Here is a 193,749-nt window from a genome sequence, read left to right as displayed (position 1 = left end):
TCGCCGTCGACCTCGACCACCGCGTCCCGCGCGGCACGCAGCGCGGTGTGCAGCACGGCCCGCCGCTCGGTGACGTTGATCCTCTCGCCGCGGAACATGGCGTCGCGCAGCGCGGACACGCCGGTGGCGGTGGCGAGTTCCTGGAGCAGGGCCAGGGTCTCGTCGGTGATCAGGTGCTTGCTGTAGTCGATGTACAGGTCACCGACCCGCACGACATAGCGCTCGGCGCGGCCGGGGTCCGCCGCGAACAGCTCGCGCAGGTGCGGCTGGGTCTCGGCACGGTGGTCGGCCAGGGCCGTCCACTCGGGCCGGTTGGTGAGCTTGGGAAGCCCAAAGGACTGGGACTCTGCCATCTCAGGCGTTCTCCTTGGCGGCCTCGCCCTTGAGGGCGATGGCGTACATCTCGTCGGCGTCGAGGCGGCGCAGCTCCTCGGCGATGAGTTCGGAGGTGGGGCGGACCTTCAGGGCCAGGGTGCGCGGCGGCTGGCCCGGCAGGGTCAGGCTCGCGAGGGGGCCCTCGGGGCGGTCGATGACGATCTCGCCGTTCGCGGTGCCGAGGCGTACGGCGGTGACGACCGGGCCCCCGGTGACCACGCGGTCGACGGAGACGTTCAGGCGGGCCTCCAGCCAGCGGGCCAGCAGTTCGGCGCTCGGGTTGTCCGCCTCGGCCTCGACGGCCGCCGAGGTCACCTTCACCCGGGCCTGGTCCAGGGCGGCGGCCAGCATGGACCGCCACAGCGTGAGCCGGGTCCAGGCGAGGTCGGTGTCGCCGGGCGCGTAGTTGCGTGCGCGGGTCTGCAGCACCTCCATCGGCCGCTCCACCGCGTACAGGTCGGTGATCCGCCGCTGGGCCAGCGCGCCGAGCGGGTCCTTGGAGGGGGTGTCGGGCGCCTCCACCGGCCACCACACGACCACCGGCGCGTCCGGCAGCAGCAGCGGCAGCACGACCGAGTCGGCGTGGTCGGACACCTCGCCGTAGGTACGCAGCACGACCGTCTCACCGGTGCCGGCCTCGGAGCCGACCCGGACCTCGGCGTCCAGCCGGGAGTGGGTGCGGTCGCGCAGGGTGCGGGCGTGCCGCTTGATGACGACCAGGGTCCGCGAGGGGTGCTCGTGCGAGGCCTCCTCGGCGGCCTTGATCGAGTCGTAGGCGTTCTCCTCGTCCGTGACGATGACCATCGTCAGGACCATGCCCACGGCCGGGGTGCCGATGGCGCGGCGGCCCTGCACCAGCGCCTTGTTGATCTTGCTTGCCGTGGTGTCGGTCAGGTCGATCTTCATGGCCTGCGCCAGCTCCGTCCGTCTCGTGCGAGCATCTCGTCCGCTTCACTCGGTCCCCAGCTGCCCGACGCGTACTGCGCCGGCCGGCCGTGCGCCGCCCAGTACTCCTCGATCGGGTCGAGGATCTTCCAGGACTCTTCCACTTCCTGGTGACGGGGGAACAGATTCGCGTCGCCGAGCAGCACGTCCAGGATGAGCCGCTCGTACGCCTCCGGGCTGGACTCGGTGAACGACTCGCCGTACGCGAAGTCCATCGACACGTCCCGGATCTCCATCGAGGTGCCCGGCACCTTCGAGCCGAACCGCACGGTCATGCCCTCGTCCGGCTGGACCCGGAAGACGATGGCGTTCTGGCCCAGCTCCTCCGTCGCGGTGGAGTCGAACGGGGAGTGCGGGGCCCGCTTGAAGACCACCGCGATCTCGGTGACCCGGCGGCCCAGCCGCTTGCCGGTGCGCAGATAGAACGGGACGCCCGCCCAGCGGCGGTTGTCGATGCCCAGCTTGATCGCGGCGAAGGTGTCGGTCTTCGACTTGGGGTCGATGCCCTCCTCCTGGAGGTAGCCGACGACCTTCTCGCCGCCCTGCCAGCCGCCCGCGTACTGTGCGCGCACCGTGTGCGCGCCGAGGTCCTCCGGCAGCCGCACCGACTTCAGCACCTTCAGCTTCTCGGTGAGCAGCGCCTCCGCGTCGAAGGCGATCGGCTCCTCCATGGCCGTGAGGGCCATCAGCTGGAGCAGGTGGTTCTGGATGACGTCACGGGCGGCGCCGATGCCGTCGTAGTAGCCGGCCCGGCCGCCGATGCCGATGTCCTCGGCCATGGTGATCTGGATGTGGTCGACGTACGACCGGTTCCAGATCGGCTCGTACATCTGGTTGGCGAAGCGCAGCGCCAGGATGTTCTGGACGGTCTCCTTGCCGAGGTAGTGGTCGATGCGGAACACCTGGTCCGGCTCGAACACCTCGTGCACGAGGGAGTTCAGCTCCCGCGCGCTGGCCAGGTCGTGCCCGAACGGCTTCTCGATGACCGCGCGCCGCCACGAGCCCTGGGGCGGGCTGGCCAGGCCGACCTTCTTCAGCTGCTGGACGACCTTCGGGAAGAACTTCGGCGGGACCGAGAGGTAGAAGGCGAAGTTGCCGCCGGTGCCGCGGGAGGCGTCCAGCTCCTCCACGGCGTCCTTGAGCTGCTTGAAGGCGGTGTCGTCGTCGAAGTCGCCGGGGATGAACCGCATGCCCTCGGCGAGCTGCTGCCACACCTCCTCGCGGAACGGGGTCCGGGAGTGCTCGCGGACCGCGTCGTGCACGACCTGCGCGAAGTCCTGGTCCTCCCAGTCCCGGCGGGCGAAGCCGACGAGGGAGAAGCCCGGCGGCAGCAGCCCCCGGTTGGCCAGGTCGTACACGGCCGGCATCAGCTTCTTGCGGGACAGGTCACCGGTCACACCGAAGATGACCAGCCCGGACGGGCCGGCGATCCGGGGGAGCCGGCGGTCACGGGCGTCCCGCAGCGGGTTCACCCAGTCGGCGGCCGGGGCCACCGGGACCCGCACCGGCTCGGGTGCGGGTGCCGCTGCGGCGGGTGCGTTCTCGGTCATCGGGCGTCAACTCCCTTGCTCTTCAGGGACGTCGCTACGGCGTCCAGCAGCTCCTGCCAGGCGGCCTCGAACTTGGCGACGCCCTCGTCCTCCAGCTGCTGGACGACCTCGTCGTAGGAGATGCCGAGCCGCTCGATGCCCGCCAGGTCGGCGTGCGCCTGGGCGTAGCCGCCGGTCACCGTGTCGCCGGTGATCTCGCCGTGGTCGGCGACGGCGTTCAGGGTGGCCTCCGGCATGGTGTTGACGGTGCCCGGGGCGACCAGCTCGTCCACGTACAGGGTGTCCTTGTAGGCGGGGTCCTTCACACCCGTGGAGGCCCACAGCGGGCGCTGCTTGTTCGCCCTGTCCCCGGCCAGCGCCAGCCAGCGCGCGGAGGCGAAGACCTCCTCGTAGGCCGCGTAGGCGAGCCGGGCGTTGGCGAGCGCCGCGCGGCCCTTGAGGGCGAGGGCCCCGTCGGTGCCGAGGGCGGTCAGCCGCTTGTCGATCTCGGAGTCCACACGGGAGACGAAGAAGGACGCCACCGAGTGGATGGTGGACAGGTCGATGCCACGCTCGCGGGCCTTCTCCAGACCGGCCAGGTAGGCGGCCATGACCTCGCGGTAGCGCTCCAGGGAGAAGATCAGCGTGACGTTGACGCTGATACCGAGCCCGATGACCTCGGTGATCGCCGGCAGGCCCGCCTCGGTCGCCGGGATCTTGATCATCACGTTGGGCCGGTCGACCAGCCAGGCCAGCTGCTTGGCCTCGGCGACGGTGGCCTCGGTGCGGTGGGCCAGGCGCGGGTCGACCTCGATGGAGACCCGGCCGTCCCGGCCACCGGAGGTGTCGTACACCTCCCGCAGGATGTCGGCGGCGTCGCGCACGTCGGCCGTCGTCATCATCCGCACCGCCTCGTCCACCGTGACACCCCGTACGGCGAGGTCGCCGAGCTGCTCCTCGTAGCCCTCGCCGGAGCCGATGGCGGCCTGGAAGATCGACGGGTTGGTGGTGACACCGACGGCGGCGCCGCTCGCCACCAGCTCGGCGAGGCCGCCCGACGTGATCCGCTTGCGCGACAGGTCGTCGAGCCAGATCGACACGCCCTCGTCGGCGAGACGCTTGAGGGCTCCCGGGGTCGCGATTGCTTCGGTCACAGTGATCATCTTTCTTTCGGGAAGGTGTCGGGCGCCGGTGTCAGGCGCGCGCGTCGGCGAGCGACGCGCGGGCCGCCGCGGCGACGTTCTCAGGGGTGAAGCCGAACTCGGCGAACAGGGTGCCGGCGTCCGCTGAGGCGCCGAAGTGTTCGAGGGAGACGATGCGGCCCGCATCGCCCACGTACCGGTACCAGGTCAGACCGATCCCGGCCTCCACGGCGACCCGGGCCTTCACGGCCGGGGGCAGCACCCGCTCGCGGTACGCGCGCGGCTGCTCCTCGAACCACTCCACGGACGGCATCGACACCACCCGGGTCCCGGTGCCCTCGGCCTCCAGCAGCTCGCGCGCGGCCACGGCGAGCTGCACCTCGGAGCCCGTCGCGATGATGACCACCTCCGGAACCGCCGTCGAGGACTCGCGCAGCACGTACCCGCCCTTGGCCGCGTCCTCGTTCGGCGCGTACACCGGCACGCCCTGGCGGGTGAGCGCGAGCCCGTGCGGGGCGGGGTTCGTGGCGTGCCTCTTCAGGATCTCGGCCCAGGCCACCGCGGTCTCGTTGGCGTCGGCCGGGCGGACGACGTTCAGGCCCGGGATCGCGCGCAGCGAGGCCAGGTGTTCGACGGGCTGGTGGGTCGGGCCGTCCTCGCCGAGGCCGATGGAGTCGTGCGTCCACACGTACGTCACCGGCAGCTGCATCAGCGCCGACATCCGCACGGCGTTGCGCATGTAGTCGGAGAAGACCAGGAAGGTGCCGCCGTAGATCCGGGTGTTGCCGTGCAGGGCGATGCCGTTCATCTCCGCGGCCATGGAGAACTCGCGGATCCCGAAGTGCACGGTACGGCCGTACGGGTCGGCCTCGGGCAGCGGGTTGCCCTGCGGCAGGAAGGAGCTGTCCTTGTCGATGGTCGTGTTGTTCGAACCGGCCAGGTCGGCGGAGCCGCCCCACAGCTCGGGCAGCACCGGGCCGAGCGCCTGCAGCACCTTGCCGGAGGCGGCACGGGTGGCGACGGACCGGCCCTCCTCGAACACCGGCAGCGCGTCCCGCCAGCCCTCGGGCAGCTCGCCCTTGCTGACGCGGTCGAACAGGCCGGCCCGCTCCGGCTGGGCGGCCCGCCACTCGGTGATCCGCTTGTCCCAGGCCGCGTGCGCCTCGGCACCCCGGTCCAGGGCCCGGCGGGTGTGCTTGAGCACCGCGTCCTCGACCTGGAAGCTCTGCTCCGGGTCGAAACCGAGGACGCGCTTGGTGGCGGCGATCTCGTCCGCGCCGAGCGCGGAGCCGTGGGAGGCCTCGGTGTTCTGTGCGTTCGGGGCGGGCCAGGCGATGATCGTGCGCATCGCGATGATCGAGGGCCGCTCGGTCTCGGCCCGCGCGGACTTGAGCGCCGCGTACAGGGCGGGCACGTCGACGTCGCCGTCGGCGGTGGGCTCGACGCGCCGGGTGTGCCAGCCGTAGGCCTCGTACCGCTTCAGCACGTCCTCCGAGAAGGCGGTGGCGGTGTCGCCCTCGATGGAGATGTGGTTGTCGTCGTAGAGGAAGACCAGGTTGCCGAGCTTCTGGTGGCCGGCCAGCGAGGAGGCCTCGGCGGAGACACCCTCCTCCAGGTCGCCGTCGGAGACGATCGCCCAGACGGTGTGGTCGAAGGGGGACTCGCCCCGTGGCGCGTCCGGGTCGAACAGACCGCGCTCGTAGCGGGCCGCCATCGCCATGCCGACCGCGTTGGCGACACCCTGGCCGAGCGGGCCGGTGGTGGTCTCGACGCCGGCGGTGTGCCCGTACTCGGGGTGTCCCGGCGTCCGCGACCCATGGGTCCGGAACGCCTTCAGATCGTCCAGCTCCAGCTCGTAGCCCGACAGGAACAGCTGCGTGTACAGGGTCAGCGAGGTGTGGCCGGGGGAGAGGACGAAACGGTCCCGGCCGGTCCACTCGGGATCGGCGGGATCGTGACGCATCACCTTCTGAAAGATCGTGTACGCGGCAGGGGCCAGGCTCATCGCGGTGCCCGGGTGGCCGTTGCCCACCTTCTGCACCGCGTCGGCCGCCAGCAGACGGGCGGTGTCCACGGCACGGCGGTCGAGGTCGGTCCACTCGAAGCCATCGGAAGTCTGCGTGGTCATCTTCAAGAAGTCCTCGTTCGGTGCGGGATGGCTGGCCTGACGCGTTCAAACTTAAAAGTCTGACTTTTTCGAAGAAAGGTCGGGGTGTGTCAGCCTGTGGTGAATCTGGGACAGCGACCGCACGACAGGGACGGCACGAAAAGGACATGGCAGGCGGAACCCCTCAGGCCGACGGCGACGGCATCAGAACCTTCCCCTTCCCGACCGAACTGGCCGTCGGCGGCGTCGGCATGCAGATCGGTCCCATGGGCACCGACCACACCTGGCACGCCGACGCCCCCCTGCACCGCGTCCACCGCATCGACTTCCACGTCGTCATGCTGTTCACCGGCGGCCCCGTACGGCACATGATCGACTTCGCCGAGTACGAGGCCGGCGCCGGAGACCTGCTCTGGATCCGCCCCGGACAGGTCCACCGGTTCTCCCGCGAGACCGTGTACCGCGGAACCGTCCTGACCATGCAGCCCGGCTTTCTGCCGCGGGCCACCGTCGAGGCCACCGGCCTGTACCGCTACGACCTCCCGCCCCTGCTGCACCCCGCCCCCGCCCAGCTCACGGCACTCCACGCCGCCCTCGACCAGCTGCGCCGCGAGTACGAGGACACCGCCACGCTCCCGCTCAGCCTGCACACCGCCGTCCTCCGGCACGGCCTCACCGCGTGCCTGCTGCGCCTCGCGCACCTCGCGGCCAGCTCGGCGCAGGCCTCACGGCAGCAGACGGACAGCACCTTCACCCTCTTCCGGGACGCCGTCGAGCACGGCTTCGCCACCAACCACAGCGTCAGCGCCTACGCCGACGCCCTCGGCTACTCCCGCCGCACCCTCGTCCGCGCCGTCCGCGCCGCCACCGGCGAGACCCCCAAGGGGTTCATCGACAAACGCGTCGTCCTGGAGGCCAAACGCCTCCTCGCCCACACCGACATGCCGATCGGCCGCGTCGGGGCGGCCGTGGGCTTCCCCGACGCGGCGAACTTCACCAAGTTCTTCCATCTGCACACCGGGCAGACACCGGTGGCCTTCCGGGCGGAGCTGCGCTGAGCCGTCAGGAAGCCGCCGGCCAGGGCCCGGTGCCCGGTCAGTGGCCGAAGTCGAACCAGTTCACGTTCACGAAGTCGGCCGGCTGACCGCTGGTGAACGTGAGGTAGACGTCGTGGGTGCCGGTGACCGAGCTGATGTTGGCCGGTACCGTCCGCCACGACTGCCAGCCCCCGGTGTTGCCGACGGCGAAGCTGCCGATGGGTGGATTGCTCCGGCTGTCCAGCCGCACCTCCACCAGCCCGCTCACCCCGGACGCGGCCCCGCTCGCCACCCGCGCGTAGAACTGGGTGGCGGGTGTGGAGCCGAAGCCGACGCCCTTGTACAGCGCCCAGTCGCCGTTCGCGACGTAGCCGATGTCCTGGCCGCCACCGGTGTCGGCGGTGTTCTCGGAGGTGATGCCGGACTGGCTGTCGCAGGACTCGGCCTGGATGGCGCCGTAGGCGTCGCGGCCGCCGGACGGCGGGGGAGTGGTGCCGCCCCCGCCGCCCGAGGACCGAAGGACCTGCACATAGTCGACGGCCATCGGGTGGCCGGGCTCCGTGGCACTGGTCGGGCCGCCGCCGAACGCCCCCGGGAAGCCGCCGCCCATCGCCACGTCCAGGATGACGAAGAAGCCGTGGTTCGTGGCGTCGGCCCAGGTCGTCGCGTCCATCTGGTTCGCCGTCACCGTCTGGTAGGTCATGCCGTCGACGGAGAAGCGGATGGCCTCCGGGCTCACCGAGCGGTCCCACTCCATGGTGTACGTGTGGAAGCCCGACTGGCAGGTGGTGCCCGGACACGCGGTCGAGTTGCCGAGGCCCGTCGTCTCGTTGCACGGGCCGCCGGGGTTGGTGCCGCAGTGCAGGGTGGCCCACGTCTTGTTCAGACCCTGGACGTTCTCCATGACGTCCAGCTCGCCGACGCTCGGCCAGTTCTGGTAGTTGCCCCGGTAGGGCGCGCCCAGCATCCAGAACGCGGGCCAGTAGCCCGCCGCCGCGTCACCGGTCACGTCGGGCATCCGGATCCGTGCCTGCACGCGCAGCTTCCCGCCGGCCGGGGGCTGGAAGTCGGTGCGCGTGGTCTCGATCCGGCCGGAGGTCCAGTTGCCGGAGGCGTCGCGGCGCGGAGTGATCAGCAGGTTGCCGTTGCCGTCCAGTGCCACGTTGTTCGTGTTCGAGGTCATCGTCTCGACCTCGCCGGTGCCCCAGTTCGCGGCCCCGCCCGGGTACGAGGTCCCGGTGTCGTACTGCCAGTCGGCGGTGTCCACGGCGGAGCCGGCCGCGCCGTCGAAGTCGTCGAGGAAGACCTGGTTCCAGTCCGAGGGCGGGGCGGGGGCGGTGGCGTTCGCGGGGGCGGTGGCGGCCGTGGCGACGGCCGCGGCCAGGCCGAGTGTGGCGACGACGGCGACGAGCGCGCGCCGCAGCGGGCGGGGTCTGGTCATGCCGGAGGTATCGCTCATGGGGAGGCCTTCCGGGTGTGGGGTGTCGGGGAAGAACAGGTTCTGAGAGCGCTCTCACGATGCCGCCAATGTCCTCCCCGCCCCTATGACCGTCAAGGCTTGAAACAAGGAAAGTCCGCTGGGTGTCCGTGAGTTCACCCCGTGAAGACTCCCGTCGCCGGTCCGGCCACGCCGGCGGACGGACCCGCCTGACCAGGCATGTCCGATGAGATCGTTATCTGAACTCCACGAGCGGATCACGCCTTGCGTCTGCGAAGGTCATAAGCTGTCGGGAGATTCGCGGGGGCGCCGAAGAGGTGCGCGAGTGGCTGAAGTTGTGCCTCGCCGCATCCGGTGTGCAGGACACCTGAGGTGTGGGCTCTGTCACATGATCCGGACCGGTTGTCGTGCTCCCTCGCAGATTGACCTGTGAGAGGGAAACCCCATGTCTTACCCCCCGCCGCCGGGAAGCGGCCATCCGTACGGGCAGCCGCCCCCGCAGAGCGGTTGGCAGCCGCAACCGCAGTGGCAGAGCCCGGCCCCCGTGCCGCCGCCCATGCCGACGGCACCCCCGGCCGTCCCGGCAGCCCCTTTGGCCCACCCCGCGCCCTCTCCGTACGGCGCCTACTCCCCGCCTCAGGCCCCCGCGCCCGCCCCGTACGGCGCCTACCCCCCGGCGCCGACCGCCGTGCCCGCCCCGCCGGCACCCCCCTCGGGCGCGGGAGGCGGCGCCCGGAAGGTCCTGGGCGTCCTGCTCGGCGTGTCCGGGCTGCTCGGCCTGCTCGGCGGCGGGGCGCTGGCGGCCCACGCGTACAGCAACAGCCGCCAGTCGGTGCCCAATTCGGGTGCCTACGGACCGGTGCTGTGGCGCGACGAGACCGTCGACCACCTCTTCCCGGCGACCATCGGCCAACCGCCCGACTCCACCTACCAGGCCTCCGACAAGAAGGCCGCGCAGTGGAACCGGATGGGTGTCTCCGAGGACACCTCGTGCGCCGCGGGCCTGAGCGGAGAGACCGGCAAGACGGCCCGGCGGCTCGGCTGCAAGGCCGTCCTGCGCGCCACGTACGTCGACCTCAGCGGGGAGACGGTCGCCACCGTCGCCGTCATCGTGCTGCCGAAGGGCGGCACCGCCGCACAGCAGATGGGCGAGTACCTCGACGGCCAGCAGTCGGAGGACATCCCCGACGCCGCGGTGGTTCCGCTGCGGGTCCCGGGGACGCTCGCGGCGAAGTGGCAGGAGAGCCGGCGCAACGGCATGGGCGGCACCGGCCTGGGAGACGACTTCCCCTACGCCGTCGCCGTCACCACAGGCGCCGTCGACGGCCGCGCCTCGTCCACCCTGCCCAGGAACTTCGAGGGGAACGACGCGGACAGGCAGCCCTGGATGGACGCCGCCAAGGCCCTCAGCGAGACGTTCCACACCCACATCCTGAACCTGGCAAGGTGAGACCCGCAGTGAAGCTCAACAAGATACGCGCCACCTGCACCGCGGTCGCCCTCACCGGACTGCTGTCCACCCTGGCCGCCGCCCCCGCGCACGCGGCCACGCCGGTCGGCTGGGAAGGGCGCGCGCTCGGCCTGTCCGCGGCGCAGCGGCAGAGCCAGGGCCGAGGAGTCACGGTCGCGGTCCTCGACAGCGGTGTGGCGGCCGACCACCCGGCCCTGAAGGGCAGGGTGACGACCGGCCCCGACTACCGCCGGGACGGGCTGCGGCCCGGGAACCCGGACTGGGGCCGGCACGGCACCTCCATGGCCTCGGACGTCCTCAAGGTGGCCCCCGGGGCCAGGATCCTGTCCGTGCGCGTCACCTCGGACAAGGACGACGAGCACATCGACGAGAAGGACCTGGAAGAGCTGCGCAAGGGGGGCAGGAGCCCGGCCGCCCAGGGGATCCGCTACGCGGCCGACCACGGCGCCGACGTGATCTCCATGTCCTTCGGCAGCGCGGACGGCTTCAGCACCTACGACGAGGAGGAGACCGAGGCCGTCGCGTACGCCGTCCGCAAGGGCGTGACCCTGCTCGCGTCGGCCGGCAACTCGGGCGACAAGGGCAACGACAACTCCTACCCGGCCGGCTACCCGGGCGTGATCGCGGTGGCCGCCACCCAACGGAGCGGCGCGCGCGCCGACTTCTCCACCGTGCACACCTACAACGACATCGCCGCGCCCGGTGTCGGCATCGTCAGCGCGAGGAACACCGGCGGCTACCGGACGGTCAACGGCACCTCACCGGCATGCGCGCTGGCCGCCGGCGTGGTGGCGCTCCTGTACGGGAAGAACCGGGAACTGACCCCGGCGCAGGTGAACGACATCCTGATCGCCACCGCACATCGTCCCGCGAGCGGTGGCAGCGCCCTGCTCGGCTACGGACGGATCGACGCCGCCGCGGCGGTCAAGGCCGCCGCCTCGCCCCCCAAGGACAGGACGGCGCCGGTGAGCTACCAGGGCAAGGAGCACCTCGCGACGCCGGACGGCACCGCGAAGACCAAGCACGCCCCGCTGGAGCAGGGGCTGTGGATGACGGGCCTGGTCGCCGCCGGTCTGGGGCTGGGTCTCCTGGTCGTCGGTGTCCTCCTCGCGCGGTCGGCCCGCCGCAGGGCACCGGCGGGGCCGACGGGCACGGCGTATCCACAGGGGCCCTTCCCGGGCTGAGCCCGGCGGAGCCCGCCCGTACCGTCCTGTCCTGACCCCGTACGGTCACCCCACGACCGGGGACGGCCGATGAACGGATCTCCGGCGAACGCCGGGAAGGCCGCCTTCCGGCACCACCGGTCCCAGGACCGGGGCGCTGCAGCGGGCGCGGGGGCCGGCTCCGGCCGTGGGCGATGGGCGGCGGGCGGGACGGGGTGGTCCGCGACGGCAGCGGACGGGCACCCGCGCCCTGATCCCGGGAACCCGGTGCCCTCCGGCATGCACCACGGGGCGGCCATCGAGTCCACGCCAAGCCTTCAGGGCGGCTTCATCCGGGAGTTCCGGGGGCAGGGAATCCTGCAGCGCGTGAGCGAGGGAAGACCGGCCGGACGCGCGGGCGCCGGACTCCACGGCGACGGTCTCGCCGGGCCCTGCCGGCACGGGGCGTACGAGGGCGACTTCGGCGGGGCGGTGCCCGACGGCCCGGTCGTCCCGGCCGGGGTGGTCCGGCCCGAGCCGCCTCCGGCTCCGGGCACGCTGTACGAGCACCGGGCGAGCGCACCGCCGGTGCGCATCCGGTGCTACCGGCACGAGGGCGTCGTCGTCGCCAACCACCAGCACCTTCGGGGCCTGGGCTGGCTGACCGGCACCTGGGAGCTGACCCTCGCCGACGGCCGTACGCTGACCGGCCCCGCCCGGTTGCCCGATCTGCGGCCGGGCGAGACGGCCGCCGTACCGCTGCCCTTCGCGGTGCCACGCGACGGCGGCGAGACCTGGCTGGCGCTGCGGGTGACCGTCGCCCGGGACCAGCCGTGGGCGACGCGCGGGACCGAGGTGTGCGTGCCCCGGGTACGGCTCCGCGGGCCCGCCCCGGCCGCGACACCACTACGGTGACGGCATGCCACGTTCCCCCAGGTGCCCGGCGGACGAACGGACGAGCACCCTGGTGACCGACGCTCCGCCGGACCCGGTCACGCCGTCCGCCCCCGGGGAAGCCGGCGCCGAGGTGGCCGTGGCGGGAGTTCCGGGAAGGGAGCAGACGTGAAGCTGACGATTCTGGGCGGCGGCGGATTCCGGGTGCCGCTCGTGTACGGTGCCCTGCTGGCCGACCGCGGGGAAGGGCGGGTCACCGAGGTCGTCCTGCACGACCTGGACGACCGTCGACTGTATGCGGTGACCCGTGTACTGCGTGAGCAGGCCACCGGTGTCCCCGACGCCCCCCGGGTGACCGCCACCACCGACCTCGACCAGGCGCTCACGGGCGCCGGCTTCGTCTTCTCCGCGATCCGCGTCGGCGGGCTGGCGGGCCGGGCGGACGACGAGCGGGTGGCGCTCGCCGAGGGCGTGCTCGGCCAGGAGACCGTCGGCGCGGGCGGCATCGCCTACGGCCTGCGCACCGTGCCCGTCGCCGTCGACATCGCCCGGCGTGTGGCCCGCCTCGCGCCGGACGCCTGGGTCATCAACTTCACCAATCCGGCCGGCCTGGTCACCGAGGCCATGTCCCGGCACCTCGGCGACCGCGTCATCGGCATCTGCGACTCACCCGTCGGCCTCGGCCGCCGTATCGCCCGCGCCCTCGGCGCCGACCCGAAGGAGGCCTACATCGACTACGTCGGCCTCAACCACCTCGGCTGGGTGCGCGGCCTGCGCGTCGCCGGACGCGACGAACTCCCGCGCCTGCTCGCCGACCCCGCGCTGCTCCGCTCCTTCGAGGAGGGAAGGCTGTTCGGTGCCGACTGGCTGCAGTCGCTCGGCGCGATCCCCAACGAGTACCTGCACTACTACTACTTCAACCGGGACGCCGTACGCGCCTACCAGCGAGCCGAGCAGACCCGGGGTGCCTTCCTGCGCGACCAGCAGGCCCGTTTCTACGCGGAGGCCCTGCGCACGGACCGCCCGGCGCTGGACGTGTGGAACCGCACCCGCGCCGAGCGGGAGGCGACCTACATGGCCGAGAACCGGGAGAGCGCCGGCGCGGGGGAACGCGAGGCCGAGGACCTGTCCGGGGGCTACGAGAAGGTGGCGCTGGCGTTGATGCGGGCGATCGCCCGGGACGAGCGCACGACGCTGATCCTGAACGTGCGCAACCGGAGCACCCTGCCGGTGCTCGACGCCGATGCCGTCATCGAGGTCCCCTGCCTGGTCGACGCCAACGGCGCCCACCCGGTCGCCGCCGCCCCGCTGCCGGGGCACGCGACCGGGCTGGTCTGCTCGGTCAAGGCCGTCGAACGGGAGGTGCTGGCCGCCGCCGAATCCGGCTCCCGGCAGACGGCCGTGAAGGCCTTCGCACTGCACCCGCTGGTCGACTCGGTCAACGTGGCGCGCAGGCTGGTCGAGGGCTACACCGAGGTCCATCCCGGTCTGGCGTACCTGAAGTGAGTGGTGCCGCAGCGTCCGTCCGCCCTGCTGGAGCGACCGCTGGCCGACGTGGAGACCGGCCCCGACGGCTCGGTCCCGCTCGCACTGCGGCCCTTCCAGATCCTGACCCTGCGTCTGCGCCGGTCGCGTTCGTGACCCTGCGTCTGCGCCGGTGGCGTTGCTGACCCGGCGGGCCGGCCGGTCGCTCCCCGTGACCGCGACCGACCGGCCCGTTCCCCCGGGCCCCCGTTCCCCCGTTGCTCCCCCGTTCCCCCGTTGCTCCCCCGTGGGTGTTGCTGTCATGGAGAGACCCAGGACGGCGTCCTGATACACCCCCGCGGGAAAAATGTCCCCCGGTTCCGAGAACCGGGGGCCACCGAGGGCGAGTTCAGCCGGTGAACCCGGCCGTGACCGACGTGAACTGCCAGTTGTTCTGGCCGATGCCGGAGCAGTTGCTCACCACGCCGCCGCCCGCGCAGGGCCGGTCGCGGTTGACCGACCAGAAGGCCAGCCGCGCGATGTGGTGGGAGTTCGCCCAGTCGCGGATCTGGCTCCAGATCGCCGGAGTGGTCGTCTCCTGCTGGTCCGACAGGCCGTTCATGCCCGAGACGCCGATGTGCGCGTAGGCGGTCGCGTCGTCCCAGCCGAAGACCGACTTCAGCTTGCTCTTCAGGCCCTCCGCCGCGTTCACCGTGTTGCCGTACATGTCCGAGCCACCGCCGAAGTCGAACGGCATGATCGTGAACACGTCGATGCCGGCGCCGAGCGACTGCGCCTGCTCGATCAGCCGGTTGCCGTAGTACGTCGGCCCGGTGGTGGAGGTGCCGAAGGTGACGATGGTCTTCAGGCCGGGGTTGTCGGCCTTGACCGTCTTCAGCGCGGTGAGGATCTTCGCCTGCACGGCCTCGTTCTCGAACTCGTCCGTGTTCTCGATGTCCATGTCGACGGCCTTGAGACCGTAGGCGTCGATCACCTTCTGGATGGCGCCGGCGAGCGCCGCCGCGGAGGAGCAGTTGGCGCCGAGTTTGCTGCCCTGCCAGCCGCCGAAGGACGGGACGATGTCACCGCCGGCGGACCGGACGGCGTTGACCGCGCTCTGGTCGGCGCCGCCGGTGAGCGGCCGGCTGCCGTCCCAGGCCGGGGTGCAGCCGCCGGAGTCCAGCACGAACGCCATCGTGAACCACTTGATCCCGGTCGCGCTCATCACCGTCGTCGGGCTCGGCGGATCGCCCCAGCCCTCGTACAGATAGGGCGCGGCCTGCTTGAACCCGGTGCCGCCGCCGCTGCCGGCGTTCGTGGTCACCGAGACGGCGTTGGAGGCGGCCGAGACGTTCTGGGCCGCGTCGTGCGCCTTCACCGTGAAGGTGTACGAGGTGCTGGGCGACAGCCCGCCGACCGTGGCGGACGTGCCGGAGACGGTCAGCACCTGGTTGGCGCCGCTGTAGATGTCGTAGCCGGTCACGCCCACGTTGTCCGTGGCGGCGTGCCACGACAGCGAGACGCTCGAGGACGTCTTGCCGGTCGAGGTGAGGCCCGTCGGCGCGGTCGGCGCCTGTGTGTCCCCGCCGCCCCCGCCGCCCGGCCCGTCCAGGCCGATGTCGTCGGCCCAGTACGTGCCCTGGGCGTACCAGCCGTGGACGTAGAGGGTGGCGCTGGTCTGCGCGGCACCGGTGGTGAAGGAGACGCTCAACCGGCTGTACGCCGACGGCGACGTCGTCCAGGTCGAGGCGCCGCCGGTCACGCCCAGGTACACGTAACTGCCGCGTACCCAGCCGCTGAGGGTGTACGTCGTGTTCGGCTGGACGGCGACCGTCTGACCGCACTGGGCGTCGTCGCTGTCGGTCACCGCGCCCTGCAGCGCCTTGGAGCCGCCGTGCACGGGGGAGGAGACGACCGAGCCGAGGTTGCCGGTGCAGGTCCAGGGGGAGAGGCCGCCGGACTCGAAGCCGGGGTTGGTGAGGAGGTTGGCCGCCTGAGCGGTACCGGGGAGGGCGACGGCCCCGCCGACCGCGAGGGCGACGGAACCGAGCAGGGCGAGGAGCCGACGTCTGGGACGTCCGAGTGGATTGCGCACGCGATCTCCCTGTGGGGATGGGGTGTTCGGGAGTGCACGGCTGTGCGGAGGTGCGCCAAAGAATTTGGTATGGACCAATCGAACTGTCAAGCACCCGCGCTCCGGAAGGGGCGCGGGGAATCGCGCGCGAGCGACCACGCGGCACCCGCGGCCGGCGTGCGGCTAGAGCGGCAGGGCCTCCACCGGCGAAGCCGCCTGCACGGGCAACGCCGGAAGGGTGATCTCCGCCTCCCTCTGCCGGGGGAGCGCCACGGGCAGAAGCGGCCGCGGCCCCGACACCACCGTGTAGTCCTGGCCCAGGAAAGGCGGTTCGAGAACCCCCGGGTCCTCGCCCAGCGCCAACCGCACGGCGGCCCAGGGCGCGTTCACCCCGCACAGGGACAGCTGGTGCAACCCCCCGGAGGGCCTCGTGTTGACGTCCAGCAGCACCGGCCGGTCGCCGAGCATGCGGAACTGGACGTTGGACAGGTGGTGCACCCCGAAGCCCTCCACGACCAGCCGGGCCGGTTCCAGCCACCGTTCGTCCAGTGTGAAGCCCCGCCGCCGGCCGTTCTTGGTGCGGCCCACCGCGAGCCGCAGCCGGTTGTCCGGTCCGGTCAGGCAGTCCACGGACACCTCGGGCTGCTCCAGGCGCGGCATCACCAGCCAGTCCACCGGCTCCCCGGCCCGCCGCAGCGCCTCGACGGCCAGGTCCAGCTGGACGTAAGGGCTCGGGAACCCCGTGAGGTGGGCCAGCGAGAACGGGGCGCGGGTGATCACCCGGAAGCCGACACCGCCGGAACCGGCGGCCGGCTTGAAGCACGCCCGGTGCCCGCCGGCCTCCAACTCCTCGACAGCCGCGAGGAGTTCGTCCGCCGTGCGCACCCGCCACCACGGCGGTACCGGGACCCCCACGGAGCGGACCGCCTCGTACGCGGTGGCCTTGTCCTCGAACACGGCCACCGCCTGGGGGGTCGGTGCCAGCAGCGCCGTACCGGCCGCCGCGAACTCCGCGCGGTGCGCCACGATCGCCGCCTGGTGCAGCCGGGGCACGAACACGTCGATGCCGCGCCGGACGCACTGGTCGAGGGCGTACTCGACGTACGCGGCCGGGGACAGGCCCTCCGGCTCCAGGTCGGCGGTGTCGGCGGCGGCCAGGACCGGGGAGTCGGGGTCACCGTGCGTGGCGTGGATCTCCACCGCGCGATCGCTGGGATTTCTGCGCAGCTGATCCATGAAGAACACGTTCTCCGCGTACGTGCGGTTGAGCCAGACGCGTACGCGAGAGAGCATGCAGGCCGCCTTTCAGGGTTTTCGGGCAGGGCTCAGCGGCCCGTGCCCGGGCAGGAGAGAGGAAGGGACACCGAACAACCCCTGCGAAAAGGGAGGTTGGGGTTCCGGTGTCGGGGCGATCATACGGCTTTCAAGAGCCCGCGCGTGCAACGCGCATGTTACGGATCGGGGGTCTTTCCAGGCCGGTGCCGGCCCCCTGCCCTGGCCCCGAGCGGGCGGCCGAGGTGCCACTTGTCCGCTGTCCGGGAATGTGTTCTTGTGGTTCAGGCAGAGGATGATCGGAAGGGGTGCGGGGTGGAGTCTGCGGCCGGGGCCGGACAGCTGCTGGCCATCAGCGACCTGCACATCACCTATCCGGAGAACCGCGCCCTGGTCGAGGACATGCGGCCCGCGAGCGACCAGGACTGGCTGATCGTGGCCGGTGACGTCGCCGACACGGTGGCCGACATCCGCTGGGCCCTTGAGAAGCTGGCGGGCCGTTTCCGCAAGGTGCTGTGGGCCCCCGGCAACCACGAGCTGTGGACCCACCCGAAGGATCCCGTCGCGCTGCGCGGCGTCGCCCGCTACGAACACCTGGTCGAGCTGTGCCGGGACCTGGGCGTCGTCACCCCCGAGGACCCATACCCGGTGTGGCGGGGCCCCGGCGGCCCGGTCGCCGTCGCCCCGCTGTTCCTGCTGTACGACTACTCGTTCCTGCCGTCCGGCTGCGCCACCAAGGCCGAGGGCCTGGCCTACGCGCACAGCACCGGCATCGTCTGCAACGACGAGTACCTGCTGCACCCCGACCCCTATCCGACCCGGGACGACTGGTGCCGGGCGCGGGTCGCCGAGACCGAGCGCAGGCTCGCCGCGCTGCCCGCGGACCTGCCGGTCGTACCGGTCAACCACTATCCGCTGCACCGGCATCCCACCGAGGTGCTGTGGTATCCCGAGTTCGCCATGTGGTGCGGCACCGAGCTGACGGCCGACTGGCACCGCCGTTTCCCGGTCGCCACCATGGTCTACGGGCATCTGCACATCCCGCGCACCACCTGGCACGACGGAGTCCGCTTCGAAGAGGTGTCCGTAGGATATCCCCGCGAATGGCGCAAGCGTCCGGAACCACCGGGAAGGCTGCGCCGCATCCTGCCGATGGAGGTCGAAACCGGTGATCGAGGCGCTGCTCCCGGAGTCGGTCGTGGCCGTGGAGGCGCACGGTGACGACCCGCTGTGGGACGCCCCGCTCTACCCCGGCGAGGCCGCGCTCGTCGAACGCGCGGTCGACAAGCGCCGCCGTGAGTTCGCCGCCGTACGTGGCTGCGCCCGGCAGGCCATGGAGAAGCTGGGTATGCCGGCCCAGGCCGTGCTCAGCAGCGAGCGGGGTGCGCCACGCTGGCCGGCCGGCCTGATCGGCAGCATGACCCACTGCGACGGCTTCTGCGCCGCCGCCCTGGCCCGCGCGGACGATCTCGTCTCCCTCGGCATCGACGCGGAACCGCACGGCCCGCTCCCGGAGGGCGTCGGCCGCTCCGTCTTCCTGCCCGCGGAGAGCGAGCGGCTCGCCCGGCTCGCCGGGCAGCGGCCTTCCGTGCACTGGGACCGGATCCTGTTCAGCGCCAAGGAGTCCGTCTACAAGGCGTGGTTCCCGCTCACCCGCACCTGGCTGGACTTCTCCGAGGCCGACATCACCCTGCACCCGGTCCCCGGCGACGAGCCGCACGGCACCCTGCGCGCCGAACTCCTCGTCCCCGGGCCCCGGGTCGGCGACCGCCGGCTGCGGGTCTTCGAGGGCCGGTGGGCCGTGCGGGACGGGCTGGTCGCCACCGCCGTGGTCGTCCCGAACCCCTGAAGCCCCGGCCGGGCCGGCCGCACGCGCAGGCCCCGTGCGGCGGCCCGCTCAGGCCGGCGGGCACCAGTTGCGCAGCAGGCGGAAGAACCGCTCCTCGTTGCCCGTCAGGCCCGCGCGCGCCAGGGCCTGTTCCGCCTCGGCCAGCACGGCCGGCGGCAGCACGACGGGCCGGCTCTCGTCGGGTGGCCCGTCGAAGGCGGCGCGCACCGTATGGAGCAGCCGCAGATAGGCCTGTACGGCGGTGCGCTCACGGTCGGTCAGTACGGCGGTGGGCATCGGTCGGCTCTCCCCGGGTAGGCGTCGCGGTCATGCGCACTGCGGCGCAGCGCACCGCACAGGACGGCGCACACCTCCAGCTTGCCGTCCACCACTGACAACGCCGCTCGGCCCCGCGCCGGTTCGCCCGCTCAGCGCAGGCGAGAACCGGCCACGCCGAGGACGACGCGCGGTCGGCCCGTGCCGCAGGGCGCCGCGGCACCCGGGGCCTCAGCCCTGTGCGCCCGGATATCCGAGGGACGCCTCGATGCGCCCGGCCACGTCGTCCCGCTGCACCGGACCCCGCAGGGCGGAACCGGGCAGCCAGGTGCGGCACTTGCGGGCCAGCAGCAGACCGAAGGTCTCGGCGTCCCGCTCCTCGGCGAGGTCGAAGCGGGTCCGGGCCGCGACCCGCTGCACCGTGGCCTGGAGCGCGTCCCGGTCGGTGTCGTCGCACAGCAGCCGCGTGGCGACCGGGACACCGTCGACGTGGTGTCCGCGGTGGTCGGCCTGCATGTGCCACAGCTCGTGGCCGAGGATCACCAACTGGTGGTCGGGCGCGGTCCGTTCCTCCACGACGACGAGGTCCCGGTCGGTCAGGTCCAGCCACAGCCCGCTCGCCGTGCCCGGCGGGAAGGCCGCGGCGCGGAAGTGCACCGGCCGGCCGCGGCGCCGGCTCATCGCCTCGCACAGCGCGCGGTACAGCTCCCCCGGCGGTGCCGGCGCCGGCAGCCCCAGCCCGCCCACCAGTTCGTTGCACAGCCGGCGCATGTCCCTGCCGATGCCCACAGTCCTCCCCCGGCTCACGACTCGGGCCGCTTGACGCTCTCCAGGAGCATGTCGAGCCACTCCGCGACCTTGTCCCGGTGCTGGTCGGTGGGCAGCTGCGCGGCCCGCCAGGCTATGCCGCGCACCCCGTGGTCCTGCAGCAGCCGCTCCAACGGATCCTGTGCGGCCCCGGCGGCGGCCCGCTCCCGGTCGGCGAGCTTCTGCAGCAGTTCCTGCTCGGTGCGCTGCAGCGCGCCCGCCAGCGCCTCGGGGTCCTCCGCGGTGAGGAAGCCGGCGTGCACCCGGAAGAAGCGCTGCAGCGCGTCGCAGTGCTCCATGGTCGGGCGCCGGTCGCCGTTGATGAGCGCCCCGGCCTGCTGCCGGGACATGCCCGCGCCGTCGGCGATCTCCTGCTGGGTGTACTTGCGGCCGTTGGGTTTCAGCCGGGTGCGCCGCAGCAGGCCCAGGCGCTGCAGAAAGCGCGCCTGGACGTCCGGTTCGCCGGCCGGCCGGCCGCTGAGCAGCGCCTTGACCACCGGCTCCGGTACGCCGCAGGCCACGCAGAGCCGCCCGACGTCGAAGACCTCGGCCTGTGGCACGCCGAGCCGGTCGGCGAGCGCGGTGACGCGGGCGACGACGGCCGGCAGCTGGGCGGTCGCCGTGGCGCCCGGATCCTCGTAGCCATCCGTCACCGACAGAACTCCTACGTCTCTCGAGGGCTTCAGATGTGTCCGTGTTTCTCACGAGCGATCGCCGTGAACTTCCCGGAGAGTAGCGGGTGCCTCGAACTCACATCCAGGTGTCGCCACAACTGTGGCGAATTTCAGCCGTCAACGGGCACCGAATGCCACGATAGTTGACACGGTCTTGCCGGGGGCCGCAGGATCGCAGGGCCGCGTGAAGGCGGCAGAGGCAAGAGGGGTGACCTCCCGATGGCACATCAGGCAGGAGGGCGGCGGCCGGCACCGCGGCCCGTCCCCGAGACCTGCGAGACCCAGGCGTACCTCCAGGACTACGCCGTACTGCTGGAGGCCGTCGGCTGCCCGTCCCTGGTGGTCGACCACCGCTGGGACGTGGTGATGGCCAACGGCGCGTTCGAGACACTTTTCCGCGGCGTGCGCCGGCATGCGACGGCCATGCCGGGGGACAACTTCCTGCGGTTCGTCCTGTTCCACCCGGACGCGGGCGACGTCCTCGGCGAGCACGAGCAGGGCTGGTGCCTGCCGATGCTGGCCCATCTCCGGTCCGCCCTGGAGACGTACGGTCACGACCACGAACTCCAGGCCGTCCGCCGGGACATCGCCCAGGACCCCCTCATGGAGGCCGCCTACCGGCAGGGCCTGCCGCACTGGATCCGGGCCGTCGGGGAGGCGGCCACCCGGCTCGACGGTGCCGTGCGGCTGCTGCGGCACCCCGACCCGCGCCGCGGCCCCGCCGAGTGCCGCATCGTCGAGGAGACGCCCGGGGTCCTGCGCGAGCTCGGCTACCGGCGGCTGACGATGGTCCTGCGCGAGAGCCGCCGGCCCGCCGCCCCCGTGCGCCGCCCGCGCAGGCCGCGTGGCCCCGCGGGGCACCTCACGGTCGTCCGCACCCCCGAGGACTGACCCGGCACCGCCGGCGTTCAGGTCGCCGGCGGCGCCGGGCCGGGGGGTGTTCCACGGCCCGTCCGGAGCGTCCCGGCAGGGGCGCGGGCCACCGCCGGTCGACCCCCGCACGACGCGCACCCGCCGGCCCGCGGGCAGCCCGAGCCGTGCGGCGCTCCACCCCACTCCTTACGCAAGCGGCTTGCATGACTTGCGCTACGCTTGCGCGCATGACACGACGACTTGCGGAAGTGGCGAAGAAGGTCGGCGTCAGCGAAGCGACCGTCAGCCGGGTGCTCAACGGCAAGCCCGGGGTCTCCGAGGGCACCCGGCAGGCCGTACTGACGGCCCTCGACGTCCTCGGCTACGAGCGCCCCACCCAGCTGCGGGGTGAACGCGCCCGGCTCGTCGGCCTGGTCCTGCCGGAGCTGCAGAACCCCATCTTCCCGGCGTTCGCCGAGGTCATCGGCGGTGCGCTCGCCCAGCTCGGACTCACCCCGGTGCTGTGCACCCAGACCAAGGGCGGCGTCTCGGAGGCGGACTACGTCGCGCTCCTGCTGCAGCAGCAGGTCTCCGGCGTGGTCTTCGCGGGCGGCCTGTACGCGCAGGCCGACGCCCCGCACGACCACTACCGGCTGCTCGCCGGCCGCAACATCCCCGTCGTGCTGGTCAACGCGGCCATCGACCACCTCGGCTTCCCCGGCGTCTCCTGCGACGACGCGGTGGCCGTCGAGCAGGCGTGGCGGCATCTGGCCTCCCTGGGCCACGAGCGCATCGGGCTGGTCCTCGGCCCCGGCGACCACGTGCCCTCGGCACGCAAGCTGGCCGCCGCGCGGGCGGTCGCCGGCGATCTGCCGGAGGAGTTCGTGGCCCGGGCGATCTTCTCCATCGAGGGCGGGCACGCCGCCGCCTCCCGGCTGATCGACCGCGGTGTCACCGGCATCATCTGCGCCAGCGACCCCCTGGCGCTCGGCGCGGTCAGAGCCGCGCGCCGCAAGGGCTACGACGTGCCGGGCCGGATCTCCGTCGTCGGCTACGACGACTCGGCCCTCATGAACTGCACCGAGCCCCCGCTCACCACCGTCCGCCAGCCCATCGAGGCCATGGGCCGCGCGGCCGTCGAGCTGCTGAACGCGCAGATCGGCGGCACCGCCGTCCCCGCCGAGGAGCTTCTGTTCGAGCCTGAGCTGGTGGTGCGCGGCTCCACCGCGCAAGCCCCGCGCGACTGAGATCGAGGAGATCCACCTGCCTGTCCAATAATTTCAAATTCTGCGCGACATCTTGCGTGACGATGTCGGCGGTGCTTGAGTGTGCGGCGCCCACCACTCCTGCCACGAGTGCCATCTGGGGGTCCACCGATGAGAAGCACCGGGTTCCGTCGTGCCGCCGTCGCGATCGGCGTCTGTTCCTCGCTCGCCCTCGCCGCCGGCGCCTGCGGGCCGGGCGACGACGGTTCGGCGAGCGGGAAGACCCGCATCACCGTCAACTGCGAGCCGCCGAAGAGCGCCAGGGTCGACCGGGCGTTCTTCGAGGAGGACATCGCCTCCTTCGAGAGGCGGAACCCGGACATCGACGTCGTCGCGCACGACGCCTTCCCCTGCCAGGACCCCAGGACCTTCGACGCCAAGCTCGCCGGCGGACAGATGGAGGACGTCTTCTACACGTACTTCACCGACGCCGAGCACGTCGTGGACATCCACCAGGCGGCCGATCTCACGCCGTACCTGAAGGACCTGAGGTCCTACGCCACCCTCCAGAAGCAACTGCGCGACATCTACACCGCCGACGGAAAGGTCTACGGCATACCGCGTACCGGATACAGCATGGGGCTGATCTACAACCGCACGCTCTTCCGGAAGGCCGGCCTCGACCCCGACAAGCCGCCGACCACCTGGGACGAGGTCCGCGCCGACGCCAGGAGGATCGCCGCACTCGGCGGGGGCACCGTCGGCTACGCCGACTACAGCGCCCAGAACCAGGGCGGCTGGCACTTCACCGCCGAGCTGTACTCCCAGGGCGGCGACGTCGTCACCCCCGACGGCAAGAAGGCCGCCATCGACACCCCCGAGGGCCGTGCCGTCCTGCGGAACCTGCACGACATGCGGTGGACCGACGACAGCATGGGCAGCAAGCAGCTCCTCGTCATCAACGACGTCCAGCAGATGATGGGTTCGGGCCGGCTCGGCATGTATCTCGCCGCGCCCGACAACATCCCGGTCCTGGTCAAGGAGAAGGGCGCGCACTACGACGACATCGCCATCGGCCCCATGCCCGGCGGCAAGGGCACGCTCATCGGCGGCGACGGCTACATGTTCGACAAGCACGACACACCCGCCCAGATCCGGGCCGGCCTGAAGTGGCTGGACCACATGTTCCTCACCCCGGGCAAGGGCTTCCTCGGCGACTACGCCCGCGCCAAGAAGAACGCCGCCCCCGTCGGCCTGCCCGAGCCACGCCTGTTCACCGGCGCCGCCGACGCCAGGGACCAGCAGGCCAAGAAGGCGTACGCCAACGTCCCGGTGGAGAACTACCAGGCCTTCCTCGACGGCAACCAGCGGCTCCGGATGCGGATCGAGCCACCGGACGCCCAGCAGATCTACTCCGTCCTCGACGGCACCGTCTCCGCCGTCCTCACCGACAAGGACGCCGACATCGACCAGCTGCTGAGGGACGCGTCCGGAAAGATCGACGGCATTCTGGCCCGGAGCTGACCGCGATGACGAAGACGGCCGAGCGGCGGCCCGAGCCGGAGACCGCCGTCCCTCCCGTCGCGGCGCCGCTCCGGGCCGGGAGCCCCAGGCGCCGCCGCCTCGCCGACCAGGCCCGCGCCTACGCCTTCCTCCTCGGCGGCCTCGTCTGCTTCGCCCTGTTCTCCTGGTACCCGGCGATCCGCGCGGTCGTCATCGCCTTCCAGGAGTACACCCCCGGCTCGAAGCCCGAGTGGGCCGGCACCGCCAACTTCAGCCGCGTCCTGCACGACCCCGAGTTCTCCGCCGCCTGGCGCAACACCCTCACCTTCACCCTGCTGGCCCTGCTCATCGGCTTCGCGATCCCCTTCCTCCTCGCCCTCGTCCTCAACGAACTGCGGCACGCCAAGGCGTTCTTCCGGGTCGTGGTCTACCTGCCGGTCATGATCCCGCCGGTGGTCAGCGCCCTGCTGTGGAAGTGGTTCTACGACCCCGGAGCCGGCCTCGCCAACGAGGTGCTGCGCCTGCTGCACCTGCCGACCTCGCACTGGTCCAACGGCACCGACACGGCCCTCGTCTCGCTGGTGATCGTGGCCACGTGGGCCAACATGGGCGGCACCGTCCTCGTCTACCTCGCCGCCCTGCAGTCCATCCCGGGCGAGCTGTACGAGGCCGCCGAACTGGACGGCGCGAACCTGCTCCAGCGCGTCCGGCACATCACGGTCCCGCAGACCCGCTTCGTCATCCTGATGCTGATGCTCCTGCAGATCATCGCCACCATGCAGGTGTTCACCGAACCGTTCGTCATCACCGGCGGCGGCCCGGAGAGCGCCACGGTGAGCGTGCTCTACCTCATCTACAAGTACGCCTTCCTCTACGACGACTTCGGCGGCGCCTGCGCCCTCAGCGTCATGCTGCTCGTGCTGCTCGGTGCCTTCTCCGCCGTGTACCTGCGGCTGACCCGCTCCCACGAGGGGGACCTGTGAGCACGCGCACCCTGATCTCCCCGGCGACCCTGGGCCGACCGCGCGGCAAGGCCCTGTACTGGACCGTCTTCACCACCGTCGTGCTGCTCTTCGCCCTGGCCTTCCTGTTCCCCGTGTACTGGATGGTGACCGGCGCGATGAAGTCCCCGGACGAGATCGCGGGGACCCCGCCCACGCTCGTCCCGCAACACTGGCACCTCAGTGGCTACACCGACGCCTGGGACCTGATGCAGCTCCCTCGGCACCTGTGGAACACGGTCGTCCAGGCGGCCGGCGCCTGGGCGTGCCAGCTGGTCCTGTGCACGGCCGCCGGCTACGCCCTGTCCCGGCTCCGGCCGGTCTTCGGGAAGGTGATCCTCGGCGGTGTCCTCGCCACCCTGATGGTCCCGGCCCAGGCGCTCGTCGTACCGAAGTACCTGACCGTGGCGGACCTGGGTCTGCTCAACGACCCGCTGGCCATCTGGCTTCCGGCCGCCGCCAACGCCTTCAACCTCTACCTGCTCAAGCGGTTCTTCGACCAGCTGCCGCGCGAGGTGCTGGAGGCCGCCGAGATGGACGGCGCCGGAACGCTGCGCACGCTCTGGTCGGTGGTGCTGCCGATGTCGCGACCGGTGCTGGGTGTGGTCTCGGTCTTCGCCCTCGTCGCCGCCTGGCAGGACTTCCTCTGGCCCCTGATGGTCTTCTCCGACACCGACAAGCAGCCGATCAGCGTGGCCCTCGTCCAGCTCTCGCAGAACATCCAGCTCACCGTGCTCATCGCCGCGATGGTCATCGCCAGCATCCCGGTGGTCGCGCTGTTCCTCGTCTTCCAGCGGCACATCGTCGCCGGGATCAGCGCGGGCGGCACCAAGGGCTGACGCCCTCCCTCCGACAGAAAGGCAAGCACAGTGGGACAGCCCCGCCATGCCCAGAAGGAGTGGTGGCGCTCCGCCGTCGTCTACCAGGTCTACGTCCGCAGCTTCGCGGACGGCGACGGCGACGGCACCGGCGACCTCGCGGGCGTCCGCGCCCGGCTGCCGTATCTCGCCGGACTCGGCGTGGACGCCCTGTGGTTCACCCCCTGGTACCTGTCGCCGATGAAGGACGGAGGGTACGACGTCGCCGACTACCGGGCGATCGACCCGGCCTTCGGCACCCTCGCCGAGGCCGAGAAGCTCATCGCCGAGGCGCGCGAGCGGGGCATCCGCACCCTCGTCGACATCGTCCCCAACCATGTCTCCGACCAGCACCCCTGGTTCCGGGCGGCCCTCGCAGCCGGGCCCGGCAGCCCGGAACGCGAACTGTTCCACTTCCGCCCCGGACGCGGCCGGAACGGCGAACTCCCGCCCAACGACTGGCCGTCCCAGTTCGCCGGCTCCACCGAACCGGTGTGGACCCGCCTGCCGGACGGCGACTGGTACCTGCACCTGTTCACACCCGAACAGCCGGACCTGAACTGGGCGCACCCGGCGGTCCGCCGGGAACATGAGGACATCCTGCGCTTCTGGTTCGAGCGGGGCGTCGCCGGCGTCCGTATCGACTCCGCCGCCCTGCTCGCCAAGGACCCGGACCTGCCCGACCTCGCCGCGGACCCCGAGCCGCACCCGTTCCTCGACCGCGACGAACTCCACGACATCTACCGCGCCTGGCGGCGGGTGGCGGACGAGTACGACGGCGTCTTCGTCGGCGAGGTCTGGCTCCCCGACGCCGAACGCTTCGCCCGCTATCTGCGCCCCGACGAACTCCACACCGCCTTCAACTTCTCCTTCCTGTCCTGCCCCTGGGACGCCGGCCGGCTGCGCGCCGCCGTCGACACCACCCTCGCCGAGCACGCCCCCGTCGACGCCCCTGCCACCTGGGTGCTGTGCAACCACGACGTCACGCGCACGGTCACCCGCTACGGCCGCGAGGACACCGGCTTCGACTTCGCCGCCAAGGCCCTCGGCATCCCGACCGACCCGGCCCTCGGCACCCGGCGGGCGCGGGCCGCCGCCCTGCTGTCGCTGGCGCTGCCGGGCACGGTGTACCTCTACCAGGGGGAGGAGCTGGGACTGCCGGAGGCCGAGATCCCGGCCGACCGCATACAGGATCCGATGTACTTCCGCTCGCAGGGATCCGACCCCGGCCGGGACGGCTGCCGGGTGCCCCTGCCCTGGGTCGCCGGTATGCCGTACGCGGGATTCGGTTCCCAGCAGGAGCCGTGGCTGCCGCAGCCGGTCGACTGGCCTTCGTATGCAGTCGACCGGCAACAGCGGGACCCCCACTCCGTGCTCTCCCTGTACCGCGAGGCCATCGCCCTCCGCCCGCTCTTCGGGGACGGCCCCCTGACCTGGTTGCCCGCCTCCGACGGAGTCCTCGCCTTCGCGCGCGCCGGGGGAGTGCTGTGCGTGGTCAACCTCGCGCCCACGCCCGCGGAACTCCCCGCCCCCGCCCGGCTCCTGCTCAGCAGCGGCCCCCTGGACGAGGCGGGCCGGCTCCCGCAGGACACGGCGGCCTGGCTGCGCGCTTGAGCCGCCCCCGCCACGCACCTCGCTGAACCCACTCACCCCCACCACGAAGGGATCGGCACATGCACGCCAGCGCCACCAGATATGTCAGGCTCATGCCAACCACCGGAGCGGTCGTCGTCCTCGCCGCCGGCATGCTCACCGCCGTGGGCCCGGCCGCGCACGCCGCCCCGGCCGCGCACGCCGCGTCGGGCGCCAGTCTGCCCTTCACCTCTGTGGAGGCCGAGTCGGCGACCACCACCGGCACCAGGGTCGGCCCCGACTACACGCAGGGCACCCTCGCCTCGGAGGCCTCCGGACGGCAGGCCGTCCGGCTGTCGGCCGGCCAGCGGGTGGAGTTCACCGTGCCGCGCGCGTCCAACGCGCTGAACATCGCCTCCAGCGTCCCGGACGGGCAGTCCGGTTCGCTGAACGTGTACGTCAACGGCACCAGGCTCGCGAGGACCCTCCCGGTGACCTCCAGGTACTCCTACATCGACACCGGCTGGATCCCCGGCGCCAAGCAGCACCACTTCTTCGACGACGCCCGGATGCTGCTGGGCCAGGACGTCCAGCCCGGCGACAAGGTCGCCGTCGAGGCGACCGGCACCCAGGTCACGGTCGACGTCGCCGACTTCGAGCAGGTCCCGGCCGCCGCCGCGCAGCCCGCCGGCTCGGTGTCCGTGGTGTCCAAGGGCGCCGACCCCGGCGGTACCGGCGACTCCACCGAGGCCTTCCGGGACGCCATCGCCGCCGCACAGGGCGGAACGGTCTGGATCCCGCCGGGCGACTACAGGCTGACCTCGTCCCTGGGCGGCGTCCAGAACGTGACCCTGCAGGGCGCCGGCGGCTGGTACTCGGTGCTGCACACCTCCCGGTTCATCGACCAGGCCGGCTCGTCCGGGAACGTCCGCATCAAGGACTTCGCGGTCATGGGCGAGGTCACCGAGCGCGTCGACTCCAGCCCGGACAACTTCGTCAACGGCGCGCTGGGACCGGGCAGTTCGGTCTCCGGTATGTGGATCCAGCACATGAAGGTCGGCATGTGGCTGATGGGGAACAACGACCACCTGGTCGTGGAGAACAACCGCGTCCTCGACACCACCGCCGACGGCATCAACCTCAACGGCACCGCCAAGGGTGTCGTCGTCCGCGACAACTTCCTGCGCAACCAGGGCGACGACTCCCTCGCCATGTGGTCGCTGTACTCCCCGGACACCGACTCCAGCTTCGAGAACAACACCGTCTCACAGCCCAACCTCGCCAACGGCATCGCCGTCTACGGCGGCACCGACATCTCGGTGAAGAACAATCTGGTCTCCGACACCAACGCCCTCGGCAGCGGAATCGCGATCTCCAACCAGAAGTTCCTCGACCCCTTCTCCCCACTGGCCGGCACCATCACGGTCGACGGCAACACCCTGGTGCGCACCGGCGCCATGAACCCCAACTGGAACCATCCGATGGGCGCGCTGCGCGTCGACTCCTACGACAGTGCGATCAACGCGAGCGTCGACATCACCCACACCACCATCAGCGACAGCCCCTACAGTGCGTTCGAGTTCGTCTCCGGCGGCGGCCACGGCTACCCGGTGAAGAACGTCGACGTCACCGGCGCGACCGTGAGGAACACCGGGACGGTCGTCGTCCAGGCCGAGACGCAGGGCGCGGCCGCCTTCAGCGACGTCACCGCCACCCAGTCAGGGGCCGCCGGCGTCTACAACTGCCCCTACCCGGCGGACTCCGGCTCCTTCGCCCTCACCGACGGCGGCGGCAACTCCGGATGGTCCAGCACCTGGTCGGACTGCTCCACCTGGCCCCAGCCCGGCCAGGGCGACCCCGACCCCGACCCGAACCGCGACCTCGCCAGGGGCCGCCCGGCCAGCGCGACCGGCTCCCAGGACGTCTACACCCCCGGGAAGGCGGTCGACGGCGACGCGAACTCCTACTGGGAGTCCACCAACAACGCCTTCCCGCAGTCCTGGACGGTCGACCTCGGCTCGTCCTACGCCGTGCGGAGGCTGGTGCTGAAGCTGCCCCCGTCCTCGGCCTGGGGCGCCCGCACCCAGACCGTCTCCGTGCTCGGCAGCGTTGACGGCTCGGCCTACTCCACCGTCGTCGGCGCGCGGGGCTACCGCTTCGACCCGGCCACCGGCAACACGGCCACGGTCTCGCTGCCCGGCACCACCCGCCTGCGCCACCTCCGTCTCACCGTCAGCGCCAACACGGGCTGGCCTGCGGGACAGTTCGGTGAGGTGGAGGCGTACCTGACGCCCTGACCCCGTCGGCCCCGCGCCGCGCGGCGCGGGGCCCCGGCGTGTCCAGCACGTCCCGGAAAACGATCACCTCTCCGGACAAGTAGCTGCCCAACCGGGCTGGGTCACCAAGATGACCTGGGACAAGTGTCCATAGGGTCGTGCGGTCTGTGCGCAGCTGCACCACATATACCGTCGACTTTCACATGGGCGCCACCAAACCCTTCCCTGACGTTTGGTGCTCTTGGAACACTCGCTCCGCGCACGTTTCCGCATGCTCCGAGCCTGTGTACCAGGATGAGAGGACCCTCACACCCATGGCCGAGGTAAACCGGCGCCGTTTCCTCCAACTCGCGGGCGCCACCACCGCGTTCTCCGCGCTGTCCAACAGCATCCAGCGCGCCGCGGCCCTGCCCGCGCACCACCGCACCGGGACGGTCAAGGACGTCGAACACATCGTCGTCCTGATGCAGGAGAACCGATCCTTCGACCACTACTTCGGCACGCTGCGAGGCGTCCGCGGCTTCGGCGACCCCCGTTCCGTCACCCAGAACGGCCGGTCGGTCTGGAGGCAGTCCGACGGCACGAAGGACGTCCTGCCCTTCCACCCGGACGCCGACGACCTGGGCCTGGCGTTCATCCAGGACCTGCCGCACGGCTGGCAGGACACCCACGCCGCCTTCGACGGGGGCAAGTACGACAAGTGGGTGCCGGCCAAGGGCACCACGACCATGGCGTACCTGACCCGCAAGGACATCCCGTTCCACTACGCGCTCGCCGACACCTTCACCCTCTGCGACGCCTACCACTGCTCCTTCATGGGCTCGACCGACCCGAACCGCTACTACCTGTGGAGCGGTCACGTGGGCAACGACGGCAAGGGCGGCGGCCCGGTCCTCGGCAACGACGAGAAGGGCTACGGCTGGACGACGTACCCGGAGCGGCTGGAGCAGGCCGGCGTCTCCTGGAAGATCTACCAGGACGTCGGCGACGGCCTCGACGCCGCCGGCGGCTGGGGCTGGATCAACGACGCCTACCGCGGCAACTACGGCGACAACTCGCTGCTCTACTTCGACCAGTACCGCGACGCCAAGCCCGGCGACCCGCTGTACGACAAGGCCCGCACCGGCACCGACGCCAAGAAGGGCGAGGGCTTCTTCGACCGGCTGAAGGCCGACGTCAAGGGGGGCAAGCTGCCGCAGGTCTCCTGGGTCGTCGCCCCCGAGGCCTTCACCGAGCACCCCAACTGGCCCGCGAACTACGGCGCCTGGTACGTCTCCCAGGTGCTGGACGCGCTCACCTCCGACCCCCAGGTGTGGGCCAAGACGGCGCTGTTCATCACCTACGACGAGAACGACGGCTTCTTCGACCACGTCATCCCGCCGTTCCCGCCGGCCTCCGGGGCGCAGGGCAAGTCGACCGTGAACCCCTCGCTGGACCTGTTCAAGGGCGACGCGAGCCATGTCGCGGGCCCCTACGGGCTCGGCCAGCGCGTGCCGATGCTGGTGGTCTCTCCGTGGAGCAAGGGCGGTTACGTCTGCTCCGAGACCTTCGACCACACCTCGGTCATCCGGTTCATCGAGCGCCGCTTCGGCGTGCACGAGCCGAACATCTCGCCCTGGCGCCGCGCCGTCACCGGCGATCTGACCAGCGCCTTCGACTTCTCCCGCAAGGACACCAAGCCGGTCGCGCTGCCGTCCACGGCCGGCTACGCGCCGCCGGACCGGGTCCGTCACCCCGACTACGTGCCCAAGCCGCCCGCCCACCCCTCCCTGCCCAAGCAGGAGCGCGGCAGCCGGCCCACCCGCCCGCTGAAGTACGCCCCGGTGGTCGACGGTTCCGCGGACACCGCGAACGGCACCTTCACGCTCACGTTCGCCCCGGGGGCGCACGCGGGCACCGCCTTCCTCGTGACCTCCGGCAACCGCACCGACGGCCCCTGGACCTACACCACCGAGGCGGGCACCTCCCTGTCCGACACCTGGAACTCGGCCTACTCCGGCGGTGTCCACGACCTCGCCGTGCACGGTCCCAACGGCTTCCTGCGCGTCTTCAAGGGCAAGGGCAAGACCGCGGGACCGGAGGCGACCGCCCGGCACGTGGGCGACCACCTGGAACTCACCTTCACCAACAAGGGTTCCGGCACGGTGAAGCTCACGCTCGTGAACGGCTACGGCGGCACCCCGGCCACCGTGTCCGTACGGCCCGGCGCGACCGTCAAGCGGACCGTCGACCTCACGGCGAGCAAGCGCTGGTACGACGTGACGGTCACCTGTGACGCCGACCCGGCCTTCGTGCGCGGCTTCGCCGGCCACGTGGAGAACGGGCAACCCGGCGTCAGCGACCCGGCGATCGCAGCGGAGTGAACGGGCGATGAACACCGCTCCGTGCGGACTGGTCAGGTACCGGTCACATCAGGGTAGTGTGCCCCGGTGACCACGCAATCGAACACCCCTGCAGGCTGGTACCCGGATCCGCACGGAGCCCCGCAGACGCTCCGCTACTGGGACGGCGCGCAGTGGACTGAGCACACCAACCCGGCACAGGCGCCCGCCGGTCAGGTGCCCCAGCAGCAGGCCGCCCCTCACGAGCAGGCCGCCCCCCAGCAGTACGGCGCCGCGCAGGCGCAGGCCTCCGACCCCAAGGTGCAGCGCCAGGTGCAGCAGCAGGCCGGGGTCGCGGCCGGCGGCCCCGGCGGCGGCACCCTCTTCACCGAGCCGGTCCTGGTGGTGAACCAGAAGGCCAAGCTGATCGAGGTGACCAACGAGTACAAGGTCATGGATCAGAACGGCCGTGAGCTCGGCTCGGTCACCGAGGTCGGCCAGGGTGTGCTGCGGAAGATCTTCCGCTTCGTCTCCAGCTGGGACCAGTTCCTGACCCACAAGCTGGAGATCCGCGACGCCTACGGCCAGCCGCAGCTGCTGCTGACCCGGCCCGCGAAGATCTTCAAGTCCCGGGTCATCGTGACGCGGCCGGACGGTTCGACGGTCGGTGAGATCGTCCAGCAGAACATGATCGGGAAGATCAACTTCGCCATGAACGCGAACGGCCAGCAGGTCGGCGCGATCAAGGCGGAGAACTGGCGGGCGTGGAACTTCGCCATCGTCGACCACGCGGACAACGAGGTCGCCCGGATCACCAAGACCTGGGAGGGCCTCGCCAAGACGCTCTTCACCAGCGCCGACAACTACGTCCTGCAGATCCACTACCAGCTGCCCGAGCCGCTGCTGAGCCTGGTGGTGGCGACGGCCCTGACCGTCGACACCGCGCTGAAGCAGGACTCGCGGGGCTGGAACTGAGCAGGCCCCGACGGGGAGAACGGGACCCGGGGGGTACGGCGACGGCGGCCGGTACGCGACATCGCGCGTAGCGGCCGCCGCCGTGTGTCCGCGGCCCGGGTGATCAGAGCGCGGTGAGGTGGCCCGGCTGTTCCGGCTGCCGTGGCACCAGCGCCGGTTCGGCGGTCGCCGTGCCCGCGTCCAGGGCCAGCACCGCGGCCACGGGATGGTCGTCGTCCTCGGCCACCGGCCGCACGGGGTGCACCGGCTCCGGTGCGACCCGGGTGAGCAGGACCACGCCCCAGGCCGCCAGGCCCGCTCCGGCCAGGGCCAGCAGGACGCCGGCCGGGCCGCCGCTGAGGCCCTGGCCGAGCAGGGTGAGGCCGATCACGGCGGCGGCCACCGGGTTGGCGAGGGTGACCACGGCCAGCGGCGCGCCGAGGCCGCCGCGGTAGGCGGTCTGGGACAGCAGCAGCCCGCCGACGGCGAACGCTGCCACGAGCACGGCGACGACGACCACCTCCGTGCCCAGGGCCGGGCCCGTGCGGTCGGTGGCCGCCACGGTCACCGTCTGGGTCAGCGCCGAGGCGACACCGGAGGCGAAGCCGGACGCCGTCGCGTGTCTGAGGCCGGGCCGGGTGCCGGGCCGGGAGAGCACGCCGATCGCCGCGGCGGTCGTACCGGCGACCGCCAGTGCCTCGGTCAGGGTCAGCACCCGGGCGGGCGCCGGACCGGAGGCGGTGACGAGCAGCGCGGCGAGCCCGAGCAGCGTCAGCGTCGTACCCCGCCACTCCGCCGTGCTGACCCGGCGCCCGGCCGCCCGTGCCCCGAGCGGTACGGCCGCGACCAGGGTGAGCGCGCCCAGCGGCTGGACGAGGGTGAGCGGGCCGTACTTGAGGGCGACGACGTGCAGCAGGGCGGCGGCCGCGTTCAGGCCCACCGCCGACCACCAGGCGCCGGTGCCGAGCAACCGCAGCAGCCCGGTGCCGGTGGAGCGGGAGGCGAGGCGTTCCTGGGCGACGGCGGCCAGCGCGTAGGCGACGGCCGAGACGAGGCAGAGGGCGACGGCGATCACGGCGGCGGTGCTCATCGGCCCGCTCCCACCAGGACGCTCTCGCGCGGGGCGGGCCGGCCGGAGCCGCGTGGCGCCGTGGTGGCCGTCCGGTGCGGCGGACGGAGCACGGCCAGGGCGGTGCCGAGCATGGCCGTCGCGACGATCGCGTCGAGCCAGTAGTGGTTCGCCGTGCCCACGATCACCAGCAGGGTGACCAGCGGGTGCAGCAGCCACAGCCAGCGCCACCGGGACCGGGTGGCGGCGATCAGGCCGACGGCCACCATCAGCGCCCAGCCGAAGTGCAGCGACGGCATCGCCGCGAACTGGTTGGACAGGTGGTCGCTGGACGGCGGGCCGTACACGGAGGGACCGTACAGGCGGGCCGTGTCGACCAGGCCGGTGCCGGTCAGCATCCGGGGCGGGGCCAGCGGGAAGGTGAACGGCAGCACCAGTGCGGCGGTGGTGACGACCGCGAGGGCCCGGCGGGCCCACACGTAGTGCGCGGGCCGCCTGAGGTACAGCCAGACCAGGAAGGCGAGCGTCGCCGGGAAGTGGACGGTGGCGTAGTAGGTGTTCGCCAGGTGGACGAGGGTGTCGCCGTGCAGCAGCGCGGATTGCACGGCGGTCTCGTGCGGGAGGTGCAGCGTCCGCTCCAGGTCCCATACGCGGTGGGCGTTGTGGAAGGCGCTCGCGGTGTGCCCGGTGGCCAGTTGCCGGCCGAGCTTGTAGACGAGGAAGAGCCCCGCGACCAGCAGAAACTCACGTATCAGTGCCGGACGTTCCTGCGTGTCCGGCACCGCTTCTGCCTCTGCAGGCTCGGTTCGGGCGTTCATCCCCCGGCCCCCTCGCTGACGGTGTGCGTGTGTGGTGCGTCCGGGCCCCGGTCCCGGGCCCCGGCTCATCGATACGTCCTCGTACCGATACGCCAGTGTACCGATACGATGGAGTACCGGTACACTGGCGTATCGATTGATGTGCGACACACTGGAGACAGGGTCGGCGGCCCCGCTGGAGCGCTGCTCCAGCCGGCCGTCACGGATGACCCACCGGACACGAGGGAGAGGGAGCACCGCATGACGTCGCAGGACGCGGACGGACCGGAGTCGGTCGCCGCCTCGCGCCGCTCCAAGATCACGCCGGAGCGTGAGCGGGAGTTCTTCGACGCCGTGCTGGAGCAGATCCGCGAGTGCGGCTACGAGTCGGTCACCATGGAGGGCGTCGCCGCCAGCACCCGCTGCAGCAAGTCCACGCTCTACCGGCAGTGGAAGACCAAGCCCCAGTTCGTCGCGGCCGCGCTGCGCGCCAACCGCCGGGTGCGGTTCGCCGGCATCGACACCGGATCGCTCGCCGAGGACCTGCGCCAGGCCGCGCGGGCCGCGGGCGACTGGTCCGGCAAGGACACCAAGCTGCTGCAGGCGCTCGGGCACGCGGTGACGGCGGATCACGAACTGGCGCAGGCGCTGCGCGAGGCGCTGGTGCATCCGGAGATCGCCGCGTTGCAGGAGATGCTCGCCCGGGGGGTGGCCCGCGGCGAGGTGCGAGCGGACCATCCGGCGCTGGAGTACATCCCCGCGATGATGTTCGGCGTGCTGCGCGTGCGGCCCGTGCTCAGCGGCCAGTACGCCGACGCCGACTATCTCGCCCGGTTCGTGGAGGCCACCGTGCTGCCCACGCTCGGGCTGACGCAGGGCTCGGGCTGACACCGGACCCAGGCCGCCGTTCACGGGATGACTGAACGGTGACCTGTCCGCGCCGCACCGTGGGGACGGGGGCGGCGCGCACCCCCCGGCCGGGTGGGGCTCCTCTTGAGCGGAGGGGAGCCCCATCCGGCCGCATCATGTGCCGGCGGGGAAGGGGGTCAGACGTCCTGGCCGTTCCCGCCGCCGGACGAGACCTTGATCCCCTTCAGGATCGTGTCGATGACCGACGTCTTCTGCCCGACGTCGATACCGAAGCGCACCACCACCATCTGCTGGGCGTCGTCGGGCGAGGGGAAGGCGACCGACTCGACATAGCCGTCGGCGCCCTTGCTGGTGACCGCCTTCCAGCGCACCATGTAGCCCTCCTGCCCGGCCACCGTCACCGGCCCGGAGGCCAGCACCTGGTGCGAGGTGATGCTGCCGTAGGTCTTCCCGCCGTAGGACTGCTTGGCGTTGGCCGCGATGTCCGTCTCGGCGACCTTCTCGGCCGTGCCGCCCTGGATCCCCAGCGCCCGGGCCGGAGCCGTGTAGGCGCCGCCCGAGGTGCAGACATGGGCGGAGTCGCCCGGGCACTTGTAGGAGTCGTCGGAGGTCACCTGCGCGCCGACGCTGATCGTCTGCCCGGTCCAGCCCTCGGGCACCGGCAGGCTGATCCCGTTGACCGGGTCCGGCAGCGTGCCGCCGCCCCGGACCTTGGGCACCTCGGACTGGCCGGGCGACGGCGAGGCCCCGCCGGACCCGCCCGGCCCGCCGCCCGGTCCGCCTGAGCCGCCGGGACCGCCCGAGCCGCCGGGCCCGCCGCCCTGGCCGCCGTCCTGTCCGCCGGTGGCGCCCTGCCGCGCCCCGGCCCGGTCGCCGCCGCCGTGGTCCTGGGCCAGGAGGTACACACCGACGCCGATGCAGGCCAGGACCGCGGTCGCCACCGTGACGGCCGCGCCCGTGCGCAGACCCCGCCGCGGCCCGGTCCGGGCCGCGGCGGGGTAGTCCGGATACGCCGCGTACCCCGGCTGCGCGCCGTACACCGGGGGCGCGGAGGGCGCCGCCGGGTGCGCCGGCTGCGGGGCGCCGGTCATCGGCGGCTGCGGCGGGGGACCCCACGTGGCGGCCGTCCCGGCGGGGCGGGTCTGGTCCGTCCAGGCCTTGCCGTCCCACCAGCGCTCGGTGGGCGGACCGTCGTTCGTCTGCCCGGGGTCGGGGTACCACCCGGGGGGAGTCACCTGCGTCATGCCCCCACCGTATGAGGCGACGGTGAAAGTGGGATGAGAGGATTCACGATCAATCTGTCGGACGGGACATTTCGCCCCCACTTTTCTTTTCTCACGTCTCTTCTCTCACGGCTTCCCGTCCGCTCCCTCCACCACCAGCCGCACCGGTTCGCGCGCCGCGGGCGGCGGCAGCCGGAACCCGTCCCCGCCCGGAGTCAGCGATCCCAGCACGCTCGCGTGCCGGGCGCCGGTGCTGCGCGGATCGGTCCCGGGCAGCCCGTGGGCGGTCAGGAAGCCCAGGACCGCGAAGGCGTACGCCTCCTTCGCGGCGCCGGGCAGCCCCAGCTCGTCCGAGGCGCGTACCGGGACGGGCCCGAGCTGTTCCCGGAGCATGCCCGTCAGCACCGGGTTGCGGATGCCGCCGCCGGAGGCGATCACCTCGGTCGCGCCGACCGCCCGCACCGCGTCCGCGACCGTCCGGGCCGTCAGCAGCGTGAGGGTGGCCAGAGCGTCCTCGGGGCGGATGCCGTCGAACAACCCGGCCGACCTCAGATACCCCCGGTGGAACACCTCCTTGCCGGTCGTCTTCGGCGGCGCCAGCGCGTAGTACGGCTCCGCCAGCAGCCGGTCCAGCAGCCGTCGCTCCGGCCGCCCGCGCCCGGCCAGCGCGCCGTCCGCGTCGTACGCCTCGCGCCCGCCGCTGAACTCCCGGACCGCCGCGTCCAGCAGCGCGCAGCCCGGGCCGGTGTCGAAGGCCGTCCCGTCCGGCGCGGTCAGGTTGGCGATGCCACCGATGTTCAGGGCCACCGCCCGGCCCGGCCTGCCGCGCAGCCACAGCAGGTCGACCAGGCTGACCAGCGGCGCGCCCTGGCCGCCGGCCGCGACGTCCCGGGCCCGGAAGTCGGCGACCACCGGCAGTCCGGTCGCCTCCGCGATCCACGCCGGCCGGCCCAGCTGGAGCGTGCCGTGCACCCGGCCGCCGTCCGCCCAGTGATAGACCGTCTGCCCGTGCGAGGCCACCAACTCGGCCCGCCCCGCGCACAGTTCGCGGTCGGCCCGGACGGCCGCCGCCGCGAACGCCCGCCCGATGCCGGTGTCCAGCCGGCACACCTCGGCGAGCGGTACGGCGGCCGGCGGCAGGGCCCGGGTGAGGGCCGCGCGCAGACCGGGGTCGTACGGGCTGCTCACCATCCCCAGGGGCCGCAGCAGCAGCGTGTCACCGTCGAGCCGGAGCCCGGCCGCCGCCGCGTCGACCGCGTCGTACGACGTCCCCGACATCAACCCGATCACCAGCATCGGTCACCACCTCCCTTGCCTCTCCCGTTCTCCGCGGACCGTGCGCTGTCCGTGGGGCCTGTGCCACCCGTGGGCCGGGCCAGCAGGGCCAGCGCGCTGACCGCGCACGCCGCCGCCGCGTAGTACGCGGGTACGTCCGGGTTGCCGGTGCGACGCACCGCCTCCGGGATGATCAGACCCGCGCAGCCGGAGAACACCGCGTTCGCCAGGGCGTAGGCGAGGCCGAGGCCCGCCCAGCGCACCCCGGTCGGGAACGTCTCGGCCAGCAGAGCGGGTCCCGGACCCGCCATCAGGCCCACGACCGCGCCCGCGGCGGCGAGCGCCCATCCCTTCGCGACGCCTGAAGCGGCCGGATCCTGCAGGACGTCGAGCAGGGGCAGCGCCGTCACCGTCACCAGTACCGCCCCCGCGAACAGCACCGGCCGCCGCCCGACCCGGTCGCTCAGCAGCCCCGCGGGCAGGATCGCCGCCGCGAAACCGGCGTTCGCCACGGCCGCGGAGAGCAGCGCCCGCCGGACGCCCGCGTGCAGCGAGACCTGGAGGTACGAGGGCAGCACCACCAGGAAGGTGTAGCCGGCCGCCGACCAGCCCGTCACCCGCGCCGCCGCGAGCAGCAGCGCCCCCCACCCGAGCCGCGCCGTCCGCGCGCCCGGCGCGTCCGCGTGGGCCAGGAAGGACGGCGTCTCCGTCAGTCCCGCCCGCAGCCACAGCGCCACCAGCCCGAGCGGCAACGCGAGCAGGAACGGCAGCCGCCAGCCCCAGGAGGCCAGTTGGGATCCGGTGAGCGCCGTGGCCGTCAGCGCCGCCACGCCCGCCCCGCAGAGCAGCCCCAGTGCCACCGTGAACGACTGCCACGCCCCGTACAGACCCCGTCGGCCCGGCGGTGCGAACTCCGTCAGCACCGTGACCGCACCGCCGAACTCGCCGCCCGCCGCCAGCCCCTGAACGGCCCTCAGAAAGGTCAGCAGCCACGGTGCGAGCGCGCCCGCGGTGGCGTACGTCGGCAGCGCTCCGATCAGCGTCGTCGTGCCCGACATCAGCGCGACCACCGCGATCAGCACCGGCCGCCGCCCCCACCGGTCGCCCAGCCGGCCGAACAGCACCGCGCCGAGCGGCCGGAAGAAGAAGGCCAGCGCGAACGAGGCGTACGTGCGGACCAGCGCCTCGGCGGAGCCGCCGCCCGCCGGGGCGAAGAACCGCTCGGCCAGCACCGTCGCCAGAAAGCCGTAGACCCCGAACTCGTACCACTCGACGAGATTGCCCACCGACCCCGCCGCCACCGCGCGCACCGTCGGCCGCCGCGAGGGCGCGCGGGCGCCGGAAACAGGTTTCGTGCCAGCCATGGTTGACGCTCCGTCCGCTGCTGACCGGCGGCTCGGGCCGGGTGCGCGTCGCCTGCCCGCACCCGCGTTCACCCACCGGGGCAACAGCTGCCCCGACCGGCCACCACACATCCCACCGGACGGCTAGGCTCGTGGTCTGTACGTCATTCGGGCGACCTGGGGAGGTAACGGAATGACGGAGGGACGGCCGCCGGCGGCCGCCGCGGCCTGCCTGTGGGAGCGGGACGGGGAGATCGCCACCGTCGCGCAGGCACTCGACCTCCTGTGCGCCGACCAGTCGTCCGCGGGGAGTCTGCTGGTCATCCGCGGCGAGGCGGGTCTCGGCAAGACCGCGCTGCTGGCCGAGACGCGCCGCATCGCCGAACGCCGCGGCTGCGCCGTGTGGTCCGCGCGGGGTGCGGAAACCCTGCGGTCGGTCCCGTTCAACGTGGTACGGCAGCTGCTCCAGCCCGCGCTGCTGTCCCTGCTGCCGGAGGAGGCCGCGAGTACCTCGGCGACTGGTACGACATCGCCGGCCCCGCCCTCGGCATAGCCGACCCGCAGGAAGGCAGCGCCGACCCGCAGTACGTGTGCGACGGACTCGTCGCGGCGGTACGCCGGCTCGCCCGCCGCGAGTGGCCGCTCGTGCTGCTGATCGACGACGCCCACTGGGCCGACCAGGAGACCCTGCGCTGGCTCGCCGCCTTCGCCGAACGCCTGGACGACCTCTCCGTCCTCGTCGTGGTCGCCCGCCGGCCCGGCGAGGTCAGCGGCGACAGCGCCCGCCACCTCGACGCGGTGGCCGCCGCGGGCCGTACCGTGAGCAGCCTCAGGGCCCTCACCCCCGACGCCGCCGCCGGACTCACCCGCGCCACCCTCGGCCGGCACGCCGACGACGCGTTCTGCCGCGAGGTCTGGGCCGTGACCGCCGGCAACCCCTACGAGACGGTCGAACTCCTCGCCAAGGTGCAGGACAGCGAACTCCAGCCGGTCGAGGGCCGGGCCGGCGAGCTGCGCGCCCTCAACCGTGCCGCGCGCGGCGGCGGACTGGTCGACCGGCTCAAGGGGCTCGGCCTGGAGGCCACCCAGTTCGCCTGGGCCGCCGCCATCCTCGGCACCGGCATCACCGTCGACATGGTCGCCCGCCTCGCCACCATGGACGAGGCTGTGGCCCGGCACTGCGCCGGCCTGCTCTGCACCGCCCGCATCCTCACCGAAGCCGCGCCTGTGGCCGGCACCGAGCGCGAGGAGGGCGAGCTGGAGTTCGTCCACCCGCTCATCGCCACCGCCGTCTACAACTCCATCCCCTCCGGCGTGTGCACCGCCATGCACGGTGTCGCCGCCCAGATCATCACCGAACTGGGCCGCGGCGCCTCCCAGGCCGCCCGCCACCTGCTGAAGGTGCACCCGGACGGCGACGAGGAACTCGTCGAGCAGCTGCGCGAGGCCGCCCGCGACCACCTCGCCGTCGGCGCCCCGGACGCGGCCCGCATCTGCCTCGAACGCGCCCTGCACGAGCCGCCGCTCCCCGACGTCCACGCGCACGTCCTGTACGAACTGGGCTGCGCCACCCTGCTCACCGCGCCCGCCGTCACCATCGAGCACCTCCAGCACGCCCTCGGCCTGCCCGGCCTCGACGGCCGGCGGCGGGTCGACGCGGTGGTCCGGCTGTCCCAGGCCCTGCTCCACAACGACCAGCTGGAGGAGGCCGTCCGCACGATCGAGGCCGAGGCCGCACGGCACGAACCCGGCCCCGTCAAACTGCGCCTGCATGCCGTGCAGTTCATGTGGGAGGGCATCCACGGCGAGACGGTCTCCCCGGCCCGCTCCCGGAGCCTGGCCGACCTCGCGCGCACCTGCACCGGCCGCGACAACGCCGAACGCGCCCTGCTGATCCTGCGCGGCTTCGACGCCATGACCCACGGCGAGAGCGCCGACGAGGTCCTCGAACTGTGCGACCGGGCCCTGGTCAACGGCCGCCTGGCACCCGGCCTCGGCTGGACCGACCAGGAGTGGGGCATGGAGCTGCTGATGATGCTCGGCAGCGCGTACGCCTACGCCGACCGGCTCGACCGCGCCGAGAGCCTCTTCGCCGAGGCCCTGCGCGCCTACACCACCGCCGGCTGGCGCGGCGGCCACCTCTCCCTCGCCAACGCGTTCCTCGGCCTCGCCTACCGCAGACAGGGCCGGCTGCGCGACGCCGAGTCCACCCTGCGCGAGGCCCTCGTCCTCGCCGAACGCGTCGGCCGCCGCCTGCCGCTGTACTGGTCGGCGACCTGCGGACTGGTCGACACCCTGCTGGCCCGCGGCCGTGTCGAGGAGGCCTGGTCGATCGCCGAGCAGTACGGCTTCGCGCCGCCCTACCCGTCCACGATCGTGCTGCCCGACATCCGCTGTGTGCGCGGCAGGCTGCTGCTGGCCGTCGGCCGCACCGCCGAGGGCATCCACGAACTGGAGGCCGCCGAGAAGACGGCCGCCTCGCGCGGCGGCCACAACCCCGTCCTGTCGCCTTGGTCCGTCGACCTCGCCAAGGCCGTCGCCGACCAGGATCCGGCCCGCGCCGCCCGGCTCGCCTCCGACGCCCGCCGGCAGGCCGAGCGCTTCGGCACGGACACCGCCATCGGTGAGGCCCTGCGCTGCGCCGCCGCCCTGGAGACGGGCGGTCGGGCGGTCCAGCTCGCCGCCCAGGCCGTCACCTATCTGGAGGCCTCACCCTGCCAGTACGAACACGCGGCGGCCCGCGTCGAGCACGGCATCGCCGCCCGCTCCGTCGCGGAACTGGGCCGGGGCCTGGACCTCGCACGGGCCTGCGGCGCGGAGGGGCTGGCCGCCCAGGCGAGGGAGGTGCTGGAGACGGGCCGGGGGCTGCGGTAGGCCTGCCTCACATCGCGAGCAGCTGCTCCGTCACCGCCGTCAGTCGCCCGCGTACCTCCGGGTCGTACGCCTCCTCGTGCGCCCGCGCCGGTCGCGTCCCGTCGAAGTAGCCTCCGTTGCCCCGCTCCTGCGTGGCCAGCGCCAGCACGCCCGGCGCTCCGTCGGCGACCGAGTTCCACGGGGCGATGCCGCCCTCGCGGACCATCGCCGTGTCCATGTAGGTGGCGGGGTGCAGGACGTTCACCGACACCCCGGTGTCCGCCAGTTCCGCGGCGAGCGTGAAGGTGTGCGCGGCGAGGGCGAACTTGCTGCGGCAGTACGCCGACACCCCGCCGTAGCCGCGGGTGAGTTCCGGGTCGCCGAAGTCGAGGGGTTCCTGGCCGGCCGAGCCGACGTTCACGATCCGGGCCGGCGGGTTCGCGCGCAGGACCGGCAGCAGGGACCGGGTGAGGACGACGGGCGCGAGATAGTTCACGGCGAGCCGCAGCTCATGGCCGTCCGCGCTCAGCTCCCGCCCCGAACCGGGCGTGCCGGCGCCCACCCCCGCGTTGTTGATCAGCACGTCGAGGCCGGGATGTGTCCCGGCGACCCGGGCACCCAGCTCGCGCACCTCGGCGAGGCGGGCCAGGTCGGCGACGAACCCCTCGGCCTCGCCCTCGGTGCGCAGCTCCGCGACCAGCCGCTCGGTGCGCCGCCGGTCGCGGCCGTGGGCGAGGACCACATGACCGGAGCGGACCAGCTCGAAGGCGACGTACCGGCCGAGTCCGGAGGTGGCACCGGTGATCAGAATGGTGGACATGCGCCCACCCTAGGCACGGTCCGGCACCGGGAGAGGGGTGCTGGTGAAGCTACGACCAGCAGGGTCACCCTCGGCCCTCGGCCCGCGCGTCCTCCCCACCCTTCCCATCCTCCCCGTCCTCCTCGGCGAGGACCCGCTGGGCCGTCGCGAACGCGGAGTTCGCGGCCGGCACCCCGCAGTACACGGCGGTCTGCAGCAGCACCGCGCCGATCTCCTGCGCCGTCAGCCCGTTGCGCCGCGCCGCCCGGACGTGCATCGCCAGCTCGTCGTCGTGGCCGTGGGCGACCAGCGCCGTCAGCGTGATCATGCTGCGCTCGCGGCGCGACAGCGTCGGGTCGGTCCAGATCTCCCCCCAGGCGTAGCGGGAGACGAAGTCCTGGAAGCGGGCGGTGAACGGGGTCTGCCGGGCCTGCGCCCGGTCCACGTGCGCATCGCCCAGCACCTCCCGGCGCACCGCCATCCCGCCGGCCGCCGGCCCGTCGAGCTGGGTGCGCAGCGCGCTCAGCACGGCCGCCGGGCACTGCGCGGGCGCCAGATGGGAGGCGCCGGGCAGCTCCACCAGCGTGGCGCCGGGCACGGCGTCGGCGATCTCCCGCAGATGCGCGGGCGGCGTCGCGGGATCCTCCCGGCCCGCCACGAGGAGCGTCGGTACGGTGATCTCACCGAGCCGGTCGCGCAGGTCGAACGCGGCGAGCGCGTCGCAGCAGGCGGCGTACGCCCCCGGATCGGCCTCGCGGTGGTCCCGGACCAGCCTGGGCACGCTGAACCCGGGGGTGAACCAGCGTGCGTCGGCGCTCTCCACCAGCCAGGCCATGCCCTCGTCGCGCACCCGCCGCGCCCGCTCCCGCCAGGCCGTGCCGTTGCCGAAGTGGGCGGAGGAGCACAGCACCGCCAGCGAGGTCAGCCGCTCGGGGTGGTGCACGGCCAGGTGGAGGCCGACGGCGCCGCCGAGCGAGACGCCCGCGTAGGCGAACCGGCCGAGGCCGAGGGCGTCGGCGAGTGCCAGCACCAGTGCGGCGAGGTCACCGACCGTCGCACCCGGCCCGATCAGTCCCGGGGGCGACCCGCCGTGCCCCGGCAGGTCCCAGCGCACCACGCGGTGGGCGGCCGACAGCTCGGGCGCGACCGCGTCCCACAGGGCGTACGAGGTGCCGAGCGAGGGTCCGAGCAGCAGCGGGGGAGCGGAAGCCGGGCCTTCGGCCAGGTGATGCGGGAGGGTCTCGGTCAACGTCGCTCCAGGGCACGGTCGGTGAGGGTCTTGGCGAAGCCGGTGTAGTGGGCGGGGTCGCTCAGGTCGTCCAGATCGACGCCCTTCAACTCCTCTCGCTCGGCGAGGAGTTCTGACAGCGGCCGGTCCTCGACGTAGGCGCGGCGGGCCAGTTCGGTCAGCAGCTCGCGGGCGCGGGCACGGCCGAGGACCGGGGCGAGGGCGGCGGACAGCCGTTCGGAGACGATCAGGCCGCCGGTGGTGCCGAGGTTGCGGCGCATCGCGGCCGGGTGCACACGCAGTCCCTCGGCCAGCCCCGCCGCGTGCTCGGCCGTGCCGCCCACGAGCCGGAGCAGGTCGCGCAGCGGTGCCCACTCGGCGTGCCAGGCGCCGGCCGGCCGTTCGTCCTCGGCGGCCAGGGAGCCGTACAGCGTGGCCGCGAGCTGGGGGGCGCGCCGGGCGGCGGCCGCCAGGAGGGTGGAGCGTACGGGGTTCGCCTTGTGCGGCATGGCCGACGAGCCGCCGCCGCTGCCCTCGCTCACCTCGCCGATCTCGGTGCGCGACAGTGTCAGGACGTCCACGCCGAACTTGCCCAGTGCCCCCGCCGTGCAGGCCAGGCACCCCGCCAGGTCCGCGATCGGCGTGCGCAGCGTGTGCCAGGGCAACACCGGTGCCGCGAGACCGACTTGACGGGCGTACTCCCGGACCAGGGCGGCGGCGTCCTCGGCGCCGTACGCCTGGAACGCCGCCAGGGTGCCGGCGGCGCCGCCGAGTTGGACGGGGAGCGAGGCCCGTACCCGGGTCACGCGGTCCGTCGCGTCCAGGACCAGCGAGCGCCAGCCGGCCGCCTTCAGCCCGAACGTGGTCGGTACGGCGTGCTGGGTGAGCGTCCGTCCCGGCATCACCGTGTCCCGGTGCTCGGCGGCGAGTGCGGCCAGCGCCCGCTCGGTGCGGCCGAGGCCGGCCAGGACCAGGCCGAGGGTGCGCGCGGCGACCAGCATCGTCGCCGTGTCCATGATGTCCTGGCTGGTGGCGCCGCGGTGGACGTAGGAGCCGTACTCCTCGCCGACCTCCCTCGTCAGGTCGGCCACCAGCGGGATGACCGGGTTGCCGCCCTCGCGGGTACGCGCCGCCACCGAACGGACGCCGAACCGGTCGCGGACCGCGGCCCGTGTCACCGCCGTCGCGGCCTCGGCCGGGGCCAGCCCCAGCGCGGCCTGTGCCCTGGTCAGCCCGGCCTCGGCGTCCAGCAGCGCCTGCAGGTACGCGAGGTCACCGGTCTCGGCCGCGGCATCCGACAGCCCCCACTCGGGGGCGAGCAGGCCGGTGTCGGCGTACGGAGGGGATGCGAATGTCACCGGAACTCCAGGAAGACCGTCTCGCCCTCACCCTGAAGGCGGATGTCGAAACGGTAGGTGCCCGGGGCCTGCTCGGCGGCGATCAGCGTGTCGCGCCGGTCGCCCACCCGGGTGAGCAGCGGGTCGGCGGCGAGGGCGGCCTCGTCGCCCGGCAGGTAGATCCGGGTGAACAGGTGCACGAGCAGGCCGCGTGCGAAGACGCAGACGCTGAGGCAGGGGGCGCCGCGCCCGCGGGCGCCGGGGCGCAGGGTGCGGGCGTACCAGTGGCCGCCGGCGTCGGTCTGGACGCGGCCCCAGCCGGTGAACTCCACGCCGTTGCGGCCCAGGCAGCCGCCGGTGGCCGGATCCCGGCGGATGGAGCCGTCCACCCGCGGGACCGTGCCGTCGGGCCGCGGACCCCACAGCTCGACGAGGGCGTCCGGCAGTGGCCTGCCCGCGCCGTCGAGGACGTACCCGTGCACGGTGATCGTGTCCAGGTGGCCCAGCGGTGCGATCTCCTCGCCGCCGCGGAAGGGCAGGGCGTAGCCGTAGAACGGGCCGACCGTGTGGGACGGGGTGGGCAGCACCTGGCCCGGCCGGCCCGGGCTGCTCGTGCCGGTCTTCGTCATGGAGTCAGCGCCCTTCCTCGGTCCAGGTGGCGACCGGGCCGTCCAGCACGATGTCCCAGTGGTAGCCGAGGGAGAACTCCGGCACGGACAGGCCGTGGTCGTAGGCCGCGACCAGCCGCTGCCGGGCCGCGTCGTCCGTCACCGACTGCAGGATCGGGTCGTACGGGAGGAGCGGGTCGCCGGGGAAGTACATCTGCGTCACCAGCCGCTGGGTGAACGCCGTGCCGAACACCGAGAAGTGGATGTGGGCGGGGCGCCAGGCGTTGACGTGGTTGCGCCACGGATACGGTCCCGGCTGGATGGTGGTGAAGTGGTAGCGGCCCTCGGCGTCGGTGAGGGTGCGGCCGAAGCCGGTGAAGTTCGGATCGAGCGGGGCGTCGTGCTGTTCGCGCTGATGCGCGTAGCGGCCGGCCGAGTTCGCCTGCCAGATCTCGATCAGCTGGCGGGGTACCGGGCGCCCGGAGCGGTCCAGCAGCCGGCCTGAGACGGTGATCCGCTCGCCGAGCGGATCGCCCCGGTGGTGCCGGGTGAGGTCGTTGTCGGTCCCGGTGATGTCGCGCTCCCCGAAGGCGGGGGAGTGCAGCTCCACCATGTCGGGGTCCTGGGCGGTGTCGACGGCGACCAGGGGCCGCTGGGGATGGCGGAGGACGGAGGAGCGGTAGGGCGCGTAGTCGCGGCGGGGGTGGTGCTCGACGGGCGCGCCGCCGGCGACACGCTCTTCGTACGCGGCGCGCTCGGCGGCGATCTCCTGGTCGATGTCCTGCTGGGTGAGAGCCATGGGGGATACCTGATGCTTCCTTGGAGTGCGAGGGCGACGTCCGCAGCGTTCGGTGCCGACCGGGTTCACGGCGGGTTCTCCACGAGGACCAGGTCCGCGTCGGTCCGGGCGAGGACCTCCTCGACGGTCACACCGGGGGCGGTCTCGACCAGGGCCAGTCCCCGGTCGGTGACGTCCAGGACCGCGAGGTCGGTGATGACCCGGTTCACACAGGCCCTGCCCGTGAGCGGCAGCGTGCACTCCTTGAGGATCTTCGGGGAGCCGTCCTTCGCGGTGTGGGTCATCACCGCGATCACCTGACGGGCGCCGTGCACGAGGTCCATCGCGCCGCCGATCCCGGTCACCAGCCTGCCCGGCACGGCCCAGTTGGCCAGGTCGCCGCCGGCCGAGACCTGCATGGCGCCGAGCACGGCCACGTCGATGTGCCCGCCGCGGATCATCGCGAAGGACAGCGCCGAGTCGAAGAAGGAGGCGCCCGGCAGAACGGTGACCGTCTCCTTGCCGGCGTTGATCAGATCCGGGTCGACCTGGTCGTCGGAGGGGTAGGGGCCCGTGCCCAGGATGCCGTTCTCCGACTCCAGGACGACCTCGACGCCCACGGGGAGATGGTTCGGGATCAGCGTCGGCAGGCCGATGCCGAGGTTGACGTACTGGCCGTCGCGCAGGTCGCGTGCCGCGCGCGCGGCGATCTCCTCGCGTGTCCAGGCCATCAGCCGCTCACCGTCCGCCGCTCGATCCGCTTGTCCGCCGCCTGCTCCGGGGTCAGCGGCACGACCCGCTGCACGAAGACGCCCGGCAGGTGGACGGCGTCCGGGTCGATCTCGCCGGGTTGGACCAGGGCCTCCACCTCGGCGATCGTCACCTTCCCGGCCATGGCGGCCAGGGGGTTGAAGTTGCGGGCGGACCGGTGGAACACGAGGTTTCCGTGCCGGTCGCCCTTGGCGGCCCTGACCAGCGCGAAGTCGGTGCGGATGGCCCGCTCCAGGACGTGCTCGACGCCGTCGAACTCCCGCACCTCCTTCGGCGGGGAGGCCAGCGCGACACCGCCCTCGCCGTCGTAGCGCCAGGGCAGTCCGCCGTCGGCGACCTGGGTGCCGACCCCGGCGGGGGTGTAGAAGGCGGGGATCCCGGCGCCGCCCGCGCGCAGCCGCTCGGCCAGCGTGCCCTGGGGGATCAGCTCCACCTCCAGCTCACCGGCCAGGTACTGGCGGGCGAACTCCTTGTTGGCGCCGATGTACGAGCCGGTCACCCGGGCGATCCGCCCCGCGGCCAGCAGCACCGCGAGCCCGGACTCCATCGCCCCGCAGTTGTTCGACACCACGCTCAGCGCGCCCACGCCGCGCTCGTACAGCGCCCGGATCAGCACGTCGGGCACACCGCTCAGCCCGAACCCGCCGACCGCGAGGGACGCGCCGCCCGGCACATCGGCCACCGCCTCCCGGGCCGTGGAGACCACCTTGTCCATCCGCGCAGCCCCATCTCTCCGCCATTAGTCAGGGCACTGAGTATTTCGACGAGATGCGCCTCACGCTGCCACCGGAGCGGAGAGCCGTCAAGGCCTCGACATATGTGTGCCTCGAAAGGAAGACGGCCGAGTCGAACGCCGGGTATCGTCAGTACACAAACGAACTGAATCGGAGGAGCGCGCATGGCCGCGGTGGACCTCACCACCCATCCCGGGCACCTGGCCCGGCGGCTGCAGCAGGCGCACTACCTGCTGTGGAACACCATGGTCTCGGAGGAGGTCACCTCACCCCAGTTCGCGGTCATGAACGCGCTCGTCGCCCAACCGGGCCTCGACCAGCGGACCGTGGGGGAGCGGGTGGGGCTGGACCGGTCGACCGTCGCCGAGGTCATCACGCGGCTCGGCCGCCGCGAGCTGCTGCACAAGGTGCGCGACCCGCAGGACGGCCGGCGCTTCCTGCTCCGCCTCACCGACGAGGGCCTGCGCACCCACCGCAGGCTGACCGTGCGCACCGCCCGGATGAACCAGGTCTTCCTGGCGCCGCTGTCCGCCGAGGAAAGGACCGTGTTCTTCGACCTGATCCGCCGGGTCGCGGCCGCGGCCGAGGACCTGCGCGACCCGGCGGATCAGGCGGTCACACGAGGCTGACCGGCACGGCGGCGGGCCGGCCGGGCGGGGGTTGGGCGCCGGGGAGCACGGGTACCCGGGCGCCACCGCGAAACGCCCACGCGACCGAGGGAGCGCGACCCCATGAAGGCAGTCACCTGGCAGGGCAGGCGGGACGTCCGGGTGGAGGACGTGCCCGACCCGCGGATCGAGGAGCCCACGGACGCCGTCATCCGCGTCACATCCACCGGACTGTGCGGCTCGGACCTGCATCTGTACGAGGTGCTCACCCCGTTCATGACCCCGGGCGACATCCTGGGGCACGAACCGATGGGCATCGTCGAGGAGGTCGGGGCCGGCGTGCCGGATCTCATGGCCGGGGACCGTGTCGTGGTGCCGTTCCAGATCGCCTGCGGACGCTGCTTCATGTGCGAGACCGGTCTGCCCACCCAGTGCGAGACCACCCAGGTCACCGGCGAGGGCATGGGCGCCGCGCTGTTCGGCTACACCCGCCTGTACGGCGCCGTCCCCGGCGGCCAGGCCGAGTATCTGCGCGTCCCGCAGGCGCAGTTCGGTCCGATCAAGGTGCCGGAGGGCCCGCCGGACGACCGTTTCGTCTACCTCTCCGACGTGCTGCCCACCGCCTGGCAGGCCGTCGAGTACGCCGCCGTACCGCCCGGCGGCACCCTCGCCGTCCTGGGCCTCGGGCCCATCGGTGACATGTCCTGCCGGATCGCGCTGGCGCTGGGCGCGGAGCGCGTGTTCGGCGTCGACCTGGTGCCGGAACGGCTCGCGCGGGCCGGCCGGGACGGTGTGCAGACGTACGACCTCAGGGCCTTCGACGACGAAAAGGCGCTGGTCCACGCCATCCGCGACGAGACCGGCGGCCGGGGCCCGGACGCCGTGATCGACGCCGTCGGCACCGAGGCCCACGGCAGCGCCGCCGCCAAGCTCGCCCAGACCGCCACCGGGCTCCTGCCCCGCAGACTCGGCGCACCGCTCGCGGAACGCTTCGCCGTCGACCGGCTCGGCGCCCTGTACATGGCGATCGACCTGGTCCGGCGCGGCGGCACCATCTCGCTGAGCGGCGTCTACGGCGGGATGGCCGACCCGATGCCGATGCTCACCCTGTTCGACAAGCAGATCCAGCTGCGCATGGGCCAGGCCAACGTCCGCCGCTGGACCGACCGGATCATGCCGTATCTGACCGACGAGGACCCGCTGGGGGTCGAGGACTTCGCCACCCACCGGCTGCCGCTCGCCGAGGCCCCGCACGCCTACGAGATGTTCCAGCGCAAGCAGGACGGCGCCATCAAGATCCTCATGCAGCCCTGAGCCGGCCCTGAGCCCTGCGCCGTGCGGCCGGCCGGTCAGCCCGGGTCCTTCTCACCGAGGATCTCCGCGAGGTCGTAGCGGACCGGCTCCTCCAGCTGGGCGTAGGTGCAGCTGCGCGGTGTGCGGTCCGGGCGCCAGCGGCGGAAGCGGGCGGTGTGCCGGAAGCGCTGCCCGTTCTCCATGTGGTCGTAGGCCACCTCGGCCACCCGCTCGGGCCGCAGCGGCACCCAGGACAGGTCCTTCTTGCCGGACCAGCGGCTCGGCGCCCCCGGCAGCCGGGCCGTCTCATGGGCGGCCTCGTCCGACCAGGCCGCCCACGGGTGCCCGGCCACGTCGTCCATGCGCAGCGGCGCCAGCTCCTCGACGAGCTCGGCCCGCCTCTTCATGGTGAAGGCGGCCGACACGCCCACGTGCTGGAGTCCGCCGCGGTCGTCGTACAGCCCCAGCAGCAGCGAGCCGACCACCGGGCCGCTCTTGTGCAAGCGGTATCCGGCCACGACCACGTCCGCCGTGCGCTCGTGCTTGATCTTGAACATGGCCCGCTCGTCCTGCCGGTAGCGCAGGGTCAGCGGCTTGGCGACGATCCCGTCGAGTCCCGCACCCTCGAACTGCTCGAACCACTGCTCGGCCACCTCGACATCGGTCGTGGCGGGCGCCAGATGCACCGGTGGCGCGGCCTCGGCGAGCGCCCGGTCCAGCAGCGCCCGGCGGCCGGCCAGCTCCACGTCGAGCAGCGACTCGTCGTCCAGCGCGAGCAGGTCGAAGGCGACGAACGACGCCGGGGTCCGCTCCGCCAGCATCCGCACCCGGGAGTCCGCCGGGTGGATGCGCTCGGTCAGCGCGTCGAAGTCCAGCCGCCCGTTCCGGGCGATCACGATCTCCCCGTCGAGCACGCACCGCGCCGGCACCCGCTCCTTCAGCGCCGCCACCAGCTCGGGAAAGTACCTGGTCAGCGGCTTTCCGGTACGGCTGCCCAGCTCGACCTCCGTCCCGTCCCGGAACACGATCGAACGGAACCCGTCCCACTTCGCCTCGTAGTGCATGCCCGGCGGGATCCTGGCCACCGACTTGGCGAGCATGGGCTTCACAGGCGGCATCACCGGCAGGTCCATGCCCCTGATTCTGCGCGCATACCTCCCCTGCCGCCCGGTGTGCGAGCGATGCGGGGTGCGCCTACCGTGGCCGCATGGGTGCTGCGGTGGAACTGGAGGTGGGCGGCCGGACGGTACGCCTGTCCAGCCCCGACAAGGTCTTCTTCCCGGAACGGGGTTTCACCAAGCTGGACCTCGCCCGGTACTACGCCGCCGTCGGCCCCGGCATCCTGCGCGCCCTGCGCAACCGCCCCACCACCCTGGAGCGCTACCCGGACGGCGTCGGCGGGGAGTGGTTCTTCCAGAAGAGGGCCCCGAAGGGCATGCCCGGCTGGATCCCCACCGCGCACATCACCTTCCCCAGCGGCCGCAGCGCCGACGAGATGTGCCCCACCGAGGAGGGCGCCGTCGTCTGGGCCGCCCAGTACGGCACGCTCACCTTCCACCCCTGGCCGGTGCGCGCGACGGACGTCGACCACCCCGACGAACTCCGCATCGACCTCGACCCGCAGCCCGGCACCGACTACGACGACGCCGCCCGCGCGGCCCACGAACTGCGCGCGGTCCTCGACGAGTTCGGCGGGCTGCGCGGCTGGCCGAAGACCTCCGGCGGCCGTGGCCTGCACGTCTTCGTCCCGATCGAACCACGCTGGACCTTCACCCAGGTGCGCCGCGCCGCGATCGCCGTCGGCCGCGAGATGGAACGCCGGATGCCGGAGCAAGTGACGATCAAGTGGTGGAAGGAGGAGCGGGGCCGGCGTATCTTCCTCGACTACAACCAGACGGCCCGCGACCGCACCATCGCCTCCGCCTACTCCGTGCGCCCCCGCCCGAACGCCCCCGTCTCGGCGCCCCTGAGCTGGGAGGAGGTCGGCGTGGCCCACCCCGCCGACTTCGACCTCGCCACCATGCCGGCCCGCTTCGCCGAACTCGGCGACGTGCACGCCGACATGGACGACCACGCCTACTCCCTGGACGCACTGCTGGAGCTGGCCCGCCGTGACGAACACGACCACGGCCTGGGCGACCTGCCGTACCCACCGGAGTACCCGAAGATGCCGGGCGAACCGAAGCGCGTCCAGCCGAGCCGGGCCCGGCGGGAGAAGACGTCCTGAACCCGAGCCCGCCGCCGGCTTCCCCGCCGGCGGGCCGCTGTCGCCGCCCCGGCGCCGCGCGCACCCCGGATATCCTGACCGGCAGCCGCCCGATGAGGAGTGCCGAAGTGACCGAGGCAGTGTCGCGTCCCACGCTGGAGGCCGTGGCCGCGCGGGCCGGTGTCTCCCGGGCCACCGTGTCCCGGGTCGTCAACGGCGGCGACGGGGTGCGCGAACCCCTGGCCGAGCGGGTCCGGCAGGCCGTGGCGGAGCTGGGGTACGTCCCCAACCAGGCGGCGCGCAGCCTCGTCACGAGACGGCACGACGCCGTCGCCGTCGTCATCGCCGAGCCCGAGACGCGGGTCTTCGCCGACCCCTTCTTCGCCCTGCAGCTGCGCGGGATCAGCAAGGAACTGACCGCCCACGACAACCAGCTGGTGCTGCTGCTCACCGAGGGCCGTGACGATCACGCCCGCGTGGCCCGGTACCTCGCCGGAGGCCACGTCGACGGCGCGCTCGTCTTCTCCCTGCACCTGGACGACCCGCTGCCCGGCCTCATCCACCAGGTCGGCGTGCCCACCGTGTTCGGCGGACGGCCGGGCTGGAGCGACGACGGCGGGGCGGGCGGGCCGACGCGCGCCACGCGTACGGGGCGCGGTCCGGGACCCGGCGTGGTGTACGTCGACTGCGACAACCGGGGCGGGGCACGCGTGGCCGTACGGCACCTGGTGGACCTCGGCCGCCGACGCGTCGCGCACCTCACCGGGGCGCTGGACCAGACCTCGGCGGTGGACCGGCTCGACGGCTACCGGGACGTCATGGGCGAGGTGCCGGGCGGGAACGACCCCCGGCTGGTCGTGGAGAGCGACTTCACCCCGTCCGGCGGCGAACGCGCCATGCGGGAACTCCTCGACCGGTGCCCGGACGTGGACGCCGTGTTCGCCGCCAACGACCTCACCGCGCTCGGTGCCCTGCGCGTGCTGCGCGCGAGCGGCCGGCGGGTGCCCGAGGACGTGGCCGTGATCGGGTTCGACGACATGCTGCCCGTAGCCGAAGAGGCCGACCCGCCGCTGACGACGGTCCGTCAGGACATCGAGGAGATGGGCCGCCTGATGGCCCGCCTGCTGCTGCGCGGCCTGGCCGACGGCCGCGACCGCACCGGCGCCTCGGCGAACCCGCCCCCGGCCGGCGTGATCCTCCCGACCACCCTGATACGCCGCACCTCCGCCTAGCCGGCCCGGCTCAGCCCTGTGGCGTCGCGCTTCTGATCACCGCGAAGCGGGCGCCGTACGGGTCGCTGAGCCGGGCCATGCGGCCGACGCCCTCCAGGGTCGTCGCCGGCATGCGCACCGTGCCGCCGAGCCGCCGTGCCGTGTCGACCACCGCGTCGGTGTCCGTGACCTCGAAGTACGGCAGCCAGTGCGGGCCGCCCCCGGCCCCGGCCGGGGCGTCGGCCAGCGGCACGATCCCGCCGAACATCGCGTCCTCCCCGCCGTCGGCCGGGTTGACACAGGTGTACGTCCCGCCCGGGAAGGGCGCGGCGGAGGTCTCCAGACCCAGCACCCGGTGGTAGAAGGCGGCGGCCGCCGCGATGTCCGGGGTGTACAGCTCGACCCAGCACAGCGCACCCGGCTCGTTCGCCACGTCGACGCCCTGGGTCCGCGCCGGCTGCCAGATCCCGAACGGTGCGCCCGCCCGGTCCGCGAGGACCGCCATGTGGCCCTGTCCCATCACGTCCGTCGGCTGGAACAGCACGCGGCCATGGGCCTGTTCGGCGGCCTTGGCGGTGGCCTGCGCGTCGTCGCTCCGGAAGTACACCGTCCAGGCCGGCGGGCCCTGTTCGGGGCCGGACCGCATACCGCCCGCGACGGTTCTGCCGTCCAGCTGGAAGAAGCCGTACCCTCCGGCGTCGGGCCCCGCCGACCGGAACTGCCAGCCGAAGAGGCCGCCGTAGAAGGAGACGGCACCGTCGATGTCCGGGGTGCCGAGGTCGATCCAGTTCGGCGCGCCGTTGACGAAGCGGGTGGTGAGCATCGTCGCCCTCCTCGAAAGGGGTCCCGTCCTCTGCACTGCCGAGTCTGGCACCCCCCACCGACCATCGCCGCCGCAACGCCGCGACGTGCCGGACCGGCCCCCGCTCTCCCGCCGGGTGAGCGGGCACGCTCTCGGAATCCGGGTCGCCCCGCGCGCCGCCGTGCGCCGGTGGGGCCCGGGGAGGATCATCGGAACGGCGGAAGCCCTGGCGGCAGCGTTGACCCGGCGTTGATCGAACGTTTTTCGCCGCGCGGCACGATCCTGTTCATGCACTTCGAAACGATCACTCCGGCCGATGACACCTGGCAGGCGCAGGCCCTGTGCGCGCAGACCGGGCCGGACTTCTTCTTCCCCGAGCCCGGCAGCTCGGTGCGCGAGGCGAAGCGCATCTGCGCCATGTGCGAGCTGCGCCCGGCCTGCCTGGACTACGCGCTGGCCAACGACGAGCGTTTCGGCGTCTGGGGCGGCCTCTCGGAGAAGGAACGCCTCGCTCTGCGCCGCACCTCCCGCTGACACCGCACCGCCGTCCCGGGCCTCAGGCCCCGGCGCGCGCCGCCATGCGGGCCTTGCGGGCGGCCAGCTTCTCGTCGAACTTGGCGGCCTCCGCGTTCAGGCCGCCCAGGTACAGGCCCAGCTCCTCCTGCGCCTGCCGCCCCTCGGGGCCGAGGCCGTCGATCTCCATGACCTTCAGGAAGCGCAGCACCGGCTGCAGCACGTCGTCGTGGTGGATGCGCAGGTTGTACACCTCGCCGATGGCCATCTGGGCGGCGGCCCGCTCGAAGCCGGGGATGCCGTGCCCGGGCATCCGGAAGTTGACGACCACGTCCCGTACCGCCTGCATGGTCAGGTCGGGGGCCAGCTCGAAGGCGGACTTCAGCAGGTTGCGGTAGAAGACCATGTGCAGGTTCTCGTCGGTCGCGATGCGGGCCAGCATGCGGTCGCAGAGCGGATCGCCGGACTGGTGACCGGTGTTGCGGTGCGAGATACGGGTGGCCAGCTCCTGGAAGGCGACGTAGGCGATCGAGTGCAGCATCGAGTGCCGGTTGTCGGACTCGAAGCCCTCGCTCATGTGGGACATGCGGAACTGCTCCAGCTTGTCCGGGTCCACGGCGCGCGAGGCGAGCAGGTAGTCACGCATCACGATGCCGTGCCGGCCCTCCTCGGCCGTCCAGCGGTGCACCCAGGTGCCCCAGGCACCGTCACGGCCGAAGAGCGTGGCGATCTCGTGGTGGTAGCTCGGCAGGTTGTCCTCGGTCAGCAGGTTGACCACGAGGGCGATGCGGCCCACCTCGGTCACCTTGGACTGCTCCTTGTCCCAGGCCTCGCCGTCCTCGAAGAGGCCCGGGAAGTTGCGGGCGTCGCTCCACGGCACGTACTCGTGCGGCATCCAGTCCTTGGCGACCTTCAGATGCCGGTTCAGTTCCTTCTCGACCACTTCCTCCAGCGCGAACAGCAGCCGCGCGTCGGTCCAGGCGGACGGGCTGCCGAGGTGAGGAGAAGTGATCGTCACAGGAACTCCAGAGGGACGCCGAACAACGGGGGAGGAAAAGGCAACGGTCCGGCGAGCGGTGCCGGAAACCTACGAGATCGTAGGCTACGAAGCCGTAGGTTACGAAGCCGTAGGTTAAGGACGTCGTAAACATCGCTGATCAGCAGGGTCAAGACGGGTCCTCCCGGCGTGTTACGTCCGCTTTCGTCAGCGCTCTCCCAGGCGTGTCGACGGCGCCAGGACCCATGGACCCAGGGGCCGTCGGGGTGACGGGTTCACCCGATCAGGCGTACAGCTCCCGCAGGCGTACCGAGAGGCAGGTCACACAGCCCTCCAGTTTCTCGAACTCGCTGATGTCGACCGTGACCACGTCGTAGCCGAGATCGGTCAGCAGCTCCGCCGTCTTCGGGGCGCTCGCCGCCATCAGCAGCTTGTGCCCGCCGAGCAGTACCACATGCGCGCCGGACTCCTCCGGCACCGACAGGAAACCGGGGAACAGCGACGGCCGGTCGACCTTCGGGATGTGCCCGATCACCGTGCCGTCGGGCAGCGCGGTCACCGCCGACTTCAGGTGCAGCACCTTGCTCACGGGGACGGCGACCACCCGCGCGCCCAGCGGCTCGAAGGCGGCCCGCAGCTGCTGCACACCGGCCGCGTTGGTACGTCCGCCGCGGCCGACGTACACCGTGTCGCCGACCTTCAGGACGTCACCGCCGTCCAGCGTGCCCGGCTCCCATATCCAGTTCACCGAGCAGCCGAGACGGGCCACCGCCTCCTCCACGCCGACGGTCTCCTCGCGCCGGGACTCCGCGCCGGACCGGGTGATCAACGCCACGTTCTTGTACATGACGACGGTGTCCTCGACGAACACCGAGTCCGGGCAGTCGTCAGCCGGTTCCACCTCGATCGTCTCCCAGCCGTGTGTGCGCAGGGCCTCGACGTAGGCCTCCCACTGCTCGACGGCGAGCCCGGCATCGGCCTTCTCCCGCTCGATGTGCGTCACCAGGCCTTCGGCGAGGCGGGGGCTGGGGCGGCGGACGAGGGCCTTCTTGCTGGGCACGAGGGGCCTTTCGAATCGGTGCGGGTCGGTGGTGCGGCGGCGCCGCTGGCCGCGGCACCGGTCCGCCATCATGCAGTCCTCTCCGGCCTGGACAAAACCCTCGTTGTCAGGCTGTGCCCCTCCTGAGACGTCACACCGTCGTCCCGCGGAGACCGACGTCCTTGAGGTGGGGCTCGCCCGGCTCCGGGGCGGGTGATGAAAACGGGCATGCCGCCGACGCTAGGCGGGATGCCCGACATCCTCCGGCGTGATCTCCTTCAGTTCTCCCTCCTCCATCAGCAGCCAGCGGGTGATGCCGATCGACTCCAGGAACGGCAGGTCGTGGCTGGCCACGAGCAGCGCGCCCTCGTACGACTCCAGGGCCGAGGTCAGCTGCCGCACGCTCGCCATGTCGAGGTTGTTCGTCGGCTCGTCGAGCAGCAGCAGCTGGGGCGCCGGCTCGGCCAGCATCAGCGCGGCCAGGGCCGCCCGGAAGCGCTCGCCGCCCGACAGGGTGTCCGCCTTCTGGTCGGCTCGCGCGCCCCGGAACAGGAAGCGGGCCAGCCGCGCCCGGATCCGGTTGTTGGTGGCGTCCGGCGCGAACCGGGCCACGTTCTCGGCGACCGTCAGCGCGTCGTCCAGGACGTCCAGCCGCTGGGGCAGGAAGCGCAACGGGACGTGCGCCCGCGCCTCCCCGGCCACCGGCGCCAGCTCCCCGGCGACCGTCCGCAGCAGCGTCGTCTTGCCGGAGCCGTTCCGGCCGACCAGCGCGATCCGCTCCGGACCGCGCAGATCGAGGATCCCCTCGATCCGCGCCCCGTAGGCCGTCGCCAGGTTCTCCAGCGTGAGCACCTGCCGGCCCGGCGGCACGGCGGTGTACGGCAGTTCGACGCGGATCTCGTCGTCGTCCCGTACCGCCTCCACCGCCTCGTCCAGGCGATCCCTGGCGTCGGCGAGCTTCTCCTCGTGCATGATGCGGTGCTTGCCCGCCGACTCCTGGGCGGCGCGCTTGCGGGCGCCCATGACGATCTTCGGTTCGCGCTTGGAGTCCCACATCTTCTGCCCGTACCGCTTGCGGCGGGCCAGCTTGACCTGGGCGTCGGCCAGTTCGCGCTTCTGCTTGCGGACATCGGCCTCGGCGACGCGGACCATCCGTTCGGCCGCCTCCTGCTCGACGGCCAAGGCCTCCTCGTAGGCCGAGAAGTTGCCGCCGTACCAGGTGACCTCCCCGGAGCGCAGCTCCGCGATCTGGTCGACCAGGTCGAGCAGTTCCCGGTCGTGGCTGACCACGACCAGCACGCCCGGCCATGCGGCGACGGCCTGGTACAGCCGGCGGCGCGCGTACAGGTCGAGGTTGTTGGTGGGCTCGTCCAGCAGCAGCACGTCGGGGCGGCGCAGCAGCAGCGCGGCCAGCCGCAGCAGCACCGACTCGCCGCCGGAGACCTCGCCGACGGTGCGGTCCAGGCCGATGTGACCGAGACCCAGTTCGCCGAGGGTGACCAGGGCGCGCTCCTCGACGTCCCAGTCGTCGCCGACCGTCTCGAAGTGCTCCTCGGCGACGTCGCCCGCCTCGATGGCGTGCAGCGCGGCCCGCCGTTCGGCGATGCCGAGGGCCTGGTCGACGCGGAGCGCGGTGTCGAGGGTGACGTTCTGTGGGAGGCAGCCGACCTCGCCGACCGCCTTGACGGTCCCGTCGGAGGGCGTGAGTTCACCGGCGAGAAGCTTCAACAGGGTGGACTTCCCCGATCCGTTGACGCCGACGAGCCCGGTGCGGCCGGGGCCGAAGGCGACGTCCAGGCCGTCGAAGACGGCGGTGCCGTCGGGCCAGGTGAAGGACAGGGACGTGCAGGTGAGGGAAGATGACATGAGGGCCTCGCGAGGGGTGTCGTGCGGTCGGTGGGCGCATGTCGAGACACCGCGAGGCGGGAACCGAAAGGTCGTGGGGCACGAAGGCCGTGGAACATGAAGAAGGCCTGTGCCGGAGGACGGCTCGGACGCCGAGGTCGTACGCCGCGCACACCTCACCGGTGCGACGCGATGTCTCAGAACCTCAGACGAGCAACGTCCTTCTCCAATCGACGGCAACAGGACCGATGTACACCGTACGAGGGTGCCTGATGGCTGTCAACGCGTTTTCACGCGCGTGGCGTTCAGCAGGCGTCCCGCATCAGTTCGGCCAGCCCCTGGTCCAGGTCGAGCTGGAGGTGCTCAAGGCCGACGGGCACGAGTGCGTCGGCGGCCTCCAGGAAGCGCCGGATCTCACCCGAGCGCACGTGCACGATCGCGGTGCCCTCGGGGGCGTGGAACTCCAGCACGGTGCGGTCGTAGCCGTACGGCCGCACCCGGACGTCCCCGTGGCCCTCGGCGCCGTGCAGCCCGGCCGCGAGCAGCTCGCGGGAGAAGGTCCAGCACACGTCGACTCCCTCCAGGGTGGCCGGGGCCGGGAAGGTCATGACGACGGCGAACGGATCGCTCCGGTCGTAGCGCAGCGTCGCGGGGATGCTCGGCATGCGCGGTGCGGCGGCGACGAGGCGGGCCTCTACGGGCTGCTCGATGACGGTGGACAACGCCTTGCTCCCTCGTGACGGCTGGACTACGCCCGGGTGTGCGCTACCCGGCACTGGAAGAGACGACGGATCCGGCCGATCCGTGCACACGTGAACCGAGTGACCTCGGTCACCGCCTTCATGCACGGGGGGACACCGGGTGTTTTCGCGCGCGACGGCGGGCGATCGGCCTCTGGACGGTACCGGCCCGGTGGGCTAGCTTCGCCCGCCATGAGGCGTTTGGGGAGCACGCGACGCAGAGGACGCAGGGGCAGGCTGGTGGCGGTGGGGGTGGCGTGCGGGGCGGCGCTGGCCGCGCTGACCGTTCCGGCGGCCGAGGCCGGGCCCCTCGGGGAGGGCGGCCCGCACTGGGCGCCGAAGGACCCGGGCACCCCGCAGATCCGCTTCCGGGGCCTCGCGGCCGTGGACCGGCACACCGCCTGGCTGGCCGGCACCGGCGGCACGGTGCTGCGCACCACGGACGGCGGGGGGAGCTGGCGGAACGTCTCTCCGCCGGGCGCGGGGGAGCTGCAGTTCCGGGACGTCGAGGCGTTCGACGCGCGACGCGCGGTGGTGCTGGCCATCGGCGAGGGCGAGGCGTCCCGGGTGTACCGCACCGACGACGGCGGAGCGACCTGGACGGAGTCCTTCCGCAACACGGACCCGAAGGCGTTCTACGACTGCCTGTCCTTCTTCGACCGGCGGCACGGCCTCGCGATGGGCGACCCCGTGGACGGGAGGTTCCGCATCCTGGCCACGAGCGACGGCGGCCGCTCCTGGCGGGTGCTGCCCTCGGCCGGCATGCCGCCCGCCCTGGACGGCGAGGCCGGTTTCGCGGCGAGCGGCCAGTGCCTGGTCACCTCGGGCCCGAAGGACGTCTGGCTGGCCACGGGCGGCGGCGCCCACGCGCGCGTGCTGCACTCCGCCGACCGCGGACTCACCTGGACGGCCGCCGGCGCACCGGTGCCGGCCGGCGATCCCGCCAGGGGCGTCTTCGCCCTCGCCTTCCGCGACCGCACCCACGGCCTCGCCGTCGGCGGCGACTACCGCCCCGACAAGCCCTCGCCGCAGGCGGCCGCCGTCACCGCCGACGGCGGACGCACCTGGACCCCGGCCGCCACACCGCCGCCCGCCTACCGCTCCGGCGCCGCCTGGCTGCCGCACAGCCGCACCGCCGCGCTCGCCGTCGGCCCCACCGGCACCGACCTCACCACGGACGCCGGCCGCACCTGGCGGACGATCGACTCCGGCTCGTACGACACCGTGGCCTGCACCGCCGACCTGAGCTGCTGGGCGGCCGGGGAGCAGGGGAGGGTGGCCCGGCTGGAACGCTGAGGTGGGCGCCGGGAAACCGGGTACTCGTCCCGCACGGGAATCAGGAGGACCCGGGGATCCAGAGGAAGGGAGCGGCCATGCCCGCCGGTTCCAGCTCCAAGCGCGAGCGTCAGTACGAACACATCAAGAAGAGCGCGCAGGACCGGGGCGAGAGCGCCGGCCGCGCCAAGGAGATCGCCGCGCGGACGGTCAACAAGGAACGCGCCCGCTCCGGCGAGTCCGAGACCGCGAGCCGCAGCTCGACGCAGGACATGTCGTCGGGCAAGCGCGGCGGCCAGCGGTCGGGCAACCGGTCCGGCCCCCAGGGCCCGACCCGGGACCAGCTCTACAACGAGGCGAAGCAGCGCGGCATCGAAGGCCGTTCGAACATGAACAAGAGCCAGCTGCAGCGCGCGCTGAACGCGAAGAAGGGATGACGGCCGGGTCTCAGTCCGATGTCTGCCGGTGACGGGCCAGCTCGGGAGCCGTCTTCGTGGCGACGAACTCCGTGACGCGGTACGTGCACACACCGCCGACGGCGAACGGGTCCCCCGCCACGATCTCCTCGATCCGGGCGCGGTCCTCGGCGACGGCGAGGATCACCCCGCCGTCCCTGGGGTTCTTGCGCCCGGAGGCCAGGAAGAAGCCCTTCGCGTACTGCTCCTCCAGCCAGGCCACATGGTCGGCGAGCAGCGCGTCGACGGCGTCGAGGGGGGCGGTGTAGGTCAGCTCCAGGACGAACATGATCGCGAGCCTACCCCCCGGCTCCGACAGCCGTCCCGGGCCCGTAGAGTCGGCGTCACCATGACGACCGTAGGCGTACCCGCGGGCTGGCCCGCGACCGAGGAGCAGGCCCGCGCCGTCCAGGACGAGCTGCGCGGACGGGTGGTGCTCGACGAGAGCGGCCCGCGGCCCGGGACGGGGCATGTGACGGGGGTCGACGTCGCCTACGACGACACCCTCGACCTCGTCGCCGCGGCGGCCGTCGTGCTGGACGCCGCCACGCTGGACGTGGTGGCCGAGGCGACGGCCGTCGGCCGCGTCTCCTTCCCGTACGTGCCCGGCCTGCTGGCCTTCCGTGAGATCCCCACCGTCCGGGCCGTCCTGGACCGGCTGCCGTGCCCGCCCGGCCTGGTCGTCTGCGACGGCTACGGACTGGCCCATCCGCGCCGCTTCGGCCTCGCCAGCCACCTCGGCGTCCTGACCGGGCTGCCGGTCATCGGCGTCGCCAAGAACCCGTTCACCTTCACGTACGGCGACCCCGGCCCGCAGCGGGGCGCTTTCGCCCCGCTGCTCGCGGGGACCGAGGAGGTCGGGCGCGCGCTGCGCACCCGGGACGCCGTCAAACCGGTCTTCGTCTCCGTCGGCCATCGGGTGAGCCTGGACAACGCGCTGGCCCACACCCTGGCCCTCACCCCCCGCTACCGGCTGCCGGAGACCACGCGCCGGGCGGACGCCCTGTGCCGCCGTGCGCTTCGCGAGGCGGCGCGGGCCACCGGGGGCGGCGCTCAGGAGGACACGACCCGCCAGGCCCCGACCTCCTGATACGCCGCGTCGTAGACGGCCGAGCCGTCTCCGGGTTCGAGGGCGTAGTGGTGCAGGTTGCCGCCCCAGTAGCGCAGGATGCGCCCCAGTTCGCCGGCGCGGTCCCGCGCCGGCGCGTCCTCGTCCACGGTCACTTCGAGCACGAACTTCATGCCTGGCCCGCCTCCTTCGGCTCGTTGCCCGGGCCTCCATCGTGTCATTGAAAGACCCTGTGAGACTTTCCGGGCGGTGGCCGCGGACAGCCGGGACTTCCGGGTGCGCGAGTCTCAAACGGGCGATGAGGCGGCCGGGCCGGTGGCCGCCACCCGGAAGGTGATGCCCGCGGCCCGCAGCCGCCCGGTGAGGGCGTCGCCCATCGCCTGCGCCGTGGTGACCTGCCCGGCCGTCGGCGGCAGGTCGTCGAAGGCCAGGCACAGGGCCGCCTCGGCGAACATCTTCGCCGTCTCGTCGTAGCCCGGGTCGCCGCCCGCGACCTCCGTGCACACGCGCCGCCCGCCGCCCTCGCCGACGAAGCGCACCGCGAAGCGGCTCCTCGCCCGCCGCTCCGGGCTCGGCCCGTCCCCCGGGCGCAGCCGGCCCGACAACCAGCGCCGCGCGGGCGGCAGCTGGGCGGCCGTCAGCACCGCGCCGACGGCGGCGACCCCGCCGAGGGCGACCGGCAGGTGCCGCACCGCCGCGTAGTGCCGGTAGCGGAAGTCGGGTCCGTACCGCTCGATCGCCTTCGCCGAGCGGCGCACGATCTGCGGGTCGATGGTCGGCAGCGGCAGCGCCCACGCGCCGACCTCCCGGGCGAACCGGGGCGCACCCGTCGGTGCCGCGACGCGGCGTCCCATCAGCCGCGGCTCGTGCCGGCCCCGTTCGCGCGCCGCGGCCAGCAGCTGCCGGCCGCGGGCGAACTGGTTCAGCGCCGAGGCCAGGGTGCCCCCGGAGAAGGCGGCGTCGGCGGTCACATAACCGTCCACGGTCAGCGGCACGCCCTCCGGCAGCTGCCGGACCGTGAAGTACACGCCCAGGTCGTGGGGCACGGAGTCGAAGCCGCAGGCGTGCACCAGACGCGCGCCCGTCTCCCGCGCGCGCGTGTCGTGCCGGACGTACATCAGGTCCACGAACTCCGGCTCGCCGGTCAGGTCCAGGTAGTCCGTCCCGGCGTCGGCGCAGGCGGCGACCAGCTCCTCGCCGTTGAGTACGTACGGCCCGACGGTCGTGGCCACCACGCGCGCGTGCTCGGCGAGGGCGCGCAGGCCGGCCGGTTCGGTCACGTCGGCGCGCAGGACGCCGACCTCGGCCCCGCCGGGCAGCCGCTCGCGCAGCCGTTCCAGCTTCCCCTCGTCGCGCCCGGCCACCGCCCAGCGCAGGTCCTTCGGCGCGTGCGCGGCGAGATACTCCGCCGTGAGGGTGCCGACGAAGCCGGTGGCTCCGAAGAGCACGAGGTCATAGGGACGGTCCGCCCTGTTCAGCCTGCTCATGACACCCCTTCGTCCCGCAGATCGCGCCGCTGCCGGTGGCTGAGGCTAGCGTGAGCGGAGTCAGCGACGACGACCAGCCCGGAGGCAGCGGTGGGCGCAGTCGGGAACGCCCTGAGGAAGCGGGAGGAACCACGCGAGCCGCACCGCGGCGGCCGCTCACCCTCCCGGGTGATCGGCGCGCGGCCGGGCACTCGGCTAAGCGCTTGCTCGTTGGGTCTTGTGTCCGGTGGAACGCGTTCTTAGCATCACCGGTGTTACATCAGTTGTGTCACACACGCTCAGGGGGCTGGACGCATGACGACGGCAGGGACGCCGGCGACGCCGGGCAGCGGTCCGCTCCTGGGCGTGCGCGTACTGGAGCTGGCCGGCATCGGGCCGGGCCCGTTCGCCGCCATGCTCCTGGCGGACCTGGGCGCCGACGTGGTCCGCGTGGACCGGCCGGGCGGCCCCGGCCTCGGCATCGACCCCGCCCGCGACGTGACCAACCGCAACAAGCGCTCGATCCTGGTCGACCTGAAGTCCCCGGACGGCCCCGCGCGCGTGCTGGAGCTCGCCGAGCGGGCCGACATCCTCATCGAGGGCTACCGCCCGGGCGTCGCCGAGCGGCTCGGCATCGGCCCCGAGGAGTGCCACGCCCGCAACCCCCGCCTGGTCTACGGCCGCATGACCGGCTGGGGCCAGGACGGCCCCCTCGCCGACCGCGCGGGCCACGACGTGGCCTACATCGCGCTCACCGGCACCCTCGGCATGATCGGCCGTCCGGACGAGCCCCCGGCCGTCCCCGCCAACCTCCTCGGCGACTACGCGGGCGGCTCCCTCTACCTGGTGGTCGGCGTCCTCGCCGCCCTCCACCACGCGCGCGTGACCGGCACCGGACAGGTCGTCGACGCCGCCATCGTCGACGGCACGGCCCATCTGTCCGCGATGATCCACGGCATGATCGCGGCCGGCGGCTGGCAGGACCGGCGTGGGGCCAACCTCCTCGACGGCGGCTGTCCCTACTACGGCACCTACGAGACCGCCGACGGCAGGTACATGGCGGTCGGCGCCCTGGAGGAGCGGTTCTACGAGGAGTTCCTGTGCCTGCTCGGCCTGGAGGACCTCGTGCCCGCCCGCAAGGACTGGACGCGCTGGGGCGAACTGCGCGAGCGGATCGCCGCCCGCTTCGCGGCACGCACGAGGGACGAGTGGACGGCCGTCTTCGAGGGGACGGACGCCTGCGTGGCCCCCGTGCTGTCCCTGCGCGAGGCCCCGCACCACCCGCACCTCGCCGCCCGCGGCACCTTCACCGACCACGGCGGCATCACCCAGCCCGCCCCCGCCCCCCGCTTCTCCGCCACCCCCACCGCCGTCCGCACCGGCCCCGCCCTGCCGGGCGCCGACACGGAGACGGTGGCCCGCGACTGGGGGAGACCCGCACCCGTGAACGAGGAACCGGTCACCGACGCCGGCTGACCCGCCCACCCCCGCTCGCCCCACCCTCTCGGAAAGGCACACCAGTGAGCACCGAAGCGTACGTGTACGACGCGATCCGCACCCCGCGCGGCCGCGGCAAGGCGAACGGCGCCCTGCACGGCACGAAGCCCATCGACCTGGTGGTCGGTCTCATCCACGAGATCCGCGACCGCTTCCCCGGCCTCGACCCGGCCGCCGTCGACGACATCGTGCTCGGTGTCGTCGGACCCGTCGGCGACCAGGGCTCCGACATCGCCCGGATCGCGGCGATCGCCGCCGGACTGCCGGACACGGTCGCGGGCGTGCAGGAGAACCGCTTCTGCGCGTCGGGCCTGGAGGCCGTCAACCTGGCCGCCGCCAAGGTCCGCTCCGGCTGGGAGGACCTGGTCCTCGCGGGTGGTGTCGAGTCCATGTCCCGCGTCCCGATGGCCTCCGACGGCGGCGCCTGGTTCAACGACCCGATGACCAACCTCGCCGTCAACTTCGTCCCGCAGGGCATCGGCGCCGACCTCATCGCCACGATCGAGGGCTTCTCCCGCCGCGACGTCGACGAGTACGCGGCCCTGTCCCAGGAGCGCGCCGCCACCGCCTGGAAGGAGGGCCGCTTCGACCGCTCGGTCGTCCCCGTCAAGGACCGCAGCGGCCTGGTCGTCCTCGACCACGACGAGCACCCGCGCCCCGGCACCACCGCCGACTCCCTGGCGAAGCTCAAGCCGTCGTTCGCGGACATCGGCGAGCTGGGCGGCTTCGACGCCGTCGCGCTGCAGAAGTACCACTGGGTGGAGAAGATCGACCACGTCCACCACGCGGGCAACTCCTCCGGCATCGTGGACGGCGCCTCGCTCGTCGCGATCGGCTCCAAGGAGGTCGGCGAGCGCTACGGCCTCACCCCGCGCGCGCGGATCGTCTCCGCCGCCGTCTCCGGTTCCGAGCCCACCATCATGCTCACCGGCCCCGCCCCCGCCACCCGCAAGGCCCTGGCGAAGGCCGGACTCACCATCGACGACATCGACCTGGTCGAGATCAACGAGGCGTTCGCCGCGGTCGTGCTGCGCTTCGTCAAGGACATGGGCCTCAGTCTCGACAAGGTCAACGTCAACGGCGGCGCCATCGCCCTCGGACACCCGCTCGGCGCGACCGGCGCGATGATCCTCGGCACCCTCGTGGACGAACTGGAGCGCCAGGACAAGCGCTACGGCCTCGCCACCCTGTGCGTCGGCGGCGGCATGGGCATCGCCACCGTCGTCGAGCGCATCTGACTCCCCGCGGACCAACGGACTTCAACGGAGACGACTGTCATGACCGAGAGCACCACCATCCGCTGGGAGCAGGACGACACCGGTGTCGTCACCCTCGTCCTGGACGACCCGCACCAGTCCGCGAACACCATGAACCAGGCGTTCCGGGATTCCCTCGCCGCGATCACCGACCGGCTGGAGGCCGAGAAGGACGCCGTCCGGGGCATCATCTTCACCTCGGCGAAGAAGACCTTCTTCGCGGGCGGCGACCTGCGCGACCTGATCCGGGTCACGCCCGAGACCGCGCAGGAGCTGTTCGACGGCGGCCTCGCCGTCAAGCGCGACCTGCGCCGCATCGAGACCCTCGGCAAGCCGGTCGTCGCGGCGATCAACGGCGCCGCCCTGGGCGGCGGTTTCGAGCTCGCCCTCGCCTGCCACCACCGGGTGGCCCTCGACACCTCCGGCACGAAGATCGGCTGCCCCGAGGTCACCCTCGGACTGCTCCCCGGCGGCGGCGGGGTCGTCCGCACCGTCCGGCTGCTGGGCATCACGGACGCGCTGCTGAAGGTGCTCCTCCAGGGGCAGCAGTACAACGCGCGGCGCGCCCGGGAGAACGGCCTCGTCCACGAGGTCGCCGCCACGCCGGAGGAACTGCTCGCCAAGGCCCGCGCCTTCATCGACGCCAACCCCGAGTCCCAGCAGCCCTGGGACAAGCCCGGCTACAAGATCCCCGGCGGCACCCCCGCCAACCCGAAGTTCGCGGCCAACCTGCCGGCCTTCCCGGCGAGCCTGCGCAAGCAGACGAACGGCGCGCCGTACCCGGCCCCCCGCAACATCCTCGCCGCGGCCGTCGAGGGCGCCCAGGTCGACTTCGAGACCGCGCAGGTCATCGAGGCCCGCTACTTCGTGGAGCTGGCCGCCGGGCAGACCTCGAAGAACATGATCCAGGCGTTCTTCTTCGACCTCCAGGCCGTCAACTCCGGCGCCAATCGCCCCCAGGGGATCGAGCCCCGTCAGGTCCGCAAGGTCGCCGTCCTCGGCGCCGGCATGATGGGCGCCGGCATCGCCTACTCCTGCGCCCGCGCGGGCATCGACGTCGTCCTCAAGGACGTCGCCCTGGAGGCGGCCGTCAAGGGCAAGGGCTACTCCGAGACGCTGTGCGCCAAGGCCGTCGCCAAGGGCCGTACCAGCCAGGAGAAGGCGGACGCGCTGCTCGCCCGGATCACGCCGACCGCCGACGTGGCCGACCTCGCGGGCTGTGACGCGGTGATCGAGGCCGTCTTCGAGGACACCGCGCTCAAGCACAAGGTGTTCCAGGAGATCGAGTCCGTCGTCGCCCCGGACGCGCTGCTGTGCTCCAACACCTCCACCCTGCCCATCACCACACTCGCCGAGGGCGTGCAGCGCCAGACCGACTTCATCGGGCTGCACTTCTTCTCGCCGGTCGACAAGATGCCGCTGGTGGAGATCATCAAGGGTGAGCGCACCGGTGACGAGGCGCTCGCCCGGGCCTTCGACCTGGTCCGGCAGATCAACAAGACGCCGATCGTCGTGAACGACTCGCGCGGCTTCTTCACCTCCCGGGTGATCGGCCACTTCATCAACGAGGGCGTCGCCATGGTCGGCGAGGGCATCGAGCCCGCCTCCGTGGAGCAGGCCGCCGCCCAGGCCGGCTACCCGGCCAAGGTGCTCTCCCTCATGGACGAGCTGACGCTCACCCTGCCGCGCAAGATCCGGGGCGAGACGAAGCGGGCCGTGGAGGAGGCGGGCGGCACCTGGACCCCGCATCCGGCGGACGCGGTCATCGACCGCATGGTCGACGAGTTCGGCCGCCCCGGCCGCAGTGGCGGCGCCGGTTTCTACGACTACACCGAGGACGGCAAGCGGGCCGGGCTGTGGCCGGGACTGCGCGAGCACTTCGGCAGGCCCGGGCACGAGATCCCGTTCCGGGACATGCAGGAGCGGATGCTCTTCTCCGAGGCGCTCGACACCGTGCGGCTCCTTGAGGAGGGCGTCCTGACCTCGGTCGCCGACGCCAACATCGGCTCCGTCCTCGGCATCGGCTTCCCGGGCTGGACCGGCGGCGTCCTGCAGTACATCAACGGCTACGAGGGCGGCCTGCCCGGCTTCGTGGCCCGCGCGCGGGAACTCGCCGAGGCCTACGGCGAGCGGTTCAACCCGCCCGCGCTGCTCGTCGAGAAGGCGGGAAGGGGCGAGAAGGGCGAGCCGTTCGGCGACTCAGTCCGTTCCTGACCCGGTGACCCACTGGCCCAGCTCCTCCCGCAGCGAGCGCTGGAACGTCGTCAGCAGCGCCTGCACCACCAAGGGGTGCATGTGCGCCGACAGGGACCTCACGTCCTGGGCGTCACGCTCCGCCACCTCGCCGCGGAAGAGCTGGGACAACTCGTGAGCCGCGGCGCGCGAGTGCTCGATGAGCACCTTGCGCGCCGCGAGGATCACCTCCTGCGACAACGGCACGTCGAGCAGCTGCACACCGAGCCGGAGCAGCCCCGAGTCGACGCGGAAGGCGCCGTCGTCCGTCCCGGCGACGACGTTCATCGCCGCCAGCCGCTCCAGGTCCTCGGCGGTCAGCGGCCGCCCCGCCCGCCGTTCCAGTTCCCGCAGGGACACCGTGTCCACCGCGTCCGGCGCCCAGGACGCGACCACCGCCCGGTGAATGGCCAGGTCGTGCGGGGTGAGGTCGTGCGGCAGCTGCTTCAGGTACCGCTCGATCGCCGCCAGGGTCATGCCCTGCTGCTGCAACTCCTCGATGAGGGCCAGCCGTGCCACGTGGTCCGGCCCGTAGTGCCCCACCCGGCGCGGGCCGATCACCGGCGGCGGCAGCAGACCCTTGCTGCCGTAGAAGCGCACGGTGCGGACCGTGACGCCCGCCCGGGCGGCCAGCTCGTCGATGGTGAGGGGCGTCTCCCCGGCATCGGTCGTCATGTGCAGCAGTATCGCTGTCTCACCAGGAGTGTGAAACCCATGGTGAACGCCGGGTGAACCCTGAGTGGATCGTGTGACAAGCGACGCTCTGTGACATCGGCCACCGCGTATCCGCGGTTCTCTCTGGGAAGCTGCTGTCTTGGTCTGTACCGCGACTCGACAGGGTGGTGCGGGCCGAGCCCTGCACGACCCCCGGGCCCACGAGGCCCGGGCGCACCAGGAAGTGGAACCACCCGTGAGCAGCAAGGACACCGTGGAATCGGTGCAGGCCACCACCCACCCCGAGGTGGCCCGGACGCCCGCGGACGCGGGCGACGCCGGTTACAGCAAGGACCTCAAGGCCCGCCACGTCAACATGATCGCCATCGGTGGCGCCATCGGCACCGGACTCCTCCTGGGCGCCGGCGGCCGCCTGCACAACGCGGGCCCGGCGCTCGCCCTGGCCTACCTGGTCTGCGGCGTCTTCGCCTTCTTCGTCGTCCGGGCCCTGGGCGAGCTGGTCCTGTACCGCCCGTCCTCCGGGTCCTTCGTGTCCTACGCGCGCGAGTTCCTCGGCGAGAAGGGCGCCTATGTCGCCGGCTGGATGTACTTCCTGAACTGGTCGACCACCGGCATCGCCGACATCACCGCGATCGCGCTCTACACGCACTACTGGTCCATGTTCACCAGCATTCCCCAGTGGGTGCTCGCCCTGATCGCCCTCGCGGTGGTCCTGGCCGTGAACCTGATCTCGGTGAAGATCTTCGGCGAGATGGAGTTCTGGTTCGCGATCATCAAGGTCGCCACCATCGTCGGCTTCATGCTGATCAGCATTTTCCTGCTCGCCACCCAGCACAAGGTCGGCGGCCACACCCCCGGCCTGAGCGTGATCACCGACAACGGCGGGCTCTTCCCGCACGGCATGATGCCGGTCGTCCTCGTCATGCAGGGCGTGATCTTCGCCTACGCCGCCCTGGAACTGGTCGGCGTCGCCGCCGGCGAGACCGCCGAGCCGGAGAAGGTCGTCCCGCGCGCGGTGAACTCGATCATGTGGCGGGTGGGCCTGTTCTACGTCGGCTCGGTCGTGCTGCTGGCCCTGCTGCTGCCCGGCTCGGTGTACTCCGCCGACCAGAGCCCGTTCGTGACCGTGCTGTCCAAGATCGGCGTTCCGGCGGCCGGCGACGTGATGAACCTGGTCGTGCTGACCGCCGCCATGTCCTCGCTGAACTCCGGTCTGTACTCCACCGGCCGCATCCTGCGCTCCATGGCCATGGCGGGCTCCGCCCCGAAGTTCACCGCGCGGATGAACCGCAGCCAGGTCCCCTACGGCGGCATCCTGCTGACCTGCGCGGTCTGTGTCCTCGGCGTCGGCCTGAACTACCTGGTGCCCAGCCAGGCCTTCGAGATCGTGCTGAACGTCGCCTCCCTCGGCATCATCAGCACCTGGGTGATCATCATGCTCTGTCACATGATCTTCGTCCGCCGCGCCCGCGCCGGCCTGGCGACCCGGCCGCACTTCCAGCTGAAGTTCAGCCCGGTCACCGAGATCGCCACGATCGTGTTCCTGCTGGTCTGCCTCGGCATGATGTGGAACGACCCCGACGTCGGCCGGAAGACCATCCTGCTGATCCCGGTGATCGCCCTCATGCTGGTCGCCGGCTGGTTCGGCGTGCGCCGCCGCGTGTCGCGCAACACCGACCGGGAGCTGTCCGGGCTGACGGAGTAGCGGCCCGGGAGCCCTCCGCCACTGTCCGTGGCATCGCCTACGGTGGCGTCATGTCGGAGATCACGTATGTCCGGGGTGACGCCACCGTGCCGTCGGTCAAGGGCGTCAAGGTGATCGCCCATGTCTGCAACGACATCGGCGGCTGGGGGAAGGGCTTCGTGCTCGCGCTCTCGCGCCGCTGGCCCCAGCCGGAGGCGGCATACCGCGCCTGGCACCGCGACCGCGCGCGGAACGACTTCGCCCTGGGCGCGGTGCAGCTGGTCCGGGTCGAGCCGTATGTGTGGGTGGCCAACATGATCGGCCAGCGCGGCACCAGAAGGGGCAGCAAGGGCGTCCCCGTGCGCTACGAGGCGATCGACACCGCGCTGACCACCCTCGCCGGCGAAGTGGCCGGACTCGGTGCGTCCGTGCACATGCCCCGCATAGGCTGCGGTCTGGCGGGCGGCAGGTGGTCCCGCGTGGCACCGCTCATCGACGAGCGACTGGTGAAACGGGGGATAGCGGTGACGGTCTACGACCACGGGGACGGCGCCGGATGACCCAGCGCGGCGGTGCGGCGGATGTCCTGGTGCTGGGCGGAGCCGGCGTGGACACGATCATCCAGGTCCCCCAGCTCCCCCTGCCCTACGCCGACAGCTACATGATCGACTCCGGGATCCGCACCCGGGCCGGACAGACCGGCGACTTCGTCGCGCTGGGCCTCGCCGCACTCGGCCTGCGCACCCACCACCTCGATCTGCTCGGCGACGACCCCGAGGGCGACCTCGTGCGCTCCCTGCACCGCGAGCACGGCATCGCACTGACCGCGCTCCCGCAGCCCGCCGGCACCAGACGGGCGGTCAACCTCGTCGGCCCGGACGGCCGCCGCCTGTCCCTGTACGACACCAGCCGCGCCCGCCCCGGCGACCGCTTCCCGCCCCAGACGCTGCGCACGCTCGCCGGGACGAGCCGGCACGTCCACGTCACGATCACCCAGCCCTGCGCCGACGCCCTGCCCGTGCTGGCCGCGACGGGCATCCCGCTCTCCACCGACCTGCACGACTGGGACGGGGAGAACCCGTACCACGAGCCGTTCGCCCACGCGGCGGACGTCGTCTTCCTGTCGGCCGCCGCGCTGACCGACCCCGAGCGGACCATGCGGCGCATCGCCGAGCGGGGCCGGGCCGAGGCCGTCGTCGCCACCGCCGGGGCCGAGGGCGCGTACCTGCTGGCCGACGGCGAGCTGTCCCACGTCCCCGCGGCGGTGCCGCCCGCGCCGGTGGTGGACTCCAACGGCGCGGGCGACGCCTTCGCCGCCGCGTTCCTCTACGGCCGCCTCGGCGGCGAGCCGCCCGAGACGTGCGCCCGCTACGGCGCCGTCGCGGGCGCCCACGCCTGCACGGTCCCGGCCTCCCGGGCGGAGTCGATAGGCCGGGACGAGCTGCTGAAGCGGGCGACGGCGCCGAGACCCTAGACCGCGCCGGGTCAGTGCCCGGGCGTGGCGTGCGCGTCGTGCGCCGCCTCGACCTTCTTCCACGACTTCGGCCGGGCCACCGGCGCGTGCGCCTTCGCCAGGGACCGGGCCGCGGACGCGGCCGGCTTCGACGGCTGGAACAGCCAGGTGTCGAACAGCGCCGAGAGCGGCTTGCCGGACACCTGCTCGGCGTACCTCTGGAAGTCGGCGACCGAGGCGTTGCCGTACGCGTGCTCCTGCGGCCAGCCCTTCAGGACGCGGAAGAACGCGTCGTCGCCGATCTCGTCCCGCAGCGCCTGGATGGCGAGCGCGCCCCGGTCGTAGACGGCGCCGTCGAACTGGTTGTCCGGGCCCGGGTCCCCCGGCTTGACCGTCCAGAAGGCGTCGTCGGCCGGGTGGGAGGCGTACACGTAGTCGGCGAGTTGCCGCGTGGTGCCCTCGCCCTCGTGCTCGGACCACAGCCACTGGGCGTACGTCGCGAAGCCCTCGTTGAGCCAGATGTCCTTCCAGTCCTTCACCGACACGTCGTCGCCGTACCACTGGTGGGCCAGCTCGTGCACGACCACCGAGGCGTTGGAGCCCTTCGCGAACTGCTTCGGGCTGTAGTAGACGCGGCCCTGGGTCTCCAGCGCGTACCCGGTGGTGGTGTTCGGCACGTACCCGCCGGCCGAACTGAACGGATACGGCCCGAAGTAGCCGCTCAGCCAGTCGACGAGCTCGCCGGTGCGCTCCACGCTCGCCCGCGCGGCCCCGTCGTTGTCGCCGAGGTCCTTGCTGTAGGCGTTGACGACCGGCACCCCGCCGTCGGAGGTACTGGTCGTGATGTCGAACCTGCCGACGGCGAGCGTGGCCAGATACGTCGCCTGCGGCTTGTTCTGCCGCCAGCTGTAGCGGGTCCAGCCGAGCTTCGAACTCGTCGCCTGCAGGGTGCCGTTGGAGATCGCCTGGGTGTCGTCCGGCACGGCCACCGAGACGTCGTAGGTGGCCTTGTCGCTCGGGTGGTCGTTGCTCGGGAACCACCACCAGGCGGCCTCGGGCTCGTCGGCCGCGACCGCGCCGTCGGGCGTGCGGTGCCAGGCGGTGAAACCGTAGGCGGCCTTCGTGGACGGCACACCGCTGTAGCGGACGACGACGGTGACCGGCGTGCCCTTGGCCAGCGGGGTCTTCGGTGTGACGACCAGTTCGTGCTGCCCGGAGGACGTGAAGGCGGCCTTGGCGCCGTTGACCCGTACCTCGCTCACGTCCAGCAGGAAGTCCAGGTCGAAGCTGGACAGGTCCTGCGTGGTCCGCGCCAGGATCGTCGCCGTGCCCTGCAACTCGTCCGTCTTCGGCTGGTACTGCAGCCTCAGGTCGTAGTGGGAGACGTCGTAGCCGCCGTTGCCGTAGTCGGGGTAGTAGGGGTCGCCGATGCCCGGCGCGCCGGGGGAGTAGCTCGCGGCCGATGCCGGGATCGCCAGCAGGAGGGAGGCCGCCGCGAGCGCGCCCGGCGCGATGATTCTGCGGTGCACGTCAGCTCCAAGTCGTCAGGACTGCAGGTCCGTTCGGAGAACTCTGTACGGAGCCTATTCAGTCCCTGAGGCCCCTGACCTGTCCATGGCCCCCGCTGTCACACGATCGCCATTCAGCCGTCACGCGACACGCGAGACGCCGGAAATCACCCTTCTGCCAGGGAGTTGACCGGAGTACCGTCCGCGCATGCCACTTCGCACGCCGATGAGAACGCGCTTCACGATCTGGAGAACGCTCGCCACCGCGGTCGCCGCCCTCCTGACGGCCGCTTTCCTCACCCCCGCCGCCGCACAGGGCGCCACCGGCGCGGGCCGGACCACCCGCGAGAGCCGGCCCGTCTACTCCTACGCCCACGCCGTCCGCGAGTCCGTGTGGGTGGACACCGGCCTCGACGAGGACGGCGACGGGAGGACCGACCGCGTCGCCGCCGACATCGTCCGGCCCGCCGAACCCGCCCGCCAGGGCCGCAAGGTGCCCGTCATCATGGACGCCAGCCCCTACTACTCCTGCTGCGGACGCGGCAACGAGAGCCAGAAGAAGACGTACGACGCACAGGGCCACGTCGTCCGGATGCCGCTCTTCTACGACAACTTCTTCGTGCCCCGCGGCTACGCCTTCGTCGGCGTCGACCTCGCCGGCACCAACCGCTCCGACGGCTGCGTCGACGTCGGCGGCCGCTCCGACATCCGGTCCGCGAAGGCCGTCATCGACTGGCTGAACGGCCGCGCCACGGCGTACACGAGCCGGACCGGGGCCAGGACCGTCAAGGCCACCTGGAGCAACGGCAGCACCGGCATGATCGGCAAGAGCTGGGACGCCACGATCGCCAACGGGGTAGCCGCCACCGGTGTCGAAGGCCTGAAGACGATCGTCCCGATCAGCGGCATCTCCTCCTGGTACGACTACTACTTCGCACAGGGCGCCCCGCTGTACGACGGCGGCCCCGCCGAACTGGCCGGCTACGTCGAGAGCGACGCGGCGCACGCCCACTGCGCCGCCGTACAGAGGAGACTCGCCGACGGCAGCCCGCGCAGCGGCGACTGGACCGGGCTGTGGAACGAGCGGGACTACGTCAGGGACGCGGCGAAGGTGCGCGCCAGCGTGTTCCTGGTGCACGGCATGCAGGACCTCAACGTCCGCACCAAGCACTTCGGCCAGTGGTGGGACGCCCTGGCCGGGCACGGTGTGCAGCGCAAGATCTGGCTGTCGCAGACCGGGCACGTCGACCCGTTCGACTACCGGCGCGGCGCCTGGGTCGACACCCTGCACCGCTGGTTCGACCACGAACTCCTCGGCTACGACAACGGTATCGACCGTGAGCCGATGGCCGACATCGAACGCCACCCCGACCAGTGGGTCACCTCCCGCGTCTGGCCCCCGCAGACCGCCCGCGCCACCGTCCTGCACCCGGCGCCCGGCACCCGGGCCGGCGTCGGCACGCTCGGCCTGCGCCCGGCCGCCGGCACCGAGAGCTTCACCGACGACCCGAAGCAGAGCGAGACCGACTGGGCCGCGCACCTGACCACGCCCACGGCCGAGAAGACCGGCTTCCTCACCGCGCCGCTCACCCGGGACCTGCGCCTGTCCGGTTCGTCCACGGTGACGGTGACCGCGACCCCGACCACCACCTCGGCCCACCTCTCCGCGGTCCTGGTCGACCTCGGCCCGGACACGATCCGCGACTACGCGGACGCGGACGAGGGCATCACCACGCTCACCGACCGCACCTGCTGGGGCGCGAGCACGGCCGGGGACAGCGCCTGCTTCAAGGAGACCAGGGCCAAGACCGCCAGGGTCGACTACACCGTGTTCAGCCGCGGCTGGGCCGACCTCGGCCACCACGCCTCCCTCGCCAAGGGCGTCCCGCTCACCCCGGGCAAGGCGTACACGATGACCTTGCGTCTGGCGGCCACCGACCATGTCGTCCCCCGGGGACACCGGCTCGCCCTGATCATCGCGGGCACGGACAAGGACCTGATCGACCCGCCGTCGACGAAGCCGGCCCTGACGATCGACCTGTCCGGTACGGGGGCGAGTCTCCCGCTGGTCGGCGGCGCACCGGCGTTCGCCCGGGCCACGGCCGGTACGGCCGGTACGGCTCCCGCGCCGAGGACCTTGAACGGCGTCCGTGCACCGCGCGCCGCCGAGCACGTCCCGATGTAGGCGCGGCGAGGCGTGGGCCGTCCGGCGGGCGAGGGGTCCTGCGGGATCGCGCCGTCGGGGGTCCTGAGCGTCGCCGGGCGCGGGTCCGTCGTGGCCCCGGCCGCGCGGGTTCCCGCGCCCCTGCGCGGTGCGACCGCGTGCGCGCCGTGGCCACGGGCGGGTCGTGTCTCCCCCGGTGCCCCAAGGCCTGGGGGACCCCGAGGGGCGGCGCGCGGCGGTCCGGGCGGCACCCCGCCGGCGCCCCCGGCGCCCCCGCCCTGAGCCCCGTCAGGCGGCCGGGAACGCCAGCTCGGCCGCCTGACGGGCACACCCCCACGCCACGGTGATCCCGGCCCCGCCGTGCCCGTAGTTGTGCACCAGGACGCGGCCGTCGGCCAGTCGCTGCCGTTCCAGCCGTACCGCGTCCCGGGCCGGCCGCAGCCCCACCCGGTGGCCCAGCACCCGGGCCCGCGCGATCTCCGGCCGGACCGCCGCGCACCGGGCCACGATCGCCGCGGCGGTGGCCGGGTCCGGGCGAAGGGACCAGTCGTCGTCCTCCGCCGTACCGCCCAGCAGCAGCCCGCCCGGCTGCGGCATGAAGTACGTGGAGGCGTCCGAGGCGTGCTCGACGGACGTGAACCACGTCGTGATCCCCGGGTTCTCCACCACCACCAGCTGCCCGCGCACCGGACGCACCGCCGGGTCCGGCACCAGCGAACGCGCCCCCAGACCCGTGCAGTTGACCACGACCGGCGCCGGTACGGCGGCGAGGGCGGGCACCTCGCGAACCTCCACCACGCCCCCCGCCTCGACGAGCCGCTCCCGCAGCCAGGCCAGATGCACCGGCATGTCGATCAGCGGCAGCCGCGCCGCCAGCCCCTCGGCGACGGCCCGCAGCCCCGCCACCCGGCCCGCCCACGCGCCGAGCCCGTCCAGCCGGGCCCCCCGGTGTACGCCGTCGACCAGGCGTACGCCCGTCTCCTGCGGCCGCCGCGCCAGCTCCTCGTACACGGTGAGGGACGCGAGCGCCCACGCGCCGACCAGGGGCTCGGGTTCGATGCGGTACGGCCACCACAGACCGCCGGCGACCGCCGAGGTCGTACGCTCGGCGGGCTCCCGCGCCCACACCCGGACCCGGCGCCCGGACTCGGCCAGCACCACGGCCGTCGTCAGCCCGGCGACCCCGCTCCCGACCACGATCACTTCGTCACTCGGCTCGCTGTCCACGCCAGGACGATAGGCCCACTCCGGCCGACTGTGTCCCGCCGGGCTCAGATCCGGGCCGGCGTGGGGATACTCACAGCATGTCTGCCGCATACGCGACCTTCGGCCTGGCACCGGCGACCCGCGCCGGCGGTGTGCTCGCCGACGGCGGCTACCAGGCGCACCGCGACTTCGTGGACTTCGTCGTGGACGGCCGTCCGCTGCTGTTCCGGCTGTCCGACCTCGACGCCGTCTCCCCGCTCGCCTCGGACATCCCGCCCGCCATCTTCACCGAGCAGGTGCGCGCGCTGCTCCTGGAGGCCGAACCGCCGCTCCCGGAAGGCCGGTTCGTCATCTACGGCTGCCCCGAGTGCGCGGACCTGGCCTGCGGAGCGGTCACCGCCGTCATCGAGCACGACGGCGAGGACTACATCTGGCGGGACTTCGCCTGGCAGACGGAGGAGCGCGCCGACCTGCAGCTCAACGGCTACCACGGCATAGGACCGTTCCGCTTCCACGGTGCCGAGTACCGCGCGGCACTCGGCGCCCTGAGGGAGGGCTCCGTCGCGCCCCGCCGGCGGGTGCTGCTGATCGGCGCCCGGGTCGCGGTGCTGGCCAGGCTGGCCGCCGCGCTGCGCACCATCGGCATCGGCGCCGACATCACCCAGGACGCCCGGGCCGTGCCCGCCGAGGAGCTGCGCGGCTACGGCGCGGTCGCCTTCGGCCGCGCGGTCGGCGAGGCCGACCGGTCCGCCGTGCTGGAGGCCTTCGACCGGGCCGGCGTCGAGGTCGCCCGCGTGGACGGGCTGGCCCCCATCGTGCCGCTGCTCGTCGCCCAGATCGAGCACGCCCTGGACCGCAGCCCGCTCCCGCAGCGCCGGCTCACCGGGCTGACCGCCGCCGGCAGCACGGCGGACGTGGAAGTGACCTCCGCGTGCCGGGTACGGATCACCGCCTACCGCCTCGACCGGCTCTACCGCACCCGGGTGCGCGAGGTCTTCGACGGCGTCCTGGAGCCCGGCCGGCACCGCGTCCCCCTCGCCCCGAAGGCGGTCAAGGGGGAGGCGTTCGTCGTCGCCCGCACGACCGGAGGCGTGCTCACGGCGCCGGTCACCGGCCAAAACCGCGACGGAGACGGGGAGAGCGGCCCGTTAGGATCTGCCTCCTGATGACTGCCACCCTCGTCGCCAAGAACCTCGCCGCCGGCCACGGCGACCGCTCCCTCTTCTCCGGGCTGGACCTCGTGGTCGCGCCCGGCGACGTGATCGGTCTCGTGGGCGCCAACGGCGCGGGCAAGTCCACCCTGCTCAAGCTCCTCGCCGGACTCACCCCGCCGGAACAGGGCGAACTCCGTCTGTCCCCGCCGACCGCCACCGTCGGCCATCTGCCGCAGGAGCCGGAGCGCAGGCCGGGGGAGACGGTCCGGGAGTTCCTGGCCCGCCGTACGGGTGTCGCCGAGGCGCAGCGCGTCATGGACGAGGCCACCCAGGCACTCGTGGACGGCGCGCCCGGCGCCGACGACGCCTACGCCACGGCCCTGGAGCGCTGGCTCGGCCTCGGCGGCGCCGACCTGGAGGAGCGCGCGGAGGAGGTCGCCGACTCCCTCGGCCTCGCCATCGGCCTGGACCAGCCGATGACCGCCCTGTCCGGCGGCCAGGCGGCCCGCGCCGGGCTCGCCTCGCTGCTGCTGTCCCGCTACGACGTCTTCCTCCTGGACGAGCCCACCAACGACCTCGACCTGGACGGCCTGGAGCGCCTGGAACGCTTCGTCTGCGGGCTGCGCGCCGGCACGGTCGTCGTCAGCCACGACCGCGAGTTCCTCACCCGCACCGTCACCAAGGTCCTCGAACTCGACCTCGCCCAGCGGCAGATCAGCCTCTACGGCGGCGGCTACGAGGCCTACCTGGAGGAACGCGACGTCGCCCGCCGGCACGCCCGCGAGGAGTACGAGGAGTACGCCGACAAGAGGGCCGCCCTCCAGGACCGCGCGCAGATGCAGCGGTCCTGGATGGACAAGGGCGTGAAGAACGCCCGGCGCAAGGCCGGCAACGACAACGACAAGATCGGCCGCAAGTTCCGCAGCGAGGCCAGCGAGAAGCAGGCCGCCAAGGCACGGCAGACCCAGCGCATGATCGAACGCCTGGAGACGGTCGAGGAGCCGCGCAAGGAGTGGGAGCTGCGCATGGAGATCGCCACCGCGCCGCGCTCCGGCGCGGTGGCGGCGACCCTGCGGGACGCCGAGGTGCGGCGCGGCGACTTCACCTTCGGCCCGGTCTGCCTGCAGATCGACTGGGCGGACCGGGTCGCGGTCACCGGGGCGAACGGCGCCGGCAAGTCGACCCTGCTCGGCGCGCTCCTCGGCCGCGTCCCGCTCGACTCCGGACACGCCGCGCTCGGCTCCGGTGTGCTGGTCGGCGAGGTCGACCAGGCCCGCAAGCTGTTCCACGGACCCGAGACCCTGCTGGACGCGTTCTGCGCGGCCGTCCCCGACACCGAGCCGGGGGACGTGCGCACGCTGCTCGCCAAGTTCGGCCTGAAGTCCGAGCATGTGCTGCGCCCGGCCGCGACCCTCTCCCCGGGCGAGCGCACCCGCGCCGCCCTGTCCCTCCTCCAAGGCTGCGGGGTCAACCTCCTCGTCCTCGACGAGCCGACGAACCACCTCGACCTGCCCGCCATCGAACAGCTGGAGTCGGCCCTCGACTCCTACGCGGGCACCCTGCTCCTGGTCACCCACGACCGGCGCATGCTGGACGCGGTCCGGGTGACCCGGCGGCTGGAGGTCGCGGACGGGAAGGTGACGGAGCGCTAGCGCAGGGGCTGGACGAAGGCACCCTCCGCCAGGGGAGGGTGCCGTGTCAGCGGCCCCGCGGGGTCACCGCTTCTTCGGGTCCAGCAGCCCGGCCCGGCGCAGCGCGTCCGCCATCGCGCTGTTGGCCGGGGGCGGGGCCTGACGGCCGCCCCGGTCACCGCCCCGGCCCTGCCGCTGCCCCTGCCCGGCGCCCTGCCGCTGCCCCTGCCCGGCGCCCTGCCGCTGCTGCGGCGGACGGGGGCCGCCGCCGCGCTGCTGACGGCCGCCGCCGGGCCCCTGCGGCGCGGCCTCGTCGTCCAGGCGCAGCGTGAGCGCGATCCGCTTGCGCGGGATGTCCACGTCGAGGACCTTCACCTTGACGATGTCACCCGGCTTGGCGACGTCCCGCGGGTCCTTGACGAACGTCTTCGACATCGCCGAGACATGCACCAGGCCGTCCTGGTGGACGCCGACGTCCACGAACGCGCCGAAGGCCGCCACGTTCGTCACCACGCCCTCCAGGACCATCCCGGCGGTGAGGTCGGAGATCTTCTCCACGCCCTCCTTGAAGGTGGCCGTCTTGAACGCGGGCCGCGGGTCGCGGCCCGGCTTCTCCAGCTCCTTCAGGATGTCCGTCACGGTCGGCAGACCGAACGTGTCGTCCACGAAGTCGGCGGGCTTCAGCGAGCGCAGCACGCCCGTGTTGCCGATGAGGGAGGCCACCTCCTGGCCCGTCGTCTTCACCATGCGGCGCACCACCGGGTAGGCCTCGGGGTGCACGCTGGAGGCGTCCAGCGGGTCGTCGCCGCCGCGGATGCGCAGGAAGCCCGCGCACTGCTCGTACGCCTTCGGACCGAGCCGGGCGACCTTCTTCAGCGCGGAGCGGGACGTGAACGGGCCGTTCGCGTCCCGGTGCGCCACGATGTTCTCGGCCAGGCCGGAGGAGATGCCGGACACGCGGGAAAGCAGCGGCACGGAGGCGGTGTTGACGTCCACGCCGACGCCGTTCACACAGTCCTCGACCACCGCGTCCAGCGAACGGGACAGCTTCACCTCGGACAGGTCGTGCTGGTACTGGCCGACGCCGATGGACTTCGGGTCGATCTTCACCAGCTCGGCCAGCGGGTCCTGCAGACGGCGCGCGATGGACACCGCGCCGCGCAGCGACACGTCCATGCCGGGCAGCTCCCGCGAGGCGTACTCCGACGCCGAGTACACCGACGCGCCCGCCTCGGACACCATCACCTTGGTGAGCTTCAGCTCCGGGTGCCTGGCGATCAGTTCACCGGCGAGCTTGTCGGTCTCGCGGGAGGCGGTGCCGTTGCCGATCGCGACCAGCTCGACCGCGTGCTCCTCGGCGAGCTTCGCGAGCCTGGCGATCGCCTCGTCCCACTTGTTGGCCGGGACATGCGGGTGGATGACGTCGGTGGCGACGGTCTTGCCCGTGGCGTCGACCACGGCGACCTTCACGCCCGTGCGGAAACCGGGGTCCAGGCCCAGCGTCGCGCGCGTGCCGGCCGGGGCGGCCAGCAGCAGGTCGCGCAGGTTCGCCGCGAAGACGTTCACCGCCTCGTCCTCGGCGGCCGTACGCAGCCGCAGCCGCAGGTCGATGCCGAGGTGCACCAGGATCCGGGTGCGCCAGGCCCAGCGGACCGTGTCCGTCAGCCACTTGTCGGCGGGCCGGCCCCGGTCGGCGATCCCGAACCGCGAAGCGACGATGCCCTCGTACGAGGAGGGAGCCGATGCGGACTCGGCCGGCTCCTCCGGCTCCAGGACGAGGTCCAGGACCTCCTCCTTCTCGCCGCGCAGCATCGCCAGGACGCGGTGCGAGGGCAGCTCGGTGAACGGCTCGGCGAAGTCGAAGTAGTCGGCGAACTTCGCGCCCGCCTCCTCCTTGCCCTCCCGCACCTTCGCGACCAGCCGTCCGCGCACCCACATGCGCTCGCGCAGCTCACCGATCAGGTCGGCGTCCTCCGAGAACCGCTCGGCCAGGATCGCCCGCGCGCCGTCCAGGGCGGCCTGCGGGTCGGCGACGCCCTTGCCGGCGTCCACGAACGCGGCGGCGGCCGCCGCCGGCTCCGCCGTGGGGTCGCCCAGCAGGCCCTCGGCCAGCGGCTCCAGGCCGGCCTCGCGCGCGATCTGCGCCTTGGTGCGCCGCTTGGGCTTGTACGGGAGGTAGACGTCCTCCAGCCGCGCCTTGGTCTCGGCGCCGCGGATGCGGGCCTCCAGCTCGTCGGTGAGCTTGCCCTGCTCGCGCACCGACTCCAGGATCGCCGCCCGACGCTCCTCCAGCTCCCGCAGATAGCGCAGCCGCTCCTCGATCGTGCGCAGCTGCGCGTCGTCGAGCATCTCGGTCGCTTCCTTGCGGTAGCGGGCGATGAAGGGCACGGTCGAACCGCCGTCGAGCAGTTCCACCGCGGCCCTCACCTGCCGCTCCCGTACGCCGAGCTCCTCGGCGATCCTGCCTTCGATGGATCCTGCTTCGATGGATCCGGGTGTCGTCACGATCCCGTACCGCCTTCTCCACTGAGGTTGCGCGGCAATTGTGGCAGGTGACACCGACAACCGGGGATCAGGGCGGCGCGTGGCGGGCCGCCGGGCCGAATGCCGGACCCGGCTCGGGCAGCGGCCTGCCCTCATCCCCGGCCATGGCAGGAAAGGTGGGAAACACGTCATTGCGGCCACTCCTCGTGCGGCGAAGAATCGGGACATGCCCCAGCGCACCCTCCTCTTCGTCCTTTTCGACGGCGTCCAGAGCCTCGACGTCACCGGGCCGCTGGAGGTGTTCGCCGGCGCCGAGACGCACACGCCGGGCACCTACCGGATCCGCACCGCCTCCCTGGACGGCGGCCCCGTGCGCACCTCCGCCGGCCTGACGCTCGTACCGGACGAGGCGCTCACCGCGGCCCCCGGCCCGCACACCCTGCTGGTCCCGGGCGGTCAGGGCACCCGGGCCCCCGACCCGCGGCTGATCGACTGGCTGCGCACCCACGGCCCGCGCGCACCGCGCCTGGTCTCGGTGTGCACGGGCGCCCTCCTGCTCGCCGCCGCCGGGCTCCTCGACGGGCGCCGGGCGACGACCCACTGGGCCTACTGCGACCGGCTCGCCCGCGACCACCCGGCCGTCGCCGTGGAACCGGAGCCCATCTACGTCCGCGACGGACACGTCGCCACCTCGGCCGGCGTGACCTCCGGCATCGACCTGGCGCTCGCCCTGGTCGAGGAGGACCTGGACCGGGACGTCGCCCTCGCCGTCGCCCGGCACCTGGTGGTCTTCCTGCGCCGGCCCGGCAACCAGGCGCAGTTCAGCGCCCAGCTCGCCGCCCAGACCGCACAGCGCGCACCGCTGCGCGAGGTCCAGCGGTGGATCACCGAGCACCCGGCCGGCGACCTCACGGTCGAGTCGCTCGCCGCCAGGGCCCGGCTGTCACCGCGCCACTTCGCGCGCGCCTTCCGTGAGGAGACCGGCATGACACCCGGCCGCTACGTCGACCGGGTCCGCCTGGAACACGCCCGCCGGCTGCTGGAGGACACCGCCGACGGCATCGAGGAGATCGCCCGCGCCGGCGGCTACGGCACCCCCGAGGCCATGCGCCGCGCCTTCGTCAAGGCCCTCGGTACCGCCCCGGCCGAGTACCGCCGCCGCTTCCGGCCCGCGCCCGCCCACTGAATCCGGCCCGCACCCGCCCACTGGAAGGACAACCGATGCAGATCGCCATCGTCGTCTACGACCGCTTCACCGCCCTCGACGTCGTCGGCCCCTACGAGATCCTGTCCAGGCTCCCGGACGCGGAGACGGTGTTCGTCGCCGAGGAGGCCGGCCTCGTCCGCACCGACACCGGAGCCCTCGCCCTCAACGCCGACAAGGCTCTGGCAGAGGTGCCCGCACCCGACATCGTGCTGGTGTCCGGAGGCCCCGGCCAGAGCGCGCTGATGGACCACGAGCCCCTGCTGGACTGGCTGCGCGCCGCCGACGCCACCAGCACCTGGACGACGTCCGTCTGCTCCGGCTCCCTGCTCCTGGCCGCCGCCGGGCTCCTCAGGGGGCGCCGGGCCACCTCCCACTGGCTGGCCCTGGACCAGCTGACCGGGTTCGGGGCCGAGCCCACGGGCGAACGCGTCGTCCTCGACGGAAAGTACGTCACCGCGGCCGGTGTGTCCGCCGGCATCGACATGGGGCTCACGCTGCTCGGCCGGATCGCCGGCGACGAGCACGCCCAGGCGGTCCAGCTCGCCACCGAGTACGACCCGCAGCCGCCCTACGACGCGGGCTCGCCGGAAAAGGCACCGGCGCACATCGTGGACCTGCTGCGCGCGCGGAGCCGCTTCATCCTGTCGCAGTCCAGCTGAAGCGCGGCTGCCGGCGCTCCAGGAACGCGGCGACGCCCTCCGCGGTGTCGCCGCTGCCGCGCGCCTGCGCCGCCCAGTGGGCGTCCCGGTCCGTCCTGCCGTTCGCGAACTCCTTCGCGGCGGCCTGGGTGAGCAGCGAGCGGGAGGCCAGGATCCGGGTCAACTCCGCGACCCGTTTGCCCAGTTCGCCCTCCGGCAGCACCTCGTCCACCAGCCCGGTGGCCAGCGCCCGCCCCGCGTCGATCAACTCGGCCGTGAACAGCAGGTACTTGGCCGTGGAGGGACCGACCAGCGACACCAGCCGACGGGTCGAGGAGGCCGGATAGACGATGCCGAGCCGCGCCGGTGTCACCCCGAACAGGGCGCCCTCCTCCGCCAGCCGCAGATCGCAGGCCGCCGCCAGCTGCGACCCGCCGCCCACGCAGTGCCCGCGCACGGCGGCCAGGGTCGGCTTGGGGAACGCGGCGAGCGCCTCCTCGGCCGCCACGGCGAGCCCCGGCGTCTCGTCCGGCGACCCCCGGAGCGTGGAGATGTCCGCACCCGCGCAGAAAGTGCCGCCTTCCCCGGTGAGCACCAGCGCCCGTACGGCCGGGTCGTGCGCCAGCTCGTCCAGCAGCGGCGGCAGCGCCCGCCACATCGCCGCGGTCATGGCGTTGCGCTTGGCCGGGTGGTGGATGACGACGGTGGCGACAGCGCCTTCGACACGGTGCGACAGCTGGGGCTCCATGCGCCGGATGGTATCGGGGGCCGGATCCCCGGGGGGTACCTCGCCCCGGCGTTACCGATCCGGTCCAGTGGGGACACATAGGGAGGGAGGGGGGCGAAACGGCGGTGACCGAGGAGGCGGCGATGGCCAAGTTCGGCACACGTGAGCCCAAGGACAGGGTGACGAAGCTGCGCCACGGCTTCAGCTGGCTGGCCGTGCTCGGCGTGCTCCTCGTGCTCGCCGGCGTCGTCGGACTGGTCTACACCGCCGTCGCCACGCTCACCTCGATGCTGCTGTTCGGCTGGCTGCTGCTGATCGGCGGGATCATCGGCCTGCTGCACGCGATCCAGTCCCGAGGCACCAGCTTCTTCTGGCTCGGCGTCATCGTCGCGGCGCTGAACATCGCGGCCGGTGTCGTCGTCATCCGCCTGCCGCACGCGGCGGCCGCCGCGCTCACCATGTTCGCCGCGCTGCTGTTCCTCTCCGCGGGCCTCTTCCGGCTGGTCGGCAGCCTGGTCGTACGCGGTCCGCAGTTCGGCTGGACCCTGCTCCTCGGCGCCTTCGACCTGCTGATCGGGATCCTGGTCCTCGCCTCCTGGCCGGGCAGCAGCCAGTACGTCATCGGCGCCTTCTTCTCGCTCGCCCTGCTCTTCGACGGCCTCGCCCTCCTGGCCGCCGGCTACAGCGGACACCGGGTCGTCGGGCTCGTCTCCGACCAGCACTAGCCCAAACCCGTACGACCTGATTAGTTCGGGAAGCGGCGCAGGGGGGTCAGGAACAGTCCCACACGTGACCGTGTCATACGCACTCGGTCATGAACCGCTCGATACACGCTGACTTGTGTTCAGGTACAAAGGCGGCCGCGCATCGTTACCAACACTCGACGTGTGGTGACAATCGAGCGCGAGGGTGGCGACCGGACGATGGACGACCACGGGCGCGGGGACGGCCCACGCCCAGCGGGGGAGGCCGCGCCGCCTCCCGATCCACTGCCGTACGAAGGCGTCTGGCGGTTCACCGCCGCCGCGGTGGACGCCTCGGTCCCGCAGGCCCGGCACGCGGTCCGGGACCTGCTGCTGCGCCAGGGCGTGCCGGTCTCCGACGAGCTGGAGTACGGCCTGCTGCTGATCGTCTCCGAGCTGGTCACCAACGCGGTGAGGCACGCGGCGCTGCTGTCGCCGGTGCTGGCCGTGGAGGTCGCCGTCGGAGCCGAGTGGGTGCGGGTGTCCGTGGAGGACAACCACCCCTACCGCCCGACCGCCCTGGAGGCCGACCACGGCCAGACCGGCGGCCGGGGCCTGCTCCTGGTCCGCGAGGTGGCACGGGAGGCGGGCGGCACGGTCGACGTGGAGCACACGGCGAGCGGCGGCAAGGTGATCTGGGCCGCGCTGCCGCTCAAGCCCGCGACGCTGCCGTAGCGCCGCACGCGCAGGCGGCCCTGCCGCGGGATCCGCTCACCAGCCCGCGGACGGGCCCGTCAGCTCCCGGATCGCCGGACGGGCCGCGTCCAGAACGGTCATGAACCAGGCCGAGAACGGGTCACGGACATGCCGCTCCGCCAGCTCGGCCGCCGTCACGAAGGCCGTGGCCTCGACCTCCTCCGGGTCCGCCGCGAGCCGCGCCTGCACCAGGCCGACGAACAGATGGTTGTACTCCTGCTCGACCAGGCCCGAGGCCGGGTCCGGGTGGTTGTAGCGGACCGTGCCCGCCTCCGCCAGCAGCGAGGGCGACACACCCAGTTCCTCGAACGTGCGCCGGGCCGCGGCGGCGAACGGCGCCTCGCCCGGATAGGGGTGCCCGCAACAGGTGTTGGACCACACACCGGGGGAGTGGTACTTGCCGAGCGCCCGCTGCTGCAGCAGCAGCCGGCCCTGCTCGTCGAAGAGGAACACCGAGAACGCGCGGTGCAGCTGTCCCGGCGGCTGGTGGGCGGCGAGCTTCTCCGCTGTACCGATCGTCACACCCTTCTCGTCGACCAGTTCCAGCAAAATCGCCTCTGCGGTGCCATTCGACGAGCTGTGCGTCGCGGTGGCAGGTGTGATCGGCATACCCATCCTTCGCCTCGGTCTTCGCACCCCAAGTCTGCCGTACGAATCCGGCACTCCCGGCACTTCCCGGCACGTCCGCGCGCGGCGCCGCACCGGAAGGCGGACCCGGTAGATCATCGTGCCCGGTCAGGCGATCACGGAACCGCACGGGGCGGGTGTCGAACACCTGTGCGTACCGTCAGTGGCACAGGCGTGCCTCGTGCTCCGCGTGTCCGCCCGGCTCCAGCTGGAAGGTGCAGTGCTCCACGTCGAAGTGGTCGCCTAGGCAGCCCTGCAGCTCGTGCAGCAGCTTCTCGTGGCCCACCGCGCTGAGCACCTCCGAGGTGACCACCACATGTGCCGACAGCACCGGCATGCCGGAGGTGATCGTCCAGGCGTGCAGGTCGTGTACGTCCTCCACGCCGTCCAGCGCCAGGATGTGCGCCCGCACCTCGGCCATGTCGACGTCCTTCGGGGCCGCCTCCAGCAGCACGTCCAGCGTCTCGCGCAGCAGCTTCAGCGTCCTCGGCACGATCATCACGCCGATGACCAGCGAGGCGATCGGGTCGGCGGCCTGCCAGCCCGTCGTCAGGATCACCGAGGCCGAGATCAGCACCGCGACCGAGCCCAGCGCGTCCGCGGCCACCTCCAGGAAGGCGCCCCGTACGTTCAGGCTCTCCTTCTGCCCGCGCATCAGCAGGGTCAGCGAGATGCTGTTGGCGACCAGGCCGATCAGGCCGAACACGACCATCAGGCCGCCGCGGGTGTCCGCGGGGGTCATGAACCGCTCGACCGCCTCGTACAGGACGTATCCGCCGACCCCGAGCAGCAGCAGGCAGTTGGCCAGGGCGGCCAGGATCTCGGCGCGGGCCAGGCCGAAGGTGCGGTTGGTGCTCGGCGGCCGGTTGGCGAAGTGGATCGCGAGCAGGGCCATGCCGAGGCCCACCCCGTCGGTCGCCATGTGGGCCGCGTCCGCGATCAGTGCGAGCGAGTCCGCGACCAGGCCGCCGACGATCTCCACGACCATGATCGTGAGCGTGATCCCCAGCGCGATCCGCAACCGGCCCCGGTACGCGGCCGCGGCCGTGCCCGTGGGCGGCGCATGGCTGTGCGCGTGCCCGTGGTCGTGCCCTGCCCCCATGACAACCGCCCTTTCGTGTCCGTCCGGCAGGGCCCAGTGAACTACGGGCGGGGGGTATGGGGCAACGCGGTACTGAACACCGTTGTCATGTGCCCTGACCTGCGGAAACGTTCCGCAGGTCAGGGCGGGTGGGGACCTCGGCCCGACTCAGCCGCCGTGGTGCAGCCGCCAGCCCTGCCAGGCCGACTCGACCATCTCGCGCACCCCGCGCGCGGCCCGCCAGCCCAGCTGCTCGGCGGCCCGCTCGGCCGAGGCGACCGCACGCGGCGCGTCCCCGGGCCGGCGCCCCTCCACCACCGGCTCCCGGCGGTCCCCGGTGACCTCACCGAGGAGAGTGATCAGCTCGCGTACGGAGACGCCCTCGCCCCGCCCGATGTTCAGCGTCAGATCGCCGGCCAGGCCGCCGTCGGCGAGCCGCCGCGCCGCCGCGAGGTGGGCCTCGGCGAGGTCGGCCACGTGGATGTAGTCCCGGACGCAGGTGCCGTCCGGGGTCGGGTAGTCGGCGCCGAAGATCCGCGGGGCCTCGTCACGGGTGAGCCGGTCGAAGACCATCGGCACGATGTTGAACACGCCCGTGTCCGCCAGCTCGGGTGCGGCGGCGCCCGCCACGTTGAAATAGCGCAGGCAGACCGTGGAGATTCCGTGTGCCTTTCCGGCCGCCCGTACCAGCCACTCCCCGGCCAGCTTGGTCTCGCCGTAGGGGTTGACCGGCGCGCACGGGGTGTCCTCCGTGATCAGGTCCACGTCCGGGTTGCCGTACACGGCCGCCGACGAGGAGAACAGCAGCCGGCCGATCCCCGCCTCGGCGACCGCGTCCAGCAGCGTGGCGAGGCCGCCCACGTTCTCCCGGTAGTAGCGAGTGGGCTGGGCCACCGACTCGGCGACCTGCTTGCGCGCCGCCAGGTGGACGACGCCCGTGACGCCGTACTCCGCGAAGACGTCCTTCAGCAGCCGGCCGTCCAGCGTCGAGCCCCGCACGAGCGGGACGTCCGCCGGGAGCCGCTCGGGCACCGCCGCCGACATGTCGTCCAGCGCCACGACGCTCTCCCCGGCGCCGGCCATGGCCCGTGCCACGTGCGCCCCGATGTATCCGGCTCCGCCGGTGATCAGCCAGGTCATGGTCGTCCACCCTAAGGGCGCCGTGCCGGCGCCGGTCGTCGCGCCGCTGGTGCGGGGCGTCGGGGTGGAGCCCTGGGCACGAGGCCGTGCGCCGGCCCGCGTCGTCCGCGGCTGTGCCCCGGCGGGGGCAGCCGCGTAGGGTGACAGCTCGCGCCTCTTCGGAGGCTTCCGCCCGGGCCTGCGCCCACGGTTTGTCGGCCGGGCCCGCGATCCCCGATGATGATCGCGGCAAAGGCCGGGGCAGCCCCCGTGGGCCGGGCCGTGAACGGCCGGTGAACAAGGGCTCCCGTCCATCCGATAGCCTCTGCCGACATGCCGCCCGGGTGCCGCAGGCAGGGCGCCCCACCACGTGAGAGACCGGCGCCCGCGCGCCGGCACCCAGGGAGTGAGTTCGGTTGCCGACCGCCATCGTCACCGGTCAGCCGGTCCCCGGATCGTCCCTCGAAAACGATCTGCGGTCGCTCGGCTTCGACGTCCGGGTGGCAGTGGACGCCGCCGAGGCCGAGACCCTGCTCGCCGCCGCTCCCGCCGGCGAGCGTGTGGCCCTGGCCGACGCCCGCTTCGTCGGCCACCCGCACGCCCTGCGCCTGGGCCTGACCGACCCCCGCTTCCCGCTCTCCGCGATCCCCGGTGCCGTCACCGCCCAGCCGGAGGCCCGGCAGGCGCTGACCCGGGCCGTGGCCCGCGAGACCTCCGCCGGCGGCGGTACCGCGCTGGCCGTGGACAGCCTCGCCGACCGGATCGTCACCGCCCTCGACACGGACGGCTGTGAGGTGCACCGGCCCGAGCTGGGCAGCCTGGTCGCCGCCGTCCCCGCCGACCCGCAGGCCCGCAACGAGGCACGGCAGGCCGTCGCCGCCGTCGACGACGAGGCCGTACGCCTGAGGTCGGCCGTGAAGTCCCGCGACGGTTTCTTCACCACCTTCTTCATCAGCCCTTACTCGCGCTACGTCGCCCGTTGGTGCGCCCGCCGGGGCCTGACCCCGAACCAGGTCACCACCGCCTCGCTGCTCACCGCCCTGATCGCGGCCGGCTGCGCGGCCACCGGCACCCGCGGCGGCTTCGTCGCGGCGGGCGTGCTGCTGATCGCCTCCTTCGTGCTGGACTGCACCGACGGCCAGCTCGCCCGCTACGCCCTGAAGTACTCCACGCTCGGCGCCTGGCTGGACGCCACCTTCGACCGGGCCAAGGAGTACGCCTACTACGCCGGCCTCGCCCTCGGCGCGGCCCGCGGCGGCGACGACGTGTGGGCCCTCGCCCTCGGCGCGATGGTCCTGCAGACCTGCCGGCACGTGGTCGACTTCTCCTTCAACGAGGCCAACCACGACGCCACCGCCAACACCAGCCCCACCGCCGCCCTCTCCGACAAGCTGGACAGCGTCGGCTGGACGGTCTGGGTGCGGCGGATGATCGTCCTGCCCATCGGTGAACGCTGGGCGCTGATAGCGGTCCTCACCGCGGCCACCACGCCCCGGATCACCTTCTGCGTGCTGCTCGTCGGCTGCGCCTTCGCCGCGACGTACACGACGGCGGGCCGGGTGCTGCGCTCGCTGACGCGCAAGGCGCGGCGCACGGACCGGGCGGCCCGGGCGCTGGCGGACCTCGCGGACAACGGACCGCTCGCCTCCCTCGTGGCGCGGGCCACCCGCGCCCGCCTCGGTGCCCCGCTGCTGGTCGCGGCCGCCGGGACGGCCGTCCTCGCCGCGGCCGTCCTCTCCGGGGTGACCTGGGCGCCCGTCGCGGGCGCCGTCGTCTACACCGTCGCCGCCGGACAGGCCCTGTACCGCCCCCTCAAGGGCGCCCTCGACTGGCTCGTCCCGCCGCTGTTCCGGTTCGCCGAATACGGCACCGTCCTGGTGCTCGCGGCCGAGGCGGACGTGAACGGAGCCCTTCCCGCGGCTTTCGGGCTGGTGGCCGCCGTCGCCTACCATCACTACGACACGGTGTACCGCATCCGCGGCAACGCCGGAGCGCCCCCGGCCTGGCTGGTGCGCGCCATCGGGGGGCACGAGGGGCGGACGCTGCTCGTCTGCGTCCTGGCCGCGGTGCTCACCGCTGCTCAGTTCACGGTCGCGCTCACGGTCCTCGCCGTGGCCGTCGCCCTCGTGGTGCTCGTCGAGAGCATCCGCTTCTGGGTCTCCGCAGGAGCCCCAGCCGTACACGACGAAGGAGAACCCGCATGATCGGCCTCGTGCTGGCGGCCGGCGCCGGACGGCGTCTGCGCCCCTACACCGACACCCTGCCCAAGGCGCTGGTGCCGGTGGGGCCCGCGGGCATAGAGGGCGAACCGACCGTGCTGGACCTCACCCTCGCCAACTTCGCCGAGGTCGGCCTGACCGAGGTCGCGATCATCGTCGGCTACCGCAAGGAGGCCGTCTACGAGCGCAAGGCCGCCCTGGAGCAGAAGTACGGCCTCAAGCTCACGCTGATCGACAACGACAAGGCCGAGGAGTGGAACAACGCCTACTCCCTGTGGTGCGGCCGTGACGCCCTCAAGGACGGTGTGATCCTCGCCAACGGCGACACGGTCCACCCGGTCTCCGTCGAGAAGACGCTGCTGGCCGCGCGCGGTGAGGGCCGTCGCATCATCCTGGCCCTGGACACCGTGAAGGACCTCGCCGACGAGGAGATGAAGGTCGTCGTCGACCCCGAGCAGGGCATGACGAAGATCACCAAGCTGATGGACCCGGCCGAGGCGACCGGCGAGTACATCGGGGTCACCCTGATCGAGGGCGACGCCGCCCCCGAGCTGGCCGACGCGCTGAAGACCGTCTGGGAGACCGACCCGCAGCAGTTCTACGAGCACGGCTACCAGGAGCTGGTCCACCGCGGCTTCCGGATCGACGTGGCGCCGATCGGCGACGTCAAGTGGGTCGAGATCGACAACCACGACGACCTCGCCAAGGGACGGGAGATCGCGTGCCACTACTGACCAGGCTGATTCCCTCGCCGGTCGTCGTGGACATCCGTCCGGGTGCCCTGGACGACCTGGCCTGCGTCCTCGCCGACGAGCGGATCGCGCAGTCCGGCCGGCTCGCCGTCGCCGTCAGCGGCGGCTCCGGCTCCAGGCTGCGCGAGCGCATCGCCCCCTCGCTGCCCGGCGCCAGCTGGTACGAGGTCGGCGGCGGCACCCTGGACGACGCGATCCGGCTGGCCGGCGAGATGAAGTCCGGCCACTACGACGCGGTGGTCGGGCTCGGCGGCGGCAAGATCATCGACTGCGCCAAGTTCGCCGCGGCGCGCATCGGTCTGCCCCTGGTCGCCGTGCCGACGAACCTCGCGCACGACGGCCTGTGCTCGCCGGTCGCCACCCTCGACAACGACGCCGGGCGCGGTTCCTACGGCGTGCCGAACCCGATCGCGGTCGTCATCGACCTGGACGTGATCCGCGAGGCCCCGGCCCGCTTCGTCCGGGCCGGCATCGGCGACGCGATCTCCAACATCAACGCGGTCGCGGACTGGGAGCTGTCCCACCGCGTCAACGGCGAGAAGATCGACGGTCTCGCCGCGGCCATGGCCCGCCAGGCCGGCGAGGCGGTGCTCAGGCATCCCGGCGGCATCGGCGACAACGGCTTCCTCCAGGTGCTCGCCGAGGCGCTGGTGCTCAGCGGCATCTCGATGTCGATCTCCGGCGACTCCCGCCCTTCCTCCGGCTCCTGCCACGAGATCAACCACGCCTTCGACCTGCTGTTCCCCAAACGGGCGGCCGCTCACGGCGAACAGTGCGGGCTCGGCGCGGCCTTCGCGACGTATCTGCGCGGGGCGCACGAGGAAGCGGCCCACACCGCCCAAGTGCTGCGCCGGCACGGGCTTCCGGTGCTGCCGGAGGAGATCGGCTTCACCGTGGACGAGTTCGTCCGCGTCGTGGAGTTCGCCCCGGAGACCCGCCCCGGCCGCTACACGATCCTCGAACACCTCGACCTCAAGCCGAACCAGATCAAGGACATCTACGCCGACTATGTCAAGGCCATCGGTAGCTGAACTCCGTCCGGTCGTCCACCCCGCGGGGGTGAAGGACCGGCGCAGCGGTGAGCACTGGATGGGACGCCTCTACATGCGCGAGGTGTCCCTGCGGGTCGACCGCTACCTGGTCAACACCAGGGTCACGCCCAACCAGCTCACGTACCTGATGACCGTCTTCGGCGTGCTCGCGGCCCCGGCACTCCTGGTGCCGGGGATCCCGGGCGCCGTCCTCGGCGTGGTGTGCGTCCAGATGTACCTGCTGCTGGACTGCGTCGACGGCGAGATCGCGCGCTGGAAGAAGCAGTACTCGCTGAACGGCGTCTACCTGGACCGGGTCGGCGCCTATCTCACCGACGCCGCCGTGCTCGTGGGCTTCGGGCTGCGCGCCGCCGACCTGTGGGGCGGCGGCCGTATCGACTGGCTGTGGGCCTTCCTCGGCACGCTGGCCGCGCTCGGCGCCATCCTCATCAAGGCGGAGACCGACCTGGTCGGCGTCGCCCGGCACCAGGCCGGCAAGCCGCCGGTCAAGGAGGCCGCCGCCGAGATGCGCTCCTCCGGCATGGCGCTGGCCCGCCGGGCAGCCGCCGCACTGAAGTTCCACCGGCTGATCCTCGGCATCGAGGCGTCCCTGCTGATCCTGGTCCTGGCCGTCGCCGACCAGGTCCGCGGCGACCTGTTCTTCTCCCGGCTGGGTGTCGCGGTGCTGGCCGGCATCGCGCTGCTGCAGACCCTGCTGCACCTGGTCTCCATCCTCGCTTCGAGCAGGCTGAAGTGAGCGCCGTGAAGGTCGGCGCCGTCATCATCACCATGGGCAACCGGCCCGAGGAGCTGCGCGCCCTGCTCGACTCGGTCGCCAAGCAGGACGGCGACCGGGTGGAGGTGGTCGTCGTCGGCAACGGCTCGCCCGTCCCGGACGTCCCCGACGGCGTACGCACCGTGGAGCTGCCCGAGAACCTGGGCATCCCCGGCGGCCGCAACGTCGGCATAGAGGCCTTCGGTCCCGGCGGCCGTGATGTCGACATATTGCTCTTCCTCGACGACGACGGCCTGCTCGCCCGCCACGACACCGCCGAGCTGTGCCGTGCGGCGTTCGAGGCCGATCCGAAGCTCGGCATCATCAGCTTCCGCATCGCCGACCCGGAGACCGGAGAGACCCAGCGCCGGCACGTGCCCCGGCTGCGCGCCTCCGACCCGATGCGCTCCTCCAGGGTCACCACCTTCCTCGGCGGCGCCAACGCCGTCCGCACCCGGGTGTTCGCCGAGGTCGGCGGCCTGCCGGACGACTTCTTCTACGCCCACGAGGAGACCGACCTGGCCTGGCGGGCCCTCGACGCCGGCTGGATGATCGACTACCGGTCGGACATGGTGCTGTACCACCCGACGACCGCGCCCTCGCGACACGCCGTCTACCACCGCATGGTCGCCCGCAACCGCGTGTGGCTGGCCCGCCGCAACCTCCCCGCGGCCCTGGTCCCCGTCTACCTCGGTGTCTGGCTGCTGCTCACGCTGCTGCGCCGCCCCTCGGGGCCGGCCCTGAAGGCGTGGTTCGGCGGATTCCGGGAAGGCTGGACCACACCGTGCGGACCGCGCCGTCCGATGCGCTGGCGCACGGTGTGGCGGCTGACCCGACTGGGCCGGCCCCCCGTGATCTGAGAAGCTTCTCTTACCTGAAGAGAGCAAGCTTCTTACCGAGAGAGTTCCGGATTTCCACTCGTGAGTCACACAACGCATGACGGCGGTGTCGCGGTGAGCGCGATACCGTCGCCCGACGAGGGGCTGACGGCGGCGCAGCTCGCCGCCAAGTACGGGCTCGCCGTGAGCGGCGCCCGGCCCTCGCTGGCCGAGTACGTCCGCCAGCTGTGGGGGCGGCGCCACTTCATCCTCGCCTTCTCCCAGGCGAAGCTGACGGCCCAGTACAGCCAGGCCAAGCTCGGCCAGCTGTGGCAGGTGGCGACACCGCTGCTCAACGCGGGCGTGTACTACTTCATCTTCGGCGTGATCCTGCACGCGAGCCGCGGTCTGTCCCAGGACGTGTACATCCCGTTCCTGGTCACGGGGGTGTTCGTCTTCACCTTCACGCAGAGCTCGGTCATGTCGGGCGTCCGGGCGATCTCCGGCAACCTGGGCCTGGTGCGCGCCCTGCACTTCCCGCGTGCCTCGCTGCCCATCTCGTTCTCGCTGCAGCAGCTCCAGCAGCTGCTGTTCTCGATGATCGTGATGTTCGTCGTGGCGATCGGCTTCGGCAGCTACCCGGGGCCGGGCTGGCTGCTGATCGTGCCGGTCCTGCTGCTGCAGTTCCTGTTCAACACCGGGCTCGCGCTGATCGTGGCCCGCATGGGCGCCAAGACGCCGGACCTCGCCCAGCTGATGCCGTTCATCCTGCGCACGTGGATGTACACCTCCGGCGTCATGTTCTCCATCAACAAGATGATGGAGGGCCGCTCCGAGATCGCGGTCCGGCTGCTGCAGGTCAACCCGGCCGCGGTCTACATGGACCTCATGCGCTACGCGCTGATCGACGGCTACGGTGCCTCGAACCTGCCGCCGCACGTGTGGGCCATCGCCCTGTTCTGGGCCGTGGCCGCCTTCGCCGGCGGCTTCGTGTACTTCTGGAAGGCGGAGGAGAGGTACGGCCGTGGCTGAGCAGAACGACCGGGCCGGCGAGGAACGCCGCCCGACGGTCATCGCCGACGATCTGCACATCGTCTACCGGGTCAACGGCGCCAAGACCGGCAAGGGCAGCGCGACGGCGGCGCTGAGCCGGATCCTCAAGCGCGGCGAGGAGCGGGGCGTACGGAAGGTGCACGCCGTGCGCGGGGTGTCCTTCGTCGCCTACCGCGGCGAGGCCATCGGCCTGATCGGCTCCAACGGCTCCGGCAAGTCCACCCTGCTGCGGGCCATCGCCGGCCTGCTGCCCGCCGAGAAGGGCAAGGTCTACACCGACGGCCAGCCCTCGCTGCTCGGTGTCAACGCGGCCCTGATGAACGACCTCACCGGTGAGCGGAACGTCATCCTGGGCGGTCTCGCCATGGGCATGTCCCGGGAGCAGATCAAGGAGCGCTACGAGGACATCGTCGAGTTCTCCGGGATCAACGAGAAGGGTGACTTCATCACCCTGCCGATGCGCACGTACTCCTCGGGTATGGCGGCCCGGCTGCGGTTCTCCATCGCCGCCGCCAAGGACCACGACGTCCTCATGATCGACGAGGCGCTCGCCACCGGTGACCGCAAGTTCCAGAAGCGCTCCGAGGAACGCATCCGGGAACTGCGCAAGGAAGCCGGAACGGTGTTTCTGGTCAGTCACAACAACAAGTCCATCCGCGACACCTGCAACCGCGTCCTGTGGCTGGAACGCGGTGAGCTGCGTATGGACGGACCGACCGAAGAGGTTTTGAAGGAGTACGAGAAGTTCACGGGCAAGTAGCCTGTTTCGGCCAGGCCCCGCCGGCAACCGTCCGGCGGGGTCCTGCGTCTGCAAAGGAACCGTCAACTCCGGCCAACGCCAGGAATCTTGGAACCAATCGGTGTGTTGTTGTGATGCGCAGGACACCCCGGCGGACCGTGCCGCGTTGTACAACGTAAGCTGTACCAGTGCCGGAAAGCGGCAAGTGGGGCGATAATGCGCGACACCCTGAGTGAGGGCGACCCCGCGAATTGCCGGGCGGCGTGTCCGAAATAGTGTGTATTGGGTCGGCAGTGTAGAACGGGAGATGTGACGGCAATGGCTACGGAAACTCCCCAGCTCAACGCAGCATGTGCCGTCCCCGCCGCGGGCAGCGCCCGGTGACGGCCACCGCGACGGCGCCGCGCCTGGAACGCGCCACCCTGGACAAAGCCACGAGTGAGAACTTTCCGGTGGCCCCCTTCTTCCTGCCCCGGGCGTGGCGCGAGGACCTCATGGCCGTCTACGGCTTCGCCCGTCTGGTCGACGACATCGGCGACGGCGACCTCGCCCCGGGCGGCGCCGACGCCCGGGCGCTCGGCGTGTCGCCCGCCGGGGCCGAGGACCGCCTGGCCCTCCTCGACGCGTTCGAGACCGATCTGCGCCGCGTCTTCGACGGCACCCCGCGCCATCCGCTGCTGCGCCGTCTGCAGCCCGCCGTCCGCCGCCACCGCCTGACCCCCGAGCCCTTCCTCGGCCTGATCGCCGCCAACCGCCAGGACCAGCTCGTCACCCGGTACGAGACCTACGACGACCTCCTCGCCTACTGCACCCTGTCCGCCAACCCCGTGGGCCGCCTCGTCCTCGCCGTCACCGGCACCGAGACCCCCGAGCGGATCCGGCTGTCCGACGCGATCTGCACCGCGCTGCAGATCGTGGAGCACCTCCAGGACGTCGCCGAGGACCTCGGCCGCGACCGGATCTATCTGCCGGCCGAGGACATGAAGCGCTTTCACGTCCAGGAAACGGATCTTGGCGCAAAAACCGCGAGCGCATCGGTGCGCGCCCTGGTTGCATACGAAGCACAACGCGCCCGCGATCTGCTGAATGAAGGCGCCCCCCTGGTGGGTAGCGTCCACGGCAGATTGAAGCTGCTGCTCGCAGGGTTCGTGGCGGGGGGAAGGGCGGCGGTCAGCGCGATCGCCGCCGCCGAATACGACGTACTTCCCGGCCCGCCCAAGCCCGGCAAGGTCCAGTTGCTGCGTGAGGCGGGCGTGATCCTGCGAGGAGAGGGGTGATCCGGACCGTGGATTCTCCGTCACACGTGTCCGCACCGGTACTCGCCGCCTACAGCTACTGCGAGACCGTCACCGGGCAGCAGGCCCGCAACTTCGCGTACGGCATCCGCTTGCTGCCCACGTCCAAGCGCCGCGCCATGTCGGCGCTGTACGCGTTCTCCCGGCGCGTGGACGACATCGGCGACGGCGACCTGGCCGACGAGGTGAAGCTGAAGCGGCTGGAGGACACCAGGGCGCTGCTCGCGCGGGTGCGGGAGGACGAGGTGGAGGAGGACGACACCGATCCCGTCGCCGTGGCCCTCGCCCACGCGGCACGCGCTTTCCCGATCCCGCTCGGCGGCCTCGACGAGCTGATCGACGGCGTCCAGATGGACGTGCGCGGCGAGACCTACGAGACCTGGGACGACCTGAAGGTCTACTGCCGGTGTGTCGCCGGTGCCATCGGCCGCCTCTCGCTCGGCGTGTTCGGCACCGAACGGGGAGCGCGCGGCGCCGAGCGCGCACCCGAGTACGCCGACACCCTCGGGCTCGCCCTGCAGCTCACCAACATCCTCCGGGACGTCCGCGAGGACGCGGCCGGCGGCCGCACCTACCTGCCCGCCGACGACCTCGCCAAGTTCGGCTGCTCGGCCGGCTTCGACGGGCCGACGCCACCGGAGGGCTCCGACTTCGCGGGCCTCGTGCACTTCGAAGTACGGCGGGCCCGTGCCCTCTTCGCCGAGGGCTACCGGCTGCTGCCCATGCTCGACCGGCGCAGCGGCGCCTGTGTGGCCGCCATGGCCGGCATCTACCGCCGGCTGCTGGACCGCATCGAGCGCGACCCCGAGGCCGTGCTGCGCGGCCGGGTCTCGCTGCCCGGACGCGAGAAGGCCTACGTCGCCGTGCGCGGCCTGTCCGGCCTCGACACCCGGCACGTGACCCGCCATGTCTCCGCACGGTCCGTCAGGAGGCGCGCCTGATGGACCTTTCCGAGCCAGGGGACGCGGCACAGGCAACCCTGCACAGCGGCGTGGCGTCCCTCACTGCGACGGACGAGCATGCACCGTTGACCCTGTACGCCGAGCAGGTCCGCAGGGCCCCCGAAGAGGCGCGGGGGACCGCGCGACCAGCCACGACGACGCCGCAGACGAAGGACGGCCCGTCACGGCCCTGCCCGCGGAGCGCTCGCGCACGGAAGGACGCACGATGAGCGACGGCTCGCGCCCCGCACAGGCGCACGGCACCGCGGCGGACGAGGACGCGGCAGGCCGCAGCGCGGTCGTGGTCGGAGGCGGGCTCGCCGGGATCACCGCGGCGCTCGCGCTCGCCGACGCGGGCGTCCGTGTCACCCTGCTCGAAGGCAGGCCCAGGCTGGGCGGCCTCGCCTTCTCCTTCCGGCGCGGCGACCTGACCGTCGACAACGGCCAGCACGTGTACCTGCGCTGCTGCACCGCCTACCGCTGGTTCCTCGACCGGATCGAGGGCGCGGCGCTGGCACCGCTGCAGGACCGCCTGGACGTGCCCGTCGTCGACGTCGCCAAGCCCGAGGGCAGGCGGCTCGGCCGGCTGCGGCGCGACCCGCTGCCCGTCCCCCTCCATCTGGGGCGCAGCCTGGCCGTCTATCCGCACCTCTCGCTCGCCGAGCGCGCCGCGGTCGGGCGGGCCGCGCTCGCGCTGAAGGGGCTCGACCTCGCCGATCCGGCCCTGGACACCCAGGACTTCGGCAGCTGGCTGGCCGCACACGGCCAGTCGGCGCGCGCCATCGAGGCCCTGTGGGACCTGGTCGGCGTGGCCACCCTCAACGCGGTCGCGGGCGACGCCTCGCTGGGGCTCGCCGCGATGGTGTTCAAGACCGGTCTGCTGTCCGACCCGGGCGCGGCCGACATCGGCTGGGCCCGCGTCCCGCTGGGCGAACTGCACGACCGGCTGGCCCGCAAGGCGCTCGACTCCGCGGGCGTGCGCACCGAGGTCCGTACACGCGTCACCTCCGTCTCCTACAACGGAAACGGCACCTGGAGCGTTCAGGTTCCCGGCGAACGCCTGGAAACCGACGCCGTCGTCCTCGCCGTACCCCAGCGCGAGGCCCACGGCCTGCTGCCGCCCGGCGCCCTCGACGCCCCCGCACAGCTGCTGGACATCGGTACCGCGCCGATCCTCAACGTCCATGTCGTCTACGACCGCACGGTGCTCGCGCGCCCCTTCTTCGCCGCCCTCGGCACCCCCGTGCAGTGGGTCTTCGACCGCACCGACGCCTCCGGCCTCGCCGAGGGCCAGTACCTCGCGCTCTCGCAGTCGGCCGCGCACGACGAGATCGACCTGCCGGTCACGGAACTGCGCGAGCGCTACCTGCCCGAGCTGGAGCGGCTGATCCCGGGTACCCGTGGCGCCGAGGTGTCGGACTTCTTCGTGACCCGGGAGCGCACGGCCACGTTCGCCCCCGCCCCCGGCGTCGGGCGCCTTCGGCCCGGCGCCCGCACCAAGGCACCCGGCCTGTACCTGGCCGGAGCGTGGACCGCCACCGGGTGGCCCGCGACCATGGAGAGTGCGGTCCGCAGTGGAGTGAGCGCGGCCGACGCCGCCCTCAGCGCCCTGGGCCGGCCCCGCCCCCGCCATCTCTTCGAGTTCGAGGAGGCGGCCTGATGCCCGGCCGGCACGCGGCGGGCCCCCGCACCCCCGGTACCGCAACAAGAGGAGAGACTGTGCCCACTGTGCCCCCGGCCTCGACGCCCGTCCCACGGGCCGCGGTGGACGTGACCGCGCTGCTGGAGCGCGGCCGGACCCTGGCCACTCCGGTCCTGCGTGCGGCCGTCGACCGGCTGGCGTCTCCCATGGACACCGTCGCCGCCTACCACTTCGGCTGGATCGACGCCGCCGGCAACCCGGCCGACGGTGACGGCGGCAAGGCCGTGCGTCCCGCCCTCGCCGTGCTCTCCGCCGAGGTCACCGGTGCCGCGCCCGAGGTGGGCGTCCCGGGCGCCGTGGCCGTCGAACTCGTCCACAACTTCTCGCTGCTGCACGACGACCTGATGGACGGCGACGAGCAGCGCCGGCACCGCGACACCGTCTGGAAGGTGCACGGCCCCGCCCAGGCCATCCTGGTCGGCGACGCCCTGTTCGCCCTGGCCAACGAGGTGCTGCTGGAACTCGGCACCGTCGAGGCCGGCCGGGCCACCCGCCGGCTGACCACCGCCACCCGCGCCCTGATCGACGGCCAGGCGCAGGACATCTCCTACGAGCACCGCGACCGGGTCAGCGTCGAGGAGTGCCTGGAGATGGAGGGCAACAAGACCGGCGCGCTGCTCGCCGCCTCCAGCTCCATCGGCGCGGTCCTCGGCGGCGCGGACGACGCCACCGCCGACGCGCTGGAGAAGTACGGCTACCACCTCGGCCTCGCCTTCCAGGCCGTCGACGACCTGCTCGGCATCTGGGGCGACCCGGAGGCCACCGGCAAGCAGACCTGGAGCGACCTGCGCCAGCGCAAGAAGTCCCTGCCGGTCGTCGCCGCGCTCGCGGCCGGCGGCCCCGCCTCCGAGCGGCTCGGCGAGATCCTCGCGGCGGACGCCAAGAGCAGCGACTTCGAGAACTTCTCCGAGGAGGAGTTCGCGGCCCGTGCCGCCCTCATCGAGGAGGCCGGCGGCCGCGCCTGGACGGCCGAGGAAGCGCGCCGTCAGCACACCGTCGCCGTCGAAGCCCTCGACGCCGTCGACATGCCCGCCCGGGTGCGCGACTCCTTCACGGCGCTCGCCGACTTCGTCGTCGTACGGAAGAGATGATCCCTATCGGTCGAACACATCTCGCGTAGTCGCCGGCCGGTGCCGCAGGATGGTGCGGACACCGGCCGACGGCGGACCCACAGCAGCACGACTCGCACGACTGCACGAAGGGGAAGCCATGACAGCGACGACCGACGGAAGCACCGGGGCGACTGTGCCGTCCCGCGCTGCCGCGGCCAGCGACACCACCCTCACCACCCCCGAGGCGGCCGGGGTACAAGAAGCCGCCGCAGGCGCCGCGAGGCGCGCCACCGACTTCCTGCTCGCCCGGCAGGACGCCCAGGGCTGGTGGAAGGGCGACCTGGAGACCAACGTCACCATGGACGCCGAGGACCTGCTGCTCCGTCAGTTCCTGGGGATCCTCGACGAGAGCACCGCACAGGCCGCGGCCACGTTCATCCGCGGCGAGCAGCGCGAGGACGGCACCTGGGCCACCTTCTACGGCGGGCCCGGCGACCTGTCGGCCACCATCGAGGCGTACGTCGCCCTGCGCCTGGCCGGCGACGCCCCCGACGACGCGCACATGGCGCGGGCATCCGCCTGGATCCGCGAGCGCGGCGGCATCGCCGCCGCCCGTGTCTTCACCCGGATCTGGCTCGCCCTGTTCGGCTGGTGGAAGTGGGAGGACCTGCCCGAACTCCCGCCGGAGCTCATCTGGTTCCCCGCCTGGATGCCGCTCAACATCTACGACTTCGGGTGCTGGGCCCGGCAGACCATCGTGCCGCTGACCATCGTCTCGGCCAAGCGCCCGGTGCGCCCCGCGCCCTTCCCGCTGGACGAGCTGCACACCGACCCGGCGAACCCGAACCCGGTGCGGCCGCTCGCTCCGCTGGCCAGCTGGGACGGCGCCTTCCAGCGCCTGGACAAGGCGCTGCACCGGTTCCGCAAGGTCGCTCCGAAGAGACTCCGCAGGGCCGCGATGAACTCCGCCGCCCGCTGGATCATCGAGCGCCAGGAGAACGACGGCTGCTGGGGCGGCATCCAGCCCCCGGCCGTGTACTCGCTCATCGCCCTGTATCTGCTCGGCTACGACCTCCAGCATCCGGTGATGCGCGAGGGCCTCGCCTCGCTGGACCGTTTCGCCGTGTGGCGCGAGGACGGCGCCCGGATGATCGAGGCCTGCCAGTCCCCGGTGTGGGACACCTGCCTCGCCACCATCGCGCTCGTCGACGCGGGGCTCCCGGCCGACCATCCGCAACTGGTCAAGGCGGCCGACTGGATGCTCGGCGAGGAGATCGTCCGGCCCGGTGACTGGGCCGTGCGCCGGCCGGGGCTCCCGCCCGGCGGCTGGGCGTTCGAGTTCCACAACGACAACTACCCGGACATCGACGACACCGCGGAGGTCGCCCTCGCGCTGCGCCGCGTCCGGCACCACGACCCCGAGCGCACGGACCACGCCATCGGGCGCGCGGTGCGCTGGAACCTCGGGATGCAGTCGAAGAACGGCGGATGGGGCGCCTTCGACGTCGACAACACCAGCCCGTTCCCCAACCGGCTGCCGTTCTGCGACTTCGGTGAGGTCATCGACCCGCCGTCCGCGGACGTCACCGCCCACGTCGTGGAGATGCTCGCCGCCGAGGGACTGGCCCACGACCCGCGGACCCGCCGGGGCATCGACTGGCTGCTCGCCGAACAGGAGCCGGACGGCTCGTGGTTCGGCCGCTGGGGCGTCAACTACATCTACGGCACCGGCTCGGTGGTCCCCGCGCTGACCGCGGCCGGGCTGCCCGGTGCGCACCCGGCGATCCGGCGGGCCGTGGCCTGGCTGGAGTCGGTCCAGAACGACGACGGCGGCTGGGGCGAGGACCTGCGCTCCTACAAGTACGTCAAGGAATGGAGCGGCCGGGGCGCCTCCACCGCCTCGCAGACCGCGTGGGCGCTGATGGCGCTGCTCGCGGCGGGGGAGAAGGACTCCAAGGCCGTCGAGCGCGGCATCCGGTGGCTGGCCGACACCCAGCGGGCGGACGGCACCTGGGACGAGCCGTACTTCACCGGCACCGGCTTCCCCTGGGACTTCTCCATCAACTATCACCTGTACCGCCAGGTCTTCCCGCTGACCGCGCTCGGCCGGTACCTGCACGGCGACCCCTTCGAGCGCGGCCTCCTCGCCGGGAAACCGCGGGCCGAGGCCAGGGTGAGCTGAGGTGAGCACCCAGCCCGCCCCGGCCCCGCTGCTGATCGCCTGCGCCCTCGGCATCGAGCACCTCGCCCTGCGCACCGGCGACCACGGCGGTGCGGGCGGGCCGGTCACCTTCCTCCGCACGGGCATGGGCCCCCGCGCGGCGGAACGCTCCGTCACCCGGTGCCTGGCCGAGGACACCCACACCGAGGCCGCCGTGCTGGCCACCGGTTTCTGCGCCGGGCTCGCCCCCGGCATGCACCCCGGCGACCTGGTCGTGGCCGAGGAGACCCGGGACCCGCGCGGCACCGTCGCCTGCGTGGGCACCGAACTGCTCGTCAAGGAACTCGCGCGCCTGCTGCCCGGGCGCACCGTCCACACCGGCCCCCTCACCGGCTCCGACCACGTCGTACGCGGCCCCGAGCGGTCCCAGCTGCTCGCCACCGGTGCGATCGCGGTCGACATGGAGTCGGCGGCCACGCTGCTGACCGCCGTCCGTACCGGCGAGCGCCCGGTTGCGGCCGTACGGGTGGTCGTGGACGCCCCCGAACACGAACTCGTCCGGATCGGCACGGTGCGCGGTGGAATATCGGCTTTCCGCGTTCTTCGATCCGTTCTTCCTGCTTTCTTCGAATGGCACCGTTCTTTGCTGCTCCCCCGGAGGTGAGCCAGATGGCCATGCCGTTGCGCCAGTCCATCAAGGTCGCTACATACCTGGCTGAACAGAAGCTGCGCAGGCGGGACAAGTTTCCGCTCATCGTCGAGCTGGAACCGCTTTTCGCCTGCAATCTCAAGTGCGAGGGCTGCGGCAAGATCCAGCACCCGGCCGGGGTGCTGAAGCAGCGCATGCCGGTCGCCCAGGCCGTGGGCGCGGTGCTGGAGTCCGGTGCGCCGATGGTCTCCATCGCCGGCGGCGAGCCGTTGATGCACCCTCAGATCGACGAGATCGTCCGTCAGTTGGTGGCCAAGCGGAAATACGTCTTCCTCTGCACCAACGCGATGCTCCTGCGCAAGAAGATCGACGAATTCCGGCCCTCCCCCTATTTCGCCTTCGCCGTACACATCGACGGGCTGCGCGAGCGGCACGACGAGTCCGTCGCGAAGGAGGGCGTGTTCGACGAGGCGGTGGAGGCGATCAAGGAGGCCCAGCGACGCGGCTTCCGGGTGACCACCAACTCGACCTTCTTCAACACCGACACCCCGCAGACCATCATCGAGGTGCTCAACTTCCTCAACGACGACCTGAAGGTCGACGAGATGATGATCTCGCCCGCCTACGCCTACGAGAAGGCCCCCGACCAGGAGCACTTCCTCGGTGTGGAGCAGACCCGCGAGCTGTTCAGGAAGGCCTTCGCGGGCGGCAACCGCAGGAAGTGGCGGCTCAACCACTCCCCGCTCTTCCTCGACTTCCTTGAGGGCAAGGTCGACTTCCCGTGCACCGCGTGGGCGATCCCGAACTACTCGCTCTTCGGCTGGCAGCGGCCCTGCTACCTGATGAGCGATGGGTACGTGCCGACGTACCGCGAACTCATCGAGAAGACCGACTGGGACAAGTACGGCCGCGGCAAGGACCCGCGCTGCGACAACTGCATGGCGCACTGCGGCTACGAGCCCACCGCCGTCCTCGCCACCATGGGCTCCCTGAAGGAGTCGCTGCGGGCCATGCGCGAGACCGTCTCCGGGAACCGGGAGTGACGCGATGACCGCCGTCCCCTTGGGCGTTCCCGGGGTACCGGCCCGTCCGGTCGCGCCGCGGCGTGTGGCGCGGCAGATCCAGGTGGGGCCGGTGGCGGTCGGGGGCGGAGCCCCGGTGTCGGTGCAGTCGATGACGACGACCCGTACGTCGGACATCGGCGCCACCCTGCAGCAGATCGCGGAACTCACCGCGTCCGGCTGTCAGATCGTCCGCGTCGCCTGCCCCACGCAGGACGACGCGGACGCCCTCGCCACCATCGCGCGCAAGTCGCAGATCCCGGTGATCGCGGACATCCATTTCCAGCCGAAGTACGTCTTCGCGGCCATCGAGGCCGGCTGCGCGGCGGTCCGGGTGAACCCGGGCAACATCAAGAAGTTCGACGACCAGGTGAAGGAGATCGCGCGCGCCGCCAAGGACCACGGCACGCCGATCCGGATCGGCGTCAACGCCGGTTCACTGGACCGGCGGCTGCTGCGGAAGCACGGCAGGGCGACCCCGCAGGCGCTGGTCGAGAGCGCGCTGTGGGAGGCCTCGCTCTTCGAGGAGCACGACTTCCGGGACATCAAGATCTCCGTGAAGCACAACGACCCGGTCGTGATGATCGAGGCGTACCGCCAGCTCGCCGAGGAGTGCGACTACCCCCTGCACCTGGGGGTGACCGAGGCCGGCCCGGCCTTCCAGGGGACGGTCAAGTCGGCCGTGGCCTTCGGCGCGTTGCTGTCCCAGGGGATCGGCGACACGATCCGTGTCTCGCTGAGCGCACCGCCGGCGGAGGAGGTCAAGGTCGGCATCCAGATCCTGCAGTCGCTGGGGCTGCGGCAGCGGCGTCTGGAGATCGTCTCCTGCCCCTCCTGCGGCCGGGCCCAGGTGGACGTCTACAAGCTCGCCGAGGAGGTCACGGCGGGCCTGGAGGGCATGGAAGTGCCGCTCCGGGTCGCGGTGATGGGGTGTGTGGTCAACGGCCCCGGCGAGGCCCGTGAGGCCGACCTCGGAGTTGCCTCGGGCAACGGGAAGGGGCAGATCTTCGTCAAGGGCGAGGTCGTCAAGACCGTCCCCGAGTCGAAGATCGTCGAGACCCTCATCGAAGAGGCCATGAAGCTCGCCGAGCGGACGAGCCCCGCAGACCAGATGAGTTGAGGCACAGCACGGCACGGACCGAGAGGGGGCCCAGCGTGACCATTCTGGAGAACATCCGGGGACCACGCGACCTGAAGGCGCTGTCCGAGGCGGAACTCGGCGAACTGTCCGAGGAGATACGTGAGTTCCTGGTGCACGCGGTGTCGAGAACCGGTGGTCACCTCGGGCCCAATCTGGGCGTGGTGGAACTGTCCGTCGCGCTCCACCGGGTCTTCGAGTCACCGGCCGACCGCATCCTGTGGGACACCGGCCATCAGAGCTACGTCCACAAGCTGCTGACCGGGCGTCAGGACTTCTCCAAGCTGCGGGGCAAGGGCGGCCTGTCCGGCTACCCCTCGCGCGAGGAGTCCAAGCACGACGTCATCGAGAACAGCCACGCCTCCACCGCGCTCGGCTGGGCCGACGGCCTGGCCAAGGCCAACCAGGTGCAGGGCGACAAGGGCCATGTGGTCGCGGTCATCGGCGACGGCGCGCTGACCGGCGGCATGGCCTGGGAGGCGCTGAACAACATCGCGGCGGCCAAGGACCGGCCGCTGATCATCGTCGTCAACGACAACGAACGCTCCTACGCCCCGACCATCGGCGGCCTCGCCAACCACCTGGCCACCCTGCGCACCACCGACGGCTACGAGAAGGTCCTGGCGTGGGGCAAGGACGTCCTCCTGAGGACACCCGTGGTCGGCAACACCCTCTACGAGTCCCTGCACGGCGCGAAGAAGGGCTTCAAGGACGCCTTCGCCCCGCAGGGCATGTTCGAGGACCTGGGCCTGAAGTACCTCGGCCCGATCGACGGGCACGACATCGGCGCGGTCGAGTCGGCACTGCGCCGCGCGAAGCGCTTCCACGGCCCCGTCCTGGTGCACTGTCTCACGGAGAAGGGGCGCGGCTACGAGCCGGCCCTCAACCACGAGGAGGACCACTTCCACACCGTCGGCGTGATGGACCCGCTGACCTGCGCACCGCTCAGCCCCTCCAGCGGGCCGTCCTGGACCTCCGTGTTCGGTGACGAGATCGTGCGGATCGGCGAGGAACGCGACGACGTCGTCGCCATCACGGCGGCCATGCTGCACCCGGTCGGCCTCGGCGCGTTCGCCGAGCGCTTCCCCGACCGCGTGTGGGACGTGGGCATCGCCGAACAGCACGCGGCCGTCTCGGCGGCCGGCCTCGCCACCGGCGGGCTGCACCCGGTCGTGGCCGTCTACGCCACCTTCCTCAACCGCGCCTTCGACCAGCTGCTGATGGACGTCGCCCTGCACCGCTGCGGGGTCACCTTCGTCCTGGACCGGGCCGGTGTCACCGGCGTCGACGGGGCCTCCCACAACGGCATGTGGGACATGTCCGTCCTGCAGGTCGTCCCCGGCCTCAGGATCGCCGCGCCACGCGACGCCGGCCAGCTGCGCGCCCAGCTGCGCGAGGCCGTGGCCGTCGACGACGCGCCCACCCTGGTCCGCTTCCCGAAGGAGTCGGTCGGCCCGGACATCCCCGCGCTCGACCGCGTCGGCGGCATGGACGTCCTGCACCGCGCCGAACGCCCCGAGGTGCTGCTGGTGTCCGTCGGCGTGATGGCGCCGGTGTGCCTGAAGGCCGCCGACCTGCTGGAGGCGCGCGGCATCCCCTGCACGGTGGTCGACCCGCGGTGGGTCAAGCCCGTCGACCCCGCGCTGCCGGACCTCGCCGCCGGACACCGGCTGGTGGCCGTGGTGGAGGACAACAGCCGTTCCGCGGGTGTCGGTTCCGCCGTGGAGCTGGCCCTCGGTGACGCCGATGTGGACGTGCCGGTACGGCGGTTCGGCATCCCGGAGCAGTTCCTCGCGCACGCCAAGCGCGCCGAGGTGCTGGCCGACATCGGTCTCACGCCCGTCGAGATCGCCGGGCGGATCAGCGCGAGCCTGGCCGTCAAGGACACGGGCGGCCCAGCCAAGGAGAGTGAATGAGCACGGAGTTCGACCTCGGCGCCCTCCTCGCCGAGCGCGGAGCCGAACGCTACGAGCTGCACACCAGGTACCTCAACCCGCAGCTCCCGCGCATGCTGCACACCATCGGCTTCGACAAGGTCTACGAGCGGGCCGAGGGTGCCCACTTCTTCGACGCGGACGGCAACGACCACCTGGACATGCTCGCCGGGTTCGGCGTGATGGGCCTCGGCCGCCACCACCCGGTCGTCCGCAAGGCCCTGCACGACGTGCTCGACCTCGACCTCGCCGACCTCACCCGCTTCGACTGCCAGCCGCTGCCGGGACTGCTCGCCGAACGCCTCCTGACCCACAGCCCGCACCTGGACCGGGTGTTCTTCGGCAACAGCGGCACGGAGGCCGTCGAGACGGCCCTGAAGTTCGCCCGGTACGCCACCGGCAGGCCCCGCGTCCTCTACTGCGACCACGCCTTCCACGGCCTGACCACCGGCTCCCTGTCGGTCAACGGCGAGAGCGGATTCCGGGACGGCTTCGCCCCGCTGCTGCCCGACACGCCCGTACCCCTCGGAGATCTCGACGCCCTCGCCCGGGAGTTGAAGAAGGGCGACGTGGCCGCCCTGATCGTGGAGCCGATCCAGGGCAAGGGCGTGCACGAGGCACCGCCCGGCTATCTGCGCGCCGCGCAGGAACTGCTGCACCGGCACAAGGCGCTGCTCATCGCCGACGAGGTGCAGACCGGTCTCGGCCGTACCGGCGACTTCTACGCCTACCAGCACGAGGACGGCGTCGAACCCGACCTGGTGTGCGTGGCCAAGGCCCTGTCCGGCGGGTACGTCCCGGTCGGGGCCACCCTCGGCAGGGACTGGATCTTCAAGAAGGTCTACTCGTCCATGGACCGCGTGCTGGTCCACTCGGCGAGCTTCGGCGCCAACGCCCAGGCGATGGCGTGCGGCCTCGCCGTGCTGTCGGTCATGGAGAACGAGCAGATCGTCGCGGGCGTCCGCACCACCGGGGAACTGCTGAAGTCCCGGCTGGCCGCGCTGATCGACCGGTACGAGCTGCTGGCCGACGTCCGCGGCCGGGGCCTGATGATCGGCATCGAGTTCGGCCGGCCCTCCTCGCTGAAGCTGCGCGGCCGCTGGACCATGCTGCAGGCCGCCCGTAAGGGCCTGTTCGCGCAGATGGTCGTCGTACCGCTGCTGCAGCGGCACCGGATCCTCACCCAGGTCTCCGGCGACCACCTGGAGGTGATCAAGCTGATCCCGCCGCTGATCATCGACGAGGCGGACGTCGACCGGTTCGTGGCCGCCTTCACCGCCGTGATGGACGACGCCCACAGCGGCGGCGGCCTGATGTGGGACTTCGGCAAGACCCTGATCAAGCAGGCGGTGGCGGGCCGCTGACCCTGCCGGGCCCCGGCCCTGGAGGTCCACGGCCGGCCGATGCCCCGGTCGGCGTGGTGGGCGTCCATGGCGCGGTTTTTGCCTCACGGGCAAGAAAATTGCCGCACAGGCAAGAATCGGGCTCAATGGAGGCATGAACGCCTCAGAAGCCGGCCCGGCGGCGGGCCCGGGCGACGAACTGCCGTCGGTCGCTCCGCAACTGCGCGGACTGCGCCGCCGTTCCGGCCTCACGCTGGAGGCCGCGGCCCGCGCCGCCGGACTCTCACCGGCCCATCTGTCCCGGCTGGAGACCGGGCAGCGGCAGCCGTCGCTGCCGATGCTGCTGGCCCTCGCCCGTATCTACGGTACGACCGTCTCCGAACTCCTGGGCGAGAGGGTCGCCGACCGGGACGCGATCGTGCGGGCCGGTGACATGGAGCCGGTCCGGGCGGGCGGCTGGACGTACTTCCAGGCCGGGGCTCCGGGCCGCGGCATGCAGGCCCTGCGCGTGCGCGTGCCGTACGGCTCGCAGGGCGACATCGTGCGCGTCCACCCGGGCGAGGAGTGGGTCTACGTCCTCGGGGGCCGGCTGCGGCTGCGCCTCGGAGACGCCACGCACCTGCTCGCGCCCGGCGACAGCGCGCACTTCGACTCGCTCACCCCGCACCGCCTCGCCGCCGAGGACCACGACGGCGTCGAGCTGCTGTTCGTCCACACCCTGCTGCAGAGCCCCACGGCCACGCTGTGCCTGGGGCCGCTGACCGGAGAGCTGCCATGAGCAACTTCGAGGAGAAGTTCCCCCGTTCCCTGTGGATCCGACTGATCATCTACATCGCCCTCGGCCACGTCCTGGCCGCGTTCCTCTTCCTGCTGTTCGCGGTGGGCGCGAAGAGCTGACGGGGCGGCCGGCCGGGGCGGAGCGGCAGCCGGTGCCGGCGTCGTCCGCTCAGTCCAGCAGGCGCTCGCGCAGCCGGTCGCGGGCCGCCGGGGTGAGGCCGAGGCCCTGCTCCAGGTAGGCGTCCGCCCCGCCCCAGGTCTGCTCGATGGTCTCGAAGGCCGCCTGGAGGTACTCGGCGCGGGCGTCGAAGAGCGGGCTCAGCAGCTCCATGACCTCCGGGGTGTACGCGGTCTCCGCGCTGCCGCTGCGGCGGACCTTGTAGCGCCGGTGCTTGGCGTTGGACTCCAGGTAGTCGGCGATGATCGCCTCGCGCTCCACGCCCAGCGCCAGCAGCGTCACGGCGATCGAGATGCCCGCGCGGTCCTTGCCCGCCGCACAGTGCATCAGGGCGGGCACACTGTCCTCGGCGAGCGCGCCCAGCACCCGGGAGTGCTCGGCGGTGCGCTCCTTGACGATCGTCCGGTACGAGGCGACCATCCGGGCCGCGCCCTTGCCGTCGGAGAGGATCCCGCGCAGCTGGTCGAGGTCGCCGTCGCGGACCATCTTCCAGAACTCGGCGCCGTCCGCCGGGTCGCTCAGCGGCAGGTTCACGTTCCGCACCCCGGGCAGCTCGACGTCCGGGCCCTCCAGCTTCTGGTCGGCCGCGTTGCGGAAGTCGAAGATCGTGTGCAGGCCCAGGGAGGTGAGGAAGGACGCGTCGTCCTTTGTGGCGTGCGCGAGGTGGCCGCTGCGGAACAGCACCCCGTGCCGGACCCTGCGCCCGTCCACGGTCGGCAGCCCGCCCACGTCACGGAAATTGCGCACTCCGGCCAGCTCCGGCTCGGTCGACGGGACCTGCTGCGTCACGGGGGCTCCTTGCGGTCGGACCCCGCCGTCGCGGCTCGTCGGCGGGCGCTCTGTCGACCATACGACATCGGTTTCCTCGGGCAAGGAGTTGTCCACAGGGCATTGTCACCGGCGTCCACCCGGCCGATGATGTTGGCACTTGAGCGGATCTGTTGACACCTGTGAGGTCTTACGTGGTGGACATCGCCGAAGACGGTCGTACCTGGCTCCTCTCGGGGCCCACCAGCGGCTACGCCCTGCATCTGACCGACGCGGACGAGCTGCTCCACCTGCACTGGGGGCCCCGCATCGCCCTCGCGGACGCACAAGCCCTGGCCGAGGACCCGTTGCCCGGCTACTGGCCCTTCGAGTCCCCGCTCGACGGCCGCGAGGAGTACCCCGTCGAGGGCGGCCCCCGCTTCGTCCGCCCCGCTCTGTCGGTGCGCACCGCCCAGCGCCGCGGCACGGAGTGGACCTTCCAGGCGTACGACACGGAGGGCGACGAACTGCGGCTGCGCTTCGACGACGACGGCCTCGCCGTCACCCTGCACTACCGGATGCGCGACGACGTCGTGGAGCGCTGGGTGACCGTGGAGAACGGCGGGCACGCGCGCGTCGAGCTGCTGCGGACCGACGCCGCCACCTGGACCCTGCCCGACCGCGAGGGCTGGCGGCTGTCCCAGTTGCACGGCCGCTGGGCCGCCGAGTCCCGCCTCACCACCGCCCCGCTCACCTACGGCGAGAAGGTCGTCGGCAGCCGCCGCGGCCACACCGGCCACCAGCACCTGCCCTGGGTGGCACTGGACACCGACGCCACCGAGGAGCACGGCGAGGTCTACGGCTGCGCGCTCGGCTGGTCCGGCTCCTGGCGTATCGCCGTCGCCCAGCTCCCGGACGCGCGCGTGCAGATCACCGGCGGCGCCGGCTACGACGACTCGGGGCTGCTGCTCCTGGAGCCGGGGGAGTCGTACACCACCCCGGTCTTCGCGGGCCTGTGGAGCGCCGGCGGCTTCGGCGGCGCGAGCCGCGCCTGGCACGCCTACCAGCGTGAGCACGTGATCCCGGACGCCGGGCGTGACCGGCCGGTCCTGTTCAACTCCTGGGAGGCGACGAACTTCGACATCTCCGAGGAGCAGCAGCTCGCGCTCGCCCGCCGGGCCGCCGAGATCGGCGTGGAGCTGTTCGTCGTGGACGACGGCTGGTTCGGCGCCCGGACCAGCGACCGCGCGGGCCTCGGCGACTGGACCCCCAACCCCGACCGCTTCCCGCACGGCCTGAAGCCCCTCGCCGACCAGGTGCACGGCCTCGGCATGCGCTTCGGCATCTGGGTCGAGCCCGAGATGGTCAACCCGGACAGCGACCTGTACCGCGCGCACCCCGACTGGGTGCAGTACCAACCGGGACGGAAGCGGACAGAACTGCGCAATCAGCTGGTCCTCAACCTCGCCCGCGAGGACGTCCAGGACTACCTGTGGGAGCGGCTGGACACCCTGCTGTCCAGTGCGCCGGTCGACTATGTGAAGTGGGACTTCAACCGCTGCTTCACCGACGCCGGCTGGCCCGGCGAGCCGTACCCGCAGCGCCTGTGGGTGGACCACGTCCGCGCCCTGTACGCCCTGCTGGACCGGCTGCGCGCGGCCCATCCCGGCGTCGCCTTCGAGTCCTGCTCGGGCGGGGGCGGGCGGATCGACCTCGGGGTCATGAGCCGCACCGACCAGGTGTGGACCTCCGACAACACCGACCCGCTGGACCGGCTCGCCATCCAGCACGGTTTCAGCCAGGTCCACCCCGCCACGGTCATGGCCGCCTGGGTCACCGACAGTCCGAACACCCAGCTCAACGGGCGGGTCAGCTCCCTTCGGTTCCGCTTCGTCAGCGCCATGGCGGGCGTCCTCGGGGTCGGCGGTGACCTCACCGGGTGGACCGGTCAGGAGCTGGCCGAGGCTCGGCGGTGGGTCGGTCTCTACAAGGAGATCCGCCCGGTCGTCCAGCAGGGCGAGCTGTACCGGCTGCGGCCTCCGGCCGGCGGTCTGAGCGCCGTGCAGTACGTCCTGGGTGAGGAGGCGGTGGTCCTCGCCTGGCTCCAGGCGCAGAGCCACGGCGAGCCCGTACCGGCGCTGCGTCTGCGCGGCCTCGACCCGACGGCGTCGTACGAATGCCGCGAAACGGGTGATGTGCATCGAGGTGCCGTGCTCCTCCATCACGGGCTGCGTACCGGGCTCAAGGGTGACCTGGATGCAAAGGTTCTCCAGCTACGTCGTATCTGACCCCTCTGTCCGAATTGGCGCCTTCATTCCAACTCGCCACGGAATAAGGACACCTGGCATGGTGCGCGTGAGGAGGGTCATATTCGTGACCCTGCGTCGTGCGTCATGTTCACGTAATCTCCACGATGGAAAGGGAAATTGAAAGAACACGGGAGACGGGAATACACGGAGGGTGACCGAGAATTCCCGCATGCGATCTCCGGAAAGGCGAACGGCGGGAACCGGCTCCTTGTTTCCCCGCGTCTTGCTCCCTTACGTTCGCCACCGATCCGGACGGAACGCCGAATCCTGCCGCCGCCCGGAGTCCCACACACTTGACCCGCTTTCGGCAGGAGCGGGGGACCCACCAGGTACGACTGCCTGTCCGGTCTCCGCGACAGGCTCGGGGTGAAGCCGTGCGCGCACGGCCGGGCGACTCCCGTCCGAACCCGACAGCTCACCTCGCAGGCGTGGGAGAGGAATGCGCCATGCCTGGTAAGGGCAAGCACCGACGCCCCAAGACCCCGCGTTTTTCCCGCTCGATCGCCGTTGCCGGAACCGGTGGCGCCGCCCTGGCCCTCCCGCTCATCGGAACCACGGGGGCGCATGCCGCCGGCACCACGCAGTCCGTCTCCGCACAGGCCGTGCAGTCCCTCCAGGCCCCGGTGAAGAAGGCCGCCGCGCAGCCGGACTCCCGCCTGGGCGCCTACACGGTGAAGCCCGGCGACTGCCTCTCCGAGATCGCCTACGAGCACCACGTGTCCGGCGGCTGGCACCGCCTCTACGGCGACAACCGGCAGGCCGTCGGCGACGACCCGTCGCTGATCCACCCGGGTCTGAAGCTCGCGCTCGGCCGGCCGGCCGCACCGAGCCGCACCGAGGCGGCCACCCCGAGCCGTCCGTCGGCCGCCTCGCACTCCTCGCGGGCCTCGCACTCTTCGCACGCCTCGCGCGCCGCGCACTCCTCCGCGTCCCAGGCCGCCCCGGCGACCGGGACCTCCGGCGCCGCCACCGGGGCGGCCGCCTCCACCGGATTCACCCTCCCGGTCACCGGCGCCACCCTCGGCACCGGCTACCACGTGGCCGGCGGAATGTGGGCCAGTGGCCACCACACGGGCGTCGACTTCGTCGTCCCGACCGGCACCCCGGTCAAGGCCGTCGCCGCGGGCACGGTCGTCTCCGCCGGCTGGGGTGGCGCGTACGGCAACCAGGTCGTCATCAGGCTGGACGACGGCCACTACGCGCAGTACGGCCACCTCTCCCAGCTCTCCGTCCGGGCCGGGCAGACCGTGACCGAGGGGCAGCAGGTCGGACTGTCGGGCGCCACCGGCAACGTCACCGGCCCGCACCTGCACTTCGAGATCCGGACCACCCCGGACTACGGCTCCGACATCGACCCGGTGGGCTACCTCCGCGAGCACGGCGTCGCCGTCGTCTGACGCCCCCCGAACCACCTGCCTGACACGCCGCCGAAGGCCGGACCCACGATCCCCGGGTCCGGCCTTCGGTGTGTTCGCCTTATTCCGGATTGGCAAATCATTTAAGGGTGTCTTATCTCACCGTTCGTCAACCCCCGCCTACGGTCGCGTAAGTCACATCCCAGGGTGAATCATGGTCCGATGTGGCAGACGATTCGAAGAATGACAAAAAATCAGTGATCGGGTCGTACGTGGCGGTGGGGGACAGCTTCACCGAGGGCGTCGGCGACCCCGGGCCCGACGGGGCGTTCGTGGGCTGGGCCGACCGCTTCGCGGTCCTGCTCGCCGACCGGCGGCCCGAGGGCGACTTCAAGTACACCAATCTCGCGGTGCGCGGGAAACTGCTCGACCAGATCGTGCAGGACCAGCTCCCGCAGGCCGTCGAACTCGCCCCGGACCTGGTCTCCTTCTGCGCGGGCGGCAACGACATCATCCGCCCCGGCACCGACCCGGACGAGGTGGCCGAGCGCTTCGAGCGCGCCGTCGCCCGGCTGGCCGAGGCCGCCGGCACGGTGATGGTCACGACCGGCTTCGACACCCGTGGCGTCCCCGTGCTCAAGCATCTGCGCGGCAAGATCGCCACCTACAACGGGCACGTCCGCGCCATCGCGGACCGGTACGGCTGCCCGGTGCTCGACCTGTGGTCCCTGAAGTCGGTTCAGGACCGCAGGGCGTGGGACAGCGACCGGCTCCACCTCTCGCCCGAGGGGCACACGCGCGTGGCGCTGCGCGCCGGCCAGGCCCTCGGCCTCGACGTCCCGGCCGACCCGGAGCAGCCGTGGCCGCCGCAGCCGCCCCGGGGCACGCTGGAGATCCGCCGCGACGACGTCCAGTGGGCCCGCGAGTTCCTGGTCCCGTGGATCGGCCGCCGCCTGCGCGGCGAGTCCTCCGGCGACCATGTCACCGCGAAGGGAACCCTGTCCCCGGACGACATCAAGCTGCGCATCACCTCGGTGGCCTGACGACCGCCCCATGCCCCGCACCGCAGACACCGCGGTGCGGGGCATGGCGGCCGCTAGCGTTCGGTCAACGCCTTCCGGTCCAGGCCCAGTTCCCGGGCCAGGGCGTCGTCGGCCCATTCCTGCGCACGTGTCCGCGGCACCGCTCCCGGGTACGACGTCAGCTGCACCGCCAGCCCGTCCAGCAGCGCGGTCAGGCGCAGCGCGGTGCCGGCCGGGTCGGCGCAGGCGAACTCACCGGCCGCCACGCCCTCGGCGATGACCTCGGTGATCGCCGCCTTCCACTGCCTGTCCAGGTCCCGCGTGACCTCCCGCAGGGCGGGCTCGCGCAGGGCCACGGCCCAGCCCTCGATCCACAGCCGCCAGCCCTTGGCCTGCCCGGTCGGCGCGTACCAGCGCACCGCGGACCGCAGCCGGCGCAGCGCCGACGTCCGCCGTCCCAGCAGCTTGCGCAGATGCGTGAGATCGTCCTCGGCCGCGTAGGTGAACGCCTCGGCGACCAGCTTCTCCTTGGTCGAGAAGTGGTACAGCACCAGCGCGTTGCTCACCCCGAGCGCCGCCGCCACGTCGGCGATCCTCACCGCCGCCACGCCCCGCGCCTCGATCTGCCCGATGGCGGCCCGCAGCAGCTCCTCCCGCCGCTCGGCCACGCTCAACCGCACTCTCGCCACGCGCTCACCCTACACAGCCGCCCGGACATGCGCCGACGGCCAGTCGGCACCCCCGCTCCGCCGGAACGACGACCCCTCGCTACTGACTGATCATTCAGTCAGGACGTCAGCGGTACCACCCGAAGCGGTCCGCGATCACCGGCAACCGGTCGGCCGCCAGGGCGTGGGCGGCCGCGCGCGGGGTCGTACCGTCGGCGTCCGCCCGGTCGAGCACCAGTCCGACCAGGGTGCGCAGGGAACGCCGGATGTGCGCGAACGCCTCGTCGGCGTCGGCGCCGATGTCGCCGAACAGGGTCCACCACCACCAGGCGTTCGTGGCGGAGTTGACCACCACGTCCGGCAGCACGGTCACCCCGCGCGCCGCCAGCAGCCGTTCCGCCTCGGGCACCACGGGCATGTTGGCGGCCTCGGCGATCCAGCGCGCGCGGATCCGCTCCTGGTCGCCGGTGCCGATCGCGTACGACACCGCGGCCGGGACGAGCACCTCCGCGTCGGCGGACAGCCAGGCGTCGCCGGGCAGTTCGCGGTCACCGGGGCGCAGGACGCGGCGGTCGACGGTGCCGTAGGCGTCCCGCGCGGCCAGCAGAGTCTCGACGTCGAGCCCCGCCGGATTGGCGATCGTGCCCTTGACGTCGGCGATCGCGACCACCGTCAGCCCCGCCCGGGCGAGGAAGCGGGCGGTGGCCCCGCCCATCGTGCCGAGCCCCTGCACGGCCACCCGGGTGCCCGCGTACGGCACCGCCGCCCGGTCCAGCGCCGTGAGCACCGACTCGGCGACCCCGCAGCCGCCGGCCAGCTCGTCCAGGCCGATGCCGTCCACCACGACCGCGAAGGCGTCCGCGAGCCGCTCGCGGGCGGTCGCCTCGTCGTCGAGCAGCGGGTACACCGCCTGGACGGAGGAGACCAGGCCCGCCTCGGCGGCCGCGCGGTCGACCAGGTCCTGGGTGAGGCCGAGGTCCTCACCGGTGGTCCAGAGGTTCTCGACGTACGGCCGCATGGCACGCAGATAGCGCACGAGGAGCCCGTACGCCTCCGGGTCCCGGGGGTCGCAGTCGACGCCGCCCTTGGCGCCGCCCAGGGGGACGTAGCGGGCCTCGGGGTCGTAGTGCAGGGCCTCCTTCACCGTCATGCCGCGGGCGAGCCCCGCGACCTCCTCCAGGGTGCAGCCGGGCCGCATCCGCAGCCCGCCGCTGGCCACGCCGCGCACCAGCCGGTCCACGACGAGGAATCCCCGACGGCCGGTGACGTGATCGGTCCAGACGAGCGACATCAGGGGAGTCGGGGCGGTCATGGGGGTCTCCTCGGGGACGGTGATCAGGGTGGGGCGGGGCCGGTCGAGGCCCTCGGTGAGGGGGCGCGGCGGTCTGACGGGACCGCACGCGCGCGTGCCGTGACCGCCGCGGGCGCCGGCCGGGGCGGAGCTCGACCGGCTCGGTGGGGAGGGCGGACGCGGTGTCTCCGGGGCGGCCTCGGACGAGGGGGGCGGCGAAGGGATCCGGGCAGAGCACGGCATGATCGCTTTACTGAACCGTGAGTCAGTATTCGGGGCGGCTCCGCGCCTGTCAACGTGCTGAACGACGGTTCAGTGGGCCGGGCTGGGGCCGCAGGGACACCCCGGGCGTCCGGGGCTGTCGGGGGGTCCGACCATAATGGGGAGCCTCACCCACTCCACCGGGAGGTACCGTGACCGGACTGCGTTCCTCGAGCTCCGGGCTCCGCGCGCTGCGGCCGGCGGCCTTCGGCGCGGATCCGGGCGGTGAGCGCCTGGCACGCATCCGCCGCTCCCCCCACTTCAAGGACGGCGTCTTCCAGAACCCGGGCGGTCCGGCGCGCACCCGGCCCTCCGGTTCCACGCTGGACCTCGCCAAGGTGTTCCTCGACAAGGACACCCGGCCCCTGCGCGCCCCGAAGGGCACCGTCCCGGTGCACCCCACGACCTTCGCCGACCTGGCCAAGGCGCCCGCCACCGGACTGCGGCTGACCTGGATGGGCCACTCCAGCGTCCTCGCGGAGATCGACGGCCACCGCGTGCTGTTCGACCCCGTCTGGGGCGAGCGCTGCTCCCCGTTCCCCTTCGCCGGCCCGAGGCGGCTGCACCCGGTGCCGCTGCCGGTGGCCGCGCTCGGCGAGGTCGACGTGGTCGTCATCTCGCACGACCACTACGACCATCTGGACCTGCCCACGATCAAGGCGCTGGCCGGTACGGACACCGTGTTCGCCGTGCCGCTCGGCGTCGGGGCCCACCTCGAACACTGGGGCGTCTCCCCGGACCGGCTGCGCGAACTGGACTGGCACGAGTCCACCGGGATCGGCGGGCTCACGCTCACCGCCACCCCGGCCCGCCACTTCTGCGGCCGGGGCCTGCGCAACACCCAGCACACCCTCTGGGCGTCCTGGGTCGTCGCGGGCGAGGAGCACCGCATCTACCACAGCGGTGACACGGGCTACTTCGACGGCTTCGGGGACGTCGGCGCCGCCCACGGTCCGTTCGACGCCACGATGATCCAGATCGGCGCGTACAGCGAGTTCTGGCCGGACATCCACATGACCCCCGAGGAGGGCCTGCGGGCCCATCTCGACCTGCAGGGCGGAGCGCCGCACGGCGTGCTGCTGCCGATCCACTGGGGCACGTTCAACCTCGCCCCGCACCCCTGGGCCGAGCCGGGCGAGTGGACGAAGGAAGCGGCCGAGGAGGCCGGCCAGGCGGTGGCCCTGCCCCGCCCCGGCGAGCCCTTCGAGCCCGCGGGCAAGCTCCCGGCGGAGGCCTGGTGGCGCGGCGTGTCGGGGGAGCTCCGGCGCACCTGGCGGTCCGTCGGGGCGTTCGTCGCCGAGCCGCCGAAGCGCGGCTGACGATCCGGCCGGCGACAGCCGGCATCTCAGGGGGAGCCGATCGTGCTCCCCCTGAGTGCTGCCGGGGACCATGACCTCACCCCGGCCATCCAAGGCCAAAGCAAGCACTCTCCGTGACGGCCTGGTGGAGTCGGTGGCCCTCGGGAAGGGCCGGGCTCGTGGGGCGCGCCGTGTGCAGGAGCGCGCGATGCCGGACGGCGGGGTGAAGGCGCAGGAGGCCCGCCCCCGCCCGACTTCCTTTTCTGACCGCTTCTGATCAGGTCATTTCGTCGTGTTTCGATCCGGTCGGCGGGGTCCGGCCGGGTTATCGGTCTGTCGTACGACGCTTCATACCAGAGCGGGACGCTCCTCGGGTGCTTTTGTCAACTGCCCACCGCACATGATGCGCGGGCGACTACTGTGAGTGGCCGTCGCGTCGCGCGGCCGGATCCGCCGGTCCCCCCGCCGACACCGCGATGACGCATGCCCGCCTCGCGCACCGCGTGAGGACCAGGCCCGACGGACCAGTACGAGGACGCAGATGTCTCACCTCCGAGCACCGGCCACCCGCGCCGACCGCCGGGAGGGTGGCCGGCACGGGCGACCGGTCGCCCGGCCCGCTCCCGCACTGCCCGAGAGGCACATACGGCCCCAGCTCATGCGGCTCGCCGTGCTGCCGCCCCTCGCGGTCGCGCTCAGTGCCACCGCCGCGGTCCTCTTCAGCATCCGCTCCGCGGGCACGCCCACCGGGCCCACGCTCTGGGCCGTCCTCGCCGGAGCGGTCACCGTGACCGTCGCCGGCATCCTCATCGCCGCCGTGGCCGCCGACCGCGCCGCCCGCTCGGTGTCCGACCGGGTCGCCGCACTGCGCCGCAGCGCCGCGCGCGGTGAGGCCGACCTGCACGGGCTGGTCGACGCGCTGCGCCAGGGCGAGGCCCCGCCGCAGCGCTCGTCGCGCCGCCGGCCGCCCGCGGACGCCGACGACTTCGACCTCCTCGCCGCCGACCTGGCCCGCGCGCACGACGGCGCCGTCACCGCCGTCGTGCGCGCCGCCCAGCTGTCCAGCCACGCGGGCAACGAACAGAAGCTGGAGGTCTTCGTCAACCTGGCGCGCCGGCTGCAGTCACTCGTGCACCGGGAGATCTCGATCCTCGACGAGCTGGAGAACGAGATCGAGGATCCCGACCTGCTCAAGGGCCTGTTCCACGTGGACCACCTGGCCACCCGCATCCGGCGGCACGCCGAGAACCTCGCCGTGCTCGGCGGTGCCGTCTCCCGGCGCCAGTGGAGCAACCCGGTCAGCATGACCGAGGTCCTGCGCTCCGCCATCGCGGAGGTCGAGCAGTACTCCCGGGTGAAACTCGTGCCGCCCATCGACGGCGAGCTGCGCGGCCACGCGGTCGCCGACGTCATCCATCTGCTCGCCGAACTCATCGAGAACGCCTCGGTGTTCTCCGCGCCGCACACCCAGGTGCTGCTCCGCGCCAACCTCGTCACCTCCGGGCTCGCCGTGGAGGTCGAGGACCGCGGGCTCGGCATGCCCGTCGGCGAACAGAACCGGATGAACGCCCTGCTCGACGACCCCGACCAGGTCAACGTCGCCAGCCTGCTGGCCGACGGCCGCATCGGTCTCTACGTCGTCTCACAGCTCGCCCGGCGGCACGGCATCCATGTGCGGCTGCAGACCAACATCTACGGCGGGGTGCAGGCCGTACTGGTCGTGCCGCAGGCGTTGTTGGGTACGGCGCCCGGAGTGCCCGGCGCGGCCGCCGGGACCGGGACACCCCGGCCGCACGCTCGGGCGGACACCGGCGCGGTGCCCCACGTGCCGCCCCAGGGGCCTGCGCAGGGGCAGGGGTACGCGCAGGGGCATGGACACGCCGTCGGACAGACGCACGGGCCGGGGCAGGCACGTGGGCCCGCGCCCGTGCCGGCGCCGGGAGCGGGGTGCGGCGAGGCGAGCCCCGTGCAGGACGGCACCGGAGCGCGAACCGGGGCCGCCCTGTCCGCTTCCGAGGGCGACGCGGGATCCGCCGCCGGGCAGGCTCCGGTGGCCGGTCGGCACCGCCACGCCCCGCGCGGGAGCGGCGGACACGGCACCGAGAGCGGTGCGGGGAACGGCGACGGCGGACGCGGCGAAGCCGCCCCGGCACCGCTTCCCGTGCGCGGGGCCCGGCAGGAGCGGCGTACCCCCGCCGAGGCCGCGCCCGGCATCAGCGCCGGGGACCGGGCGGCGGTCGAGGCGCACACGGGCATCCTGCCCACGCCGCGCACCGGCACGGTGCGCGGCACCATGAGCAAGCCGCCGCTGCCCCGTCGCCGTGCCCAGGAGCACATCGTCCCCCAGCTGCGAGGTGGACCCGCGCCGCGCCAGGAGGCGGACACCGTCCCGGGCCACGACCCGGGGTTGATGGCGGCCTTCCAGCGCGGGATCGGACTCGCCGAGGCCCAGCAGCACATGGAGAGCCAGGCGCCACCCGCCCTGGACGCCGGCCCCCTGGACTCCGGCCACATGAACTCCAGCGGCTTCCTGGACTCCAGCGCCTTCCTGGACTCCAGCCACCCGGGCTCCGGCCCCATGGACTCAAGCAGCCCCCCGGGCTCAGCCGGCACGGCCTCGGCCCACAGGGACTCGTCCCCCACCCTTTCGGCCCACAGGGCGTCCGCGCACATGGACGCGACGCACATGGACTCCGTCCACCTGGACTCCGTCCACATGGACGCGGCCCCTATGGCAGGCCATCACCTCCGGCCCGTCCCGGTGGAGTTCACCGAGCGGACGCGTCATCCGCAGCAGCCCGGGCACCGGGGCCCAGACCATGCCGGCGCGGACCATATCGGCGCAGAGCACCTGCGCGCGGATCCCCTGGGCACAGGCCCCACGGACTCACACCACCCGGACCCATCCCCCATGGGCACAGACCACAGGGGCTCAGACCACATCGGCCCAGGCCACATGGGCCCGGACCACACCGACCCGACCCCCATATCCCAGCAGCGGGCCCCCGCGCCCGCGTCCGACGGTGCCCGCGGCGTCGGCCGGCCCGACGGGAGCGCCCCGGCCGGCTGACCGCCCGCACCGTACCCACCCCCACCACCCCTGCCCACCACCCCCAGCGCTCCCGCAGATACCTTCCCGTACCCAAGGAGTCGATCCACCATGGCGAGCGATGCGCCGACCGCCCACGCTTCCGACCTCGACTGGCTGCTGAGCGGCCTCGTGCAGCGCGTACCGCACACCACCAGCGCGGTGCTCCTGTCCTGTGACGGGCTGGTGAAGTCCGTGCACGGTCTCGACATCGACAGCGCCGACCACATGGCGGCCCTGGCCTCCGGCCTGTACTCCCTCGGCCGCAGCGCGGGCGTCCGGTTCGGCGACGGCGGGGACGTCCGCCAGGTCGTCGTCGAACTGGACTCGGCCCTGCTGTTCGTCACCACCGCCGGCTCCGGCACCTGCCTCGCCGTGCTCGCGGGGCGCGAGGCCGACGCCGCCGTGCTCGGCTACGAGATGGCGATGCTCGTCAAGAGCGTCCGCCCCTACCTGGTGACCGCGCCCCGGCAGCACGCCGTCGAACCCGCGGCGACGAGGCCTTGAGCGTGGCCGCAGCCGGCGACGGACCCTGGCTGGACGACGCGGCCGGACGCCTGGTGCGCCCGTTCACGGTCAGCAACGGACGCACCGAGCCCAGCATCGCCCTGGACCTGATGTCGCAGGTGATGGTCACCGGCGTCACCCCGCTCGGCTACCTCGGCCCCGAGCACGCACAGGCGCTCGACCTGTGCCGGGCGCCGGTCTCGGTCGCCGAGGTCGCCGCCCATCTGAAGCTGCCCGCCGTGGTCACCAAGGTGCTGCTCTCGGACCTCGTCGACTGCGGGGCGCTGACCACCAAGCCCCCCGTCTTCCACCACACACCCACTGACCGGTCTCTGCTGGAGGCAGTGCTCGATGGACTACGACGACAGCTCTGACCCGTTCCCCACCGCGCTGAAGATCCTGGTGGCGGGCGGGTTCGGGGTCGGCAAGACGACCTTCGTGGGCGCGGTCAGCGAGATCGCGCCGCTCAGCACGGAGGAGCTGCTCACCACGGTCAGTGTCGGCACGGACAGTCTCGACGGCGTCGAGAACAAGATGGAGACCACCGTCGCCATGGACTTCGGCCGGATCACCCTCGATCCGGACCATGTGCTGTACCTGTTCGGCACCCCGGGGCAGGAGCGGTTCTGGTTCATGTGGGACGAGCTGTCCGAGGGCGCGCTCGGCGCGGTGATCCTCGCCGACACCCGCCGGCTGCAGGACTGTTTCGCCGCCGTGGACTTCTTCGAGGAGCGCGGCCTCGGCTTCGTCATCGCCGTCAACGAGTTCGACGGCGCCCACCGCTACGACCCCGACGAGGTGCGTGCCGCGATCGACCTCGACCCCGCCGTCCCCGTCGTCCGGTGCGACGCCCGGATCTCCAGCTCCAGCGTGCAGACCCTGCTCACCCTCGTCCGCCACCTCCTCGCCCACGCGCCGGCGCCCGCGCCGAGCCATGGCGCCCACATGTGATCCCGCCCTATCGCCCACGGAGCCGCTATATGAGGTACGCCCACAGGTCCGGAGCCCGGCCATGACGTACGAGCCGCCCCGGCCGGTCCGGGGCCTGCTGCTCACCCCCGAGGACAAGGAGGCCCCCGCGCGCGTCCACCGGTTGCGCCTGCTCGGTCTGGTGGACCGTCCCGACCCGGTGCTGGACGGATTCGCGGACCATCTCGCCCGGCTCACCGGCGCGTCCTACGCCATGGTCAACTTCATCGGCGAGGACCTCCAGTTCTTCGCGGGCCTGTGCGTCCCCGCCGTCGCCCCGTTCGTCAGGGAGGACGGCAGCAGGCCGGAGCTGGGCCGGGTCCTGCCGCGCGACCACGGGTTCTGCCCCCATGTGGTGGTCCGCCGCAAGGCACTGGTGCTGGAGGACGTCCGTGACTATCCGCGGTTCGCCGGAAACCCGGTCGTGGACGAGTACGGCATCCGCTCCTATCTCGGCGCCCCGCTCATCGACAGCTCGGGCATGGCGCTCGGCACCGTGTGCGCGGCCGACACGTCCCCGCGTGTCTGGGGGAGGGAAGGCCTGGAGACCGTCAAGGCGCTGGCCGCCGATCTCGTCGTACGCCTCGAACGAAGCGCCGAGGACGGTCTGCCGCTGTGACGGACGACGACGGCCCGTCTGCCCAGTCGGCACAAGGGGCGTGAAGGAAAGCTGAGGCGGCGGTTAAGAAAAGCTCGATGGACCCGCGGCCCGCGCATACGGCAGATTGCAGGGTGATTCCACCCCTCTGACCCGGTGCGGGCTTGTTCGGCATGCCCGCGGGCCGGGACCTCACCCACAGGAGCCTGAAGCGTGAAGGCGCTGGTCAAGGACAAGGCAGAGCCGGGACTCTGGCTGACGGACGTCCCGGAGCCGGAGGTCGGTCCCGGTGACGTACTGATCAAGGTCATGCGGACCGGTATCTGCGGCACCGATCTGCACATCCGGGCCTGGGACGGCTGGGCGCAGCAGGCGATCCGCACGCCGCTCGTCGTCGGGCACGAGTTCGTCGGGCAGGTCGTCGAGGTCGGCCGGGACGTGGCCGACATCCGTATCGGCGACCGGGTCAGCGGCGAGGGCCATCTGGTCTGCGGCAAGTGCCGCAACTGTCTGGCGGGTCGCCGCCACCTGTGCCGGGCCACCGTCGGTCTCGGCGTCGGCCGCGACGGTGCCTTCGCCGAGTACGTCGCCCTGCCCGCGTCCAACGTCTGGGTGCACCGCGTCCCCGTCGACCTCGACGTCGCCGCGATCTTCGACCCGTTCGGCAACGCCGTGCACACCGCGCTGTCGTTCCCGCTGGTCGGCGAGGACGTCCTGATCACCGGTGCGGGCCCGATCGGCCTGATGGCGGCCGCGGTGGCCCGGCACGCCGGCGCCCGCAACGTCGTCGTCACCGATGTCAGCGAGGAGCGGCTCCAGCTCGCCCGGAAGATCGGTGTGAGTCTGGCCCTGAACGTCGCCGAGTCCTCGATCGCCGACGGCCAGCGGGAGCTGGGTCTGCGCGAGGGCTTCGACATCGGCCTGGAGATGTCCGGCCGGCCCGAGGCCATGCGGGACATGATCGCCAACATGACGCACGGCGGCCGGATCGCGATGCTCGGCCTGCCCGCCGAGGACTTCCCGGTCGACTGGGCGCGGATCGTCACCTCGATGATCACCATCAAGGGCATCTACGGCCGCGAGATGTTCGAGACCTGGTACGCGATGTCAGTGCTGCTGGAGGGCGGCCTGGACCTCGCCCCCGTGATCACGGGCCGGTACGGCTACCGCGACTTCGAGGCCGCGTTCGCGGACGCCGCCAGCGGCACCGGCGGCAAGGTCATCCTCGACTGGACTGCGTAACCCCTTCACCCGCAAGCACCTTCAGGCCTTCAGGAGACCCCCATGTTCGACACCGTACGCGACGACCTGCGCGCCACCCTCGACGAGATCCGCGCCGCCGGCCTGCACAAGCCCGAGCGGATCATCGGCACCCCGCAGTCCGCGACCGTCAACGTCACCGCCGGCGGCCGCCCCGGCGAGGTCCTCAACTTCTGCGCCAACAACTACCTCGGCCTCGCCGACCACCCCGAGGTGATCGCCGCCGCCCACCAGGCCCTGGACCGCTGGGGCTACGGCATGGCCTCCGTCCGCTTCATCTGCGGCACCCAGGAGGTCCACAAGGAGCTGGAGACCCGGCTGTCGGCGTTCCTCGGCCAGGAGGACACGATCCTGTACTCCTCCTGCTTCGACGCCAACGGCGGTGTCTTCGAGACGCTGCTCGGCGAGGAGGACGCGGTGATCTCCGACGCCCTCAACCACGCCTCCATCATCGACGGCATCCGCCTGTCCAAGGCCCGCCGCTTCCGCTACGCCAACCGCGACCTCGCCGACCTGGAGGCCAAGCTCAAGGAGGCGTCCGACGCCCGCCGCCGCCTGATCGTCACCGACGGCGTCTTCTCCATGGACGGCTATGTGGCGCCGCTGGCGGAGATCTGCGACCTCGCCGACCGCTACGACGCCATGGTCATGGTCGACGACTCGCACGCCGTCGGCTTCGTCGGCCCGACCGGCCGCGGCACCCCCGAGCTGCACGGCGTCATGGACCGCGTGGACATCATCACCGGCACGCTCGGCAAGGCCCTCGGCGGTGCTTCCGGCGGCTACGTGGCCGCCCGCGCCGAGATCGTCGCCCTGCTGCGCCAGCGCTCCCGGCCGTACCTGTTCTCCAACACCCTCGCCCCGGTGATCGCCGCCGCCTCCCTGAAGGTCCTCGACCTGCTGGAGTCCGCCGACGACCTGCGCGTGCGGCTCGCCGAGAACACCGCGCTGTTCCGCCGCCGGATGACCGAGGAGGGCTTCGACGTCCTCCCCGGCGACCACGCCATCGCCCCCGTCATGATCGGTGACGCGGCGAAGGCGGCCCGCATGGCCGAGCTGCTCCTGGAGCGGGGCGTGTACGTGATCGGCTTCTCCTACCCGGTCGTCCCGCAGGGCCAGGCCCGCATCCGCGTCCAGCTGTCCGCCGCGCACTCCACGGACGACGTCGACCGCGCGGTCGACGCGTTCGTCGCGGCGCGCGCCGAACTGGAGGCCTGACCAGGGCGGACGCCCTGGGATAATGGACGGCATGATCGAGGCACGGCGGCTCCACATCCTCCGTGCGGTGGCCGACCACCGCACGGTCACCGCGGCGGCCGCCGCGCTCTATCTCACCCCCTCGGCCGTCTCCCAGCAGCTCACGGCCCTGGAGCAGGAGACCGGCCACCGGCTGGTCGAGCGCGGCGCCAAGGGTGTACGGCTCACCCCGGCCGGCGAGATCCTGCTCAGCCACACCAACGCCGTCCTCGCCCAGCTGGAGCGGGCCGAGGCGGAGCTGGCGGCCTACGGCTCGGGCGAGGCGGGCACGGTCACCGTCGCCGCCTTCGCCACCGGCATCGCCCAGGTCGTGGCGCCGGCCGTGGCCCGGCTCGCCCACTTCGCCCCCGGCATCCGCATCCGCGTCCAGGACGCCGAGGGCGACGCGAGCCTGCCCATGGTGCTGGACCGTCAGGTCGACGTGGCGGTCGCCGTGGAGTACCGCGGCGCCCCGCCCGCCGACGACCCGCGGCTCGCCCATCTCCCGCTGTACGCCGAGCCGTTCGACGCGGTCGTCCCCCTCGGCCACCGCCTCGCGGACGCCGCCGAGATCCCCCTGGCGGAGCTCGCCAAGGACGCGTGGATCGGCCCTTACCCGGGCAATCCCTGCCACGACGTGGTCGTCCTGGCCTGCGAGCACGCCGGCTTCCAGCCCCGTCTGGAGCACTCCTCCGACGACTTCCGTGCCGTCGTGGCCCTCGCCTCGGCCGACGTGGGGGTGGCCCTCGTACCGCGCTCCGCCCTGAACGGCATGGACCTCACCGGCGTCGTCGTACGCCCCGTGGACGGCGTGGCCCCGACCCGCCGGGTGTTCGCCGCCGTACGGCGCGGTGCCGAGGAGCACCCGCTGATCCGGCCGGTGCTGGAGGCGCTGGGGCGGGCCGCGCAGGACGCGTGAGGTCTCCGTAACGCGCCTGTCTCATATCCGGGATAGCGTCCCGGATATGAGAAGCCCGGAGGATGCCCTCGACACCCGCCTCGGCTCCCGGCTGGCCGCACTGCGCACCCAGCACGGTTGGTCGCTGGGGGAGTTGGCCGACCGCAGCGGAGTGAGCCGGTCGACCCTGTCGCGTGCCGAACGCGCCGAGATCAGCCCCACCGCCGCCGTGCTGAACCGGCTCTGCCATGTCTACGGCCGCACCATGTCCCAGCTGCTCAGCGAGGTCGAGGCGGCACCCGCGCCACTGGTCCGGGCCGCCGGCCAGCGGATCTGGCGGGACCCCGGCTCGGGTTTCGTCCGGCGCTCCGTGTCCCCGCCGCACGCGGGGCTCCGCGGCGAACTGGTCGAGGGCCGGCTCGCGCCGGGCGCCTGCATCGCCTACGACCGCCCGCCGGTGGCCGGGCTGGAACAGCATCTGTGGGTACTCGACGGCGCCCTGGAGGTGACCGTCGGGGAACAGGCCCACGACCTGGACACCGGCGACTGCCTGCGGATGCGGGTCTTCGGCCCGACCCGGTTCCGGTGCCGCGCGGACGTCGAGGCGCGCTATGTGCTGGCGGTGGTGCGGCCGTGAGGGTGGAGCGCTGGAACGCCGCGCGGCTGCGGCGGCGCGCCGGGGAGCTGGCGGAGCTGCTGACGGACACCGTGGCCGGTGGTGCCTCGGTCGGCTTCCTCGCCCCGCTCGGGCACGAGGAGGCCGCCGCCTGGTGGCGGGAGCGGGCGGAGGCGACGGCGGCGGGGCGGCTCGCCGTGTGGGCGGCCGTCGACGACACCGGGCGGCCGGCCGGCACCGTGAGCCTGGCCCACCCCGACAAGCCGAACAGCCGCCACCGGGCGGAAGTGGTGAAACTGATGGTGCACCGCTCCGCGCGCGGGCAGGGACTCGGCCGCCGGCTCCTCGCCACCGCCGAGGGCGCGGCCGCTGCCGCCGGCGTCACCCTGCTGCACCTCGACACCGAGACCGGCAGCCCCGCCGAGCACCTCTACCGCTCGGCCGGCTGGACCGAGGCCGGCACCATCCCCGACTACGCGGCGAGCCCGGCGGGCGAGTTGCGGCCCACGACGCTGTACTTCAAGCGCCTGGCCGGGTGACTGTCAGTGGCAGGGGCTACGGTGCGTTGCATGCCGGACGCAGAAGACGTACGCCGTATCGCCCTGTCCCTGCCGGACACCACCGAGAAGACCGCCTGGAGCATGCCCACGTTCCGGGTGGCCGGGAAGATGTTCGCGACCCTGCCCGAGGACGAGACGTCCCTCGCTGTGCGCTGCCCCAAGGAGGAGCGCGACGAGTTGGTCATGGCCGAGCCGGAGAAGTTCTGGATCGCCGGGCACGAGGCCCAGTTCGCCTGGGTCAGAGCGAGACTCGCCGCGCTGGAGGACGAGGACGAGCTGCGCGACATCCTGGCCGACTCCTGGCGGCAGGCCGCCCCGCCCCGACTCCTCGACGCCCACCCCGAGTTGGGGCTGCCGCCCGGCGAGTGAGAATCCCGGTGCGCGCGGCCGAGACCGGCGTGCGGGCCGTGTGGTCACGGGACTTGGGCGCCCACGCGGCCGTAGCCGCGTACGGCGCTCAACCGGTTCGCGGGGTGGGGTCCGTGAAGCGGCCGATCCGCTCGCGCAGGGCTGCCGGGTCCAGGCCGTGGGCGGACACGTGTTCCTCGATCGTCCCGTAGCGGCGCAGCTCGCGACGGCCGACGCCGAGGCCCAGCACCCGGTGCGGCACGTCGTGCAGCGCTTCGCTCACCGCGCCCGTCGACGTCCCCGCGAGGTACGGCTCGACCAGCACGACGTCGGTACCCGCGGCCCGAGTCGCACGGCGCAGACCCGCCGCGTCGAAGGGCCGTACGGTCGTCGCGTACAGAACCGTCACGTCCAGCCCCTCCGTGGCGGCGAGGACGGCGTCCAGCATCGGGCCGACGGCGACGACGACGCCCGAGCGGCCCTCGCGGACCGTCACGGCGTGTGTGCCGTCGATCTCCCGGCCCTGCCGGTTGGCCTGCGTGGAGAGCCGTACGTACACCTTTTCGTCGCCCGCGGCGACCGCGTGGCGCAGCAGCGTCTCGGCCTCGTCGGGATGCCCGGGCACGTGCACGGTCCAGCCGTCCAGCGTGTCGAGCAGGGCCACATCGCCGGGCGCCATGTGTGTGAAACCACCGGCCGGCCAGTCGAAGGAGGCGGCCGCGCTCACCAGCACCGCCCCCGCGTTCTGGTGCCCGAGATCCAGCTTGACCTGCTCGAACGGCCGCTCCACCAGGAAGCTGGCGAAGGTGTGCACGACCGGCCGCAGCCCGGTGAGCGCCAGCCCCGCCGCCGCCCCGACCAGCAGCTGCTCGCGGATGCCGACGTTGATCACCCGGTCGGGATGCCGGGCCATGGCCTCGCGGAAGCCGTCCTTGCCTATCTCGGCGAGGACGACCGCGACCCGGGGGTCCTCGTCCAGCAGACGGGAGACGACGGGGGCGAAGCGGTCACGCATGGTGTCCATGAAGGTGTGCCCTTTCCGGAGCGTGGGTGGGAGTCAGGCGTTCTTCGGCTCGACGCGGGCCACGACCACATGCGGGCGCCCGGGGTGCGCTGCGGTGAACGCGGCGTACAGGGCCTCGTGATCGCGCCCGTCGACGGTCACCGCGGACCAGCCCCCGGCCTCGAACCGGGCGGCGATCCCGCCGGGCCGTGCATGGCTGGCGGAGGAGTTGTCGACGACCACGGTGTGCAGCCGCTCCAGGCCCGCGGGCCCGGCGAACGCGATCGCCTCGTGATTGCTGCCCTCGTCCAGCTCGGCGTCCCCGATCAGCACCCACACCGCGGGGTCGTGCAGCCCCTGCGCCCGCAGTCCCAAGGCGCTGCCCACGGCGATCGGCAGCCCGTGTCCGAGCGACCCGCTGCCGATCTCGGCCCCCGGCACCAGCACGCGGTCCGGGTGATGTCCGAGCGGGGAGTCGTACGCGCCGAAGCCGGGCAGCCAGTCGACGGGCAGGAAGCCCTTCGCGGCGAGCACCGCGTAGTACGCCATGGGTCCGTGCCCCTTGCTCAGCAGGAACCGGTCCCGGTGCGGATCCTCCCGGCGCTCCGGCGTGATGCGCAGGACCCGGTCGTAGAGCACCCACAGCACGTCGAGCGTGGAGGTGGCCGCGGGGCCGTGCTTCTCGTCGCCCGTCATGAGACTCATCAGGCCGGGCAGGTCGTCGTGGCCGTACGTGCGGCCGTGGTCCGCTGTGATCGTCATACCGTGATCGTGCAACCTCAACCAAGCTTGAGGTCAACGGGAAAAGTGAGGCGCGATCACCGATCCGAGTGCGGTATGGTTTCTCTGCGCGTTTCGACCGGGGAAATCCCAGGTCAAACGGCACCGGGACGTGGCGCAGCTTGGTAGCGCACTTGACTGGGGGTCAAGGGGTCGCAGGTTCAAATCCTGTCGTCCCGACTTTGCGGAGTCGCGGGTCAGAGGTCGTTTCAGAGGGATCTGGAGCGGCCTCTCGATCGTTTCCGGGGCCCCGTTGGGGATCGGCCCGCTTGAACACGGCCGGAGCGTCACCTGACGCTATGTCACTTCACAGCAATCGGTCGACCAGCCCGTCGACGTAGTCCGGGGTGAGCGGGCCCACGCCGAACAGGACGCGGATGTACATCGGGGCCAGCACGTGGTCCAGCACGTCGTACGCGTCGGGTGCGTGCTCGCCGCGTTCGCGGGCGCGATCGAGCATGGACTGCAGTTGCCGGGTGCGTGCGGCGAGGAGGTCGTCACGCGCCTGCCGGCCCTGCTGACCGGTGCTCGACAGGGCGACGGCCAGGCGCACCAACGCCAGGCCCTCGGGTCCGGTGATCTCGCGGGCCACTTGGGCCGCGTAGGCGCGCAGGTCGCCGGCCAGACTCCCGGTGTCGGGCATCGGTGACCGCTCGTTGAGGCGGGTGAGCGCCACGTCGGTGAGCAGCGTTTCCAGGCTGCCCCACCGGCGGTAGACGCTGCTGTCGGCCACGCCCGCGCGGGCTGCGACGTCGCCGACGGTGAACTTGCCGTAGCCGCGCTCGCTGATCAAGTCGGTGACGGCCTGGTGTACCGCCGCGCCGACGCGGGCGCCGCGCCCGCCGGGTCGCCGGGCTCGCTGTCGCTCGTCCATGCCCCCACCTTAACGCAGTTGGCACTTGCGTTAGTGGGGCGAGCCTCCCTACAGTCGCCTAACGCAGTCAGCGACTGCGTTAGCGCGCCCAGAGGCTGACCGCGTCGGTCGTGGAGGGGCGCAACCACCGATGGAGGGGAATCCCCGTGGCCGCATCGCCTACGGCCGTAGGCAGCCGACCGAACCGGGCCGTGCTGCTCACGGTGACCTGCCTGGGTCAGTTCATGGTGCTGCTCGACAACACGATCGTCGGGGCAGCGCTGCCCGACATGCAGCACCGGCTGCACACCCAACTGACCGGTCTGCAGTGGATCGTCGACGCGTACGTGCTGCTGGTCGCCATGCTGCTGCTGTCCGGTGGCGTCTTCGCCGACCGGTTCGGCCGCAAGCGGGTGTACCTGGCCGGTGCGGTGGTGTTCACCGCCGCGTCGGTACTGTGCAGCCTCGCGCCCTCGGCCGGATGGCTGATCGCCGGCCGGGTGCTGCAGGGCATCGGGGCCTCGGCGCTGAGCCCCGCCTCGCTGGCCCTGCTCGCCGCCGCCTATCCCGTGCCTCAGGAACGCATCAAGGCGATCGGGCTGTGGGCCGGATTCAGCGGAATAGGCCTGGTCGCCGGACCCGTGGCCGGCGGCGTGCTGACGGATGCCTTCGGCTGGCCCGCCATCTTCCTGGTCAATCTGCCCATCGGCGTGATCCTGCTGCTGGTCGGACTGCGCCACCTCGACGAGTCCCGCAATCCGAACGCCCCCGCGATCGACATCCCGGGGACGGTGCTGTCCGTTCTGGCGGTGGGGGCACTGACCTACGGGCTGACCGAGGGTGGCGCCCGCGGCTGGACCGCACCGGCCATCCTGGGAAGCTTCGCCGCCGCGGCGATCCTCCTCGCCGGCTTCGTCGCCGTCGAAGCGCGTCGCTCCGCACCGATGCTGCCGCTGAGGCTGTTCCGGCAGCGGCTGTTCACCGTGTCCAACACCGCCATGATCGTGGTGGGGTTCGCGCTCATGGGCTCGTCGTTCTTCTTCTCCCAGTTCTTCGTGTACGTCCAGGGCAGCTCGATCCTGCGCGCCGCCCTGCAGACCCTCCCCGCCTCCCTCGCCATGGTGATCGTCAGCCCGTTCGCGGGCCGGCTCGCCGCCCGGTACGGCTTCCGTGCCGTGGTCACCATCGGTCTGGCCCTGGCCGGAGGGGGGCTGCTGGCGCTGGGCATGGTGCACGCCGACACCGGTTACGGGAACGTGTGGTGGCGGCTGGGAGTCGTCGGCATCGGCTTCGCCCTGGCCATGTCCCCGCTGACCGGTGCCGCCATCCAAGCGGTCAGCCCGCAAGAAGGCGGCCTCGCCTCTGGCATCAGCAGCACCACCCGGCAGATCGGCGCGGTGCTCGGCGTGGCGGTACTCGGAGCCGTCGTCCGCACCCGGCAATCCGGCGGCGCCTCCTTCGAGACCGGCCTCGACAGCGCCTTCGTCGCTGCCGGCACCGTCACCCTGGCCACCGCCGTGTTCACCGGCCTGTGGCTGGCGAGGTCCAAGCCCGTGGAAGGCTCGGCGGTGCAGCACCGTTCCACCGGTCCGGTCACCACGTCGAACGAGGTGTCCGCGAACAGCCGTTGACGGCGACACCGACGCTTGTGCGCTCCACCCGTCCGGCACTTCCGATCCCCACGGAGAGACACATGTCCCGCACGTTTCTCATCACCGGCGTGAGCAGCGGCCTCGGCCGCGCCTTCGCCACCGCCGCCCTGGAGGCCGGCCACACCGTCATCGGCACCGTGCGCAACCCGGACCAGGTCGCCGTCTTCGAGCAGCTCGCGCCGGACCGCGCTCACGCCCGTGTGCTGGACGTCACCGACACCGATGCCGTCGCGCAGACCGTCGCAGCGGTCGAGGACAAGGTGGGCCCCATCGACGTACTCGTCAACAACGCCGGCTACGGCGTCGAGGGCACCTTCGAGGAAACCCCGCTCGACACCTTCCGCCACCAGTTCGACGTCAACGTCTTCGGCGTCGTCGCGGTCACCCAGGCCGTCCTGCCCCGCATGCGCGAGCGCCGTGCCGGGCACATCCTGTTCATCACCTCCATGGGAGGTCTGCGCGCCTTCCCCGGCCTGGCCGCCTATCACGGCTCCAAGTTCGCCGTCGAGGGCATCGCGGCCACACTCGCCTCAGAGGTCGCAGCGTTCGGCCTGCACGTCACGGCGATCGAGCCCGGCTCCTTCCGCACCGACTGGGCCGGCCGCTCCATGCACCGCGTGGAGAGCACCATCGCCGACTACGACCCGGTCTTCGCCCCGATCCGCGAACGCCGCCTCGACATGCGCGGTCGGCAGCTCGGCGATCCCGCCCAGGCCGGCCGCGCCCTGCTCGCCGTCGTGGAGGCCGAAAAGCCGCCGACCCACCTCATCCTCGGCAGCGACGCCCTCCGCCTCGTCGCCGACGCCCGCTCCGCCTTCGATGCGGAGACAGCCGCCTGGGACGAGCTGTCGAAGTCCACCGACCACCCCGACGGGGAACGGATCGCGTGAGAGCCGCACTCCCGAGGGGCAACACCACCCGCACTCTCCCGTGTCCGCCGCTGAGGTGTGATACGGCATGGCCGGGCGCCACCTCACCGTGGGCGACGTCCCCGGAGTTCTCCGGTCGCCGGCCACCGGCGCTACGGGTGTCCGCCGCCGCCCTTCCCGCCGCCGTTCGCCCCGCCGTTCCCGGCCGTGTCGTGCGTGCTGCCGGGGTGGGCGGCGGACGTACCGGTGCCGGACGCGCCATGGCCGGGTACGCCGGTGTCGCCCGCTGTGCCGTTGCCGGGGTGTGCGGCACGCTTGCCGGGTCTGCCCGTGCCGGCCGAACCTCTCGGCTCGGCCGTCGCCCGCGTCAGCTGCTCGGAGCAGTACGCGGCGACCTTGTCCTTTCCGCCGGCGGCGGTGACGAGCCCGCGCCAGGCCGTCGCGTCGAGCGCCTTGCCGTGCTGGTCGACCCGCTCGTAGGCGCGGCAGTGGGCCTCGGTGTCCTGGCCGGGGGAGGGGCGGCCCGCCGGTCTGGGGCCGCCGGAGGACGCCGGCGAAGCCGTACCGCCCGGCTGGTGTGGGGCGACAGCCGAGGGGGGCGCGGTCTTCCGGCCGGCACCGGCGCCGCCCTCGGGTGAGCCGGCGGAGCCGATGGCCGCCACCGCGACACCGCCCAGCGCGAGGCTGGCGAACGCCGCGCCGAACGTCAGCCGGACCGGGCGCCTGACGCGCCGCTCCTCGGCCGGCCGCCAGTCGTCCCGCCGCCGGGTACGTGTCCGGCGTGCGCCCGCTCCCTGGGCGGCGGCCCGGAACACGGCCAGGGCCCGCTGTTCGGCCTCGGGGTCGAGGCGGTCCGTGCGCAGTGCGGAGGCCAGCGCCGTTTCCAGCGCGGCGGAGTCATGCGTGCCCGACGGGCCGGGCCCGGTGCGGCCAGGGCGCGCGTGCCGGTGACGGACCGGGACACCGTCGCGGCTCAGCCGTTCACCCATGCCCGCTTCCGTCCCTGTCCGACCGTTCTGATGCGGCGGGGTGCCGCGCCCGGCACGTTCCGGCCGCTCGAGGCCGCCCGCGTCGTTCATGCCCACTCCCTCAGGGTTCGGGAGGTCCCATCCGTCACGCCGTCGTCCGCCTCCCCGTCGACGCCCAGCTGGCGGGCGAGACGCTTCAGGCCCCGGTGGGTGGCCGTGCGCACTGCTCCCGGACGCTTGCCGAGGACGCGTGCGGCGGCGGGTCCGTCGAGGCCGACGACGACCCGCAGGAGCACGGCCTCGGCCTGGTCCCGGGGCAGTGCGCGGACCAGCTCCAGAGCCTGCTCGGTGGAGAGGGACTCCAGGGCCTGGTCGTGAGTGTCGTGCTGTGCGGGCAGGTGCAGTACGTCCTGTTCGGTCCCGCCGGCCCGGGGCCGTGTGCGCTGGCGGCGCAGGTGGTCCAGGGCGCGGTGGCGGGCGATGGTCGCGGTCCAGCCACGGAATCCGGCCCCGTCGCCCTTGAAGCGTCCGAGGCTGCGGGCTATCTCCAGCCAGGCGTCGGAGGCGACGTCCTCCGCGTCCTCACGGACCAGGCCGTGCAGATAGCCGAGCAGACCGGGCTGCACCAGCCGGTAGGCCACCGCGAAAGCGGCCTCGTCGCCGTCCTGGGCCCGCGCGACCGCGGCGCCCAACTCCGCGTCGTACGTCTGTACGCGCCGGGGTTGCCGTACTTGGCCCAAGACCGTCCTCGTTCGCACCGGGTTCACAGCGGGTCCGTGCCGTCCACCGTGCTCCGGTCGCACGGACGGCCCTGTGGTGAACAGCGTCTGCCGTCGCGGAAGTGTCACAAGGTGCCCTGCCTTGCCGAGGGGGGATCCCGCAGCCGGGTGACGCTTCGGAGCCGCCGTGCGCTTCCTCTGGCATGAGTGCGTACCTCCGTCTGCGCGCGGTGCCGCCCCCGGCCCTGCGCAACAGCGCGACATGGCTGGAACGACAGTTCGGGGAGGGGGTGGAGGCGGTCCGGCACCCGTGCGGTCGGTGCCGTGAGGAGGCGCTGGACGAGCGCTATGCGGACCAGGAGCGCATCTACGCCGGCGCAGCCCCGCAGCACGCCGGGGACCAGCCCCAGGCCCAGGTGGTGCTCGGCGGCCGACCGGTGTTGCGTCGCGACCGGCACCAGCCCCGGCTCCTGGTGCTGACGGCCGCCCAGGCCCGCAGGGTGGCCGGGTTCCTGAGCGCGGCCGACTTCGACGCGCTGTGGGGATCCGCCCGCGGGGAACTCCTGCCGCGCTACGGCGGCGCGGCCGTGGAGCCTGAGACGCGGGCCGCGTTCGCCGCGGCGCACGAGGAGCTGAGGACGTTCTACGCGGGGACGGCCGCGTGTGGTGACGCGGTGGTGAAGTGGCTGCCGAGCTGACCCGTGAATCGGCACGTTCGCCTCACCACCTTGTTCGGATCGCCCCTTTCCAGCTGGTTCGTGCGCTCCGTCAGCCGCAGGTGTAACACTTCCGGCCGCCTTCGCTCTGTCCATGCGGGCGACCGTGTCGGTCGGCCAGGACAAGGGGACACGACTCGTGCGGTGGACAGACGAAGACGGAGCGGTGTGCGGCGGGGATCCGTACGGCGGTGTGGGGCACGTGTATGCCCACGGCCACGAGTACGGAGGGGGCGTCACCACCGACACCGTGCGGCTCCCGGCGTGCGCCCCGGCCGTCCCACCCGTGCCGGAGCCGGACACCTCCGAGCGGGAGTCCGCGCGGCCGGTCTTCGTCGATTCCTCGGGGCGGCGCCAGCGGCGCGTGGCCCGCACCGCCCGCCTGCTGGTGATCCCCGCCGGCGGCTATGTCGCCCTGCTGATCAGCGCACTGCTGGGCGGCCCCGCCATCAGCTCTCCGCTCGTCCCGCAGGCGGATCCCCCGCGCTCGGCCACGCCCGAGCCGACCGCACCCGACTCCCCGCCGGCCACCGTGCACGCGCGGAAGAACCCCGGACCCGTCGCGGAACGGAAGAACTCCGGCACCGCCGGGCGCACGGCCCCCGGCCGCGCCGACCGGTCGCCGGCCGCCGTCGCCCCCGCGGCCACGTCCCGGTCCACGGCTGCGCCCACCACGGGCGCCACCACGGCCTCGGCCACGTCCCCGGCCCGGACCGCCGCCCCGGCCTCGACGGCCCCACCCGCCCCCTCCGCCAAGGGGCGCGCCCTCGGCTCGTCCCACAGACCCGTGAAGTGAGCCGAGGCCCTGACGTGACGGACAGCCGACACCACGACGCTCCTGCCCGCCGCCCGGGCGGCGCCCGCCAGGTGACACCCCGCACCCACTGGCTCCTGCTGAGCGTGCTCACGGTGACCCTGTCGACGGCCCTCCTGCTGCAGGGGTACACCCACCACATGTTCGGCATCACGTCGGACGCTGTGACGGGTGCCCGGGGGCGCAGCCAGACGGTGCCCAGCCAGGTGACCCACGGCGGTCCCGTGATCGCGGACGCCGCCACTCTCGCGCACACCGCCCGGGTCAAGGCCCGCACCATCGCCCTCACCTTCGACGACGGGCCCGACCCCGTCTGGACACCGCGCATCCTCGACGTACTGCGCCGCAACCATGTGCACGCGACGTTCTTCGTCGTCGGTACCCAGGTCGTGGCACACCCGGAGCTGCTCCGCCGGATCGTCGCCGAAGGCCATCAGATCGGTATCCACACCTTCACCCATCCGGACCTGGCCCGCCTCGCCCCGTGGCAGCGCTCCCTGGAACTCCGGGAGACGCAGCTGGCGGTGGCCGGCGCCGCCGGCGTCACCACCGCACTGCTCAGGCCGCCGTACTCCTCGCAGAACGACGCGCTGGACGACGCCGACTGGTCCGTCCTCAAGCAGGCCGACGCGGCAGGCTACGTCACGGTGCTCTCCACCCAGGACGCCGAGGACTGGCAGCGCCCCGGAGCGCGACGCATCCTCGCCAACGCGACCCCCCACGGCCACTTCGGGCAGATCCTGCTCATGCACGACGCCGGCGGCGACCGGTCCCAGACCGTCACCGCACTGAGCGCCCTGATCCCACGGCTCAAGGCGCGGGGCTTCCGGTTCGCGACGGTCGGCGCCGCGGTCGGCATGGCCGGGCCCGTCCAGCACGCCGGGCTGGGTGTACATCTGCAGGGGATGGCCCTCATCAAGGTGCTGCACGCCGGTGACCGGGCCGTGTGGCTGCTGGGCGTGCTGATGTACACGGCCGGCGCGCTCAGCGTCCTGCGCGCGGCGGTCGTCCTCATCGCGGCCCGCCGGCACCGGCGGCTGCGCTCACGGAGCCGCTCCTGGGGGCCGCCGGTGACCGAACCGGTCAGTGTCATCGTCCCCGCGTACAACGAAAGCGCCGGCATCGAGGCGGCCGTACGCTCCCTGCTCGCCTCGGACCATCCGGTGGAGGTCATCGTGGTGGACGACGGCTCCACCGACGGCACCGCCGACCTGGTGGAAGCGCTTCACCTGCCGGGCGTGCGGGTCGTCCGGCAGCGGAACGCGGGCAAGCCCGCCGCGCTCAACACGGGGCTCGCCGCGGCCACCTGCGAGCTGGTGGTCATGGTCGACGGCGACACGGTCTTCGAGCCCGGCACCGTCCGCACGCTCGTGCAGCCCTTCGCCGACCCTCGGGTGGGTGCCGTCTCGGGCAATGCCAAGGTCGTCAACCGCGGTGGTCTGCTGGGCCGTTGGCAGCACATCGAGTACGTGGTCGGCTTCAACCTCGACCGCCGCCTGTTCGACCTCGCCGAATGCATGCCGACCGTCCCCGGGGCGGTCGGTGCGTTCCGCCGCCGGGCGCTGCTCGCCCTCGGCGGCGTCAGTGACGTCACCCTCGCCGAGGACACCGACCTCACGATGGCGTTGTGCCGCGCCGGCTGGCGTGTGGTCTACGAGGAGAGCGCGGTGGCCTGGACCGAGGCGCCCGCGTCGCTGAACGCCCTGTGGCGGCAGCGCTACCGCTGGTGCTACGGCACCCTGCAGGCGATGTGGAAGCACCGCGGCGCGCTGGTGCAGCGCGGCGCGGCCGGGAAACTGGGCCGCCGCGGCTTGGTCTACCTGCTGCTCTTCCAGGTGCTGCTGCCGCTGCTCGCACCCGTGGTGGACATCTTCGCGGTCTACGGGCTGCTCTTCCTCGACCCGGTCCGGATCACCGGGCTCTGGCTCGGCTTCCTGCTGCTGCAACTCGCCATGGGCCTGTACGCGTTCCGCCTGGACGGAGAGCGGCCCGGCCCGCTGTGGAGCCTGCCGCTGCAGCAGTTCGTCTACCGGCAGCTGATGTACCTGGTGGTGATCCAGTCCGTCTTCACCGCCGTCTCCGGCTCCCGGCTGCGCTGGCAGCGCATGGAGCGCTACGGCAGCCTCCAGGCCCCGCCGGGCGCAGCGCCCCTCAAGCGGCCGGCCCCCCACGAGACCACGCGGCCGCACTGAGAGGACACGGCGACGGCTCCCCGCAGGCGGCCTGACCATGGTCGTCTCGCTGCCCTTCATCGAGCGGACGGCGGGTGCCCAGCCGCCCGAGCACCGCACAGAAGGTGCGTGACGAGCACGGGGCCCACGCAGGACATCGTGATGCGGTTCTGATGGATGCGGTTCTGACGTACGGCGAGCGCATCACTTGTCAAAGTCCCGTCAAAATCGGCCTGATCAGTGCGAAGATGCCGCATGGAACGGACGGGTGGGGGCGGAAATGGTCACAGCCTGAGTGCACCGCGCAGAAGCAGAACACAGTCCCCTGCGCGGCTTTGCCCAAGGAGCACGTACTGATGTCCGTCCTGACCGCCGAGCCCGGCGCGGCCCCCGCCGGAGAAGAACCGCCCGACACCGGCGAACGGCATCGCCTGACCGCCGTGACGGGCCTGGCCGCGCTGTCGCTGGACGCGATGGCGTCGGTGGCGTACGGCCCCGAGTCGATCGTCCTGGTGCTCGCCGGCGCGGGAGCCCACGGCCTCGGCTTCACACTGCCGGTGACGCTGGCCATCGCCGCCCTCCTGGCGGTGCTGGTGGCCTCCTACCGGCAGGTGATCGCGGCCTTCCCGGACGGCGGCGGCTCCTACGCCGTGGCCAGGACCCATCTGGGGGCGCGCACGAGCCTGGTGGCCGCGGCCTCGCTGGTGCTGGACTACGTGCTCAACGTCGCGGTCGCGGTGACCGCGGGCGTGGCCGCCCTGACCTCGGCCTTCCCCTCCCTCTACGGCGACCGGCTGTGGCTGTGCCTGGTGGTCCTCGCGCTGATCACCGGCGTCAACCTGCGCGGGATCGTGGAGTCCGCGAAGGCGTTCATCGTGCCGACGGTCGTCTTCGTCGGAGCCGTGTTCGCACTCGTCGTCGTGGGGCTCTTCCGGTCGGCGCCGGTGAGCACGGTCACGGCGGCCGGCCATGCCTCGGTCGTCGCGGACAACGCCTCCACCGTGGGTGCGCTGCTCGTGCTGAAGGCCTTCGCCTCCGGATGCTCCGCGCTGACCGGCGTGGAGGCCATCGCGAACGCGGTCCCGTCCTTCCGGGTGCCGCGCGTGCGGCGGGCCCAGCGTGCGGAGGCCGCCCTCGGCGCGGTGCTCGGGCTGATGCTGATCGGGCTGTCGGTGCTGATCGGCCGCTTCCATCTGCAGCCGGTGGCGGGCGTCACGGTCCTCGCCCAGCTCGCGGACGCCTCGCTCGGCCACAACTGGGCCTTCTACGTCATCCAGTTCGCGACGACGCTCCTGCTGGCGCTGTCCGCGAACACCTCCTTCGGCGGGCTGCCGGTGCTGCTGAAGCTGCTCGCCCGGGACAACTACGCGCCGCACGTGTTCGCGCTGAAGGCCGACCGCCAGGTCCACCGGCACGGTGTGCTGGCCCTCGCGCTGGTCTCGGCCGCGCTGCTGGTCCTCTCCGGCGGGGACACCAACACCCTGGTGCCGCTGTTCGCGATCGGGGTGTTCGTCGGCTTCACGATCGCCCAGGTGGGCATGGTCCGGCACTGGCGCCTGGAGCGCGGGCGGGGCTGGCGGGGGAAGGCGCTGCTCAACGGCTTCGGCGCGCTGCTCACCGGGGTCGCGACGGTCGTCGTCACCGCGAGCAAGTTCACCGACGGCGCCTGGCTGATCGTGATCGCGCTGCCCCTGCTCGTGACCGCCTTCGAGACCGTGCGCCGCGCCTACGACCGCATCGGCGAGCGGCTCGGCCTGGGCCGCATCCCCGAGGCCCCGCACCGCGACCGCTCGCTCGTCGTCGTGCCCGTGTCCTCCCTGTCCCGGCTCACCTCCGAGGCCCTGACCGCGGCTTCCTCGCTGGGTGACGAGGTCCGCGCGGTGACCGTGTGCTACCCCGACCCCGAGGACAGGGCTCACCTGCACGCACTGGAGCGGGCCTGGGCGGAGTGGGACCCGGGGGTGGAGCTGGTGCGGCTGGCGTGCACGCGGCGCGTACGTCCGTGAGGTGGCCGCCGCCGAGCCCGGCACACGGGTCACCGTACTGATCCCGGAGACCGAGCCGGAGCGCCTGTGGCAGCGCCTCCTGCAGAACCAGCGGGGCGCGGTCGTCGCGCACGCCGTGCGGCGGGAAACGGACGCGGTGATCTGCCGACTGCGATTCCGGCTGCTCTGAGTGACCCTGGAGACACGCCGGCAGCACGAGGCCGACCGAGCCGGCGAACGGGCGGGGCCGCCGGCTGGTGGTGGTGAGCGGGGGTCACGCGCCACCCCGGCGGCCGGCCGGTGTCACCGTGTGCGCTCGGTGTCCCGGCGCGACACCGCCAGGTACGTCACGAAGCCCACGATCGCCACCGTCCAGGACAGGGTGACCGGGCCCAGCCCCCAGCCCAGGCCGCCGCGGCCGGTCGACACGGCCATCCAGTCGGCGAGGGACGCGCCGAGCGGGCGTGTGAGGACGTACGCCGTCCAGAACGCGGCCACCGCGCCCAGCAGCCCCGAGCGGTGGGCGAGCGCCGGGACGCAGATCGCCACGGCGAACAGGACGACCGAGCCGGCGTAGCCCAGGCCGATCGTCGCGCTGAGGTCGCCCGCCGCCGTGCCCAGCGCGAACGTGGCGAGGACGGCCGCCCAGTAGAAGACCTCGCGGCGCCGGGTGCGGATGGAGTGGATGGACAGGGTGCGCTCGGTCGCGTACCAGAGCGCGAAGACGGCGGCCAGGGCGACGAGGAACAGCGGGGTGGACAGCAGGTACGGGACGCCCAGGCCCACATGGAGCACGTCCGCGGCCATCGTGCCGAACACGCTGACCATGACGATCGCCGTCCAGTAGATCCAGGCCACGTACCGGCGGACCGCGAACTGGAGGACCAGTGACGCCGCGAAGGCGAGACCGCCGAGGCCGACGGCCGGGATCGGACCCAGCAGATGGGCCAGGAAGTCGGAGGCGGTCTCACCCATGCCGGTGGTGAGGACCTTGATGATCCAGAAGTAGACGGTGACCTCCGGCACCTTCGTCGCGCTCTCGCGTATGCGCGCGCGGGCGTGGCCCCGAGGCCGGTCGTCCAGGACGTGCTCTGTGCTCATGGCCCGCACCCTGGCACGTCCAACTGCCCTTTCCCCAGTCCCCTTTGCCATTGTTTTGGGGCTTCTGGTGCAGCTGTTGCCACGGGTGACCGCGAACCTGACAGCAACCTGAACGCGTGCCCGAAAGCCCTGGTCGGCGGCCCGACCGGCCTGATAGACAGGCCGGTCGGGTAGCCGCCGGCGTCAGTACGTCAGGCCCACGTGGGCGAGTGCCTGCTTCAGCAGGACACCGTGTCCTCCCGGCATCTCGCTCTGCAGGGCCGCCGACGCGGCCTCCTGCGGGCTGAACCAGACGAGGTCCAGCGCGTCCTGGCGGGGGCGGCAGTCACCGGTGACCGGGACGACGTAGGCGAGGGACACCGCGTGCTGACGCGGATCGTGGTAGGGCGTGATGCCCGCCGTCGGGAAGTACTCCGCGACGGTGAACGGCTGCAGCGACGCCGGGACGCGGGGCAGCGCCACCGGGCCGAGGTCCTTCTCCAGGTGACGCAGCAGGGCGTCGCGGACCCGCTCGTGGTGCAGGACGCGGCCGGAGACCAGCGTCCGGGTGACCGTCCCCTCGGGGCCCATCCGCAGCAGCAGTCCGATGCTGGTGACTTCGCCGCTGTCGTCCACGCGCACGGGTACGGCCTCGACGTACAGGATCGGCATCCGGGCCCTGGCCATTTCCAGCTCGTCGGTGGTCAGCCAGCCGGGCGTCGTCTCAGTCATGTCAGACATTGCTTGATCATACTTTCCGGGTGGGGCGGGTGCCGGGGTCACGGGCCGGAGCGTCGCCGGACACGGGCGGTCCGTACAGGCGCCGGGCGTTGTCGCGCCCCGTCCAGGCCGCGATCCGCAGGGCGTCGGGCAGGCTCACCTCGTCCGCGTCGACGCGGGCTTGGAGCAGATCGGCGAGTCCCTGACGGAAGCACAGGGCGCCGAGGTGGTGGAATTCGGCCACTCCGTAGGCGTCGGAGCTGTACAGCAGCTTGCGGAAGGGGGTGATCTCCAGCGCCTCCTCCAGCACGGCCCGGCAGCGGGCCGGGCCCGTGTGGTGCAGGGCGAGGCCCACATCCAGGTACACCCGTTCGAACACCGCGGCCAGGTAGGCGGCTTGACGGTGGTACGGCCAGCAGTGCAGCAGCAGGACCGGGACCGTACCGGAGACCAGGCGCAGCCAGTCGGTCAGCAGGGCCGGATCGGCGTGGTGCAGCCGCAGATCGGCGTCCCCGAAGCCGGTGTGCAGCTGCAGGGGCAGGCCGAGATCGACGGCGGTCCACAGCAGGTGCCGCACCAGGACCGGGTCGGCGAGCCGGCCGCCGCCCGCGAGCCAGCGCCGGGCGGCGCCGGTCACCTCGGCGTCCGTCGGCCGGGCCGGGTCCAGGGCGAAGCCGGTGCGGTAGGCGGCCACCGACTTCACCGCCACCACGTCCGGCCGGCGCACCGCCTCCTCGGCGGCCGTACGGAAGGCGGCCGCGTACGCGTCCGGCTCGACGCCCCGCGCGGCCACCGCCTCCGCCACCGGCTCCAGCCGTACGACCTCGTGGGCGGTGGCGCCGGCGGCCTCGGCCAGCTCGGCGGGCGAGGTGAGCGGGTGCGGGGCGTAGCCGGTGTCCACGAGGAACACCCCGGCCCGCGCGGCGCGCAGGAAGCGGCGGTTGACCTCCCGCCAGCCCAGGGCCGTGCGCCGGTCCAGATAGTCGGCCGGCGGAGCGTGCCGGGGGAGGTCCAGCAGGGGTGCGCAGTGGCGGCGCACGGCCAGGCCGACGGGGCTGTCGAACGGTGAGACACCGGGCCGGGCCTCGCCCTCGGTCAGGAGCGAGGCGAACTCCCCGGCCGCGAGATCGGCCGCCACCGCGCCGTGGCAGTGGTGGTCCACCAACTCCAGCTCGGCGAGGGCCTCGTGGACCGTCCCCGGCGTGGCCATGGTCAGTACACCCAGCGGTAGGCCGCCGCCACCCGCGCGTCGTCCAGGTCCCGGACGGCCGCCGCCTCACCGAGCCGCACGGCGGTCACCGCGTCCGCGAGGACCGGGCCCAGCGCGGCCCGCAGCACCTGGTCGGGCCGGAACGCCTCGACGGCCTGCGGCAGCGACTGCGGCAGCCGCCGTACGCCGAGGGCCGCCGCCTCGTCCACGCCGTACCGGGCCGGGTCGCCGGTGATCTCCTCCGGCAGGGCGCGGGAGGCGGCGAGTCCGTCGAGACCGGCGGCGATGACGCAGCCGAGGGCGAGATAGGGGTTGGCGGCCAGGTCGACCGGTTTCACCTCCAGGTTGGCGTCCTGCGCCCGGCGGCCCGCCGTGCCGGTGATCATCCGCAGCGCCGCCTCGCGGGTCTCCCGGCCCCAGGCGGTGAACACCCCGGCCCACCGGGACGGCTTCAGCCGCAGATAGCTGGCCGGGCTGGGCGCGGTGACCGCCGTCAGCGCGGGCAGCCGGGCCAGGATCCCGGCCGCGAAGGACTCCGCCTCGGGCGTCATCCCGTACCGGCGCCGCCCGCCCGCGTGCAGGTTCACCCCGTCGCGCCAGCAGGACAGATGCAGATGGCCGCCGTTGCCGACGCCCTCGGCGGACACCGCGGGCGAGAACGAGACCCTGAGGCCGTGGCGCTGGGCGACCGCCCGGATCGTCTGCCGTACCAGCACGCTCCGGTCGGCGGCGGCCACCGGGTCCAGCGCGCCCACCGAGACCTCGAACTGCCCGGCCGCGTACTCGGGATGGAGCTGGTCGACGTCCACGCCCTGCTTGGCGAACGCGGCGAGCAGATCGGCGGTGTAGTCGCTCAGCTCCACCTGCCGGATCCCGCCGTACGCCGGACCGGACACCGCCGGCACGAACTCCCCGGCCGGCGCCGAGCCCAGCCCGACCGCCCACTCCACCTCGATCGCCGCCCGGAACACCAGGCCGTGCCGTGCGGCGGCCTCCGCGACGGTCCGCCGCAGAAAGGTCCGGGCACAGCCGGGGTGCGGCTCGCCCTCCTGGGTGATCCGGTCCACCGGCGCCCACGCCCAGCCGGGCTGCCCGGCCAGCGCCACCAGCTGGTCCAGGTCCGGGTAGAGCCGCAGGTCGCCGTCCGGGGAGCCGAGGACGTCGGTGCTGACGATCGAGTCGCCGGCCAGGAAGGTGTCGAACACCGGCGACATGCCGACACCCCAGGACACCGCCGCCTCCAGCCGCGCCGTCGGGATCGTCTTGACCCGGCAGACGCCCGCGGTGTCCACATAGGCCAGCACGATCCCGCGCACGTCCTGCGCGGTGAGGCGCGCCGTGAGTCCGGCGACCCGGCGCAGATCCTCCGGGCGTCCGCCGGGCACGGGGTCGGCAAGGGTGGTCATACGTCCTCCTCGGCTCGCGTCCGCGGCGGCGGGGCGGAGGCCCGGTGCCGGCGTCAGGGTTTCACGGCCACCGCGCCGTACTGCGGCACCGCGGCGGCGGACGCCGACTCGGCGCGCCACTGCGAGCAGGGCACCAGACCCGGCTCGACCAGCTCCAGGCCGTCCAGGAAACCGGCGATCTCCGCGCGGCTGCGGGCGGTGATCGGCGGGGTGGCGTTGGCGTTCCAGAACTCCATCGCGGCCACGTTGCCCTCGCCGCCCACGTCACCGTCGTAGGTCGGGTGGGTGAGGACCAGGTGGCTGCCGGGCGCCAGCGCCGCCATGAGCCGGCGCACGATGGCGCGGGCCTCCCCGGTGTCCAGCACGAAGTTCAGGATGCCGAGCATCATCAGCCCGACCGGCCGGGACAGGTCCAGGGTCTCGCCGGCGCGCTGCAGGATGCCGTCCGGGTCGCGGACGTCGGCGTCGACGTAGTCCGTGACGCCCTGCGGAGAGCTGGTGAGCAGCGAGCGGGCGTGCACGAGCACGATCGGGTCGTTGTCGACGTACACGATCCGTGACTCGGGGGCGATCCGCTGCGCGATCTCGTGGGTGTTGTCCTCGCTCGGCAGCCCGGTGCCCACGTCCAGGAACTGCCGTGTGCCGCGCTCGGCCGCGAGGAACCGCACCGCCCTGGCCAGGAACTCCCGGTCCGCGCGGGCCACCTCCCGGATCACTGGGAACATACCGGCGACATGCTCGCCGACCCGCTGGTCGACCTCGTAGTTGTCCTTGCCTCCGATCCAGTAGTTCCACACCCGCGCGTTGTGCGCCACGGAGGTGTTCAGCCTCGCCGGTCCGGCCGTCGGGGAGTCGCCCTCGGTCACGTCGCCGCCCTTCTGACGTTGCGGTGCTCCGCCGTCATTGTGCCGCCCGGTGATCGCGCTGTCCCGGGAAACGCGCACCACGGGCGGTCGGGGGCGGTCGGTCCGGGGCGGCCGAGGGGTGCCCGGGCGCATGAGCCACACTGGACCGGTACCTCCGTCGCCGACCGGAAGCAGGACATGCCCGCCACGCCCGCACCCCTCCTGGACGTCCCCGGCCTGCCCGCGGGCCCCACCGACATCCGGCTGATCGTCACCGACATGGACGGCACCCTGCTGGACGACGCCCAGCGGATCCCCGAGGGCCTGTGGCCGATGCTCGCCGAACTGCGCCGGCGGGGCGTCCTGTTCAGCCCGGCGAGCGGCCGCCAGTACGCCACGCTGGCGAGGCAGTTCGCGGACGTCGCCGAAGGCATGGTGTTCATCGCCGAGAACGGCACGTACGTGGTCCGCGACGGCGTGGAGCTGAGCTCCGACACGCTGGACGGGTCCGTCGCCGCCGGGGTGGCCCGCACGGTACGGCGGCTGGTCGCGGAGGGCGTGGACGTGGGCGCCGTGGTGTGCGGCAAGCGGGCGGCGTACGTCGAGCGGACCGACGAGGCGTTCCTGGCGGAGGTGCGCAAGTACTACGTCGAGCACCGGATCGTGGAGGACGTCACCGCCGTCGGCGACGAGGTGATCAAGGTCGCGCTGTTCGACTTCGGGGCCGCGGAGCAGTCCACGGCTCCGGCCCTGGCCGAGTTCGCCGCCACCCACCGGGTCGTGGTCTCCGGCGAGCACTGGGTGGACGTCATGAACCGCACCGCCGACAAGGGCACCGCGCTGCGCGGCCTGCAGCGGGCCCTCGGCGTCACGCCCGCGCAGACGATGGTCTTCGGCGACTACCTCAACGACCTGGGGATGCTGGACGCCGCCGAGTGGTCGTTCGCCATGGCCAACGCCCACCCCGAGGTGGTCCGCCGGGCCCGCCACCTCGCGCCGTCCAACAACGAGGACGGGGTGCTGCGGACCATTTCCCGCGTGCTCGGCCTGTAGCGGCCCGGGGGTCACCGGCCGGACGACGTCCAGCTCGCGCCGCTGCGACGCGAGCAGCGGTCCGGCACGGTCATCCGGCGCGGCGGAGACAGTCTTCGGCCACCTCCTTGTCGAGTGCGGCGCGCACCAACGCGGCGGCCAGGGCGGCGGGTTCGACGTCCCCGGCCAGCCGTGTCAGCTTCTCGGGGTCCTCGGGCAGCCCGAGCCGCCGCGCTCCGTCGAGCGCCTTGCCGTCGAGGTAGGGCGCGAGTTCGGGCCACACGTGCTGTGCCTCGCGCAGGAAGATGTCGGCGCCGGCCGGGCCGATGCCGGGTTCCTCCTGGAGCAGCCGCCTGAGTGCGCCGGCGTCGCCGTGCGCCTCCTCGTGCAGCCGGCGCAGATCCCCGGCCCAGCGCTCCAGCAACAGTTCGGCCCCGTCGCCGAGCTGGGTGGCGATGCGCTCGTCGTAGCGCCGGTAGCCGCCGCGGCCGAGCGCGTCCACCCGCTGCTGCCAGCCGGCGTCGGCCATCCGGCGCGGGCTGTCCAGGCGGTCCTCGTGCAGGGCCTGTGCGGCGGCCACCGCGACCGAGGCCCGGATCCGGGCGCTGAGCAGCAGGGCCAGCACGAGCAGCCGGTACAGCGGCTGCGGGGTGTCCTTCAGCGTGATGCCCGCCTCCTCGGCGTACGTCTGTCCGTACGCCGACAGCAGCGCGCGCAGTACCCGTTCCTCCCGGTTCATGACCAGGCCCCCCGGTCTACGGCTTGAGCGGGTCGTGGCCGAGGGTCATCAGCCGGTGGCGGCGTGCGTCGTCCGCTGCCGTCTCCGGCTCCGGCTCGTTCTCCATGTCCACCAGGTCCCCGACCGTGTCGACGACCTCGTACATCACACGGATGTCGTCGTCGGTGAGGTCGGTACGGCGTTTCTGGAGGATGGCGAGGACGTGCTGCCCGGTCGGCGTGCCCGCCGCCTCGGGCAGGGGCTCCGTCTCCTCGTCGGCGTCGCGCACCCGCAGCCAGGCCGCGAGCTCCGCGGAGGTCATGTTGACCACGCGGTGGAAGTCCTCCCACAGCGCGTGGAGTTCGAGGGCGTCGGCCATGGTTCTTCCCCTTCCGTGCGGGGTCTCGTGCTAGCTGGACGCGTTCTCGCGCGGCTGGTTCTCGGCCTCGAACATCCAGCGCTGTTTCTCCAGGTCGGCCGTGACGGAGATGAGCAGGTCCTGGGTGACCGGGTCGGGCTTCTCGGTCGCCGCGACGCGTTCGCGCAGCCGGCCGATGGCCGCTTCGAGCGAGGACACCATCAGTTCCACCACCTCGGTGTCGCGCAGCCAGCCGGCCTTGGTGCCGGGCAGGGCGAAGGTCGCGGCGACGGTCTCGGGCCGGCCGTCCGGGGGCACGCCCAGCGCGGCGGCGCGTTCGGCGACCGTGTCGGAGTGGGCGCGCGCCGCCGCGACCACCTCGTCGAGCTGGAGGTGGATCGACCGGAACCGCGGCCCCACGACGTTCCAGTGCGCCTGCTTCGCGGTCAGCGACAGCCCGAGCAGATCCACCAGGGTGTCCTGCAGAGCGTTCCCGGTGACACCGAGCGCCTCCTCCGGCAGCGTGCTCTTCACCACGGTCATGGCGTGTCCGTCCCCTTTCGTCGTCTCTGTCCGATCGTCGTCTCTGTCCGAAGGGGCGGGTGCCCACCGCCAAGTGGGGCAAAACAGGCCTGCTCAGCGGGGCAGTGCCCGGTCCAGGAAGCGGATCACCTCCGCGAAGGCCTCCTTCTTGCCGATCTCGTGGAACACCTCGTGCCGGGCCCCGGCGAAGATCCGCTCGGTCAGCCGGCCGCCGGCGAGCCGTCGCACTCCGCTCCGGCTACCGGGCAGCGGCACCAGCCGGTCGTCGTCGCCGTGCAGCCACAGCAGCGGCAGCTCGCCCACGTCGCCGCCCCGGTCGACGGCCTCCAGGGTCCGGGTGAACGCCTGCAGGGTCGGCCGTTTCATCGGCCCGTGCCACACCAGCGGATCGGCCGCGTAGGCGGCGCCGACGGCCGGGTCGCGGGAGAGCGCCGAGGGGCTGACCGGGGTGTCCGGGATCTCCGGGAGGGCCAGCAGCCGCCCCGGCAGCTCCCAGGCGCCGATCACCGGCCCGGAAAGGACCAGCGCGCTCAGTTCGGCGCCGTACCGCTGGGCGTAGCGGGCGGAGATCAGGCCGCCCATGGAGTGGCCGATCAGGGCGAGCGGCAGGCCGGGGTGTGCGGACTCGGCCAGCTCGGCCGCGCCGTGCACATCGGTGACCACGTCCTCGAAGTCCTCGATCAGCACCCGCTCCCCGGCCGACCTGCCGTGGCCGACGTGATCGGGGCCGAACACGGCCGCCCCGTGCCCGGTGAGGGCGGCGGCCAGCTCGTCGTACCGGCCGGCGTGTTCGCCGTATCCGTGCACGAGCACGGCCAGGTACCTCGGGGCCGGGTGCGGCCACTCGCGCACGGCGACCAGGCCGTGGGTGCCGTCGAGGGTGTGCTCGCGGACGCGGGGCATCTCTTCTCCGCTCTGCTGCGTCGACTCGCTGAAGGTCCGGGGGGATCTTCCCAGCGGGCCGGTCGGAGGTCTATAGTCCAAAACTAGCAGTGCTAATTAAGTGTCCCCGTGGTCCGCTGATCCACAGTGCCGTGGATCGGTCGTAGGTCAGGAGTCGAAGCCGTGCGTCCCGTCCACTTCGCGGCCGCCCGCCGCACCCCCATCGGCAAGCTGCGCGGAGCCCTGTCCGGCGTCCGGCCCGACGACCTGGCGGCCGGTGTGATCCGCCACCTGGTGGCCGAGGTGCCCGGACTCGACCCGGCCCGGATCGACGACGTCTACTGGGGCGCCGCCAACCAGGCCGGCGAGGACAACCGCAACGTCGCCCGGATGGCCGCCCTGCTCGCCGGGCTCCCCGACTCGGTTCCCGGCGCCACCGTCAACCGGTTGTGCGCCTCCGGCCTCGAAGCGGTCACCACCGCCGCCCGCACCATCGCCGCCGGCGAGGCCGACATCGTGATCGCGGGCGGCTCCGAGTCCATGAGCCGTGCCCCCTTCGTCCTGCCCCGCCCCGACGAGGCCCTGCCGCAGCGCATCGAGACCCACGACACCCGCCTCGGCTGGCGCCTGGTCAACCCGGCGATGAAGGAGCTGCACGGCCTGCTGTCCATGGGCGAGACCGCCGAGGAGGTCGCCGAGCGGTACGGCATCTCCCGCGAGCGGCAGGACGCCTTCGCGCTGCGCAGCCACCAGCAGGCCGCCGCCGCACGCAAGAACGGCCACTTCGACGACGAACTCCTTGCCGTGGAGCGCCCGGACGGCGTGGTGGTCGACCAGGACGAGTGCGTCCGCGAGGACACCTCGCTGGAGAAGCTGGCCCGCCTCAAGCCGGTCTTCCGCCCGGGCGGCACGGTCACGGCGGGCAACGCCTCGCCGATGAACGACGGCGCGGCCGGACTGCTGCTGGTCAGCGAGGAGGCGCTGAACGAGCTGGGCCTGGAGTCCCTCGGCCGCTATGTCGCGGGCGCCTCCGCCGGGGTCCACCCCGACGTGATGGGCCTCGGCCCGGTCCCCGCCACCCGCAAGGCGCTGGCCCGGGCCGGCTGGGACATCGCCGACCTGCGGGAGGCCGAGTTCAACGAGGCGTTCGCCGCACAGGCCCTCGCCTGCGTCGACCAGCTGGGCATCGACCCGGACCTGGTCAACCCGACCGGCGGCGCCATCGCCCTCGGCCATCCCCTCGGCTGCTCGGGCGCCCGCATCCTGACGACCCTGCTGCACCGGATGCGGCGCACGGGCGCCGAGCGGGGCCTGGCGACCATGTGCGTGGGCGTCGGGCAGGGCAGCGCGGTGCTGGTCGAGAGGCACTGAGACGTCTTCGACGGCGGTTCCCCGCACGGGGAGCCGCCGGCACGAGCCGCAGCAAGGAACGGAGCAGCACCCCATGGCAACCCTGTCCGTCGCCGCCATCCTCGCCGAGAACGCCCGGCGTCGCCCCGACACGACCGCACTGGTCGAGGGCGACCTGCGGCTCACCTTCGCCGAGGTGTGGCACAGGGCACTGGCCCAGGCGGGTGCGCTCGCCGGTCTCGGCGTACGGCCCGGGGACCGGGTCGCCCTCATGGCTCCCAACACCGCCGAGTTCCCGGTCGCCTACTACGCCATCGCCGCGGCGGGCGGAGTCGTCGTACCCGTGCATCTGCTGCTGTCGGCCGGTGAGGTCGGGCACGTGCTCCAGGACAGCGGGGCGAGCCTGCTGCTCGTCCACCCCACCAAGGGCGGGACCGGACGGGCCGCCGCCGACGCCCTGGGCGTGCGCACCGTGACCCTGGGCGAGGAGTTCGACCAGCTCGCGGCCGACGCCGAGCCGCTGCCGTCGTACGTCACGCGCGCCGTCGACGACCCGGCGGTGATCTTCTACACGAGCGGTACGACCGGTGTGCCGAAGGGCGCCGTGCTCAGCCACTTCAACATCGTGATGAACGCGACCGTCCACGCCTTCGACACCAACGACATCCGCGCCGACGACATCGCCCTCGGCGCGCTGCCGCTGTTCCACGCGTTCGGCCAGACGGTGTCGCTCAACTCCACCTGGCGGGCGGGCGCCACGCTCGTGCTGCTGCCCCGCTTCGACGCGGCCCGCGCCATCGAGCTGATGGTGAAGGAGGGCGTGAACACGTTCCACGGCGTGCCGACCATGTTCGTCGCCCTCGCGGCGGCGGCCCAGGACGCCGAGGCGCTCCCGGAACTGCGGGTGTGCGTCTCCGGCGGCGCCTCGCTGCCCGTCGCCGTACTGGAGCGGTTCGAGGCCGCCTTCGGGGCGCGGGTCCACGAGGGGTACGGGCTGTCGGAGACCTCGCCGACGGCCACCGTCAACCAGCCCGTCTTCGGCACCAGGGCCGGCACCATCGGCCACCCGCTGTGGGGCGTCGACGTGGAGATCGCCCGCGCCGAGGTGGAGAGCCGCGTCGAACTGCTGCCGCCCGGTGAGCTGGGCGAGGTCGTCATCCGCGGCCACAACGTCTTCTCCGGCTACCTCGGCCGCCCCGAGGCCACCGCCGAGGCCCTCGTCGACGGCTGGTTCCGCACCGGCGACCTCGGCACCAAGGACGAGGACGGCTTCCTGCGGATCGTCGACCGCAAGAAGGACGTCATCATCCGCGGCGGGTACAACGTGTACCCGAGGGAGGTCGAGGAGGTCCTGGTGCGCCACCCGGGCGTCGCCCAGGTCGCGGTCATCGGCCTGCCCGACGAACTGCACGGCGAGGAGGTCTGCGCCGTCGTCGTGCCGGCGCCGGGCACCGCGCCCGACGCCGCCGCGATCACCGCGTGGTCCAGGGAGCACCTCGGCCGGCACAAGTACCCGCGGCGCGTGGAGTTCACGGACGCGATGCCGCTCGGACCCAGCATGAAGGTGCTCAAGCGGGAACTGCGGGCGCGGTACGCGGACCGGCCCTGACGGACCGGGCGCACCGCGCGGACCGCGCCGTCCGGCCGGAGCGGGCGGCGGGATCACCTGGCGAGACGGTCCTTACCCCGGAGGGTTGTCCGGACATAACATCGGTCCCCGCATGAACACGATGACGCTCTGGCACATATCCGGCTGGGGGTTCGCCGCGCTCGCCTTCGCGGCCCTGCTCGTCGGCTTCTCCAAGACCGCGGTGAGCGGTGCCAACACGGTGAGCCTCGCGGTCTTCGCGGCGGTCCTGCCGACCCGCGCGTCCACCGGCGTGCTGCTGCCCGTCCTGATCGCCGGCGACGTGCTCGCCGTCCTCACCTACCGGCGGCACGCCCACTGGCCCACCCTGTGGCGGCTGTTCCCGGCCGTCGCGGCCGGCGTGGTGGCCGGCACGCTGTTCCTGATGTGGGCCGACGACGGGATCGTACGGACCTCGATCGGCGCGATCCTGCTGCTGATGGCCGGCGTCACCCTGTGGCGGCGGCGCCGGGAGAACAGCGGGAGGGCGGAGGCACCGGACCCGGTGACCACCCGGGCGGGCCGCGCCAAGGCCCGTTCGTACGGCGTGCTCGGCGGGTTCACCACGATGGTCGCCAACGCGGGCGGCCCGGTGATGTCCCTGTACCTGTTGTCCGCGGGCTTCCGGAAGCTCGGCTTCCTCGGCACGTCGGCCTTCTTCTTCCTCATCGTGAACGTCTCCAAGCTGCCGTTCAGCGCGGGCCTCGGCCTGATCGACGGCCGTTCGCTGCTCCTTGACGCCGCACTCGCGGTGTTCGTCGTGCCCGGCGCGCTGTTCGGCACGTGGGCTGTGAACAGGATCAACCAGCGACTCTTCGAACAACTCGTGATCGCGGCGACGATCGTGGGCGGAGCCCAGCTGCTACTCCGCTAGCCCCAGCAGCGCCGGCAGGTCGGCGAAGGAGTCCAGGACATGGTCGGGGGCGCCGCTCGCCCCCTCCAGCGTCTCCTGCTGGAACTTCCCCGTCCGCACCAGCACCCCGGTCAGCCCGGCCCGTTGGGCCGCGAGCACGTCCGACTCCACATCGTCGCCCACCATCAGCGCCTGCCCGGCGCCGGCCCCCAGCCGGGCCAGCGCCGCCTCGAAGAACGCCCGGGACGGCTTGCCCGTGACCTCGGCCTCGACCCGGGCCGCCCGCTCCAGACCGAGCAGAAAGGCCCCCGAGTCCAGCTGCAGCCCGGACTCGGTCCGCCAGTACAGGTTGCGGTGCATGGCGATCAGCCGGGCACCGCGCTGGAGGTGCCCGAAGGCCCGGTTGAGCGCCGCGTAGTCGAACTCCGGCCCGGCACCCCCGAGGACGACCACGTCGGGATCGTCGTCCACGAGCGTGACATCACCGAGGTCCTCCGCGATGTCCCCGCTGTTCAGCAGCGCGCAACGGGCGCCCGGGCAGTGCTCGGCCAGGTGGGCGGCGGTGACCGACGGCGCGGTGAGGACGTCCCGGGGGCCCACCTCGAACCCGGCCGCCGACAGTGTCCCGGCGATGGACGCCCGGGTCCGGGACGTCGTGTTCGTCACCAGCGCCACGCCGAGTCCGGCCCCGCGGATCCTCCGCAGCGCCTCCACCGCACCCGGCAACGGCTTCCAGGAGACGGTGAGGACACCGTCGATGTCGATCAGCACGGCGCGCACGGAATCGATGACCTCCATGACCGAGACCGTAGCGACCCGGACCGCGGACCGGCCGGTACGACCTCGTACCCTCACCCCTATGCCCGCGCACGTCCTGATCCTCGGCGGCACCACCGAGGCCCGCCGACTCGCCACGGACCTCGCCGCCCGGCCCGGCGTCCGGGTCACCACGTCGCTGGCCGGCCGCGTCACGCGGCCCGCGACACCGGCCGGTGAGGTACGGATCGGCGGCTTCGGCGGCGCCCAGGGCCTGGCCGACTGGCTGCGCACGCACCACGTGGGCGCCCTGGTCGACGCCACCCACCCCTTCGCCGAGGCCATCACCGCCCACGCGGCCCACGCGGCGGCGGTCACCGGAGTGCCGGCGGCGGTGCTGCGCCGCCCCGGCTGGCGGCCCGCCCCCGGCGACCGCTGGTACGACGTCCCGTCCCTGGCCGGGGCCGCCGAGGCGCTGCCCGGCCTCGGCCGCCGGGTGTTCCTCAGCACCGGACGCCTGGGCCTCGCGGCCTTCGCCCATCTGACGGACCTGCACTTCGTCGTCCGCTCGGTCGACCCGCCCGAGCCGCCCATGCCGCCGGACACCGAACAGGTCCTCGCCCGCGGCCCGTTCACCCTCGCAGACGAGACACGGCTGCTGCGGACCCACCGCATCGAGGTGCTGGTGACCAAGGACAGCGGCGGCGAGGCCACGGCGGCGAAGCTGACCGCCGCGCGGGAACTCGGCCTGCCCGTGGTCGTCGTACGGCGCCCGCCGCTGCCGCCGGGAGTGACGGCGGTGCCGGACGTGGCGGGCGTACTGGACTGGCTGGGCCTCGGCCCGGCGTGAGCGCCGCCCCCCGGAGCCGGCCGACGGCGCGCGGCACCCCGTCCCGGTTCCCGGCGCCCCGCTGCGCGCGGCAGCGGTCAGGCGTCCCCGGGGTTCCTGCGCAGCAGATACGTGTCCATGATCCAGCCCTTGCGCTCGCGCGCCTCGGCCCGCACCCGCTCGATGCGCGGACCGGCCTCGGCGATCGGGCCGGAGACGAGGATCTCGTCCGCGGTGCCGATGTACGCGCCCCAGTAGATGTCCATGTCCTCGCCGGTGTACCGCTGGAAGGCCTGGTGCGCGTCCAGCATCACGACCACGTCGTCCACGCCCTCGGGGAAGCCCTCGGCCAGCCGCCGCCCGGTGGTGATCTGCACCGGCCGGGCGACCCGGTTCAGGCCCGTGCGATGCCGGGCGACCAGCGCGGAGACACTGCTGATGCCGGGTACGACGTCGTACTCGAACGCGACCGCGCCGCGCTCCAGCACCTCCTGCAGAATCCCGAGCGTGCTGTCGTAGAGCGCCGGATCCCCCCACACCAGGAAGGCACCCGTGCCGTCCTCGCCCAGCTCCTCGGCGATCAGCCGTTCGTAGATCCCGGCGCGGGCGCTGCGCCAGTCCTCCACGGCCGGCGAGTACGCCGACCCGCCCGCCTCCCGGTCCCGCTCCGGGTCCCGGGCCTCCACCACCCGGTACGACCCCTCGGGCAGATGCGCTTCCAGCATGTCCCGGCGCAGCCGGGTGAGGTCGCTCTTCACCTCACCCTTGCCGAGCAGGAAGAACACGTCCGTGTTCCGCAGCGCCCTGACGGCCTGCAGGGTCAGCTGTTCGGGGTCGCCCGCGCCGATACCGATGACATGAATCTTTCGCACGCCCCGAGTCTGCCGCATGCCGCCGCGAGCGGGCGCGGCGCCTCCGCACGCCGTGCGACGGCACGCGTCAGGAACGCAGCCGGGGCGCCTCGGCAGTCGCGTCCACGGGCCGGCCCCCGCCCTCCACCCGCCTCGCCAGCGCGCGCGCCCACCGGGTCAGAGCGGCGAGATCGATCCCGTACGGCCGGTCCTCGCCCTGTTCCGTCTCCCATTCCACGAGTGCCCCGGCGCCCCGCCGCAGCAGGCGCGCACCGCCGACGGCGTTGCCGCGGGCCGCGTGGGTGAGCCCGACCGCCAGCTGTGCCAGGCCGCGCCACAGTGCGCGCTCCTCCTGCGGGCCCGCCTTCCAGGCGTCCTCGAACACCTCGTGCGCGTGGAACGGCCTGCCCGCGTCCAGCAGCTCCTGTGCCTCGCCGACCGTCTCCCCAGGCGTCCGCAGGACCCCTTCCGGCTGCCGGGGGACGCCCTGCGCGCCGTAGGGCAGCGGGCGGCCGAGCCCGTCCCGGGGCCGGGCGTTGCGTGCCCGCCCCTCCACGTCCCGGTCCCTGGCATCCGATGCGCCCGCACTCGTCATACGGCCGATTGTCCCCCGCCGCCCGTCACGTCCTGCCCGGCCCTCTTCGGCGCAGCCCCTCAGGTGGGGTAAAGTGCTGTTCGCGCGATCACGCGGGTCACCGCGAGTGAGCGCATCGGGACGTGGCGCAGCTTGGTAGCGCACTTGACTGGGGGTCAAGGGGTCGCAGGTTCAAATCCTGTCGTCCCGACCAGCCTTCTGGCCGGTCGCAGGCCGTCTTCTCGTGAACGAGGAGGCGGCCTTCGTCGTTGCCGACGGGTCCACCCGGTGGTCCTCGCCCTCGGCCTCGCCGTTGGAGAACATCGGGCTGCGGTCACCGGTCGCGATCTTCGCCGCCATCCCGGCGAGCTGGCTGCAGGCGCGCGCGATCTCGCGCTGGGTCTGGTTCCGCTCGCTGATGACCGCGGAGAGCAGCAGGGCGGTCAGCGCGGCGGAACCGTTGAACGCCTGCAGGGTGATCATGGCCGTGACCAGGCTGTGGCCGGCGAACGGGCCCGATCTCTCGGCGGCGGACAGGATCGCGAACGTCGACACGGCCAGCGCGCAGGGCGCGGCCCCGGCCAGCTGGAAGCGGAAGGCCGCCCAGATCAGCAGCGGGAAGCCGAGGAACAGCAGCGGCGCGTGGCTGGTCTCGAGGAAACCGACGCCGATCGTGGCGGCCACCAGCAGCAGTCCCTCCGCCCACCGGGACGCCGGCGCGTTCCTCGGCAGGCGGGCCGAGCGAAGCACGAGCAGGACCGGTGTGACCACCAGGACACCCATCGCGTCGCCGGTCCACCAGACCGACCACGTCGGCCAGAAGTGCGCGGGGCTCAGCGCACCGGCGAGGACCAGGGTGCCGGTGCCCGTCGTCGAGCTGACCAGCATCCCGGTGAACGCACCGAGAAAGATCAGCGCGAGCGCGTCCCGCAGACGGTCCAGTTCCGTACGGAACCCCGCTCTGCCCAGCAGTACGTAGGAGCAGACGGGAGCGAGGGTGTTTCCCGCCACGATCGCGAGCACGGCCGGGACCGACGGCCCCAGCGAGACATTGACCAGGAACGCGCCCAGGGCGATCCCCGGCCAGACGCGCGGGCCGCGCAGCAGCAGGCTCGCCACGGCGATACCGCTCGGCGGCCACAGCGGGGTGACCTGGCCACGCACCAGCTGCTGCAGCAGCCCCAGCTTGGCCGCACCGAGATAGAGCGCGGCGGTGGCACAGATCTCGACGGCGGCCATGCCACCGCGCTGCAGTCGTTCACGCCGCGCCACAGGCATCGGGCGACCTCCGTGTCGACATCGCCCCGAGGCCATCATCCGCCGGATCCGCCGGATCCTCCACGGCACCGGTGCGGGCGTGCGGGGTCAGGCGGCCGGGGTGCGCAGGGCGAGGATGGCCATGTCGTCGTGGCCGTCGCTGGGGTGGTGGTCGGCCAGGGCCTGGACGAACTCCGACAGGGGCAGCGCGGCGTGTGTCACGGCGAGCTCGGCGAGCTCGTTCAGGCTCTCGTCGATGGAGTGGTCGGGGTGCTCGATCAGCCCGTCGGTGAAGAAGACCACGATGGCGTCCGGGGGCAGGAGGCGGGAGTGGTCCGGGCGGGGCTGCCGGTAGTCCACGCCGAGCGGCAGGCCGGGCTCGGCCAGCAGGTACGCCGCGCGGCGGTCAGGGGTGAGCAGCAGCGGCGGGACGTGGCCCGCGCTGCTCCAGCGGAGTCGCCAGCCGCCTGACTCCGGTTCGATGCGGGCCAGCGCGGTGGTCGTGACGGGATTGTTCGTGATGGCCTCCAGGGCCCGGTCGAGCTGGGTGAGGACCGCGCCGGGCGGACTGCTGTGGTCGAACACCAGCGCACGCAGCATGTTGCGGGTGGCGGCCATGGCGGCCGCGGCCCGCAGGTCGTGGCCGACCACGTCGCCGATGACCACCGCCACCACGTGGTCGGGCAGGAGGATGGCGTCGTACCAGTCCCCGCCGAGCTGACTGGGCTCGGCTGCGGGCCGGTAGATGGCGGCGGCGGTGAAGGGCCGCAGGTCGGGCAGGGTGGGCAGCAGAAGCCGCTGGAACTGCTCGGCGCCGAGGCGAATCCGTTCGAACAGGCGGACGTTCTCGATCGCGATTCCGGCGGCGCCGGCCAGGGCGACGACGACGTTCTCGTCGTGCAGGTCGAAGGGCCGGCCGTCGAGCCGCTCGGAGAGGTAGAGGTCACCGTAGATCTCGCCGCGCACGCTGATGGCGACGCCCAGCAGGGTGCGCAGGCACGGGTGGCCGGGCGGGAACCCGGCGGAGGACGGATGGGCCGGGATGTCGTCGATCCGCAGGGGTTCGGGGTAGCGGATCAGGTGGCCGAGGACGCCCAGGCCACGGGGCAGGCCGGTCTGGGCCAGGGCGGCGCGTTCCCGTTCGGACAGGCCCGCCGAGATGAACTGCTCCAGGCGCTCCCCGGACTCGTTGAGCACGCCCAGTGCCCCGTAACGGGCGCCGACCAGGTCCATCGCGGTGGTCACGATCCGGTGCAGCACCGCGGGCAGCTCCACCTCGCGGCTGATCGCCACCACCGCGTCCAGCAGGCCCTGCAGCCGGTCCATGGAGGACATCAGGGCGCGCAGCTGCTCGTCGATCCGGCTCAGCTCGGACCGCAGGCGCAGCTGCAGGTCGGGCAGACGCGTCGGGCGGGGCTGCCGGCGGCCTTCCTTCCCCGTCGCCATCAGAAGCGTCCGGTGGCTCGGTGCGCCTGGTACGGCCGAGCCGAGCTGTACGTCAGCCCCTCACCCGAACGGTACATAGCGGCCTCCTGACCCGACCGGGGCCGCGACCACGGCGTGGCACGCTCCATCGGGGCGGACGGCCACCGCGGTGGCCGCCGGCACGATGCCCTCGTCCCCGGCGGGTGTCTCGCCTCCGATTGTGGCATCGGCGCCCCGCTCGTGGTCCGGATCGTCCGCCGCGGCGCCGCCGGCGCATCCCCGCGACGCGCTCCGAGGCCCCGCGTCCCGGCCGATCGACCGGAATCCGGCAGTGATCGAACCGCCGGAAGCGTTCACGGCCCACGTGGCTCAGCCCTTGCTGGAGCCGAGTGTCAGACCGCTGACGAACTGGCGCTGGAGCGCGAAGTACACGACCAGCGTCGGGATCGCGGTCAGCAGGGAGCCCGCGGCGACCAGGTTGGGATCGGTGAAGTACTGCCCGGAGAGGTTGTTCAGGGCCGAGGTGATCGGCATGTTCTCGCCGGTCGAGATCAGCACCAGCGCCCAGAAGAAGTCGTTGTAGATCCAGATCGACAGCAGGGTCGCCAGGGCCGCCATGGCCGGCTTGCACAGCGGCAGCGTGATCTGCCAGTACAGCCGCCACACGGAGGCGCCGTCGACCAGCGCGGCCTCGGTCAGCTCGTGCGGCAGCGAGCGCATGTAGTTGCTCAGCACGAACGCGCAGAACCCCGACTGGAACGCCACGTGGATGAGGACCAGACCGAGCGCGGAGTCGTACAGCTTGCCGCTCTGCGTGATGCCCGGCAGGTCCGTCAGCAGGTACAGCCGGTACAGCGGGGTGATGATGACCTGCTGCGGCAGCAGGTTGCCGGCCGTGAACACCAGCAGCAGCGCCAGGTTGAGACGGAAGTCGAACCGGGCGACGTAGAACGCGACACAGGAGGACAGGAACAGGGTCAGCAGCACGGCCGGCACCGCGATGAGCAGCGTGTTGCCGAAGTAGTGCAGCATGTCCGACTGCCGGAACGCGTTCGTGAAGTTGTCGAAGGTCAGCTTGTCCGGCCACGAGACGTATCCCTTGGCGCTGGTCTCGCTGTAGGGCCGCAGCGCCGAGAAGACCGCCCACAGCAGCGGCGCCAGCCACGCCAGCGCCGTACCGGCGAGGAAGACGTGCAGCAGGACCCGGGCGGGCCGGAGCGGGGCGCGCCGCTTCAGCGGCACAGTGGTGCTGCTCATGCGCGCCGCTCCTTCCGGAAGGTGGCGATCAGATACGGGATGATCACCGCGAGGGAGATCACCAGCAGGACGACGGCGATCGCCGAGCCGTAACCGATGCGGCTGGACTCGCCGATGATGTTGTCGGTGACCAGGATCGACAGCAACTCCGTGCCCTGGGCTCCCTTGTTGAAGACGAAGACCAGGTCGAAGGCGCGCAGTGCCTCGATGATCGTGACGACCAGGACGACCGTGTTGGTCGGGCGCAGGGTGGGGAAGATGACGCTCCTGAAGGTCTGCCACTCGCCCGCGCCGTCCAGCGCCGAGGCCTCCCTGAGCGACGGGTCGACGCTCTTCAGGCCGGCCAGGTACAGGATCATCATGTAGCCGGTGTGCCGCCAGGACGCGGCGATCAGGATCGCCCACAGGTTCAGGTGCGGGTCGCCGATCCAGTCGATGTAGTGGCCGGGCTTGTTGGCGCCGAGGATGCTGTTGATCAGTCCGGTGTCCGGGTTGTAGACCAGCTGCCAGACGAAGCCGATGCAGGCCATCGAGATGACCACCGGCAGGAAGAACGCGGTCTGGTAGACCCGGCTGAAGCGGATCCGCTTGTCCAGCTGCACGGCCAGGAACAGGCCGAACGGCGTCGGGATCAGGATCAGTACGACGAACCAGACGACGTTGTGCTGGACGGCGGGCCAGAACTGCGGGTTGTCGCTGAAGAGCTGACGGAAGTTGTCCAGGCCCACCCACTTGATCGAGTCGAACCCGATGCCGTCCCAGGTGGTGAAGGCGAGGAAGATCGAGGCGATGGCGGTGACCCAGACCAGGGCCACGTGCAGGATCGTCGGCACGCCCGCCATCACGGCGAGCGTGAACCGGTCACGGCGGGTCAGCAGGCGCCGGTGGCCCCGCGTGACCCGCTTCTTCCCGGGCATGGGCCCCGGCGGCGGCACGGCGGCCGCCTCCGGGGTCTTCGTCGTCGTGTCGGTCGTCATCGGGCCGCTCACTGGGACGCGAAGATCTGCTTCTTCTGGCGCTCGACGGAGGACAGCAGGCTGTCCACGCCCTTGGGATTCTGCAGGAACTTCTGCAGACCCGGCTGCATCACCGTGGAGGTGAAGTCGGGCCGGGAGTCGCGGTCCATGAACTGGGTGAGGCTCTTGGCTGCGCCGATCATGTCGAACGCCTTCTTCTGCAGCGCCGAGTAGGAGGAGGTGTCGGCCTTGCCGGACGCGGCCACCACGCTCGGGTCGGTCTTCAGGTACAGCTCCTCGGCCGCCGGGCTGCCCAGGTACTCCAGCAGCCTGACGACACCGGCGTGGTTCTTCGGGGCCTTGCTGACCATGAAGCCGTCGGTCGGCGCCTCGACCGTGTCCTGGCCGTACGCGGAGTTGATCTCCGGGAAGGGGAAGAAGTCGAGGTCGTCCAGGTCGGCCTTGTTCGTGAACTGCTGGGCCACGAAGGAGCCGAGGAGGTACATGCCGGCCTTCTTCGCCACCAGCGTCTGCGCGGCGTCCTGCCAGGTGCGGCCCATGAAGCCGTCCTGGTGGTAGGGGAGGATCTCGCTCCAGTGGTCGAAGACGGCCTTCACCTTGGCGTCGGTCCAGGACGCCTTGCCCGCCATCAGCTGGACGTGGAAGTCGTATCCGTTGAGCCGGAAGTTGATCTGGTCGAAGGTGCCCATCGCCGGCCAGGCGTCCTTGTCGCCGAAGGCGAGCGGGACGAGGCCGTCCTTCTTCATCTGCCGGCACAGCGCGACGAAGTCGTCCCAGTTCGCGGGGACCTGGTAGCCGTGCTGCCGGAAGACGCTCCTGCGGTAGAAGATCGCCCAGGGGTACGTCGTCAGCGGCACGAAGTAGTACTTGCCGTCCTCGCCCTTGCTGAGCTTCTTCATCGCGTCCGGGAAATTGTCCCCGATCTTCTCCCACACGTCGTCGATGGGCGTGGCCAGCTTCTTCGCCGCGAAGAACTGCATCCGGTAGCCGGCGAACCAGTTGAACACGTCGTCCGGCGTGCCCTGCAGATACGAATTGATCTGCTCCTGGAAGGTGTTGTGGTCCTTCGTGTTCACATCGACGGTGAGGCCGGACTGCTTCTTGAAGGCCGCGTAGACGCTTTCGAACGCTGCCTTCGGTACGGCGTCCGAGGCGTTGGAGCCGAGCGTGACGGTCTTCGGGTCGGAGGAGGAACCGCTGCCTCCGCAGGCGGACAGCAGGGGTGTGCCGGCCCCGGCGAGCACGGCGGCGGCGCCCGCTGTGCGCAGGACCGAACGGCGGCTGGGACCCGGGACGGAAAGACCGGAGGGGGAGAGGCGCATGGCGGCTCCTGAGGAATGCAGGGCTCGGTCAAGGGGTGAGTCGATCACCGAAAGGTTGTCGAAACCGCTCAGAAACCAACTCGACCGAACATCGTGGGCGTAATGACAGCCCCAGGTCCGCTCATGAGTCAATAGGTCGGGTCGCGCGGGGGTGCGTCTTGCCCGAAACGTAATCGTCACCGTCACCTGCAACTTTGTTGAAGATCGGGCAGGTGGTTCCGTTTCAGGTCCTGACCAGCAGTTGGAAGTCGAAGGCGTACCGTGAGGCCCGGTACACGTGGCTGCCGTACTCCACCGGCCGGCCCGTGACGTCGTACGCGGTGCGCCGCATGGTGAGCAGGGCCGCGCCCTCCTTCTCCTCCAGCAGGGCGGCCTCCTCGGCCGTCGCTGCGCGTGCGCCGATGGACTGGCGGGCGCTGTGCAGGACGATCCCGGCGGACCGCATCATGCGGTACAGGCCCGTCGACTCCAGCCGCTCCGTGGGCAGTTCGAGCAGGGGGGCCGGGAGGTGGTTGCACAGGAACGCCACCGGACGGCCGTGGGCGCGGCGCAGTCGCTCCAGTACGGTGACCTCGGCACCCTCCGCCACGCCGAGGGCCGCGGCCACCTCCGCGCTCGCGGGGATCCGCTCGTTGCGCAGCACCCGGGTGGTGGGGTCCTGTCCGGCCGACTCCAGGTCGTCGTAGAGGCTGCTGAGTTCCAGTGGCCGTCTGACCTTGCTGTGCACGACCTGCGTGCCCACCCCGCGGCGGCGCACCAGCAGCCCCTTGTCCACCAGGGACTGGATCGCCTGGCGCACGGTGGGCCGGGACAGGCCGAGCCGTACCGACAGGTCGATCTCGTTGCCCAGGAGGTTGCCCGGGGCCAGCGTGCCGTGCGTGATGGCGGCCTCCAGCTGCTGGGCGAGCTGGTGGTACAGCGGCACCGGGCTGGTGCGGTCCAGGGTGAAGCCCAGGGAGTCGAGGGCGCGATCACCCGGTGCCGTTCGCTGCGGGCTGCGGTGTACTGGGCTCATGCCTCTCAGGTGTAGGTCGGGGAGGCGAGGGTGTCAATGGTTTGTACTTACATTCGGACCACCGTGTGAAATGATGTCTTAACAAAGTATTGACAGCGGGCTCGCCACGGACTTGGATCCCGTCCCAACGCAACAGCGTCCCTTCCCCCGTCGCACGCACAGTGAGGTGCAGGAAAGATGGACCGCTCTTCCCCCTCCCGCTCCCGGAGACTGGCCCCCTTCGTCGCGGTCGCCGCCGCGGCCGCCCTGACCCTCGCCGGCTGCGCGAGCGCCCACGGCGGCAAGAAGGCCGAGGAGGCGGCGCAGAACGCCTCGGCGGGCAGGGCCGACACCCCGCGCATGACCGTCGCGCTGGTCACCCACCAGGCACCCGGCGACACCTTCTGGGACACGGTCCGCAAGGGTGCCGAGGCGGCCGCCGCCAAGGACAACGTCAAACTGATCTACTCGGCGGACCCCAACGCCGGCAACCAGGCGAACCTGGTGCAGAACGCGATCGACCAGGGGGTCGACGGCATCGCGGTCACCCTGGCCAAGCCCGACGCGATGAAGAACGTCATCGGCAAGGCGGAGCGGGCCGGCATCCCGGTGGTGGGCCTGAACTCCGGACTGAGTGACTGGAGGAAGCTCGGGCTGCTGGAGTTCTTCGGGCAGGACGAGAGCGTGGCGGGCGAGGCGTTCGGCGACAAGCTGAACACCACCGGCGCCAAGAAGATCGTCTGTGTCGTCCAGGAGCAGGGCAACGTGGGCCTCACCCAGCGCTGCGACGGCGTGAAGAAGACGTTCAAGGGCACCACTGAGACGCTGTACGTGAACGGCACCGACATGCCGTCCGTGCGGGCGACCATGACGGCCAAGCTGAAGCAGGACAGCTCCGTCGACACGGTCGTCACCCTCGGCGCCCCCTTCGCGCTGACCGCCGTGCAGGCGGTGGGCGACGCGGGCAGCAAGGCCAAGGTGGCCACCTTCGACCTGAACAAGGACCTGGTGAAGGCCGTCCAGAACGGCTCGATCGAGTTCGCCGTCGACCAGCAGCCCTATCTGCAGGGCTACCTGGCGGTCGACGCGCTGTGGCTCTACAAGAACAACGGCAACTACAGCGGCGGCGGGGTCCAGCCGGTGCTCACCGGCCCGGCCTTCGTCGACAAGACCAACGTCGACAAGGTCGCCGAGTTCGCCGCGAAGGGGACCCGGTGATGAGCATGGCCCAGCAGGCTGAGCCGGCGATGACCACCCCGCCGGGATCCGGTCCGAAACAGACCGACGGCCGTACCGTCCGGCGCCCGCTGGCGCTGCGGCTGCTGGCCCGCCCCGAGGTCGGCGTCTTCCTCGGCGCCGCCGCCGTACTCGTCTTCTTCCTGATCGCGGCGCCCTCGGTCCGCCAGGGCGGCTCGATGGCCACGATCCTCTACCAGTCCTCGACCATCGGGATCATGGCCCTGCCGGTCGCCCTGCTGATGATCGGCGGCGAGTTCGACCTCTCCGCAGGCGTCGCGGTGATCTCCTCGGCGCTGACCGCGAGCATGCTCAGCTACCAGCTGACCCTCAACGTGTGGACGGGCGTGATCGTCGCCCTGGCCGTGTCCCTGGCGATCGGCTTCTTCAACGGCTGGATGGTGGTCAGGACCGGTCTGCCCAGCTTCCTGATCACACTGGGCACCTTCCTGATCCTGCAGGGCGTGAACCTGGCCGTGACCAAGTGGGTCACCGGCAACGTGGCCACCGACGACATCAGCGACATGGACGGCTTCGACCAGGCCAAGAAGATCTTCGCGTCCTCCTTCGACGTGGCCGGGGTCGAGGTGAAGATCACGGTCGTGTGGTGGCTGGTCTTCGCGGCGCTGGCCACCTGGGTGCTGCTGCGCACCAAGTACGGCAACTGGATCTTCGCCGTCGGCGGCGACAAGGAGTCCGCCCGCGCGGTGGGTGTCCCCGTGACCTTCACCAAGATCTCGCTGTTCATGCTGGTCGGCTTCGGCGCCTGGTTCGTCGGCATGCACAACCTGTTCTCCTTCAACACCGTGCAGTCCGGCGAGGGCGTCGGCCAGGAGCTGATCTACATCGCGGCGGCCGTCATCGGCGGCTGTCTGCTCACCGGCGGCTACGGGTCCGCGATCGGCCCGGTCTTCGGCGCGTTCATGTTCGGCATGGTCAACCAGGGCATCGTCTTCGCCGGCTGGAACCCCGACTGGTTCAAGGCCTTCCTCGGCGTGATGCTGCTCGGCGCCGTCCTGATCAATCTGTGGGTCCAGCGCACGGCGACCCGGAGGTAGAGCGATGACCGACAAGACATCCGGAACGCACGGCGCCGTCGTCCAGGACTCCGCACCCGGCCAGGACGGCCTGCTGGTCGAGCTGCGCGGCGCGGGCAAGTCCTACGGCAACGTCCGCGCCCTGCACGGCGTCGACCTGAAGGTCCACGCCGGCCAGGTCACCTGCGTGCTCGGCGACAACGGCGCGGGCAAGTCCACCCTCATCAAGATCATCTCGGGGCTGCACCAGCACACCGAGGGCGAGTTCCTCGTCGACGGCACCGCCGTCCGCTTCTCCACCCCCCGCGAGGCCCTCGACCGCGGTATCGCCACCGTCTACCAGGACCTGGCGACGGTGCCGCTGATGCCGGTGTGGCGCAACTTCTTCCTCGGCTCCGAGATGACCCGGGGCCCCTGGCCGGTCCGCCGCCTGGACATCCCCCGCATGAAGGCCACCGCCGACCAGGAACTGCGCAACATGGGCATCGTCCTCGACGACCTGGAACAGCCCATCGGCACCCTCTCCGGCGGCCAGCGCCAGTGCGTGGCCATCGCCCGCGCCGTCTACTTCGGCGCCCGCGTCCTCATCCTGGACGAGCCCACCGCGGCCCTCGGCGTCAAACAGTCCGGCGTGGTGCTGAAGTACATCGCCGCCGCCCGCGACCGCGGCCTCGGCGTCATCTTCATCACCCACAACCCCCACCACGCCTACATGGTCGGCGACCACTTCAGCGTCCTGCGCCTGGGCACCCTGGAACTCTCCGCCGACCGCAGCGAGGTCAGCCTCGAAGAACTGACCAACCACATGGCCGGCGGCGCCGAACTCGCCGCCCTCAAACACGAACTCGCCCAGGTACGCGGCGTCGACACCGAAGAACTCCCCGAAGAGGACGACCTCACCGCACCCGTCGCACCCTCCCCGGAAGGAACCACCTGACCATGGTCACCCCCACCCCGCTGGACCGGATCCGGGTCGGCTCGGCCCCCGACTCCTGGGGCGTCTGGTTCCCCGACGACCCGCGGCAGGTGCCCTGGGAACGCTTCCTCGACGAGGTCGCCGAGGCCGGTTACGAGTGGATCGAACTCGGCCCCTACGGCTACCTCCCCACCGATCCCGCGCGCCTGCGGGACGAGGTGGCCCGGCGGAACCTGAAGGTCTCGGCGGGCACGGTCTTCACCGGCATGCACCGCGGCCCGTCCGTCTGGGCGGACACCTGGGCCCACGTCAGCCAGGTCGCCGCGCTGACCCAGGCGATGGGCGCACGGCACCTGGTGGTCATCCCCTCCTTCTGGCGGGACGACAAGACCGCCGAGATCCTGGAACCACCGGAGCTGACCGCCGAGCAGTGGGCGCACCTGACCAAGGGCATGGAGCGGCTCGGCCACGAGGTCAGGGAGACGTACGGCCTGGACATCGTGGTCCACCCGCACGCCGACACCCACATCGACACCGAGGAGCACGTCGAACGCTTCCTGGACTCGACCGACGCCGAGCTGGTCAACCTCTGTCTGGACACCGGGCACTACGCCTACTGCGGCGGGGACAGCGTCAAGCTCGTCGAGACCTACGGCGAGCGCATCGGCTATCTGCACCTCAAGCAGGTCGACCCGGACATCCTCGCCGAGGTGGTCGCGCACGGAGTGCCGTTCGGGCCGGCCGTGCAGCGGGGCGTGATGTGCGAACCCCCGTCCGGTGTACCGGAGCTGGGGCCCGTCCTGGAAGCCGCGCAGAAACTGGGTGTGGAGCTGTTCGCGATCGTCGAGCAGGACATGTACCCGTGCGAGCCGGACAAGCCCCTCCCGATCGCGGTCCGCACCCGCCGGTTCCTGCGCTCCTGCGGGGCCTGAGCGGACCTCCCGGCGCCGGGCCCCCGCCGGGGCCCGGTTCCTGCGGGACGGCAACGGATTCGGCCGGCGCCCGGCCGGGAACCAACCGGGGGCACGCGGGCGTTGTGCACGATGACGGGGGACGCCCGCGCAGACGGGAGGACGAGATGACACACCGCACACCGCCCCGGAAGACGCCCGGGGACCCTGCCGACGCGGCGGCCCTGCGCCACGACCGCTTCGGCTCGCTGCCGGACCGGATACGCCCCGAGGACATGATCGAGACCAGGCCGGCCACCGTGCCGGACCCGGCGCGGGACACCTACAACCCCGACGAGTGGCTGATCCGTTACTGCGGCTGAGACACGGATGCGGCGCCGGGCGGACGCCCGGCGCCGCACCGTCGGTTCACGCCTGCCGGACCTCCGCGAGCGTCACCGGCCGGCGCTCGTGCAGGGACAGGGTGCAGGCCTCGGCGATCCAGCCCGCCTCCAGGGCGTCCTCGATGGTGCAGGGGGAGGGGCGGGTGCCGGCCACGACCTCCGTGAACGCGCTCAGTTCGGCGCGGTAGGCGTCCGCGAAGCGGTCCATGAAGAAGTCGTGCGGGGTGCCGGAGGGGAAGGTCACGCCGGGTTCGACCGAGCGCAGCGGAAGCCTGTCGTCCAGGCCGACCGCGATCGAGTCCGCGAAGCCGTGCAGTTCCATGCGGACGTCGTGACCACGGGCGTTGTGGCGGGAGTTGGAGACCACCGCGATGGTGCCGTCGTCCAGGGTGAGGATCGCCCCGGTGGTGTCGGCGTCGCCCGCCGCCCGGATGTAGTCGGCACCCCGGTTGCCGCCGACCGCGTACACCTCGGTGACCTCACGGCCCGTCACCCAGCGGATGATGTCGAAGTCGTGCACGGAACAGTCCCGGAAGATGCCCCCGGACGCGGCGACGTACGCGGCCGGCGGCGGCGCCGGGTCCAGGGTCGTGGAGCGGACCGTGTGCAGCTCGCCCAGCTCACCGGCCTGTACGGCGGCCCGTGCGGCGGTGAAACCGGCGTCGAAGCGCCGGTTGAACCCGATCTGGATCGGCACGCCGCTGTCCCGCACGGCCTTCAGCACCTCCACACCCTCCGCCATGGTGCGGGCGACCGGCTTCTCGCAGAAGACGGGCACACCCGCGTCGACGCCGGCCCGGATCAGCGCCGGGTGGGCGTCGGTGGCCGCCGCGACGACCAGGCCGTCCACCTCGGCGGCCAGCAGCGCCTTCGGGGAGTCCGCGAGGTCGGCGCCGAACCGCTCGGCGGCTGCCCTCGCGGCGTCCGCGAAGGGGTCGGCGACGACGAGCGACTCCACGGCGTCCAGTCCGGAGAGGGTCTCGGCGTGGAAGGCGCCGATACGGCCGAGGCCGAGGATTCCGATACGCATGTGCTCCGCAGCTCCTTGTACGTGGTTGCTGTCCGTGGCCGGGGCCTGCCCCCGGGCCCCGTGCGGTCTTCGGGCTCGTCCTCGGTCGCCGGACGAGCCGGTTCCTGTCAGTCGAGTCCGCCGAGAACGTTCTGGTCCCAGTCGATCACCGACCCCGTGACCACCCCCGACCGGTCGGACAGCAGGAACACCACGAAGTCGGCGATCTCGTCCGGTTGGCCGAGCCTGCCCATCGGCAGCCGCGCCGCGGCCTGCTCCCGCCAGTCGTCGCCGGCGCCGTGGAAGGCCCGCTGGGTGGCGTCCTCGCCCTCCGTCGCGGTCCAGCCGATGTTCAGGCCGTTGATCCGGATCCGGTCCCAGCGGTGGGCGTGGGCGGCGTTGCGGGTGAGGCCCACGAGGCCCGCCTTGGCGGCGACGTACGGCGCCAGGAACGGCTGGCCGCCGTGCGCCGACGAGGTGATGATGTTGACGATCGTGCCGGGCGCCTTGCGGGCCACCATGTCGGCGACCGCCGCCTGCATGGCGAAGAACGGACCCTTGAGGTTGATCGCGATGTGCGCGTCGAACAGCTCCGGCGTGGTGTCCAGCAGCGTGCCCCGGGAGGTCAGCCCCGCCGAGTTCACCAGACAGTCGATCCGGCCGAAGGCGTCGACCACCTCGGCCACCGCCGCCTTGGCCTGCTCGGCGTCCGCCAGGTCGGCGCGCACGAACATCGCCCGGCCCCCGGCCGACGCCAGCTCGGCCGTCAGCGCCTCACCCGGTTCGGTGCGGCGTCCGGTGACCGCCACCGCGGCGCCCGCACGGACGGCGGCCCGCGCGATCGCGGCACCGACCCCCTGACTGCCGCCGTTGACCAGGACGGTCTTTCCCCGGAGCAGCCCGTCGAGAAGTCCCCTGACCCGCATCGCCCCCTCCTCAGCTCTCCCGGCGTTCCGTACCGGCCCGCAGCTCCGCCCGGAGCCGCTGCGGGGCCCCTGCCTCGCGCACCGCCCGCCGCAGCACGTCCGCCGGCGCCGGCGGGGCCAGACCGTCCACCGGGGGATCGCTGTCGAGGTTGGCCGGGAAGGGGTAGCCCTCGGCGCTCGCCGCGATCACGTTCTCCAGCCACTCCTCGCCGGCACCCTGGGCCGCGCGCCGCAGCAGCACCGGGAACACGGCGTCGGCGACGGCCTCACGGTCGACCGACTCCATCGCACGCCCGAAGGCGGAGGACACCTGGAGCAGGTTGGCCGTGCGGCGCACGTCGGCCGTGCGGTCGGTGCCGGCGGCGTGGAAGAGCGCGGGGCTGAAGAAGGCCGCGTCGCCCCGGGCGAGCGGGAGCTGGACGTGCTGAGCCTCGAAGTACGCCTGGAACTCCGGGAGCCGCCACGCCAGGTAGCCCGGTTCGTACAGCTGCGAGTACGGCAGGTAGCGCGTCGGTCCCGACTCCACCGGCATGTCGCAGTGGGCGACCGCGCCCTGCAGCGTGAGCGCGGGGGAGAGGCGGTGCACCTGCGCGGGGTAGGCGGCGGCCACCGCGTGGCCCAGGAACCCGAGGTGGTGGTCCCGGTGCGCGGTCTGGCCGGCGGCGCCCGGGTTGACCACGTTGACCTGCGAGGTGACCTGGTAGCGGGGGCCCAGCCAGGCCGAGGAGACCAGGGCCAGGACGTCGTTGGCGTCGTAGTCGGCGAACGCCTCCGGGGCGTACAGGGCCGTCTTCTCCAGCGCGTTCCACACCCGGTCGTTGGCGCGCGGCCCGGCGAAGTGGTCGCCGGCCCCGGTCCCCGAGACCCGCTGTTCGGCGATCAGCGCCTCGAACACGGCGGTGACCCGGTCGACGAGCGCGCGGAAGGCTTCGAGGTCGCGGTCCTGTTCGGACAGCCAGACCCGGCCGGATACGGCGGCGACGGACATCGGTGTCCCTCTTTCGGTCACAGGAACGGCGCAGCCCTGTCATTCTTGTCAGTACAAACCCCTCGAACAACCAGCAGGAAGCCATCAAAAACCCCTCAAGGAGTCGGTCCATGGGCCACCCGTTCCCCATCCGGGAGATCGCACGTCAGGCGGGCCTCAGCGAGGCCACCGTGGACCGGGTGCTGAACGGCAGGGGAGGGGTGCGCGAGAGCACCGCGCAGGAGGTGCGCCGGGCCATCGCCGATCTCGACCGGCAGCGCACCCAGGTGCGGCTGGTCGGCCGTACCTTCATGGTCGACATCGTGGTGCAGGCCCCCGAGCGGTTCAGCACGGCGGTGCGCGCCGCCCTGGAGGCCGAACTGCCGTCCCTGCATCCGGCCGTGGTCCGCTCCCGCTTCCACTTCCGCGAGACCGGCCCGGCCGCCGAGCAGGTCGGCACGCTGGACCGGATCGCCCGGCGCGGCTCCCAGGGCGTGATCCTCAAGGCCCCGGACGTCCCGGAGGTCACCGCGGCCGTGGGCCGGCTCACCGCGGCCGGCATCCCGGTCGTCACCCTGGTCACCGACCTGCCCGCCAGCGGCCGGCTCGGCTACGTCGGCAGCGACAACCGGGCCGCCGGGGCCACCGCCGCCTACCTCATGGGCCAGTGGCTCGGTGACCGCCCCGGCAATGTCCTCACCAGCCTCAGCAGCGGCTTCTTCCGCAACGAGGAGGAGCGCGAGATGGGGTTCAGGAGTGGCATGCGGGCCCGGCACCCGCAGCGCACCCTGGTGGAGATCGCCGAGGGCCAGGGCCTGGACGCCACCCAGTACGACCTGGTCCGCGCCGCCCTGGAACGGGACCCCGGGATCCGGGCCGTGTACTCGATCGGCGGCGGCAACAACGCCACCCTGCGCGCCTTCGCCGACGCCGGCCGCGCGTGCGCGGTGTTCATCGCCCACGACCTCGACCACGACAACACCCGGCTCCTGCGCGAGCACCGGCTGTCCGCCGTGCTCCACCACGACCTGCGGCACGATCTGCGCGAGGCCTGCCACGCGGTGATGCGCTTCCACGGCGCCCTGCCGCCCGCCGGGCCGCTGCTACCGTCGGCGATCCAGGTCGTCACGCCGTACAACCTGCCGGGGCCGGCGGACCGTTAGAGGGGGAGCGATGACACGTACGGAACAGGTGGAGATCGAGGGCGTACCGATGGTCGCGACCCTCGTCCCGGGCGGCGCCGGCATCGGGCTGCTCGCCCTGCACGGCAGCAACGAAGGGGGTACGGCCCAGCTCGCCGAGTCGGTGGCCCGCCGGTGCGGTGCCACCAGCCTCGTCTTCACCCAGCCAGGGGTCCGGCGGCCCGTGCACATCACGTCGCCGCGCTGGGCGGGCGCCCCCTGCGCGCTGCTGCGGGAGTTCCTTGAGCGGGTCTCCCTCACGGTCTCCCTGCACGGCCATATGCGATCCGCGGCGCCGCACGCCGTCTTCCTCGGCGGCGGCAACCGCGACGCGGCCCACGTCCTCGCCGAGGCGTTCACCGAGCACGTCCCGCACTTCCCGGCGGTCACCGACCTGACGGAGATCCCGGCCGCCCTGCGGGGGGTGCACCCCCGAAACCCGGTGAACCTGACGCGCCTCGGCGGCGTCCAGGTGGAACTCCCGCTCCTGGCCCGCACCAGCGGGGGCACCGGCACCCCGCCGCCTCAGGTGGTCGAGGCGCTGGTCGCGGGGGTGAACGAGCTGAGCGGGAAGGCGTCCCCCAGGGGCGCGGAGCTCCGCTGACGTCCGGCCGCCGCCGCGTGGGCGCGCACCACTACGGCGGTGCCGCGGACGCCTTGACGGCACACCGCGGCGCCCCGAGCCGCGCGCTCAGCCCGACCCGACGTCCACCCAGGAACCCCGCTGAGCCGAGCGCGTCATCGCATCCAGCACAGCCGCACTCGCCACCGCGTCCCCCAGCGTCGCCCCGTACGGCACGCCCTCGGCGACGGACCGCACGAACCGGTACGCCTCGATCACCTTCAGGTCGTCGTACCCCATCGCATGGGCCGCCCCCGGCTGGAACGCCGCGAACTCACCGGCCCCCGGGCCGACGTACACCGTGCTCACGGGCTGGTCCTGGTACGTCGAACCCCGGCTCACCGCCAGCTCGTTCATCCGCCGGAAGTCCCAGAAGACCGCTCCCCTCGTGCCGTGCACCTCGAAGCCGTAGTTGTTCTGCTCGCCGACCGAGACCCGGCAGGCCTCCAGCACCCCGCGCGCGCCGGAGGCGAAGCGCAGCAGGCAGCTCACGTAGTCCTCGTTCTCCACCGGGCCGGGTTCGCCGCCCGAGGCACGGGCGTGGCCGGCGGTGGCGCCGGTCGGCCGGGCGCGCTCCGGGACGAAGACGGCGGTGTCGGCGGTGAGCGAGGTGATGGCGCCGAGCAGGAAGCGGGCCAGGTCGGCGCCGTGCGAGGCGAGGTCCCCGAGCACCCCGCTGCCGCCGCGCGCCCGCTCGTACCGCCAGGTCAGGGCGCCGTCCGGATGGGCCGCGTAGTCGCTGAACAGCCGGATGCGGACGTGGGTCACCGTGCCGAGCTCCCCGGAGGCGATCAGGTCGCGGGCGGCCTCGACGGCGGGCGCGTTGCGGTAGTTGAAGCCGACCGCGCCCTGCACGCCGGCCTTGGCGACCGCGTCGGCGACCGCGCGGGCGTCCTCGGCGGTCAGCCCGACCGGCTTCTCGATCCAGATGTGCTTGCCCGCCTCCGCCATCGCCACGCCGATCTCGCGGTGCAGGAAGTTCGGGGCGGTGATGCTGACGGCCCGTACCCGCGGGTCGGCGGCCACCTCGCGCCAGTCGCGGGTCGCGGTGGCGAAGCCGAACCGCTCGGCGGCCTCCTCGGCCCGTCCCGGCACCTCCTCGGCGACCGTGATCAGCCGAGGGCGCGGGGACTGCGGATAGTGGTGCGGGAGACGGGCGTACGCCTGGGTGTGCACCCGGCCCATCCAGCCGAACCCGACGACGGCGACACCCAGCTCGTCCACCATGACAGCCCCTTCGCGACAGCCGTTGGACCGGTCCATACGGCCGGTCCTTCTCGCCGGCCCCTGCTCGGTCCAGGCCACCTTTGTGCTGACATGGCCAGGGTGTCAACCCTTTGACAGGACGGCACGCCGCATGGAACGGTCCAAGTCATGAGACCGCCGACGATCCGTGATGTGGCCGAACGTGCCGCCGTGTCCAAGTCGCTGGTCTCGCTGGTGCTGCGCGGTTCGGGACCGGTGAGCCAGGAGAAGCGGGAGGCCGTGCTGCGCGCCGCGCGCGAGCTGGGCTACCGGCCCAACGCGGCCGCCCGCAGCCTGAGCGAACAGCGTGCTCTGCCCCCCTCCGGCGGGGGGACCCGCATGGTCGGTGTCCTCCTGGACGATCTGCGCAACCCCTGGTTCGTCGACCTCCTCGACGGCCTCAACTCCCTGGTGCACGCCGCCGGTCTGCACATGCTGCTCGCCGACGCCCGGCTGAACCGGCGGATGGGTCACGACCTCGCCGAACCGTTCCTGGAGCTCGGTGTCGACGGGCTGGTGATCGTCGGCACGGTCCCCGACGCGGGCGGTCTCGGCGCGCTCGCGCGGCGCATGCCGGTGGTGGTGGCGGGCGCCCGTGAACCCCGGCCGGAGCGCGTGGACGTCGTCGCCGGCGACGACGAGCACGGGGCCCGGCTCGCCACCGAGCACCTGCTCGGGCTCGGCCACCGCCGGATCGCCCATCTCGCGGGCCACGGCGCGGTCGGCGCGCTGCGCAGGCGGGGCTTCGAGGCGGCGATGCGGGCCCACGGCGCCGAACCGGTCGTCGAGCGGGGCGATCTGACCGAGGAGGGCGGCTACCGGGGGACCGTACGCCTGCTCAGCCGCCCCGAGCGGCCGACGGCACTGTTCGCCGTCAACGACATGGCCGCGGTGGGCGCCCTCTCGGCCGCCGAGGAGCTGGGCCTGCGGGTGCCGCGCGACCTGTCGGTGGCCGGCTACGACAACACCAGCATCTCCCGGCTGCGGCATGTGTGGCTGACCACGGTCGACGCGGCCCCCTACGAGATCGGCCGGCGCGCCGCCCGCTGCCTGCTGGACCGGTTCGAGCGGCCGGACGGCGAGGGCGGCGTCCACCTCGCCGTGCCGACGCTGGAGATCCGGGGGACCACGGCGCCGCCCTGCGGCGAACCGGGAGGCTGACGGCGAAGCGGGGGACGAGGGCGAAGCGGGGGGGGGCGACGGCGCGCTCAGAGGTTGATGGCGTACGCCTTGCGCAGCGTCTCGTGCACCGTCCACGTCGTACGGTCGCCCGCGCGCAGCACCGCCATGTCGCCCGGTCCCACCCTCAGCGTCGGCCCGTCCGCGACCTCGATCGTCGCCGAACCGCTGATCACCACGAACAGCTCGTCCGCCTCCGTGTCGGTGACCACGCCTGGTGTGATCTGCCAGATGCCGCGGATCTGCCGGCCGTCCGGTGACTCCCAGACCACCTTCCCTGTCACCTCCGGGTTCCCGGAGACGATCTGCTCCGGGTCGAAGGGCTCGGGGGTGAGGGCGGCGTCGGGGATGTGGAGCGCGAAGCTGTGCGTCATGCGGTGACCCTAACCAGCGCCGACCGCGCCCCGCGGCCGACAGTGTGTGGGGCATCGGGGCTGGTCGGAGGACACTTCGTCGGTCCGCGCGGACTGGCGGACGGACCCGGCACGGGTGATCGTGGGAGACATGGCTGACTCCACGGCGGTCGGCACGGCATCTTCCCGGCAGCACGACACCCGTGAGGCCGTGCTCTTCGGCGGGGTGTACGGCGCCGTCCTCGCCAGCTCGATGGTGGCGGCGCTCACCCAGTACGGGCACACGTCCGCGAAGGTCCGCGGCTACGACGCGGCCTGGGTGCTGGTGACCGCGCTCGCCTCCGCCCTCGCCCACGGCTACGCCCACTACATCGCCGAGCGCGCCCCGCACGGCCGGTGGGACGGGCTGCGCGCGCTGCGCGACGAGTGGCCGCTGGTCGCGGCCGTGCTGCCCACGGTCGTCCTGCTCGCGGGCGCGCGCCTGGGCTGGTTCCCCGCGAAGGGCGTCGAGTACGCGGCGTTCGCCCTCAACATCGTGATCCTGTTCGTGCTCGGCCTCCTCACCGCCCGCTGGTCGGCGCGGCGGTGGCCGAAGGCCGTTCTCGTCGGGATGGGGGACGCGCTGCTCGGGGTGATCGTGGTGGTGGCGAACGCGCTGATCAAGTAAGGGGCGCGGGTGCGCCTGCGGGCGGGCGGGTCAGCGGCCGGTGCGGACGCCGTCCAGGGCGATCGCGAGAACCCGGTCGCGCTGGGCGTCGTCGTCGAACGCCGTGGCCGTGATGCCGGCGACCATCCGCAGCAGGTCGGTGAAGTCCATGTCGGTGCGGGCCACGCCCGCCCGCTGGGCGCGTTCCAGCAGCGGGCCGCCGGCCGAGTACATCGACTCGCGGCAGGTCTGGAAGATCTGCGACTCGTCGTTCAGCGCCTCACGCACCGCGCGCTTGGTGACCATGTAGCCGGCGAACCGGTCCAGCCAGGCCGTCAGCGCCTCCCACGGTTGCAGGTCCGCGAGCTCCACGGCCGTCCGGCACAGTGCGTCGACCTCGTCGGCGTAGACACTCTCGAACAGGTCGCGGCGGGTCGGGAAGTTCCGGTACAGCGTGCCGATGCCGACGCCCGCGCGGCGGGCGATGTCCTCCAGGGAGGCGTCGGAGCCGTGCTCCGCGAACGCCTCCCTGGCGGCGTCGAGCAGGGCGTCGAAGTTGCGGGCGGCGTCCTTGCGGTGCGGCCGTCGGGCCGCCACGATCTCGCCGACGGGGAACGAGGTGGCCGTCACTGGTGCCTCCCGGAGGGAATCGATGAACCGGAGGCATTCATCCGGTTCCCTTGAACCGGAGGTACGCCTCCGCTAGAGTGGAGGGGCACCTCCACTTTAGCAGCGCAGGGGTGCCCGCGCCCTGGGCAGACGTGCCCGGGCGGCAAGGCCCCGTCGCCCACCCCACGGCGCGCCCTCTTCTCACCCACCCACAGCGCTCCCTCTTCGGAGAGGCTCTCTCATGCCCCGCAAGTCCACGCGCCTCACCTTCGCGGTCCTCGCGACCGGTGCGGGCGTGTTCTCCATGCTCCAGTCGCTGATCGCGCCGGCCCTGCCGACCGTCCAGCACGCCCTGCACACCTCCCAGTCCACCGCGACCTGGGTGATGACGGCCTATCTGCTGTCCGCCTCGGTCTTCACCCCGATCCTCGGCCGCGTCGGCGACCTCATCGGCAAGAAGCGCACCCTCGTCGGGGTCCTGCTCGCCGTCCTCGCCGGCTGTCTCGTCGCCGCGCTCGCCCCGGACATCGGCGTCCTCATCGTCGCCCGCGTCGTCCAGGGCGTCGGCGGCGCCCTGTTCCCGCTGTCCTTCGGCGTCATCCGGGACGAGTTCCAGCCCGCCGAGGTGAGCGGCAGCATCAGCAACCTGTCCGCCGTGATCGCCGCGGGCGGCGGAGTCGGCATGGTGGCCGCCGGCCCGATCGTCTCCGCGCTCGACTACCGCTGGCTCTTCTGGATCCCCGTGGCGATCGTCGCCGCGACGGTCCTGATCGCCCTGCGCTACGTCCCCGAATCACCCAAGCGGGCCGAGGGGAAGGTCAGTTGGTACGGCGCCGGGCTGCTCTCCGCCTGGCTGGTGGCGCTGCTGCTGCCGCTGAGCCAGGCCGGGCAGTGGGGCTGGGGCTCGCCGAAGGTGCTCGGCCTGTTCGCCGCCGCCGTCGTGCTGTTCGCCGTGTGGCTGACGGCCGAGGCCCGCTCCCGCACCCCGCTGATCGACCTGCGCGTGATGCGGCTGCCCGCGGTGTGGACCACCAACGCGGCGGCCCTGCTCTTCGGCGCCGGCATGTACGCGATCTGGTCCTTCCTGCCGGGCTTCGTGCAGACGCCGTCCGCGGCCGGTTACGGCTTCGGCGCGAGCGTCACCGCCTCCGGCCTGCTCATGCTGCCGATGCTGCTGGCGATGTTCCTCTCGGGTGTCCTCTCGGGCCGTCTGGAGCCCTGCGTCGGCGCCAAGGCGCTCCTCGCCACGGGTGCCGCACTCGGTGCGCTGGCCTGCGGATTCCTCACCCTCTGGCACGACGCCCCGTGGCAGACAGCCGTGGTCGCCGGGCTGTTCGGCCTGGGCATCGGGCTGGCCTTCGCCTCCATGGCCAACCTCATCGTGGGCAGCGTCCCGCCCGAGCAGACCGGCGCCGCGACCGGTATGAACGCCAACATCCGCACCATCGGCGGCTCCATCGGTGCCGCGCTCACCGGCGTCCTGGTCACCGGCCGCCTCCAGCCCTCCGGCCTGCCCTACGCCTCCGGCTACACCCACGGCTGGGCACTGCTCACCCTCCTCTGCCTGGCCGCGGCCGGCGCCGCCCTCCTCGTCCCGGCCCGCCGCCCCGCCCGTACGACGACCCCCGCCGCGACGGGGACGACACGGGCACCCGCCCAGGTGCGGTAGGGTTGACCTGCGTGATCACACGGGGCACCCCCCGGTGAGAACGCGACGGGACGTGGCGCAGCTTGGTAGCGCACTTGACTGGGGGTCAAGGGGTCGCAGGTTCAAATCCTGTCGTCCCGACTTGCGAAGACGCAGGTCAGAGTCTGTTTCGGCGTGGTCCGGAGCAGACTCTTCCTTTTCTCCGGGGCCTCTTGCTCCAGGCCCCGTTGGTTTCCTCCACGTCCCGCTGGATTCCCCAGGTCCTGTGGATCCCTGCCCGGGAACGGCGCCCCCGCGTATCGGCCCGTCGGGAAGCTGCTCTTGCGTGGTTCGACTGCGGACGGGGTGCGAGCGGGAATACCGTCGGGGGAGACGACAGGGGGCGGGGAATGACAGGTATCGAGGTCGCCGTCGGGTACGTGTGTGCCTACCTGGTGCGCAAGGCGCGCCGGGCCGCCGGCCCGGCGGACGCGGAGGTCGACCGGCTGGTGGACGCCGCGACGGAAAGGGTGCACGACCTGGTGTCGCGGGCGCTGGGCGACGACTCGGCGCTGCGGCGCGCCCGGGCGGAGGCAGCGGCCGAGACGGGCGAGGTGTCGGAGCTGACGCGCCGCCGGGTGGCCGACGCGCTGACCGCCGCCTCCCAGGACGACCCGGAACTCGCCGACGCCCTCGACGCGGCGGTACGAGAGGCCGCCTCGGCCGTGGAGTCGGCCGGTGGCGCCGTCGCCTCGGGTGCGAGCGTGGCCGTGGCCGGGAACGTGAGCAACCGTGCGGACCGCGGTTCCGTCGCGGCGCAACGGGTCGGCGATGTGACCATGGGGAACGTGGGCCTGGGCAGCGGGAACACCGGTCACGGGGGCAATGGCGCTCCCGGCGCGAAGGCGGGAGACACGGGCCGCGAAAACCCCACCCTGCCGGGCGGGCAGACGAGCTGAGCCTGCCCGGCACCCCACCAGCTCATCCACCGGCCCGGCCCGGCGCCGCACCCGAGACGGCCGCGGCCGCGACGGTGACCAAGGCGTCGGAGCAGTCCCTGGCCGCGGGCCACATCCAGGGCGACGTCTTCCAGTTCTTCCTGACACGCGAAGACACGGGCGGACGGCGAGGCGGCGTTCCCGCGGCTCGCGCCGAGCACCTTTCCACCGCGATGCCGCTCACCGCCCGGTCGCACCCCTCCGGCGCGGTCCCCGGCCTCCCCCCGCCTCCGGCGGCGTTCACCGGCCGGCGGACCGAAGTGCGTCTGCTCCTCGACTTCCTGCGGCCGGCCCGCACCGGCCGGGACCACCAGCCGGGCGTGCCCGTCATGGCGCTGGCCGGGATGGCGGGCGTCGGCAAGAGCGCCCTGGCACTCCACGCCGCGGGCGAGGCCGTCGCACAGGGGTGGTTCCGTGGCGGTGCCGTCTTCGTCGACCTGCACGGTCACGGACCGGCCGGACGCGTGGAACCGGCGGCGGCGGCCGCCCAGTTGCTGCGGTCCCTCGGCCTGCACGACGACGATGTACCGTCCGGCCCGGACGACGTGCTGACCGCGCTGCGCCGGCACCTCACCGTCCTGGACCGCGCGGCCTCACCCGTCCTCATCGTGCTGGACAACGCGTTCGACGCCGGTCAGGTCGCCCCGCTGCTGCCCGCCACCCGGTTCCACCGTGTGCTGATCACCTCGCGCCACACACTGTCCACGCTCGACGCCCGGCTTCTCGACGTGAAGGTCATGGAGTCGGGGGAGGGGGCGCGGGTCATCGAGCGGGCCCTGCACGTCGCCCGCCGCTCCGATCCACGCGGATCGGGCGCCCAGCGCGCGACGGTGGTACGGCTCGCCGCCCTGTGCGGCGGCCTCCCGCTGGCTCTGCTGGTCATCGCGGCCATCCTGCGGGCGGACCCCGAGCGGCCGTTGACCGATCTCATCGAGGAACTGACCGACGCGCGGGAGCGGTTGGAGGCACTGTCGCCCGAAGGCGGCGGGGGGCCGGGGACCGGCCCGGCCGTACGGGCCGCCTTCGACCTCTCCTACCAGCACCTGGGGCCCGCTCTGGCCCATGCCTTCCGCGTCATGGCGGTGCATCCCGGCCCGGATCTGGCCGCCGAGGCGGTGGCGGCCCTGACCGGGCGACCGGTCCGGGAGACGCGACGCACGCTGGCTGAACTCGCCCGCGCCCACCTGGTCGAACGCGGGCGCACCCCCGGCGGGCTCGAACGCTGGTCGATGCATGACCTGGTCCGGCTCTACGCGCGGGAGCGGGGCGAGGAGCCGGAGTACCGCGGCGAGCGGGACACCGCGCTGCAACGCCTGCTCACCTTCTACGCATGGCGTGCCGCAGCGGTCCGGTGCCAGGTGGAACACCTGGACAACGTGCCGGCGGAGAAGCGCTTCACCAGCACGGCCGAAGCACTGGCCTGGGTGGAGGAGGAGTCCGACAACATCGCCGCCTGTGCCCGGCTCGCCCTCGACTGCGAGGGGCACGAGGCCGCCGCCTTCGACCTCATCCGCAACCTCGCCACACAGCTGGTGCAGTGGGAGTCGGGCGAGGAACTGGTGACACTGACCCGCCTGGCTCTGGAACGTGCCGCCAGCGGAGGCGACGCCCATACCCGGCTGGAGATGCTGTTGGCCCACGGGGTCGCGCTGTCGAACACGGACCGTCCGCTGGAGGCCGTGGAGATCCTGCGCGCGGCGCTCGGCGCCGCGGACCCGGGCGCCGAACCCGAGCAAGTGGCCATGATCCGGGTCGCTTTGGGCATCGCCTGCAAGGCGGCGGGCCGGTACGAGGAATCGGCCGAGCACAGTCGGGTGGCCATCGCGGTCTACACCGACATCGGATGGCCCCGGCAGCGGCAGTGGGCACTCAACAACCTCGGCAACGCCTTGCGCGGTGCGGGACGCCATACGGAGTCCGTCGACGTCCACCAGCGGTCCGTGCGAGCGTGCCGGGAGCTCGGCGACGGCTACATGGAGGCCAAGGCACTGTACAACCTCGGCAACGCGCTCTGGGACGCCGGACGGTTCGAGAAGAGCACGGCCGCGTTCCGGCGGGCGGAGGTCCTCTTCCGGGCCGCCGGCGACAAGGCCGGGCAGATCTACGCCCTGTCGAACCTCGCGGGCTACCTGGGGGAAGCCGGCCGGCACTCCGAGGCGGCCGGCGCCTGGCTCGCCATCGCGGATCTGCTCCGGGACGCCGGTGACCCGGCCGGCGAGGCCAACGTCCTCGCGTCCGCCGGGCGGGAGATGCAGTCCGCCGAGGACTGGGCGGGGGTCGTCGGCATCTGCCGTCGCGCGGCCGCCCTGCTGCGCGCCCTCGACGAGCGGGCCGGCGAGGGCAACGCGTGGGCCAGCGCGGCGGCAGCACTGTGGAACCAACGGCGGTACGCCGCCGCCGCGCTCCCCTGCGCCCGCGCGGTCCTGCTGCTGGAGGGGGAGCAGCAGGAAGAGGCCGTCAGGCTGTTGGCGGGCATCCGGGGGGTGCTCGGCAGAGAGGAGTCCGCGCCGGACGACGCGATCGACGCGCTGCTGGCGGCGGCCGCACTGCTGAGGCGCAAAGATCTCGCAGTGCACGAGGGATGGCTTCGCAACTCGGCCGGCCTGCTGCTGGAGAAGAGCGGCCGCTCGAAGGAGTCGGCGCACCAACTGCACCGCGCCGCCGACCTCTTCGGCCAGGCCGGTGAGCTCCGCATGCGCGGGTGCGCCCTGAACAACCTGGGCGTCACCCTGCGCGGCATGGAGCGGTACGCCGCGTCGGAGAGCGCCATCCGCGAGGATCTCGGTATCTGCCGCACCGCGGGCGACGAACCCGGCGAGGCCCTCTCCCTGTTCAACCTCGCGGAAACGCTCGCCGCGGCGGGCGAAGCCGCCGCGGCGGTCGCCACCGGAGAGCTGGCCGCAGCCCTCTACGCCCGGCTCGACCGGGAGGAGGACGCCGAACAGGTCCGCATACGCGTCGGAGAGTACGCGAGCGGGGCACCGGCCGGTTCACGCGCCGGCTTGCCGGGGTGACAGGCCGAACAGCTCTGCCGCGTTGTCGTGGCACACGGCCCGCAGCCACTCGTCGCCGAGGTCCAGCCGTGCCAGGGCGTGGAGCCGGTGCCCATAGGGACAGGGGATGTCGGGGAAGCCGGAGCCGAGCAGGACGCGGTCGCCCAGGCTGGCGAGCCGGGACAGGGCCTGGCGGGGGAACGGCATCAGTTCTTCGGTGAAGCCGGTGAACGCCATCGTCGTGTCGAGGCGCACCGGGTCGTACCGCTCGGCGAGGCCGAGGAACTCCTCGTGCTCCGGCATGCCCAGGTGCGCGACGATCAGCCGCAGTCGCGGGTGCCGCGCCAGGACGCGCGCGATGGGTTCGGGGCCGGTGTGTCTGCCGGGGGCGGGCCCGGAGCCGCAGTGCACCACCACGGGGATCCCGGCCTCGGCCAGCACCCCCCACGCCTGCCGGAGACGTCCGTCGGCCGGATCGTACGCTCCAGGGCGGCCACGCCCAGGCGGGCCAGTTCGTCCACGGCCGCCGCGGCCCTGCGCGGGTCAGCCGCGGTGTCCCGGGCCACCAGTTCGAGTGGTCTTCCGGCGATCCCGCCGGCCTCGCTGACCTCGTGCGCCGCCGGCTCCAGCCCGGCGAGCAGGTGCCGGCCCGCCCCGACCCAGCCGGCCGGGGTCAGCGGAACGAGAGCGCCGATCCGGGCGGATGAGCCGCCGGGCCGCTCCGCTGCGGGCGGCGAGAGGGGTGATGGTGGCGTAGGGGTGACCATGCGGGACATCGCATGCGCCACCGTCGCCGGCGGACAACCGATTACGCGGGTGTCCCGGCAGACCTGCGCCGCTGCCGGGCCGCCAGCACCGCGTGGACGACGACGCCGGCGAACAGGAACAGCGCGCCCTGGTACACCGCCGCGTAGCCGGCGCCGGCCATCAGCCAGAGGGAGAAGGCCGCCGCGACGGCGCTGATCAGCGAGTCCCGCACCAGACGCGCGCGGTCCACGGACTTTCCGGAGACCAGGTGGAAGATCTGCGCTGCCGCCGCCAGCAGGTACGGCACGGTCGCGGTGAACGTGGTCACGAGGACCAGGACGTCGAACATCTTCGCCGAGCCCGACAGGTAGTTGTACGCGGTCAGGAGGGAGGAGAGGACGACCGTGACGGCGACGCCGACCGTCGGCACGCCCCGCCGGCGGCGGGCGAAGGCGGCCGGGAACAGGCCGTCCTTGGCCGCGGCGTACGGGGTCTGGGCGCTCAGCAGCGTCCAGCCGTTCAGGCAGCCGGTCATCGACACCAGCGCCGCCAGCGCCACCGCCGTACCGCCCCAGCTGCCGCCGAACATCGTGTTCACGGCGTCGGAGAAGGGGGCCGTGGAGGTCATCAGCCGGTGGTGCGCGACCGTACCGAAGACGGACAGCGTGCCCAGGAGATAGACCAGCGCGGCGCCCGCGGTGCCGATGACGGTGGCGCGCCCCACGTTGCGGCGGGCGTTCTTGACCTCGCCGGCGCTGACCGCGGCGGACTCCACACCGAGGTAGGAGAAGAGCAGCAGCGCGGCGGAGGCGGAGACGGCGCCGACGGCGCTGTGACCGCTGGCGTTGAAGGGCCCGAGCCGGGAGGGGTCGAAGAAGAACAGACCGCCGACCGCGACGAGCAGCAGCGGCACGAACTTCAGCACCGTCGACACGAGCTGGACGGCGCCCACGTACCGGGTGCCGGCGAAGTTGGCGAGGGCGGGCAGCCACTGCAGGGCCAGGGCGGCCAGGCAGGCGGTCCACCGGTGGTCGTTGACCGGGATCAGTACGTCCAGGTAGCCGACGGCGGCGACGGCGAGCGCCGCGTTCGAGACCCAGGTGGTGATCCAGTAGGACCAGGCGGCGAGGAAGCCCGCGAAGTCACCGAAGGCCTCGCGCGCGTAGACGTACGGGCCGCCGGTACGGGGATCGCGCGCGGCGAGCCGGCCGAAGACCAGGGCCAGCGCGATCGCGCCGACGGTCAGCACGGCGAAGGCGACCAGGCTGACCGTGCCGTAGGGGGCGATGGAGGCGGGCAGCAGGAAGATGCCGCCGCCGATGATGTTGCCCATGACCAGCGCGGTCGCGACCGGCAGTCCGAAGCGGCGGGCGTGCTTGCTGGTGCCGCCGTGGGTGCCCGCTGTGGGAGCCTCGGGGCTCTCCGAAGGGGCCGGAGCCGACGGGGGGACGGTTCCGGTGACGTGCATGGGGGGTGGACCTCTCATCGAACAGACGTCCCAGGATCGCCGGGACGCAGCCCATGGTCGGGGACGTGCCCATCCGCCGCAAATCGCCGTTTCATGTGCCGTCCGACCCCGCCGATCCCGCAAAAAGTGCACTGTCGCGGCCTGTGGGCAGTGAAATGTCCCGTGGCTCGGACGCGGCTACGCGGCTCGGACGCGGTGCGGCGCTACGGCCTGTCCGACGGGTCAGGCCCTGGTGTCTGTCCAACAGGGTTTCGGGCTTGCGCTTTCCGTTGCGGCAACTTCTACGGTCATGTGTGTGGCCGGAGAGACCGGCCCGGCGAGGGAGGCACCGGCATGGCCTGGTCGATCGCGGAGGTGGCTCGGATGTCCAAGGTGACATCGCGGACGCTGCGGCACTACGACGAGATCGGCCTGCTGCCGCCCGCATGGATCGGAAGCAACGGGCACCGCTACTACGAGGAGGCCGATCTGCTGCGGTTGCAGCAGATCCTGCTGATGCGGGAGCTGGACCTGGGGCTGCGCGACATCCAGGCGGTCCTGGACAGCCAGCTCGACCAGGTGGCTGTGCTCCGTGAACACCACCAACGGCTGCTCGCGGGACGGGATCGGCTGGAGACGCTGGCCCGTACGGTCGGCCGCACCATCGCCGAACTGGAAGAAGGTAGGGACAACGGGAAGATGACCAAGATCAACAAGCCGGAGAACCTGTTCGAGGGGTTCCAGGCGTCCTCCGAGGCCGAGGCCGAGGTACGGGAGCGGTGGCCGCAGGCATGGGAGCAGTCCCGGCAGGCAGTCGAGGCGATGACCTCCGAGGACACGGAGCGCTGGCAGCGTGAGGTGACGGCGCAGATGATCCGTATGGCGGAGTTCATGGTGGCCGGCACGCCGGTCTCCGACCCCGCGGTACAGGCCGAGGTGGACGCCAACTACCAGCAGATCTGCCGGTTCTGGACCCCGAACGCGGCCGCGTACAAGGGAGTGGGCCAGACCTATGTCGACGACCCGCAGATGCGGGCAAACTTCGACAAGATCGCCGAAGGTCTCGCCGTCTACCAGCGCGATGCGATGACCGTGTACGCCGATGCCCGGCTGAGCTGACCGCACGCGCCTGAGGGCCGTGCGGCGGGTCATGAGCGCAGCCAGAGGCGAATGGCTGCGACGGTCACGGTGCCGTGGAAGATGTATGCCCTCATATCGAAGCGGCTGGCTGTGGCACGGAAGCCCTTGAGGGCGTTGATCGTTCGCTCGACTTCATTCCTGCGCTTGTAGAGCGACTTGTCGAAGCCGGTGGGCCGACCGCCCCGGCTGCCACGGTGCTGTCTGTTGGCCCGCTGGTTCCTCGGTTCGGGGATGGTGTGCTTGATCCGGCGCCTGCGCAGGTACCGGCGGTTACGGCACGAGTACGCCTTATCGCCGCTGAGGTGATCCGGCCGGGTGCGCGGGTGACCGCCACCCGGCCGTGGTACGCGAACGCGCTCAAGGACCGGGATCAACTGAGGTGCGTCGCCCCACTGCCCTGGCGTGATCAGCACCGCCAGGGGCCGACAGCCGCCGTCTCCGACGAGATGAATTTTCGTGGTCAGACCTCCCCTGGACCGGCCGAGAGCCTCGTCGGGGCGATGCTGAGCGGGCAGGATCCGTTTCCTTGGAATTCGCGGCGGACACCCTCGAGCCCCGGGGGCATGCTGATGGGCCCGGCAGGTCGTCGAGTCAATGCCGACCATGCTCCAGTCGATACGTTCCTCGGCGTCGGCGTCGGTCTGGACGGCACGCAGCACGTTCTCCCAGGTGCCGTCCGCCGCCCAGCGCCGATGCCGGTCGTGGCAGGTCTTCCACTTCCCGAAGCGCGTCGGCAGGTCGCGCCAGGGGATGCCGGTGCGCTGGCGGAAGAGAATGCCGTTGATCACCTTGCGGTGACACTTCCACCGCCCGCCCCGTCCCACGTTCTTCGGAAGGTGCGGCTCCAACCGAGCCCACTGCGCGTCAGAGAGATCGCCCCGCCCCACACCAGCCGGAACGATTTCGCCAACCGCCGGTCACATGACTCATCGGACACGCTCTAGGCCCCGTGGCCGGGCTCGCCGGAGGCCCACAGGCTGCGCACATGCCCCAGGTGCCGGGTCATGATCGCGTGGACGGCCTTCCCGTCCCGCTCCAGCAGGGCGTCGAGGAGTTCCAGGTGTTCCTCGGCGGAGGCGAGCAGCCGGCCGGCCTCCACCAGGGCCGTCAGGCCGTACAGGCGGGAGCGGCCCCGCAGGTCGGCCACCACCTCGACCAGGTGGGCGTTGCCCGCGAGGGCCAGCAGGCCGAGGTGGAAGCGGGTGTCGGCCTCGACGTAGGCGATCAGGTCGCCCGCCACCGCCGCGGTGACGATCTCCCGGGCCGCCGGGCGCAGCGCCTCCAGCGAGACGCGGTCGGCGGTGCGGGCCAGCTCGACCACGGTCGGGATCTCGATGAGGGCGCGGATGTGCGTGTACTCGTCCAGCTGCTGGTCGGAGACCGCGGTGACCCGGAAACCCTTGTTCGGCACGGTGTCGACCAGGCCCTCCTTGGCCAGGTCCAGCATCGCCTCGCGCACCGGCGTCGCGGAGACGCCGAAGCGGGCGGCGAGCGAGGGCGCGGAGTACACCTCGCCGGGCCGCAGCTCCCCCGCGATCAGCGCGGCGCGCAGCGCGTCGGCGACCCGCTCGCGGTAACTGCTGCGCCGGCCGCCCAGCCGGGGGAGTGCGGGCATCTCCGTGCCCCGCGTGTTCTGTGCCATGTCACGCATCACCGGGGTGAGTCTAGAGGACGCTCTACAGGACGAAGCCCTCCGGGAAGGGGTCGGTGGGATCGAGGAGGTACTGGGCGGTGCCGGTGATCCACGCCCGCCCGGTGAAGCTGGGCAGGACCGCCGGGCGGCCGGCGACCTCCGTCGTGCCCAGCAGCCGTCCGGTGAAGCGGGTGCCGATGAACGACTCGTTCACGAACTCGGTGTGCAGGGGCAGTTCGCCGCGTGCGTGCAGTTGCGCCATGCGCGCGCTCGTGCCCGTGCCGCACGGGGAACGGTCGAACCAGCCCGGGTGGATGACCATGGCGTGGCGCGAGCGGCGGGCGGTGGCGCCCGGTGCGTAGAGGTGGACGTGGTGGCAGCCGTGGATGGAGGGGTCCTCGGGGTGCACCGGTTCCGCCTCGGCGTTGATCGCGTCCATCAGCGTCAGACCGGCCGCGAGGATGTCGTCCTTGCGGGCGCGGTCGAAGGGCAGTCCGAAGGCGTCGAGCGGCAGGATCGCGTAGAAGTTGCCGCCGTAGGCGAGGTCGTAGGTGACCGTGCGGCCGTCGGGCAGGGTGATCGTGCGGTCCAGGCCGACGGCGAACGACGGCACGTTCCTCAGGGTCACGTTCCGCGCGGCGCCGTCCTCCACCGCCACCTCGGCGACCACCGGCCCGGCGGGGGTGTCCAGCCGGATGGTGGTCACCGGTTCCACGACGTCCACCATGCCGGTCTCCACCAGCACCGTGGCGACCCCGATGGTGCCGTGCCCGCACATCGGCAGACAGCCGGAGACCTCGATGTAGAGGACACCCCAGTCGCAGTCGGGCCGGGTCGGCGGCTGCAGGATCGCGCCGCTCATCGCCGCGTGGCCGCGCGGCTCGTTCATCAGCAACCGCTTGAGGGGGTCGCGGTGTTCGCGGAAGTACAGCCGCCGCTCGTTCATCGTCGCGCCCGGTACGGTGCCGATCCCGCCGGTGACCACCCGGGTCGGCATGCCCTCGGTGTGCGAGTCGACGGCGTGCAGGACGAGCTTGCTGCGCATGGTCAGACTCCCTGGGCGAGACCGGCGGCGACGGCCTTCTCGGTGGCCGCCCGGACCGCGGCCTCCTGCTCGGGCGCCAGCGGCACGCGGGGCGGGCGCACCGGGCCGCCGTACCGGCCGACGACGTCCATCGACAGCTTGATCACCTGGACGAACTCGACCTTCGAGTCCCAGCGCAGCAGCGGGTGCAACTGCCGGTACAGGGGCAGCGCGGTGCCGAGGTCCCCGGCGGCCGCGGCACGGTACAGCTCCACCGAGGCGCGCGGGAGAGCGTTCGGGTAGCCGGCCACCCAGCCCTTGGCTCCCGCCACCGCCAGTTCCAGCAGGACGTCGTCGGCGCCGGCCAACAGATCCAGCTCCGGGGCGAGTTCGGCGATGCGGTAGGCGCGGCGGACGTCGCCGGAGAACTCCTTGACGCCGTGGATGTGTCCCTCGCCGTGCAGCCGGGCGAGGAGCTCGGGCACCAGGTCGACCTTGGTGTCGATCGGGTTGTTGTACGCCACCACCGGAAGCCCCGCGCGCGCCACCTCGGCGTAGTGGGCGAGGACCGAGTGCTCGTCGGCGCGGTAGGCGTTGGGCGGCAGCAGCATCACGGACCCGCAGCCGGCCGCACCGGCCTGCTCGGCCCAGCGCCGGGCCTCGGCCGAGCCGTAGGCGGCGACCCCCGGCATCACCCGCTCGCCGCCGATCGCGGCCACGGCCGTCTCCACCACGCGGGCGCGCTCGTCGGGGCTGAGCACCTGGTACTCGCCCAGCGAGCCGTTCGGTACGACGCCGTCGCAGCCGTTCGCGACCAGCCAGGCGCAGTGCTCCGCATAGCGGTCGTGGTCGACCGAGAGATCCTCGCGCAGGGGCAGGGCCGTGGCGACGAGGACGCCCCGCCAGGGACGGTTCGGTGCGTGGGTCATGGGTGATCCCCCTCTATGACGTGTGACATATTACTGGGTGGTGTGCCTTCTGGACAGGAGCCCGTCCGGCTTCGGCTCCGGTCTCGGTGCGGTGCGGTCGGTCAGGCGTCCGGCAGCTCGGCCAGGACGCCGAGCGGAACCGGGCGGGCGAACGGCCGGCGGCCGGGGGTGAGCGGGCATCCGGTCAGGCCGGCCACCGCGGGCGCGCACACGCGGCCCTGGCACCAGCCCATGCCGGCCCGCGTCAGCAGCTTCACGGTGCGCAGGTCGCCCGCGCCGAGCGGGCCGGCAGCCGTACGGACCTGGCCGGCGGTGACCTCCTCGCACCGGCACACCACCGTGTCGTCCGTGATCCGGTCCGCCCAGCCCGCGGGTGGGGCGTACACCGGGTCGAGTGCCGCGAAGAACGCCCGCTGCCGGGCCCTGGCCCGGGCGGCCGCGGCCCAGGACCGCGGGTCGGGGACGGCGCCGTACAGGCGGGCGGCGATCGAGCGGCCGGCGATATGGCCCTCGGCGAGCGCCAGGGCCGCCCCGCCGATACCGGTGCTCTCCCCGGCGGCCCAGACCCCGGGTACGTCGGTGCGCTGCTCCTCGTCGACCCGTACGGCCGTGCCGGTCAGGGTGCAGCCGAGGGTCTCGGCGAGGTCGGTGTGCGGCAGCATGCCGTGTCCGACGGCGAGGGTGTCACACGGGATGCGGCGCGCGCTGCCGGGCCGGGTCCGCCCGTCGCGCGCCAGTGCGGCGACCGTGACCGCCTCCAGCCGGTCGGTGCCGTGCGCCTCCACCACGGTGTGCCGGGACAGCGTACGCACCCCGTGCCGCAGCAACCGCCCCGCGTACCAGGCGCCTTCGGCGAGCTTGCCGGGCTCCGCGGCGAGGGCCGGCGCGCGGCGCAGCAGGGCCCCGGGGCCGGCGGACTCCACCAGCGCGGCCACGCGCGCGCCCGCCGCGGCGAGCCCCGTGGCCACCGGCAGCAGCAGCGGCCCGGTACCGGCCACCACGACCGTGCGGCCGGGCAGCACCAGGCCGCCCTTGAGCATGGCCTGTGCGCCGCCCGCCGTCACGACGCCGGGAAGTGTCCAGCCGGGAAAGGGGAGGACGCGCTCGTAGCCGCCGGTGGCGAGCAGTACGGCGTCGGCGCGGACGGTGACCCCCTCCTCCTGTGCGGGGCCCCGCAGGGCGTGCACCGTGAAGGAGTCCGGCTCCCGCTGCACGCACCAGACATGATGACCGGTCAGATGGGTGACACGCCCGGCGGTGAGGTGCCGGTCGATGCCGTCCCGCAGCCGTTCCCAGGTACGCCACTGGTGGTGCAGGGCCTCGGGGCGGCGGGCGCCGAGGGCACGGGCGGGCTGCCGGTAGAACTGGCCGCCGGCCTGCTCGGCCGCGTCCACGAGGGTGACCCGCACGCCCCTGGCGGCGGCCGCCAGGGCCCCGGCGAGTCCCGCCGGGCCCGCCCCGACGACGGCGAGGTGCGCTCGCTCACTCATGGTCCCGTCCCGTCCCCTCCTGTGTGCGGATCTCGTCGCCCGGCCGCAGCGGCACCAGGCAGGCCCGCTGGTTCGCCCGGCCGTTGACCGTCACCAGGCAGTCGAAGCACACCCCGATCCCGCAGAAGACGCCGCGGGGCCGGCCGGTGCCGCGGGTGCTGCGCCAGGCCGTGACGCCCGCCGCCCACAGCGCCGCCGCGGCCGTCTGCCCGGGCAGGACGGCGAGGGGGCGGCCGTCGAAGGTGACGGTGAAGGCCTCGTCCGGCCGGGCCCGGGCCAGCTCCAGGGGGTTCACGGCGTGTCGCCTCCGTCGGTGTCGTGGTCCTTGAAGTCCTCGGAGTCCCCGGAGGTCTCGTGTTCCTCACAGGACTCGAACCGCTCCGGACGGAACGGCGTGAGATCCAGCTCCGGTGTCTTCCCGGTGAGTCGCTGCGCGATCAACTGCCCGGTGCCG

At 72.5% G+C, this 193,749-nt stretch carries 175 protein-coding genes, 3 tRNA genes, 5 pseudogenes and 1 riboswitch (1 of these 184 cut by a window edge); of the genes and pseudogenes, 101 read left to right on the top strand and 82 right to left on the bottom strand.

Features of this window, described 5'->3' with window-relative positions; genetic code table 11:
- The 5 genes from IE244_RS26495 to tkt all read right to left on the bottom strand — a co-directional run.
- Window positions 1–353 (bottom strand): phosphoglucose isomerase-related protein (locus IE244_RS26495; RefSeq protein ID WP_506005173.1); only part of this gene is annotated, 353 nt, incomplete at its 3' end.
- 1 nt (window position 354) lies between these two features.
- Entirely contained in the window at window positions 355–1,281 is a 927-nt protein-coding gene (opcA, locus tag IE244_RS26490) for a glucose-6-phosphate dehydrogenase assembly protein OpcA (protein ID WP_191876079.1), read from the bottom strand.
- Window positions 1,278–2,870, bottom strand: coding sequence for a glucose-6-phosphate dehydrogenase (gene zwf / locus IE244_RS26485; RefSeq protein ID WP_191876078.1), 1,593 nt, complete (start codon window positions 2,868–2,870; stop codon window positions 1,278–1,280). The genes opcA and zwf overlap by 4 nt, the downstream gene beginning before the upstream one ends.
- On the bottom strand, window positions 2,867–4,012 hold the full coding sequence (gene tal / locus IE244_RS26480; RefSeq protein ID WP_191876077.1) for a transaldolase: 1,146 nt from the start codon (window positions 4,010–4,012) through the stop codon (window positions 2,867–2,869). Before tal ends, zwf begins: the two co-directional genes overlap by 4 nt.
- A 31-nt stretch (window positions 4,013–4,043) precedes the next feature.
- Window positions 4,044–6,119: a transketolase gene (gene tkt, locus IE244_RS26475; protein WP_191876076.1), complete on the bottom strand. Its 2,076-nt coding sequence runs from the start codon at window positions 6,117–6,119 to the stop codon at window positions 4,044–4,046.
- A gap of 146 nt (window positions 6,120–6,265) precedes the next feature.
- Between tkt and IE244_RS26470 the strand changes: the two genes are divergently transcribed.
- The gene (locus tag IE244_RS26470; protein WP_191876075.1) at window positions 6,266–7,156 is read left to right on the top strand and encodes a helix-turn-helix domain-containing protein; all 891 of its coding nucleotides are present in this window, start codon (window positions 6,266–6,268) and stop codon (window positions 7,154–7,156) included.
- A 37-nt stretch (window positions 7,157–7,193) separates the two neighbouring features.
- Here the strand turns inward: IE244_RS26470 and IE244_RS26465 are convergent, their stop codons facing one another.
- Window positions 7,194–8,594, bottom strand: a complete 1,401-nt coding sequence (locus tag IE244_RS26465; RefSeq protein WP_191876074.1) for a glycoside hydrolase family 16 protein — start codon at window positions 8,592–8,594, stop codon at window positions 7,194–7,196.
- A 424-nt stretch (window positions 8,595–9,018) separates the two neighbouring features.
- On the opposite strand from IE244_RS26465, the gene IE244_RS26460 reads away from it, so the two are divergent.
- From IE244_RS26460 to IE244_RS42870, 5 genes and pseudogenes are all read left to right on the top strand, one after another.
- Window positions 9,019–10,023 (top strand): hypothetical protein, encoded by a 1,005-nt coding sequence (locus IE244_RS26460; RefSeq protein ID WP_191876073.1) that lies wholly within the window; start codon window positions 9,019–9,021, stop codon window positions 10,021–10,023.
- Complete coding sequence (locus tag IE244_RS26455) at window positions 10,020–11,228, top strand: S8 family peptidase (protein WP_229854331.1); 1,209 nt, start codon at window positions 10,020–10,022, stop codon at window positions 11,226–11,228. Before IE244_RS26460 ends, IE244_RS26455 begins: the two co-directional genes overlap by 4 nt.
- A 237-nt stretch (window positions 11,229–11,465) precedes the next feature.
- Window positions 11,466–12,080, top strand: a pseudogene (locus IE244_RS26450) (DUF4981 domain-containing protein); the annotation flags it as partial.
- 168 nt (window positions 12,081–12,248) lie between these two features.
- Window positions 12,249–13,586: a 6-phospho-beta-glucosidase gene (locus IE244_RS26445; protein ID WP_191876071.1), complete on the top strand. Its 1,338-nt coding sequence runs from the start codon at window positions 12,249–12,251 to the stop codon at window positions 13,584–13,586.
- A 3-nt stretch (window positions 13,587–13,589) separates the two neighbouring features.
- Window positions 13,590–13,721: a hypothetical protein gene (locus IE244_RS42870; RefSeq protein ID WP_268252915.1), complete on the top strand. Its 132-nt coding sequence runs from the start codon at window positions 13,590–13,592 to the stop codon at window positions 13,719–13,721.
- 232 nt (window positions 13,722–13,953) lie between these two features.
- Here IE244_RS42870 and IE244_RS26440 read toward each other — a convergent pair whose 3' ends face one another.
- Together IE244_RS26440 and IE244_RS26435 are read right to left on the bottom strand one after the other, a co-directional pair.
- Window positions 13,954–15,639, bottom strand: a complete 1,686-nt coding sequence (locus IE244_RS26440) for a carbohydrate binding domain-containing protein (RefSeq protein ID WP_191876070.1) — start codon at window positions 15,637–15,639, stop codon at window positions 13,954–13,956.
- Between the two features lie 162 nt (window positions 15,640–15,801).
- Window positions 15,802–16,911: an ATP-grasp domain-containing protein gene (locus IE244_RS26435; protein WP_191876069.1), complete on the bottom strand. Its 1,110-nt coding sequence runs from the start codon at window positions 16,909–16,911 to the stop codon at window positions 15,802–15,804.
- Between the two features lie 294 nt (window positions 16,912–17,205).
- On the opposite strand from IE244_RS26435, the gene IE244_RS26430 reads away from it, so the two are divergent.
- Window positions 17,206–18,111 (top strand): metallophosphoesterase family protein, encoded by a 906-nt coding sequence (locus IE244_RS26430; RefSeq protein WP_191876068.1) that lies wholly within the window; start codon window positions 17,206–17,208, stop codon window positions 18,109–18,111.
- Window positions 18,059–18,739 carry a 4'-phosphopantetheinyl transferase family protein gene (locus tag IE244_RS26425; RefSeq protein WP_191876067.1) on the top strand — a complete coding sequence of 227 codons (681 nt, stop codon included), beginning with the start codon at window positions 18,059–18,061 and terminating at the stop codon, window positions 18,737–18,739. The genes IE244_RS26430 and IE244_RS26425 overlap by 53 nt, the downstream gene beginning before the upstream one ends.
- 48 nt (window positions 18,740–18,787) lie before the next feature.
- On the opposite strand, the gene IE244_RS26420 is transcribed toward IE244_RS26425, so the two are convergent.
- The 3 genes from IE244_RS26420 to IE244_RS26410 form a co-directional block, all read right to left on the bottom strand.
- Window positions 18,788–19,015, bottom strand: a complete 228-nt coding sequence (locus IE244_RS26420; RefSeq protein ID WP_191876066.1) for a hypothetical protein — start codon at window positions 19,013–19,015, stop codon at window positions 18,788–18,790.
- A gap of 210 nt (window positions 19,016–19,225) precedes the next feature.
- On the bottom strand, window positions 19,226–19,765 hold the full coding sequence (locus tag IE244_RS26415; protein ID WP_191876091.1) for a toxin-antitoxin system, toxin component: 540 nt from the start codon (window positions 19,763–19,765) through the stop codon (window positions 19,226–19,228).
- 32 nt (window positions 19,766–19,797) lie between these two features.
- The gene (locus IE244_RS26410) at window positions 19,798–20,454 is read right to left on the bottom strand and encodes a helix-turn-helix domain-containing protein (protein WP_191876065.1); all 657 of its coding nucleotides are present in this window, start codon (window positions 20,452–20,454) and stop codon (window positions 19,798–19,800) included.
- A 240-nt stretch (window positions 20,455–20,694) separates the two neighbouring features.
- Between IE244_RS26410 and IE244_RS26405 the strand changes: the two genes are divergently transcribed.
- From IE244_RS26405 to IE244_RS26365, 9 genes are all read left to right on the top strand, one after another.
- Complete coding sequence (locus tag IE244_RS26405) at window positions 20,695–21,366, top strand: MmyB family transcriptional regulator (RefSeq protein WP_191876064.1); 672 nt, start codon at window positions 20,695–20,697, stop codon at window positions 21,364–21,366.
- A 209-nt stretch (window positions 21,367–21,575) separates the two neighbouring features.
- Window positions 21,576–22,574, top strand: coding sequence for a LacI family DNA-binding transcriptional regulator (locus tag IE244_RS26400; RefSeq protein ID WP_191876063.1), 999 nt, complete (start codon window positions 21,576–21,578; stop codon window positions 22,572–22,574).
- 129 nt (window positions 22,575–22,703) lie between these two features.
- A complete protein-coding gene (locus IE244_RS26395) occupies window positions 22,704–24,056 on the top strand; it encodes an ABC transporter substrate-binding protein (protein WP_191876062.1) in 1,353 nt (450 codons plus the stop codon).
- Between the two features lie 5 nt (window positions 24,057–24,061).
- Window positions 24,062–25,018, top strand: coding sequence for a carbohydrate ABC transporter permease (locus IE244_RS26390; protein WP_191876061.1), 957 nt, complete (start codon window positions 24,062–24,064; stop codon window positions 25,016–25,018).
- Window positions 25,015–25,875 (top strand): carbohydrate ABC transporter permease, encoded by an 861-nt coding sequence (locus tag IE244_RS26385; RefSeq protein ID WP_191876060.1) that lies wholly within the window; start codon window positions 25,015–25,017, stop codon window positions 25,873–25,875. The genes IE244_RS26390 and IE244_RS26385 overlap by 4 nt, the downstream gene beginning before the upstream one ends.
- 30 nt (window positions 25,876–25,905) lie before the next feature.
- On the top strand, window positions 25,906–27,507 hold the full coding sequence (locus IE244_RS26380; RefSeq protein ID WP_191876059.1) for a glycoside hydrolase family 13 protein: 1,602 nt from the start codon (window positions 25,906–25,908) through the stop codon (window positions 27,505–27,507).
- A 92-nt stretch (window positions 27,508–27,599) separates the two neighbouring features.
- A complete protein-coding gene (locus IE244_RS26375) occupies window positions 27,600–29,762 on the top strand; it encodes a galactose-binding domain-containing protein (protein ID WP_373305774.1) in 2,163 nt (720 codons plus the stop codon).
- A gap of 293 nt (window positions 29,763–30,055) precedes the next feature.
- The gene (locus tag IE244_RS26370) at window positions 30,056–32,104 is read left to right on the top strand and encodes a phosphocholine-specific phospholipase C (protein ID WP_191876057.1); all 2,049 of its coding nucleotides are present in this window, start codon (window positions 30,056–30,058) and stop codon (window positions 32,102–32,104) included.
- 66 nt (window positions 32,105–32,170) lie between these two features.
- Window positions 32,171–33,037 (top strand): LURP-one-related family protein, encoded by an 867-nt coding sequence (locus tag IE244_RS26365; RefSeq protein ID WP_191876056.1) that lies wholly within the window; start codon window positions 32,171–32,173, stop codon window positions 33,035–33,037.
- 103 nt (window positions 33,038–33,140) lie between these two features.
- Here IE244_RS26365 and IE244_RS26360 read toward each other — a convergent pair whose 3' ends face one another.
- On the bottom strand, window positions 33,141–34,106 hold the full coding sequence (locus tag IE244_RS26360; protein ID WP_191876055.1) for a DMT family protein: 966 nt from the start codon (window positions 34,104–34,106) through the stop codon (window positions 33,141–33,143).
- Window positions 34,103–34,903: a phosphatase PAP2 family protein gene (locus IE244_RS26355; protein WP_191876054.1), complete on the bottom strand. Its 801-nt coding sequence runs from the start codon at window positions 34,901–34,903 to the stop codon at window positions 34,103–34,105. The genes IE244_RS26360 and IE244_RS26355 overlap by 4 nt, the downstream gene beginning before the upstream one ends.
- A gap of 240 nt (window positions 34,904–35,143) precedes the next feature.
- On the opposite strand from IE244_RS26355, the gene IE244_RS26350 reads away from it, so the two are divergent.
- A complete protein-coding gene (locus IE244_RS26350; protein ID WP_191876053.1) occupies window positions 35,144–35,770 on the top strand; it encodes a TetR/AcrR family transcriptional regulator in 627 nt (208 codons plus the stop codon).
- Window positions 35,771–35,928: 158 nt separating this feature from the next.
- Here the strand turns inward: IE244_RS26350 and IE244_RS26345 are convergent, their stop codons facing one another.
- The 3 genes from IE244_RS26345 to IE244_RS26335 form a co-directional block, all read right to left on the bottom strand.
- Window positions 35,929–36,996 carry a DUF2510 domain-containing protein gene (locus IE244_RS26345; protein ID WP_191876052.1) on the bottom strand — a complete coding sequence of 356 codons (1,068 nt, stop codon included), beginning with the start codon at window positions 36,994–36,996 and terminating at the stop codon, window positions 35,929–35,931.
- 105 nt (window positions 36,997–37,101) lie between these two features.
- On the bottom strand, window positions 37,102–38,271 hold the full coding sequence (locus IE244_RS26340) for an anhydro-N-acetylmuramic acid kinase (RefSeq protein WP_191876051.1): 1,170 nt from the start codon (window positions 38,269–38,271) through the stop codon (window positions 37,102–37,104).
- A complete protein-coding gene (locus IE244_RS26335) occupies window positions 38,262–39,614 on the bottom strand; it encodes an MFS transporter (protein ID WP_191876050.1) in 1,353 nt (450 codons plus the stop codon). Before IE244_RS26335 ends, IE244_RS26340 begins: the two co-directional genes overlap by 10 nt.
- Before the next feature lie 172 nt (window positions 39,615–39,786).
- On the opposite strand from IE244_RS26335, the pseudogene IE244_RS26330 reads away from it, so the two are divergent.
- Window positions 39,787–42,467, top strand: a pseudogene (locus IE244_RS26330) (ATP-binding protein).
- 7 nt (window positions 42,468–42,474) lie between these two features.
- On the opposite strand, the gene IE244_RS26325 reads toward IE244_RS26330, so the two are convergent.
- The 7 genes from IE244_RS26325 to IE244_RS26295 all read right to left on the bottom strand — a co-directional run bounded on the left by IE244_RS26325 (window position 42,475) and on the right by IE244_RS26295 (window position 48,682).
- A complete protein-coding gene (locus tag IE244_RS26325; RefSeq protein ID WP_191876049.1) occupies window positions 42,475–43,266 on the bottom strand; it encodes an SDR family NAD(P)-dependent oxidoreductase in 792 nt (263 codons plus the stop codon).
- A 64-nt stretch (window positions 43,267–43,330) separates the two neighbouring features.
- Entirely contained in the window at window positions 43,331–44,494 is a 1,164-nt protein-coding gene (gene pcaDC, locus IE244_RS26320; protein ID WP_191876048.1) for a bifunctional 3-oxoadipate enol-lactonase/4-carboxymuconolactone decarboxylase PcaDC, read from the bottom strand.
- Window positions 44,491–45,831: a 3-carboxy-cis,cis-muconate cycloisomerase gene (gene pcaB / locus IE244_RS26315; protein ID WP_191876047.1), complete on the bottom strand. Its 1,341-nt coding sequence runs from the start codon at window positions 45,829–45,831 to the stop codon at window positions 44,491–44,493. Before pcaB ends, pcaDC begins: the two co-directional genes overlap by 4 nt.
- Window positions 45,828–46,439, bottom strand: a complete 612-nt coding sequence (gene pcaG, locus IE244_RS26310; RefSeq protein WP_191876046.1) for a protocatechuate 3,4-dioxygenase subunit alpha — start codon at window positions 46,437–46,439, stop codon at window positions 45,828–45,830. The genes pcaB and pcaG overlap by 4 nt, the downstream gene beginning before the upstream one ends.
- A gap of 4 nt (window positions 46,440–46,443) precedes the next feature.
- Entirely contained in the window at window positions 46,444–47,217 is a 774-nt protein-coding gene (gene pcaH / locus IE244_RS26305; protein ID WP_191876045.1) for a protocatechuate 3,4-dioxygenase subunit beta, read from the bottom strand.
- Between the two features lie 65 nt (window positions 47,218–47,282).
- A complete protein-coding gene (locus tag IE244_RS26300) occupies window positions 47,283–47,927 on the bottom strand; it encodes a CoA transferase subunit B (protein WP_191876044.1) in 645 nt (214 codons plus the stop codon).
- A complete protein-coding gene (locus IE244_RS26295; protein WP_191876043.1) occupies window positions 47,927–48,682 on the bottom strand; it encodes a CoA transferase subunit A in 756 nt (251 codons plus the stop codon). The genes IE244_RS26300 and IE244_RS26295 overlap by 1 nt, the downstream gene beginning before the upstream one ends.
- A gap of 183 nt (window positions 48,683–48,865) precedes the next feature.
- On the opposite strand from IE244_RS26295, the gene IE244_RS26290 reads away from it, so the two are divergent.
- Both IE244_RS26290 and IE244_RS26285 read left to right on the top strand, forming a co-directional pair.
- Window positions 48,866–49,330 carry a MarR family winged helix-turn-helix transcriptional regulator gene (locus IE244_RS26290; RefSeq protein WP_191876042.1) on the top strand — a complete coding sequence of 155 codons (465 nt, stop codon included), beginning with the start codon at window positions 48,866–48,868 and terminating at the stop codon, window positions 49,328–49,330.
- 102 nt (window positions 49,331–49,432) lie between these two features.
- Window positions 49,433–50,623 (top strand): zinc-dependent alcohol dehydrogenase, encoded by a 1,191-nt coding sequence (locus IE244_RS26285; protein WP_191876041.1) that lies wholly within the window; start codon window positions 49,433–49,435, stop codon window positions 50,621–50,623.
- 35 nt (window positions 50,624–50,658) lie between these two features.
- Here the strand turns inward: IE244_RS26285 and IE244_RS26280 are convergent, their stop codons facing one another.
- Window positions 50,659–51,735 carry an ATP-dependent DNA ligase gene (locus IE244_RS26280; protein ID WP_191876040.1) on the bottom strand — a complete coding sequence of 359 codons (1,077 nt, stop codon included), beginning with the start codon at window positions 51,733–51,735 and terminating at the stop codon, window positions 50,659–50,661.
- A 74-nt stretch (window positions 51,736–51,809) separates the two neighbouring features.
- On the opposite strand from IE244_RS26280, the gene ligD reads away from it, so the two are divergent.
- Entirely contained in the window at window positions 51,810–52,829 is a 1,020-nt protein-coding gene (gene ligD, locus IE244_RS26275) for a non-homologous end-joining DNA ligase (RefSeq protein WP_191876039.1), read from the top strand.
- A gap of 107 nt (window positions 52,830–52,936) precedes the next feature.
- On the top strand, window positions 52,937–54,040 hold the full coding sequence (locus IE244_RS26270; protein ID WP_191876038.1) for a LacI family DNA-binding transcriptional regulator: 1,104 nt from the start codon (window positions 52,937–52,939) through the stop codon (window positions 54,038–54,040).
- Between the two features lie 10 nt (window positions 54,041–54,050).
- On the opposite strand, the gene IE244_RS26265 is transcribed toward IE244_RS26270, so the two are convergent.
- The gene (locus IE244_RS26265) at window positions 54,051–54,842 is read right to left on the bottom strand and encodes a VOC family protein (protein ID WP_191876037.1); all 792 of its coding nucleotides are present in this window, start codon (window positions 54,840–54,842) and stop codon (window positions 54,051–54,053) included.
- 267 nt (window positions 54,843–55,109) lie between these two features.
- On the opposite strand from IE244_RS26265, the gene IE244_RS26260 reads away from it, so the two are divergent.
- Window positions 55,110–55,355 (top strand): WhiB family transcriptional regulator, encoded by a 246-nt coding sequence (locus IE244_RS26260; RefSeq protein WP_031167920.1) that lies wholly within the window; start codon window positions 55,110–55,112, stop codon window positions 55,353–55,355.
- Window positions 55,356–55,377: 22 nt separating this feature from the next.
- On the opposite strand, the gene IE244_RS26255 is transcribed toward IE244_RS26260, so the two are convergent.
- From IE244_RS26255 to ssgD, 4 genes are all read right to left on the bottom strand, one after another.
- Window positions 55,378–56,352 (bottom strand): acyl-ACP desaturase, encoded by a 975-nt coding sequence (locus tag IE244_RS26255; RefSeq protein ID WP_191876036.1) that lies wholly within the window; start codon window positions 56,350–56,352, stop codon window positions 55,378–55,380.
- A gap of 262 nt (window positions 56,353–56,614) precedes the next feature.
- Complete coding sequence (gene ddaH, locus IE244_RS26250; protein ID WP_191876035.1) at window positions 56,615–57,391, bottom strand: dimethylargininase; 777 nt, start codon at window positions 57,389–57,391, stop codon at window positions 56,615–56,617.
- A gap of 219 nt (window positions 57,392–57,610) precedes the next feature.
- The gene (locus tag IE244_RS26245) at window positions 57,611–59,236 is read right to left on the bottom strand and encodes an ABC-F family ATP-binding cassette domain-containing protein (protein WP_191876034.1); all 1,626 of its coding nucleotides are present in this window, start codon (window positions 59,234–59,236) and stop codon (window positions 57,611–57,613) included.
- 284 nt (window positions 59,237–59,520) lie between these two features.
- Window positions 59,521–59,937: a spore wall synthesis regulator SsgD gene (gene ssgD / locus IE244_RS26240; RefSeq protein ID WP_191876033.1), complete on the bottom strand. Its 417-nt coding sequence runs from the start codon at window positions 59,935–59,937 to the stop codon at window positions 59,521–59,523.
- Window positions 59,938–60,147: 210 nt separating this feature from the next.
- Here ssgD and IE244_RS26235 point away from each other — a divergent pair, with 210 nt between their 5' ends.
- Both IE244_RS26235 and IE244_RS26230 read left to right on the top strand, forming a co-directional pair.
- Complete coding sequence (locus IE244_RS26235) at window positions 60,148–61,251, top strand: WD40/YVTN/BNR-like repeat-containing protein (RefSeq protein WP_229854330.1); 1,104 nt, start codon at window positions 60,148–60,150, stop codon at window positions 61,249–61,251.
- A 77-nt stretch (window positions 61,252–61,328) separates the two neighbouring features.
- Window positions 61,329–61,667 carry a plasmid stabilization protein gene (locus IE244_RS26230; protein ID WP_191876032.1) on the top strand — a complete coding sequence of 113 codons (339 nt, stop codon included), beginning with the start codon at window positions 61,329–61,331 and terminating at the stop codon, window positions 61,665–61,667.
- Window positions 61,668–61,677: 10 nt separating this feature from the next.
- On the opposite strand, the gene IE244_RS26225 is transcribed toward IE244_RS26230, so the two are convergent.
- The gene (locus IE244_RS26225; protein WP_191876031.1) at window positions 61,678–61,974 is read right to left on the bottom strand and encodes a YciI family protein; all 297 of its coding nucleotides are present in this window, start codon (window positions 61,972–61,974) and stop codon (window positions 61,678–61,680) included.
- Between the two features lie 60 nt (window positions 61,975–62,034).
- Between IE244_RS26225 and IE244_RS26220 the strand changes: the two genes are divergently transcribed.
- Window positions 62,035–62,775, top strand: coding sequence for an endonuclease V (locus IE244_RS26220; protein WP_191876030.1), 741 nt, complete (start codon window positions 62,035–62,037; stop codon window positions 62,773–62,775).
- Here IE244_RS26220 and IE244_RS26215 read toward each other — a convergent pair.
- Together IE244_RS26215 and IE244_RS26210 are read right to left on the bottom strand one after the other, a co-directional pair.
- On the bottom strand, window positions 62,739–62,927 hold the full coding sequence (locus tag IE244_RS26215; RefSeq protein WP_191876029.1) for a hypothetical protein: 189 nt from the start codon (window positions 62,925–62,927) through the stop codon (window positions 62,739–62,741). The two genes, IE244_RS26220 and IE244_RS26215, sit on opposite strands and share 37 nt — an antisense overlap.
- A gap of 114 nt (window positions 62,928–63,041) precedes the next feature.
- The gene (locus IE244_RS26210) at window positions 63,042–64,241 is read right to left on the bottom strand and encodes a saccharopine dehydrogenase family protein (protein ID WP_191876028.1); all 1,200 of its coding nucleotides are present in this window, start codon (window positions 64,239–64,241) and stop codon (window positions 63,042–63,044) included.
- 294 nt (window positions 64,242–64,535) lie between these two features.
- Here IE244_RS26210 and IE244_RS26205 point away from each other — a divergent pair, with 294 nt between their 5' ends.
- From IE244_RS26205 to IE244_RS26195, 3 genes are read left to right on the top strand one after another with little or no spacing between them, the layout of a single operon-like run.
- Entirely contained in the window at window positions 64,536–65,696 is a 1,161-nt protein-coding gene (locus IE244_RS26205) for a CaiB/BaiF CoA transferase family protein (protein WP_191876027.1), read from the top strand.
- A gap of 44 nt (window positions 65,697–65,740) precedes the next feature.
- Complete coding sequence (locus IE244_RS26200; protein ID WP_191876026.1) at window positions 65,741–66,955, top strand: acetyl-CoA C-acetyltransferase; 1,215 nt, start codon at window positions 65,741–65,743, stop codon at window positions 66,953–66,955.
- 39 nt (window positions 66,956–66,994) lie between these two features.
- Window positions 66,995–69,187: a 3-hydroxyacyl-CoA dehydrogenase NAD-binding domain-containing protein gene (locus tag IE244_RS26195; protein ID WP_191876025.1), complete on the top strand. Its 2,193-nt coding sequence runs from the start codon at window positions 66,995–66,997 to the stop codon at window positions 69,185–69,187.
- On the opposite strand, the gene IE244_RS26190 is transcribed toward IE244_RS26195, so the two are convergent.
- Complete coding sequence (locus IE244_RS26190; RefSeq protein ID WP_191876024.1) at window positions 69,173–69,880, bottom strand: MerR family transcriptional regulator; 708 nt, start codon at window positions 69,878–69,880, stop codon at window positions 69,173–69,175. The two genes, IE244_RS26195 and IE244_RS26190, sit on opposite strands and share 15 nt — an antisense overlap.
- A 235-nt stretch (window positions 69,881–70,115) precedes the next feature.
- Here IE244_RS26190 and IE244_RS26185 point away from each other — a divergent pair, with 235 nt between their 5' ends.
- Genes IE244_RS26185 through IE244_RS26175 form a run of 3 tightly spaced genes read left to right on the top strand, consistent with a single transcriptional unit; the run spans window position 70,116 to window position 73,038 of the window.
- The gene (locus IE244_RS26185; RefSeq protein ID WP_191876023.1) at window positions 70,116–71,585 is read left to right on the top strand and encodes an amino acid permease; all 1,470 of its coding nucleotides are present in this window, start codon (window positions 70,116–70,118) and stop codon (window positions 71,583–71,585) included.
- A gap of 50 nt (window positions 71,586–71,635) precedes the next feature.
- Complete coding sequence (locus tag IE244_RS26180) at window positions 71,636–72,124, top strand: macro domain-containing protein (protein WP_191876022.1); 489 nt, start codon at window positions 71,636–71,638, stop codon at window positions 72,122–72,124.
- On the top strand, window positions 72,121–73,038 hold the full coding sequence (locus tag IE244_RS26175; protein ID WP_191876021.1) for a PfkB family carbohydrate kinase: 918 nt from the start codon (window positions 72,121–72,123) through the stop codon (window positions 73,036–73,038). Before IE244_RS26180 ends, IE244_RS26175 begins: the two co-directional genes overlap by 4 nt.
- An 11-nt stretch (window positions 73,039–73,049) precedes the next feature.
- Here the strand turns inward: IE244_RS26175 and IE244_RS26170 are convergent, their stop codons facing one another.
- Window positions 73,050–74,546: a M1 family metallopeptidase gene (locus IE244_RS26170; RefSeq protein ID WP_191876020.1), complete on the bottom strand. Its 1,497-nt coding sequence runs from the start codon at window positions 74,544–74,546 to the stop codon at window positions 73,050–73,052.
- A gap of 187 nt (window positions 74,547–74,733) precedes the next feature.
- On the opposite strand from IE244_RS26170, the gene IE244_RS26165 reads away from it, so the two are divergent.
- Window positions 74,734–76,710, top strand: a complete 1,977-nt coding sequence (locus IE244_RS26165) for a Xaa-Pro dipeptidyl-peptidase (protein WP_191876019.1) — start codon at window positions 74,734–74,736, stop codon at window positions 76,708–76,710.
- A 267-nt stretch (window positions 76,711–76,977) separates the two neighbouring features.
- Here IE244_RS26165 and IE244_RS26160 read toward each other — a convergent pair whose 3' ends face one another.
- A complete protein-coding gene (locus IE244_RS26160) occupies window positions 76,978–77,892 on the bottom strand; it encodes an FAD-dependent oxidoreductase (protein ID WP_191876089.1) in 915 nt (304 codons plus the stop codon).
- 101 nt (window positions 77,893–77,993) lie between these two features.
- On the opposite strand from IE244_RS26160, the gene IE244_RS26155 reads away from it, so the two are divergent.
- Together IE244_RS26155 and IE244_RS26150 are read left to right on the top strand one after the other, a co-directional pair.
- Window positions 77,994–79,061 carry an oxidoreductase gene (locus IE244_RS26155; RefSeq protein WP_191876018.1) on the top strand — a complete coding sequence of 356 codons (1,068 nt, stop codon included), beginning with the start codon at window positions 77,994–77,996 and terminating at the stop codon, window positions 79,059–79,061.
- Window positions 79,061–80,701, top strand: a complete 1,641-nt coding sequence (locus IE244_RS26150) for an ABC-F family ATP-binding cassette domain-containing protein (RefSeq protein ID WP_191876017.1) — start codon at window positions 79,061–79,063, stop codon at window positions 80,699–80,701. Before IE244_RS26155 ends, IE244_RS26150 begins: the two co-directional genes overlap by 1 nt.
- A gap of 63 nt (window positions 80,702–80,764) precedes the next feature.
- Here the strand turns inward: IE244_RS26150 and IE244_RS26145 are convergent, their stop codons facing one another.
- A complete protein-coding gene (locus IE244_RS26145) occupies window positions 80,765–83,185 on the bottom strand; it encodes a Tex family protein (RefSeq protein WP_191876016.1) in 2,421 nt (806 codons plus the stop codon).
- A gap of 205 nt (window positions 83,186–83,390) precedes the next feature.
- On the opposite strand from IE244_RS26145, the gene IE244_RS26140 reads away from it, so the two are divergent.
- Window positions 83,391–84,350, top strand: a complete 960-nt coding sequence (locus IE244_RS26140; RefSeq protein ID WP_191876015.1) for a GlxA family transcriptional regulator — start codon at window positions 83,391–83,393, stop codon at window positions 84,348–84,350.
- Window positions 84,351–84,385: 35 nt separating this feature from the next.
- A complete protein-coding gene (locus IE244_RS26135; RefSeq protein WP_191876014.1) occupies window positions 84,386–85,030 on the top strand; it encodes a DJ-1/PfpI family protein in 645 nt (214 codons plus the stop codon).
- On the opposite strand, the gene IE244_RS26130 is transcribed toward IE244_RS26135, so the two are convergent.
- Window positions 85,008–85,757, bottom strand: coding sequence for an enoyl-CoA hydratase/isomerase family protein (locus tag IE244_RS26130; protein ID WP_191876013.1), 750 nt, complete (start codon window positions 85,755–85,757; stop codon window positions 85,008–85,010). The two genes, IE244_RS26135 and IE244_RS26130, sit on opposite strands and share 23 nt — an antisense overlap.
- Window positions 85,758–85,879: 122 nt before the next feature.
- On the opposite strand from IE244_RS26130, the gene IE244_RS26125 reads away from it, so the two are divergent.
- Window positions 85,880–86,461, top strand: coding sequence for an HdeD family acid-resistance protein (locus IE244_RS26125; protein ID WP_191876012.1), 582 nt, complete (start codon window positions 85,880–85,882; stop codon window positions 86,459–86,461).
- Window positions 86,462–86,659: 198 nt separating this feature from the next.
- Window positions 86,660–87,154, top strand: a complete 495-nt coding sequence (locus tag IE244_RS26120; protein WP_191876088.1) for an ATP-binding protein — start codon at window positions 86,660–86,662, stop codon at window positions 87,152–87,154.
- A gap of 36 nt (window positions 87,155–87,190) precedes the next feature.
- On the opposite strand, the gene idi is transcribed toward IE244_RS26120, so the two are convergent.
- The 3 genes from idi to galE form a co-directional block, all read right to left on the bottom strand.
- Entirely contained in the window at window positions 87,191–87,784 is a 594-nt protein-coding gene (gene idi / locus IE244_RS26115; protein WP_191876011.1) for an isopentenyl-diphosphate Delta-isomerase, read from the bottom strand.
- Window positions 87,785–87,962: 178 nt separating this feature from the next.
- A complete protein-coding gene (locus IE244_RS26110) occupies window positions 87,963–88,904 on the bottom strand; it encodes a cation diffusion facilitator family transporter (protein ID WP_191876010.1) in 942 nt (313 codons plus the stop codon).
- 147 nt (window positions 88,905–89,051) lie between these two features.
- The gene (galE, locus tag IE244_RS26105) at window positions 89,052–90,023 is read right to left on the bottom strand and encodes a UDP-glucose 4-epimerase GalE (RefSeq protein WP_191876009.1); all 972 of its coding nucleotides are present in this window, start codon (window positions 90,021–90,023) and stop codon (window positions 89,052–89,054) included.
- A gap of 395 nt (window positions 90,024–90,418) precedes the next feature.
- Here galE and IE244_RS26100 point away from each other — a divergent pair, with 395 nt between their 5' ends.
- The 19 genes from IE244_RS26100 (at window position 90,419) to IE244_RS26010 (ending at window position 111,562) form a co-directional block, all read left to right on the top strand.
- Window positions 90,419–92,206, top strand: a complete 1,788-nt coding sequence (locus IE244_RS26100; protein ID WP_191876008.1) for a DUF5941 domain-containing protein — start codon at window positions 90,419–90,421, stop codon at window positions 92,204–92,206.
- Window positions 92,203–92,955, top strand: a complete 753-nt coding sequence (locus IE244_RS26095; protein WP_191876007.1) for a phosphocholine cytidylyltransferase family protein — start codon at window positions 92,203–92,205, stop codon at window positions 92,953–92,955. The genes IE244_RS26100 and IE244_RS26095 overlap by 4 nt, the downstream gene beginning before the upstream one ends.
- Window positions 92,943–94,004: an iron-containing alcohol dehydrogenase family protein gene (locus IE244_RS26090; RefSeq protein WP_191876006.1), complete on the top strand. Its 1,062-nt coding sequence runs from the start codon at window positions 92,943–92,945 to the stop codon at window positions 94,002–94,004. Before IE244_RS26095 ends, IE244_RS26090 begins: the two co-directional genes overlap by 13 nt.
- Window positions 93,982–94,761 (top strand): CDP-alcohol phosphatidyltransferase family protein, encoded by a 780-nt coding sequence (locus tag IE244_RS26085; RefSeq protein WP_191876005.1) that lies wholly within the window; start codon window positions 93,982–93,984, stop codon window positions 94,759–94,761. The genes IE244_RS26090 and IE244_RS26085 overlap by 23 nt, the downstream gene beginning before the upstream one ends.
- A gap of 32 nt (window positions 94,762–94,793) precedes the next feature.
- Window positions 94,794–95,639 (top strand): glycosyltransferase family 2 protein, encoded by an 846-nt coding sequence (locus tag IE244_RS26080; RefSeq protein WP_191876087.1) that lies wholly within the window; start codon window positions 94,794–94,796, stop codon window positions 95,637–95,639.
- 60 nt (window positions 95,640–95,699) lie between these two features.
- Complete coding sequence (locus IE244_RS26075) at window positions 95,700–96,629, top strand: ABC transporter permease (protein ID WP_191876004.1); 930 nt, start codon at window positions 95,700–95,702, stop codon at window positions 96,627–96,629.
- Complete coding sequence (locus IE244_RS26070) at window positions 96,622–97,410, top strand: ABC transporter ATP-binding protein (RefSeq protein WP_191876003.1); 789 nt, start codon at window positions 96,622–96,624, stop codon at window positions 97,408–97,410. The genes IE244_RS26075 and IE244_RS26070 overlap by 8 nt, the downstream gene beginning before the upstream one ends.
- Window positions 97,411–97,769: 359 nt before the next feature.
- A complete protein-coding gene (gene hpnC / locus IE244_RS26065) occupies window positions 97,770–98,666 on the top strand; it encodes a squalene synthase HpnC (protein WP_191876002.1) in 897 nt (298 codons plus the stop codon).
- The gene (hpnD, locus tag IE244_RS26060) at window positions 98,663–99,625 is read left to right on the top strand and encodes a presqualene diphosphate synthase HpnD (protein ID WP_031167836.1); all 963 of its coding nucleotides are present in this window, start codon (window positions 98,663–98,665) and stop codon (window positions 99,623–99,625) included. Before hpnC ends, hpnD begins: the two co-directional genes overlap by 4 nt.
- Before the next feature lie 226 nt (window positions 99,626–99,851).
- A complete protein-coding gene (gene hpnE / locus IE244_RS26055; protein WP_191876001.1) occupies window positions 99,852–101,285 on the top strand; it encodes a hydroxysqualene dehydroxylase HpnE in 1,434 nt (477 codons plus the stop codon).
- Window positions 101,285–102,418, top strand: coding sequence for a polyprenyl synthetase family protein (locus IE244_RS26050; RefSeq protein ID WP_191876000.1), 1,134 nt, complete (start codon window positions 101,285–101,287; stop codon window positions 102,416–102,418). The genes hpnE and IE244_RS26050 overlap by 1 nt, the downstream gene beginning before the upstream one ends.
- Window positions 102,419–102,536: 118 nt before the next feature.
- A complete protein-coding gene (gene shc, locus IE244_RS26045; RefSeq protein WP_191875999.1) occupies window positions 102,537–104,561 on the top strand; it encodes a squalene--hopene cyclase in 2,025 nt (674 codons plus the stop codon).
- A 1-nt stretch (window position 104,562) separates the two neighbouring features.
- On the top strand, window positions 104,563–105,204 hold the full coding sequence (locus tag IE244_RS26040; protein ID WP_191875998.1) for a phosphorylase family protein: 642 nt from the start codon (window positions 104,563–104,565) through the stop codon (window positions 105,202–105,204).
- A gap of 5 nt (window positions 105,205–105,209) precedes the next feature.
- Window positions 105,210–106,232 (top strand): adenosyl-hopene transferase HpnH, encoded by a 1,023-nt coding sequence (gene hpnH, locus IE244_RS26035; RefSeq protein WP_191875997.1) that lies wholly within the window; start codon window positions 105,210–105,212, stop codon window positions 106,230–106,232.
- A 4-nt stretch (window positions 106,233–106,236) separates the two neighbouring features.
- Complete coding sequence (gene ispG, locus IE244_RS26030; protein WP_191875996.1) at window positions 106,237–107,370, top strand: flavodoxin-dependent (E)-4-hydroxy-3-methylbut-2-enyl-diphosphate synthase; 1,134 nt, start codon at window positions 106,237–106,239, stop codon at window positions 107,368–107,370.
- A gap of 35 nt (window positions 107,371–107,405) precedes the next feature.
- Window positions 107,406–109,304 carry a 1-deoxy-D-xylulose-5-phosphate synthase gene (gene dxs / locus IE244_RS26025; protein ID WP_191875995.1) on the top strand — a complete coding sequence of 633 codons (1,899 nt, stop codon included), beginning with the start codon at window positions 107,406–107,408 and terminating at the stop codon, window positions 109,302–109,304.
- A complete protein-coding gene (locus IE244_RS26020) occupies window positions 109,301–110,686 on the top strand; it encodes an aspartate aminotransferase family protein (RefSeq protein ID WP_191875994.1) in 1,386 nt (461 codons plus the stop codon). Before dxs ends, IE244_RS26020 begins: the two co-directional genes overlap by 4 nt.
- Window positions 110,687–110,819: 133 nt before the next feature.
- On the top strand, window positions 110,820–111,443 hold the full coding sequence (locus IE244_RS26015; RefSeq protein WP_191875993.1) for a helix-turn-helix domain-containing protein: 624 nt from the start codon (window positions 110,820–110,822) through the stop codon (window positions 111,441–111,443).
- Complete coding sequence (locus IE244_RS26010; RefSeq protein ID WP_037685801.1) at window positions 111,440–111,562, top strand: DUF6126 family protein; 123 nt, start codon at window positions 111,440–111,442, stop codon at window positions 111,560–111,562. The genes IE244_RS26015 and IE244_RS26010 overlap by 4 nt, the downstream gene beginning before the upstream one ends.
- Before the next feature lie 49 nt (window positions 111,563–111,611).
- Here IE244_RS26010 and IE244_RS26005 read toward each other — a convergent pair whose 3' ends face one another.
- A complete protein-coding gene (locus IE244_RS26005; RefSeq protein ID WP_191875992.1) occupies window positions 111,612–112,409 on the bottom strand; it encodes a tyrosine-protein phosphatase in 798 nt (265 codons plus the stop codon).
- 173 nt (window positions 112,410–112,582) lie between these two features.
- Here IE244_RS26005 and IE244_RS26000 point away from each other — a divergent pair, with 173 nt between their 5' ends.
- The 3 genes from IE244_RS26000 (at window position 112,583) to IE244_RS25990 (ending at window position 117,074) form a co-directional block, all read left to right on the top strand.
- A complete protein-coding gene (locus IE244_RS26000) occupies window positions 112,583–114,655 on the top strand; it encodes an alpha-galactosidase (protein ID WP_191876086.1) in 2,073 nt (690 codons plus the stop codon).
- Window positions 114,656–114,965: 310 nt separating this feature from the next.
- A riboswitch (cyclic di-AMP (ydaO/yuaA leader) is annotated at window positions 114,966–115,118 on the top strand.
- Between the two features lie 4 nt (window positions 115,119–115,122).
- The gene (locus tag IE244_RS25995; RefSeq protein WP_191875991.1) at window positions 115,123–116,073 is read left to right on the top strand and encodes a M23 family metallopeptidase; all 951 of its coding nucleotides are present in this window, start codon (window positions 115,123–115,125) and stop codon (window positions 116,071–116,073) included.
- A gap of 215 nt (window positions 116,074–116,288) precedes the next feature.
- Entirely contained in the window at window positions 116,289–117,074 is a 786-nt protein-coding gene (locus tag IE244_RS25990; protein WP_191875990.1) for an SGNH/GDSL hydrolase family protein, read from the top strand.
- A 53-nt stretch (window positions 117,075–117,127) separates the two neighbouring features.
- Here the strand turns inward: IE244_RS25990 and IE244_RS25985 are convergent, their stop codons facing one another.
- Both IE244_RS25985 and IE244_RS25980 read right to left on the bottom strand, forming a co-directional pair.
- Window positions 117,128–117,742 carry a TetR/AcrR family transcriptional regulator gene (locus IE244_RS25985; RefSeq protein WP_191875989.1) on the bottom strand — a complete coding sequence of 205 codons (615 nt, stop codon included), beginning with the start codon at window positions 117,740–117,742 and terminating at the stop codon, window positions 117,128–117,130.
- Window positions 117,743–117,848: 106 nt separating this feature from the next.
- Window positions 117,849–119,033 carry a Glu/Leu/Phe/Val dehydrogenase dimerization domain-containing protein gene (locus tag IE244_RS25980; protein WP_191875988.1) on the bottom strand — a complete coding sequence of 395 codons (1,185 nt, stop codon included), beginning with the start codon at window positions 119,031–119,033 and terminating at the stop codon, window positions 117,849–117,851.
- A gap of 392 nt (window positions 119,034–119,425) precedes the next feature.
- On the opposite strand from IE244_RS25980, the gene IE244_RS25975 reads away from it, so the two are divergent.
- The 12 genes from IE244_RS25975 to IE244_RS25920 all read left to right on the top strand — a co-directional run bounded on the left by IE244_RS25975 (window position 119,426) and on the right by IE244_RS25920 (window position 130,672).
- Window positions 119,426–120,592 (top strand): MBL fold metallo-hydrolase, encoded by a 1,167-nt coding sequence (locus IE244_RS25975; protein WP_191875987.1) that lies wholly within the window; start codon window positions 119,426–119,428, stop codon window positions 120,590–120,592.
- Between the two features lie 520 nt (window positions 120,593–121,112).
- Window positions 121,113–123,641 carry an ATP-binding protein gene (locus IE244_RS25970; protein WP_191875986.1) on the top strand — a complete coding sequence of 843 codons (2,529 nt, stop codon included), beginning with the start codon at window positions 121,113–121,115 and terminating at the stop codon, window positions 123,639–123,641.
- 90 nt (window positions 123,642–123,731) lie between these two features.
- Complete coding sequence (locus IE244_RS25965; RefSeq protein WP_191875985.1) at window positions 123,732–124,166, top strand: roadblock/LC7 domain-containing protein; 435 nt, start codon at window positions 123,732–123,734, stop codon at window positions 124,164–124,166.
- Window positions 124,167–124,168: 2 nt separating this feature from the next.
- Window positions 124,169–124,540 (top strand): DUF742 domain-containing protein, encoded by a 372-nt coding sequence (locus IE244_RS25960; protein ID WP_191875984.1) that lies wholly within the window; start codon window positions 124,169–124,171, stop codon window positions 124,538–124,540.
- A complete protein-coding gene (locus tag IE244_RS25955; protein ID WP_191875983.1) occupies window positions 124,518–125,117 on the top strand; it encodes a GTP-binding protein in 600 nt (199 codons plus the stop codon). The genes IE244_RS25960 and IE244_RS25955 overlap by 23 nt, the downstream gene beginning before the upstream one ends.
- Before the next feature lie 61 nt (window positions 125,118–125,178).
- Window positions 125,179–125,754, top strand: coding sequence for a GAF domain-containing protein (locus IE244_RS25950; protein ID WP_191875982.1), 576 nt, complete (start codon window positions 125,179–125,181; stop codon window positions 125,752–125,754).
- Window positions 125,755–125,946: 192 nt separating this feature from the next.
- Window positions 125,947–126,975: an L-threonine 3-dehydrogenase gene (tdh, locus tag IE244_RS25945; protein ID WP_191875981.1), complete on the top strand. Its 1,029-nt coding sequence runs from the start codon at window positions 125,947–125,949 to the stop codon at window positions 126,973–126,975.
- Between the two features lie 42 nt (window positions 126,976–127,017).
- Complete coding sequence (locus tag IE244_RS25940) at window positions 127,018–128,211, top strand: glycine C-acetyltransferase (protein WP_191875980.1); 1,194 nt, start codon at window positions 127,018–127,020, stop codon at window positions 128,209–128,211.
- Window positions 128,212–128,242: 31 nt separating this feature from the next.
- Window positions 128,243–129,148 carry a LysR family transcriptional regulator gene (locus IE244_RS25935; protein ID WP_191875979.1) on the top strand — a complete coding sequence of 302 codons (906 nt, stop codon included), beginning with the start codon at window positions 128,243–128,245 and terminating at the stop codon, window positions 129,146–129,148.
- A 46-nt stretch (window positions 129,149–129,194) separates the two neighbouring features.
- Window positions 129,195–129,764: a helix-turn-helix domain-containing protein gene (locus tag IE244_RS25930; protein ID WP_191875978.1), complete on the top strand. Its 570-nt coding sequence runs from the start codon at window positions 129,195–129,197 to the stop codon at window positions 129,762–129,764.
- Window positions 129,765–129,766: 2 nt separating this feature from the next.
- Window positions 129,767–130,282 (top strand): GNAT family N-acetyltransferase, encoded by a 516-nt coding sequence (locus IE244_RS25925; protein WP_373305775.1) that lies wholly within the window; start codon window positions 129,767–129,769, stop codon window positions 130,280–130,282.
- Window positions 130,283–130,312: 30 nt separating this feature from the next.
- Window positions 130,313–130,672, top strand: a complete 360-nt coding sequence (locus IE244_RS25920) for an MmcQ/YjbR family DNA-binding protein (RefSeq protein WP_191875976.1) — start codon at window positions 130,313–130,315, stop codon at window positions 130,670–130,672.
- Window positions 130,673–130,760: 88 nt separating this feature from the next.
- On the opposite strand, the gene IE244_RS25915 is transcribed toward IE244_RS25920, so the two are convergent.
- Both IE244_RS25915 and IE244_RS25910 read right to left on the bottom strand, forming a co-directional pair.
- A complete protein-coding gene (locus IE244_RS25915; protein ID WP_191875975.1) occupies window positions 130,761–131,675 on the bottom strand; it encodes a transketolase family protein in 915 nt (304 codons plus the stop codon).
- A gap of 33 nt (window positions 131,676–131,708) precedes the next feature.
- On the bottom strand, window positions 131,709–132,416 hold the full coding sequence (locus IE244_RS25910) for a thiamine pyrophosphate-binding protein (RefSeq protein WP_191875974.1): 708 nt from the start codon (window positions 132,414–132,416) through the stop codon (window positions 131,709–131,711).
- 124 nt (window positions 132,417–132,540) lie between these two features.
- Here IE244_RS25910 and IE244_RS25905 point away from each other — a divergent pair.
- Window positions 132,541–132,614, top strand: a tRNA-Pro gene (locus tag IE244_RS25905).
- A gap of 127 nt (window positions 132,615–132,741) precedes the next feature.
- Here the strand turns inward: IE244_RS25905 and IE244_RS25900 are convergent.
- Window positions 132,742–133,308 carry a TetR/AcrR family transcriptional regulator gene (locus tag IE244_RS25900; RefSeq protein WP_191875973.1) on the bottom strand — a complete coding sequence of 189 codons (567 nt, stop codon included), beginning with the start codon at window positions 133,306–133,308 and terminating at the stop codon, window positions 132,742–132,744.
- 146 nt (window positions 133,309–133,454) lie between these two features.
- Here IE244_RS25900 and IE244_RS25895 point away from each other — a divergent pair, with 146 nt between their 5' ends.
- Window positions 133,455–134,918: an MFS transporter gene (locus IE244_RS25895; protein WP_268252914.1), complete on the top strand. Its 1,464-nt coding sequence runs from the start codon at window positions 133,455–133,457 to the stop codon at window positions 134,916–134,918.
- A gap of 62 nt (window positions 134,919–134,980) precedes the next feature.
- Complete coding sequence (locus IE244_RS25890; RefSeq protein WP_191875972.1) at window positions 134,981–135,829, top strand: oxidoreductase; 849 nt, start codon at window positions 134,981–134,983, stop codon at window positions 135,827–135,829.
- A gap of 131 nt (window positions 135,830–135,960) precedes the next feature.
- Here the strand turns inward: IE244_RS25890 and IE244_RS25885 are convergent, their stop codons facing one another.
- Both IE244_RS25885 and IE244_RS25880 read right to left on the bottom strand, forming a co-directional pair.
- The gene (locus IE244_RS25885; RefSeq protein WP_191875971.1) at window positions 135,961–136,797 is read right to left on the bottom strand and encodes a hypothetical protein; all 837 of its coding nucleotides are present in this window, start codon (window positions 136,795–136,797) and stop codon (window positions 135,961–135,963) included.
- Between the two features lie 86 nt (window positions 136,798–136,883).
- A complete protein-coding gene (locus IE244_RS25880; RefSeq protein WP_191875970.1) occupies window positions 136,884–137,516 on the bottom strand; it encodes an RNA polymerase sigma factor in 633 nt (210 codons plus the stop codon).
- A gap of 182 nt (window positions 137,517–137,698) precedes the next feature.
- Between IE244_RS25880 and IE244_RS25875 the strand changes: the two genes are divergently transcribed.
- The 4 genes and pseudogenes from IE244_RS25875 (at window position 137,699) to IE244_RS25860 (ending at window position 143,371) form a co-directional block, all read left to right on the top strand.
- On the top strand, window positions 137,699–138,193 hold the full coding sequence (locus IE244_RS25875; protein ID WP_191875969.1) for a DUF1877 family protein: 495 nt from the start codon (window positions 137,699–137,701) through the stop codon (window positions 138,191–138,193).
- A gap of 112 nt (window positions 138,194–138,305) precedes the next feature.
- The gene (locus IE244_RS25870; RefSeq protein WP_191875968.1) at window positions 138,306–139,007 is read left to right on the top strand and encodes a hypothetical protein; all 702 of its coding nucleotides are present in this window, start codon (window positions 138,306–138,308) and stop codon (window positions 139,005–139,007) included.
- A 14-nt stretch (window positions 139,008–139,021) separates the two neighbouring features.
- The gene (locus IE244_RS25865) at window positions 139,022–141,217 is read left to right on the top strand and encodes a bifunctional polysaccharide deacetylase/glycosyltransferase family 2 protein (RefSeq protein ID WP_229854328.1); all 2,196 of its coding nucleotides are present in this window, start codon (window positions 139,022–139,024) and stop codon (window positions 141,215–141,217) included.
- Window positions 141,218–141,552: 335 nt separating this feature from the next.
- Window positions 141,553–143,371: pseudogene (locus tag IE244_RS25860) on the top strand (APC family permease).
- A gap of 113 nt (window positions 143,372–143,484) precedes the next feature.
- Here IE244_RS25860 and IE244_RS25855 read toward each other — a convergent pair.
- The 5 genes from IE244_RS25855 to IE244_RS25835 all read right to left on the bottom strand — a co-directional run bounded on the left by IE244_RS25855 (window position 143,485) and on the right by IE244_RS25835 (window position 148,463).
- A complete protein-coding gene (locus tag IE244_RS25855) occupies window positions 143,485–144,282 on the bottom strand; it encodes a COG4705 family protein (RefSeq protein WP_191875966.1) in 798 nt (265 codons plus the stop codon).
- A gap of 183 nt (window positions 144,283–144,465) precedes the next feature.
- Window positions 144,466–144,993, bottom strand: coding sequence for an NUDIX hydrolase family protein (locus IE244_RS25850; protein WP_191876084.1), 528 nt, complete (start codon window positions 144,991–144,993; stop codon window positions 144,466–144,468).
- 16 nt (window positions 144,994–145,009) lie between these two features.
- The gene (locus IE244_RS25845) at window positions 145,010–146,191 is read right to left on the bottom strand and encodes an amidohydrolase family protein (protein ID WP_191875965.1); all 1,182 of its coding nucleotides are present in this window, start codon (window positions 146,189–146,191) and stop codon (window positions 145,010–145,012) included.
- A 2-nt stretch (window positions 146,192–146,193) separates the two neighbouring features.
- The gene (locus IE244_RS25840; protein ID WP_191875964.1) at window positions 146,194–147,597 is read right to left on the bottom strand and encodes a type I glutamate--ammonia ligase; all 1,404 of its coding nucleotides are present in this window, start codon (window positions 147,595–147,597) and stop codon (window positions 146,194–146,196) included.
- A 53-nt stretch (window positions 147,598–147,650) separates the two neighbouring features.
- On the bottom strand, window positions 147,651–148,463 hold the full coding sequence (locus IE244_RS25835; protein WP_191875963.1) for an SAM-dependent methyltransferase: 813 nt from the start codon (window positions 148,461–148,463) through the stop codon (window positions 147,651–147,653).
- A 177-nt stretch (window positions 148,464–148,640) separates the two neighbouring features.
- Between IE244_RS25835 and IE244_RS25830 the strand changes: the two genes are divergently transcribed.
- A complete protein-coding gene (locus IE244_RS25830; RefSeq protein WP_191875962.1) occupies window positions 148,641–149,495 on the top strand; it encodes a Cof-type HAD-IIB family hydrolase in 855 nt (284 codons plus the stop codon).
- A 70-nt stretch (window positions 149,496–149,565) separates the two neighbouring features.
- Here the strand turns inward: IE244_RS25830 and IE244_RS25825 are convergent, their stop codons facing one another.
- The 4 genes from IE244_RS25825 to IE244_RS25810 all read right to left on the bottom strand — a co-directional run bounded on the left by IE244_RS25825 (window position 149,566) and on the right by IE244_RS25810 (window position 151,996).
- A complete protein-coding gene (locus IE244_RS25825; RefSeq protein ID WP_191875961.1) occupies window positions 149,566–150,213 on the bottom strand; it encodes an endonuclease in 648 nt (215 codons plus the stop codon).
- Between the two features lie 16 nt (window positions 150,214–150,229).
- Window positions 150,230–150,571, bottom strand: coding sequence for a DUF3140 domain-containing protein (locus IE244_RS25820; RefSeq protein WP_191875960.1), 342 nt, complete (start codon window positions 150,569–150,571; stop codon window positions 150,230–150,232).
- 30 nt (window positions 150,572–150,601) lie between these two features.
- A complete protein-coding gene (locus IE244_RS25815; RefSeq protein WP_191875959.1) occupies window positions 150,602–151,093 on the bottom strand; it encodes a Dps family protein in 492 nt (163 codons plus the stop codon).
- A 93-nt stretch (window positions 151,094–151,186) separates the two neighbouring features.
- Complete coding sequence (locus IE244_RS25810; protein WP_191875958.1) at window positions 151,187–151,996, bottom strand: alpha/beta hydrolase; 810 nt, start codon at window positions 151,994–151,996, stop codon at window positions 151,187–151,189.
- Window positions 151,997–152,158: 162 nt separating this feature from the next.
- Here IE244_RS25810 and IE244_RS25805 point away from each other — a divergent pair, with 162 nt between their 5' ends.
- From IE244_RS25805 to IE244_RS25795, 3 genes are all read left to right on the top strand, one after another.
- On the top strand, window positions 152,159–153,346 hold the full coding sequence (locus IE244_RS25805) for a thiolase family protein (protein WP_191875957.1): 1,188 nt from the start codon (window positions 152,159–152,161) through the stop codon (window positions 153,344–153,346).
- 73 nt (window positions 153,347–153,419) lie between these two features.
- The gene (locus IE244_RS25800; protein WP_191875956.1) at window positions 153,420–154,934 is read left to right on the top strand and encodes a long-chain-fatty-acid--CoA ligase; all 1,515 of its coding nucleotides are present in this window, start codon (window positions 153,420–153,422) and stop codon (window positions 154,932–154,934) included.
- A gap of 112 nt (window positions 154,935–155,046) precedes the next feature.
- The gene (locus IE244_RS25795) at window positions 155,047–155,826 is read left to right on the top strand and encodes a sulfite exporter TauE/SafE family protein (RefSeq protein WP_191875955.1); all 780 of its coding nucleotides are present in this window, start codon (window positions 155,047–155,049) and stop codon (window positions 155,824–155,826) included.
- Here the strand turns inward: IE244_RS25795 and IE244_RS25790 are convergent.
- Window positions 155,815–156,594, bottom strand: coding sequence for an HAD-IIA family hydrolase (locus tag IE244_RS25790; RefSeq protein WP_191876083.1), 780 nt, complete (start codon window positions 156,592–156,594; stop codon window positions 155,815–155,817). The genes IE244_RS25795 and IE244_RS25790 overlap by 12 nt on opposite strands.
- 70 nt (window positions 156,595–156,664) lie before the next feature.
- Between IE244_RS25790 and IE244_RS25785 the strand changes: the two genes are divergently transcribed.
- The gene (locus IE244_RS25785) at window positions 156,665–157,411 is read left to right on the top strand and encodes a cobalt-precorrin-6A reductase (RefSeq protein WP_191875954.1); all 747 of its coding nucleotides are present in this window, start codon (window positions 156,665–156,667) and stop codon (window positions 157,409–157,411) included.
- Window positions 157,412–157,488: 77 nt separating this feature from the next.
- Here IE244_RS25785 and cobF read toward each other — a convergent pair whose 3' ends face one another.
- Together cobF and IE244_RS25775 are read right to left on the bottom strand one after the other, a co-directional pair.
- Window positions 157,489–158,262, bottom strand: coding sequence for a precorrin-6A synthase (deacetylating) (gene cobF / locus IE244_RS25780; protein WP_191875953.1), 774 nt, complete (start codon window positions 158,260–158,262; stop codon window positions 157,489–157,491).
- 67 nt (window positions 158,263–158,329) lie between these two features.
- A complete protein-coding gene (locus tag IE244_RS25775; protein ID WP_191875952.1) occupies window positions 158,330–158,836 on the bottom strand; it encodes a DUF309 domain-containing protein in 507 nt (168 codons plus the stop codon).
- A gap of 116 nt (window positions 158,837–158,952) precedes the next feature.
- On the opposite strand from IE244_RS25775, the gene IE244_RS25770 reads away from it, so the two are divergent.
- Window positions 158,953–159,029: transfer RNA gene (locus IE244_RS25770), tRNA-Pro, on the top strand.
- Here the strand turns inward: IE244_RS25770 and IE244_RS25765 are convergent.
- The 6 genes from IE244_RS25765 to IE244_RS25740 all read right to left on the bottom strand — a co-directional run bounded on the left by IE244_RS25765 (window position 159,008) and on the right by IE244_RS25740 (window position 166,068).
- A complete protein-coding gene (locus IE244_RS25765) occupies window positions 159,008–160,093 on the bottom strand; it encodes an MASE1 domain-containing protein (RefSeq protein ID WP_191875951.1) in 1,086 nt (361 codons plus the stop codon). The two genes, IE244_RS25770 and IE244_RS25765, sit on opposite strands and share 22 nt — an antisense overlap.
- Window positions 160,094–160,180: 87 nt before the next feature.
- Entirely contained in the window at window positions 160,181–161,518 is a 1,338-nt protein-coding gene (locus tag IE244_RS25760) for a PP2C family protein-serine/threonine phosphatase (protein ID WP_191875950.1), read from the bottom strand.
- A gap of 348 nt (window positions 161,519–161,866) precedes the next feature.
- Window positions 161,867–162,754, bottom strand: coding sequence for a carbohydrate ABC transporter permease (locus IE244_RS25755; RefSeq protein ID WP_191875949.1), 888 nt, complete (start codon window positions 162,752–162,754; stop codon window positions 161,867–161,869).
- Window positions 162,751–163,731 carry a carbohydrate ABC transporter permease gene (locus IE244_RS25750; protein WP_191875948.1) on the bottom strand — a complete coding sequence of 327 codons (981 nt, stop codon included), beginning with the start codon at window positions 163,729–163,731 and terminating at the stop codon, window positions 162,751–162,753. The genes IE244_RS25755 and IE244_RS25750 overlap by 4 nt, the downstream gene beginning before the upstream one ends.
- Window positions 163,732–163,739: 8 nt before the next feature.
- Window positions 163,740–165,053 carry an ABC transporter substrate-binding protein gene (locus IE244_RS25745; RefSeq protein WP_191875947.1) on the bottom strand — a complete coding sequence of 438 codons (1,314 nt, stop codon included), beginning with the start codon at window positions 165,051–165,053 and terminating at the stop codon, window positions 163,740–163,742.
- A gap of 223 nt (window positions 165,054–165,276) precedes the next feature.
- A complete protein-coding gene (locus IE244_RS25740) occupies window positions 165,277–166,068 on the bottom strand; it encodes a GntR family transcriptional regulator (protein WP_191875946.1) in 792 nt (263 codons plus the stop codon).
- 177 nt (window positions 166,069–166,245) lie between these two features.
- Here IE244_RS25740 and IE244_RS25735 point away from each other — a divergent pair, with 177 nt between their 5' ends.
- The 5 genes from IE244_RS25735 to IE244_RS25715 all read left to right on the top strand — a co-directional run bounded on the left by IE244_RS25735 (window position 166,246) and on the right by IE244_RS25715 (window position 170,509).
- Complete coding sequence (locus IE244_RS25735; protein WP_191875945.1) at window positions 166,246–167,265, top strand: substrate-binding domain-containing protein; 1,020 nt, start codon at window positions 166,246–166,248, stop codon at window positions 167,263–167,265.
- Complete coding sequence (locus IE244_RS25730) at window positions 167,265–168,341, top strand: ABC transporter permease (RefSeq protein ID WP_191875944.1); 1,077 nt, start codon at window positions 167,265–167,267, stop codon at window positions 168,339–168,341. The genes IE244_RS25735 and IE244_RS25730 overlap by 1 nt, the downstream gene beginning before the upstream one ends.
- 4 nt (window positions 168,342–168,345) lie before the next feature.
- Window positions 168,346–169,257 carry an ATP-binding cassette domain-containing protein gene (locus tag IE244_RS25725; RefSeq protein ID WP_191875943.1) on the top strand — a complete coding sequence of 304 codons (912 nt, stop codon included), beginning with the start codon at window positions 168,346–168,348 and terminating at the stop codon, window positions 169,255–169,257.
- Window positions 169,258–169,259: 2 nt separating this feature from the next.
- A complete protein-coding gene (locus IE244_RS25720) occupies window positions 169,260–170,168 on the top strand; it encodes a sugar phosphate isomerase/epimerase family protein (protein WP_191875942.1) in 909 nt (302 codons plus the stop codon).
- Window positions 170,169–170,314: 146 nt separating this feature from the next.
- The gene (locus IE244_RS25715) at window positions 170,315–170,509 is read left to right on the top strand and encodes a hypothetical protein (protein WP_031167697.1); all 195 of its coding nucleotides are present in this window, start codon (window positions 170,315–170,317) and stop codon (window positions 170,507–170,509) included.
- Window positions 170,510–170,555: 46 nt separating this feature from the next.
- Here the strand turns inward: IE244_RS25715 and IE244_RS25710 are convergent, their stop codons facing one another.
- From IE244_RS25710 to IE244_RS25700, 3 genes are all read right to left on the bottom strand, one after another.
- Window positions 170,556–171,560, bottom strand: a complete 1,005-nt coding sequence (locus tag IE244_RS25710) for a Gfo/Idh/MocA family protein (RefSeq protein WP_191875941.1) — start codon at window positions 171,558–171,560, stop codon at window positions 170,556–170,558.
- Between the two features lie 107 nt (window positions 171,561–171,667).
- On the bottom strand, window positions 171,668–172,465 hold the full coding sequence (locus tag IE244_RS25705) for an SDR family oxidoreductase (protein WP_191875940.1): 798 nt from the start codon (window positions 172,463–172,465) through the stop codon (window positions 171,668–171,670).
- Window positions 172,466–172,475: 10 nt separating this feature from the next.
- Complete coding sequence (locus IE244_RS25700; protein ID WP_191875939.1) at window positions 172,476–173,453, bottom strand: phytanoyl-CoA dioxygenase family protein; 978 nt, start codon at window positions 173,451–173,453, stop codon at window positions 172,476–172,478.
- 110 nt (window positions 173,454–173,563) lie between these two features.
- On the opposite strand from IE244_RS25700, the gene IE244_RS25695 reads away from it, so the two are divergent.
- The gene (locus IE244_RS25695) at window positions 173,564–174,595 is read left to right on the top strand and encodes a LacI family DNA-binding transcriptional regulator (protein WP_191875938.1); all 1,032 of its coding nucleotides are present in this window, start codon (window positions 173,564–173,566) and stop codon (window positions 174,593–174,595) included.
- A gap of 10 nt (window positions 174,596–174,605) precedes the next feature.
- On the top strand, window positions 174,606–175,217 hold the full coding sequence (locus tag IE244_RS25690; protein WP_191875937.1) for a poly-gamma-glutamate hydrolase family protein: 612 nt from the start codon (window positions 174,606–174,608) through the stop codon (window positions 175,215–175,217).
- A gap of 87 nt (window positions 175,218–175,304) precedes the next feature.
- Here IE244_RS25690 and IE244_RS25685 read toward each other — a convergent pair whose 3' ends face one another.
- Window positions 175,305–176,462, bottom strand: coding sequence for a Gfo/Idh/MocA family protein (locus IE244_RS25685; RefSeq protein WP_191875936.1), 1,158 nt, complete (start codon window positions 176,460–176,462; stop codon window positions 175,305–175,307).
- Window positions 176,463–176,609: 147 nt separating this feature from the next.
- Here IE244_RS25685 and IE244_RS25680 point away from each other — a divergent pair, with 147 nt between their 5' ends.
- Window positions 176,610–177,641 (top strand): LacI family DNA-binding transcriptional regulator, encoded by a 1,032-nt coding sequence (locus tag IE244_RS25680; RefSeq protein ID WP_191875935.1) that lies wholly within the window; start codon window positions 176,610–176,612, stop codon window positions 177,639–177,641.
- A gap of 47 nt (window positions 177,642–177,688) precedes the next feature.
- Here IE244_RS25680 and IE244_RS25675 read toward each other — a convergent pair whose 3' ends face one another.
- Window positions 177,689–178,033: a cupin domain-containing protein gene (locus IE244_RS25675; RefSeq protein WP_191875934.1), complete on the bottom strand. Its 345-nt coding sequence runs from the start codon at window positions 178,031–178,033 to the stop codon at window positions 177,689–177,691.
- Window positions 178,034–178,163: 130 nt separating this feature from the next.
- Between IE244_RS25675 and IE244_RS25670 the strand changes: the two genes are divergently transcribed.
- Complete coding sequence (locus IE244_RS25670; protein WP_191875933.1) at window positions 178,164–178,679, top strand: hypothetical protein; 516 nt, start codon at window positions 178,164–178,166, stop codon at window positions 178,677–178,679.
- A gap of 30 nt (window positions 178,680–178,709) precedes the next feature.
- On the opposite strand, the gene IE244_RS25665 is transcribed toward IE244_RS25670, so the two are convergent.
- On the bottom strand, window positions 178,710–179,288 hold the full coding sequence (locus IE244_RS25665) for a TetR/AcrR family transcriptional regulator (protein WP_191875932.1): 579 nt from the start codon (window positions 179,286–179,288) through the stop codon (window positions 178,710–178,712).
- A gap of 220 nt (window positions 179,289–179,508) precedes the next feature.
- Here IE244_RS25665 and IE244_RS25660 point away from each other — a divergent pair, with 220 nt between their 5' ends.
- From IE244_RS25660 to IE244_RS25645, 4 genes are all read left to right on the top strand, one after another.
- The gene (locus IE244_RS25660) at window positions 179,509–180,936 is read left to right on the top strand and encodes an MFS transporter (RefSeq protein WP_191875931.1); all 1,428 of its coding nucleotides are present in this window, start codon (window positions 179,509–179,511) and stop codon (window positions 180,934–180,936) included.
- Between the two features lie 46 nt (window positions 180,937–180,982).
- Window positions 180,983–181,056: transfer RNA gene (locus IE244_RS25655), tRNA-Pro, on the top strand.
- Between the two features lie 248 nt (window positions 181,057–181,304).
- Window positions 181,305–181,853, top strand: coding sequence for a chromosome partitioning protein (locus IE244_RS25650; RefSeq protein WP_191875930.1), 549 nt, complete (start codon window positions 181,305–181,307; stop codon window positions 181,851–181,853).
- Between the two features lie 74 nt (window positions 181,854–181,927).
- Complete coding sequence (locus IE244_RS25645; RefSeq protein WP_191875929.1) at window positions 181,928–184,906, top strand: ATP-binding protein; 2,979 nt, start codon at window positions 181,928–181,930, stop codon at window positions 184,904–184,906.
- Here the strand turns inward: IE244_RS25645 and IE244_RS25640 are convergent.
- From IE244_RS25640 to IE244_RS25630, 3 genes and pseudogenes are all read right to left on the bottom strand, one after another.
- Window positions 184,883–185,371 (bottom strand): annotated as a pseudogene (locus IE244_RS25640) (amidohydrolase family protein); the annotation flags it as partial. The gene IE244_RS25645 and the pseudogene IE244_RS25640 overlap by 24 nt on opposite strands.
- Window positions 185,371–185,661: pseudogene (locus IE244_RS25635) on the bottom strand (ABC transporter substrate-binding protein); the annotation flags it as partial. The pseudogenes IE244_RS25640 and IE244_RS25635, both read right to left, overlap by 1 nt.
- Before the next feature lie 32 nt (window positions 185,662–185,693).
- Window positions 185,694–187,100 carry an amino acid permease gene (locus tag IE244_RS25630; protein WP_191875928.1) on the bottom strand — a complete coding sequence of 469 codons (1,407 nt, stop codon included), beginning with the start codon at window positions 187,098–187,100 and terminating at the stop codon, window positions 185,694–185,696.
- A 333-nt stretch (window positions 187,101–187,433) separates the two neighbouring features.
- Between IE244_RS25630 and IE244_RS25625 the strand changes: the two genes are divergently transcribed.
- Complete coding sequence (locus tag IE244_RS25625) at window positions 187,434–188,198, top strand: MerR family transcriptional regulator (protein ID WP_191875927.1); 765 nt, start codon at window positions 187,434–187,436, stop codon at window positions 188,196–188,198.
- A 29-nt stretch (window positions 188,199–188,227) separates the two neighbouring features.
- Here IE244_RS25625 and IE244_RS25620 read toward each other — a convergent pair whose 3' ends face one another.
- The 7 genes from IE244_RS25620 to IE244_RS25590 form a co-directional block, all read right to left on the bottom strand.
- Window positions 188,228–189,106: an IS5 family transposase gene (locus IE244_RS25620; protein ID WP_191875926.1), complete on the bottom strand. Its 879-nt coding sequence runs from the start codon at window positions 189,104–189,106 to the stop codon at window positions 188,228–188,230.
- Between the two features lie 53 nt (window positions 189,107–189,159).
- Window positions 189,160–189,870, bottom strand: coding sequence for a GntR family transcriptional regulator (locus IE244_RS25615; protein WP_191875925.1), 711 nt, complete (start codon window positions 189,868–189,870; stop codon window positions 189,160–189,162).
- A gap of 25 nt (window positions 189,871–189,895) precedes the next feature.
- Window positions 189,896–190,897 carry a proline racemase family protein gene (locus tag IE244_RS25610; RefSeq protein WP_191875924.1) on the bottom strand — a complete coding sequence of 334 codons (1,002 nt, stop codon included), beginning with the start codon at window positions 190,895–190,897 and terminating at the stop codon, window positions 189,896–189,898.
- A 2-nt stretch (window positions 190,898–190,899) separates the two neighbouring features.
- The gene (locus tag IE244_RS25605) at window positions 190,900–191,805 is read right to left on the bottom strand and encodes a dihydrodipicolinate synthase family protein (protein WP_191875923.1); all 906 of its coding nucleotides are present in this window, start codon (window positions 191,803–191,805) and stop codon (window positions 190,900–190,902) included.
- A gap of 101 nt (window positions 191,806–191,906) precedes the next feature.
- Complete coding sequence (locus tag IE244_RS25600) at window positions 191,907–193,295, bottom strand: NAD(P)/FAD-dependent oxidoreductase (RefSeq protein ID WP_191875922.1); 1,389 nt, start codon at window positions 193,293–193,295, stop codon at window positions 191,907–191,909.
- A complete protein-coding gene (locus IE244_RS25595) occupies window positions 193,288–193,590 on the bottom strand; it encodes a (2Fe-2S)-binding protein (RefSeq protein WP_191875921.1) in 303 nt (100 codons plus the stop codon). The genes IE244_RS25600 and IE244_RS25595 overlap by 8 nt, the downstream gene beginning before the upstream one ends.
- Window positions 193,587–193,749: the 3' portion of an NAD(P)/FAD-dependent oxidoreductase gene (locus IE244_RS25590; protein ID WP_191875920.1), read on the bottom strand. The gene runs 1,052 nt beyond the window's last position; 163 of the gene's 1,215 nt are visible here — the last part of the coding sequence; the start codon falls outside the window, past its right edge — the gene reads right to left on this strand; the stop codon is at window positions 193,587–193,589. Before IE244_RS25590 ends, IE244_RS25595 begins: the two co-directional genes overlap by 4 nt.

The organism is Streptomyces filipinensis (assembly GCF_014649495.1).
In the GTDB taxonomy this organism is placed as follows: domain Bacteria; phylum Actinomycetota; class Actinomycetes; order Streptomycetales; family Streptomycetaceae; genus Streptomyces; species Streptomyces filipinensis.
The sequence above is the reverse complement of the archived record's forward strand: the minus strand, read 5'-3'. Positions and strand labels throughout refer to the sequence as shown.

Coding starts and splice junctions, on each gene's coding strand:
- opcA (WP_191876079.1), bottom strand. CDS start 1,281: ATGAAGATCGACCTGACCGACACCACGGCAAGCAAGATCAACAAGGCG.
- zwf (WP_191876078.1), bottom strand. CDS start 2,870: ATGACCGAGAACGCACCCGCCGCAGCGGCACCCGCACCCGAGCCGGTG.
- tal (WP_191876077.1), bottom strand. CDS start 4,012: ATGATCACTGTGACCGAAGCAATCGCGACCCCGGGAGCCCTCAAGCGT.
- tkt (WP_191876076.1), bottom strand. CDS start 6,119: ATGACCACGCAGACTTCCGATGGCTTCGAGTGGACCGACCTCGACCGC.
- IE244_RS26470 (WP_191876075.1), top strand. CDS start 6,266: ATGGCAGGCGGAACCCCTCAGGCCGACGGCGACGGCATCAGAACCTTC.
- IE244_RS26465 (WP_191876074.1), bottom strand. CDS start 8,594: ATGAGCGATACCTCCGGCATGACCAGACCCCGCCCGCTGCGGCGCGCG.
- IE244_RS26460 (WP_191876073.1), top strand. CDS start 9,019: ATGTCTTACCCCCCGCCGCCGGGAAGCGGCCATCCGTACGGGCAGCCG.
- IE244_RS26435 (WP_191876069.1), bottom strand. CDS start 16,911: ATGCTCTCTCGCGTACGCGTCTGGCTCAACCGCACGTACGCGGAGAAC.
- IE244_RS26420 (WP_191876066.1), bottom strand. CDS start 19,015: ATGCCCACCGCCGTACTGACCGACCGTGAGCGCACCGCCGTACAGGCC.
- IE244_RS26415 (WP_191876091.1), bottom strand. CDS start 19,765: ATGCGCCGGCTGTGCAACGAACTGGTGGGCGGGCTGGGGCTGCCGGCG.
- IE244_RS26405 (WP_191876064.1), top strand. CDS start 20,695: ATGGCACATCAGGCAGGAGGGCGGCGGCCGGCACCGCGGCCCGTCCCC.
- IE244_RS26400 (WP_191876063.1), top strand. CDS start 21,576: ATGACACGACGACTTGCGGAAGTGGCGAAGAAGGTCGGCGTCAGCGAA.
- IE244_RS26395 (WP_191876062.1), top strand. CDS start 22,704: ATGAGAAGCACCGGGTTCCGTCGTGCCGCCGTCGCGATCGGCGTCTGT.
- IE244_RS26390 (WP_191876061.1), top strand. CDS start 24,062: ATGACGAAGACGGCCGAGCGGCGGCCCGAGCCGGAGACCGCCGTCCCT.
- IE244_RS26375 (WP_373305774.1), top strand. CDS start 27,600: ATGCCAACCACCGGAGCGGTCGTCGTCCTCGCCGCCGGCATGCTCACC.
- IE244_RS26370 (WP_191876057.1), top strand. CDS start 30,056: ATGGCCGAGGTAAACCGGCGCCGTTTCCTCCAACTCGCGGGCGCCACC.
- IE244_RS26360 (WP_191876055.1), bottom strand. CDS start 34,106: ATGAGCACCGCCGCCGTGATCGCCGTCGCCCTCTGCCTCGTCTCGGCC.
- IE244_RS26355 (WP_191876054.1), bottom strand. CDS start 34,903: ATGAACGCCCGAACCGAGCCTGCAGAGGCAGAAGCGGTGCCGGACACG.
- IE244_RS26350 (WP_191876053.1), top strand. CDS start 35,144: ATGACGTCGCAGGACGCGGACGGACCGGAGTCGGTCGCCGCCTCGCGC.
- IE244_RS26345 (WP_191876052.1), bottom strand. CDS start 36,996: ATGACGCAGGTGACTCCCCCCGGGTGGTACCCCGACCCCGGGCAGACG.
- IE244_RS26340 (WP_191876051.1), bottom strand. CDS start 38,271: ATGCTGGTGATCGGGTTGATGTCGGGGACGTCGTACGACGCGGTCGAC.
- IE244_RS26335 (WP_191876050.1), bottom strand. CDS start 39,614: ATGGCTGGCACGAAACCTGTTTCCGGCGCCCGCGCGCCCTCGCGGCGG.
- IE244_RS26325 (WP_191876049.1), bottom strand. CDS start 43,266: ATGTCCACCATTCTGATCACCGGTGCCACCTCCGGACTCGGCCGGTAC.
- pcaG (WP_191876046.1), bottom strand. CDS start 46,439: ATGACGAAGACCGGCACGAGCAGCCCGGGCCGGCCGGGCCAGGTGCTG.
- pcaH (WP_191876045.1), bottom strand. CDS start 47,217: ATGGCTCTCACCCAGCAGGACATCGACCAGGAGATCGCCGCCGAGCGC.
- IE244_RS26300 (WP_191876044.1), bottom strand. CDS start 47,927: ATGGCCTGGACACGCGAGGAGATCGCCGCGCGCGCGGCACGCGACCTG.
- IE244_RS26295 (WP_191876043.1), bottom strand. CDS start 48,682: ATGGACAAGGTGGTCTCCACGGCCCGGGAGGCGGTGGCCGATGTGCCG.
- IE244_RS26290 (WP_191876042.1), top strand. CDS start 48,866: ATGGCCGCGGTGGACCTCACCACCCATCCCGGGCACCTGGCCCGGCGG.
- IE244_RS26285 (WP_191876041.1), top strand. CDS start 49,433: ATGAAGGCAGTCACCTGGCAGGGCAGGCGGGACGTCCGGGTGGAGGAC.
- IE244_RS26280 (WP_191876040.1), bottom strand. CDS start 51,735: ATGGACCTGCCGGTGATGCCGCCTGTGAAGCCCATGCTCGCCAAGTCG.
- ligD (WP_191876039.1), top strand. CDS start 51,810: ATGGGTGCTGCGGTGGAACTGGAGGTGGGCGGCCGGACGGTACGCCTG.
- IE244_RS26265 (WP_191876037.1), bottom strand. CDS start 54,842: ATGCTCACCACCCGCTTCGTCAACGGCGCGCCGAACTGGATCGACCTC.
- IE244_RS26260 (WP_031167920.1), top strand. CDS start 55,110: ATGCACTTCGAAACGATCACTCCGGCCGATGACACCTGGCAGGCGCAG.
- IE244_RS26245 (WP_191876034.1), bottom strand. CDS start 59,236: ATGTCATCTTCCCTCACCTGCACGTCCCTGTCCTTCACCTGGCCCGAC.
- IE244_RS26235 (WP_229854330.1), top strand. CDS start 60,148: ATGAGGCGTTTGGGGAGCACGCGACGCAGAGGACGCAGGGGCAGGCTG.
- IE244_RS26230 (WP_191876032.1), top strand. CDS start 61,329: ATGCCCGCCGGTTCCAGCTCCAAGCGCGAGCGTCAGTACGAACACATC.
- IE244_RS26225 (WP_191876031.1), bottom strand. CDS start 61,974: ATGTTCGTCCTGGAGCTGACCTACACCGCCCCCCTCGACGCCGTCGAC.
- IE244_RS26220 (WP_191876030.1), top strand. CDS start 62,035: ATGACGACCGTAGGCGTACCCGCGGGCTGGCCCGCGACCGAGGAGCAG.
- IE244_RS26215 (WP_191876029.1), bottom strand. CDS start 62,927: ATGAAGTTCGTGCTCGAAGTGACCGTGGACGAGGACGCGCCGGCGCGG.
- IE244_RS26210 (WP_191876028.1), bottom strand. CDS start 64,241: ATGAGCAGGCTGAACAGGGCGGACCGTCCCTATGACCTCGTGCTCTTC.
- IE244_RS26205 (WP_191876027.1), top strand. CDS start 64,536: ATGACGACGGCAGGGACGCCGGCGACGCCGGGCAGCGGTCCGCTCCTG.
- IE244_RS26195 (WP_191876025.1), top strand. CDS start 66,995: ATGACCGAGAGCACCACCATCCGCTGGGAGCAGGACGACACCGGTGTC.
- IE244_RS26190 (WP_191876024.1), bottom strand. CDS start 69,880: ATGACGACCGATGCCGGGGAGACGCCCCTCACCATCGACGAGCTGGCC.
- IE244_RS26180 (WP_191876022.1), top strand. CDS start 71,636: ATGTCGGAGATCACGTATGTCCGGGGTGACGCCACCGTGCCGTCGGTC.
- IE244_RS26175 (WP_191876021.1), top strand. CDS start 72,121: ATGACCCAGCGCGGCGGTGCGGCGGATGTCCTGGTGCTGGGCGGAGCC.
- IE244_RS26165 (WP_191876019.1), top strand. CDS start 74,734: ATGCCACTTCGCACGCCGATGAGAACGCGCTTCACGATCTGGAGAACG.
- IE244_RS26155 (WP_191876018.1), top strand. CDS start 77,994: ATGTCTGCCGCATACGCGACCTTCGGCCTGGCACCGGCGACCCGCGCC.
- IE244_RS26150 (WP_191876017.1), top strand. CDS start 79,061: ATGACTGCCACCCTCGTCGCCAAGAACCTCGCCGCCGGCCACGGCGAC.
- IE244_RS26140 (WP_191876015.1), top strand. CDS start 83,391: ATGCCCCAGCGCACCCTCCTCTTCGTCCTTTTCGACGGCGTCCAGAGC.
- IE244_RS26135 (WP_191876014.1), top strand. CDS start 84,386: ATGCAGATCGCCATCGTCGTCTACGACCGCTTCACCGCCCTCGACGTC.
- IE244_RS26130 (WP_191876013.1), bottom strand. CDS start 85,757: ATGGAGCCCCAGCTGTCGCACCGTGTCGAAGGCGCTGTCGCCACCGTC.
- IE244_RS26125 (WP_191876012.1), top strand. CDS start 85,880: ATGGCCAAGTTCGGCACACGTGAGCCCAAGGACAGGGTGACGAAGCTG.
- IE244_RS26120 (WP_191876088.1), top strand. CDS start 86,660: ATGGACGACCACGGGCGCGGGGACGGCCCACGCCCAGCGGGGGAGGCC.
- idi (WP_191876011.1), bottom strand. CDS start 87,784: ATGCCGATCACACCTGCCACCGCGACGCACAGCTCGTCGAATGGCACC.
- IE244_RS26110 (WP_191876010.1), bottom strand. CDS start 88,904: ATGGGGGCAGGGCACGACCACGGGCACGCGCACAGCCATGCGCCGCCC.
- galE (WP_191876009.1), bottom strand. CDS start 90,023: ATGACCTGGCTGATCACCGGCGGAGCCGGATACATCGGGGCGCACGTG.
- IE244_RS26095 (WP_191876007.1), top strand. CDS start 92,203: ATGATCGGCCTCGTGCTGGCGGCCGGCGCCGGACGGCGTCTGCGCCCC.
- IE244_RS26085 (WP_191876005.1), top strand. CDS start 93,982: ATGTCAAGGCCATCGGTAGCTGAACTCCGTCCGGTCGTCCACCCCGCG.
- IE244_RS26080 (WP_191876087.1), top strand. CDS start 94,794: ATGGGCAACCGGCCCGAGGAGCTGCGCGCCCTGCTCGACTCGGTCGCC.
- hpnE (WP_191876001.1), top strand. CDS start 99,852: ATGAGCGACGGCTCGCGCCCCGCACAGGCGCACGGCACCGCGGCGGAC.
- IE244_RS26050 (WP_191876000.1), top strand. CDS start 101,285: ATGCCCGGCCGGCACGCGGCGGGCCCCCGCACCCCCGGTACCGCAACA.
- shc (WP_191875999.1), top strand. CDS start 102,537: ATGACAGCGACGACCGACGGAAGCACCGGGGCGACTGTGCCGTCCCGC.
- hpnH (WP_191875997.1), top strand. CDS start 105,210: ATGGCCATGCCGTTGCGCCAGTCCATCAAGGTCGCTACATACCTGGCT.
- ispG (WP_191875996.1), top strand. CDS start 106,237: ATGACCGCCGTCCCCTTGGGCGTTCCCGGGGTACCGGCCCGTCCGGTC.
- IE244_RS26020 (WP_191875994.1), top strand. CDS start 109,301: ATGAGCACGGAGTTCGACCTCGGCGCCCTCCTCGCCGAGCGCGGAGCC.
- IE244_RS26015 (WP_191875993.1), top strand. CDS start 110,820: ATGAACGCCTCAGAAGCCGGCCCGGCGGCGGGCCCGGGCGACGAACTG.
- IE244_RS26010 (WP_037685801.1), top strand. CDS start 111,440: ATGAGCAACTTCGAGGAGAAGTTCCCCCGTTCCCTGTGGATCCGACTG.
- IE244_RS25995 (WP_191875991.1), top strand. CDS start 115,123: ATGCCTGGTAAGGGCAAGCACCGACGCCCCAAGACCCCGCGTTTTTCC.
- IE244_RS25980 (WP_191875988.1), bottom strand. CDS start 119,033: ATGACCGCCCCGACTCCCCTGATGTCGCTCGTCTGGACCGATCACGTC.
- IE244_RS25970 (WP_191875986.1), top strand. CDS start 121,113: ATGTCTCACCTCCGAGCACCGGCCACCCGCGCCGACCGCCGGGAGGGT.
- IE244_RS25965 (WP_191875985.1), top strand. CDS start 123,732: ATGGCGAGCGATGCGCCGACCGCCCACGCTTCCGACCTCGACTGGCTG.
- IE244_RS25955 (WP_191875983.1), top strand. CDS start 124,518: ATGGACTACGACGACAGCTCTGACCCGTTCCCCACCGCGCTGAAGATC.
- IE244_RS25950 (WP_191875982.1), top strand. CDS start 125,179: ATGACGTACGAGCCGCCCCGGCCGGTCCGGGGCCTGCTGCTCACCCCC.
- IE244_RS25940 (WP_191875980.1), top strand. CDS start 127,018: ATGTTCGACACCGTACGCGACGACCTGCGCGCCACCCTCGACGAGATC.
- IE244_RS25935 (WP_191875979.1), top strand. CDS start 128,243: ATGATCGAGGCACGGCGGCTCCACATCCTCCGTGCGGTGGCCGACCAC.
- IE244_RS25930 (WP_191875978.1), top strand. CDS start 129,195: ATGAGAAGCCCGGAGGATGCCCTCGACACCCGCCTCGGCTCCCGGCTG.
- IE244_RS25920 (WP_191875976.1), top strand. CDS start 130,313: ATGCCGGACGCAGAAGACGTACGCCGTATCGCCCTGTCCCTGCCGGAC.
- IE244_RS25915 (WP_191875975.1), bottom strand. CDS start 131,675: ATGGACACCATGCGTGACCGCTTCGCCCCCGTCGTCTCCCGTCTGCTG.
- IE244_RS25910 (WP_191875974.1), bottom strand. CDS start 132,416: ATGACGATCACAGCGGACCACGGCCGCACGTACGGCCACGACGACCTG.
- IE244_RS25900 (WP_191875973.1), bottom strand. CDS start 133,308: ATGGACGAGCGACAGCGAGCCCGGCGACCCGGCGGGCGCGGCGCCCGC.
- IE244_RS25890 (WP_191875972.1), top strand. CDS start 134,981: ATGTCCCGCACGTTTCTCATCACCGGCGTGAGCAGCGGCCTCGGCCGC.
- IE244_RS25885 (WP_191875971.1), bottom strand. CDS start 136,797: ATGGGTGAACGGCTGAGCCGCGACGGTGTCCCGGTCCGTCACCGGCAC.
- IE244_RS25875 (WP_191875969.1), top strand. CDS start 137,699: ATGAGTGCGTACCTCCGTCTGCGCGCGGTGCCGCCCCCGGCCCTGCGC.
- IE244_RS25870 (WP_191875968.1), top strand. CDS start 138,306: ATGCGGGCGACCGTGTCGGTCGGCCAGGACAAGGGGACACGACTCGTG.
- IE244_RS25855 (WP_191875966.1), bottom strand. CDS start 144,282: ATGAGCACAGAGCACGTCCTGGACGACCGGCCTCGGGGCCACGCCCGC.
- IE244_RS25850 (WP_191876084.1), bottom strand. CDS start 144,993: ATGACTGAGACGACGCCCGGCTGGCTGACCACCGACGAGCTGGAAATG.
- IE244_RS25845 (WP_191875965.1), bottom strand. CDS start 146,191: ATGGCCACGCCGGGGACGGTCCACGAGGCCCTCGCCGAGCTGGAGTTG.
- IE244_RS25840 (WP_191875964.1), bottom strand. CDS start 147,597: ATGACCACCCTTGCCGACCCCGTGCCCGGCGGACGCCCGGAGGATCTG.
- IE244_RS25830 (WP_191875962.1), top strand. CDS start 148,641: ATGCCCGCCACGCCCGCACCCCTCCTGGACGTCCCCGGCCTGCCCGCG.
- IE244_RS25825 (WP_191875961.1), bottom strand. CDS start 150,213: ATGAACCGGGAGGAACGGGTACTGCGCGCGCTGCTGTCGGCGTACGGA.
- IE244_RS25820 (WP_191875960.1), bottom strand. CDS start 150,571: ATGGCCGACGCCCTCGAACTCCACGCGCTGTGGGAGGACTTCCACCGC.
- IE244_RS25815 (WP_191875959.1), bottom strand. CDS start 151,093: ATGACCGTGGTGAAGAGCACGCTGCCGGAGGAGGCGCTCGGTGTCACC.
- IE244_RS25810 (WP_191875958.1), bottom strand. CDS start 151,996: ATGCCCCGCGTCCGCGAGCACACCCTCGACGGCACCCACGGCCTGGTC.
- IE244_RS25800 (WP_191875956.1), top strand. CDS start 153,420: ATGGCAACCCTGTCCGTCGCCGCCATCCTCGCCGAGAACGCCCGGCGT.
- IE244_RS25795 (WP_191875955.1), top strand. CDS start 155,047: ATGAACACGATGACGCTCTGGCACATATCCGGCTGGGGGTTCGCCGCG.
- IE244_RS25785 (WP_191875954.1), top strand. CDS start 156,665: ATGCCCGCGCACGTCCTGATCCTCGGCGGCACCACCGAGGCCCGCCGA.
- IE244_RS25775 (WP_191875952.1), bottom strand. CDS start 158,836: ATGACGAGTGCGGGCGCATCGGATGCCAGGGACCGGGACGTGGAGGGG.
- IE244_RS25765 (WP_191875951.1), bottom strand. CDS start 160,093: ATGCCTGTGGCGCGGCGTGAACGACTGCAGCGCGGTGGCATGGCCGCC.
- IE244_RS25760 (WP_191875950.1), bottom strand. CDS start 161,518: ATGGCGACGGGGAAGGAAGGCCGCCGGCAGCCCCGCCCGACGCGTCTG.
- IE244_RS25755 (WP_191875949.1), bottom strand. CDS start 162,754: ATGAGCAGCACCACTGTGCCGCTGAAGCGGCGCGCCCCGCTCCGGCCC.
- IE244_RS25750 (WP_191875948.1), bottom strand. CDS start 163,731: ATGACGACCGACACGACGACGAAGACCCCGGAGGCGGCCGCCGTGCCG.
- IE244_RS25745 (WP_191875947.1), bottom strand. CDS start 165,053: ATGCGCCTCTCCCCCTCCGGTCTTTCCGTCCCGGGTCCCAGCCGCCGT.
- IE244_RS25740 (WP_191875946.1), bottom strand. CDS start 166,068: ATGAGCCCAGTACACCGCAGCCCGCAGCGAACGGCACCGGGTGATCGC.
- IE244_RS25735 (WP_191875945.1), top strand. CDS start 166,246: ATGGACCGCTCTTCCCCCTCCCGCTCCCGGAGACTGGCCCCCTTCGTC.
- IE244_RS25730 (WP_191875944.1), top strand. CDS start 167,265: ATGAGCATGGCCCAGCAGGCTGAGCCGGCGATGACCACCCCGCCGGGA.
- IE244_RS25725 (WP_191875943.1), top strand. CDS start 168,346: ATGACCGACAAGACATCCGGAACGCACGGCGCCGTCGTCCAGGACTCC.
- IE244_RS25720 (WP_191875942.1), top strand. CDS start 169,260: ATGGTCACCCCCACCCCGCTGGACCGGATCCGGGTCGGCTCGGCCCCC.
- IE244_RS25715 (WP_031167697.1), top strand. CDS start 170,315: ATGACACACCGCACACCGCCCCGGAAGACGCCCGGGGACCCTGCCGAC.
- IE244_RS25710 (WP_191875941.1), bottom strand. CDS start 171,560: ATGCGTATCGGAATCCTCGGCCTCGGCCGTATCGGCGCCTTCCACGCC.
- IE244_RS25705 (WP_191875940.1), bottom strand. CDS start 172,465: ATGCGGGTCAGGGGACTTCTCGACGGGCTGCTCCGGGGAAAGACCGTC.
- IE244_RS25700 (WP_191875939.1), bottom strand. CDS start 173,453: ATGTCCGTCGCCGCCGTATCCGGCCGGGTCTGGCTGTCCGAACAGGAC.
- IE244_RS25695 (WP_191875938.1), top strand. CDS start 173,564: ATGGGCCACCCGTTCCCCATCCGGGAGATCGCACGTCAGGCGGGCCTC.
- IE244_RS25690 (WP_191875937.1), top strand. CDS start 174,606: ATGACACGTACGGAACAGGTGGAGATCGAGGGCGTACCGATGGTCGCG.
- IE244_RS25685 (WP_191875936.1), bottom strand. CDS start 176,462: ATGGTGGACGAGCTGGGTGTCGCCGTCGTCGGGTTCGGCTGGATGGGC.
- IE244_RS25680 (WP_191875935.1), top strand. CDS start 176,610: ATGAGACCGCCGACGATCCGTGATGTGGCCGAACGTGCCGCCGTGTCC.
- IE244_RS25675 (WP_191875934.1), bottom strand. CDS start 178,033: ATGACGCACAGCTTCGCGCTCCACATCCCCGACGCCGCCCTCACCCCC.
- IE244_RS25670 (WP_191875933.1), top strand. CDS start 178,164: ATGGCTGACTCCACGGCGGTCGGCACGGCATCTTCCCGGCAGCACGAC.
- IE244_RS25660 (WP_191875931.1), top strand. CDS start 179,509: ATGCCCCGCAAGTCCACGCGCCTCACCTTCGCGGTCCTCGCGACCGGT.
- IE244_RS25650 (WP_191875930.1), top strand. CDS start 181,305: ATGACAGGTATCGAGGTCGCCGTCGGGTACGTGTGTGCCTACCTGGTG.
- IE244_RS25630 (WP_191875928.1), bottom strand. CDS start 187,100: ATGCACGTCACCGGAACCGTCCCCCCGTCGGCTCCGGCCCCTTCGGAG.
- IE244_RS25625 (WP_191875927.1), top strand. CDS start 187,434: ATGGCCTGGTCGATCGCGGAGGTGGCTCGGATGTCCAAGGTGACATCG.
- IE244_RS25615 (WP_191875925.1), bottom strand. CDS start 189,870: ATGCGTGACATGGCACAGAACACGCGGGGCACGGAGATGCCCGCACTC.
- IE244_RS25610 (WP_191875924.1), bottom strand. CDS start 190,897: ATGCGCAGCAAGCTCGTCCTGCACGCCGTCGACTCGCACACCGAGGGC.
- IE244_RS25605 (WP_191875923.1), bottom strand. CDS start 191,805: ATGACCCACGCACCGAACCGTCCCTGGCGGGGCGTCCTCGTCGCCACG.
- IE244_RS25600 (WP_191875922.1), bottom strand. CDS start 193,295: ATGAGTGAGCGAGCGCACCTCGCCGTCGTCGGGGCGGGCCCGGCGGGA.